Origin of the sequence: Falsochrobactrum tianjinense (genome assembly GCF_019100495.1) — a bacterium.
Classification (GTDB): Bacteria; Pseudomonadota; Alphaproteobacteria; order Rhizobiales; family Rhizobiaceae; genus Brucella; species Brucella tianjinense.
The window spans coordinates 169,263-399,948 of record NZ_JAHRVA010000001.1; the positions used below are offsets into that span (position 1 = coordinate 169,263).

Below are 230,686 nucleotides of genomic sequence, written 5' to 3' on the forward strand. Positions count from 1 at the left end.
TCCAATGCGGAGATGAAAGGAACGGACGCGCATGTCACCCTCAATATCGTCAGCCAGATGATCTCCGCCACGCTGGACAAGGACGGTAAGGTGATCGATGGCGATCTGGAGAATGTGGTCGAGATCAAGGATCTTTGGACCTTCGCGCGCGATACGCGCTCGCGCGATCCCAATTGGAAGCTTGTCGCCACCGAAGCCGAGGATTGATCAAGATGGAAATCGGGCTGCATAGCGCCCGAAATCGAAGCCGGATTCGCGCGTTTGAACAGATTGGCAAAATCATTACGCCCGTTGGGCTTCGCAGATTGCCCTGGCTGGGACCGGGACAATCAGACTTTGGCTTTTTCGGCCTTTCGCCGCTGTGCCGACTATGCGGTGAGCAACAGCTATAAAAGCGGCAGTCTTGGCATTTCTTTCGATGCGCTTCAGCCGGCCTTTGCCGCCGCGCGTGTTCTTGCCGATCCCGATGTGAGGCAGGCGCGCGCCTTCTTCGAGAAGTATTTTGTCCCCTGCCGGATAGGGGATGAAGCCACCAAAGCCTTTGTGACCGGGTTTTACGAGCCGGAAATCGAAGCTTCACTGGTATCAGACGCGCATTTCAATGTGCCTTTTCTCGCAAAGCCCGACGATCTGGTGAAGATCACGCAGGAAAACCGCCCCGCCGGACTCGATCCGTCATTTGCTTTTGCCCGGCAGGGGGCAGGTGGAATTGTCGAATATTACGACCGCCGCGCCATCGAACAGGGCAGTCTTGCCGGGCGCGGTCTGGAACTGGCCTTTGTCGCGGATCGTATCGACGCATTTTTCGCGCATGTGCAGGGCGCGGCGCGGCTCAGGCTCCGTGACGCCAGCCTGATGCGGATCACTTACGCGGCCAAAAGCGGCCATCCTTTCACCGGCATCGGGCGCATACTGGTGGCCGAGGGCGAGATTGCCGCAGATGAAATCAGTATGCAGTCGATCCGGCGCTGGCTGCGGGAAAATCCCGACAGGGCCGACGCTTTGATCTGGCGCAACCGATCCTATGTTTTCTTCCGGGAGGCCCCGGTCAGCGATCCGGCGGCGGGTCCCGTTGCTGCGGCGAAGGTGCCTCTGACCGCCGGTCGTTCTGTTGCCGTGGACAGGCTTTTGCACACATTCGGCACGCCCATTTATGTGGATGCGCCAACGCTGGCCGCTTTTGGCAATGAGCCATTTTCCCGTCTGATGATCGCGCAGGATACGGGAACGGCAATCGTGGGTCCGGCGCGGGGCGATCTTTTCGCAGGCTCCGGCGATGCGGCGGGTGAGATTGCGGGCGGCATTCGCCACCGGGCCGATTTTTATGCACTGGTGCCGCGTGCGCTTGTGGAGGGTGAACTCCATGGTGCATGAGGATGACAAAAAGGACTATTTGCGCCCGGAAGATCGCATTCTGTGGGAAACGGTTGCCAGAACGGCAAAGCCGCTCTCTCCCAAAAAAATCATTACTGAAGTTTCACCGGATTTTTCCACCCTGCTCGCGCAGGAGGAAAAGGCAAGCAAGCCTGCCTTGAAAGCACTCCGGCCCACAGGCGAGACGCGTGAGCCCAAAAAGAGCCTTTCCGCCCTCAGGGAAAGGCCGATCCATACATTTGACCGGCCCACCCATCGTAAGATTTCAAAAGGCCGGGTGGATATCGAAGCGCGCATTGATTTGCATGGCCTCACGCAGAACGATGCCTATGAGCTGCTTTATGGTTTTCTTGTCAGCGCCCATGCGCGTGGCCTCAAGCATGTAATGGTCATCACCGGCAAAGGGCGTTCGCTGGGCAGCGAGGGCGTCTTGCGCCAGGCCGTGCCGCACTGGTTTTCGACGCCGCTGTTTCGCCTGCTCGTCAGCGCCTATGAGGATGCGGCGCGCCATCATGGCGGACAAGGTGCGCTTTATGTGCGCTTGCGGCGCCAGGCCCGGAATGGAAATTTGCTGCTATGACGCCTTTCGGAATAAGGCTGCGCGAATTGCGCGAGGAACGCGGGGTCACGCAAAAGGAAATGGCGCAGGCGCTGCGCGTCTCTCCTGCCTATCTTTCGGCGCTGGAACATGGGCGGCGCGGCCAGCCAACCTGGGACCTGTTGCAGCGCATCATCACCTATTTCAACATCATCTGGGACGAGGCGGAGGAGTTGCAGAATCTCGCCGCTGTCTCGCATCCGCGCGTGATGATCGACACATCGGGCCTGTCGCCGCAGGCGACAGAACTCGCCAATTTGCTGGCACGCAATATCCGCATCATCGACCGCGAGACGATCCGGCACCTGACCGAAGAAATAGAAGCCGCGCGCAAGCGCCGCCGCGGCCTCAGGCCGCTTTCTTCAAAATAATCAAAACAGCGGCCGCAACTCATCGAGCTTGGCGTTGACCAGCCAGCCATAATAATTTTCCTGCGGCAGAAGCAGTTCTTTGCCTGCCGCTTTTCGTTTGGCATTCGTATTGGCCAGAATACGCGCGCGTTCTTCCGCTCCACCCGTATTGTAGAGTGTGGCGGTGATGCCGGGATTTCTGGAAATATCGAAATCGGCGATCCGCCGGTAGGCGGTGATCGACTGCTTGAGGGTCGCTGCGATATAGGGCAGCGTCAGGTCTGGGTCCATGATGGTCCTGTAAACCGCATTGCCGTTTGCGGCGTCGAGTTTCGGCAGGCCGGAGACGCGATTGACTATATCCGACATCATCAGGGCGGTCAGCGGATTGATCTGGCCCAGACCGAATGTCTGCCCCGCATAAAAGGGCTGGAAGAACACGGCGCTGAACCGATTATTGGGGTAGGATTTTCCATTGACCGTCTTGCCGCGGAATTTCGAGTTCCAGATATTCTCGCGGCAGGTCCACAGCGAATAGCTGTCACTGAATTTCTCGCATCGCGCAAATTCCGGGCGGTTCACAAATTCTTCGATCCCTTCGCCATTATAGCGAAAGCTCACGCCCTGGCTGACATAAGACATCGCCTTGACGTAATAGGTCTGGATACGGTCATAGACATCGACATTATAGGTATGCTCGCCGACAATAGCCCCGACAATATGAAGCGGATCGATCCCGTAAGCGCTGGCGGTCGATCTGATTTTCGAGCGTAGCGCAGTGTCCGCTTTCAGCAGATTGTAGATCTTGCGGTATTTGGCTTCGAAAGTTGTATTCAACTGGCCGGTGCGCCGAGCCGAAGCGCCCGGAACGGCGGGCTGTTCGATATTGCGATTGCCGGGCGGAACCGGGGTCGTCGCCTGCGCGCTTTGGCAGGCGAGAATGGAAGCAAGCGCCATTCCAGCCAGAGCAGCAGCCGGTCTTGCGGGTACAACTTTGTGAAAACAAAAGCCCGCAAAGCGGTTCAATCGGCTGGTCATTGTGTGGGAGCGGCCTCGATACGGTTCCTAAACTGCCGGGAAAATAAAAAACCCCCTCGATGAAGTCGAGGGGATTTTTGGCTTTTGCGATAATGGCGGCGCAGCCGTGGCTTTCCGGCCACGTTCCGCCTGTTCAATCTCCGCGCGGCTATAGGATAAAGCGCGACAGATCGGTGTTCTTGGCCAGATCGCCGATCGTCTTGCGTACATAATCGCCGTCCACCGTGAAGGCCGAGCCGGATTTGTCGGGCGCATTGTAGGAAATATCATCCAGAACCCGTTCCATAACCGTCTGCAAGCGGCGCGCACCGATATTTTCGACCGACGAATTCAGATCGACGGCGATATCGGCCAGCGCATCAATGGCGTCGTCGGTGATTTCCAGCTTCACCTCTTCGGTCGCCATCAATGCGATATATTGTTTGATGAGGCTCACTTCGGTTTCCGTCAGAATGCGGCGGAAGTCCTCGCGGGTCAGCGCGTTTAGCTCCACGCGGATCGGCAGGCGGCCCTGCAATTCCGGCAGAAGGTCGGACGGCTTGGAAACATGGAACGCGCCCGAAGCGATGAACAATATGTGGTCGGTTTTCACCGGGCCATATTTGGTGGCGACCGTGGTCCCTTCAACCAGCGGCAGCAGGTCGCGCTGCACGCCCTCGCGCGATACGCCCGCGCCCATTCCGCCTTCGCGTGACGCGATCTTGTCGATCTCGTCGAGGAAGACGATGCCGTCATTTTCGGTCGAACGCAGGGCCTCCTGAATGACCTGCTCCTGGTCGAGCAGCTTGTCGGATTCGTCATTGATCAGGATGGCATAGGAATCCTTGACCGTGGTCTTGCGCTGCTTGGTGCGCCCGCCCATGGCCTTGCCAAAAATATCGCCCAGATTGATCATGCCGACATTCGCGCCCGGCATTCCGGGGATCTCAAAATTCTGGCCGACGCCCGTATCGGCGACTTCGATCTCGATCTCCCTTTCGTCCAGTTCGCCGTCGCGCAGCTTCTTGCGGAAGCTTTCGCGGGTGGCAGGGCTTGCTGTCTTGCCGACCAGCCCGTCGAGCACGCGTTCCTCGGCATTGATATGCGCCTTGGCCTTCACCTCTTCGCGCTTTTTCTCGCGCACCAGTCCGATGGCCGCTTCCACCAGATCACGGATGATCTGCTCGACGTCACGCCCGACATAGCCGACTTCGGTAAATTTGGTCGCCTCGACCTTGATGAAGGGCGCACCGGCAAGCTTGGCGAGACGGCGCGAAATCTCGGTCTTGCCGACGCCGGTCGGCCCGATCATCAGAATGTTCTTCGGCATTACTTCTTCGCGCATCTGTCCATCGAGCTGCTGGCGTCGCCAGCGATTGCGCAGGGCGATCGCCACGGCGCGCTTGGCGTCGTTCTGGCCGATAATGAAGCGATCCAGTTCCGAGACGATTTCCCGGGGAGAAAAATTACTCATGATTACAACCTGTTCTGCTGCCTGATAAATTGTCGCCGAAGAAAATTGATGGCGGGCGCATCATTCGGTATCGATGCTTTCCACGATGACATTGTGATTGGTATAGATGCAGATATCGGCGGCGATCTCCATCGCCTTGCGCGCGATTTCCTCGGCATCCCTGTCCGTGTCGATCAGCGCGCGTGCGGCGGCCAGCGCATAATTGCCGCCCGATCCGATGGCCATGACACCATGTTCGGGCTCAAGCACATCGCCGGTGCCGGTCAGCGCCAGCGTGACCTTGTTGTCGGCAACCAGCATCATCGCCTCAAGGCGGCGCAGGTAGCGGTCGGTACGCCAGTCCTTGGCAAGCTCGACACTGGCGCGCATGAGCTGGTCGGGATATTGCTCCAGCTTGGCCTCAAGCCGTTCAAGCAATGTGAAGGCGTCGGCGGTGGCACCGGCGAAACCGGCAATGACATTGCCTTTGCCGATACGGCGCACCTTGCGCGCATTGCCCTTCATCACCGTATTGCCGAGCGAGACCTGTCCGTCACCGGCGATCACCACCTTGCCGCCCTTACGGACGGTAACGATGGTGGTGCCGTAAATTGTCGTGGGATTATGTTCGATCATGGATCACTCCTTTGGCGGCCCAAGCATTCCCGGAAACCTTCCGGCTTCTCCCAAGGCGAATGCATAAGCCCCTTCATGTGGGCGCAATCTTGATGGATCAGCCGCGAAGCTTACTGAATCAGGTTGCAATCTGATTATTTAAGAACGGACTGCTGAAATGCAAACATGTAAAAGGGCAAACGCTGGTTTTAGCGTTCACCCTCTGAGAAACCTGGCCTTGGAGACCTGCTTATGCGTCTGGAATCTGAGCTATCGAATCGAGTCCCCTACCAACGGACGCGGAGCCCGATATTCCCGCGCAGCGAATAGCTGTCTCCAATTTTATCCAGTCCGCTTGCGGCAGCAGCTTCGCCGAACAGGGCATATTTTTCATTACGGAAAACATAGCTGCCCCCCATGCCGATCTCTCCCCAGTTCCGGTCCGTATTGCCGGTTTTGATTTTATCGCCCGAAACAACAATCCATGGCGATTTGCCCAACAGCTCGCTATACAAATTGGCAATGCCATAAACTTTGCTGCGAACCGTATAACCCCCAGCATCCTGCCACGCATTGGCATATTCGACCGCAAGACCCGCACGCGCGGTTAAATTATTGTAAGTGTCAAACGAAACAGCAGCATTATATGGCCCGGCAATGTCGTCGAATGCCGACTGCGACCATGTGAGCTGGGCTTGCGGCGTCAATGACCATATATTGTTCAGGGTTATGCGCTGCCCTGCCTCCAGGCTCAGGGCGAAGCCATCACCTTTCGCATTTTCTACCAGAGTTTCGTTTAGTGTACTTGAGGCAAGATCGCTCCTGTTCCATGAAACGCGCGCCTGGCCGTCGAGGTAGAAGCCGCTATCGTCGAGCCAGGTAAGCGCTGTACCCAGACTATAGGAGTTCACATCGATATTGCCTGCGCCGAATGTTGATGAGATATCCGCTTTGACATGTTCATATTGCAGCCAGACACTGCCGATAAGGACGCTATCGGAAAACTCCCATAGTGGCCTGTCGATACCTGCGCGCAAGCTCCATCTGTCCGCATCATATTGATTGTCAAACGTGGAATCGTGCAATTGTACACGATTATGTGCGGCCTCAATGCGACCCCATACCAAGCCTGCATCCGTGAGAAATTCACCACGCATCGGATCGGGAGCCTCTTCCAGCCCGCCCCCTGGACCATCCCCTTGCGCTATGCTTTTGCCGCTTGCATTGTTCCAGTACCGGTTTCCAATGCGTTGCTGCATGGATGAAAGCGTATTCAGGCCCGTAACAAGTTGACTGTAACCGGCATAAAGCGGAACGCCCGGCTGGTAAATATCCTGAGAGGGTTCACAAGGCGGAACCGGTTGTCCAGGTTCCGGTAGCGGGCAGACCGTCTTGCTCACGTTATTACGCAGATACCAGTTCCCATCAGATGGATTGGACGCCTCACCCTTCTCAAGAACGTAGGAATGTGCGCCGGCTATCACGGCCGGGGTGCCTGAAGGTAGTTCATAGTCGCCGATCAGCGTAAAGTCCGCGTTGGATTGCCCGGCGATAGCGATAACCTCAATCCCCTTTTGGGTGTCGCCGCCATTCCCTTCCATATTCTGAATGACCACATGGCTTGCCCCGCTGGCATCGCCCATAATTACAAGGCGGTCAGTGGGAGAATTGTCGCCGCCCAGTGCACTTTTGATGTTGATGGTGCTGCCGCTGGCACCATGATAGTTTCCCGCCAGCGTAAGAGTTCCATATTCGGCCGTGCCTCCAGGGATGATCGCCCCCATATTGAGGACATCATTCGCAAAACCGGAACCGCTCAGAACACCATTCTCGCCGACGTTAATAGTGCCGTCCAATCTTCCCTGGAGCATGAGCGTGCCGCGATGGATTGTCGTCGTTCCATCAAACTCGTCATTCGTAGCAGTGAAAATCGCGGTTCCCGTACCGGTCAGCCGAATATTGCCGTTTCCGCCGAGCAGATTATCAACGGTGAAAATATCCGAGCGATTAAAGGTCAGCACGGCCTCATCCTCGATTAAGATTGGGCCCTGTACTTTACCGCTGCTACCGCCAATACCGACCTGAAGCGTGCCTTCATCAATCACCGTGAGGCCCTCATAAGAGTTGTCTGCGGCGAGAACCAGGAGGCCGGGGCCGTCTTTTATTAATCCTCCTTCCCCTTCAATCGACGAATAGATGATGTTGATATTGTCGTCGCTGGTGTCGATGACATTGGCGGTTTCAGCATGATCTACAAGCTTTATCGTGCGGTGCATCTCCAGAACATCGTCGGGATCGAACGCCATAAGCTGGAGTGTTCCGCCATCCAGCGTCAGAGTTCCGTCGGCGCTGCCGAGGCTCTTGTCATCCATTATTGCGAGAATGCTGTCATGGACGGTCCATGGTGTAAGGCTGTTTGTGCTGCCATGAAGTTCGAGTATGCCCTCGCCTTCTTTTATGAAGTGGGTAAAGCCTTGATATTGTCGCTGTTCGCCGATCAGGGAAGCATTGAATGTCATATCATATGCGTTATCGAAGGCGAGGCGGTTATTATTTCCCTGGGCAATAACAGTCCCGATGATCTGTGAATTATCGAATAAGCGCAGTTCGTTATTGTTTCCTTGAAGTAAAATTGCGGTTGCGGAAGCAATCCCGCCTCCGGCTGCAATCATACCTGCATTGAAGACTCGATTGTTATCGCCATTCGCGTGGATTGCGGGGGCGCCAGTCCCATTGCTCATGTCTCCGTGGAGGCCGCCTTGGATTTGCGACAGGTTCTGCACAAAGCCATCGCTTTGCAGATAGACCCCCGCTCCTCCAGATGAGGGAGCGGCAGGCCAGCCATTGTCAGCAGCGCCTCCTGCTCCACCATTTCCCCCTGTTATGGTGCCATTATTCGAGAGCGAGGAGCCCGTGGTTAAAATCACGCCCCAGCCGCCAGCCCCTCCCTGCCCCGGCAGCCCATCCTCGCCCAGACTGGCGCCTCCTGTGCCGCCATCTCCGCCTTTGATGACGCCATTATTGAGCAAGTAGCCATTATGAACATATGCGCCCGCACCGCCGCTACCGCCATTGCCTCCACCGCCGCTGGTTTGAGTAGCGATATCGTAAAAGCCTGCGCCTCCAGTCCCGCCGTTTCCGCCGCTTATGGCACCGTCAGGCTTTATGGCCACGAGAATTCTAGGGGTGAATGAACCATTCACGATCAGGCCGGTTCCTCCGCCTCCTCCCCCGCCTCCGATGGTTGTGAGCCCCACAAGCGGTCCCGCGTCACTGCCTGGACCGCCATCCTGCCCCTCGCTTATCCCTCCTAGGGTCGTCGAAGTCTGAATAAGTTCGTCATATGTACCTCCGGTCCCGCCATCGGAACCTTCTGTTCCTGTGCCGCCTTTTCCTCCTCGACCGCCGACACCCTTATTGCCCTCTTCTCCGGGTTGGCCGGCAATGCCGTCAACTGTTTTGCCTCCGTCTCCTCCTTTGCCGGCGCCCCATGGCAGGGGTGTCTGGGCATAAGCTTGGAATACCGATGGTATTATGGCCGGTGATATGAGAAGACCGGCAAAAGCAACGCCGCACAACAGAACCATTTTTGATGTCTGCATATTTTTAAATAAAAGGATTTTCATGAAATAGCCCTTGGTAAATTAAGTAAATTTAATAATAAACAGATACGCCAAGCAACTATTACAAATTAAGTGATTCTCTATCGTCACATGTAAAGTAAGTTTTGGCGAGATAAATTTTACTGTATATTACGATGTCTTGTTAATTTTAATTATATTCCTGATATTTCCGTATTATTGTTAATTTATTTGATTTGTGGAGGCTGCTTCTAGTCTAGTTGATCAACAGAAAGGGGTCGGCGCGCACATTCTTAAAATTGGTTCCAATTCGCAGAACGATGCTGTAGAACGCCTCAATGTTTGGAGCGGGCGCAAGCTCGCATGGTGGCTCCTTTAGAGAGAAAGACATGATGGCTGAAAACGCCCGCAAGGCGAGCATCGAACGTTCAACCAAGGAAACGAGCATCGCTGTTTCTGTCGACCTGAACGGCAATGGCAAATTCGACATCACCACAGGCGTCGGCTTCTTCGATCATATGCTCGAACAGCTTTCCCGCCATTCGCTCATCGATATGCGCGTGATGGCCAAGGGCGATCTTCATATCGACGATCACCACACGGTCGAGGATACCGGCATTGCGCTCGGCCAGGCCGTTGCGAAGGCGCTGGGCGAGCGTCGCGGCATCGTGCGCTATGCATCGCTTGATCTGGCCATGGACGACACGCTGACAGGCGCTGCTGTCGATGTTTCGGGCCGGCCTTTCCTGATCTGGAACGTGAATTTCTCCGCGCCCAAGATCGGAAATTTCGACACGGAACTGGTGCGCGAATTCTTTCAGGCTTTCGCCATGAATGCGGGCATCACGCTGCATATCAACAATCGCTATGGTGCGAATAACCACCATATTGCCGAAACGATCTTCAAGGCGGTGGCGCGGGTTCTGCGCGCCGCAATTGAAACCGACCCCCGCCAGAAAGATGCGATTCCCTCGACCAAGGGTTCTCTCAAGGGGTAAGCCTCAGCGAAAGGACACGTCATGGCGCAGTTCGTCGTTCTGGAACCGGCCAGCGCTGCCAGCAGGGACAGCACTGAAAATACTGTGTTCGTGCGTGACGGATTCTATGTATTGGCGCTGGTCCTTCCGGTTCTCTGGTTGCTGTTGCAACGTCTGTGGTTTGAAGCGTTTGCCGTTTTCGGCCTGACGATCCTGCTTGGACTTGCCGGCTCCATGCTTGGCATTTCCAATGCGGTTCCCCTCCTCACCCTGCTATTTTCGTTCTTCGTGGCGGTTGAAGGCGTCAACTGGAAGATTGCGAAACTCAGGCGTCAGGGGTTTACGCAAAAGGCAGTGATTGATGCGGCCAGTCTGGAAGAAGCGGAAATCCGTTATTTTCACGGGCTTGAAAACCCGGCACCGGCGGCAACGGAACCAGCGCAAACGCCTGCGCCCGGATGGGCGCAACAAGCCCCGCGTCCCACTTATTCCTCATTTGGCTCGACGATCGGATTTGTCGGCCATCGCGGAGAGAACTGAAAATGCGTGTTGCTATTATCGATTATGGCTCCGGCAATCTTCGTTCCGCCACCAAGGCGTTCGAACGCGCTGCGCATGTGCATGGCATTACCGCGCAGATCGAACTGACGGCTGACGCAGAGCGCGTGGTCAACGCCGATCGCGTGGTGCTTCCGGGCGTCGGCGCCTATGCCGATTGTCGGCGCGGCCTTGATGCGGTGCCGGGTATGGTCGATGCGCTCAATGAAGTGGTGCTGAAAAAGGCCCATCCTTTTCTGGGCATCTGCGTGGGCATGCAGCTCATGTCCGAACGCGGGCTGGAAAAGGAGATCACGCAGGGCCTTGGCTGGATTGCCGGTGACGTGCGCGAAATGAAGCCATCCGATCCCTCGCTCAAGATTCCGCAAATCGGCTGGAACCGGATTCACGTGAAACATTCGCATCCGATTTTCGACGGTATCGACACCGGCGAGAACGGCTTGCATGCCTATTTCGTGCATTCCTATATGCTCGATGCAAAACACGGCGCCGATGTACTGGCCGTTACCGATTATGGCGGCACTGTCACCGCCGCCGTCAGTCGCGACAATATGGTGGGCACGCAGTTCCATCCCGAAAAGAGCCAGGTGCTCGGCCTTTCGCTTCTTGCCAATTTTCTGAAATGGAAGCCCTGAGAATATGATACTTTTTCCCGCCATCGATTTGAAAGACGGTCAATGCGTACGCCTCAGGCTTGGCGACATGGATCAGGCTACCGTCTATAATGAAGACCCTGCAGCACAGGCAAAAGCCTTTGAGGATCAGGGCTTTGACTGGCTGCATGTGGTCGATCTCAATGGTGCTTTCGCCGGCGAGAGCGTTAATGGACAGGCTGTTGAAGCCATTTTGAAGGCCACAAAAAATCCGGTGCAGCTTGGCGGGGGAATCCGCACCCTCGACCATATAGAAAGCTGGCTTAGCAAAGGATTGCGGCGCGTCATTCTGGGTACGGTTGCCGTGCGCGATCCGGCTCTGGTGATCGAAGCCTGCAAGGCATTTCCGGATCAGATCGCTGTCGGCATTGACGCGAAGGGCGGCAAGGTCGCGGTGGAAGGCTGGGCGGAAGCATCCGAGCTTGGCGTGATCGAGCTTGCGCAGAAATTCGAGGGCGCAGGCGTTGCCGCCATCATCTATACCGATATCGACCGCGACGGCATTCTGGCGGGTATCAACTGGGAATCGACGCTGGCGCTTGCCAATGCGGTTTCGATTCCGGTGATCGCATCGGGCGGTCTGGCCTCGATGGATGATATAAGACGCCTCGCCGCTCCCGATGCACACAAGCTGGAAGGCGCGATTTCCGGTCGCGCACTTTATGATGGCCGCATCGACCCGGCGCAAGCGCTGGCTATTTTAGGAACCGCAGCATGAGCCTGAAAGCAAGAATTATTCCGTGCCTCGACGTCAAGGATGGGCGTAACCGCCTGCCCGCCGCGAACAGTCCGGCGCAGGCCGGACCGCGAGGACAGGCAAAACTGAAAACCGACACGGAACGGGGGCAGCTATGTTGAAAGCGAGAATTATTCCGTGCCTCGACGTTAAGGATGGTCGAGTCGTCAAGGGCGTTAATTTCGTTGACCTGATCGATGCCGGCGATCCGGTAGAAGCCGCGCGCGCCTATGATGCGGCAGGTGCCGATGAGCTTTGCTTCCTCGACATCACCGCCTCATCCGACAATCGCGAGACAATTTTTGACGTGGTGGCACGCACGGCGGAACAATGTTTCATGCCGCTCACCGTGGGCGGCGGCGTCCGTGCAGTGGCCGATATTCGCAAGCTGCTTCTGGCCGGTGCCGACAAGGTTTCGATCAACACGGCTGCGGTGACCAATCCTGAATTCGTCGCGGAAGCCGCTGACAAGTTCGGCAATCAATGTATTGTCGTCGCAATCGACGCCAAGAAGGTTTCAGGCGAAGGCGAGGCCGACCGCTGGGAGATTTTTACCCATGGCGGCCGTCAGACCACCGGCCTCGATGCGGTTGAATTCGCTCAGAAAGTGGTTGATCTGGGAGCCGGTGAAATTCTGCTGACCTCGATGGATCGCGACGGCACCAAGGCGGGTTACGATGTGGCGCTCACGCGGGCGGTGGCCGACAGCGTGCGCGTTCCGGTGATCGCTTCAGGCGGCGTGGGCACGCTTGATCATCTGGTGGCGGGCATTCGTGACGGCCATGCATCGGCAGTGCTGGCCGCGTCGATTTTCCATTTTGGCACCTATACGATTGATGAGGCCAAGCGCTATATGGCCGAAGCCGGTATCCCCATGCGACTCGATCCGGTCCGTTGATGCATGCAGATTACGCAAGGAACCCCGATGAGTCAGTTCACGCTTGCCGACCTTGAGCGCATTGTGGCCGACCGCGCCAGCGCAACAGATGGCTCGTCCTATACGGCGAGCCTTGTCGCGAAAGGCCAGACCAAGGCGGCCCAGAAGCTGGGCGAGGAAGCCGTGGAAACGGTGATCGCCGCTGTTTCCGGCGACCGCGCCGGGGTGGTTTCCGAAAGCGCCGATCTGCTCTATCATCTGCTTGTGGTCTGGAAGATCGCTGGCGTGCCTCTTGATGATGTTCTGGAAGAACTGCGCCGCCGCACGACGCAGACCGGCCTTGAGGAAAAGGCCGGACGCCCGAAGGGCTAGGCGGTTACGTATGTGGGAAAAAGTCGATCAGCTCACCCCATCGCGTTATTCGCCTTATCGCTTCTTTTCCGCACAGGAATGGTCGGGTTTTCGCGCGGATACGCCGCTCACGCTCAGTTCCGATGAGGTCAAGCGGCTGCGCTCGCTTGGTGACCCCATCGATCTGGACGAAGTGCGGCGCATTTATCTGTCGCTGTCGCGGCTTTTGTCGGCGCATGTCGAAGCAAGCCAGTTGCTGTTTCACCAGCGCAAGCAGTTCCTCAATATGGAGGACAGTTTCAAGACGCCCTTCATCATCGGCATAGCCGGTTCGGTGGCGGTGGGGAAATCCACCACGGCGCGCGTCCTCAAGGAACTGCTGGCGCGCTGGCCTTCAAGCCCGAAGGTCGATCTGGTGACGACGGACGGCTTTCTATATCCCAACGCGTTCTTGCGCGAGCAGAACCTGATGGAGCGCAAGGGCTTTCCTGAAAGCTATGATGTCGGCTCGGTTTTGCGCTTTCTATCGGCGATCAAGGCCGGCATGAGCCAGGTGCGCGCGCCGCTCTATTCGCATTTAAGCTATGATGTGCTGCCCGGCGAATATCAGATCGTCGACAAGCCCGACATCCTGATTTTCGAGGGCATCAATGTGCTTCAGGTGCGCGATCTGCCCGAAGACGGCAAGATGGTGCCCTTCGTCTCGGATTTCTTCGATTTCTCGATCTATATCGATGCGGAACCGGATCAGATCCATAAATGGTATATTGACCGCTTCATGCGGCTGCGCGAGACCGCCTTCCGCAATCCTGAATCCTTCTTTCACCGCTATTCGCAGCTCTCCGAGGGTGCCGCACGCTCGATTGGCGAAGGTCTGTGGCAGAATATCAATCTGAGGAACCTGCGCGAGAATATCCTGCCGACGCGTCCGCGCGCCGATCTGATCCTGCGCAAGGGCAGTGATCATCTGATCGAAGAAGTGGCCCTAAGAAAAATATAGAAAGAAAAGGCCGCCTGCTTGCGCATAGCGGCCCTTCTTCTTTGGCAAATCAGCTTTCCAGCGGCGGGATACGCAGGACCTGACCCGGATAGATTTTATCGGGATGGGTGAGCATCGGCTTGTTGGCCTCGAAGATGATATTATTTTTCGCGCCCTTGCCCTTGCCATATTGGGCTTCGGCAATTTTCCACAGATTGTCGCCCTTCTTGACCGTATAGAAGACCGGTTCGCTGCCGGTTGCGGCGCCTTCCACTTTCAGTTCGGAAGCTTCCACCTTGGAAACGCCGAGCGAATTGCCGACGGCGATGATGGCTTTTTCAAAGGCCGACTGATCCTTCACATTGCCTTTCAGGACAGCCTTGTCGCCCTCGACACTGACTTCGACGCCATCGGTGCCCAGATGATGTGAATCGAGTTCTTTCTTGAGGTCGTCGGCTTTGGGCTCGTCTTCACCGAAACCGAGTTTGGTGCCGACCGACTTTACGAAATCGAAAATTCCCATTGGGCGTATCTCCCTGTTGTTGCAAACCTACTATTGCATTGAATGAAACATTAGGCGCTTTGCGCCAGAAACAAGTGGTAAATACAGTAATCACAACGCGGTGACGATATTTCGGTTTCTTGTTTCAGTCAAACGAGACCTTGCCGCGCCCCTTTTTGATTTCTGAACGACCCGATTTGGCTTTCAGGCGTCGCTCGACCGATCCCTTGGTGGGTCTGGTTTTCTTGCGCGGCGGCGGTGGCGGCTCCGCGGCCTTGGCGATCAGCGCGATAAGCTTTTCGCGCGCATCCTCGCGATTGCGCTCCTGCGTGCGAAAGCGATTGGCCTCCAGCAGAATATCACCCTCTTTGGTGGCTTTCTGACCGGCCAGCTTGAAAAGCCGTGAGAGCACCTCTTCCGGCAGACCGGAGCGCCCGGCCCGAAAACGCAATTGAACCGCGGTCGACACCTTGTTGACATTCTGCCCGCCGGGACCGGATGAGCGGATGAAGCTCTCCTCCAGATCATCCTCGCGGATGGTCAGGCGCCGGGTGATGCGGATGATGTTGCGGCTTTCTTCCATGCGACAATACATATAGATTTTCAGCCGATTGGACAAAAGAAAACCCGGCCTTTCGACCGGGCTTCCCCTCCTCCTCAGGATGAGCTTTTTATTCGGCGGCGATATGGATCATCGGTGCCGCGTCCTTCACATCATGATCGACATGGCTTTCAAACTTCTCGAAATTGCTCACGAACATATCAACCAGCTTTCCAGCCTGCGCGTCATAGGCTTTCTTGTCGGCCCAGGTCGAACGCGGATCGAGAATGGCGCTGTCGACGCCCGGAACCGCGACCGGAACGGCGAAGCCGAAATTCGGATCTGTGCGGAACTGGGCATCCTTGAGCGAGCCGTCGAGTGCCGCCGCCAGAAGCGCGCGCGTGGCCTTGATGGGCATACGCGAGCCGGTGCCGTAAGCGCCGCCGGTCCATCCGGTATTGACCAGCCAGCAATCAACCTTGTGTTCGGCGATAAGCTTACGCAGCAGATTGCCATATTCGGATGGGTGGCGCGGCATGAATGGAGCGCCAAAGCAGGTCGAGAAGGTGGCTTCCGGCTCGGTCACGCCCTTTTCGGTACCCGCGACCTTGGCTGTGTAGCCCGACAGGAAGTGATACATGGCTTGCGCTGGCGTCAGTCTGGCGATGGGCGGCATCACGCCGAAAGCATCGGCGGTGAGCATGATGATGTTCTTTGGCTGGCCGCCCTTTCCCGTTTTCGAAGCATTGGGGATGAAATTGAGCGGATAGGCGCAGCGGGTGTTTTCGGTCAGCGATCCGTCATTGAAATCGGGCTGGCGGTTTTCATCGAGCACGACATTTTCCAGCACCGTGCCGAAACGCTGCGTGGTCGCATGGATTTCAGGTTCCGCTTCCGCCGAAAGACGGATGGTCTTGGCATAGCAGCCGCCTTCGAAGTTGAACACGCCATGTTCACCCCATCCGTGCTCGTCATCGCCGATCAGCGTGCGCCTGGGATCGGCGGAAAGCGTGGTTTTGCCGGTGCCTGAAAGGCCGAAGAACACGGCGGTATCGCCATTCGGGCCTTCATTGGCTGAGCAATGCATCGGCATCACGCCCTTGGCAGGCAGCAGGTAGTTGAGGGCGGTGAAGACGGATTTCTTCATTTCCCCGGCATAGGACGTGCCACCGATGAGCACGATCTTGCGGGTGAGATCGACCGCGATCACCGTTTCGCTGCGCACGCCATAACGCTCCGGATCGGCCCTGAATGACGGCAGATCGATGACAGTCATCTCCGGCACATAAGCTGCAAGTGCCGCTTCTTCCGGGCGAATCAGAAGATTGCGGATGAACAGGGAATGCCAGGCATATTCGGTAATCACGCGGGCATTGAGCTTGTTGTCCTCATCCGCGCCGCCAACCAGATCCTGAACGAAAAGCTCTTTGCCCTTCGCATGCTCGATGAAGTCGGCGTGAAGCAGATCGAAAGCCTGCCCGGACATGGGCTTGTTATTGTCCCACCAGACATGATCCTCGGTATTCGCATCGCGCACGACGAATTTGTCTTTCGGCGAACGGCCCGTGTGCAGGCCGGTGCGCGCCACGAGCGCGCCCTGTGCAGAAATCTCGGCTTCGCCACGGCGGATGGTTTCCTCGTAAAGCTTCGCCGGACCGAAGTTATAAAAGACTGCGGAGAGATCCTTCAGCCCTGAAGTCGCGATGGAAGCGGCAGTATTGTGAATGCCGATCTCTTTCATGGTGTCTCCGCCATTAGATTGAATAACACATACCCCGAATTCTTTTGAATGCGAGGATGGCAGTCAGAAACAGATTAAATAAATCAAATCAAATATTTAATCGATTTAAAAAAGTTGAAATATTTTTAAATCGTTTAATTTCGCGTTTACTGCGGGTAGGTTGACGCCTTTGCACCCTGAAGTTGCATTAACCAATCTTTGCGATTCGTGGAGGCGGTTTCAGCGAACTTATCGCGCCGCCACATTTTGTACCTAATTTGTACTGCAAAAGCGGGTTCCTTATAATAGTATGGGCGCGAACAGGCGTTCGATGATCTTGCAGCTGCAAATTCGCGGCGGCTAATACAGGAGAAGGTCCGCATGAAGGAAGCTTCGGCAACGCAGACGATTGCGCTGGTCGACGATGACCGCAACATTCTGACCTCCGTTTCCATCGCTCTGGAGTCGGAAGGCTATCGCGTGGAAACTTATACGGACGGGGCGTCTGCGCTGGACGGCCTGACGGCGCGTCCGCCCAATCTTGCGATCTTCGATATCAAGATGCCACGGATGGATGGCATGGAGCTTCTGCGCCGCCTGCGCCAGAAATCCGACCTGCCCGTCATCTTCCTCACTTCCAAGGATGACGAGATTGATGAGCTTTTCGGCCTCAAGATGGGTGCCGACGATTTCATCACCAAGCCGTTTTCGCAGCGCCTTTTGGTGGAGCGCGTCAAGGCGGTCCTGCGCCGCGTCGCGGCGCGTGACGCTACGGTGAAGCCTTCGGGCCAGCCGGCCAAATCGCTTGAACGCGGCCAGCTTGTCATGGATCAGGAGCGCCACACCTGCACCTGGAAGGGTGAGCCGGTGACGCTTACAGTGACTGAGTTCCTCATTCTGCATTCGTTGGCGCAGCGCCCCGGTGTGGTAAAAAGCCGTGACGCGTTGATGGATGCGGCCTATGATGAGCAGGTCTATGTGGATGATCGTACCATTGACAGCCACATCAAGCGCCTGCGCAAGAAGTTCAAGTCGGTTGATGACAGCTTCGAGATGATCGAAACGCTTTATGGCGTCGGCTATCGCTTCCGCGAAGCTTGAGGCACGGGCACATGACACACTGAATGGCGACGGCCCCTCATGGGGGTAAAACAAGGGCAAGACCGAAGCGACATGGTCGCAGAGACCCGAAAAGACGGCCTGGCAGGCATGAGGGAACGCAGGGCGCGGCGGCAACGTTCGCTCTTTCTGCGCCGCCTTCTTGCACCTTTCAGCCGCTTTTTCGGGCAATACCTGTTTTCCAGCCTGACGCGGCGCATTCTGTTTCTCAATCTCGCGGCGCTGGCGGTGCTGGTTTCCGGCATTCTCTATATGAACCAGTTCCGCGCCGGGCTGATCGACGCCAAGATCGAAAGTCTGCTGACGCAGGGCAAGATCATCGCGGCGGCGATTTCCTCATCGGCCACCGTCGACACCAATTCGCTGCTGATCGACCCTGAAAAGCTTCTGGAGCTTCAGGCGGGGCAAAGCATTACCCCCTCGCCCGATTCGCCGGACAATTGGGAATTTCCGATCAACCCCGAAAAAGTCTCGCCGCTGCTACGCCAGTTGATCTCGCCCACGAGCACGCGCGCGCGCATCTACGATCATTACGCTAACCTGTTGCTTGATTCGCGCTCGCTCTATGCGCCTGCTTTCGCTTCCGGCGGGCCGGTCTTTCGCTATGACCTGCCTGCGATCGAAGAGGATACGCCGGGCTTGTGGGAACGCTTCACCAACTGGTTCTCGCGCCTGTTTTATGGCGGTGGCCTGCCGCTTTATCAGGAGCAGCCCGGCGGCAACGGCCTTGCCTATCAGGAAATCGTCCGGGCCTTGAGCGGCTCGCCGCAGACTGCGCAGCGGCGCAATCAGCAGGGCGAACTCGTCGTTTCGGTGGCTGTACCCATCCAGCGCTCGCGTGCCATTCTCGGTGTATTGCTGCTTTCCACCGAAGGCGATGATATCGACAATATCGTGCGGGGCGAGCGCATGGCCATCTTCCGGGTGTTCGGAGTAGTGGCGGCAGTGATGGTGATCCTCTCGCTGTTTCTGGCTTCCACCATCGCCAATCCGCTGCGCAAGCTTGCCGCTGCCGCCGACCGCGTCCGGTTGGGCGGCGTCAAGAGCCGCGTGGAAATTCCGGATTTCTCCGAGCGTCAAGACGAGGTCGGGCATCTTTCCACCTCGATTCGCGACATGACCAATGCACTTTATACCCGTATCGAAGCCATTGAGAGTTTCGCTGCCGATGTCAGCCATGAGTTGAAAAATCCGCTCACCTCGCTGCGCAGCGCGGTGGAAACCCTGCCGCTCGCAAAGTCCGACGATTCGCGCAAGCGCCTGCTCGATGTCATCCAGCATGACGTGCGCCGCCTCGACCGGCTGATTACCGATATTTCCGACGCTTCGCGTCTTGATGCAGAACTGGCGCGCGAACATCTCGACCGCGTCGATATGAAAAAACTGCTCACCAGCCTGGTCAATGCCGCCCGCGAGGTGCGCCGCAACAAGGTGGGTACAGAGATCGTCTTCAATACCGGCAAGACACCGGCGGGCAAGAAGGGTTTCTTCGTGGCCGGTCACGATCTGCGTCTTGGTCAGGTCGTCAGCAATCTCATTGAAAACGCTCGTTCTTTCGTACCCGACGATACCGGGCGCATCGTTGTTACGTTAAGCGGCGAAGGCAGTCGGCTACATATTCTGGTCGAGGATAACGGGCCTGGCATTCCGATCGAGAATATTGAGCGTATTTTCGAGCGTTTCTATACCGACCGCCCGGCAGCGGAGGCTTTCGGCCAGAATTCCGGCCTCGGACTTTCCATCAGCCGCCAGATCATCGAGGCGCATGGCGGAACGCTGAGCGCTGAAAACATTATCGATCCGGCCGCCCCCGACACGGTAAAGGGCGCGCGCTTTATCGTTGATCTTCCGGCCAGCGCATGATGGCTTGTCCTGTCTTGCCCCCGGTATTGATATGACGCCGGAAGAAGAAAAAAGCGGCCTTCACGCCACCACGCTGCAATTGTGCGGGCGCGGTGTCATGGTGATGGGCAAGTCGGGTGCAGGAAAAACCGAGCTGGCCCTGACATTGATCGAGCGCGCCAAAGCTCGGGGCGAGCAAGCGCTCCTTGTCGCCGATGACCGCACATTGCTGCATGTGGAGGCTGGCCGTCTGGTCGCCAGTGTTCCCGCGACGCTTGCCGGCGGGGTGGAAATTCGCGGCGCGGGACTTTTCATGATCGATTATGTGGAAGAGACGCTTCTTGATCTCGTCGTCATGCTTGTCGATTATGATCATGCTGAACGCTATCCAGGCGGCGAAAAATGGCGTTTCGAGGGCATTGAAATTCCCCGCCTCCTACTACCAGCCTTGTCGGAGAGCGGCGATTCCAATGCGCTTTCGCGTGCGATTGAGGCGATATTGTTCCACAGACCATGGCCGGAGAAAGCCGATTGAACCCGTAGAAAGGCATGATATTGCCAATCCTTTCTGAAAACTGTGCTGAACCATGCGGCATTTTGCTTTTTTGAAGGCAGCGCCGGAATTTTTCACTTGCTATCAAGATTTGCCCTGCCAAGATGCACAACTCGCCGGCTTGGTTCCGGCAGGTTTTCAGTGCCATCTGCTTTCAGGCGGGATGATGCGGCGGGCGCGCGACAGGAGCTTTTAAAGTATGATCGGACTCGTGCTTGTTACGCACGGAAGGCTGGCCGAAGAGTTTCTTCATGCTGTCGAGCATGTGGTTGGCCCGCAGGATAAATTCGAGACCGTTTGTATCGGGGCAGAAGACGATATGGAGCAGCGTCGGCGCGATATCGTCGATGCAGTCGCACGGGCCGAAGGTGGCAAAGGCGTGATTATCCTGACCGATATGTTCGGCGGAACGCCGTCCAATCTGGCTATTTCTGTGATGAAGGAAGGCGAGATTGAAGTCATTGCAGGTGTTAATCTGCCGATGCTCATCAAGCTTTCCAGCGTCCGGATCGGCAGCGATATAAAGGCGGCGCTGCGCGAGGCGCAGGACGCGGGGCGCAAATATATCAATGTTGCAAGCCAGGTTCTGACGGGAAAATAGCCTATGCATTCCAGCGTTCCCGTCACTGGCGAATACGAGCCTGCAACCGCCCTCTCGCGTTCTTTCGAAATCATCAACAAGCGCGGCCTGCATGCCCGCGCTTCGGCGAAATTCGTGCAACTCGTGGACAGTTACAACGCCCATGTCCGCGTCAGCAAAGACGGCATGACGGTCGGCGGCACCTCCATCATGGGATTGATGATGCTCGCTGCCTCGCCCGGCTGTTGCATTGATGTCAGCGCATCGGGGGAAGATGCGGATGCCGTGCTCGATGCGCTTGAGGCGTTGATCGCCGACAGGTTCGGCGAGGAAGCCTGAAGAATTCGGCAATCAATTGATATGAACGTATAAACATTTCTTTATGTTGCGTTGTGCTGGCCACTGCGATCTGCTAATCAAAACGCCAGCCGAAGCCCTCCCCTCCCTTCATTCCATTTCGGGCTTCAAAATCAATTTGATTGGAGCACATGATGACCGCAAGCCAGGATTTTGTCGTCAAGGATCTCGGTCTGGCCGACTGGGGCCGCAAGGAACTCGATATTGCAGAAACCGAAATGCCGGGCCTGATGGCCGCGCGCGAGGAATTCGGCAAATCGCAGCCGCTCAAGGGCGCGCGCATTTCCGGCTCGCTGCACATGACCATCCAGACTGGCGTGCTGATCGAGACGCTAAAAGTTCTGGGCGCGGATGTTCGCTGGGCGTCCTGCAACATCTTCTCGACTCAGGACCATGCCGCAGCCGCCATTGCCGCAACCGGTACGCCGGTTTTCGCCATCAAGGGCGAAACGCTTGAGGAATACTGGACCTATACCGACCAGATATTCCAGTGGCCGGATGGCGAACCGTCCAACATGATCCTCGACGATGGCGGCGACGCCACCATGTATATCCTGATTGGCGCGCGCGCTGAAGCGGGCGAGGACGTACTGTCCAACCCTGGTTCCGAGGAAGAAGAAGTCCTGTTCGCGCAGATCAGGAAGCGCATGGCGGCGACGCCCGGCTTTTTCACCCGGCAGCGCGAGGCCATCAAGGGCGTGACCGAAGAAACCACGACTGGCGTCAACCGCCTGTATCAGTTGCAGAAAAAGGGCCTGCTGCCCTTCCCGGCCATCAATGTCAATGACAGCGTCACCAAGTCGAAATTCGACAATAAATATGGCTGCAAGGAATCACTGGTCGATGGCATCCGCCGCGGCACCGATGTGATGATGGCAGGCAAGGTCGCCGTGGTCTGCGGCTATGGCGATGTCGGCAAGGGTTCGGCGCAGTCGCTGGCCGGTGCCGGCGCGCGCGTGAAGGTGACGGAAGTCGATCCGATCTGCGCGCTTCAGGCGGCGATGGACGGTTTTGAGGTCGTCACGCTCGATGATGCCGCTGCCAACGCCGATATCGTGATTACGACCACCGGCAACAAGGACGTCATCACCATCGATCATATGCGCAAGATGAAGGATATGTGCATCGTCGGCAATATCGGCCATTTCGACAATGAAATTCAGGTCGCGACGCTGCGCAATCTCAAATGGACCAATGTGAAGCCGCAGGTCGATCTCATCGAGTTTCCGGACGGCAAGCGGCTGATACTGCTTTCGGAAGGCCGCCTGCTCAATCTTGGCAATGCGACCGGCCACCCAAGCTTCGTCATGTCGGCATCTTTCACCAATCAGGTACTGGCGCAGATCGAGCTGTACACGCGCAGGGATGCCTACCAGAACGAGGTCTATGTGCTGCCCAAGCATCTCGATGAAAAGGTGGCGCGTCTGCACCTCGACAAGCTTGGCGCGAAGCTGACCGTGCTTTCCGACGAGCAGGCCGCCTATATTGGCGTCACTCCACAGGGGCCGTTCAAGCCGGAACACTACAGGTATTAACCATAGGTTAAGCATTCCACTACATGTTGAGGCCGGATGGTTGACAAACCATCCGGCCTTTATTTTTGCGCAAGAGACGCTTCACGCGGATTCACGGGAAGGGTATTGTGAAGACGAATCAAGAGCATTCCCGGTGAAAGCGTATGGCGGTTTTGCCTTCGGGGATGCGGGGAAACAATGTGTTCTGTCGGGTGCTTGCGTTGGGCGTCTTTTGCCGGTCTGGTGAAGGGCGATTGGCGCATTCATCCCTGAAACAAACATGTTGTGGCTCATTGCGTATCGTGGCGGTGCGTGAGAGCCGAAATATCGAAGTCTTTGGAAATGCGGCTGCATGTCCTGCGGGAATGCAGCCGGGGCGGTGGAGAAAAGGGAAACATGCCAGAGGTCGGCTCATTGGAGCATGATCCCGAAAAGTGGGAACCCGTTTTCGGAGCGAAATCATGCGTGCTCGAAAAGCCGCAACGCAAGAACTCTTGCGTTGCGAGAAGCTTGCTTCCCAATGTTCTCAAAACAGCCGTTTCTTTGAGCGCATTGGTCGCTGCGGCTCCTGCTTTTGCGCAAACCGCTGACGATTCGGCGCGCATCGCCCTTCCCTTTGGCGGTAGCGTCGGAGCTTTCGAAGTCATCCAGTTTTCCATTTTTGTCGGCGCACTGGGCGCAGCTCTCCTTTCGGCGGGATGGCTTATTCGTGACCGTTCGAAAATATCTAATGAAAACAATAAGTTGCATGGTAAACTCCTCGATCTGAATCTGACGGCACAACGCAACGAAGCGCTGCTCAATCTCAAGGACCAGCGCATTGTCGTCTGGGATGCGCATGGCGCGCGCGCCGATCTGGTCGGACAATTGCCGTTTGACAGTGGTGCGCCGCAGGACCGTTCGCATTTTCTGGCTTTCGGCCGCTGGCTGCGCCCGCAATCCGTCATTGAGCTTGAGCGCGCGATTACCGCGCTGCGCGAGCAGGCGCGCGCATTCGACATGACGGTGGAAACGGTCAATGGTGCACTTCTCGATGTGCATGGACGCACATCGGGCAGCTTCGCTATCGCCCGTTTTCTAAGCCTTGAGGGCGTGCGCGCCGAGCGTGCGGCGCTTCAGGCGCAGAACCGCGAACTCTCTGAAAAGCTTGCCTTGCTGCGCCATCTGCTTGACCGGCTCGATCAGCCTGCATGGGTGCGCGACGGCAATGGGCGGATCGATTGGGTCAATGGCGCCTATGCCCGCGCGGTCGATGCCGTGGACGGCACGCAGGCCGTAGCTGAAGGCCGCGAGCTTTTCGGTGCGCAGGCACGCCAGCGCCTGGAGCGCAACCGCTTTGCCGAACCTGACCTGCATGAGCAATTGCCGACAGTCGTGCGCGGCGACCGCCGCGTTTTCGACGTAACCGATGTAAGTGCAGAAGCAGGTTCCGCCGGGCTTGGTTTCGATCTTAGCGAAGTGGAGCAGATGCGCGAGGAACTCAGCCGCACGCTCAAAAGCCATGCGGAAACGCTGGATCAGCTTTCCACGGCGGTTGCGATCTTCGATCCTGAAATGAAACTGCAGTTCTTCAATCAGGCTTTCGTCTCGCTCTGGTCGCTGGATACAGCCTGGCTGGAAACGCAGCCCAGCAATACGCTGTTTTTTGACCGCTTGCGCTCTGAGGGCAAGCTGCCGGAGCAGCCGGAATGGCGCAAGTGGAAGGATTCCATGCTTTCCGCCTATCGCGCCGTCGAACCGCAGGAACATATGTGGCACCTGCCCGATACCCGCATCATGCGGGCGGTCGCCAATCCGCATCCGCAGGGTGGCGTGACGTGGTTCTTCGAGAACATGACTGAGAAATTCGAGCTTGAGGGCCGCTACAATACGCTCATCAAGGTTCAGGGAGAAACGCTCGATCACCTGGTCGAGGCTGTGGCCGTGTTTGGCTCCGATGGCCGTCTGCGCCTTTCCAATCCGTCCTTTGCTGCCCTATGGTCGCTGCCCGCCCTTGTCGCTGTGGAAGGCACGCATATTTCCATTATCGCCAAGCTTTGCCGCGAACGCGGCGGCGATGGCCTCTGGGATGATTTTGTTTCCTCCGTCACTGGCTTTCTCGATGAGCGTAAAGGCCATATGGGGCAGGCGGAGCTGGATGACGGCATCATCCTCTCCTATGCCGTGGTGCCGCTGCCCAAGGGGCAGACCATGCTCACCTTCATTGATGTGACCGATACGGTCCGCGTCGAACGGGCGCTCAAGGAAAAGAATGAAGCGCTTTCGCTTGCCGACCAGATCAAGAACGATTTTGTGCAGCATGTCTCCTACGAGCTGCGCTCGCCGCTGACCAATATCATCGGCTTTACGGAACTGCTGCAAACCCCTGCCTTTGGCTCGCTCAATGAACGCCAGCTTGAATATCTCGACCATATCGGCACGTCGTCATCGGTGCTTCTGGCCATCGTCAACGATATTCTCGATCTGGCGACGGTGGATGCGGGCATTATGCAGCTCGATATCGATGAGGTATCTATTGCTGACGAAGTCGATGCCGCCGCTAAGCGCGTCAGTGAGCGCTTTCACGAGCACGATATTTCTCTCCATATCGATATTGCCGACGATATCGAGGTCTTCAAGGCCGATGCCAACCGGGTGCGGCAGGTTCTGTTCAACCTGCTTTCCAATGCCGCCAATTATGCGCCGGAAGGCTCGACGGTCGCGTTGCAAGTCGTGCGCGACGGTTCGGATATCGTCTTTGCGGTCCGTGACGAAGGGCCGGGCATGCCGACCGATGTGCTCGATACGGTGTTCAAGCGCTTTCAGGCCTATCCCAATGGTGGCCGCAAGCGCGGTGTCGGGCTTGGTCTCTCCATCGTAAAAAGCTTTGTAGAACTGCATGGCGGCAAGGTCGTGATCGAAACCGGCCCCGAAGCCGGGCTAAAAACCGGCACGATGGTGATTTGTCGCTTTCCATCCGAAGCGCGCAGCTTCCGCGCCGCCGCCGAATAGGATAAATGGTGCCTATGAGCGCCCCGATTACAGTTTTGAAATTGTTCCTGCCCGATGAAGCTGCTACGCAGCGCTTCGGGGAGGATTTCTCCCTCGCCTTGCAAAAAGGTGATTTCGTCAGTCTGTCGGGGGACCTGGGAGCGGGAAAATCCTCGCTCGCTCGCGCCATCATCCGCACTATCGCCGACGATGACGGGCTGGAAGTGCCAAGCCCGACCTTCACGCTGGTGCAAAGCTACGAGGCATTGCGGCTTCCCATTGCCCATGCTGATCTCTATCGCATTTCGCATGGCGAGGAACTGGACGAGCTTGGGCTTGCGGATTTCCTCGAAGAGGGTGCAGTGCTTGCCGAATGGCCGGAACGCGCCGAAGGCTTCCTGCCCGAAGCGGCATTTGCCGTAACACTGACCCATGAAGGGGCAGGGCGGCGTATCGTCGTCGAAGGCGGGCAGGCGGCGATTGCGCGTCTGCAACGCTCGCTCGCCATCCGCGCCTTTCTCGATGCAAATGGCCGCGCCAATGCCGCGCGCCGCTATCTGCAAGGCGATGCATCGCCACGCAAATATGAGACGATTACCAGCGCTTGCGGCATAGAAATTCTGATGAATGCGCCTGCCCTTCCCGATGATCCGCCGCTGCGCAACGGCAAATCCTATCGGCAGATCGCCCATATTGCGGAAAATATCCGCGCTTTCGTGGCCATTGGCAGGCTGCTGGAGAGTCATGGCTTTCGCGTGCCGCAAATGCGCGCCATGGATTTCGATGGCGGTCTTCTGGTGCTGGAAGATTTTGGCACGCAGGGCGTGCGCGCGCCCTCCGGCGAACCGCTGGTCGAGCGCTATGAGGCGGCTGCGCGTTTCCTCGCTCACCTGCATGGCGTCAACTGGCCTGACCGCGTGCCGCTTGAAGGCTACCCCGATCATGTCATTGCCCCTTTCGATCGCGAGGCCATGATGATGGAGGTCGATCTTGTCGGGCAATGGTATGCGCCGCGCATGATGGGCCGCCAGTTGACCAAGGCTGAAAGCAAGTCTTACGCTGCGGCATGGGATCAGGTTTTTAACGCGATTGCCGATGCGGAGCAAAGCCTGCTGCTGCGCGATTATCATTCGCCCAACCTGTTCTGGTTTGCGCAGGCGCAGGGCAAGGACAAGATCGGCACCATCGATTTTCAGGATGCGATGATCGGCCCCGCCGCCTATGACGTGGCGTCGCTGGCGCTCGACGCGCGGGTGCGAATATCGCCGCAGATCGAACAGGCCACGGTGAGCGCCTATTGCAATGAGCGTCGCAGGCTCGGCCACGTCTTCGATGAGGCCGAATTCCGCAAGGAATATGCCGTCATGGGTGCGCAGCGCAATGCCAAGCTGCTGGGGCTTTTCGTGCGCCTCGACGAGCGCGACGGCAAGCCGCATTATCTCAATCACCTGCCGCATATCCATGAATATCTGGAGCGCGTGCTGCAACATCCGGTGATGGAGCCGGTAACTTCGTGGTTCCGCAATCTTGGTCTGTTACAGAAAAGGGCAGGACGATGAAAATGCCTGATACGGCTATTATGCTTGCCGCCGGTCTTGGCAAACGCATGCGTCCGATCACCGAAACGATACCCAAGCCGCTGGTCGAGGTTGCAGGCAAGCCGCTGATCGACTGGGGACTGGATGCGCTTGCAGAGGCAGGCGTACAAAAGACGATCGTCAATGTGCATTATTTAGCCGACAAACTAGTAGGGCATCTTGCTGGCCGCACCGCGCCGCAGATCGTCATTTCAGATGAGCGTGAGTGCCTGCTCGATTCGGCAGGCGGCATCGTCAAGGCGCTGCCGCAGCTTGGGCACGGCCCCTTCTTCGTCTTGAATGCCGACACGTTCTGGGTGGGCGACACCGTAAAGCCCAATCTGGCCGCGCTAGCCGAATTCTGGGACGGTGCCCGCATGGATATTCTGCTGATGACGGCAAAATTCTCGCAGGCCACCGGCTTTGACGGCAAGGGCGATTTCGTGACCGACACTGAAGCGCGCCTGCGCCGTGCGCGCGATGCTTCGGGTGAGCCATTGATCTATGCGGGTGTGGGCATTGTCCATCCGCGTATTTTCGCCGGTGCCGAGCCGGGCGTTTCATCGCTCAATCAATATTTTGACGCAGCCATTGCGGCAGGGCGTCTTTATACTATGCCCATGACCGGACATTGGCTGACGGTGGGCACGCCTGACGCGATCGGCGAGGCGGAGGCTGCCTTATCGGTTTTATCATGAGGGGAAGGGCGACAGCATGAGACGGCAACGATTGTTCTCCATTCCGTCCGGCACGCCCTTTCTGCCTGCTTTCGCCAAAGGACTGCTGGAAGGCAGGCTGATTGAAGGTTTTCCCGGCGATCCGTCCGATCCGCTGGCGCTGGCCAGCGCGACCATCTATGTGCCGACGCGGCGCGCGGCGCGTGCATTGCGCTCGCTTCTTGTCGAAATGAATCCGGCCAAGAGCGCCATCCTGCCCACTATTCGACCCTTGGGCGATGTGGACGAGGATGCAGCCTTCTTCAATGCGGGTGCGGCTGGTGTTTTCGATCTCAACCCACCCATCGGCAATGCCGAACGGCTTCTCCTCCTCGCGCGGCTGATCCGTCCCTGGCGTGAATCCCTGCCTGCGCATGTGCGCGCGCTTTTCGGCGTGGACGATGTGTCGGTTCCGGCCACCACCGCCGATGCCATCTGGCTGGCGCGAGACCTTGCAGGTCTTATGGATCAGGTCGAGACCGACAATGCCAGATGGAGCGAACTGGGGAGCATTGCCCCCGAAGACCTTGCCGACTGGTGGCAGGTGACGCTGGGCTTTCTCGATATTGTGACGAAGCTCTGGCCGGATATTCTGGAAGAGCGCAAGCTTTCCAACCCCGCCGCGCATCGCAACGAACTCATATTGGGCGAGGTGGCGCGGCTGCGCGATAATCCTCCGCAAGGTCCGGTAATTGCTGCCGGCTCCACCGGCTCGATACCGGCGACCGCCGAGCTGATTTCTGTTATCGCAAAACTGCCCAATGGGGCGGTGGTTTTGCCGGGACTGGATCGCGATCTCGACGAAGCGGCATGGCGGCTGCTGGGTGAGGCAGAGGACAGTCCTTCCACCTTTGGCCATCCGCAATATGGCCTGCATAAACTGCTTCAGGCGACCGGAACCTTGCGCGGTGATGTTGAGCACATCGAAAACATGCCGCATGAAAAGCGTGTGCTCGAGCGTATTGTGAGCGAAGCCTTGCGCCCGGCGGAAACCACCGACGCATGGAGCCTGCTCAGCCATGATCCTGATATGCAGCCACAGGCTTTGCGAGTTGCTGCGCAAAAAATCGATCTGATCGAGACGGCAAACGAGCGCGAGGAAGCGCTGGCCGTGGCGCTCGCACTTCGCGACGCGATCAGTGCGGCGGGCAAGACGGCAGCGCTGGTCACGGCGGATCGCAATCTGGCGCGCCGTGTGGTGGGTGAGCTTGCGCGTTTCGGCATCGACGCCGACGATTCCGGCGGACGGCATTTGCGCGATATTGAAACCGCGACGCTGATGCGTCTGGTTGTCGAAAACATATTCAATCCCGGCGACCCGGTCGCTCTGCTGGCGCTGGTCAAACATCCGATGCTGCGGCTTGGCGGCAAGCGTATCGAGCGGCGGCTGGCGGCAGAGGTGCTGGAACTGGTTGCTTTCCGGGGTGGTACGGGCCGCGCTTCGATCATTGACCTTCCTGCTTTCTTTGATCGTCGTCTGGAAGAAAGCGCCAGCCAGTCGTGGCGGCCAGCATGGCATTCGACCATCACGCAGGAGATGATCGAGGCCGCGCGTGATCTTTGTGTCAGCCTGTCGGGGGCAGTCGCGCCGCTTGCACCCTTCGCAATTGTTGGCCGGCGAACGGAAATCGGCGAGATCGCACGCGCGACCGTTGAAGCACTCGAAAATCTCGCGCGCGACGAAAATGGCAGCGTGACCGGCTTCTATTCCGGCGAGCATGGCGAAAAGATGGCTTCCTTCCTGCGCCAGCTTGTATCGAGCGAGGCGGGACTTGATTTCGAAGCAGCCGAATGGCCCGCCATTATCGAAGCCTTGATGTCGGGCGAGACGGTCAAGCCGCATCCGGGCGGTCATCCGCGCGTCTTCATCTGGGGTGCGCTGGAAGCGCGTTTACAGACCATGGATACGGTGGTGATCGGCGGCCTCAATGAAGGTAGCTGGCCTGCCAAGACGCGCAATGACCCCTTCATGTCACGCCCGATGAAGGCGATGATCGCGCTCGATCCGCCAGAGCGCCGCACGGGCCTTGCCGCGCATGATTTCCAGATGGCGCTTGGCATGGATCATGTTGTGCTCACCCGCTCGCAGCGCAGCGACAATGCGCCAACCGTTACCTCGCGCTGGTTGCAGCGGCTTGAGACCGTGCTGGGCGCGGATGTCACAGGCGACATGCGCGCGCGTGGAAACCGCTTCATTCACTGGGCGCGGGAGATCGACCGCGCGCCAGACGTTCCCTTCGTCAAGCGCCCGCAGCCTGCGCCTCCGATCATAGCGCGGCCAAAGCATTTCTCGGTCACGGAAATCGAAACCCTGCGCCGCGATCCCTATGCGATTTTTGCGAAAAAGATACTCAAGCTGCGCCCGCTGGAGCCGCTGATCCGCGATCCGGCAGCAGCCGAACGCGGCACGCTGTTTCACGATATTCTGGGCCATTTCACGCAAGCGGGCATTGATCCCCTGTCGCCGGAAGCCGCGCGGCAGCTTGCCGAGATTGGTGGCCAGTTCTTTGCGGAAATGGACCTGCCAACGGAAATTGAAGCGGTCTGGTGGCCGCGTTTCACCGGCCTTATCCCGCAATTTCTCGAATGGGAGCGCGAGCGCGCCCATAATGTGCAGGCACGATTTGCCGAAATCGCCTCGGAAAAGCGCGAGGTCGAAAGCCTTGGCATCACTCTGTCGGGCCGCGCCGACCGTATCGACCTGATGGCCGATGGCACGGCGCAGGTGATCGACTACAAGACCGGCTCCACCCCGTCGCCGCGCCAGGCACATGTGCTTTTGTCGCCGCAACTGGCGCTGGAAGCAGCGTTGCTCATACGCGGCGCTTTCAGGGAACTGGGTCCGGTCCGGGCGTCCGATCTGATTTATGTGCGCCTGCGCGCGGGCGGCGAAGTCAAGCCTGAATCGATTCTCAGGGTCGGCAGGCCGCCATCGGAGAAGACCGCGCCCGGCCTGGGCGAGGAGGCCTGGCTGCGCCTTGCACAATTGCTGACCGAATATCAGAAGCCGGATAAGGGTTATCTTTCACGCGCGCTGCCATTTCGCGAAACCGACCTGACCGGTGATTACGATCATCTGGCGCGCGTGCTGGAGTGGTCCGCCGGCGGCGATGCTGGCGGGGAGGGCGGCGAATGAAAAAGCAGCGCGTCATACCGCCCGAAACCATCGCTGCGCAGGCAAGCGCCGCCAATCCGCTCGCTTCCGTCTGGGTGTCGGCCAATGCCGGTTCCGGCAAGACCCATGTGCTGACCGAGCGCGTCATCCGGCTGCTGCTCGAAGGCACGGATCCGTCAAAAATTCTCTGCCTGACCTATACCAAGGCTGCGGCGGCGGTGATGCAGAACCGTGTCTTTGCGCGTTTGTCCGAATGGGCGGTTCTGCCCGATGCCGATCTGGCGGAGCGGCTTTTCAAGCTGGAAACCCGTCGTCCCGGTGCGGCGCGGCTTGCGGCTGCGCGGCGCCTTTTCGCGCGCGCGCTGGAAACGCCGGGCGGGCTGAAAATCCAGACCATCCATGCTTTCTGCGAAGCGATCCTGCATCAGTTCCCGCTTGAGGCGAATATTGCCGGTCATTTCGACATGATGGATGATCTGATGCAGGCAGCACTCGTGGGCGAGGCGCGGCGCACCCTTCTGGAAACGGCGCATGGCGGTGGCGACGCGCAACTCGCAGGCGCCTTTGCCGATGTCATGCAGGCGGCTGGCGAAATGGGCCTGCAATCACTGCTTGATGAGGCGGTCAACCGCCGCCACGGCTTGCAGCAATATATCGCGACACTTGGTGCCGCCGAACAGCGCAGCGAGGCGCTGCACCGCAATTTCGGCTTCAGGCCGGATGCGCGCGAGGCGGATATTCTCAATGATCTCTGGCCGGTGCCGGAGTTTTCCGAGGATGCGCTCGATCTGATCATGTCGATTCAGAAAGGAGCCGCGCGCGCGCAGGATTTTGCCTTACAGCTCAAGCAGTTCAACAGGATGAAAAGTGTGGCCGACAGGGAAGCGGTGCTGCGCGCTGCTTTTCTGAAGACGACAGGCGACGCAAAATCGGGTTCTTATATCGGCTCGGCAGCGGTCAAAAAGCTGCTGCCGGATTTCGAGGAAGATTTCAACGCTGCTGCCGCGCGCATCGAATTGGGCCTCGACCGGATCAGGGAACTGCGTCTTGTCCGGCTAAATCTGGCGGCGCTCACGCTGATCGACAATCTGCTGCAACGCTATCACGATTTGAAACGCAAGCGCGGCCTGCTCGACTTTGAGGATCTGATTACCCGCACGGTGGCGCTGCTCGCGCGTGACGGGGCGGGGCAATGGGTGCAGTATAAGCTCGACCGCGGCATCGACCATATTCTGGTCGATGAGGCACAGGATACCAGCCCTGACCAGTGGCAGGTCATCCGTATGCTCTCTGAGGAGTTTTTCTCCGGCCTGGGCCAGCGCGATGTGCAGCGCACGCTCTTTGCCGTGGGCGATGAAAAGCAGTCGATCTATTCATTTCAGGGTGCTGTGCCGGAAGATTTCGCGGCACAAGGCACCGCGGTCAGCCTGCGCGCCGAAGATGCCGATCTCAAATTCGAGCGCGTCAGCCTCAATTTCTCCTTCCGCTCGGCTCCCGATGTGTTGCAGGCGGTGGATGAGGTTTTTGCCCGTCCCGAGGCTCATCGCGGCGTGGGCGGGGCGACAGTGCATTCTCCTATTCGCGAAAACGAGCCGGGCGAGGTGGAAATCTGGGACATGCTGACGCCGGAGGCGGTTGAGGAGCCGGATGACTGGCGCGTGCCGGTCGATCATCTTCAGGCACCGGCGATCAAGCTCGCCGAACAGATCGCAGCCACGATCCGTTACTGGCTCGATCAGGGCGAAACCATTCCGGGGCAGAACCGCAAGCTGGCTCCGCGCGATATCATGGTGCTGGTGCGCAAGCGCGACCAGTTCATGCCAGCCCTTTCGCGCGCGCTCAAGGAGCTTCAGGTACCGGTAGCCGGTGCCGACCGGCTGAAGCTGACGAGCCATATCGCTATTCAGGATCTGATGGCGCTGGGACGTTTCGTATTGCAGCCATCGGATGATCTTTCGCTGGCTTCGCTTCTCAAAAGCCCGCTTTTCGGCTGGGACGATGACCGGTTGTTCGAGCTTGCCCATCCAAGAGCTGCAGGTGAGACGCTGTTCGAGCGGCTTTATCGTGCTTCGCTAAAGGATGCGACGCTGATTGGGGTGCACAAGACCCTGAGCCGTTGGCGCAACATGGCCGACACCATGCCGGTATTCGAGTTCTATGCCCGCATATTGAGTGCGGATGGCGCGCGCCGAAAGCTTCTGGCGCGATTGGGGCCGGAAGCGGGCGATATTATTGACGAGTTCCAGAATTATGCATTGTCAGCCGAACGCGCCGGGTTGCCGGGCTTGCAGGCTTTTCTGGAAACGCTGGATGCGGCTTCGCCTGAAATCAAGCGCGAACTGGATCAGGGGCGCGATGAAGTGCGCATCATGACGGTTCACGCCGCCAAGGGGCTTGAGGGTGCAGTCGTGTTTCTGGTCGATCCGGGCAGCGCCGTCTGGACCGGAAGCCGCGCGCCAAAGCTGGTTCCTTTTGATTTTGCAAACGACGGCCCGCCGGTGAAAGGTTTTCTCTGGCAACTCAATTCGGGTTACCAGACAGGCTTTCTGGCGGCGCAGATCGAAGGGCTTAAAACCCGCGCTGAAGAAGAATATCGCCGCCTGCTCTATGTCGGCATGACGCGCGCCGAAGACCGGCTCATCATCTGCGGCTATCGCGGCTCGCGAGAAAGCGGCGAAACCTGGCACCGGCTGGTCGAGGATGCACTGACGACGAAAGCGGAAACCTTTATCCATCCGGTTTCAGGTGCGGCTGCAAAACGTTATCGCAACACGCCGCGCGGCTTGACGAGGCCTCCTGAAAGCAAGCCGGAGGAAACCGCCGCACCGCCGCCTTTGCCCCCCGAATATCTGCACCCCATGCAGCCCGAACCCGGATTGCCGCGTCCGCTGGCTCCCTCAGGTGCTTCGGCGCTGATCGAGGCGGATGAAGAACCGCCGCTCGATATGGTTTCGCCGGTGCTGGGGGCGGGCGATGAAGCTCCCGGCTTCGCCCTGCGGCGCGGCACGGCGATCCATATGCTGCTGCAACATCTGCCCGAAATGGCGCAGGCGCAGCGCGAGACACTGGCGCAGGATTATCTGGCGCGCATTGCCCCCGACTGGCAGCAAGCCGAGCGGCAGAAGGCGTGGACGAGTGTGCGCGCCGTGCTGGAGGATCCGGAATTCGCGCCGGTCTTTGCGCAGGGCTCGCGCGGGGAGGTGGCGATCATGGGCATGATCAATCTGGGTGGCCGCGATCATGCGGTGTCGGGCCAGATCGACCGCATCAGCGTCGATGAGCGCCGCGTGTTGATCGTCGATTACAAGACCAACCGGCCTCCGCCGAAGACGATTGAGGCAGTGCCCTTTGCATATCGCGCGCAATTGGCGCTTTATCGCGAATTGCTCGCTCCGCTTTATCCGGGCCGCGCGGTGGAAGCAGCGCTACTGTTTACCGAAGGACCGTTTCTGATGCCGCTTTCAGACAAAGTACTAGATGAGGCCTTGGATGCATTGAAGGCCTCTCAAGGAAAGGTGAGCAACTAGAACTTGACGGATGGCGGCGCACGCGCCACATGATATGGACAAGAAAAGCAGATTCTATATGAATCTGCAAAAGCATTTGTGAGTCCGCAAAGATATTTGCCGCTTTGGCGCGAAAAAGAGGATAGCCCCATGACAACCGTAAAGGTCGATAACAGCAATTTTCAGTCGGACGTTCTTCAGTCGAGCGAGCCGGTTGTGGTGGATTTTTGGGCTGAATGGTGCGGTCCGTGCAAGATGATCGCCCCGGCGCTTGATGAGATTGCGGCTGAAATGGCCGGAAAGGTCAAGATTGCCAAGGTCAATATCGACGAGAATCCGGAACTCGCCGCCCAGTTCGGCGTGCGCTCGATCCCCACGCTTCTACTGTTCAAGGACGGTGAACTCGCCGCCAATATGGTGGGTGCCGCTCCAAAGAGCCGCCTTGCCGACTGGATCAAGGCTTCCGCTGCTTGATAAGAGCGACTTATAGAAATGAAAAGCCCGGCCTTTGCGCCGGGTTTTATTTTAAACCGGCGGCGTACCGTTTTCCGCCAGAACTTCGCCTGCCAGATAAAGCGAGCCGCCGATCAGAATGCGCGGCGGCGCTTCGTCATGCGCCCATGTATCGCGCAGGATTTTCAGCGCATTGGCCACTGAATGCACCGGCTCCGCCGATAATCCTGCTTTCTGCGCGCTCAACGCCAGTTCGGCATTGGGAATGCCGGCTTCACTGGCAGAGACCGGCACGGTAAAGACGTGCCGTGCCATGCCGGTAAAGGCTTCGAAATAGCCAACCGGGTCCTTGGTGTTGATCATGCCGGTAATGAGGAAAAGCGGTCGCGTGGAGCGTTCTTCAAGATCGCCGAGGGCTTCGGCGATCACGACGCCCGCACCTGGATTATGTCCGCCATCGAGCCAGACTTCCGAGGCGGGGGGCGCGAGATCGACAAGGGCGCCATGGGTGAGCCGCTGCATACGTGCGGGCCAGTCCACGACCATCAATGCTTTTTCCGCCGCCTTTTCGGTAATCGTGAAACCGGCCATCTGCACGGTTTCGATTGCCGCTGCGGCATTGGCTAGCTGATGGCGTCCGGGCAGGCGCGGCAAGGGCAGATCGATCAATCCGTCTTCATTCTGGAATACCATCCGACCATGTTCCTCGAATGCGAGGAAATCCTGCCCATAGATCGAGATCGGGCAATTGAGACGGTCGGCGGTGGAAGCCAGCACTTCGCGCGCCGCATCAAAGAACTGGAAGCCCACCACGACCGGGCAGCCTTCTTTAATGATCCCGGCTTTTTCGATGGCGATCAGTTCCACCTTGTCGCCGAGATAAGCCTGATGATCGACCGAAATCGGCATGATGAGCGACGCGGCGGGCTCATCGATGACATTGGTGGCGTCGAAACGCCCACCAAGCCCGACCTCCAGTATAACGACATCTGCAGGATGTTCGGAAAACAGCACGAAAGCGACGGCGGTAAGGATTTCAAAAACCGTTATATGCTGCCCGCCATTGGCTGCCTCGACGCGCTCGATGGCGTCTGCCAGAACGTCGTCGGAAACAAACTTGCCGCCAGTCTTTGAAGCGAGACGATAGCGTTCATGCCAGTTGACCAAATGTGGCGAAGTATGGACGTGCACGGTCAAGCCGCTGGCTTCCAGAATCGCGCGGCAGAAGGCGCTGGCCGATCCCTTGCCGTTGGTTCCGGCAATATGGATGACGGGTGGCAGTTTGAGATGCGGATTGCCGAGCTTTTCCAAAAGATCGCGAATGCGGTCCAGTGAAAGGTCAAAGCCTTTTGGATGCAATCGCATCAGCCGTTCGATGACGGCATCCGCTTTTCCTGCCACGATTATGCCGCCTTGCTGTCAGCTTCGGACTGTTCAGGCGCAGGTTCAGGCATATCGGTATTGGCGGGCTGCCGTGTCATGATCTTGAGCAGGCGCGCAATGGTTTCCTTCAGCTCAAGCCGTGAGATGACCATATCCACCATGCCGTGCTCCATCAGATATTCGGCGCTCTGGAAGCCTTCGGGCAGCTTCTCGCGAATGGTCTGCTCGATCACGCGCGGTCCGGCAAAGCCGATCAGCGCGCCCGGTTCGGCAATATGGATATCGCCCAGCATGGCATAGGATGCGGTAACGCCGCCCGTGGTCGGATTGGTGAGAACGACGATATAGGGCAGCCCCGCTTCTTTCAGCATTTCCACGGCAACGGTGGTGCGCGGAAGCTGCATGAGCGACAGAATGCCTTCCTGCATGCGCGCGCCGCCCGATGCTGAAAACAGTACCAGCGGACGCTTGAGTTCGATGGCTTTTTCAAAGCCCTGAATGATGGCTTCGCCTGCGCCCATGCCGAGCGAACCGCCCATGAAGCTGAAATCCTGCACGGTGGCGACGATGGGCAGGCCCTCGATGGTGCCAAGTCCGTTGATGATGGCGTCATCCATGCCGGTGCGGGCACGATAATCCTTGAGACGGTCGATATATTTCTTCTCGTCGCGGAATTTCAGCGGATCAACCGGAACTTTCGGCGTTTCCAGCGTCGTATACTCGCCATTGTCGAAGAAGAAGCGCAAACGGTCCTTGCCCTTGATGCGCATGTGATGGCCCGAAGAGGGGATCACGAACTGATTGCTCTCAAGGTCTTTGTGGAACACCATTTCGCCGGTCGAGGGATCCTTGATCCAGAGATTTTCTGGCATCTCGCGCCGTCCGAGCATCGAATTGATCTTCGGGCGGACGTAATTGGTGATCCAGTTCATGACGTTTGGTCCCGTTTCTTGTTCTACAGTGTTCGCTGCTTAAATGGCCGATTTATTGGGCAGCTTCAAGGCGCGTCGCGCGAATGCTCTGCGCGAGCGCGCTCACAAGCTTGCTTGCTTCGGCGACAGGATCGCCCTTCGCCTTGCCATCCAGACCCAGTTCTCCGGCAACCGCATTGACGATTGCCGTGCCCACCACAACGCCGTCAGCCGCTGCACCAATGGCTGCGGCCTGTTCGGGCGTTTTGACCCCAAAGCCGACGCAGATCGGCAATTGCGTGCTTTTCTTGATGCGGCGCACCGCATCGGCGACGGTGGACGTATCGGCAATGGCCGAGCCGGTAATGCCGTTCATCGATACGTAATAGACGAAGCCGGAGGAATTGTGCAGCACCTTGGGCAGACGCTTGTCATCGGTGGTTGGCGTGGTCAGGCGGATGAAGCTGATGCCTGCTTCCATGGCCGGAATGCAAAGTTCCTTGTCCATTTCCGATGGCAGGTCGACGACGATAAACCCGTCAATACCCGATGCCTTCGCATCGGCGAGAAAGCGCTCAACGCCGTAAATATAGATCGGATTGTAATAGCCCATCAGGACGATGGGCGTGGTGTCGTCCTGTTCGCGAAAATCGGCAGCCATTCTAAGCGTCTTGACCAGCGTCTGTCCGGCCTTCAGCGAGCGCAGGCCAGCGGCCTGAATGGCCGGGCCGTCGGCCATCGGATCGGAGAAGGGCATGCCAAGCTCGATCACGTCCGCGCCTGCCTTGGGCAGCGCCTTCATCACTTCAAGTGAGGTCTGGTAATCGGGGTCGCCGCCCATGAAATAGGTGACAAGCGCCGGGCGTCCTTCGGATTTCAACTGAGCGAATTTGGTGTCGATACGGGTGGTCATACTCATGTCCCTCAGATATCCATGCCGAGCAATTGCCCGACCGTGTGCACGTCCTTGTCGCCACGGCCCGACAGATTGACGATCATAACCTGATCCTTGCCCATCGTCGGCGCCATCTTCACCGCCTGCGCGATAGCGTGCGCGGATTCGAGCGCCGGAATGATGCCTTCGACGCGGGTGCAAAGCTGGAATGCATCGAGCGCCTCATTGTCGAGGATCGGCACATAATCAACACGGCCTGTGTCGCGCAGCCATGAATGTTCGGGGCCAACTCCGGGATAATCGAGACCGGCGGAAACCGAATGACCTTCGAGAATCTGGCCGTCCTCGTTTTGCAGCAGATAGGTGCGGTTTCCATGCAGCACGCCGGGGCGACCCGCATTCATCGATGCGCAATGCTCGCTGCCATCAAGGCCGCGCCCGCCTGCTTCGACGCCGATGATCTTCACCGATGCATCGTCAAGGAAGGGATGGAACAGGCCGATGGCATTGGAGCCGCCGCCGACCGCCGCCACGATCACATCGGGGAGACGGCCTTCCTGTTCGAGAATCTGCGCGCGGGCTTCGGTGCCGATCACAGACTGAAAATCGCGCACCAGTTCCGGATAGGGATGCGGGCCTGCCGCCGTGCCGATCAGATAATAGGTGTCCTCGACATTGGTCACCCAGTCGCGCAGCGCTTCGTTCATGGCGTCTTTCAGCGTGCCGTGGCCCGCCGAAACCGGCTTCACTTCCGCGCCCAGCAGCTTCATGCGGAACACGTTGGGCTTCTGACGTTCGACGTCGGTCGCGCCCATATAGACCACACAGGGCAGGCCGAAACGGGCGGCGACGGTGGCCGACGCCACGCCATGCTGGCCAGCCCCGGTTTCCGCAATGATGCGGGTCTTGCCCATGCGCTTGGCGAGCAGAATCTGGCCAAGGCAATTGTTGATCTTGTGGCTGCCGGTATGATTGAGGTCTTCGCGCTTGAAATAGATTTTCGCGCCGCCCCCGAGGCCTTTGGCCGAGGAAATGTCACGAATGTGTTTCGTCAGCCCTTCGGCGAAATAGAGTTTCGACGGGCGACCGGCATAATAGGTCGACAGATTGGCAAGCTCGGCCTGAAATTCGGGATCGTTTTTGGCCGTCTCATAGGCATCCTGCAATTCGAGGATCAGCGGCATCAGCGTTTCAGCGACGAAGCGCCCGCCAAAAATGCCGAACATGCCTTCTTCATCCGGGCCTGTCTTGTAGGAATTGGGTTCAACCGGCTTGTTCAACGTTTCCGCTCCGTCATGTTCAGGCATGGTCGGGAGGATGATTTTTCATCCGCTCTGGCAATGGCCTGGAAAAATTCTTCGATAAGACGCACATCCTTTTCGCCGGGCGCGCGCTCCACACCGGACGACACATCTATACCCGGCGCTTTGGTTTTCAGCAGCGCCTCGGCAATGTTGCCCGCGTTCAATCCACCGGAAAGCATGTAATCGACATCCGCGTCAAGCGCATCAAGCAATGCCCAGTCGAACGCAATGCCGTTACCGCCGGGAAGTTCCGCGCCTTTGGGCGGTCTGGCGTCGAAAAGAAAACGGTCGGCTATACCCCTGTAAGGCGTGATGGCGGCCAGATCGAGGGCCTCACGAACCGCAAACGCTTTCATGACCGGCAGGCCGTAGCGCGCCTTGACATCTCTTACGCGTTCCGGCGTCTCATGGCCATGCAATTGCAGCATGTCGGGGTTAAGTTGCGCGACAATTTCATCGAGCGCGACATCATCGGTATCCACCGTCACAGCGACCACCTTCGCCCGGCCACGGGCGGCTTCGCGCAACCGTGCGGCCTGCGCTGGTGCGAGATGGCGCGGGCTTTTGGGAAAGAAGATAAAACCAATATGCGTCGCCCCGCCATCCAGAGCGGCGGTAACCGCTTCGGGCGTTTTAAGGCCGCATATTTTTACATCAAGAACCATGGCATTCCCGTCGCATAAATCGGGGCGCGACTCAAGCTGCTCACTCAAGCTGTTTTGGGGCTTCTGGCTTAATCACCGTCATAGCCCTGCACGATCAGGTAATCATACGCTTCCATGACCTCAAGGGGAACGGCTTGCGCGATCTGAAAACCTTTTGCCGGATATTCGAGAATGCGTTTTAGATCGCCGACCATTTCATGGGCCAGCATTTCAAATGTGTGGCTCTCGGTCGGCTGGTCCTCGAAAGGGGTAAGCGGCGCGTTGATGAAAGCCTTGGCTTCGGGCCATTGTCGCGCTGCTGCGGCCTGAACCCGGTGCTGGGTATGCGGTTTGGTCACAAAAATCACGCTGATCGCGCCTGGCCCAAGCTTTTCACGCGTGAACGAGATTTTCTCGCCAATATTGGTGGCGTTCGGTTCGATGATAACAGAACTTTCCGGCACGCCGCGTTCGATTGCGATTGCGGCGAAGGCTTCCGCTGCCGTGGTCTTGAAAAGCCCTTCCGTTCCGCTGCCGCCCTTGCCGGTGAAGAGAAGCGAAGGCGCCAGCCCTTCAAGATAAAGTTGCACGACGCGCTCCGCGACCCGCAGGTCATAGCTGCCAAATCCGACGATCACATCGGCCTTTTGAAGCGTATCGTAGATGCAATGGTAATCCCAAAGCACCTTTGCGGCGGTCTGAACGGAATGATTCATGAAAAGTCGATAGCCTGTAATGCGCTGCCATTGCGCTTGAGCCACGCCTTGCACCGCTCGATATCGGGGCAAAGCTCCTGGCAGAGTTTCCAGAATTTCGGCCCGTGGTTCATCTCGATGAGATGCGCCACTTCATGGGCCACGAGATAGTTTATCACGGGCGGCGGCGCCATGCCGATGCGCCATGAAAAGGACAGAACGCCGTCCGAGGTGCAGGAGCCCCAGCGGCTTTTGGTATCCTTGAAGCGGATGGCCTTGGCCTTGCGCCCGACCGTTACCGTGTGCCGCGCGACGAGCGCTTCGATATCGCGTTTGACTTCGCCCTTGAGGTAATCGGCAACGCGGCGCGGCAGATGGGCCGCATCGCCATGAACCAGCAATATATTGCCGTCGAGCAAATCCACCGTTCCGCGCCCGGCCTGATGTGCGATGAGATGCGGCACGCCGCGAATGGGTATTTTCACACCGGTCCGGATGCCGGGCTGGTCGGGTAATTTCGCGATCCGGCTTTCGAGCCAGCCTTCGTGGCGGTTAAGAAAGCTTTGCACTTCCCGCTCCGGCAATCCGGGCGGGATGGTGATGCGCAATCCCTTGCCACCCGCCTCAATACGCAGGGTCAGTCGCTTGGCGCGCGGATTCTCAAACACGCGCAACGGCAATTCACGACCGCCAACTGCGTGAACGCGTTCGCTTCTGACGGTCGCCGAACCAGCGGGGACGGAACGAAAAAAGGAAAAGCCCATTATTAAAGAATAAGTGATTCGCGCAAAAAGCCAGTAAATTTTGCACAAGATCGACAAACGGCGCGGATTAACCGCGCCGTTTCCGGTTTTTCACAACTGTTTCATCGATCAATCATTGGTGAAGCCGTTCTTGTCGCCGTTAGTGCGAGTAGCGGGCGTCTTGTTTGCGTTGGCGCGCCGCTCGGCCATGAAGCGGTCGAACTCTTCCCTGTCGCGGGCGCGGCGAAGCTCGGCGGCATAGGCTTCGAATTCGGCGCGGGCTTCTTCGAGCTTGCGGCGTTCTTCCGCAAGACGCTCCAGCTCCTCGCGGCGCCAGTCGTCGAAAGCGGCATTGCCTGTGCCGCCGGCAAAGCCGAAGCTTTCATTCTTGCAGCAGCCGCGGAAAGAGCCGAAAACGGAATCGGTTTTCTCGTTCACGTTGCGCTTGAAACCTTCGAGGCGGTCGCCCCAGATGATATAGGCCAGCATGGCGAGGCCAAGCGGCCAGAAAAAGATGAAGCCGAGCACCATCAGCGCAATCGTGGCTGGCGTCCATGCCGGGCGGATCAATGCGGAATTGGTCATTGGTCTACTCCGTAAAACGGGGGTCTACTCCGTAAATCAGGCCGACTTGCCGTCTGCGTCATACAGGACAGTCAAACTTGCGGCTTGATTTCGACGTGGTAAAGCGATTGCGGCATTTCAAGAATGCCGCAAGTCGATTCCTGCCCGGCAAGGGCTAAACAATGCGATTTGCTGCAAATTTTTTTCGCATATTTTGGATCATTCCGGAGGAGAAAGGCGCTCGGCCAGCCCTGAAACGGTGCGGACGAGCAGATCTAGGTCCTGTCCCCGCGAAAGCCGGTGGTCGCCATCGCGCACCAATGTCAGCGTCACATCATCGACCGGCAGGTGCTCGACCAGCGTCAAGGCGTGCCTATAGGGTACATCTTCATCTTGCATGCCTTGCAATATATGCACCGGGCAGCCCGTCTCGATAATGCCCTTGAGGACGAGATTGTCGCGTCCGTCCTCGATGAGTGCGCGCGTATAGATATCGGGCTCGGGCGAATAATCCGACGGCTCCTCGCAATAGCCTTTCTCGGAGAGGTCCTGCCTCTGACGCTCGCTCAGGCCCGGTTCTACGAGAAGGGCGGTGAAATCTGGAGCCGGGGCGATCAGCACCATCCCTGCGAGGGCCTCGCCCTGTTTTTTCAGTTCCTGCGCCATGCGCATCGCGATCCAGCCGCCCATGGACGAGCCGACCAGAATCTGCGGCCCCTTTGCATAATGGCGATAGACGGTGAGGCTTTCGGTGAGCCAGCGCGAGATCGTCCCCTCGTTGAAATCGCCGCCCGATTCGCCATGCCCCGAATAGTCGAGGCGCAGCGCGCCATGGCCAGTCTCCCGCGCCCATTCATCGAGTGCAAGCGCCTTGGTGCCCAGCATGTCGGAGCGATAGCCGCCGAGCCAGACAACGCCAGGTGCCTTGCTGCCGGGCCTGTGGCGCACGGCGATTTCAGCTCCGTCCACCTCGATAAATTCCGGCTGCTCTTCACTCATAGTCCATCTCCTGATTTTCGAGGGGGCCCTGTTCGCATTCATTTGTCATCCATGATTGCCATGTATGAGGAACCGGGAAAAGCCGTCGAAATAACCAATACCCTTGAAATGGAAAGAAATGTGGCCGATATGTCGCGTGTTACTCCCAAATGATTGCTTATCGTTCGGGGGTGATTTTCCTAATGAAAGATGCTATTGACTTTAGCGCTTGCTTGACGACATTTCCGCGATCGACTGCGGTTTGATGGGGGATATGCCGTCGCGGCACCAAAATTGAATCGCATTTAATGTTAATAATCAGGAGATAACGACCATTCGCCGACCGTTCAGAGCGATGCCGGTCCAGAAAGATGGACCGCGTTCCAACCGCGATATCCGGGTTCCCCGGGTTCAGCTCATTGATGCCGAGGGCCAGAACCACGGCACCGTCTCGACTCAGGAAGCAATTGCGCTGGCGGAAGAAGCCGGCCTTGATCTCGTCGAGATCGTGCCGAATGCCGAGCCGCCCGTCTGCAAGATCGTAGATCTTGGCAAGCTGAAATATCAGAACCAGAAAAAAGCTTCCGAAGCACGCAAAAAGCAGAAAACGGTCGAAATCAAGGAAATCAAGATGCGACCGAACATCGACACCCATGATTATGAGGTGAAGATGAGGGCTGCACTGCGTTTCTTCGATGAAGGCGACAAGGTCAAGTTCACACTGCGTTTCCGTGGGCGTGAAATGGCGCACCAGGAGCTTGGCATGAAGCTGCTTCAGCGCGTCAAGGAGGAGACGACCGAGATCGCGAAGGTGGAAGCCGAACCGAGGCTTGAAGGCCGCCAGATGATGATGGTACTGGCTCCGCGCTGATCGCAGCAGCATGCAGAAAAGCGCTACGAAAGCCGCCTTCGGGCGGTTTTCTTTTAATGGCCCGGAAATACGGATTCGGTTATTGCTTTTTCTGGCCTTTGAGCCTATAAGGCCGCGTTCGAACCGCCCGGCAGGGCATGCCGTGGCGGTTTCGTATGCTTTCCGGACTTGGTCGGTCCGGGAGTGAAAACAAGGTTCTTTGTCTGTCCAAGCACAGGCCCCTTTCAAACAAGAGGCGTGGAGTGCCGAAGGCACGACAGGGACCACAAAATTAGGAGTAGCAAAATGCCCAAGATGAAGACCAAATCAGCCGCCAAGAAGCGGTTCAAGATCACTGCTACAGGCAAAGTCATGGCTGCCGCTGCTGGCAAGCGCCATGGTATGATCAAGCGCTCGAACAAGTTCATTCGCGATGCTCGCGGCACCACGGTGCTCGCCGATGCCGATGCGAAGATTGTGAAACAGTTCCTGCCCAACGGCCTCTAAGCCGTCTGTCCTTTAAGGAGATTATATTATGGCACGCGTAAAACGCGGCGTGACGTCCCACGCCAAGCACAAAAAAGTTCTCGAACAGGCTGCCGGTTTCCGTGGTCGCCGCAAGAACACCATCCGCACCGCCAAGGCGGCAGTCGATCGCTCGAAGCAGTATGCTTACCGCGACCGCAAGAATCGCAAGCGTTCATTCCGCGCCCTGTGGATTCAGCGCATCAATGCGGCTGTCCGCGAACAGGGCTTGACCTATGGCCGTTTCATTGACGGTCTTTCCAAGGCTGGCATCGAGATTGACCGCAAGGTTCTGTCCGACATTGCAATCCACGAGCCGGAAGCATTCGGTGCGCTGGTTGCGTCGGCAAAGAAGGCGCTCGAATATCTCAAGAATACTGAGATGCCGAATGCTTTTGAAGGCGCTGTCCGTTAAGCCAGCCCTTCCCGAAGTGACATTTTGAATTTTGGGAACCCGCGCTGGCTCGGCTGGCGCGGGTTTTTCTTTCGTATCTGGCGGCCTCCGCAAATATCACCCATCAAGAGGCTCGAGTGGGAAGCTAAACAAGAGGCGTGGAGTGCCGAAGGCACGACAGGGACTTAAATCAAGAGGCGTGGAGCGCCTTGGGCGCGACAGGGATTTAAATAATGAGCGATCTTGAACAACTCGAACAAACCATTCTGGGCGAAATCGCCTCGGCCAGTGATGAGCAGGCGATTGAAGCAGTGCGCGTGGCGGCCCTTGGCAAGAAGGGTACGGTTTCGGAAAAGCTGAAGACACTGGGTTCCATGACCCCGGAAGAGCGGCAGGCGCAGGGGCCGGCAATCAACGGCTTGAAGAACCGTGTCACCGAGGCGCTGGCCGAGCGCAAGACGGAACTGCGTAAAGCGGCGGTCGCCGCCCGTCTTGAGCGCGAAAAGCTCGATGTGACGCTGCCGGTGCGCGAAAGCGCGGCTTCGCGTGGCCGTATCCATCCGATCTCCCAGGTGATCGATGAAATCACGGCCATCTTCGCCGATATGGGCTTCTCGATTGCCGAAGGCCCGGATGTAGAAACCGATTATTTCAATTTCACGGCGCTCAACTTCCCCGAAGGCCACCCGGCGCGCGAAATGCACGACACTTTCTTCTTCAATCCGGACGAGAAGGGCGAGCGCAAGCTTCTGCGCACGCACACCTCACCGGTGCAGGTGCACACGATGGAGAAGTTTGCCGCCATTCGTGACAAGGAAGGCCGTGACGAACCGATCCGCATCGTCATTCCGGGCAAGACCTACCGCATGGATTCCGACGCCACCCACTCGCCGATGTTCCATCAGGTCGAAGGGCTGGTCGTGGATAAGTCGGCCAATGTCGCCAACATGAAATGGGTGCTGGAAGAGTTCTGCAAGGCTTTCTTCGAAGTGCCTTCGGTGACAATGCGTATGCGTCCGAGCTTCTTCCCGTTCACCGAACCATCGGTTGAAGTCGATATTCAGTGCGACCGCTCCGGCCCGCATGTGAAGTTCGGTGAAGGCAATGACTGGCTCGAAATTCTGGGCTGCGGCATGGTGCATCCCAATGTACTGCGCGCTTCCGGTTACGATCCGGACGTCTATCAGGGCTTCGCGTGGGGCATGGGCATCGACCGCATCGCCATGCTGAAATACGGCATGCCGGACCTGCGCGCCTTCTTCGACGCCGATGTGCGCTGGATCAGCCATTATGGTTTCCGTCCGCTTGATATTCCCACGCTTTTCGGCGGTTTGAGCGCTTAAGGATCGGATAAGGAATAAAGAAATGAAATTCACGCTTTCCTGGCTCAAGGATCACCTTGAAACCGATGCGACGCTCGACCAGATCGTCGAGAAACTGACCGATATCGGTCTGGAAGTGGAATCGGTCGATGACCGCGCTGCTTTCAAGGCCTTCAAGATCGCCAAGGTTGTGAGCGCTGTTCAGCATCCGGATGCAGACAAGTTGCGCGTTCTCTCCGTTGATACGGGCGAAGGTCAGCCGGTTCAGGTCGTTTGCGGCGCGCCAAACGCGCGCGCCGGTCTTGTCGGTGTTCTTGGCCGTCCGGGCGATTATGTACCGGGCCTTGATGTGACACTGTCGGTCGGCAAGATTCGTGGCGTTGAGAGCTTCGGCATGATGTGCTCCGAGCGCGAGCTTGAGCTTTCTGAAGAGCACGATGGCATTATCGACCTGCCCGACGATGTGCCGGTCGGCACGAGCTTTGCCGCCTATATGGGCCTCGACGATCCGATTATCGAAATCGGCCTCACGCCGAACCGCGCCGACTGCACCGGCATTCGCGGCATTGCCCGAGATCTTGCAGCGGCTGGTCTTGGCACACTTAAGAACCTCGATGCTGAACCAGCAAAGGGCGAGGGCGAAACCCCGGTGAAGGTCATTCTCGATCAGGATGCCGAGCATCCGTTCTGCACCGGCTTTGCGCTACGCATGGTCAAGGGCGTGAAGAACGGCCCCAGCCCGAAATGGATGCAGCAGCGTCTCAAGGCCATCGGCCTGCGCCCGATCAATGCATTGGTGGACATCACCAACTATGTGACGTTCGATCAGGGCCGCCCGCTGCACGTCTTCGACGCGGCCAAGGTCAAGGGTAATCTGACAGTGCGCACGGCTAAGGATGGAGAAGCCATTCTCGGCCTCGACCAGCGTGAATATAAGTTCACGCCGGACATGTATGTGATCGCTGATGAAAACGGCCCCGAATCGATTGCCGGTATCATGGGCGGTGAACACTCAGGTTGCGACGAGAACACGGTCGATGTGCTGATCGAATCAGCTCTCTGGGATGCACGCAGCATCGCACGCACGGGCCGCGAACTGGGTATCGTTACTGACGCGCGCTATCGCTTTGAGCGTGGCGTGGACCCGGAAATGATGATCCCCGGTGCGGAAATTGCAACCAGGCTCGTTCTGGAACTTTGCGGCGGCGCGCCGACCGTTCTCGACGTGGTTGGTTACAAGCCTTATCAGGCACGCGTCATCGATTTCCCGGTTACGGAAGTCAAACGCCTGACCGGTATCGAAGTGCTGTATGATGCCTCTTTCGATATCCTGAAGCGTCTTGGTTTTGGCGTTGAAGGCGATGGCAAGGTCATCAAGGCGAGCGTGCCGAGCTGGCGCGGCGACGTGGAAGGCAAGGCTGACCTCGTGGAAGAAGTCATGCGTATTCATGGCATCAACCAGATCGCGCCACAGCCATTGCCAAGCCACGGTGCGGTCAATGGCCGTATTCTGACGACGCTTCAGATACGCACCCGCCATGCCCGCCGTATGCTGGCTTCGCGCGGCATGATGGAAGCTGTGACCTATTCCTTCATCTCGGAAGCGCAGGCCAAGGCCTTCGGCGGCGGCAAGCCGGAACTGAAGCTTGCCAACCCGATTGCAGCCGACATGTCGGACATGCGTCCATCGCTTCTGCCGGGCCTTTTGGCTGCCGCTCAACGCAATGCGGATCGCGGTTTTGGCGATATTGCCCTGTTCGAGGTTTCGGGCATTTATGAAGGAGACAGGCCAGAGCAGCAGCGGCGCGTGGCCGGTGGTATCCGCCGCGGCACGGCAGGCGTTGACGGTTCGGGTCGATTCTGGGCGGGCAATGCCGCACCGGTTGGGGTGTTCGACGCCAAGGCCGATGCGCTTGCAGCACTCGAAGCCGCCGGTGCGCCGGTTGATCGCATCCAGATCGAAGCCGGTGGGCCTGAATGGTTCCATCCGGGCCGTTCGGGTACGCTGAAGCTCGGCCCGAAGGTCGTTCTCGGCACTTTCGGCGAGTTCCATCCGGACACGCTGGAGGCGCTCGACGTGTCGGGTGCGCTTTGCGGCTTCGAAGTCTTCATCGACGCGATCCCCGAGCCGAAGGCTAAGGCAACCCGCACCAAGCCAGCCCTGAATCTCTCGCAGTTCCAGAGCCTCAAGCGTGACTTTGCGTTTGTGGTGGATGCTGGCGTTGAGGCCGGCAATGTGGTGAAGGCCGTTTCTTCCGCCGACAAGAAGCTGATCGCCGGCGTTCAGGTCTTCGACGTCTTCACGGGCGCTTCGCTTGGCGAAGGCAAGAAATCGATTGCCGTGGAAGTGCTCTTGCAGCCGCAGGACCGCACCCTGACCGATGAGGATCTCGACGCCTTGTCCCGCCAGGTCGTAGCGAATGTCGCCAAGCAGACCGGCGGCGTTCTGCGCGGATAAGCCAACTGGAAAGCCCGCCCGCCGGCGGGCTTTCGTTTGAGTGAACCGTTCTAAACCTTGTTTTATCGCATTATCTCACGCAAAACCGTTTCACACTTTTGCTGGAAATACTTTGAAGGGGAATCTGCATGTTTCGTTGGGGTATTCTTTCGACCGCAAAGATCGGCGTTACACAGGTGATCCCGGCGCTTTGCGCGTCCGATAATGGCGTTGTCCATGCCATTGCCAGTCGCGATTCGGCGCGCGCTCGCGCGGTGGCGGATCGTTTCGGCGCGCCGCTGGCTTTCGGCTCCTATGAGGAACTGCTTGCCTGCGATGAAGTAGACGGCGTCTATATCCCGCTGCCGACCGCGCAGCATATCGAATGGAGCATGAAGGCAGCACAGGCGGGCAAGCATGTGCTGTGCGAAAAGCCCATCGCGCTGAAAGCCGAAGACATCGATCAGGTTATCGCCGCCCGTGACAGGCACAGGGTGATGATCGCGGAAGCCTTGATGGTCTATTACCATCCGCAATGGATCAAACTGCGTTATTTGCTGGAGCAGGGCGCAATTGGCACACTGCGCCATGTGCAGGGCGCGTTCAGCTATTTCAATGTCGATCCCGGGAATATGCGCAATCAGCCGGAACTGGGCGGTGGCGCGCTGCCGGATATTGGCGTCTATCCGACGGTTGTCACGCGCATGGTGACGGGCAAGGAACCGCTGTCGGTGCAGGCTTCCGTGGAATTCGATCCGAAATTCGGAACGGATCGCTATGCCAGTGTTTCAGCGCGATTCGACGGGTTCGATCTCAGCTTCTACGTCGCCACGCAGCTTGCCGGACGCCAGACGATGGTTTTCCACGGGGACAAGGGCTTTATCGAGGTCCATGCGCCCTTCAACACCGGCAAATATGGTCATGGCCGCATCACGCTTCACGATGCAGGCCATACGCAAGCGAGCGAATGGACGTTCGGCGATGCGAACCATTATCAATTGCAGGCGGAGAACTTTGTGCGCGCCGCACGGGGTGAAGACGTGATGCTGTTCTCGCTGGAAAACTCGCGTGCTAATCAGAAATTCATCGACGCGATCTATCGCGCGGGCAAAAATGAGGGATTCGTAGATGTATGACAGGGCCTGTAAGCCTTGCCGGGCAGGAATCTTGCATTGTCCGACAGCTTGTAGCGTCTTGTGACTTGCAGTGAAAAACAGCCTTTCTTATATACGCCTCGCACGAGGCTTTGATGACAGGCCCGGCGGATGAGAAAACATCCCCCGGCTCCGCAACCTTGAAGCAAGCATTGTGAAACCGATAGGAGCCGCCTATGGAACGCTCGGTAGAGGTTCAGGCGGTTTGCTGAATGGAGAGAAATATGGCTAAAGTTATTGGTATCGATCTGGGAACGACCAACTCCTGCGTCGCCGTCATGGATGGCAAGAACGCGAAGGTCATCGAGAATGCCGAAGGTGCACGTACGACGCCTTCGATCATCGCTTTCAGCGAAAGTGACGAGCGCCTCGCTGGTCAGCCTGCGAAGCGTCAGGCCGTCACCAACCCTGAAGGCACCCTGTTTGCCGTCAAGCGCCTGATTGGCCGCCGCTTTGACGACCCGATGGTCACCAAGGACAAGGATCTGGTTCCTTACAAGATCGTCAAGGGCGACAACGGCGACGCCTGGGTTGAAACTCACGGCAAGAAATATTCCCCGTCGCAGATTTCGGCCATGATTCTTCAGAAGATGAAGGAAACCGCTGAATCCTATCTTGGCGAGAAGGTCGAGCAGGCCGTTATTACGGTTCCGGCCTACTTCAACGACGCCCAGCGTCAGGCCACCAAGGATGCCGGCAAGATCGCCGGTCTGGAAGTTCTGCGCATCATCAACGAACCGACCGCTGCAGCGCTCGCTTATGGCCTCGACAAGAACGAAGGCAAGACGATCGCCGTCTATGACCTTGGCGGCGGTACCTTCGACGTGTCGATCCTCGAAATCGGCGATGGCGTGTTCGAAGTGAAGTCCACCAACGGCGACACGTTCCTCGGCGGTGAAGACTTCGACATGCGTCTGGTCGAATATCTGGTTGCCGAGTTCAAGAAGGAAAGCGGCATCGACCTCAAGAACGACAAGCTGGCTTTGCAGCGCCTCAAGGAAGCTGCTGAAAAGGCCAAGATTGAACTGTCGTCGGCCCAGCAGACCGAAATCAACCTGCCGTTTATCACGGCGGATCAGACCGGTCCGAAGCACCTTGCCATCAAGCTTTCGCGTGCCAAGTTCGAAAGCCTCGTGGACGATTTCGTTCAGCGCACCATCGAGCCGTGCAAGGCCGCGCTCAAGGATGCGGGCCTCAAGGCCGGTGAAATTGACGAAGTGGTTCTGGTCGGCGGCATGACCCGCATGCCGAAGATCCAGGAAGTTGTGAAGGCTTTCTTCGGCAAGGAACCGCATAAGGGCGTCAACCCGGACGAAGTTGTCGCCATGGGTGCAGCCATTCAGGGCGGCGTGTTGCAGGGCGACGTCAAGGACGTCTTGCTGCTCGACGTGACCCCGCTTTCGCTCGGCATCGAAACGCTCGGCGGCGTGTTCACTCGCCTGATCGAACGCAATACCACGATCCCGACCAAGAAGTCGCAGACCTTCTCGACCGCTGAAGACAATCAGTCGGCTGTGACGATCCGCGTCTTCCAGGGCGAGCGCGAAATGGCTGCCGACAACAAGATGCTCGGCCAGTTCGACCTCGTTGGCATTCCGCCCGCACCGCGCGGCGTGCCGCAGATCGAAGTGACCTTCGACATCGACGCCAACGGCATCGTCAATGTTTCGGCCAAGGACAAGGGCACCGGCAAGGAGCACCAGATCCGCATTCAGGCTTCGGGCGGTCTGTCCGATGCCGACATCGAAAAGATGGTCAAGGATGCTGAAGCCAACGCCGAGGCCGACAAGCAGCGCCGCGATGCGGTTGAAGCCAGGAACCAGGCCGAAAGCCTGATTCATTCGACGGACAAGTCGCTGAAGGATTACGGCGACAAGGTTTCCGCTGAAGACAAGCAGGCAATCGAAGACGCTCTTGCAGCTCTGCGGACTGCGGTTGAAGGCGACAACGCCGAAGACATCAAGGCGAAGACGCAGACCCTCGCCGAAGCTTCCATGAAGCTTGGCCAGGCCATGTACGAAGCGGCTCAGGCTTCCGAAGAAGCAGGCGCGCAGGGTGACGAACAGGCTTCGTCCAACGATGATGTTGTCGATGCCGATTACGAAGAAATCGACGACGACAAGAAAAAGTCGTAAGCCTTGTCTGTAAAGCTCAAGCCCGGGGTCATTCCCGGGCTTCTGCGGCCTTTCGGGACGGTTGCACCGGACGGACGAGATAAAGCAGTCCAGCATCAGGCCGCCTTTTTTCGAGCGGCGTGGCTACGCCAAACAGGACCGTGGATACGCTACCGTGAAGATGAATGCGATCCAGCCGTCGGGATAACGAACTGATGAAGATCGACTATTACGAAGCTCTAGGTGTTGAGAGAACAGCAGACGAGAAAACGCTGAAATCGGCGTTCCGCAAGCTCGCCATGCAATACCATCCGGACCGCAACCCGGATAACCCGGATGCTGAACGCAAGTTCAAGGAAATCGGCGAAGCCTATGAGACGCTGAAAGACCCGCAGAAACGCGCTGCTTACGACCGCTTCGGCCATGCAGCTTTCGAAAATGGCGGCATGGGTGGCGGTTTTGGCCAGGGCGGTTTCGGTGGTGCTGGCGGTTTTGCCGATATTTTTGAAGATATTTTTGGCGAGATGATGGGTGGCGGTCGCCGCCGCTCCAGCGGCGGACGCGAACGCGGCGCCGATCTGCGCTACAATATGGAAGTCACGCTGGAGGAAGCCTATGCCGGCAAGGCTGCGCAGATTCGCGTGCCGACTTCCATCACCTGCGATGAATGCTCCGGCTCGGGCGCGAAGGTTGGAACGCAGCCGACCACTTGCACAATGTGCGGCGGCGCTGGCCGCGTGCGCGCCGCGCAGGGCTTTTTCTCGGTCGAGCGCACCTGCCCGACCTGTAACGGTCGCGGCCAGATCATCAAGGACCCCTGCGGCAAATGCCACGGTCAGGGCCGGGTGACGCAGGAACGTTCGCTCTCCGTCAATATCCCCGCCGGTATTGAGGACGGAACCCGTATCCGTTTGGCAGGCGAGGGCGAAGCGGGCGCCCGTGGCGGACCGTCGGGCGATCTTTACATCTTCCTGTCGATCAAGCCGCATGAATTCTTCCAGCGCGACGGTGCCGATCTTTATTGCAAGGTTCCGATCTCGATGACCACTGCCGCTCTTGGCGGCCAGTTCGAGGTTTCGACGCTGGATGGCACGCAGACCCGCGTGAAGGTACCCGAAGGCACGCAGAACGCCAAGCAGTTCCGTCTCAAGGGCAAGGGCATGCCGGTGCTGCGCCAGCCCGTGGTCGGCGATCTCTATATCCAGATTGATATCGAAACACCGCAGAATCTCTCCAAGCGCCAGCGCGAGCTGCTTGAGGAGTTCGAATCTCTTTCATCAAAGGAGAACAGCCCGAAATCGGCTGGCTTCTTTTCCCGGATGAAAGAGTTTTTCGAGGGAATTGCTGAATGAAGAAAAGGAAGCCGCTGGGCTTCCTTTTTTATTATTCTCCTTATTCCTGCCTTGCTTAGCAAATTGAAAACGGCATAAACTTGTTCGATAACGACAGTGGGAGCATAGAGAATGGCAGGACAGCTCGGCAGGAAACTGGCCGCGAAGTTCGATGAGGAGATTCGTTTTTTCAAAGGCTGGATAGACGGTCCTAAGGCGGTCGGCGCTATTCTGCCAACGAGTTCCATCACCGCGCGGCGCATGGCGAGCGTCATCGATACCACTTCGGGCCTGCCGGTTCTTGAGCTTGGGCCGGGCACCGGAGTCATAACCAAAGCTATTCTCAATCACGGCGTGAAGCCGCCCGATCTCTACTCGATTGAATATTCACAGGATTTTACCGAGCATCTGCGTAAGGCCTTCCCCGATGTGAACATTCTTCAGGGTGATGCTTTCGATATCGATGCAGCATTGGGCGAGAAAAAAGACCTGCAATTCGACAGCATTATCTCCGCCGTGCCGATGCTCAACTTTCCGATGGGGCGTCGGGTGTGGCTGGTTGAAAACCTGCTTGCGCGCATTCCGCGTGGGCGCCCCCTGATCCAGATCACCTATGGCCCCATGCCGCCCGTTCCAGCGGGAAAAGGCAATTACGCTGTACAGCATTATGATTTCGTAATGCGCAATGTCCCGCCCGCGCAGCTTTGGGTCTATCGCAGCCCGCTCGTCTGATTTCCCGGAGTTTCCATGACTGCACATATTCTGGTCTTTGCAGGCTCGATTCGCAAAGGGGCCTATTCCGGCCATATGGCCGACGCGGCCTCGAAGGAACTGGTTTCCCAGGGCGCGGAAGTTACACGCATAACGCTTGCCGATTTTCCGTTACCGATCATGGATGAGGATCTGGAAAAGGAGCATGGCATTCCGGAAAATGCGCTCCGGCTCGGGCGGCTCTTTGCCGCCCATGACGGACTGATGATCTGCTCGCCGGAATATAATGCATCGATCCCGCCGCTGCTCAAGAACACCATTGACTGGGTCAGCCGTATTTCGCGCGATGGCGATAAGCCGTTCAAGCCCTATGCGGGGCTGACAGTGGGGCTATGCTCGACGTCCAACGGCAACTTCGCCGGTCTTCGCGGTCTGTATCATTTGCGTGCAGTGCTCATGAATGTCGGCACGCAGATCGTCACCGAACAATGTTCGGTGGCACGCGCTTCGGAAGCGTTCAACGACGATGCGACGCTGAAAGACGAGCGTAGCGCCAGAATGCTTTCGACGGTTTGTCGCAGCCTCATCGAGCGTGTGGAAGCATCCAGGGGCTGATTTATCGCTTCGCTTGCAGATTTCAGGGCGCGGTATCTTTCGTACCGCGCCCTGTTGTGCAAAGAGGATAAAAATCATCATGGAGAGATTTATGACGACGACGGATTTGCGTGAGCGCCTGATCGTGGGTCTTGATGTGCCGACTATCGCCGAAGCGGAAAAACTGGTCGAAGAACTTGGCGATGCGGTTTCCTTCTACAAGATCGGTTATCAGCTGGTTTTTGCGGGCGGTCTGGATTTCGCGAAGAGCCTGATTGCGGCGAAGAAAAAAGTCTTTCTCGATATGAAGTTGCTCGACATCGACAACACCATCGCCAAAGGCGTGGAGAATGTCGCGAAGATGGGTGTTTCCATGCTCACCCTGCACGCTTATCCCAAGGCCATGCGCGCCGCCGTGGAAGCGGCTGGCGGCTCGGACCTTTGCCTGCTCGGCGTGACGGTTCTCACCTCCATGGACGATGCCGATCTCAAGGAAGCAGGCTATTCGGATACGGCGGAAACGCTGGTGCTCAGGCGCGCGCGTCAGGCGCGCGACGCTGGCATGGGCGGCATTGTTGCATCGGCTGCGGAAGCTGCGGCCATCCGGCAGGCAATCGGGCCGGAAATGGCTATTGTAACACCCGGTATTCGTCCCGCCGGGGCGGAAAAGGGCGATCAGAAGCGCATCATGACGCCAGCGGATGCATTGAAGGCGGGAGCCAGCCATCTTGTGGTGGCCCGCCCGATTGTGGCAGCATCCGACCGCCAGGCGGCAGCAACGGCTATTCTGGAAGAAATGCAGTCGGCTTTATAGTTGCAATCGAGGAGGAAGACATGACCAAGGCCTATTGGATCGCCCGCGTGGATGCCCGTGACCCGGAGCGTTACAAGGATTATGTTTCGACGGCCAAGCCCGCTTTCGAGCGTTATGGCGCGAAGTTTATCGCACGCGGCGGCAAGGCGGAGGCGGTCGAGGGAGCAGGCCGCGCGCGCAATGTCATCATAGAGTTCGAATCCATGCAGCACGCGCTCGATTGCTACAATTCGCCCGAATATCAGGCGGCGAAAGCCATCCGCCAGACCGTGGCGGACGGCGAGATCGTGATCGTCGAAGGCGTCTGACAGAAGCCTCTGGCAAAAGCAAGAACTGCCTGCCTGCGGCCTTTCAGGCCACAGAAAGAGCTATCTCGTCCGTTGATTCCGTTTTAAGTTCCCGGCAACTGCGAATCGCGAGGAAATCATGGCTCTTAAAGTTGCGGTCCAGATGGACCATATCAGTACGGTCAATATTGCGGGCGACACCAGTTTTGCCCTGTCGCTTGAGGCGCAAAAGCGTGGTCATGAACTTTATCATTACACGCCCGACCGCCTTTCCATGCGCGATGGTATTGTCACGGCGCTTATCGAAAAGATGGAATTGCGCGACATTAAGGGCGACCATTACACGCTGGGCGAGCCGGTGCGCCGTGACCTGTCGGAAATGGATGTTGTCCTGCTGCGCCAGGATCCGCCCTTCGATATGAACTACATCACCACCACCCATTTGCTGGAGCGCATCCATCCCAAGACGCTGGTGGTGAACGATCCCGCCTGGGTGCGCAACAGCCCGGAAAAGATTTTCGTTACCGAATTTCCCGATTTGATGCCGGAAACCCTCATCACCAAGGACCCGCAGGAAGTCCTCGATTTCCGCCATGAATTCGGCGACATCATCCTCAAGCCGCTTTACGGCAATGGCGGGGCCGGGGTTTTTCATCTGGCTGATGGCGACCGCAACCTCACATCGCTTCTGGAAATGTTCGAGCAGCTTTTCCGCGAGCCGTTCATCGCGCAGCGTTATCTCAAGGATGTGCGTGCAGGCGACAAGCGCATCATTCTGATCGATGGCGAGCCGGTCGGCGCGATCAATCGCGTGCCGTCAGAAACAGATGTGCGTTCCAACATGCATGTGGGCGGCCGTGCCGAACAAAGCCAGCTTACGCCGCGCGAGCGCGAAATCTGTGAGCGCATCGGCCCGTCGCTGAAGGAGCGCGGTTTCATCCTCGTCGGTATCGACGTGATCGGCGACTATATGACCGAGATCAACGTCACCTCGCCAACCGGCATTCGCGAAATAGAGCGTTTTGACGGCACCAACATAGCGGCGCTGTTCTGGGATGCCGTTGAAGCCAAACGCTAAATTCGTTCTACAATCGTTCTTGATTGATTCGGTGAGAAATGCTTAAATCCCCTGGTTGTATTTAAGCACACTCTCACTTTTGAGATGTGCTGCGTGGCAAGCGGGGGCTCATGGTCGCGCGGGTGGGAACGGTTGCCTTTCAGGGCATAGAAGCAGTGCCGGTCGACGTGCAGGTCATGGTTGCGCCGGGCAAAATGGGTATGTCGATTGTCGGCCTGCCCGACAAGGCCGTGGCCGAAAGCCGCGAACGCGTGCAGGCGGCGCTGCATGCTTCCGGGCTTTCCATGCCGACAAAGCGGGTGACGGTCAATCTCGCGCCTGCCGATCTGCCCAAGGAAGGTTCGCATTACGATCTTCCAATCGCCGTCGGGCTGATGGCCGCAATAGGCGCGATTCCCGCCGACGCCATTCAATCCTATCTGGTGCTGGGTGAATTATCGCTCGACGGCTCGATTGCTGCCGTGGCAGGCGTTTTGCCTGCCGCAATAGGAGCCAATCGTGCAGGCAAGGGGCTGATCTGTCCCCATGCATGCGGGCCGGAGGCGGCATGGGCAGGCGCGGATATTGATATTCTTGCGCCGCGCAGCCTGATCGCGCTGGCCAATCATTTCAAGGGGGCACAGGTGCTGACGCCGCCTGAGCCTTCCATGCGCGTATCGAGCGAGGCGCAGGCCGATCTGGCCGACATCAAGGGGCAGGAAACGGCGAAACGCGCACTGGAAATTGCCGCAGCCGGAAACCATAATCTTTTGCTCGTCGGACCGCCCGGATCGGGCAAATCCATGCTGGCGCAGCGTCTGTCTTCGATCCTGCCGCCGCTCTCGCCGCGTGAACTACTCGACGTTTCGATGATCGCCTCCATAGCTGGTGAGTTGTCGGGCGGAAAGCTCTCCGACCGTAGGCCCTTTCGCGCGCCGCACCATTCGGCCTCCATGGCGGCGATGGTCGGTGGGGGGTATCGGGCGAAGCCGGGTGAAGTGTCGCTTGCTCATAATGGCGTTCTGTTTCTGGATGAGTTTCCCGAATTTTCGCCGCAGGTGCTGGATTCGTTGCGGCAGCCGCTTGAAACAGGCGAATGCATGATCGCCCGCGTCAACCATCGTACAAGCTATCCGGCCCGCTTTCAGCTGATCGCCGCAATGAATCCGTGCCGCTGCGGCATGGCGGGCGAACCGGGGCATACATGCGCACGCGGCCCGCGTTGCCAGAGCGATTATCAGGCGCGCATTTCCGGGCCGCTGCTGGACCGTATTGACCTGCGCGTGGACATGCCTGCGGTTTCCGCGCTCGATCTCATCAAGCCATCGCAATCGGAGAAAAGTGTAACGGTTGCGAAGCGGGTGGCGCGTGCACGAACCACACAGGCTGCGCGCTATTCGGCGCTCGGCCTCGACCCGTCGATGACCAATGCCTATTGCTCGGCAAATCTGATCGAGGAAGTCGCACAGCCTGATGCTGCCGGAGTGAAACTTTTGCGGGATGCGAGCGAGCAAATGCGCTTTTCCGCCCGCGCCTATCACCGCATCCTGAAAGTCGCCCGCACATTGGCGGATCTCGACGGCAGTGATTGCATCAGCCGTATTCATCTGGCCGGAGCCATATCCTATCGTATGGGCGCCGAACGCCTGATGTCGGCGACATGAGGGCGCGCTGGGCGGCGCTACAGTCGTTCGGTGATTGGTTTCCAGCGGTGCACGATTGCGCTGGCTTCCCGCGAATAGCTCCAGTAATGCCCCTGAAACGGCTGGTCGTACTCGCGGTCGATCGGTAAACCGGCCAGACGGCACAGGAGAAGCGTGCCGACACCCCCATGCCCGACAATAGCGATGTCACCCGTTGGGTGATGATGCATCACGGTTTCAAAGGCGCGAACTATCCGCTCTTGTGCATCGACGGCTCGTTCCCAGCCGCGAATGCTTGTTTCGGGGAGGGTGAAGAATTGATCGGCTACCTCTTCATGCACGCTCGAAGGCAGGAAACCGGTGGCGCTGCGGTCGATTTCATTGAAGCGTCGGTCCACGGATAGGCCGATCCCCAGCGCTCCAGCCAGTATTCCTGCGGCCTCGATGGCTTTGGTTTCCCCGCTCGACCATATCGCCTGGATTGTGTTCAGTTCCGGGCCTTCGGAAAAAGCCCGCATACGGTCTATACCGTGCGGCGATAATCGCCAGTTTGGCACAGGCTTATGGGGATCGATCAGCACTTCTGGATGCGAGATGAATAGAATTTTCGACATGACTGCCCCCGTCATCAAAATCGCACACTGTCTCCCCGTTGCTGGGGAGCGCAAAAAGAGCTTCCCGGAGCGAATTTTACAACCCGAATGTCACCAGCCCGTTTTCATCGATCGTCCAGGCCGGGTTCCATGCGATCTCCCAAGCATGATCGTCCGGATCGGTGACGTAACCGCGAAACCCGCCATGCAGCGGCGCATCGGCAGGGCGCAGTATTTTCCCGCCCGCCTGTACGAGCTTTTCCATAAGCGGTTCAACATCTTCCTTGTCCCCCACATTATGCGCCAGCGAAAATGCGCCCGGCCGCATATGGCCGAAGCGGTTCATATCGCTTTCGAGTGAGGATTTCAGGAAAGTACCGAGAACGAAACCATTCATCTGGTAGAAGATGATTTCCTCGTTCTGGAATATGGACGTCCACCCGAACCCCCCGACGTAGAAATGGCGGGAGCGAGCAATATCGGCAACGCCCAGTGTAATCACGGAGATTTGCTGTTTCATGGCCAGGACCTCTTTTTTCTCTCAAACACGATTGCTTCAGAGCTGAAGGTCAAGGGACTCGGCGTAGTCCCTATCTACTGACGTACCGAGCCAACCAGCAAATTGTCCGGTGCTTCGATGGTGACCCAGCGACCTGTATTGCTCGCTGACTGGCGCTTGAGGAAGGTGTAGTCGGATTCGTCCCAGCGCATGACTTCGTCGGTCAGATTGTCGAGAATGAAATCGCCGCGATCCGTGCGCACGGTCAGAACCGCATGCCCTTCGCCATCCGGCTTGCGAACGACGGTAATCAGCAGGTCGGTCATAGGAATGCCGGCTTCGGCCAGTTCGCGCTGCTTGAGCAGGACATAATCCTCGCAGTCGCCGACCGTGGTCGGATAGGCCCAATATTCCTCGACGCCATAGATTTCCATGTCGGTCATCGGCTGAATACGCTCATTGACCGAAAGATTGACTTTGATAATGCCCTGCCAGTTGTCATGGCCGAGTTGGAGCGGACGTGTATTGCGGCTGGTAATGCTGCATTCCTTGGTTTCGCGCTTGCAGAACTCATAATGACCGATGGGCTGCGAGGTAAGCTTGCCCGTCTGCATATAGGCGCTTGCGGCGGCCTGCGCGCCAAAGCCCGACAGGAGAAGGGCTGCACCAACACTTGCAGCAGCGATAACTTTCTTGACCGGGCGAACTACGCAAAACATTACTCAACGCCTTTTTCACAGCCCCCACAGGGCATTTATTAACGAAAAGTTAAAATATGAAACATGGCTCGAGTCAATTCGGATTGCCCGCCTTCGCCCAACTTCTTAATTAATGGTTAATGCGGGCATGACACAGAAAATACACGCTAGAATTGCTGAGAAGGGCAAAAAAACGCCGCTGGCGAGGCAGCGGCTGTTTTGATCTATCCGGTAAAACAGACAGTTTTCAGACAGGCGTGAAGCAGACCTTTGTATGGCCGGCGCTGATAAAGCCCAGGCGTTTTGCTGCTCCTTTGGAAAGGTCCAGCACGCGACCTTTGATGAAAGGACCGCGATCATTGATGCGCACAATGAGGGACTTGCCGTTTCGTTGATTGGTGACTTTGATTTTGCTTCCGAGCGGCAGGGTGCGATGGGCTGCAGTCATTCCAGCGGGGTTCATGCGTTCGCCTGAAGCGGTGCGCGAGGTGAGGGCGTACCAGGATGCGCTTCCGCAGCGCGCGGCTTGCGCCTCCATTGCAGTGACTGAAAAAAAACCTGTCGTCGCGACGGCGAGCATAGCCATACGAATATTGAACTTCATACCAATTCCAAGAGTCGTTTCAGGATGCCTTCCCAGTCATGAATGAGAAAGGCCTGCGCGATCTGGAATAAAAGTATGGCGATGGCGTGATCTCAATGAGTACAGAATAAGGCCGATGAATAAATCTTCTGGGCGGAAAATTATCCTATACTAAACGTTGTTTGTTTTATTAATCAATATTGTCTAAGAAATATTTTAAAGGTGTTCGTGTTGTTTATGGAGTTTTATTTGCTATTTACCAAGAAGCCTCAAAATATCCATAGAGCGATATGTGTTCGAACGCTTAAAGGAAGTGAATATCCTGTATCTGCATCTGCTGGACCAGATTGTCGATGCAATTTCTATTTGCAGGGCAGGTTTTGATACTATCCGCGCCAGTTGTAAGAATTGGGTTATTTTGCAGCAGATACAATCCATGATTGTTTTTATCTTGCGAATTTGCGCAGGAGTGACAGTTCGAAGCAGGTCAAGCCACGCCTACTGACGCAACTTTGATTGCGCATCCGTGCATGAAATCGGCAAAATCCTGCTATAAGCGCTCAGGTTCGGAACGGAAAATCATGCAGCATAAACCGCACAAGGACGATGCAAACCCGTCGCGCTCCGCGGTTTCGGCGGGCAAGCGTGTGTTTTATCTGTGTCTTGGTTTTTTCATGGTGGCGCTGGGGATCATCGGCGCGGTTCTTCCGGTAATGCCGACGACGATCTTCATCATCCTTGCGGCGGCATGCTTCGCGCGCTCGTCGCCGAAATTCGAGGCGCGCCTGCTCACCAATCCGCATTTCGGGCCGATGGTCATCAAATGGCGCGAGCGCGGCGCGATTCCGCCGCGCGCAAAACTCTATGCCTGCCTTGGCATGATCTTCGGCTATGGCATGTTCTGGTGGTCAGTGCGTCCCGGTCCAATGCTTGCGCTTCTGGTCGCGCTCTTCATGCTCGGCTCGGCCATTTATGTATTGTCGCGCCCCGGCGAATAGGTTTCGCACGAAAGATGGGTCGAACTCCCATATAAAGGCTCGCAAGCCTTATTGATACAAAGCTGTAACAATCCTGTCATATGAATGTAATATAGAGCGCGTAGACGGCTACTGACGCTTTCCCGTCATATGTCTTTTACAACAGGAGCTAATGCTCATGAACAAGATGATTTCCTCGACCGCGGCGCTCGCCATTGCGGCGGTTCTGTCGGTTTCCGCTGCTCAGGCACGCGACCAGATCCAGGTGGCCGGTTCCTCGACCGTCCTGCCTTATGCCAAGATCGTCGCCGAAACTTTCGGCGAAACCTACCCGGATTTCAAGACCCCCGTCATTGAATCGGGCGGTTCGGGCGCAGGCATCAAGGAATTCTGCAAGGGCGTTGGTGAAAACACTATCGATATCGCCAATGCATCGCGCGCCATGAAGGACTCGGAACTCAAGTCTTGCATCGACGCTGGCGTCAAGGACGTTCAGGAAGTCCGCTTCGGCTATGACGGCATCGTATTCGCCACCGACGCGCAGGGTCCGGACTGGAAATTGAAGCCTGTGGATCTCTACACGGCTCTGGCCGCCCAGATCGTTGTCGACGGCAAGCTGGTCGACAATCCGAACACCAAGTGGAACCAGGTCAATCCTGATCTGCCGGATTGGGACATCGCCGCCTATATTCCGGGCGAAAAGCACGGCACCCGCGAAGTATTCGAAGAAAAAGTTCTGGCTGACGGCTGCAAAACCTCTGGCGCTCTTGACGCAATCAAGGCGACCGGCCTTGACGACAAGGCTGCTGGCAATGCCTGCATCGCAGTCCGCAAGGACGGCAAGGCTGTTGATATCGACGGCGATTACAGCGAAACGCTGGCCCGCATCGAATCCAACAAGACCGGCGTTGGCGTTTTCGGCCTCTACTTCTACGAAAACAATGCCGACAAGCTCAAGATTGCGACCGTCAACGATGTAGTGCCTTCGGCTGAAAGTGTCGCTTCGGGTGAATATCCGGTTTCGCGTCCGCTGTTCTTCTACGTCAAGAAGGCTCATCTGGGCGTCATCCCCGGCCTGAAGGAATATGTTGATTTCTTCCTGTCCGAACAGATGGTCGGCCCCGACGGTCCGCTTGCCGAGTACGGCCTGGTCCCGGCTCCGGAAGCAGAGCGTGAAGCACAGCGCGCAAGCTTCGCCGAAGGCAAGGTCCTTGCTGCGAAGTAATCTGTGAATTAGGAGGATGCGGGGAGAACCCCTTCCCGCATCTCTGCTTTGCATTCTTGGGCAACCGGGGAAATTGAATGTCCTTCTTTCTGGTCCTTGTCAGTGTCGTTGCTATCGGGCTGATCGGTTTTTTTATCGGGCGCCAGCGCGCTGTCGCACTCGATAAGTCGCAGCCTGTAGCCAGCACGGGTCCCGAATGGGAGAAAATGCATTCCCGCCCGCATTATCACGGCTGGTGGGTTTTTCTCGTTTCGGCATTGCCCGCAATACTTTTTCTCCTGATCTGGTCGATCGGCTCATCCGTCTATCTTGATCGCAGCGCGACCTCGCGACTGCCGCAAGGAACCGAGGCAGGCTCCTATACCAGTCGCAGTCTTCAGCTTGGCATGATCAGCAGCCTTGCAGAGGGTCTGGAACGACTGACGCCCGCCGAATTCGAAAACTTCCCGCAGACCTATCAGGAAGCGCGCGACGTGCTTGGCTCAAAAGGCGTGGCGCTGGCCACCGAAGGGCAGGACTATATGGTCCCCATCGCCCTCTTCCTCAAGAAAGCAAGCGATCTTTCCCGCACCATCGGCTCGGCGATTGCTCTGGTCATTGCGGTTGCCGGCGCATTGTTCGGCCTGTCGTCGATCAGCCGCCGCAGGCGCGCCCGCAACAATGTCGAGCGCATCGTGCTATGGGGGCTGATCGCGGCCTCCGGCATCGCCATTCTCACAACTGTCGGCATCATTTTCTCGATGCTGTTCCAGACGATCAGCTTTTTCCAGTCGATTGCGCCGATGGATTTCTTTTTTGGCACGGTCTGGGATCCGCGCTTCGCAGCCGCCGGTTCCGGCGGAGAAACGGGACAGTTCGGCCTCATTCCGCTTCTGGCGGGCACGCTTTATATCGCTCTTGTCGCCATGCTTTTCGCGGTACCGGTCGGCCTGTTCTCGGCGATCTATATGGCAGAATATGCCTCGCCCAGATTACGCACTGTGGTCAAGCCGTTGCTGGAGCTTCTGGCCGGTATTCCGACCATCGTTTATGGCTTTTTCGCGCTGGTCGCGGTCGGTCCGTTCCTGCGCGATCTTTCCGCAGCGATTGCGGGCGGCCAGGGTTTCATCATGGCGCAGAGCGTGCTGACGGCAGGTCTCGTCATGGGGGTGATGCTGATCCCCTTTGTTTCTTCGCTGTCCGATGACATCATTACCGCCGTTCCACGCTCGCTGCGCGACGGCTCGCTCGGCCTTGGCGCGACTCGCTCGGAAACGGTCAAGCGTGTGGTGCTGCCCGCAGCCCTTCCGGGAATTGTCGGCGCGCTGCTGATGACCGCATCGCGCGCTATCGGCGAAACCATGATTGTGGTGCTGGCCGCAGGCGTCGCCGCCCGCCTCACCGTCAATCCCTTTGAGGCGATGACCACCATTACCGTGAAGATCGTCAACCAGCTCACCGGCGACCTAGAATTCAATTCGCCGCAGACGCTGGTCGCCTTCGCTCTTGGCATCACGCTGTTTGTCCTGACGCTGATCATGAACATCTTCGCGCTCTATATCGTCCGCAAGTACCGGGAGCAGTACGAATAATGACCGATGCAACCTTCCAGGCTGACGGTTCTTCAGCACAGCCAAAGCGCCGCGATATCGGGCTGAAACGCCGCTATGCTGCCGAACGCCGCTTCCGCATTTATGGCATTGTCGCCATCGCCATCGGCGTATTTTTCCTCTGCGCGCTGCTGTTTTCGGTCTTCTCCAAGGGCTATACGGCTTTCTGGCAGACGACACTGTATCTGCCGGTGGAACTGAGCGAGAAGGTGATCGATCCGGGCAACAAGCGTGCGACCGATCCCAATGTGCTTATCACTGCCAACTATCCGCTGCTGGTTCGTAACGCGCTGGCTGAAAAGCTCGGCGTGGCCAAGACGGATCGCCCCGCCATGCGCGATCTTGGCCGCATGTATTCCGACGGCGTGCGCGTGCAGCTTCGCCAGATGGTGATGAATGATCCCTCCCTCATCGGCACAACGCAGACCGTTCCGGTTCTGGCGGGTGCCGACATTGATTCGGCCTATAAAGGCCAGATCGATCTCTCCGTTGCCGAAAGCAACCGCAAGGTCTCCGACCGCCAGGTGGGGTGGATGAACACTCTGGCTGAAGAAGGCGTCATGAGCCAGGCTTTCAACAAGGGCCTGTTCACGTTCGGCGCTTCCAGCCGCCCTGAAACATCGGGGCTGGGCGTCGCCCTGCTTGGCTCGCTCTATATGATGTTGATCGTGCTTGGGCTGGCGCTGCCCATCGGTGTCGCCTCTTCGATCTATCTGGAAGAGTTTGCCAAGAAGAACCGCTTTACCGATCTCATTGAGGTGAACATCAACAATCTGGCCGCCGTGCCATCCATTGTTTTCGGTCTTCTGGGCCTTGCGGTCTTCATTAATTTCTTCAATTTGCCGCGCTCGGCCTCCATTGTCGGCGGTCTGGTGCTCACGCTCATGACGCTGCCCACGATCATCATCGCGACCCGTTCCGCGCTGCGCGCCGTGCCGCCATCGATCCGCGCCGCGGCTCTGGGGCTGGGTGCATCCAAGACGCAGATGGTCTTCCATCACGTCCTGCCGCTGGCCGCACCCGGTATTCTGACCGGCACGATCATCGGACTTGCGCAGGCGCTGGGTGAAACCGCCCCGCTGCTTTTGATCGGCATGGTAGCTTTCGTCGCCAATATGCCTGCGACGCCGATGGATCCGGCCACTGCCCTGCCTGTGCAGATTTTCATGTGGGCCAATGAAGCGGAACGTGCTTTTGTAGAACGCACATCAGGCGCTATCATTGTCCTGCTTCTGTTTCTGGCCGCGATGAATATTGCCGCAATAATCCTGCGCCGCCGTTTCGAGCGCCGCTGGTAAACGGGAGACAAGGTGATGAATCTTATGACAGAACGATCTCTCGAGAAAGCCGTAGGAGACAAGATGAGCGCCAATGCCAGTTCCATCAAGATGCGGGGCGAGAAGGTCAGCGTATTTTATGGCGAGAAGCAGGCCCTGTTTGAGGTCGATCTCGAAGTTCCCGAAAAGATGGTGACAGCGCTTATCGGCCCTTCGGGTTGTGGCAAATCCACTTTCCTGCGTTCGCTCAACCGTATGAACGATACGATCGAAGGTTGCCGGGTGGCAGGCAATATCACCCTCGACAATGAAGATATTTACGATCCAAAGATCGACGTGGTGGAACTGCGCGCCCGTGTCGGCATGGTGTTCCAGAAGCCGAACCCGTTCCCCAAGACGATTTACGAGAATGTGGCTTACGGCCCGCGCATCCACGGCCTTGCACGTTCGCGCGCCGACCTTGAGGAAATCGTCGTCACGAGTCTTCAGAAAGCCAGCCTGTTCGAGGAAGTGAAGGATCGCTTGCATGATGCCGGCACCGGCCTTTCCGGCGGCCAGCAGCAGCGCCTGTGCATCGCGCGTGCCATCGCCGTCAGTCCCGAGGTAATCCTGATGGACGAACCCTGCTCGGCGCTCGATCCGATTGCGACTGCGAAAGTCGAGGAACTGATAGACGAATTGCGCCAGAACTACACGATTGTCATCGTCACCCACTCCATGCAACAGGCGGCCCGCGTTTCGCAGCGCACGGCGATGTTCCATCTGGGCAATCTGGTGGAAGTGGGCGACACGGAAACCATGTTCACCGCTCCGACTGAAAAGCGCACCCAGGATTATATCACTGGACGCTTCGGCTGAAGCCGGTGGCGCTCAGGCGCGGTCCGGGCAAATGAATAGTGCGGCATTCCCGCAATCTTGATTACGAGGTCCATCATGTCGTCCCAGCACACTGTTCGCTCCTATGATGAGGAACTGAAGTTTCTCACCCACAAGATTGCCGAAATGGGCGGTCACGCAGAACGTATGGTCGAGCAGTCGGTGACTGCGATCGTCAATGCCGATAATGCGCTCGCCCAGCGCGTTATTTCCGACGACCTGATCCTCGATGCCGGCGAGCGCGAGATTGATGACAAGGCGGTCATGATTATCGCCAAGCGCCAGCCCATGGCGGTCGACCTGCGTGAGATCATCGGGGCCATTCGTATTTCCGCCGATCTGGAGCGCGTCGGCGATCTGGGCAAGAACATGGCCAAGCGCGTCGCCGCCGTTTCGGAATCGCGTCAGCCGGTCAAGCTTTATCGCGGGCTGGAAACGCTGGCCGATCTGGCGCTGACCCAGCTCAAGGATGTACTCGACGCCTATGCGTCGCGTTCAGTGCAGCAGATCAATATCGTTCGCGACCGCGACGATGAGATCGACGCCATGTATACCTCGCTGTTCCGCGAACTGCTCACCTATATGATGGAAGATCCGCGCAATATTTCCGCCTGCACGCATCTTCTGTTCTGCGCCAAGAATATCGAACGTATTGGCGATCACGCCACCAATATTGCCGAGACGGTCTATTACATCGTGACCGGCCTGCAAATGCCGGCAGAGCGGCCGAAAGAAGACCTGAGCCACGGCATTGTCGTGGATGAGGCACGCAAACCTTGAACAACACGCCGCCGCTTCGGCGGCGGGAATATGTGAAAAACGCGGCGGCACGCGGTCGATGGGGGGCTTGCATTCTCCGCTCGCTGGATTTTTGAATAGGAAGCACCGGAATGTCACAAGCACCCAAGATTGCTGTGGTTGAAGATGAAGAAGCACTTAGCGTGTTGCTGCGCTATAATCTGGAAGCGGAAGGCTATCAGGTAGATACGATCCTGCGCGGCGACGAAGCCGAGATTGCGCTGCGGGAAAATGCCCCCGACCTGCTGATTCTGGACTGGATGCTTCCCGGTGTTTCGGGGATCGAGCTTTGCCGCCGCCTGCGTCAATGGCCGGAAACCGAGCGCCTGCCGATCATCATGCTCACAGCGCGCGGCGAGGAAAGCGAGCGCGTGCGCGGCCTGAGCGTTGGCGCCGACGATTATGTGGTGAAGCCTTTCTCGACGCCGGAACTGCTCGCGCGGGTCAAGGCCATGCTGCGCCGCGCCAATCCCAGCGTGCTCTCCCATGTGCTTAAAGTGGGCGATCTGGTGCTCGACCGCCAGCAGCATCGCGTCTATCGCAAGGAACGCGAAGTGCGGCTTGGACCGACCGAATTCCGACTGCTCGAATATTTCATGATGTCGCCGGGCCGCGTCTTCTCGCGCAGCCAGCTTCTCGATGGGGTCTGGGGCCCGGATATCTATGTGGATGACCGCACCGTCGATGTCCATGTCGGGCGTCTGCGCAAGGCCATCAATGTCGGCCGCGCACCCGATCCGATCCGCACTGTACGCGGTGCGGGATATTCCTTCGGTTAAGCATTCAGCACTTCTTTATAGTGGCGGAGGTCCGGTATCGATTCGGGTCTCGTACCGGTAAAGAGTGCTAAGATGGCTCATTCTCACGCGATGTTACAGTCTGTCGGGTAAATTTGAAGGAACCGCCCGGCAGAATGAAAAATGAGAATGCGCCAAGCTCATTTGCCTCATAAACGCGCGGCTGCCCGAATTTCAAAGCATAATTGAATTAAGGCGAGGAAATGGCCTGTATGGCCAAGCTTTTGAATCTCATTGAATCAACAACTTATCGATATTATCAAGTACGTTAAAGATTTATTAATATATTCAAGGGGTTTTTAGGCGAGATTCATCTCTCGCTTCGGGTTCGTTTTGCCATTGTTACCAGCGCGACGGCATATCCGGAATTTGACCCTTCGCCTTTTTTTGGCCTAGAAATTCCAAAATCTTGAATGTGACGAGTGACACGGAACGCCTGATTTCAATCGCCGTTCTCTTTGGCTTGCACCACCGCAGCCCGCTTTCCAGATGCCCCGAAGGGCGGAACGGGTGAAACAGTTAAGGGTCCTAACAATGAGACAGAACCGTTGACGCGCCCGGTTAAGTGGAAATTGCCCGTCATATTCGGGCTTCTCGTGGCGCCCCTGGTGATGACCGGCTGCACGACGACCGGCGGCTCGAGCAAGGAAAAAACCGCAGCCGTCAGCCACGTCAAGACGGTGCAGGGTACCAAGACTTTCTCCTATACGGCGCGTGATCGCGAATGCCTCCAGCGCGCGATGTTCTTTGAATCCAACCGCTCCAGCCCCGATGGCCTCGTTGCGGTGGGGACGGTGGTGATGAACCGCCTCGCCAATGAAAGATATCCCGATACGATCTGCGGCGTCGTGGGCCAGAAAAAGCAGTTCGCGCCGGGTGTCCTCACGCGCAAGATGAAGCCTCTCCCGGATGTACAGGCGGCTGCGGACGCGGTTCTCAAGGGCAAGCGCCATCCGGCTTTGAAGAATTCCATGTTCTTCCACACAGCCGGTCTCAAATTCCCTTATCGCAATATGCATTATGTGCTGGTTGCTGGCGGCAATTCTTTCTATGAAAAGCGCAGGCGCGACGGCTCGCTGGAAAATGCGGTTCCGCAGACCCCGTATAAGCTGGCCTATGTCTCGCCGGAGCAGTCGCCATCCGTGCCGCAGGCCCAGCCGAGCGTGCAGGTGGCTTTGGCGCAGGCACCGAAAACGCCAGAGGGGCAGCAGAATCAAGACTCCGGCTCGCAGGCGACCCTTCCGGCCAAGCCTGCGGAAAAGCCTGAACTGACGCAGATGGCGGCTTACCAGCCGAATTTTGATGAGAGAGCGCCGCAAAGCCAGGGCAATTCTTCTGATGTGCAACTGGGATATAGTGCGGATCATAAGCAGGTCGATGAAATCGGTGCCTTGCTTCTTTCGCAAGAGCGTCCTCAGGCTCCTTTATAATCACGGATATAGGGCGTGACGCGAATTCAAACTCTTTGATAGAGTGGCGGCGCTGATTCTTCCTTCAAAAAGGCTCGCCGCGCTATGGCTTATGATATGAATAATCCCGTTATCGATCCGGTAAAACTCGAACGCCTGGCCGAAGTGGCCGTGCGTGTCGGCCTGCAATTGCGTGAAGGGCAGGATCTGGTCATCACGGCGCCGGTCGTAGCGGTGCCGCTGGTTCGGCTGATCGCCAGACACGCCTATAAGGCCGGGGCCGGACTGGTCACGCCTTTTTTCGCCGATGACGGCATCACGCTGGCGCGTTATGAAAATGCCTCCGACGGAAGCTTCGACCGCGCCGCCGACTGGCTTTATGAAGGCATGGCCAAAGCCTATGCGAATGGTGCCGCACGTCTGGCTATCGCCGCCGACAATCCCATGCTGCTTTCGATGCAGGACCCGGCGAAGGTTTCGCGCGCCAACCGTGCCAATTCCATCGCCTATCAGCCCGCGCTGGAAAAGATCGCCGGTTTCGATATCAACTGGAACATTATCTCTTATCCCAACCCGGCATGGGCCGCGCTGATGTTTCCGGGCGAACCCGAGGAAATGGCGACGCGCAAGCTGGCCGACGCAATTTTTTCGGCATCGCGCGTGGATGTGGACGATCCGGTCGGCGCATGGGCGGCACATAATGCCAATCTTCGTACCCGCACCCAGTTTTTGAACGGCAAGAATTTCTCCGCCCTGCACTTTACGGGTCCGGGCACCGATCTTACCGTGGGTCTGGCGGATGGGCACGAATGGCATGGCGGCGCGTCGATGGCCAAAAATGGCATCACCTGTAATCCCAACATTCCGACCGAAGAGGTCTTCACCACGCCGCATGCGCTGCGCGTGGAGGGTCATGTTTCGAGCACCAAGCCGCTGTCGCATCAGGGTACGCTGATCGACAATATTTCCGTGCGCTTCGAGGCGGGCCGCATCGTCGAGGCGAAGGCAAGCCGCGGCGAGGAAGTGCTTTTGAAGGTGCTGGATACGGATGAAGGAGCGCGCAGGCTTGGCGAAGTGGCGCTGGTCCCCCATTCCTCGCCGATCTCGCAGAGCGGGCTTTTGTTCTACAACACGCTTTTCGATGAAAATGCCGCAAGCCATATCGCGCTGGGCCAGTGCTATTCCAAATGCTTCATCGACGGAGCGACGCTTACGCCCAAACAGATAGCAGCACAGGGCGGCAATTCGAGCCTCATCCATATTGACTGGATGATCGGTTCCAACCAGATCAATGTGGACGGAATCAATGCAAATGGCAGCCGCGAGCCGGTCATGCGCGGCGGCGAATGGGCCTGACCTGCAAGCGGTATTGACGCAGGCCGTGTAAGGACCGTAGCGTGCCGGAATACCGGCCCAGGCGCACCGGTCCGCAAACGCCAGAAGATACCCTTGAGAATCCGGCGATCCTCAACCCGCCGCTTGCCGCGAACCTTGCTCGGCAACAAGGGGCAATCATAGACCATTCGAATCCGTCAGATCAAAGCGAGCCACCTCTCTGCGCTTCTCGAGCAAATCATTCATTTTTGATTGGCTTTGGTCTCTTTTTGGGTGGCCGTTTGGCGCCTTTATTTTGGCCGTAGAGATGAGCTTATCGTTTCCTGAAAGCAGATATCGGAGGGATCACGCTGTGAGTTGTGGTTATGAAAGAGCTATCAGTGACTCAGCTGCGTCGCCATCTATAATTAGGCCATTCACTATGCCGCTTTTCAGTAGTGCTTTGGCGGCGGCGGCCTTTTCCTGACCGGCAATAAGCAAGACAACCTTTACCTTCTGCAACTCGGCAAATCCCAGGGCTATGGTGCGCTGGTTCAGCTCGTGATTAACTTGGCGACCTTCGCTATCGAAGAAAATGCCGTTGGTGTCACCAATTGCGCCTGCTGCCCGAAGGCTTTCCAATTCGGCTTTGCTAAGCATGTTCTGACGGCGCAGCAATGAATCTTCAGTCAGTTCACCTGCACTAATGAAACAAACCGATACGGACCGGGCTATATCCATTGCCCGTGCAACAGAACGTTGCGAAATCAAAACTTTTCGGTCTTCGGCAGAATCGGCGATGAATGGAACTGGGAGAAAAAAACCCTGTCCGCCGGTGCGCCGTGCCAACATATGTACAACCTCGAACGGATTATAGGCAGAGTTTGCAGTCAGGGATCCCATCACCGAGATGAATCTTGCTTGTGGCGCGCGCACACCCGCGAGTTGCAATGTCATCTGCTCGATGGTTCGGCCCCAACCTGTGCCAATGGTTGCTTCCTGATTATCGGCAAGAAAACTCTTGAGGTAAGTCGCAGCCGCGACACCGACCGCTCTGAACGAAACCTGCTTGCGAATTTCAGAAGCGGTATCATCGTGCGTATCGAAGCCAAATGACGGCGTAGAAATACAAAAAGACAGCCCATAGTGCCGCATGAGTTCATTTTCGACAGGCAGTGTACCAGCATTCTGATGATCGATGGAGATACTGACAAGGCCGCTTTCGCGAGCCTCGCCAAGAATTTTGTTCACGCGCGCGCGTGTTAATCCAAGTCTTAAAGCTGTCGCTTCCTGGTTGAATCCGCCAACATAATAAAGCCAAGCCACGCGCACCATAAGGCTGTCTTCAGATTCACTCATCGGTCCCTCATTCAAATTACAAATGTATTTATAATTGACATTTGTAATTTGTCGACGCTTAATATCAATCATTCCGACGGACAAGAGCGCGAATAGGCGAGCGGGTCAATTGGAGCGCCGAACTCTGTGTAACAGTGGGAAGAGGCTGGAACAGAGGAGACGGTTCAGTAGAGGCTGTTCAGGAGGAATAGCGGGCAACGTGGCGCGTCGAGCTTATGCTGAGGTCGTGACAACTTAACAATTCGAAGCGGGATGGTGGAACCAATCATGTCGCTTCTGGGAGGAATAAATGGAATCTGGAAATTTGAAGAAGTCTGTCATCGTTGCAGCTTTGACCATACTGATGAGCACAGCCGGTGCATCGGCAACGGACGTCGCCTGGGTGCACTCCAACGCCGCTGCGCAGTCTGAACAGCGCGCGAAGGCCGGATTTGACGCCTGGCTCAAGGAAACCGCCAAGGATTGGAACATTAGCGTTCTTGATAGCGGCGGCTCAGGCGAACGCACCGCATCGAACATTCAGGATGCTGCATCACGTGGCGTAGATGCCATTATTGTCAGCATGTCAGACTTGCGCGCATCGCGTGCAGCTATTGATTCTGCTGTTGCGGCAAAGATTCCGGTATTTGCAATTGACAGTGGTCAAGTGGATGGTGTGCTCGTTGATGTAACGACCAACAATTGGGCAATGTCAGCTTCCGTGTCCCCGTATCTGCTCAATGAGATGGGTGGAAAAGGAAATCTCATTTTCTTGCGCATGGCAGAGCATCACGGCACCCGCAAACGCGGTGACGTCATGGCAACCGTGCTGAAGGAATATCCTGAAGTGAAGGTATTAGCGGAACACAATATCGACTACACCGCGTTTTTCGAGGACACGACCAGCACCGTGCAGGATTATGCGTCGCGTTTTGGCGAAGAGATCAATGCCGTTTGGGCCCCGTGGGATGAGCCAGCACAGGCTGCTATCAATGCGCTTAATGCCGCTGGTCTGAAAAATGTGAAAGTCATTGGTATCGATGGCCACCCACAGGCAATTGAGGAAGTCTGCAAGCCGGACAGTCTGATGATCGCAACGGTTTCACAGCCGTTTGAAAAGATGGGTGCGCAGACCGGTGAGTGGATCGAAAGCATCGTCGTGAAGAAGGAAGATGCCGCCACGGTCATTCCTTCCAAAACTGTCTATCTTGATGCACCGCTTGTCACAAAGCAGAACTGCAAGGACTTTCTCCCGAAGAAGTAGGGATTTCCATTGTCTGCAACTGGCCGGAGCGTGGCCGTTCCGCGTTCCGGCCTTTTTTCCAAGACTTAGCAATTCATCCAGGGAGCTCTTCGATGGCTGTAAGCCTTTCGCAGATCGTAATGTCTTATCCCGGAACGCTGGCGCTGGATCAGGTCTGCGCTGAATTCCGGTTCGATGAGGTGCACGGACTGATCGGAGAAAATGGCGCGGGAAAGACTACGCTGGTCAGTATTCTCGGCGGCAGCAAAAGCCCGACTTCTGGCAGTATCATGATTGATGGTACTGAGGTGAAGCTGAGCAGTGCTGGCAATGCGCTCCGCAAGGGCATTGCGCATGTTTCGCAGGAAGGGAGCCTGGTGCCCGCTCTGACGGGTGCGCAGAATATTCTGTTGGGCGACGAGCCGCGCATAGGGTTTGGCGTCATCGATAACAGAAAACTACTGGTCCGCGCCAACGAACTATTAACCCGCTGGTTTCCGCAGGTCTCGATCGATCTCGATCAGCAGGTCGATATGCTGCCTATGGCAGACCAGAAGATTATCGAAATTGTCCGTGCGCTTCGCGGCAATGTAAGGCTTCTCATTCTTGACGAGCCGACAGCAACCTTGCCCGCCCGTGAAAAAGAGAGCCTGTGGGAAATTATCAAGACCTTGCCCAAACAGGGCGTTGGCATTGTATTGATCAGTCATTTTCTTTCCGAGATAAAAGCGCTGAGTGACCGTATCACTGTCCTGCGCGATGGTCATCACATTGCGACACTTCAAGCCGAGGATTCGAGCGAGGCGAAACTGATTGACCTCATGCTCCAGCGGACTGGAGGCACAGATGCAAGCGAACAGGAAACCCAGCCTGCACGTAATTTTGGCCCCGTTGTTATGGAAGTAAACGACTGGAAAACAGGCAGTGTCGAGGTCAAACATTTTGCCATTCGTGCGGGCGAGATTGTTGGTCTTATCGGTCTCACTGGGGCGGGGCATTTCGGTTTTGCGCGCTCGCTTTATGCAGCAAGCGGTGTAACAGGCGGGACGTGCCGGTTTGATGGTGAGGCTCTGGCGAAAGTCAATGCACGGACCATGCAGAAAAAAGGTGTGGCGCTGGTGCCGGACCACCGCATGGAAAACGCGCTCGTCGGCGATTGGGACGTGCGCGAAAACCTTGCAATGGTGCATCCATCTTACGCAACTTTCGGCGGCACAGGTATACTGTCCATGCGGCGTGAAGCCCGCGAGGCTGACCGCACCATGCAGCTTATGAATGTCAAGGCGCATTCGCGCAGCCAGTTTGTGAAGGACCTGAGCGGCGGCAACAAGCAGAAAGTTTCGATTGGTAAGTGGCTTTACGGTGCCGACGATCATTATCGCCTGATGATCTTCATTGAGCCCACGGAAGGTGTCGATATTGGTGCCAAGCGTGAAATTCATGCGCAGATGCGCCGCCTGGCAGAGAAGGGCGTCGCCATTCTTGTCACCTCCTCCGACCTCATGGAAATCGCCGACGTCGCTGACCGTGTCATCCCCTTTGTGAATGGATATCCCGGAGCTGAAATCGGATGCGATCTCTTTTCCGAAGCAAAATTTATTGCCGCAATGGCAGGAGTTACCCAATGACCCCCCGAATTTCAGCGGACACACCGCAGTCTGCTCGCCACGCGCAGAGTTTCGGTAAAAAACTCAAAGGCGAATGGCTGCTCAAATACAGTACGCTTTTCGTGCTTTTCCTCTTGTTTGCTGGCTTTTCGCTCACGGTTGACCGTTTTTTGACAGCGAATAACCTTCTCAACATTATTCAGCAGATATCGATGCTTACCATTGTTGGAGCAGGACTCACATTTGGCTTTGCCGCTCGCGAAATGGATCTTTCTGTTGGCTACATGGTGGGGATGGCTGGCATTCTGGTGCCGTTGCTGCTGGTCGCGGGTACGCCGTTGCCACTGGCTCTGCTTGCAGGTCTTGGTGCTGGTTTGGTGGTGGGGTCTGTTAATGCCGCACTTGTCACGCTCGTTGGCGTGCCGTCGTTGATTGCGACACTTGCGATAGGCTCCATTCTCTATGGCATCAACTTCCTGATGACCGGCGGACGCGCGATTTATGGCGGTCTTCCATCAAGCTATCTCTGGCTCGGCCAAGGACGACTCTTCGGCATTCCGGTACTCGCCTTTGCCATGCTTATTGTGGTCTTTGTCGCTTGGTTTCTGATGGAACGCACCGTGTTCGGTCGCTATATCTATGCAGTTGGTGGCAATTTGAAAGCAGCAGAACTGTCAGGTGTAAATGGCCGCTTCTATCGCGCCGCCGCTCTCGTAGTCTGTTCTATTTTTGCAGCTGTTGCAGGGGCTCTACTTGCCGCGCGCCTTGGCTCCGGCCAGCCGAATGCCGGCGAACGCTATCTTCTTGACGGGCTTGCGACAGTATTCATCGGTATGACGATGTTTCGTCCCGGCACGGCGACGATTGCAGGCACTTTCTTCGGCGCTCTCTTCATCGGTGTCATCAATAACGGCCTCAACCTCATCGGCATGGACACATACATCCAGAGCATCGTGAAGGGTCTTATCATTCTCGTTGCAGTCGCGGTCGTTTCGCGCACCACCAAACTGAAGCTCCTGTGAGAGGGCCCTTGTGCGGGTATTGAACCAAACATCATGAAAAATTTGCAACAGACAGATCTGTCGGAGGCGCACATGCAAAATCCGAGTAACTCAAATCTCCTCGAACTATACCGGACGATGCGACGCATCCGTACCTTTGAAGAACGCGTGGGTGAATTGTTCGTGCGCGGCCAGACGGCAGGTTCGATGCTTCACCTTTCCATCGGTGAAGAAGCCGCAGCTGCTGGTGTTTGTGCGGCCATGCAGCCGCAAGATACCTTCACGACCCACCATCGCGGTCACGGAATATTCCTGGCACGTGGTGCCGATCCTCGTCAGATGATGGCTGAAATTGGTGGTAAGGAAACCGGCTACTGCCGTGGCAAGGGCGGCTCCATGCATATCGCCGATATGGCACTTGGCCACCTTGGCGCGAATGCGATTGTCGGTGGAGGGATTCCCTCGGTCGTCGGTGCAGGTCTTTCCAGTAAGTATCTGAAGAAGAACTCCGTCTCGCTCGCATTCTTCGGCGATGGTGCGATGCAGCAAGGCATTCTGTATGAAAGCATGAATATGGCAGCGCTTTGGAGCTTGCCGGTAGTTTTCGTCTGCATCAACAATCAATATGGCATGGGAACGCGTGTTGATCAGGCAACCGCCAACACAGCATTCGAACAGCGTGCCCACGCTTTTGGTCTTAATGGCGCAGTGGTTGACGGTATCGACGTAGAAGAAGTGAAGGCTACGGCCCAAGGGCTGATCGACGATGCCCGCCTTGGCAAGCCGGGTTTCCTATCTGTTACCTGCTATCGTTTCTTCGGCCATGCGCGCATGGACAAGAGTCCATACCGCGCAGAGGCGGAAGAGACAGAAGGGCGCAAGAAGGACCCGGTGAAGTTCACCCGTGACCGGCTAATCTCCGCAGGTCTTGCGCAAGAAGCAGCGCTCGACACGATGGACAGCACAATCGTTGCGGAAATGGATGCGACAATTGACTTTACCGTCGAATCCAAGGCTCCGCCACTCACCTCCATGTTCAAGGATGTTTATGCCGTGGGCGAACCAGAGCCGGAACCTGTTCGCACCCGTATCGACCGCGTACTTTCCAAGGATGAAGCATAATGGTTGCCATGACTTACCGTGACGCGCTGCGTAAAGCGCTGGATGATGCCATGGCTAAAGACAATACGATTGTCGTCATTGGTGAAGAAGTTGGCCGTTATGGTGGTGCCTACGGTGTTACCAAAGACCTGATCGGCAAATATGGCCCTGAACGGCTCATCGATACGCCGATTTCGGAGCCTGCTATCGTTGGTGCTGCTGTTGGTGCTGCAATGACTGGGCTACGGCCAGTTGCTGAGCTCATGTATATCGACTTTCTTGGTATGACCATGGATCAGCTTGCCAATCAGGCGGCAAAGATCCGCTATATGTTCGGCGGCCAGATCGGCGTGCCGATGGTGCTGCGCACGCAGGGCGGTACGGGTCGTTCCGCTGGCGCCCAGCATTCGCAAAGCCTTGAGGGCTGGATCATGCATACGCCGGGCCTGCGGCTTGCTATGCCTGCAACCGTGCAGGATGCCTATCATATGCTGCGCCAGAGCCTGACTAAGCCGGACCCGGTAGTTTTTATTGAACACAAGGCGCTCTATACTCGCAAGGAAGAAGTCGATCTTGATGCTGAGCCTCTGGCATGGGGCAAGGCGGCCGTGCGTCGTACAGGTAAAGATCTGGTCATCGTGACTTATTCACGTCAGCTCTTTTACGCGCTTGATGCGGCTGAAAAGCTTTCAGCCAAGGGCATCGAAGCGACGGTTATTGATCTTCGCACGCTCAATCCGCTTGATTTTGATACTGTGCGCGAACATGTCGAACGCGTCGGCAAGGTCATGGTCGTTTCCGAAGGTGTCATGACGGCGGGTGTTGCTGCCGAGCTTGCCGCTCGCATTAGCGAAGAATGCTTCGATTATCTGGAACAGCCGGTTGTGCGCGTTGCGGGTGAAGATATCCCGATCTCTGTTTCGCAGGAGCTTGAAGCTGGCAGCGTACCGACCGCAGAACTTATCCGATCAGTTGCGGAAAGAATGCTGTCATGACGGAACGTATTCTCAAAATGCCACGTCTTGGCGAAACGATGGAAGAAGGCAAGATTGTTGGCTTCCTCGTCAAGCCGGGCGACAGTTTCAAGCGTGGGGATTCAATCATCGAGATTGAAACCGACAAGACGGTTGCTGAATTCCCGGCGCTTGGCGACGGCACGCTCAATGAATGGATCGGGACTATAGGGGATCACGTCGTCGTTGGCGCGCCGCTGGCACGCATCGATATTGGCGATGGTCCTGACTGGACGGATGAGGGCAGCGAAAGCGCGCCTTTTCCAGAGGAGCCGGCTGCGTTGCACCCCGCACGCTCAGCCGGCTCCCACAACGAACTTGTCGTAACCGATCTTGATATGCCGCGTCTTGGTGAGACAATGGATGAGGGGCGTATCGTTCGCTGGCTAAAAGCTGCGGGCGATCATTTTGAACGCGGCGAAGCCATTCTTGAAATTGAAACCGACAAGACAGTCGCGGAGTTTCCCGCTCTCGTTAGTGGCAAGCTGGTCGACATCCTGCGCCTTGAAGGCGACATGGTAACTGTTGGCGATGCAATTGCCCGTATTGAGGTGGCGGCGGGTGCGGTCACGCCAAAAAATGATGCAAGCTCGCAGTCTGAAGCTCCGGCAATAAGCGCAAATCAGGCTCCTGTGGTACAGCCTGCAAGGGTAATCGGTAATGATCAGCGCATTCGTGCCACGCCTCTTGCGCGCAGGCTTGCGCGTCAGAAAGGGCTCGATATCGGTACACTTTCAGGCTCTGGCCGCAGAGGTCGAGTCGAGAAAGAGGATGTGCTGGCAGCCGCAAGCGGAGCGCAGACTGACGCTGACGTAAACTTTGTTGCGCTCGCGGCTGGCCAGGTGGCCTATACGGATATTGGTCCTAAGAATGCCCGGACATTTCTGCTGCTTCACGGCTTTTCGGGTGATCGAACGACATGGAGCGGCATAGCTTCCGGTCTGCGCCGTGCGGGTTTTCGCGCCGTTGCCCTCGATCTTCCAGCCCATGGCCTGACGACTATTGAAGCGTCGAACGCGGAAGAACTTGGCGACTTCCTCCGCGATTTCCTCGATGCGCTCTCTATTCGTAAGGTGGATATCGTCGCTCATTCACTCGGAGCGGTAGCTGCGGCCACTTTTGCCTCGGCTCATCCAGCAGACGTTTCCAGTTTGATACTTGTTGCACCTGCAGGCCTTGGCTCGGAGATCGATGCCGGCTTTGTATCGGGTATGGCGGCGGCAACGAGTGCGGGCGAGGTAACGCATCTACTGCGTCGCGTTGCGGCGAAGCCGGTCGAGGTATCGTCTGTTCTGGCGGGAGAATTTGCCGCGACCATGGCGAAGGGGCGCCTCAAGGCATTGGCAGCGGCCATTATTGGGTCGTCCGGTCAGCGTGCCGATATTGTCGGGCCGCTTGACAGACTTTCGCGTTCAATGCCTGTTCGTGTCCTCTTCGGCCTTCAGGACCGTATTATACCGTGGCAACAGGTAACGGCATTGTCGCCATTTGTTGGTGTCCATTTCCTCGCTCAATCCGGACATATGCCGCAATGGGACCAGACGAAGGATGTTCTCGATCTAATTTTAAATGTTGCGGGGGAAGCCAGTGACTGATGTGAAGGCACAGTTCAAGGAAGCACAATTGCGATTGGGCGCTTTCGCCAAAGCCACGCCGGAGCTGATGGCGGGCTTTGCCAAGGTCAGCAAAACGGCAACGGCTGCGGGGGCGTTTTCGTCTTCGCAACGGGAATTGATTGCCGTCAGTATCGCTGTCACAAAGGGCTGCGAGGATTGCATCCTCTATCACATTGACGCAGCCATCCGTCACGGTGCAACCGAGTCGGAACTGGTTGAGGCTCTGGAAGTCGCGGTCGAAATGGGCGGCGGTCCGGCTGTCATGTATGCGGGCAAAGCGCTGGAAGCTTTTCGCGGATTAAGTTGAAATATTGCACGATAAAGCGTTCCGAAAACTGGGGGTGTTTTCGGAACGATATTCGGGAGGATTTGAATGGCTTATTTTCTGACCGCCGATGGAGGAACGGAAAGCATCCGCGCGCGAGTTTATGATCTTTCTGGCATGTGCTTGGCGAGTGCCGCCGTGCCTTATGAAACGAAGTTTTCAAGTGGGGCACGCGCGGAGCAGAATCCCGAAGACTGGTGGTCTTCCTTCGTTCAGGCCGCACGCAAAGCGATTGCAGAATCCTTAATCGACCCGGCAGCAATCGAAGCTGTTACGCTGGCCACAACGAGTTGCACAGTCGTTGCTCTGGACGTTGATGGCAGGCCCTTGTGCCCGTCGATTATCTGGATGGATGTTCGTGCAAGTGCCGAGGCGGAAGCAGTGCTCGCTACGGGCGATGACGCTCTTCTCGCCAATGGTGGCGGGCGAGGTCCTGTTTCGGCGGAATGGATGATCCCCAAGGCACTCTGGATCGCCCGCAATGAGCCAGAGATATTCGAGAAGGCAGAAACGATCTGCGAGTATCAGGATTTCATGACGCTGCGTCTGACGGGTGAGAAAGCCGCAAGTCTCAACAATGTGTCACTGCGCTGGCATTATTCGACAGATCGCGGTGGATTCCCTAAGACGCTTCTGGAGAAGCTTGGCCTCGAAGCGCTGTTGCAGAAATGGCCTTCGCGGGTTGCTGCGCCGGGTGAGGTCATTGGAAACCTCTGTGCATCGGCGGCGTCTGAACTTGGCCTTTCACAGAAGGTGAAAGTCGTTCAGGGGGGGGCGGATGCACTGATTGGCATGATCGGACTTGGTGTTGCCAAGCCTGGACAGCTGGCACTCATCACTGGCTCGTCGCACCTGCAATTCGGTGTTTCTGACAAGCCTTTGCATGCGCCGGGTATCTGGGGCAGCTATCCGGATATGGTCTATCCCAAGCGCTATATTATCGAAGGTGGCCAGACATCGACGGGTTCGATTATTGCATGGCTTGGCCGCATGATGAACGGCACCATGGATATGAAAGAGTTAAACTGTAAAGCCGCTACTTTGGAGCCGGGTGCTGACGGACTTCTTGTACAGGATCATTTTCAGGGCAATCGCACACCTTATACTGATCCGCTATCGCGCGGCGCGATCGTTGGGCTGACGCTCGCTCATGAGCCGCACCATATATTCCGCGCCATCATGGAGGGGATAAGCTTCGGCACCCGCGCCATTCTCGACGCCATGGCTGATGCTGGCTATCGGGGGCAGGAAATTACGGTTGGCGGTGGTGCCAGCGCTTCGCCGCTCTGGCTGCAAATTCATGCGGATACGGCTGGTCTGCCTGTCTGCGTGCCGCAGTCGCGCGATGCTCCTTCAGTCGGTGCTGCCGTCCTAGCGGCGCACGGTGCGGGACATTTTGCAAGCATCGATGATGGCATTGCGGCCATGGTCAAGCCGGGCACACGCATTGAGCCTCGCCCGCGTGAAACGGCAATTTATAACGAGATCTACCAGCAATATCGCGCCCTTTATCCGGCTTTGAAGTCCGTTCGCGCCAGTTGAGAAAACGGTTCAGGAGAAGATGATGCTTAAGGATTTTCAACTGACCGCGATGCGTTGGCGGGAGAAGTGACACTTGCCGAACTCAACGCCAAGCGAGCTTGCGCAGTGCAATTCTATGCTCTGGATGTAACAGACAAAGACGCGACTGAACGGGTGTCTGCCTGAAGATCGAGATACATCGTGTCTTTGAACAGAACTTCCGCGTCTATGGCGTTCGTAAGGTTGGTGAATTTGATCAAGCGTATGGGTTTGGCAGCGCGTGCCATGACAACGCTCTGAAAACCATGCCGGACGATCAAATCGGGGAAGTCGAGTGCCGCATCGAAAGCACGATTTCTCAAGAGGCATCCGGCGGCGAAGGCCCGACTGCTGTGCGAAAGTGGCACGATGCGTGGCAAGTCGCACAAGCTTCTCATCGTTGCAGCCGCATGTAGGCTTATCACTATCGTAAATGCCGCCCTCAAAACGGCAACCTCCTGGCGGACGGACCCTATCACATAAACACAGTTGTTAGAGCGTGTTTTCCTTGGAAAGCATGTATTTTTCGGCGGAAATCATGTGTTCCAGCGCGATTTTACGCGCATCTTCGCCTCTGTTCTCCATCAAAGCGGTTAAAAGCCGATGCTGAAAAAGTAGACCTTCTTCGCGGGACGCTGGCGTCGGATCGGCATAGATCGAGCGGGCGATGGGCATGTTGCGCAAGAGGTTATGTGTCAGGCCACAGATGAAGCCAAGAAGCCGGTTGGGGCAAAGTTGCGCAAGCTGTGTGTGAAAATCCAACTCTGCCATGCGCTGCTGAAACTGCTCATCCAGATTGGCTGGAGAACGATCGTAAAACCGCATTGTGCTCTCGAGCTTTTCCAGATCGTCATTGCTCAATTTGCCCGCAAGGGATGCTGCTATTTCTGGCTCCAGCAGTTTACGGATGGCATAGATTTCCTGCAGCCTGGGCTGATCGAAGAAGAAATAATTGCCGAGCATCTCCATCGCATGTTGCGCGGATGGTTCGGCCACGAAGACGCCGCCACCGGGGCCGGTGCGGGTAAACAGCAAGCCTTGTGTTTCCAGCGCCTTCATTGCTTCACGCACGGTGCCCTTGGCTGCCTTGAACTGGTCGATCAGGTCTTTTTCCTGCGGCAGCCGATCGCCGGGTTTCAGACGATCCGTCTGAATGACTTGCCTGATACGGTCGGCAATGATTTCAGGCCGTCGCTTCGCTTTGGTCAGCGATGCACCTTCAGTTTTGCTGCGGCTGTTGCGGGCCATGCCTTGCTATTCTCTTTTCATACGCGGTGCGCTGTCTATCAGCTGACGTGTATAGGCATGTTGCGGGTTGGCAAAAAGGGCTTCCGCTGTGGCTTCCTCGACGATTTCCCCATAATACATGACGGCGACACGGTCGCTGATCGCTTCCACCACTGCCAGATCGTGGCTGATGAACAGATAAGACAAGCCAAACTCCTGTTTTAGCTCGTTTAGCAGCAACAGCACCTGCGCCTGCACCGAAACATCAAGCGCACTCACCGGCTCATCCAGCACGATGATTTCGGCGTCTGCTGCAAGCGTGCGGGCGATAGCAATGCGCTGGGCCTGTCCGCCTGAAAACTCATGCGGATAACGCAACAAGGTATCCTTTGGCATCTGCACAGCATCAAGCAGTTCTTCCATGCGCTTCTGATGCTGGTTGCGATCAAGTTCCCCGAGTAGTTTCAGCGGCGTTTCCAGTATTTGGCGAATGGTCTTGCGCGGGTTGAGCGAGGCCACAGGGTCCTGAAAAACATATTGGATCATTTTGCCAAAAGCGCGCGGGCCAGAGCGGCGAAGTGCGCTCGCATCCTGACCAGCGATTTCCATCGTGCCATCACTTGGGTCTGTCAGGCCCACAAGCATTCGCGCCAATGTGCTTTTACCCGAGCCACTTTCACCGACGATGGCCAGTGTCTCGCCGCGTGCAAGATTGAGTGATACGGACTTGACCGCCTCAACGCTGTGGCGCTGTTTGCCGAAGAACGTGCGTCCACCGCCGAAAGTCTTGCTCAAGTTACGGACGCTGATTGCAGCTTGGCTCATGTGGCGGCCTCCGTCTGTTTGTGACTGAACAGCTTTGACACGCGTTCATAGAAGTTCTTGCCTTGACCGAGTTCCGGCACGCAGGCAATCAACCGCTTGGTATAGCTGTGTTGTGGATTGGCGAGCACAGCTTTGGCTGTTCCGGTCTCAACGATCACCCCGTCTTTCATGACGGCAACCCGATCACAGATTTCAGAGACGACACCAAAGTCGTGGGTGATGAACAGCAGCGCCATGCCACGCTCGCGCTGCAAATCGCGCAGTAATTCAAGAATGCGCGCCTGCACGGTCACATCAAGCGCCGTGGTTGGCTCATCGGCGATGATTATATCGGGGTCGTTTGCAAGCGCCATGGCAATGCCGACACGCTGGCGCTGGCCACCGGAAAGCTGGTGCGGATAATGACCGGCGCGTTCTTTTGCATCCGGAATGCCAACTTTTTCCAGCAATGCGATGGTTTCCGCCCGGCGTTCGGAAGTGCTGATAGATTTATGCGCAGCGATTGCTTCTTCGATCTGTTTGCCGATAGAGTACATCGGGTGCAGTGTGGTCAGCGGGTCCTGAAAAACATAGGCTACCTTGCTGCCGCGCGTTGCGGTCAGTTCGGTTTCCGTCATGTCGAATATGTCATCGCCCTCAAGATAGACGGCACCGCTGCGGATCAATCCGGGCGGGGATGCGACCAGCCCCATGATGGAAAGTGCCGTCACGCTTTTACCCGAGCCGCTTTCGCCAATCAGACCAAGACATTCGCCGCGATGAAGATGCAGCGAAACATTGCTCACCGCAGGGGTATAGCTGCCATTGTTGACGAAACCTGTTTCGAGCTTCTCGATGGTCAAAGCTGCGTCTGGCATACTTGCCTCGGGTGCGGTTCTGTTCCTGGCGATTGCGGTTGCCGACCCGGGACGGGCCAGAGCACCGGAGCGCAATCGGGGGTCAAGTACATCACGGATGCCGTCGCCCAGCACATTGAGGCTGATGACAATCACAAAGATCATCACGCCCGGCACGATGGAAACATGCGGTGCGGTGAACATCTGTGCGCGGCCTTCGCCCAGCATTGAGCCGAGATCAGCCTGTGGCGGCTGGGCACCAAGGCCCAGAAAGCTCAGACCTGCCGTTTCAAGGATCATCCAGCCAGCAGTCGTTGACATGGTGATGACGATCACCGGCAGGACATTCGGCAACACTTCGCTGAGCAGGATTGAAATATGGCCTTTGCCGGAAAGCCTGGCGGCATCGACAAATTCCCGATTGGCAAGGCCGAGTGTCGTACCGCGCACATTACGTGCAAAGAACGGGATATTGACCACGGCGATTGCATAAAGCGCATTCATCAGTCCCGGCCCAAGCGCTGCGACGATTGCCAAAGCCAGCAGGATATAGGGGAAGGCCATCAGCATATCGATGCCGCGCATCATAAGGTTGTCGGTGCGTCCGCCCGCATAGCCTGCGACGAGGCCAATGGCTGAGCCGATGACGGCGGCAATCAGCGTGGCTGCAAAGCCAACCGCGACCGAGACACGCGCGCCCCAGAGAAGGCGGCTCAGAATGTCGCGCCCGAGTTGGTCGGTGCCCAGCAAATGACCAGCAGAGAAGACCGGTTGCAGCCTGTTTGCAGGCGCTGTCACATCCGGATTTGGCAATGGCAGGACAGGCACGATGAGGATCAGCACGCAGATCAAAGCAAGCAGAAAAAAGCCGAAAGCTGCAAGACGATTGCTCATCAGCAGACGCCATGACGACAGGCGCGCCGGAGCTGTGAGCGTATAGGTTTCCGAAAGGGCGCTCATGTGCGTATCCTCGGATCAAGCATGGTTTGAAGAACATCGGCGAGCAGATTAAAAAGCACATAGCTGGCTGCCACGATCAGCACCCCACCCTGCACAAGCAGGATATCGCGGGTGGAAATAGCCTTCACCAGCATGGCACCGATACCAGGCCACTGAAACACGGTTTCGATATAGACCGCACCACCGAGCACGAAGCCTGCCTGAATGCCGATGACGGGAATGACGCTAACGAGGGCAGCGCGGAAGGCGTGGCCGTAAATTACCCGACGTTCGCTCAGCCCTTTGGCGCGGGCGGTGCGGATATAATCCTGACGCAGTACTTCGAGCATCGCACCGCGTGTCAGGCGGGCAATGACCCCGGCTGCGACCACTGCAAGCGTGGATGCAGGCAGGATCAGATGCCAGATGAGGTCTTTGAGATCACCACCGCCATAGACCGCATACATGCCCGACGCTGGAAGAATACGCCAATGAACAGCGAAGAGATAAATCAGCAGAAGACCAAGCCAGAATGATGGGATCGAAATGCCAGCCAATACGATGAATGTGATCGTGCGATCTGCCCAGCCAAATTGGCGAACGGCTGAGATAATGCCCGCGAAAAGCCCGAAGATCGAGCAAAGTACAAGCGCAACGCCTGCCAGAATGAGTGTGGCCTGAAACCGCTCCAGCACTTCATCGAGAACGGGACGATTCAGCACGAAGGAACGGCCGAAATCGCCGTGCAACAGATTGCCGATCCAGATGAAGTATTGCTGCACCAGTGGCTTGTCGAGGCCGAGATCACGGTTGATGCGCTCTACATTTTCTGGCGTCGCATACGAACCGAGCAGGGCCGTGGCGGTATCACCGGGGATAGACGCCATCACCAGAAAGACAATGATGGATAGTCCGAAAAGCACCGGAATGACTGCGACGAGCCGCTTGAAGATATAGGCTGGCATTGGCCCTCCTCTGCTTCGTTTTGGCAAAATTGCGCCAGCCGCTTTATGGCTGGCGCAATGCTTTATTGTTTGGTCACATCCTTGAGATGCAGCAGGAAGGACGGCTGGAGCTTGAAGCCCTGGACCGCTGCTGTTGTGACTGCATTCTGTTTCCAGTTGGCAACGAAGAGCCATGGCGCGTCGTCATGGACGATTGACTGGATTTCGCCGTAGAGCTTGCCGCGCTCTGCCTGATCCGTCGATGTACGCGCCTTGGTTAGCAACTCATCGACCTTCGGATTGGAGTAATAACCAGAGTTGAAACCGCCCTTGTCTGGAAGCGCCTCAGTGCGCAGCGTGAGATACGGCACCGTGTCGGGATCATTGGTCATCCAGGCCATTTCGGCCATATCCGCCTTGCCATCGAGACCGGAATTCACACGACCAAGGAAGGTGTTCCACTCATAGGTTTCAATTTTCACCTTGAAACCGACCGCCTGAAGATCGGCTTGAATAGCCGCACCCATGTTGATCGGGTCCAGCATCCCCGAACCGCCTTCGGTTACATAGAATGTGAGTTCCGGATTGGTGGCACCGGCTTCTTGCAGAAGCGCTTTGGCTTTTTCCGGATCATATGGGTATGGCTCGGTATTATCTTCTACCCAGTTGAACGCGGGCGGCACCGGGCCTGCTGCGACAGTGGCAGAACCTTGCAGAACATTGTCGACCAAGCCCTGCTTGTTGACTGCATAGTTTGCAGCTTGACGGACTTTCTTGTCTGCGAATGGTCCGCTTTTCGTGTTGAGAATGCTGAACCAGACATGCGGTCCGGCCTGTTCTACAACAGAGAAATTTGCGTCCTGTTTGAAAGTTTCAAGATTATCCGGCGGCACCTCGACCATAATGTCGATACCGCCTGCCATCATTTCAGCAACACGCGTGTTCGCATCAGTGATCGGGCGAAAGACGATAGCGTTCAATGTCGGTGCAGTGTCCCAATAGTCGGCATTGCGTTCCACCACAACACGTTGTCCCGATTGCCATTCGGCAAATTTGAATGGGCCGGTCCCCGATGGATGGCGGCCGAACTCAGCGCCATATTGCTCGACAGCCGCTGGTGAAACGATGAGACCGGTTGGATAGGCAAGGTTTGAAAGGAATGGCGCAAACGGCTCTTTCAGTTTGAACTCGACGGTGTTTGCGTCGACGGCATTGACGCTTTCGATGGATTCAAAATTGAAAGACAGAGGGAACGGTCCGGTATTGTAGAAAGGATGATCCTTGTTCAGCATCCGTTCGAAGTTGAACTTGACCGCTTCGGCGTTGAAATCGGAACCGTCGTGAAACTTCACGCCCTGTCTCAGCTTGAAGGTATAGGTCTTGCCATCATCGGAAATAGTCCAGCTTTCCGCAAGGGCAGGCTCTATTTCAAGGGTGCCATCCTTATAGCGGACCAGTCCATCATAGATGTTCACGAGGATGCGGAAATCGTTCGTAGCCGTGACCTTATGCGGATCCAGCGATTGCGGTTCGGCAATCTGCCCGACAATCAGCACATCAGGCGGTGTCTGCGCGCCAGCTTGAAAAGTCGCTGTGCCCAGAACCAGAATGGCCGTTGTTAAAACGGCGCGAAATAACCTCTTCATCAGTGGTTCCTTTCGTTTTTGGCCAGATCTGTCAGACTTTAATTTATAGGGAGAAAATGGCGTATATCAATAAATTATCATAATTAATTTACGTGCAAAGAAAAGGCGGGGTGAACCTGCCTTTTTTTATTTAATGTGAGAATTTCCAGCAAAAGTGCGTGGCGGGCACTCGCCGTGTGAACGTGAGCGAAACGAACGGGCCACGCCGTTTGCTTATGCCGCTTTTGGGGCGAGCAGTTGAGTTGGATAGTTTGTGTTGCGGGTTCCGGTCCGATACCAAAGCTACCAAACGTTTCATCGCAAATTGCGCGAAATGAATCATGATCTGCCTAGGGAAGGAAACCCTTCCTGACTATGTGAATGGTATTATTGCAGTTATAAATTTAAGAAACCATAATAAAATCAGCCTGTTGACTGTGTAGAACTTACTATGGAATCTGCAAGCTAGCTTGGACCAGAAAATCAAGGGAAATAGGCCACTGATTACGTGCGGCGGAGTTTGCTGGCTACCCCAAAACTAACCGCGTCTTGCTGCTCTTAGCGACAGCCTTCATGAACAGTGGTTCCCACGACCGGATATGGCTCTTGAGCAAGGCGGCAAGTTCTTCCTCGCCGCCACTGATCGCCAGCTCGGCGATACGATAATGTTCCGGTGCCGAAGCACGCTGCCGTTCGAATCCCTCTTCGGAGTCGTCACCATAGAAACGTATACGGTCACGTAGAGAAAACACCGTATCCGTCAAAATAGCGTTTCCGGCTGCGGCCGTCAGAATATAATGAAACTGACGATCTGCCTTGAGATAGTCACGAAAGTTCCTGTTTTCTACAGCCGCTGCAATCTCGTCAGCGATGGGTTTGAGTTGCGAGAGGTCCTTGTCCTTCATTCTTGCAACGGTTGTCGCAGCATGAATCTCCAAAACTTCGCGCATGTCGAAAATGTCGCGTGTTTCGGAAACCGACGGAGCAGTTACACGGAATCCCCGGTTACGGTGAGGCTCGAGCAATCCCAACCTCACAAGTTCCAGGAGTGCCTCACGCACAGGAGTCGTTGAAGTCCCCAAACTCTCTGCGATGCTTGGGACGGAATACATATTGCCCGGCAATGCATGTCCGGCAATTATCTCGCCACGTATCTGTTGAAACACTTGTTCCCTCAAATTGGCATCCTGAACCGTCATTCGGCGCTAATCCTTTCGCAGGCCTGTTTATGGGCATGCCTAATGTCGCGAAATTTGTCACGCATTATCAGCCAATTTCCAGGAGTGATACAAGCCGCGTAATTGCCTTTGCAACAGCACAGGAGCGGTCTTGCTGTCACTCCTGTTTGGTCGCTACTTCTTCACCAGCGGGCAAGCGCTCTGATCGAGCGGCAGGAAGATGTCGTCACCTTTGATCGTAGCGACAATCTCTTCGTAATCCCAGGGATATTTCGACTCCGAAGGAGACTTTACACGCGCGAGATACATGTCGTGCACCATGCGGCCATCTTCTCTGACTTTACCGCCATGTGCAAAAAAGTCGTCAACGGGCAGTTCTCGCATCTTTTGCGCAACCGCCTTCGCCTCATCGGTACCGGCTGCCTGGACAGCTTTCAGATAATGAGTGACGCTGGAATAGACACCGGCTTGGATACTGGTAGGCATCTTGCCGCCATGACGTTCGCCAAAGCGTTTGGCAAACGCGCGCGTCTCGTCATTGCGATCCCAGTAGAAACCGTCGATAAAGGAAATGCCCTGCGCCTGCTCAAGGCCCATAGCGTGAATGTCACTGAGGAACATTACCGGCGCCACGATCATCTGACCGCCCGCAACAATGCCGAATTCATTGGCTTGCTTGACCAGCGTTGACAGGTCGCGACCGGAGCCGGCAACAAGGATTGCCTCTGCACCCGATGCCTGAGCCGGAAGCAGAAATGCACTGAAATCCGGCGCATTCAGCGGATGGCGAACTGAGCCAGCCACTGTTGCTCCGGCGTCCTCGACCGTCCTCCTAGCAATGGCTTCGAGTGAATGACCGAAGGCAAAGTCGGAGACAATGAAATACCAGTTCTTCTTGCCCTGCTCGATCAGCGCCTTTACTGGCCCGACGCCGTTCGAATAGTTGTCATAGACCCAGTGAAAACCGGTCGGCGAGCACTTTGCACCTGTTAGATCCGTTGTGCCGGGCGACGTGAAGATTGCGATGCGGTTCGCCTCACGGGCGATGTCCTGAACGGCGAGCGCGATCGCGCTGTTCGTCAGGTCGACGAGTGTGTCGACCTTTTCGCTATCGATCCAGCGATGAGCGATGCCGGTTCCCACGTCCGCCTTCTGCTGATGATCGGCGCTGATGAGTTCGACCGGTTTACCCAGGACCGAATTGCCGAAGTCCTCAATCGCCATTTCTGCAGCGATTACTGAACCATTGCCATTCATGTCGGAATATACACCCGACATGTCGGTTAACACGCCGATCTTCACCATTCCGTCACTGACCTCCTGCGCATGGACAGGCCACGCAAAGGATACCGCTCCGACAGCGAGCGCGGCAAGAGTAAGGCGAATTCCCCTGTTTTTATTTATTCTCGTCATGCGAGCTACCTCCTGGTTGCAGTGGACGTTTTTAATCGGGTAGTGACGGTTTCATGCGCTCTGCGCGGCTTTGCCGGAGACAAGCGATGGAGCTGTGGTCTTTTTGCGTTCACGCGACGAGAGCCAGGAAATAAGTTCGCCGACGATGCCGCGACGGAAGGCCAAGATGCCAAGCACGAAAACGCCGCCCTGAATGATCGTGACCCAGGCACCGAACGCCGCGAGATAGTTCTGCATGGCAACCACTATGAAGGCGCCGAGCACAGGACCGTAGAGCGTGCCGACGCCGCCGAGGAACGTCATGAGGATGACTTCACCCGACATGGTCCAGTGAACATCTGTCAGGCTGGCGATCTGCGTGACGATTACCTTGGTGGAGCCGGCCAGCCCTGAGAGGGTCGCTGAAATCACGAAAGCAGCCAGCTTGTAACGTTCCGTGGAGAAGCCGAGCGATTGTGCCCGCGGTTCGTGATCGCGGATGGCTTTTAGAACTTGTCCGAATGGTGAGCGGATCAAGCCCGACAGGAACAGGAAGCCGCCGAGAAAAACTGCCAGCACAAAGATGTAGAGCGTGGTGGGATTGCCAAGGTCGAATAGGCCGAATAGTGCACCTCGTGGTACGCTGGTGATGCCATCTTCTCCACCTGTTTGCGGCAATTGCAGCGCAACAAAATAGATCGTCTGAGCAAGGGCAAGACTAATCATCGCGAAGTAGACGCCGCTGGAGCGTGTGCAGAGCCAGCCGGAAACAAGACCCAGCAAGGTCGCGCAGCCAGTTCCGGCAAGTATGGCAAGCTCCGGTGAGAATCCGAGAGTCTTGGCGGTATAGGCAGTGACATATCCTGCGGTGCCGAGGAACATGGCGTGGCCGAAGGAAACCAGCTTACCGTAGCCGGCCATCAGGTTGAAGGCGCAGGCAAAGAGGCCATAGGTCATCGCCTTCATCAGGAACGCGGGGTAGACGAAGACCGGCGCGAGCGCGAGACCGATCGCCATGGCGCCAAACAGGACCCAGCGAGTGAAAGGCGTTTCCCGGGCCAGAGCCGGTAAGGCAACGGACGTCGAGGCACTTTGCGTCTTTGCGCCGAACAGACCTGTCGGCTTGACGAGAAGAACCAGGGCCATGAGTACGAAGACGACGGTTGTCGATGCTTCCGGGTAAAATGCCTTTGTCAGGCCTTCGAGAATCCCGGCGGAGAAGCCAGCGATGATCGCACCCTTGATCGATCCAAGGCCACCGATGACGACGACTGCGAAAATGACGATCAGAATGTCTGCGCCCATTGTCGGGCTGACCTGAAGAATAGGTGCGGCAAGAACGCCTGCGAATGCTGCCAAGGCCGCCCCGCCACCATAAACGAGCATAATCATCAGCGGCACGTTGATGCCAAAGGCCTGAACGAGGTTCGGATTTTCGGTTGCCGCGCGCAGGTGGGCACCGAGGCGGGTCTTCTCGATCACGAACCATGTCGCAAAACAGACTGCGATGGAGGCAATGACTACCCAGGCGCGATAGTATGGTAGGAACATGAAACCGAGGTTCATTCCGCCGTTCAGTTCAGCCGGAATTGCATAAGGCAGGCCTGACGCGCCGAACCAGAAGCGGAACATCCCTTGAATGATCAACGCGAGACCAAATGTCAGCAGCATGCCGTAAAGGTGGTCTATGTGACTCACCCTTCGAAGGATGAACCGCTCGATGATCACGCCAACTATACCCACGATGAGCGGGCAGAGCAGGAGCGCAGGCCAATAGCCGATGCCCAGCGTGTTCAGCAGAAACCATGCGCCAACTGCTCCCATCATATAGAGGGCGCCATGCGCAAAGTTGGCGATGTTCATCATACCGAAGATGACAGCGAGCCCCAGGCTAAGGGTCGCATAAAAGGCACCGTTTATGATGCCTAGAAGCAGTTGCCCGAAGAGCAGCGCTGTCGGAATACCAAATATTGTCGTCATGTCGCTTTCCGTGCGTGCGAGGGACTAAAGGCCAAGGTAGCTTTGAATGGATGGCAGGCGGCGATCGAAATCGGCCGCAGGCACCTCATCGACAATCAAGCCGGTCTCGACGATGTAGTTGCGATCTGCCAGCGCGTGCGCAAAACCGACATTCTGCTCGACAAGAAGAATGGTGAAGCCGAGCGCCTTGAGCCTGATGATCGTATTTTCGATCTGTTTGATGATGATGGGCGCAAGCCCCTCCGTGGGCTCATCAAGCAGCAGGACTTTTGCGCCGGTCCTGAGAATTCGGGCGAGCGCCAGCATCTGCTGTTCGCCGCCAGAGAGCTTCGTGCCAGGACTGTCCATGCGCTCGCGCAGATTCGGAAACAGGTCGAATATGTCCTCGATTTCGAGGCCATTTGCAGCGACCCTGGGGGGAAGCATCAGATTCTCGCGCACATCAAGGCTGGCAAAGATGCCCCGTTCTTCCGGGCAGAAAGCGACGCCTTTTCGCGCAATCTCGAAAGTTCGAGCCGCAATCAACTCCTCGCCCTTATAGAGCACCGACCCCTTACGGGCAGCCAGGAGGCCCATAATCGATCTGAGTGTCGTTGACTTGCCGGCACCGTTGCGGCCAAGCAGTGCGACGACCTCACCTTCTGCAAGATGGAAATTGATGCCGTGCAGTGCCTTTGATTCGCCATACCAGGCTTCAAGCCTGCTGACCGTTAGGGCATTGCTCATCAGTGTCCTCCTCCTGTATATGCGGCGATGACGTCGGGCCGTGTCGATACTTCCGCGTAAGAGCCTTCGGCGAGAACCTGTCCGCGAACCATGACAGTGATTCGATCGGCGAGCCGCGAAACAACTTGCATGTTGTGTTCGACAAGAAGAACCGAGCGTCCTCTCGCTATCTGCTGGATAAGATCGGTAACGCGATCGATGTCTTCCCGCCCAAGCCCTGCCATCGGTTCATCCAGCAGCAGCACCTCGGGATCTGCCGCGACGGTGGTGGCGAGTTCGAGAACGCGCTTGCGTCCATAGGACAATCGGGAGGTCGCCATATCAGCTTCCTTCGCGAAGCCGAATTGTTCGAGAATCTCGTTTGTCCGCTCAACCAGCGCCTTGTTGCGGCGGGCATGACCTAGAAGTCGCCACTGCAACCCGCTGCGGCGCAGAAGCGCCAGCTCGATGTTTTCCCGCACCGTCAGAGCCTGAAAGACCGCCGAGATCTGGAAGGAACGCACGACACCGCGGCGGGCGATAGCCGCTGGCGTCATCACCGTGACATCGGTTCCTTCATGGAAAATTTGCCCCTTGGTCGGCCGCAGAAACTTGGTTAGAAGATTGAAGAGTGTCGTCTTGCCTGCGCCGTTGGGGCCAATAACAGCTTGCACTGCGCCCTCTTGCAGCGTGAAATTGACATTTTTAACAGCATAAAATCCGCCGAACGCAATACTGATGTTTCGTGCCTCAAGTACAGCCATGATAAAGTCCCTCCCTATTGTGGACCGCTCATACAGGCACGCCTGACGAACTCGCTTCATCCGAGGCGACGACAAGAGTGCTCTGCGGATTTGAAGGCAGTCACCCTTATTGACCTACGGAATCCCACGCATGGGTACCGCGCAATCCGTGCAAAAAATCTCTCGTTCCCCTAGATCGATCTTGAGGTCGATCCTATGTGATGCATCACAGTAATGCGCTACTAATATGCTGTCAAGCCATTCTTGATGTGCGATCGGCGCTCAAGGAGTTTCACTTGTAGCTTGACATCACGCAGCTTCCACGTTTCAGTAGTGCATTACAATAATGCGCTACTTGGATGAGCAAAACGTGACGGAAGAAATCGGCGGATATTGCACTCTTTGCAGGTCGCGTTGCGGCACCCTCAACACCGTCCGTAACGGTCAATTTGTGTCCGTCCGACCGGACCCCTCCCACCCCACTGGCAAGGCCATGTGCATGAAGGGGCGTGCCGCGCCGGAACTCGTCCACAGCCCGCACCGCCAGCTTCATCCGATGCGACGAACAACGCCGAAGGGATCAGTGGATCCAGGATGGGTTCGCATAACCTGGGAAGAGGCGTTGGCGGAAACCGCAGAGAAACTTGGCCGGGTGAAAGCAGAAAGCGGAGCCGAAGCGGTCGCGTTCTCTGTGACGACGCCCAGCGGCACGCCGCTATCCGACAGCATTGACTGGATTGAGCGTTTCATTCGTAGGTTCGGCAGCCCCAACACCTGCTATGGCACGGAAATCTGCAATTGGCACAAGGATTTCGCCCACGCTTTCACCTTCGGCAGCGGTCTGCCTCCAGCCGACTATTCAAATGCCGATACAATTTTGCTGTGGGGTCATAACCCTGCGAATACATGGCTTGCTCAGGCAAATGAAATCTCAGTCGGCCGCTCCCGGGGTGCGAAATTGGTCGTCGTTGATCCCCGTCCGACAGCGCTTGCCAAGCAGGCCGATGTCTGGTTGCCGGTGCGCCCGGGAACAGACGGTGCGCTGGCGCTCGGAATGATCCGGCTGATTCTCGACAACAATCTTCACGATGAACACTTTCTGCGAAACTGGACGAATGCGCCTCTCCTTGTCCGGCAGGACAACGGACTTCTTCTCCGCGAACAAGTGGTTTGGCCGGATGCCGTAACTGACCGGTATGTGGCTTGGGACGGGTGCCGTAACGTACCTGCTGCAATTGATAGTGACCGCGCTCTTCCTGCGGACAAGGCACAGGCATTGCAGTTGCGTGGAGATGTCGAACTAATCGATGGGGACGGGCAGCGATTGCTCTGCACTCCGGCTTTGGAACTGCTTGCACGCGCTGCCGCGCCGTACTGTCCTGAATACGTCCAAAGCATCACCGGCGTGTCGCCGGACGCTCTTGCAGCAGCAACCGAACTCATGAGTGCAGGGCGTCGCATCGCATATCATGCCTGGACGGGCATCGGCCAACACACTAACGCCACGCAGACTGAGCGGGCTGTTGCCAGCTTGTATGCGTTGTCAGGCAGCTATGATGTTGTAGGCGGCAATCGTGTGAGGCGCGGCCCCTTTTATCGGCCAGTCAATGAGTTGGATGCTCTCAGTTCCGAGCAGCTTTCCAAGGCGTTGGGATCAAACGAACGTCCTATTGGGCCACCCGCTACGGGTTGGGTCACGGCGCGGGATATGTACCGTGCGATCATTGAAGGAACTCCTTATCGGGTCCGCGCACTCATGGCTTTCGGCGCAAACCTGCCGGTTTCTCAAGCTGACAGCGCACTGGCGGAAGAAGCACTGAAGTCGCTGGAGTTTCACGTTCATTGCGATCTGTTCGAAACGCCGGCAGCGCGTTACGCCGACATATTCATGCCTGTCAACACGCCCTGGGAGCACGAGGGCATCCGTTTCGGCTTTGAAATCAGCGATGATGCAGCTTCCCTTGTGCAATTCCGCCAGCGCCTGGTCGAGCCGCGCGGCCAATCTCGTTCCGACAACGACATAGTGTTCGATCTCGCATGCCGTCTTGGTATGTCGAAGGAGTTCTTCGGGGGTAATCTGGAGGCAGGCTGGAACTATATGCTGGAACCGCTTGGGTTGACGGTAACTGCATTACGTGCGCAACCAGAAGGCATTAAATGCGAAGTCGATTGCCGCGAACGCAAATATCAACTTCCGCACCACGATGGCACCGACCGGATTCGCGGCTTCGATACGCAGACCCGACGAGTTGAGCTTTACTCGGAGCTTCTGCACCGCAATGGTCAGCCTCCTGTTGCGACATTCGTTCCCCCTGCGGAGGATGAGATCACGCGGCGCGACGGAAATGAGCGACGGTTTCCGCTCGTTCTCAGCTCCGCCAAGAATGGTTATTATTGCCATAGCCAGCATCGAAGCCTTGCCTCCCTCAGGAAACGGGCACCGGAACCGATCGCAGAAATCGGCCAAGGTCTGGCTCGTGAACATGGCGTCCACGAAGGCGACTGGATTCGCATCTCCACGCGAAATGGTGCCGCGCGTTTTGTCGCACGACTCGTACCCAATCTTGCTGATGATGTGGTGGTTGCCGAATTCGGGTGGTGGCAGGCGTGCCCCGAACTCGACCGCAGCATTCTCCCGATCCGGGGGGCGGAGAGCAGCAATGCCAATAACCTGATCTCGGCCGATGCTGTTGATCCGGTGAGCGGCTCGATCCCTCATCGCTCGTTTCGCTGCAATATTGAACTTGACCCTCTGACGGAACGGCGCCAAAGAGCCTGGCCCGGTTATAGCCCGTTTCGCGTGGTCAGGTCGACCGCTGAAGCGGACGGGGTTCGCGGTGTGGTATTCGAGGCCATGGATGGGAGGCAACTGCCCGATTTCCGGCCAGGCCAGCATATTCAGGTACGCATCGGCGACGGTACGAGTCGCGCCTATTCGCTGACTGGAGCCGCCCAGATCGACGGCCGTACACACTACAGTATCGCGGTCCGGCATCAAAAGGGCGTCGCTCCCGATGGCGCGGTTTTTGAAGGCAGGATGTCGAGCTACATCAACTGCCATATGAAGGAAGGCGACACCGTGGAGCTGATGGCCCCGTCGGGAAACTTCGTGTTGCCACGAAAATCGCAGCAGCCTCTGATCCTGCTTGCAGGCGGTGTCGGTATCACGCCGTTTATCAGTCTGATGGAATCGCTGCCGGACGGAGACGAGACCGAGATCTGGCTATTCTACGGTAATCTCAACAGTCGAACACATGCGTTTCGATGCAGGATCGCCGAACACAGCCAGCGCTTGCCGGGGCTGCGGGTTGTTAATCACTATGATGCCCCTTTGCCCTGCGAGGAGAAAGGTCGCGATTTCGCTAGCAGCGCCCGCATCAGTGCGGATGTAGTGCCCCAGCATCTCCTCGGACGTCAGCCGCGCATATACATGTGTGGGCCGCCCGGCATGATGAAAGCGTTCGCCGACGGCCTTGTTGCACGCGGCATTCCGCCCTTCGACATCTTCAGTGAGGTTTTCCGATCACCGCCTGGCCCGATCATTGATGATGGTCGGCAATACACAGTTACATTCTCGCAATCGCACAAGATGCCGGAAATATGGACGGCTGCCCATGGACCATTGCTTCAGTTCGCCGACAAGCTGGGCCTCAATCTGCCAAGCGGTTGTCGGGTTGGTCAATGCGAGAGCTGTGCCGTGCGTGTTGTATCGGGAACCGTCCGCCATCTGCACGGGACTGAACCCGATGACCCAGCTATCTGCCTCACCTGCCAGGCTATTCCAACCAGCGACGTCGTCCTCGACGTCTGAGGTTGCTGAATAACCATTATCTCTAATTGTAAAAGAGCAGAGAAATTGCAGCTGTCGCTTGGGTTGTGTTGCAAACGTTTCGTCAAGGATAGCGGTTGTAGGACTTCGGCTTTTCACCAACAGAGAATTTTCGATGGTTTCGTTGCAAAACCTTGCTGCAGGTAGAAACGAGCTTACCCTCGCACGCATAACGGGATCACGAGCTTATCAAAATGGCGACCTTTGAACATCGACAATCCCCAGCTCGCGGATGTCGCCGCCGATTACATCTTGTTGAGACACAACGAACTGGATCGATTCCGCGTTCCATAGATCTTTCCAGGATTTAGGAGGCGTCTTAACCTGATCCTTGTTGTAGGCTAGACCAAGCGATGATAGCACCCGCACTCATAGCCATTTTTCTGAAAGAAGCGGAGGGCGGATTATCAAACTCCGCAGCGGACTTGCATCGGATCTACAACGCGCTTTCACTTTGTGAGTAAACTTTCAACAAGGCATCTTTCAACGCTTCACGCGTGGCAGAAACCGTCATCTCAATATGACCTTGTAGAATGTTTATCCCCTGTTCGACATCTCGGGCCATTGCCGCGGCAACAATGTTCGAATGGGCAGATATCAACTTTAGATCATGTGTTGAGTGTTCAATTTGGATTCGCCGAATGAAGCGTATTCTTGCATTGATTGACTCTAATGTATTCACCAGTTCAGGATTGCCGGATAACTCCGCTATAAGCAGATGAAAGCCTTCGTCAGCAGCCAAAATTTCATCCGGGGGCTGATCATTATAGCCTTCCTTTTGAGAATCCCAATAGTCTTTTAACCGCGCAAGCTCGACATCATTCGCCCTCTGGCACATGAGCCGAAATGCTGCGCATTCGATAATGATTCGCAATTCGTAAAGATCAAGCAGGCCTTCAATGTTAAGGCTTCGCACAAAGAATCCGCGGTTTGGCGCCGCCGATACGAAGCCTTCCGAAGCAAGGCGATTCAAGGCTTCGCGGATGGGGGTTCTGGAAACGCCCAGTCGACGGGAAAGCTGCACCTCATTGAGACGTTCTTCAGGCTTCAGTCGAAATTCCACGAGAAGCTGACGTATCGCTTTATAGGCTTTTTCGCTGCTGTCGGCAGATCTGCGCACATCAGTATTAGGTGAGATTTCTGCGGTATCGAGCGTTTTTAAGGTTTCTTTCATAAAATCTCTTGCCTATGCTGATTCATTGTGTGGACACTTCTAAATACACTATTGCTGTTTAGTCCAGCACCGCGCAAAAGTCACGATCTTCATTGCGGGGTAAAAATGTTTCTCGGTATTCTCGGTGTAGGTCATCTCGCAACCACGATTGTCTCCGGCCTGTTGCGGTCTGGTTTCGATGCAAAAAATATAATCCTTTCTCCCCGTGGCAAAGTCAAAGAGCTATCAGACTTGTACGGTATACGTATAGCAACCGATAATGCCAGTCTGGTTGATATGGCGGATGTCGTCCTCCTCGCCGTACGCCCGATGGATGCAGCAAAATCCACTAAAGGACTTCCATGGCGTAAAGAACAAATCGTCATCAGTGCGTGTGCGGGTGTTGCGATTGAAAATATACCGGTAGTGCCAGCGCGCGTTGTGCGCGCGATGCCATTAACTGCCGCAGCAATTAATGCCAGTCCCACGGCGTGCTTCCCGCCGATCCCCGATGCAGTTGCAATTCTGAAGCATTTGGGGCCAGTGATTGCGCTCGCAAGTGAAGCTGATTTTGAAGTGGCGACGGTGAATGCCGCCGTCTATGGCTGGGTACAGGATTTGATCCGCCAGACGACTGAATGGTGTACAGAAAAAGGACTGAGCGAACCGACCGCGCGGCAGTTGATTGCAAATACTTTCATCGCTGCGGGCCGTCTGATCGATGAGAAGCCAGACCCTGTTTCGCAGCTTCTTTCAGAGCTTGTAACCCCCGGCGGCATTACCGAGCTTGGCTTGAATATATTGTCGGATGGCGGACAACCGGCCATTTGGAGGGATGCTTCCGAGGCCGTATTGTCGAAGTTGACTGAAAAACCGGAATAAAACAAACAGCAAAGCTGCAAAACGCAGCTTCTAGGCGCTTTCGGGTTCCAAACTCCCTTGAGTCGACGGATAAACAGAGCCACCCGCTGCCTGATCCGTTGGAGTAACAAGCATCTTCGCAACATCGACATGTTGTGGAAGACGCAATGCATGTACAAGCACCGATGCAATATCTTCAGGACGAAGCGGTCTTTGATGCGTGTACATCCGATTGCGCAACTCTTCCTGATCGCCACCAAATGCCTGAACATAAAATTCCGTCTCAACGCGACCAGGAGCAATTTCGGTGAGCCTTACACCCGTGCCAGCAAGGTCATAGCGCAGAATTTCACCTGCTTGCGAAAGCCCGGCTTTCGACGCGCCGTAGGTTGTGGTGCCCGGAAACACCGCCGTAGCGGCTGTGCTGGTCAAGTTGAAGATGTGCCCCGACTTTTGCCTGATCATGTGGGGCAATACAAACCGGATTAACTGCAACGGCGCAGTTAGGTTGAGCTCGATAGTTTCGACAGTTTCCTCAGCGCTCTGTTCGTGCAGGGGGCGGACCGTGGCCAGCCCACCTGCATTGTTTACCAGAACGTCAATAGGAGTATCCCCGAGTTGCTGCGCGATTGCCAGATGATCGCGCACATCAGCGACAACGGGCCTGTACTTTGCGCCAAATTTACTGGCCTGCTTTTCCAGAGCCGAAAGATTGCGCGCCAGTCCGAAAACTGTCAGTCCTTCCTCAATCAGCTTTGCCGTAATTGCAGCGCCGATTCCTTTTGACGCACCGGTCACAAGAGCTGTTTTATAGTTCATGACAATCCTCCCAATATTCCGATTATAATGCGCCGCGTTCTGCGACAGCCTTCAGGATATCGATCAGCCCGGCATCGCGTTCTGCTTTCAGTGTTTCCGGTGTCCGCTCTTTCACTGCATCATTGGTTGACGAAGCGACAATTCTGATCGTTTCAGTATCCAATCTGGCATCGAGCAACGTATCCCAGATTGCCTGATAGGTAGGACCATACTTGACCAGAAAATCCTCAATGTTCTGTGCGTTCAGGCTGTTTGCGATAAAAGACCCCTGCAAGGTCCATTTGGGGCCGGGGCCGTAAATGAAAGCACGATCCACATCTTCCACTGTCGCAACCCCTTCACGTACCAGTGCGATAGCTTCACGCCACATAGCCCCCATCAGACGTAATGCCAGATGACCGGTCACTTCCTGATTGAGAATAACGACCTTTTTTCCAATTTCTTCATAGATCGCCTTGGCCTTCCTCAAGTTCTCCGAATCTGTCGCCTGTCCACCGACGACTTCCACCAATGGCATCAAATGAACCGGATTAAACGGGTGTCCAAGGATGACACGTTCGGGATTGCGGCATTCACTCTGCATTTCCGTAACCAGCAAAGCAGACGAAGAAGAGGCAATAATGATATCGTCTTCAATATGCTCTTCGATCTCGGCCAGCAGCTTTCGTTTCAAATCCAGCTTCTCCGGGCCATTCTCCTGCACAAACTGAACGCCTGAAAGCGCGGCGGCCACGGACGAAAAAAAATCGATGGAACCGGGTTCGCGTTGCACACCTTTGAGAGCATCCAGATCCGCTAACAGTGCAGGCAAGATGTCCTTATGATAGTCCGCGCTGTTATTAATGGGGTCATATACCCGCACTGGATGTCCGGCATGTGCAAAGGAGGCCGCCCAGCGTTGGCCGATTACGCCAAAACCGATTATGCCAATCGTTAACTTTGTCATGATTTTGCTACCTCCGCTGGGACGGCTGCGCGGAAAGCTTCATTCACGTTATTCCATGGGATGAGCAGATCGAGCCACGCGCCGATGCGCCCCGCGATCAGAATCGACTCATCGATCAACTCAGCGAAGGGAACGGCTTCCTTCATGGCTGCTTCCAGTCGAAACAATGTGGCGGATGTCTCACTCAGATGGCAGAAATCCCGCAATCGCGTCGCGGCCTTGTTCAGAACCAAAGCTGCGGTGTGACGCAGTATATTCTGGTCAGTCTGATTGGCTTCAGCCCTTATCCACCAGAGCAGTTCGTGCAAAACTCGTGCTTCGGATTCCGCTGCAAAGACAGGACCCGCCGGATGCATGATGGCGCGCGATTGCGTGAGGTGCTGGATTTCTTCCGGGCAAGACATCCACAATGCTTTACGAGCACCGATAATATCTTCAGGCAATGAGGACTGCGGCCATTCCGGCGTATTGGCCTTATCAGCGTAACTTAGCGAACCGTCAAAAATTTTCTGGCCTTGCTCGGCCTTGAGGGCTTGTGCCAATTCGGCAATACCCTCGACAGGGGCATCAAGATGTCCGAGAACCGTAATCTGTGCAGTTTCAGCCTGCAGCGGCGCAAAGGTGATCTCCAAAAACTGCCGAACCGGCCAGTAAATGAACGCACCGGGTTTTGCGGCGAGTACATGGGTTGCACCTTCTACATCTTCGACAAAAGGCGCGTGCCAGTAGATATGGCTACCAGCGATCTTTGGCGTATGCAGTTGCAGAGTCATGGGAAGCGCGTTCAGAACAGCCTTCTGAGTGCGCTCGGCCTGACCACTCATTCGCACCGGCCAACTTTGACCCTGCACGGAAAATATCAAATTCATGTTTATTTCTCGGTATGAAAGAAGGAAACCGGCTTGAGAATCTGATTGCGCATATCCGAGAGATAATCTGTCTCAATCACCTTACGACGATAGTCCTGCCATTCTGGATCGGCTTCCATCCGGTCGCGGCGGGTTTCACGGTCAGCGAGACTGTCATACTTCCAAAGATGGACGGTTCTTGAAAGGTCGCCGATATGAGTCTGGAAGAAGCCAAAGGGCTCACCGAGATAATGGCGCTGCATCGGCAGGCCGATCTCTTCATATAGGTTCAGAAACTTAGGCAGCATATTGGGACGGGCAGTATAAGTACGATGATCGAAGATCATGGCGTCTTCCTCCAGAGCTAAGTCGGATAAGTTCGTGCTAATTCGCACTCTTTATGGTTTGCGTAATAAGACGTGCCGTCAGTTCCGATGCTTCAAGCTGTGGTACATGACCGATGCCATCCAGCAGGTGTGTTGCGACATGACCCGGAACGCGATTGCTATGCGAAACGGGAATGACATGATCGGCACGCCCCCAGATAGTTCGGGCTGGCACTTGCAGATTTTGTAAGGCTTTCAGAATATCGAATCCCTGCGTCCCGTCGGGGAACAGCCGCAGAGCCAATGAGGAAAGCCCTTCCTGAACGCCTGCATTCTGCATTTGCCGCAGTGCAGCGCGTGCATATCCTTGCGGCAAGCTGGCTGGATCGCTCACCATGACCGTAAGCCAGCGTTCAAGCGCTTGCTCTGTGGTGGAGCGCGCCAACCCATTGATGAAATCGATGTTGATTTCCGGCCCCAATCCGCCCGGCGCCAGCAAAGTTGCTGAACGAACTGAAACTTTACCAAAGGACGTCAGGCCCAACGCAACCGCACCGCCAAGCGAATGGCCGACAATATGGGCGCGATCGATTCCCATTGCTTCCAGACGGTCCGAGACATCGAAGACGATATCTTCAAAACTCGTCACGGATCGCTCTGCCTCAAGGCCGTGACCCGGCAGATCGAGGGCCACAATGTCATATTCGGAAGGCAACAACGATGTTACCTGCCGCCACGACGAGCGGTCCGCGCCAAAACCATGCAGCAATACGACCGGATCGACGGGGCGCTGTTGAGTGCCGGCTGACGAAATTGAATGAACCGGCTGCGGAGGGGCCACGGCTTTGGGCGAAGCATTCAAAACGGCAACAACGTCACGTTGTTTTATCCGGCCTTTCGGACCGGTTCCTGCGATTCCCGTCAGATCGAGGCCCGCATCTCTGGCGACACGCCGGGCAAGTGGGCTCGCTATAACACGTCCGCCCTTTTGTTGAGACTTCACGGGTACTGGCTGATCCGGTATTTTAACCGGTTGAGCACGGCCTTCTGCAAGTGATGCGCTTTTTTCCGGCTCCTCGACCTGAGAAGGCTCCGTGTCCGAGATTGTGCCTAGAACTGCACCCAGGGGCGCTTCCTGGCCTTCATCGAAGAAAATTTCAGCGAGCCAGCCATCGCGGTCTGCTTCGATTTCCGTGGCAGCTTTGGCCGTCTCGACTGTAACGATCAACTGTCCGGCTTTGACCGCTGCGCCGGGCTGGACCGACCAACCCAATACGACAACGGATTCCATATATTCGCCACCGGCACTCTCAATGCTTATTGGGTGGTTTGCCATAATAGCTCCCGTTTATTTTAGCGTTGCGAGTGCGGCTGCATGAATTTTCTCTGCATTTGGCAGCATGGCGATTTCCAGCGGTTCCGAATATGGGATCGGCATGTCCGGCAGAGTAACCCGTGCAACCGGCGCATCCAGATCATCAAATGCATAGTCCATGATCGTAGCCGATAGCTCAGCCGCATAGCCGCAGAAACGCCACCCTTCATTGACCACCACAGCGTGGTGCGTTTTGCCGATGGAGGCCTTTATCGTTTCCAGATCGAGCGGCCGCAGCGAACGAAGATCGACGATTTCAGCTGATACGCCGTCCTTGGCGAGAAGTTCCGCCGCTTTATTGGCCTCAATAACCATCTTTGAAGTGGCGAATATCGAAATATCGCTGCCTTCGCGTATGATGGCTGCCTTCCCTAGCGGAACGATGGCATCATCGTCGGATACTTCGCCGCGCACATTGTATAGGAGCTTGTGCTCCAGGAAGATCACCGGTTGATCGTCACGGATCGCTGCCTTCAACATACCTTTTGCATCGGCTGGTGTGGAAGGAGCGACAACCTTGATGCCCGGAATATGCGCAAGCATGGAATCAAGCGCCTTGGAGTGCTGCGCGCCTGCGCCTGCGCCGCCGCCGCCTTGAGTACGCAGCACGAACGGCATTTTTACCTGTTCATTCCAGATATAATTATAAATTGATGCCTGATTGACCAGCGCATCAAGCGTAAGCGGAATAAAATCCGCATACATAATCTCAAGAACAGGCCGGGTTCCTGTCATAGCGGCAGTCACCGCCATGGCAGTCAGCGCCTGTTCGGAAATTGGCGTATCGCGGACTCTATTTTCGCCAAATTCCTCCATCAGCCCCTTGGTGACTTTAAAAACACCGCCATACCGGCCAATATCTTCACCAAACAGAAAGACTGAAGGATCTGCGAGCATTTCTTCCCGAAGAGCAGCATTGAGTGCTTCGGCATAACGCATAAGGGCCATATTCAGTGCGCCTCGCTATAAGGATTGCATTTTTCATCGACGCTGAACTGCGGCAAAGGATCGGCTAATGCGGTCGCAAAAGCTGTTTGAATTTCAGCATATGCGCTCTGTTCGACCTCAATGAGCTTCGCTTCTCCAACCTCGTCCAGCAGAACCTTTCTGGAGAGGATTAGCGGATCGCGTTCTTTCCAATGGGCGATATCCTCAGGTTTCTGATAGCCGCCCATATCCGATGTCGAGAAGCCCTCAACGCGGTAGGTCTTGCACTCGACCATGCCGGGGCCTTCGCCGCGACGTGCGCGTTCAACCATCGCGGAAACCGCGCGGTACACGGCAATGGCGTCATTACCATCAACGATTTGTGCTGGCATATCGTAACCGGCAGCACGCATGGAAATGTCCACAACTGGTGATTGGACTTCAGTCGGAACGGTCAGCCCGAACTGATTATTCTCGAGCACGAAGACGACTGGGAGCTTCCAGAGACCAGCCATATTCATGGCTTCATGGCAGATGCCGGTCTGCGCGGCACCATCGCCAAAAATGCACATGGCAACGCTTTTCTGGCCCAATACCTGCATCGACAGCGCCATACCAGTCGCTGCCGGAATCCCGGCACCGACAATTGCATTGCCGCCAATCACGCCCTTTTCCGCATCCGCGATAAGCATATGGCCGGCACGTCCAGCGCAGGCGCCAGTCTCCCGCCCAAGAATCTCGGCAATGACCGGATAAGGATCCATGCCTTTTCCAAGATAAACAGCATGCCCACGGTGAGTTGTGGCAACTTTATCGGTTGTTTCAAGAACAGCAGTGGATGCTACACCAACGGCCTCCTGTCCGTCGCAACGATGAATAGGACCGCGTGTGCGCCCTTCTTTGTGCAACGTGCCCAACCCTTCTTCTAGATACCGCACGAGCAGCATCTTTCGATAAATCTCGAGGTGTTCCTCGGTTGACGGAGTGTTTTTCACGAATGCCTCCATAGTATTGCTGTATTAAATACAAAAGTGTCGACACTTTACAAGCGTTTGTGCAAGATTACCTCAACAATTTTACAAAGGAGAGCGCTTGCATCTGGAAAATAAGGTTGCGATCATCACGCCATTGCCGGGACCGGCACAAACCGTTCGGTCACGTCAATATTCACTGTCGATGGCGGAATGACTGCGTGGTAAAATCCACCTTTCCTGAAGCAGATGGAAATATCTGTCTTAGCGTAGTCAACATGGAATCAAGGTCTGTACACGGGAAGTAACCGAGATCGGCGATTTCTTGCGAAACCTCCACGGGAAGCCCTGAGTTGGAATCCTTCGGGATCTCATTCAGTCGCCCGCCGATCAATACCGGAAGATCGAGGTTCCATTTCTCCATCACAGCCTTCACGGCTTTTGCGTAAGTAAGGGCAACACCGTTATATGTGCTGAACGCGATAACATTTGCACCATTCTCCATAGCGGATGTGACAAGTATTTCGGGATCGATGGCAACACCCGCATCAACGATGCTGATTTCAATTCCAGCCAATGCCTGCTCGACCAGATATTTGCCGTGCTCATGGACGTCTGTGGTTCCAATGCAAAGGGTGATGGACTTTGCTTCGGCAAACGGGGACTGGGAAGCAACCCAATGCTCAGCTTTCTCGTTGAGTTCGCGTGCCCATTCCGCATGAATGAGCGGCTGGCGTCCGCGTGCACCCATAATACCGGGACCAAAGAGCGCTTCCATACGCTTGGGTCCCATGCGTCGAATCGCCAGCAAAAGAGCTGCCGGATCTTTAATGTCGACCCCGCGTTCTTCGAGGCCCTTGAAAACGGATTCGGCAAATTGCTTACCGCCTTCGACAAGCGTATCGGCCATCCCCTCAGGTTTAGACCAATCATAGACCGGGTTATAATAAGGCGCATGCAAAGTCAGACGATGGGCGAATGTCTGAGCATCAATAATCTCGTCAACGTCTGGAATACGCTGGTTTTCGGTCACAGGCACCGGATTGATTGCATGACCGCTTGGCCAGCGACCAAGCGCCAGAATGTCAGCCAGAAGATAACTCGCGAGGCTGGCATAGTTACCAGCAGACGTAGACTGATAAGCAACGGTGTTGCCAAAAATCATAGTACCGGGCGTGTCATTCACCCGCTGGAGAGCGGCATGAAATGCCGTTCGCGATAGGGGGTCACTGAAATGATGCCCATAGCAGTGAGACATCTTCGCACCGATCAAGTCTTCAATGATGTATTTTTCGATCAGCACCATACCAAGCGCACAAGCCATATCGATAAACAGCCCGGCAAAGCCGTCATCCAGATTGGAGTGGACCAGGACTTCTGCGTCCTGCGCCGCGATTAGGCCAAGTGCGATAACAGTCGCTTCTGTCGTTGCAACATCGTCGTCCCAGTAAGGGAGACGGAACGTGAAATATTGGCCAAGATTGCCCACAGCGGTAGCACCGGCCGCAAGGGCCGCGCGAGTATTTTCAACAGCGCCGGGCAGACCGAGCATGAAGTCGCCAAAGTGAGCAGCCGCCGGGGCCGCATTGGTGATACGAGCAAAATCCTCCGGTCCCGAAAGAACGATCCCGGTGCCGCGCGATGCTTTGGCGCGCATGGCTTCCGGATAGCCCATTGACCAGTCGAGCGTGATGCCGAAGCGGTCTACGGTTACGCCGCTCTTCATGCAGGTGCCATGGACTTCGGCAATTGCCTCGATTGTACGATTAACGTCGCGAAATCCGATATGCGCATGCTGCATTACCCGCTTCTCTGCAGTTGCCTTGCGCTTCCATGCCATTTCAGATGGCACATTCATTTCCGTAAGGAACCGGCACGACCCTACGCGCCAGTCGCGAGCCATTGCACGGCCTTTCGCGAGAAGATCGATGCCGGGCGTCAACCGCGGATCGGTCAGATTAAGGGGTGTTTTAGGAGTGCTCATAGTATCCAGCCACCTGCCTGATGAACTGTTGAATCACAGATGCAAATTGATCTGGATTTGCCAATGGGTGAAAATGCGCGCCCGGCACGGTCACAAAAGTCGCGTTCGGTATGGCGGTAGCGACCGCCTCTGTAAGCGCAGGGGGCGTCAGTATATCGTCGGTGGCGGCAACAACCTGAACCGGGCATTGAATCTTTGGCAGCTCCGCCAGCCGATCATGATCCAGCAACATCCGAATACGCGCGGCGGTAACTGAAAACGGTGCCAGATTTTCATGGGCAGCGGCAATTCCCTCAATACACGTGTCGCGGTTTTGTTCCAGCCATTCTGCCGTATGCCCAAATATAAGGGTCATACGCTGATATGTTTCTGCCAGCCCCGCATCCATCATTTCCGCGCGTGCGTTAAACAACATGCGAAAACGCTCATCGGATCGGGCCCATGAACTGCTGATCGTGTAGCTTGAACCAATATCAGGATGGTCAAGTGCAATGACCTGTGCGATTGCGCCGCCGGTCGAGTGAGCGACAACATGCACGGGGCAGCCAAGCTCACGCACGATACCAACGATATCACTGGTGATAAGGGGTATGGAATACGGCCCGTCAGGTCGATCACTTTGCCCTGCACCCCGGTGATCGGGAACGATAAGCCGGAAATTTTCTTTCAACCTTTCGACGACACCGTTCCAGAAACGGCCATCGCCGCCAAGCCCCGGAATGAGGATGACGGAAGGACCCTGTTCACCAAAGATTTTATAGTGGATGCGGCATCCGTCTTGCGCAAGGTAATATGCCATCAGTTCATCCCCTTCGGGTGCAGAAATTTCCGCAAAGCTGATGCAAGGCTAAGCGCCGTTATCGTCGAGGTCTTGGGGTTGACTGGCGATGGAACGTTTTCGAACCGCATAAATGCGGTCCCTGCTGCACTTTCGGCCTCAATTTCATGCGTATTGCCTTTGGCTTGAGGGTCAACCACAACGCGGACCGTCAATGTGGCTGGGCGCGCTGTAAGGGCAAGAGTTAAGGCAGCATTAAGATTCTTGGGATAAAGGCGTGCTGCTTCCGCTGGCGAACCTTCGAAGAGGGTAACGGGTTTGGTTGCGCAAACCAGATTTCTTTTCTCAAGCTCCGCTTTCCAAGCCGCAGGCGGCTTTCGCGACGTATATCGTATGCGGATATCTTCAAGCGATGAAATAGCAGAAAGATAATCAAGCCCCCCGATGGCGCCGGAGGGAATTATCAATGAAGCATCTGTTTTTTGGCATGCGCGGGTGAGTGCCATCAAAAGATCTTCATCCGCAAAGGCTCCCACGGACGCGACAATGACAGGGATGCCTGCTCCAAGTAAAGCAGGCCCGTACTCTGCCAGAGCCGTTTGGCCCGCAGCTTCAATCACGACGCAGGGTCGGGTTTCGATCAGCGCTGAAATTTCATGTACAAACCGGATATTTTGCTGCGCACGATCCGCGTGAGCAGCAGAGCGCGTTAAAACGGTCCATTCAATTCCGGCATGTTGGGAATTGAGCAGCACCTCACGCGCAATCGCCCCAAATCCTATGAGCCCAACTTTGAAAGGTCGCAGAAAATCTTGCTGAAGCTGCGGTGCCATGGAGTGCTACTTGCCCTGTTTTACGGGATCGAACTTGTCGGAAAGATTCGCGCCAAATACGGTTTGGCGTTCGATCTCCAGTACATTTTCGGGACGAGGGAAGTTGGAAGGAACCTTGTCTCCCGGAGTGCGCGGCTTTCCGATCAAACGGAAGAAATGCTCCAAACCATTTGGAATAATAAGCCAGACCCACCGTAGCGGTGTTTCACCATCGTTGATAAACATGTGCCGTGTTGACTTGGGAATAAACACAGCGCTATCGGGACCGAGTTCGTATTCCTCGCCAGCAATGACCGTGCGCCCTTTGCCTTCAATGACAAAGACCGCCTCTTCATGTTCTTCATGCGTGTGCTCGCGAACATATCCGCCGGGCGCAAGAGACTGCGTTCCCATGCCAAAAGGATTTTCCATTCCAACAATATGCGGTGCCAGTGCAACGCTGACATAGCCATTCGCCGGCACTGGCTGCCAATAGCTTTCCCGGTGCGCGGGACTGGAGACATGGACTCCAGCAGGTGCGGTTTCCGTGCGGATTTGTTCTTCCATCATTCAGTTCCCGTTTATTTATTATCAACGATGCGCGTTATGGAATGGTAATCGTCAAAAAGTGTCGACACAAGAGTAGACAGATAAAAAATTCTTGGTCTATACTCGGCTCATAAATGCAGGGGATTATAATGAATAGCTACGATGTAGTCGTGATCGGCACCGGATCAGCAGCTTGCTCGGCTGCTTTGAGGGCCGCGAAAGGTGGGCTGAAGGTTCTGGCAATCGAGAAGACTGCCAAACTCGGTGGCACGTCGGCTATGTCAGGCGCAGGCGTATGGATACCTGCAAACCATATCGCCGCCGCAGCGGGCGTTGCAGACAGCCAGGAAGAAGCGCTTGCTTATTTGCGCGCTATCCAGCCTGCTGATTGGGGTGACAAGGAAGATATTCGTCATACGGCATTTGTCAAAAATGCGCCCGTAATGTTGAAGTTCATAACGGAGAATACCCCAATCGACTTCAGGCTCATCAATGAGCCTGACCCATATGTCGAAGCCTCCGGAGGCAAAAAATACGGGCGAATGATGTCGCCGATGCCATTAAGCCGCAGACTTCTTGGAAAATATACAAGCAAAATTCGACGCTCGACATTGCCGCACGGCTTTACCTATCAGGAAAACGTTAATCTCGATCTTTATCACACGCCATTCCGTGCAGGATTGAAGATGTGGCCCAAGCTTCTTTGGCGGTGGTTGCAAAATGCCGGTGCACAAGGCACGGCATTGATGACAGGGTTAATCAAGGGATGCCTGGATTCAGGTGTCGAGTTCAGGCTTGAAACCAGAGCTGTGGGACTTGTTCAGGATGAAACCGGGCGAATTACCGGCGTAGAAATCGATCATGGCGGCAAGCGGGATACTGTTTCTGCCCGTCGAGGGGTGGTCATTGCGTCAGGTGGTTTCGAATGGGACAAAACCATGCGGGAAAAATATTTTCCCGGCCCGTTCGATCGCATCGGAACGCCAACGGGCAATGAAGGCGACGGCCAGAAGATGGCGGAGTCGGTCGGTGCTCATATGGATCATATGGAGCAGGCGAATGTCTATGCTTGTTTGCCAACACGTTACGAAGGCAAGCGTTATGGCCTACCGATAAACTTCCTCTATGAGCCGCATTCCATTGTCGTGAACCGCTACGGCAAGCGGTTCGTGAGCGAAGCGCATTTCAACAGCGGTGAAGCTATCGATTTGCGAAATCCGGATGGCTCACCTGTTCATCTTCCATGCTTCGTGGTTGGCGACCACCGCTATTTAAAGGCGTCGTTTCCATTCCGCTGGTATGCCGCCTATGAGCCGGAATGGGTCCAGAAGGCCGACACGATTGAAGAACTTGCATCGAAGCTTGGTCTGCCCGCAGATGAGTTGCGAAAGACGATCCAACGCTGGAACAGCTTCTGTTCCAAAGGGCGCGACGAAGATTTTCATCGAGGCGAGACCTATTGGGAGGGGAAAAAAGATGGTTCAGGCAAGAACGGAGTACTTCGCCTTAAGCCAATCGATAAGCCGCCTTACATCGGCATGTCGCTGAATCGTTCCATCATCGGCACAAAAGGCGGTCCCCGAACGAATGAAATGGGCCAGGTCCTCCGTGAAGACGGCTCCATCATCCCCGGCCTCTATGCGGCGGGGCTGGCGATGGCCAATCCGATCGGCACGCGCGCGGTTGGCGCTGGCACCACGTTGGGTCCGAATTTGACGTGGGGGTTTATCTCGGCCGAAACAATTCTGAAGCAGAACAGCTAGGGTCGCAGGAACTGATCCCATATGACTACGGTCTATTGGCGCGCCTCAGAATGCACCCTTCGAAAACGGTCCCGCTTGAAAGCGCAGACACAGTGAGGCACTCGCCTAAAAAAATGAACGCAATAGTGTAGACACTTTCTTGACGTGAAAGAAAATGTCTGCTTCCTTAGCGTTACCGAAAGTTTCAACCAAAACCATCAAGGGGAATAAAAATGAAACGGTTTGTTGCAATTTGCTTGGGAGCATCGTTGTTTGGAGGACAAGCTCTTGCGGAGGACGTTACAATTGGATTGTCTGCTCCGCTATCTGGCGCGCAAGCATATTTCGGTTCGACATGGCATAATGGTTTCAAGCTATATGTTGAAAAACTCAATGCCGATGGCGGCGTCAACGGAACCAAGATTCTGATCGACCAGCAGGACGATAAAGCCGATCCGCGCGAAGGAACGCTCGTCGCTCAGAAATTCTGCGACAATGACAGCATCACGATTGCGCTCGTCAACTTTAATTCCGGTGTGGCTCAATCGACACTGCCGATTTACGAAGACTGCGAACTGCCGAACATGACCTTTGCGTCGAACCCGGCGCTGACGCAGCTCGGTTATGAATTCATGGTGCGTCCAGTCGGCAATGACCTGACGAATGCGCGGCTTCCGGCTGAGTATGCTTTGGACAAGCTGAGCGCAAAGACCGCGTTGATCGTAAGTGACAAGCAGGTCTTTGGTCAGGGAGTATCTGAGATTTTTTCAGAGAACTTCAAAAAGGGTGGCGGCGAAATCATCGATACGCTCTCCGTAGCTCCTTCTGACGTGGATTTCACTGCTGTTTTGGCAAAAATTAAATCGAGCGAGCCTGACGTTATTTTCGTCGGCGCAGTCATGCCGCAGCTTTCTCTCTTCGCAAAACAGATGCATGAGCAAGGCGTGACAGCGCAGCTCATCGTCCCGGATGGTGGTTATACGCCAGACTTCATAACCCAAGCTGGTGAAGCGAATGCTCAAGGCGTCCTGATGTCCATTCAGGTTCCACCGATGGACGCATCACCTGAAATTGCAGAATTTGCAAGACTCTACAAAGAGAAGTACGGCGAAGAAGCTGGTCCTTATTCTATCTATGGTTATGTTCAGGGTCAGATTCTGGAAGCAGTCATCAAGACGACAAAAGGCTTCAGCCGTGAAGAGATGAACGATGCGCTCCATGCGGTAAAAGTCAAAACAGTTGTCGGCGAACTTGAATTTGACGAGACCGGCGAACTCAAGGCTGCCCCTTCATACGTCTATCAGGTTGAAGGCGACGGTTTTGTTCTCAAGGGCACGAACTAAGACAGCCATACCACACCTACCAGCATAGTCCTGGTAGGTGTGGACCATCATGCGGCTTGAATATTTCATTGATGAGCACCGCATCTCCTCTCCTCGTTCAGCGCCATCTGTCGCGTGCGCTGAATCTCTTGAGCAGGAACCTCCATGCTTGGAACACTTATCCAACAGACAGTTAATGCTTTAACGATCGGTTCGCTCTACGCGTTGATCGCACTGGGTTACACCATGGTGTACGGCGTTCTGCGAATGATCAATTTTTCCCATGCCGAAATGTTCATGCTGGGAGCTTACGCAGCCTTTTTTGGGCTGACGCTCATCGTTGGACAGATCGGCGGGGCTGGCGCTTTTACGTTGACAGTCGTCTTCTTTCTGGCCGTCGTCGCGGTCGGCCTTATCGGTGTGGGCATCGAAAAAGTAGCTTACAAGCCGCTGCGTAATTCAACCCGGCTGGCGCCCATGCTTTCCTCTCTTGGAGTTTCGCTCTCATTGGTGACGGCAGTTCAAATTCTTGCCGGACCGCAGCCTGTCGGATTTCCAAGTTTCTTCCCGGCAATTCGCTTTGAAATATTCGGCGCTACGATCACTGCAATGCAGATTGGCATTCTTGTTGCCTCCTTCATTCTCATGTACGGCCTTCATTTGATCGTGAACCGCAGCCGGATCGGCGTCATCGTCCGTGCCGTTGCAGAGAACCGCAGCACATCGCAATTGCTGGGTATCAATGTAAACCTGGCCATTTCAATGGTGTTCTTCTTCGGGCCTTTATTGGGTGCCGCAGGTGGAATTCTCTATGCCAGCTACTACGGTATCATGTCTCCAACCATGGGTGCGGTTATCGGCCTGAAGGCGTTCACTGCGGCTATTCTTGGCGGCATTGGGTCAATCCCAGGTGCAATGCTTGGTGCCTATCTTCTTGCCTTCATCGAAGTCGGCGGCGTAGCGCTTTTGCCGATCCTTACGGGTGGAATACTCGGCACAGAATATCGAGACGTTCTTTCTTTCGCGATCCTCATCCTCGTCCTGCTTGTCAAGCCGGCCGGCATCCTGGGTGAACCGGTTTCTGAAGAAAGCATGGTCTATAAGAGGGAATTCTGATGTCGGTCATCGTAAATTCAGTAACAAACGAGAAACGCAAAGGGCGTTTAACGGCATTCCTCGTGCTTGCGATTGCTGTTGCCCTCATTATTGCAACCCCATTCCTGCCAAATTACTATATCCGCGTTGTTAATGGCCTGTTGATCTATATTCTTCTGGGTATCGGCCTGAATATCGTCATTGGCTATGCAGGTTTGCTTGATCTTGGATTTGTCGCATTCTACGCCGTGGGCGCTTACACATATGCTCTCCTTGCAAGTCCGCAATTCGACTTACACCTTCCGTTTTTCGTGATCCTGGCAATTGCTATATTCATGGGGGCTATGACGGGAGTTTTGCTGGGTATTCCGGTTCTGAGGCTAAGAGGTGACTATCTGGCCATTGTAACACTTGGTTTTGGTGAGATCATTCGCATCATTATTAACAATGTCGATTGGCTGACAGGCGGGCCACAAGGTATTGCACGTATCGACAAACCGTCAATGTTCGGAATGGATTTCGGTAAACCGGTGGAAATATATTGGCTTCTATTGGGCGTTGTTGCAGTCATAATGATACTTGTATGGCGGCTGGAGCAGTCAATTCTTGGAAAGGCCTGGTCTGCTATACGTGAAGATCAGGATGCCGCGCGCGGTATAGGTATTAACACCACAAATGCCAAACTTGTGGCTTTCGCCACCTCGGCTTCAATTGGCTCTGTCGCCGGTGTTATTTTCGCAGCTTCGCAGCGTTTCGTCAGTCCGGAAAGTTTCACTCTACAGGAGTCGATACTGATCGTGTTGATGATAGTTATTGGCGGCATTGGAAATATTCTCGGCATTATCGTCGGCGCTACAATTTTGATCTTGCTGCCCGAGGTTCTGCGTGAGCTTGCTGAGTGGAGAATTCTGTTCCTCGGTCTGCTCATGGTCACGCTTATTATCATCCGTCCGGCAGGAATAATTCCACGTTCCTTCGGGCCAGAGAAACTTTTCAGGAGGCTACTTGGAAAATGACGCTTGCCTTCAAAAATCTGTGGAAGCAATACGGTAATGTGATTGCTACAAATGATGTTACCACCGAGTTCTTGCCCGGGTTGATATATGGTATCATCGGGCCCAACGGTGCTGGCAAATCTACCTTGATTAACATGACTGCTGGCTCTTACCAGGTTTCATCCGGAGCCATTACTTTAGATGGAAAACATCTTGAGCGCCTTCAGAAACATCAGATCGCAAATGCTGGCGTAGCACGCACCTACCAGAATATCCGCCTTTTTGATCAGATGACCGCTTTGGAAAATCTGGAAGTGTGTTTTTATCCAACCGATGTGTGGAAATCCTGGAAAGAGGTTGCGTGGCCTCCTTTTAACCGTGCACAGCAGAAGCACCGCCGCGACATCTGCATGGGTATTCTCAAATCCTTTAATTTGCAGGCTTACGCAAATTTCGAAGCCGGGAGCCTGCCTTATGGCCGACAGCGGATGCTGGAAATTGCACGGGCACTGGTCATGAATCCACGCGTGCTGCTGCTTGATGAACCCGCCGCAGGCTTAAACCATCATGAGACCGCCGAGCTAACCGAGCGGCTAGCTGCATTGCGCTCACCTGATCGGATCATGATCGTTGTTGAGCATGACATGGACCTCGTCATGACTGTTTGCGACAACATCGTCGTGATGCATCACGGCAAACTGCTTTTTCAGGGAACGCCTGCGGAAGTGCAGGCAAATTCTGAAGTTCAACTAGCCTATCTGGGGACAGACAATGACATCGACGAAATCCGCGCCGCTGCTGAAAATCGCCGGGCTAAGCTCGGGATACGGACGCGTCAGCGTACTTGATAATGTTGATCTTGAAATCGATCCCCAGGAGATCGTTGTTATTCTCGGGCCGAATGGTGCAGGAAAAACAACGCTGCTGAACTCTATTTCTGGGGTTGCGCAGGTTACAGCCGGTTCGATTGTCTTTGAAGGTAAGGATATAACCAGAGCCAGACCGGAACAGGTCGTGCGAATGGGGCTGACCCATTGCCCCGAAGGTCGCCAGATATTCCAGCGTTTGACGGTGGAAGAAAATCTCATCGCCGCGCATATCGGACGGGTTGGGAAAAGCTTTGAAGTTCTTCGAGATGAAGTCTTTGAGCTGTTTCCAATTCTAAAAGAGCGCCGTAATAGTATGGCGAGCCGCATGTCTGGCGGTCAGCAGCAAATGCTGGCGATCGGACGCGCATTAATGGCGGAACCAAAACTTCTGATGCTCGATGAGCCGTCGCTCGGCCTCGCGCCGAAGATTATCCATCAGATATTCCGGATCATCCTCGATCTGTCCCAGACCGGGATTTCAATCCTGCTGGTTGAACAGAATGTGCAATTGGCTCTCGAATGCGGCGATTATGCTTACTTGTTCAATACGGGTCGCATCAAACTGCATGGCCCGTCAAAGGAAATGGCTGAACATTCCGCTTTGAGCGAACACTTTCTCGGTGGCACTACCGAGGAAACACTTCATGTTTGAGGTCGACTGGAAAACACCTCACCTTTGGGCAAAGACGACGCCAAAACGCAGCCCGGCCCCTGAACTACGCGGGGATCATGAGGCCGACCTGCTCGTTGTCGGCGGCGGATATACCGGCATGGCCGCCGCTCTGGGCGCACGCGACAGCGGAGCCAATGTCATTCTTCTTGAAGGCAATGAAATTGGCTCTTCAGCATCAGGGCGTAATCATGGCCTGGTCATTTCGCATCACTCCAAAGCCGCCCCCTCCGAATTCGAGGCTGTCTATGGAAAAGCACGCGGCGAGAAATACAACCGTCTGATCGCCAATTCTGGTGACGTCTCATTCGGCTTGATGCAAAGATTTGGTATCAATGCCCATCAGGTGCAGAATGGCTGGATTCAGCCTGCGCACACGCAAGCCACTTTACGCAGGGTTCGGCAATTCTATCACGAATGGAAAGCCTTTGGTGCTAAGGTTACATGGCTTGACCGTGACATGATCAGCGCCAAAATTGGAAGCCCTTATCTGGGCGGATGGCTGGTACCAAATTCTGGTCATATCAATCCGTTCGCCATGGCCGTTGGATTGGCGGGCGCTCTGGAGCGTGAAGGCGTTGCGATCTTTGAAAACTCAAAAGCCATTTCGCTGAAGAAAAGTGGTAAGGGCTGGCTGGTCAAAACCAGCAAGGGCAGTGTTATCGCCTCAAGGGTCGTACTGGCGACGAATGCGCTGACTGATAATTTGTGGCCAGATCTTAAACGTACACTTATACCGCTCAAGGTATTCCAGTCTGCAACCGAACCCTTGCCAGAGGAATTGCGCGCACAGATTTTGCTGGGCAATCCTGCTGTTTCGGATATGCGTAACGATCTTCGCTATTTTCACTTCGATTGCGATAATCGGCTGGTGAGCGGCGGCACCCATACTTTTTGGCACAATGAAGCAGAACGCGGGCGCGAAAAAGTCGCAACCATGCTGAAAAAAGCATTTCACGCATTTAAAACGACCCCCAAAATGGTGGAATACTGGCACGGTACATTCGCGGTTGTGCCGGATCGTCGTCCTCGACTTTATCGCCTTGCACCGGGGCTTGTGTTTGGCGGGATTTATTCCGGTCGAGGTGTTGCGCTTTCCATGTCATTAGGACAGGAAATTGGCCGTTGGGCACTGGACCAGCTTTCCGATGACGCAATGCCGTTACCGGTGACGAATATGCAGCCGGTGCCGTTTCATCCCGTTGCTACGCAAGTCGCCAACCGCATTCATCCGTGGCATCGTTTAAAAGACCGTTTTGAATAAACGGTAAAATGAACCAGAGCGGATTTATTACGATGTCGTTAGCGACGTGTCTGATGCGAGGATGGAATGCGCGTTGAAATTCTCGGCGCAGAACGATGCCGCCGATGAGGCGGTCAAGAGAAGCTGGACATTGTTTCGAAAGGCACAAGAAACTAAGTTCACCATGCAGTTTGCAAAAAACTGTTGATACGTTTCTATTTGAACCGATAATCGTCACCATTTTTGTCAATTCACGACAACAGCATTGAGTAGCTCGCCCAAAATGAACGTAACAGCCCGCAGCATTCTTTCCGGTACGGCCAGGGGACCAATTCTTGCGACCAGCGAACCACTCAGTTTTTGGGGTGGTGTCGATCCCGCTTCCGGCAAGATAATTGACGTGCACCACCCGCTCTATGGTCAAAGCATTGCAGGTGCTGTTCTCATGATCCCCTCTACCAGAGGGTCATGCACCGGATCGGGCATATTGCTTGATCTGGTGCTCAACAGCATGGCTCCGGCTGCATTGGTCTTTTCCCAAGCGGAGGACGTAGTAACGCTAGGAGCACTTATCGCAGATAAGATGTTCGGTAGGCCTTTGCCTGTCCTTCGCCTCCAGCCCGAAGAGTGGGCGCGGTTGAGTCAGGAAGCTGAAGCTGAGATAACCCCGACAACCGTCACCGCGCCCAGTTTCAGCCTGCCCGTCGCACCGCCCGAGATTGCGGAGCTGACTTTGACTCAAGACGACGGTGCTATGCTGTCAGGAGCCAAGGGCGAAGTTATAAAACTTGCTATGGAAATCATCTGCACGATGGCCGCAAACCAGGGCGCCGAACACTTGATCGATGTGGCGCAGGCTCATATTGATGGATGCATTTATGCAAGCCACGCAAACTTGATCTTTGCCGAGAAAATGGCGGATATGGGAGCGCGCGTCCGTGTTCCGACAACGATGAATGCCATCTCCGTCGATCGTGAGAGATGGCAGGCTCAGGGCGTGCCCGTAATCTTCGGACAGCCCGCTGCGCGGCTCGCCGACGCTTACGTGCGGATGGGGTGCCAGAATACGTTCACCTGTTCGCCTTACCTACTAGAGACGGCTCCTGTTCAAGGCGAGATGATCGCCTGGGCCGAGAGCAATGCGGTCATCTATGCGAATACCGTCCTTGGCGCACGTACAACAAAACACCCCGATTTCCTTGATCTCTGCATTGCAATCACGGGCCGTGCGCCGCTTTCAGGCGTTTATCTAGATCAGCACCGACTGGCGCAGAGAATTATAAATATCAATGTTCCCAATGCGTTTGATGATGCCTTCTGGCCATTGATCGGTTATCTTGCGGGTAAAATCTCTCCTGACCGAATCCCGTTGTTGCGTGGGCTCGAAGTGGCCAACCCGAGCCCAGAAGACCTGAAAGCACTTTGCGCAGCATTCGGCACGACCTCTGCTGCGCCTATGTTGCATGTGGATGGTATTACGCCGGAAGCGCATCTGATTTCACCGTCTGCAGATACGGTTTGTATCTCAAATGATGATATGGCAGCGGGTTGGCGTCTTTTGAACGGCGGTCCTGACGACGTGGATCTTATAGCAATCGGTAGCCCGCATGCGTCACTTGAAGAATGTCGCACTTTTGCAGATGCACTGCGTGGTGGCAAAGTCATAATAAAAACAATTATAACGGCCGGACGTCAAGTTATTGCCACGGCCCGAAGCGATGGAACGCTGGGAAGGCTGGAAGCCGCAGGTGTGCAGGTCATACCCGACCTCTGCTGGTGTTCGATCTCCGAACCGGTTTTCCCAAGCGCATCAAAAACATTAATGACCAATTCAGGCAAATATGCCCATTATGGGCCAGCTCTATCTGGTCGTGCAGTTCGCTTTGGCAGCCTCATGAGTTGTGCTCAGGCGGCTCTGACTGGTCATGTGGCGCCTGGCCTACCAGGCTGGCTTAGGGGGTAGCAGGTGCCGAAGATCTGCTTGTTGAACGCGGGACGTTGTCAGCCGAGAGGCGGTCTGGCTTTGGCGTGCTGTCGATCAGCATGGCACCCAGCCTTGATCGCCGGGAGCTTTGCAACGGTTTGTATCGATGCACTCCGCCACCCGTAATCGCTTTTCAGTTCCATGACACCGCCGTGCCGCGCAAACAATTCGCTACCATCGTCTCGAAGCGCTCGACGTATGGAAAATTGCAGCCTGCCTCGTCTGAAATCTCCGGAAACCTGCTCTTTCTAAGTATGACAAGCTTAACGTGACAATGCCGAATTTTATACTGACAGAAGAAGATGGTAAGCGACTGGTTCTGAGAAACGCAGAAATTTACATGCGGCAAGGCTTGTGAAAACTCGCTGATCACTGTCTGAATATAGGGTGACGTAGGCGGGGCGGGCGAATTTATAGGTGTAAAATTGGTATGTGATCGTGAAACCAAAGACTATGTGGGTGAAGAAGCTGATGTGCTGGCAAATGAGTCACTTGCGCGCTCCCCTTTCTTTGGCAAAGCTTAGGCGGATATTTTTCTTGATCGTTTTGAAGGCGGTTTCTTTAACGGTCCTTGCATGAAACACTAATCCGGAGAATGATCTCATGTCTCGCGATCTCTCACTTAGACCGCTACCCAAGGAAAATTGGGATCCAATGCTTTCCAACATAATTGAGGATATGAGAGAGCGTCCACTGAACGTGCACGCATTGATGGCCCATAATCCAGAGTTGCTGAAAGCGTGGTGGAGTTTTCGGAACTATTCGGTTGGCGGCGGCTCACTCGGACGACGCGCGGGTGAACTGGTCATATTGCGCGTAGCCTCCCATCTTAAAGCCTGGTATGAATGGGCCTCCCATGTGGAACGTGGCCTAAGCTGCGGTCTTTCGGCGGATGAAATTGAACGGGTAAATACTTCATATGCGCAATGGCCGGCAGGTGATGCCATCCTGCTCACGGCAGTGGATGAGTTGATAATAGACCATCGTTTGTCGGTGAAAACCCTGAGCGAACTGCGCTGCCACTACAACAATCAACAGATTCTGGACATTATTGCTATTCACGGCATGTATGTAATCCTTGGCTGCATGATCAATACGTGGGGGCTTGAGCTCGATCCACATATAGAGCGGCAGCTTCCCACTAAATTCACACGGGAGACCTTTGAAGAAACGGGATCCTCATCATGATCAGATCGCACAAAATTGCCGTTATTGGTGGCGGTTTGATCGGAATGAGTTGGGCTAGCCTGTTTGTTGCCCAAGGACACGAAGTCACGATTGTCGATCCTCGCAGCGAAGCTGGTGACGAGTTTCAGGCATTTCTTCGGGATGCCTGGCCGATGCTTCGTTCTCTGGGACTCGCTGAGGAATGCTGCCCGCCCCGCGTTACGGTTTCGCAAGATATTGCTGCGATCAAGGAGGCTGATTTTGTACAGGAATGTGGCCCAGATCGTATCAATGTGAAACGAGATCTAATCGCCCAGATCGAAGAACAAATTGCACATGACACCATAATCGCATCCAGCACATCATCGCTTACTGCTACCGATATTCAGCGTGATGCGCTCCGGCCTGCGCGAATACTAGTTGGCCATCCAATGAACCCGCCCCACCTGGTTCCTATGGTTGAGCTTGTTGCCGGTAAGTTAACGACGCCTGATACGGTGAACAGGGCCGAAGCTTTTTACAATGCTTTGAAACGAGTGACAATACGCGTGCAAAAGGAAGTGCCTGGCCATTTGGCCAACCGTCTTACGTCAGCGCTCTACCGCGAAGCAGTACATATCGTTGCGGAAGGAATTGCTACCGTTGAGGATGTGGACAAAGCAATTTCATATGGGCCAGGTATGCGTTGGGCACTAATGGGACCTCATCTGATTTATCATCTTGGTGGCGGTAAAGGTGGATATCGGCACTATCTTGACCATCTTGGTCCGACCCAGGAGGCGCGCTGGCGAGAACATGGAACGTCCCAGCTGACTGAAGCCGTCAAGAATGCTCTCATCGGTGGCATTGAGAAGGAACTTGCTAATATGGACGAAGCAAGCCTGACGCAGCGTCGCGATGCGGCATTGGTCGAATTATTTCAACTCAAACAGAAGTTTGGGTTCTGACCTCTCAGATATAGAGCGTAGTCTATATTTCGCATATTGTTCCCTTCATGGCGTTAGGAATGATAGGCCTACCAGAACCGCATCTAACATTGAGTGCCGCGTATTCGGTGATGCGGGTCGTCATGCGCGCTCTGCCATAGGGTTCGGATCGCTCCCCGACGACATAACCGTCGAAATCGAGGCGATCGTCTCGTTTATCGAGCAAACTGAAGTTACCATTGTGGCGAGTATTGCCAAGTTGTTTCGGCATTACGGCTGGCTTATTTGGATTGAATGCAAACCCTGCTGGAAAACTCATGTCTGCAAAGGCCGAGCTGCAACTGCTGGTCCGCATTCAATGAAAAGGCCGGGAAACCCCGGCCTTTTGCTTTTAGTTCTTTTCCTGCACATGCGCCTCAAGGAACCAGAGGGCCTTGTCGAGGCTGCGGGAGGCTGCGGTGAAAATATCGGCGGTGGTGTCGTCACCGGCTTCATCCGCATCCTTGATCGCTTTTCTAATCAGGTTTGCGACATCGCCATAGCATTCGATCAGCGCTTCGAGATGATCGCTAATGGCATAAATATCGATGGGATAGGGCTTGAGGCTGGTATCCTCTGCGACACGCTGGCTCGTGCCATAGGCCGTGCCGCCAAGCTGGATGGCGCGCTCGGCAATCGTATCGACATGTTCGTCGAGATCAGCGCGCAACGTGTCCAGCATCTCATGCACGGCGATGAATTGCGGCCCCTTGAGGTTCCAGTGCGCCTGTTTGGTGATGAGCGAAAGATCGATTGTCGCTGCTAAATTTGCATTGAGCAGCGCAATCATGGTCGTCTTGGTGTTGGAGGGAAGATCGTTACGGGTGGCATGCATCGCCTTCTTGGACATTTTTACCTCATGATTCTAAAACACGGGCGCGCAAAAATCGCCCCGCACTCTATAAGGTAAATGTGTGAGCATGGCATTTGTTCCCTCATCAATGTGAAATTTGGATGCAAAAATTTGTCCTGCTTGATGCCTTTGGCTTGTCGCGGCGCGATTTCTGATCTACGCGAAGTTCATGAAGATACTTGCCCTTGATACCGCTGCTTCCTGGTGTGCCGCTGCAATCTATGATTCGGAGCGTGATCTTGTTCTTGCGCAAGTGAGCGAGAATATCGGCAAAGGCCATGCGGAAGTGCTGATGGATTATGTCGGGCGGGCGATGACGGAGGCCGCGACTGCCATGTCGCAGATCGACCGGGTGGCGGTCAATATCGGCCCCGGCTCCTTTACCGGCGTGCGCATAGGCGTGTCGGCTGCGCGCGGTTTCGCGCTGGCGCTGGGGCGTCCGGCCATCGGCATCAGCGCTTTCGAGGCGCTGGCCTGCGAGACGGCCGAAACCTATCCGGCAAAGCCGGTTCTGGTGCTGCTCGATGCGCATCGCGGAGAGATTTATGCGCAAGTCTTTAGCGCTAACGGGACGGCGCAGGCCGCGCCTATGGTATTGTCACGCGAGGAGGCAACAGGCTTTGCAGGAGGGCAATCCGCCGAAACCGTGCTGGCCGGTTCTGCTGCAAATGCGATCAATGAAGCGCTTGCGGGCGCATTTACGGTAATACGGGGCGAGCCGACAGGGCGTATCGGCACCTATGCGAAGCTTGCGTCCTTACGCGAGACGGGGGAAGCTCCGAAGCCGCTTTACATGCGCGGGCCTGATGCCAAGCCGCAAACCGGCTTTGCCTTGCCGCGCCGTCCCGCTGGGGAATAGGGCGATGATGGGCTTTTTATTCGGGCGCTTTGGCCGCAGGCCGGTTCTGGTCGAGCCGCTTGGCGCGCGCGATAGCGCCGAGATCCAACGCATCCACGCACAAGCCTTTCATCAGGGCTGGAGTTCAGACGATTTCCGCTCGCTGATCGCGCAGGACGCGGTTTTCGGCTTTGTCGCCCGCCCGCAGGGAAAGCCCGGCAAGGCATGTGGTTTTGTGCTGGCCCGTCTGGTGGCAGGCGAAGCGGAAATCCTCACCATCGCGGTTGCAGGCAATATGCAGCGGCAGGGCGTGGGACGCGCGCTGATGGATGCCACGTTGCGTCATCTCTATCAGGAGCGCGCCGAAACGCTGTTTCTGGAAGTCGATGAGACCAATGTGGCGGCACAGGCGCTTTACCGCCAGCTGGGTTTCAGCAAGGTCGGTTCTCGTCCGGCCTATTATGAAACCGAAAATGGCCGCTCCTCCGCCTTCATTTTCCGGCGCGATTTCAAGAGGTCGCAATGATCGGTTCAATCCGCGTCATTCTGGTGCTGGCGGCGTTTGCAGCGCTGAGCCTCTCGCTCATTCCGGTGCAATATATCTTCCTTAAACTCAAATATGGCTGGAAAAGCCGCCTGCCGAACTTCTTTCATCGAACCGTCGCACGCCTGTTTGGGTTTCGCATTCGCACTTTTGGCGAAATGCACCGGGACAGGCCGCTGCTGCTCGTTTCCAATCACATTTCATGGAGCGACATCATCATCCTGTCCGCAGTTGGACAGGTCTCCTTCATCGCCAAGTCAGAGGTGAGAAGCTGGCCTGTCTTCGGCATGTTCGCGGTTCTGCAACGCACTGTGTTCGTGGAACGCGAGCGGCGCGGCAAGACCGCCCAGCAGACCTCCGAGATCGCAACCCGGCTTGCGGCAGGCGACGCGATGGTGCTGTTTCCCGAAGGCACCACATCGGACGGCAATCGCGTCCTGCCCTTCAAGACGGCACTTTTTGGCGCGGCCCATGCCGCAATCCGGGAGACGGGTGTGGACAAAGTGATCGTCCAGCCGGTCGCCATCGCCTATACGCGACTGCACGGTATGACCATGGGGCGCTATCATCGCCCGATCGTCTCATGGCCCGGCGATGTCGAATTGCTGCCGCATCTCAAGGGCATTCTGCGCGAAGGGGCGATTGATGTTGAAGTACGCTTTGGCGAGCCGGTGATTGTCACCACCGATACGGATCGCAAAATGCTGGCGCGGGTCACGGAAGGGCGGGTGCGAGCATTGCTGCAAAGCGCGCTGCTTGGTCGCGAGATTTCACAAGAATGACACCCGATCAGTTTGTCGCCTTCCAAAAGAGCGATAAAAACTGTAGATAGCCGCGATGAGCGAAAATATGACCAAGATCCAGAACACGCCGGACAGTGGCAATACACGCAAGGTTTTCGTGAAGACCTATGGTTGCCAGATGAATGTCTATGACAGCCAGCGCATGGCCGACAGCCTTGCTGCGGAAGGCTATGTTGCGACCGATACGCCCGACGATGCCGATCTGGTCCTGCTCAATACCTGTCATATTCGCGAAAAAGCATCGGAAAAGCTTTATTCCGCGCTGGGTCGCCTGCGCAAGATGAAGGATAAGCGTGAAGCGAACGGCAAGGAACTGACGATTGGCGTGGCGGGTTGCGTCGCGCAGGCCGAAGGCGAGGAAATCCTGCGCCGCGCGCCCAATGTCGATCTGGTTATTGGTCCGCAGACCTATCATCGCCTGCCCAAGGCGCTTGCAAGGGTGCGCGGCGGCGAGAAGGTGGTCGAAACCGATTACGCGATCGAAGACAAGTTCGAGCATCTGCCTGCACCAAGGCGCGAAGACGTGCGCAAGCGCGGCGTTTCGGCTTTTCTCACCGTGCAGGAAGGCTGCGACAAGTTCTGCACCTTCTGCGTGGTGCCCTATACGCGCGGCTCGGAAGTCTCGCGCAGCGTGGCGCAGATTGTCGCGGAAGCCGAGCGCCTTGCCGATAGCGGCGTGCGCGAACTCACCCTTCTGGGCCAGAACGTCAATGCATGGCATGGCGCGGGCGACGATGGCCGCGAATGGGGCCTTGGCGAATTGCTGTTCCGGCTCGCGCGTATTCCGGGCGTGGCGCGGCTGCGCTACACCACCAGCCATCCGCGCGATATGGATGATGCGCTGATTGCAGCCCACCGCGATCTGCGGCAGCTGATGCCCTATCTGCACCTTCCGGTACAATCGGGTTCCGACCGCATTTTGAAGGCGATGAACCGCCGCCACAAGGCCGATGAATATCTGCGCCTGATCGAACGTATCCGCGCCGTTCGCCCCGATCTGGCGCTGTCGGGCGATTTCATCGTCGGTTTTCCCGGCGAGACGGATCAGGATTTCGAGGATACGATGGCGCTGGTGCGCGAGGTGAATTACGCGCAGGCCTATTCGTTCAAATATTCGCCGCGCCCCGGAACGCCGGGCGCCGAACTTGCCGATCATGTCGATGAGGCGGTCAAGGACGAGCGCCTGCAACGGCTTCAGGCGCTGCTTTCAGAACAGCAATATGCGTTTCAGGATTCGATGATCGGGCGCAGGATGGACGTGCTTCTGGAGAAGCCGGGCCGCTTCCCCGGTCAGATGGTGGGCCGCTCCCCATGGCTGCTTCCGGCCATCGTCGAAGACAATAGCGATGCGGTCGGCGAGATTATTCATGTGCAAATCACTGCCACCGGCACGAATAGTCTTATTGCGCAAAAACTCGCCTAAGGGCATGATGCTTTCGAGGCAGTCCTGTGGCGAGTGAGTCCTTGCCCGAGTCCTGCCGGGAATGCGATCGCAATGCGTGAACCTTTAACAGGTGAATTCGGGGAGATCCGGTTGAGCGCTACGGAAAAGTTGAAACCTGCCAAGCCAACCACTCAAACGCAAGAAAGCCCGTCCAGCAGCCCGGTTGCCGGGGCCTCGGATATGGCCCATATCGTACTTACATTCGACAATAATCGCCTTGCCAGTGCGCTTTATGGCCAGTTCGACGAGAATCTGGCGCTGATCGAGCAGAAACTGGGCGTCGATGTGCGCTCCAAAGGCAATGAGCTTACCATTCGCGGCGAACCTACGGCGACCGAACAGGCCCGTCGTGCGCTCGACCAGCTTTATGAATATCTGCAAAAGGGCCATGAACTGACGCAATCCGATGTGGATGGCGCATTGCGTATGGCGATAGCTGCCGATGACCAGCTGACGCTGCCGACGCTGGAAACCAAAGGCAAGATTTCCGCAGCCCAGATTTCAACGCGCAAGAAGACGATCTTTGCCCGCACCGCGACACAGGACGCCTATATGCGCGCCCTCGATCGCTCGGAACTGGTCTTCGGGGTCGGACCGGCGGGAACCGGCAAAACCTATCTGGCGGTCGCCCATGCGGCCATGCTGCTGGAGCGCGGGCTGGTGGAACGCATCATCCTGTCGAGACCTGCCGTTGAGGCAGGAGAGCGGCTCGGCTTCCTGCCCGGCGACATGAAGGAAAAGGTCGATCCCTATCTTCGCCCCCTATATGATGCGCTTTATGACATGATACCGGCGGAAAAGGTCGAACGCGCTATTGCCGCAGGCGTCATCGAGATTGCGCCGCTCGCCTTCATGCGCGGACGCACGCTCGCCCACTCCGCCGTCATTCTGGATGAGGCGCAGAACACCACATCCATGCAGATGAAGATGTTCCTCACGCGCCTTGGCGAAGGCTCGCGCATGATGGTGAATGGGGATCCGAGCCAGATTGATCTTCCGCCGGGGCAGAAATCTGGTCTGGTCGAAGCGCTCAACGTGCTGGCCGATGTGGATGCGGTCGTCAAGGTGCGCTTCACCGAAAAGGACGTGGTTCGTCATCCGCTCGTGGCGGCGATCGTCAATGCCTATGACCGGCACGGTAAAAGCGTCTGAGTCGGAAAAGCGAAAACCGTTCTTGCAATCGCGCCGGCGAATGACGATCTAAGAATTTCTGTCCGCCGAAGGCGGACAGTTCTTTAACAATTGGAAGGATAAGCGGTTTGCGTCAACGCATTCCGCGCAAGAAGTGCCAGACAACGCGATCCACATCGATATCATGATCGAAGCCGGCAGCTGGCCGGATGAAACCGCTCTTGAGGGGCTGGCGAAACGCGCCGTCGCCGCAGCGTGGGACAATCTCCGGCTGAAGCCCTCTGAAAGCGAACTGAGTCTGGTTTTCACCGACGATGCTTCCATTCAGGCATTGAACGCGCAGTGGCGCGGCAAGGACAGGCCGACCAATGTGCTCTCCTTCCCCGCTTTTCCCGTGAAGGCAGGCGATCAGCCCGGCCCCATGCTCGGCGATATCATCATCGCGCGCGAAACGGTGGAGCGGGAGGCTCTCGGCGAGGGCAAGCCGCTCGAAAATCACCTCACCCATCTCATTGTGCATGGTTTTTTGCATCTTCTGGGTTACGATCATGAGACGGAGGAGGAAGCGGAGGAAATGGAGCGCTTTGAGCGTGAAATTCTTCATGCTCTTGCCATCCCGGACCCTTATGCTGTATCCGGTTTAAACATCGAAACAGATTGATCATGTCAGACCAGAACACAAACTCATCGTCCGCAGGCGAAGGCCGCAGCGAGACGCAGGACCCCGAAGGACAAAGTACGCAGCGGCCGCTGGCCGAAAAGCGCTCCCTTTTGTCGAATATTTTCCCCTTCATGCGCGCACGCCAATCCTCCACCTTGCGCGAGGATCTGGCCGATGCCCTTTCCTCCACGACAAGCGAGCAGGGCGCTGCTTTCTCGCCTGAAGAAAAGGCGATGCTGCATAACATCCTGCGCCTGCGCGAAATCCGCGTCGAGGATGTGATGATCCCGCGCGCCGATGTCGAGGCCATTGAGATCGCCACGCCGCTGTGGGAAGCACTCGAACTGTTCGAAACATCGGGCCGTTCGCGCATGCCGGTCTATGCCGAAACGCTGGACGACCCGCGCGGCATGATCCATATCCGTGACGTGCTCAACTTCATCACGCGGCAGGCGCGCCAGAAGACGACCCGCCGCAGCACGACGCGCAAGCCGCCGGAAGGCCGAAACGCCCCGATATTCGACATGAGCCGCATCGATCTGTCCAAGACGATTGGCGAGCTTAATCTCATGCGCAAGGTCCTGTTCGTGCCGCCATCCATGATGGCCAGCGGGCTGATGGCGCGCATGCAGGCAAGCCATATCCAGATGGCGCTGGTCATCGACGAGTATGGCGGCACGGATGGCCTGGTATCGCTGGAAGACATTGTCGAAATGGTCGTGGGCGATATTGAAGACGAGCATGACGACGAAGAAATCATGATCGCGGAAGAAGCTGATGGCGTGTTCGTTGTCGATGCCCGCGCGGACCTCGACGAATTGTCCGAAAAGATCGGCCCGTCCTTTGAGGTGGGTGAGCACGGCGATGACGTTGACACGGTTGGCGGCCTCATCTTCTCGGTTCTGGGCCGTATTCCGGTGCGCGGCGAAGTCGTGCAAGCGGTGCAAGGCTACGAATTTCATGTGCTGGATGTCGATCCGCGCCGCGTGAAGAAGGTGCGCATTGTGCCGCTTTCCGAAGCTCATCGTCGCAGGCAGCAGCGCGCGGCAGGCTCCGTCAAATCCGATGATTCTCCCGAGGAGCAAGCGCCCGAAAGCCTGCCTGAAAACTCCAAAGAGGCCGGATGATCGAAAGGCTGGCGGGGAGGGGCAGGTCTTTGAGCGGCTGGCATCGTGCGCTGGCCGCTTTTCTATGTGGCGCTTTCGCCATCCTGACGCAGCCGCCCTTCGATATTCTTTTTGCGGGTTTTCTCGCCTTTCCAATCCTCGTCTGGCTCATTGATAGCGCCAGACCTGACCCCGACAAGGGGTTGATCCGCCGCTTCTTGCCCGCAGCGATGATCGGCTGGTGGTTTGGCTTTGGTTATTTCGTGGCGGGCCTGTGGTGGATCGGGGCTGCACTTCTGGTCGATGCGGAGCAGTTCGCCTGGGCCTTGCCGCTCGCGGTTCTGGGTCTGCCCGCTTTCCTGGCCTTGTTTTATGCTTGTGCGGCGATGGTCGCGCGGCTGTTCTGGTCGGACGGTCTGGGGCGTATTCTCGCGCTCGCGCTGGGTTTCGGCTTTGCCGAATGGCTGCGCACATTTCTTTTTACCGGCTTTCCATGGAATGCGCTGGGCTATGCCCTCATGCCCACGCCTCTGCTGATGCAGTCGTCAGCCATTGCCGGGTTGGCCGGCATGAGCGCGCTCGCAGCCTTCCTGTTTGCGGCTCCCGCTCTGCTCGCAGGCGGGCGGCTGGCAAGGAGCGGCATGGTTCTGGCGCTGGGCCTTGCCGCCGGTCATGTCGGCTATGGCGCATGGGTGCTGGCGAAAGCCCCTGCAATCGGGGCAGACGACACAACGCTGTCGGTGCGCATTGTGCAGCCTTCCATCACGCAGAGCCTCAAATGGGATGACGGGGAAAAACGTGCGATCTTCGATAAATTCATCGCCATGTCGGAGCAGCCGCCCGCTGCGGGCAAGCCGGTGCCTGATGTGATCGTCTGGCCGGAAACCGCGGTTCCCTATATATTGTCGTCAACGCCTGAAGCACTTACGCGCATTGCGCACACAGTGACGGATGAGCAGGTTCTGCTGACCGGCGCAGTGCGCGAGGAAACCGTACCCCGGCGCGAGTCGCGCTATTACAATTCCATATTGGCCATCGACACGCGCGGCAGGGTTACGGATTATTCTGACAAGGTCCATCTGGTTCCTTTTGGCGAATACCTGCCCTTCGAGCGTTGGCTGCGCAGTCTGGGCCTTCAGGAAGTGGTCGAGATGCCGGGCGGTTTCACCCCGGCCCGGGCGCGCCATGCGATTAATGTCATGGAAGGGCAGACCTTCCTGCCGCTGATCTGTTACGAGGCGATTTTTCCCGGCGAGCTTGGCTATACGGGCCGCAAGCCGACCGCTATCGTCAATGTCACCAACGATGCCTGGTATGGCGACACGCCGGGACCGCATCAGCATTTCCGGCAGGCGCAGGTCAGGAGTGTTGAACAAGGACTGCCGCTGGTGCGCGCCGCCAATAACGGCGTGTCTGCCATAGTGGATGCTTATGGTCGAATCACCGAGGAACTGCCGCTCGATGCTGTGGGAGTCATCGACGCCTATCTGCCGCAGGCGCATGTCCCATTTTGGGGCAGGTCGCCTGGAGTGAAACAGACGCTTGTGATACTATTAACCCTACTGTCGGCATGCTTGTGGTTGCGACTGCCATTTAGCAGGCGTTTTCATTGACATGCTAATTCTGTTAAGCTGTATATTGTGGATACGATGGTTCTCCGTGCAAAACCGTCGGATTACCTCCCGCTATTGGATATTACCCTGTTCGAATGAATGGGGCATGAATGAAAGCTCGCAGCCGCGAGGAGTAACAGCTGTATGATTGAGAATAAGAAGAAACCCAATCCTATCGACGTGCATGTCGGCAGCCGTATCCGTCTTCGCCGTAATATGCTGGGTCTCAGTCAGGAAAAGCTCGGTGAAAGCCTTGGCATTACCTTTCAGCAGATCCAAAAATACGAAAAAGGCACCAATCGCGTGGGGGCCAGCCGCCTTCAGGCGATCTCGTCGGTTCTGACGGTGCCGGTTTCCTTTTTTTTCGAGGATGCGCCTGGTTCCGGCATTGCGGGGCAGGGCGGTTTTGCTGAAGATAACGAGGCGACCTATGTCGTCGATTTTCTGAATTCCAATGAAGGTGTGCAGCTTACCCGCGCATTTACCCGGATTTCCGATCCCAAAGTCCGCCGCAAGATCATCGATCTGGTGAAGTCGCTTGCCGATGGTGAATGATTGGGGCGAATAATCGCTGGCTTTCCGGAAGATTTTTTCCTGTAAGTCGCCGCCACGACAAGAATATGCATTGACGGTTTATTCCCAACTTCGCTAACACATTGGTGTGCCCGGATCCTATTCCGGGCGCTACTGTGTTTCCATGACGGGCATTGGCTCCGTCGGATTTTCAAGAGGGGTTACCCGTGTCGCGCAGTTCTTATCTCTTCACCAGTGAATCGGTGTCCGAAGGCCATCCGGACAAGGTTTGCGACCGTATTTCCGATGAAATCGTGGACATGATCTATAAGGAAGCGCGCCGCTCCGGCGTCGACCCCTGGTCGGTCCGCGTTGCCTGCGAAACGCTTGCCACCACCAACCGCGTGGTTATCGCCGGTGAAGTGCGGGTGCCGGAAACTTTCCTGAAGAAGAATAAGGACGGCTCAATCCTCAAGGATGCCGCCGGTCACCCGGTCATCAATCCATCGCGCTTCCGTTCGGCGGCGCGCAAGGCGATCCGCGAAATTGGATACGAACAGGACGGCTTCAACTGGCGTACGGTGAAGATCGACGTGCTGCTGCATCCGCAATCAGCGGATATCGCGCAGGGCGTGGATAATGCTGCCGACCGTCAGGGCGAGGAAGGTGCTGGCGATCAGGGCATCATGTTTGGCTATGCCTGCCGCGAGACACCTGACCTCATGCCCGCGCCGATCTACTATTCTCACAAGATTCTGGAAAAGCTGTCAGAAGCCCGTCATAAGGGCGAAGGCGATCCTGGCAAGCTCGGCCCTGACGCCAAGAGCCAGGTGACGGTGCGTTATGAGGACGGAAAAGCTGCGGAAGTTACGCAGATCGTCCTTTCGACGCAGCATCTGGATGCGAGCTGGGATTCGAACAAAGTACGCTCCGTCGTCGAGCCTTACATCCGCGAGGCTTTGGGCGACCTGCCGATAGCCGATGATTGCAACTGGTATATCAATCCGACCGGGAAATTCGTCATTGGCGGTCCCGACGGTGATGCCGGACTTACGGGCCGCAAGATCATCGTGGACACCTATGGCGGCGCGGCCCCTCATGGCGGCGGCGCTTTTTCGGGCAAGGATACGACAAAGGTCGACCGTTCCGCAGCCTATGCTGCGCGTTATCTCGCCAAGAATGTGGTTGCCGCCGATCTTGCTGAGCGCTGCACCATTCAGCTTTCCTATGCCATCGGCGTCGCCCAGCCGCTTTCGGTCTATGTCGACCTGCATGGTACGGGCAAGGTTGCTGAATCCGCTGTCGAGGATGCGCTGCGCCATGTGATGGATCTTTCTCCGAGCGGCATCCGCAAGCATCTTGACCTCAACAAGCCGATCTACGCCAAGACCTCGTCCTATGGCCATTTCGGTCGCAAGCCGGGGCGTGACGGGTCTTTCTCGTGGGAGAAGACCGATCTGACCAAGGCTTTGAAGGCGGCCCTACGGCCTGATTGATTTATGATCGATGAACCCCACCCAACACGCGCGGCCGGAAATTTCTTCGGCCGCCGTCACGGCAAACCGCTCCGCCAGCATCAGAGCGAGCTGTTTGAAAACCTGCTGCCGCGTCTGAAACTCGATCCCGGCCAGCCCGCGCCGCAGGATCTTCGCACATTGTTCGATGCGCCGGTCGAAAAAGTGCGTATGGAAATCGGTTTTGGCGGCGGTGAGCATCTGCACCACGAGACGGGCCGCTGCTCGCAAACGGGTTTCATCGGTATCGAACCTTTCATCAATGGCATGGCGAAAATGCTGACGGCGCTGGACACGGAGCCGCGCCCCAATCTGCGCCTCTATGATGAGGACGCGACAGCGGTTCTCGACTGGCTGCCGGATGCCTCGCTGTCGGGTATCGATCTGTTCTACCCCGACCCATGGCCCAAGCGTCGCCATTGGAAACGCCGTTTCGTCAGCGATGCCAATCTCGACCGTTTTGCGCGTGTGCTCAAGCCGGGTTCGAAATTCCGCTTTGCTTCCGACATCGAACATTATGTCAACTGGACGCTCCAGCATTGCCGCTGGCACGATGCCTTCGACTGGCAGGCGAAAGGCCCCGCCGACTGGAACGGCGCCTATGAAGGCTGGCCCGGAACCCGTTACGAGGCTAAGGCGTTTCGCGAAGGCCGCCGCGCTGCCTATCTGACTTTCATCAGAAAGTGAAACAATACGGGCGCGGCTCTTGAAAAAAGCAGCGCTTGCTGGTATATAACTCTCAAATTCTTGGTCGTTAGAACAAGAGTGGGTCCACCCGGTCCCGCTCTTTTTTGTTACCTGCGGCCCTGTAAATGAGCTTTATCGGCCCCTTCGAGAGGTTTTGAGTTGACGGAACAGGATCAGACAGACCAGGTGCAGACGCCCGATTCCGGCGCACCCGATTCCGGTGTAAATGAGCGCATTCTGCGCGAAACAGGTGTCGATGCGAAAGTGGCGGACGTTGTTGAGCCGGTCCTCAACACGCTGGGTTTCCGTCTGGTGCGCGTTCGCCTGTCCGGCCTGAACGGTCAGACCCTGCAGATCATGGCCGAGCGTCCGGATGGCACGATGACGGTCGAGGATTGCGAGCTGGTCAGCCGTACGGTTTCGCCGGTGCTTGATGTGGAAGATCCGGTTAGCGGAAAATATCACCTGGAGATTTCCTCGCCTGGCATCGACCGTCCGCTGGTACGCAAGTCGGACTTTGCCGATTGGGCAGGGCATATCGCCAAAGTGGAAACCTCGGCCATGCATGAGGGTCGCCGCAAGTTCCGTGGCCGTATCGTGATTGGTGATACGGATTCAGTTACGATCGAGAGCGATCAGATATCCTATGGCAATGAGCCTGTGGTGCGTATTCCGTTCGACCTGATTTCGGATGCGCGTCTGATCTTGACCGACGATCTGATCCGCGATGCGCTGCGCAGGGACAAGGCCCTGCGTGAAGGCCGCATTCCCGGTGATGATCTGGGCAGTGATCCAAGCAACGACACGCAAGAAGCCGCGCCCGGAGAAGCAGACGCGGAAAAGAAATAAGTTTCAGGCATCCGGTATCTGGAAAATACCGGATGCGTCACCAAGGAGAGACCTATGGCAGTCAGTGCAAACAGGCTGGAACTTCTACAGATCGCCGATGCTGTTGCGCGCGAGAAGTCGATTGACCGTGAAATCGTCCTTGCGGCCATGGCCGATGCGATCCAGAAGGCGGCGCGTTCGCGCTATGGCCAGGAAAGCAATATCCGCGCCGACATCAATGCAAAGTCCGGTGAGATCAAGCTCCAGCGCTTGCTCGAAGTGGTTGAGACTGTCGAGGATTACGCTACGCAGATTTCGCTCTTCACTGCCCGCGACCGCAATCCCGACGCGCAGATTGGCGATTTTATCGCGGATCAGCTGCCGCCGATGGATTTTGGCCGCATCGCTGCCCAGTCGGCCAAGCAGGTTATCGTGCAGAAAGTGCGTGAAGCCGAGCGCGACCGCCAATATGACGAATTCAAGGATCGGGTCGGCGAGATCGTCAACGGCACCGTCAAGCGCGTCGAATATGGCAATGTGATTGTCGATCTGGGTCGTGGCGAAGCCATCGTGCGCCGTGACGAACTGATCCCGCGTGAAGCTTTCCGCTATGGCGACCGTATCCGCGCCTATGTTTACGACGTGCGTCGTGAGCAGCGTGGTCCGCAGATTTTCCTCTCACGCACCCATCCGCAATTCATGGCGAAGCTCTTCGCCATGGAGGTGCCGGAAATCTATGACGGCATCATTGAGATCAGGTCGGTAGCCCGCGATCCAGGTTCGCGCGCCAAGATCGCCGTGGTGTCGCGTGATGCCTCCATTGATCCGGTTGGTGCCTGCGTGGGTATGCGCGGCAGCCGCGTTCAGGCGGTCGTGGCTGAACTTCAGGGCGAAAAGATCGATATCATTCCATGGTCGCCCGATGCGGCTTCCTTCATCGTCAATGCGCTCCAGCCGGCGGAAGTCGCCAAGGTCGTGCTTGATGAAGATGCCGAACGTATTGAAGTTGTCGTCCCCAATGACCAACTATCACTTGCAATCGGTCGTCGCGGTCAGAACGTGCGCCTTGCTTCGCAGCTCACCGGCTGGGATATCGACATTCTCACCGAAGACGAGGAATCCGAACGTCGCCAGAAAGAATTCGTCGAGCGTTCGAACCTCTTCATGGAAGCGCTCAATGTCGACGAGATGGTCGGCCAGGTTCTTGCTTCCGAAGGTTTTGCCTCTGTGGAAGAGCTTGCTTATGTGGAATTGAGCGAGATCGCTTCCATCGATGGTTTCGACGAGGACACGGCTGGCGAAATCCAGCAGCGCGCCCGCGAATATCTCGAGCGTATCGAAGCCGAGCAGGATGGCCGTCGCCAGGAATTGGGTGTCGAGGACGACCTGCGCGAATTGCCGGGCATGACCACGGCGATGATGGTCGCGGTTGGCGAAGACGGCGTGAAGACCATTGAGGACTTCGCCGGTTATGCCGCCGACGATCTGGTGGGCTGGCGCGAGCGCAAGGAGGGTGACACCATTGCCCATGGCGGTGTGCTGTCGCCGTTCGATGTTTCGCGCGTCGATGCGGAACAGATGGTGCTGGCCGCGCGTTTGAAGGCAGGCTGGATTACCGAAGAGGAACTGGCCGCGGCGCAGGAAGCCGAGGAAACAGAAGAAGAGGCCGAAACGGGCGGTGAGGAAGCCGCTTCGTAACCGCGCTCAAATGCGTTATTCTTACGCCTGATGGATTTTAGGCGTAAGCTGGAGCGTTTCCAGCAAGTCTGGAACCGCTCCATCCCGCGGTTGAAGTGCGGTTCCGGCTCTGCTAGAGCATTTCCAGCAAAAGTGCGTAGCGGCTTTGCGTTTGGATAATGCGGCAAAACAAGGTCCGAAGTGGTTCTTGTGATTTCGTAGCCAGCGTTACGGCGGGCTTTGAGATTTGAGTAGAATGTACGGCAGGGTAAGGCTTAATTTCGCGTGAGGCAGCAGGATATGAATGACAGAACCTGTATCGTCACGCGCCAAGCTGGTTCTGCCGATGATATGATCCGCTTCGTGGCCGGTCCAGACGGCTCGGTCGTGCCCGATCTCAAGCGCAACCTGCCGGGCAGGGGGTGCTGGGTGAAGGCCGAACGGCATCTGGTGGATGAGGCAGTCAGGCGCAAGCTTTTTGCGCGAGGGCTGAAGGACAGCGTGACGGCACAGGACGATCTCGGCGCACTGGTGGATCAGTTGCTGACGAAATCGGCGCTGGGCAGTCTGGCTCTGGCGCGCAAGGCCGGTGCCGTGGTTTCCGGCTCGACCAAGGTCGATCAGGCGATCCGCACGGGCGCTGCTGCCATGGTGCTGCATGCGCAGGAAGCCGCGACTGACGGAGTGCGCAAGCTCGATCAGGCGCGCCGGGTAGTGGTGCATATGGATGGTCCCCAAATCCCGTCCTTTTCTCTTTTCACGGGAGAAGAAATGGATTTGGCATTTGGGAGCGGAAATGTGATACATGCTGCCGTGCTTGATGGGCAAGCGGCAGCGGGTGTTGTGCAACGGGTGCAATTATTGCACCGCTATCGTGGAGACGAGATGATTTCTCCACCAAAAAATGCATAGAAGGCAGGCAGGTCGGGCAGTTCGGCTGCTGCGATATGAATTAATGGAGCGGTTCTCTAAATTCCGGTAAGACGGGATCCGCTCTGGAGCATAATCGACAATTCGGCATATGTGCCGGAGTGATTATGCGCTGAAGTGGATGACTGGAGCGCTGTCCGAACTGATTTCATCGTTCTGGATGATGCTCGAGTAAAGCGGCAGAAGCTGCGAAGGAAACGGAAACGTAATGAACGATAAAACGAACGACGACAAGACGCTGAGCGTCAATCCCAAGAAGACGCTGACCCTGAAACGGTCAGGCGTCGAGCAGAGCACCGTGCGCCAGAATTTCAGCCACGGCCGCACGAAGGCTGTCGTCGTTGAAACCAAGAAGCGCAAATTCTCGCGGCCTGATGAAAAGCCCGAAGCGGAAGTGACGGCTGCAGCTCCCAAGCCTGCGCCCGCGCCTGCTGCGGAAACGCCTGCACCTGCGCCCACGCCCGCCGCTGCGGCTCCCCAGCCTAAGGCGCAGCCCACACCCGCTCCGGTGACGCCCAAGCCGCATGTGGCTTCGCAAAATCAGCGTGCGGCACAGCGCTCCAACACGCAGCAGGCCCAGCGCCCGCGCTCAGGCGATCGCTCCGGCATGGTTCTGAACACGTTGTCGCGTTCAGAAATGGATGCTCGCCGCCGCGCGCTTGAAGGAGCGCGGGTTCGCGATGCCGAGGACCGCATCCGTGCCGCCGAGGAAGCAAAGCGCCGTGCGGAAGAAGATGAACGCCGTGCCAAGGAGCGTGAGGAATCCGCCCGCCGTCAGGCTGAGGAGGAGGCCCGTCTCAAGGCTGAAGCCGAAGCGCGTGCCCGCTCCGAAGCTGAAGCCAGCAAGCGTGTACCCCAATCGGATTCGCGCGGTGAAGCACGACCGGCATCGCAGACGGCTCGTCCGCAGGGCGGACGCCCGGCTCCGGCTTCCGCTTCTCCGATAGCTGATGTCATTCCAGGGGCCAACAAGCCGCTTCCGCAAAGCCAGCAGCGCAAGAATGTGGCGACGGATGATGACGAGCGCCGCGGTTCGGCTGTGCGTCGCGGCGTTCCGGCAAAGCCCGAAGTACGCGCGCCCAAGGTCGTGAAGGGTGCGGAAGACCGCCGTCGCGGCAAGCTCACACTCACCAGCAATCTCGACGATGAAGGTGGCCGCAGCCGTTCGCTGGCTGCGATGCGCCGCCGGCAGGAAAAGTTCAAGCGTTCCCAGATGCAGGAAACGCGCGAAAAGATCGCACGCGAAGTCACCGTTCCCGAAACGATCACGCTTCAGGAACTGGCGCAGCGCATGGCCGAACGTTCCGTCGATGTCATCAAATACCTGATGAAACAGGGTCAGATGATGAAGCCGGGCGATGTGATCGACGCCGATACGGCGCAGCTTATCGCCGAGGAATTCGGCCACACCGTAAAGCGCGTGGCCGAGTCCGATGTTGAAGAAGGCATCTTCAATGTCGAGGACGATCAGGCTGCGATGATTTCGCGTCCGCCAGTTGTCACCATCATGGGCCACGTTGACCACGGCAAGACCTCGCTGCTTGACGCCATCCGCCATGCGAACGTTGTTTCGGGTGAAGCAGGCGGCATCACGCAGCATATTGGTGCCTATCAGGTGGAACAGAACGGCCAGAAAATCACCTTCATCGATACGCCGGGTCACGCCGCCTTTACCGCGATGCGTGCTCGCGGCGCGCAGGCGACCGATATAGCCATTCTGGTGGTGGCTGCGGACGACAGCGTCATGCCGCAGACGATCGAATCGATCAACCACGCCAAGGCGGCCGGGGTGCCGATCATCGTGGCGATCAACAAGATCGACAAGCCCACAGCCGACGCGCAGAAGGTGCGCACCACGCTGCTTCAACATGAAGTCTTCGTGGAAACTCTGGGCGGTGAAGTTCTTGACGTCGAGGTTTCCGCCAAGAACAGGATCAACATCGACAAGCTGCTTGAAGCGGTTCTGTTGCAGGCTGAAATCCTCGACCTTAAGGCCGACCCGACGCGTACTGCGGAAGGTGTCGTCATCGAAGCCCAGCTCGATCGTGGCCGCGGTTCGGTTGCGACGGTTCTGGTCCAGAAGGGCACGCTGCATCCGGGCGACATCATTGCTGCCGGTAATGAATGGGGCCGTGTGCGTGCGCTGGTCAACGACCGTGGCGAGCATGTGAAGGAAGCCGGTCCTGCGATGCCGGTGGAAATCCTCGGACTTCAGGGCACGCCGCAGGCGGGAGACCGTTTTGCAGTGGTTACCAACGAAGCCAAGGCGCGTGAAATCGCCGAATATCGCCAGCGTCTTGCCCGTGATAAGGCCGTGGCGCGCCAAACCGGCTCGCGCGGCTCGCTTGAGCACATGATGAGCCAGCTTCAGGTGTCCGGCACGAAGGAATTCCCGCTTGTCATCAAGGGTGACGTGCAGGGCTCCATCGAAGCGATTTCTTCGGCGCTTGAAAAGCTCGGCACCGATGAAGTCCGCGCTCGCCTCGTTCATACGGGTGCAGGCGGCATCACGGAAAGCGATGTATCGCTGGCCGAAGCTTCCAATGCCGCAATCATCGGCTTCAACGTCCGCGCCAATAAGCAGGCACGAGACGCCGCTGAGCAGCAGGGCATCGAAATCCGCTACTACAATATCATTTATGATCTGATCGATGATGTTAAGGCTGCGATGTCCGGCCTTCTGTCGCCCGAACGCCGCGAAACCTTCCTTGGCAATGCGGAGATTCTCGAAGTCTTCAACATCACCAAGGTCGGCAAGGTCGCCGGTTGCCGTGTCACCGAGGGCAAGGTCGAACGTGGTGCGGGCGTACGCCTCATCCGCGACAACGTGGTCATCCACGAAGGTAAGCTCAAGACGCTCAAGCGCTTCAAGGATGAAGTGTCCGAAGTGCCGTCCGGTCAGGAATGCGGCATGGCGTTTGAGAATTACGACGATATGCGCGCAGGCGATATCATCGAAGCCTTCCGCGTCGAACACGTCTCGCGTTCGCTGTAATATGAATATCGTCGGGCCGCCGCCAGGCCGGCCCGACTTTTACCAAACTTTACATTGCCCGGTCCGAAGGGTCTGACTCCTGTTCGGATCGCGGCAGATTATAGATTTCAGTTCGCGGCTTATGTCCGGATGCCCATGCGGGGCATTCCGGCTTTTCACGCCGCTTGTCGAGGATTAAGGCTATGGCACGTTCCCATGACCCGAAAGGCTCAGGCGGTCTTTCCCAGCGCCAGCTTCGCGTGGGCGAGCAGGTGCGTCACGCATTGGCGCAAGTGCTCCAGCGCGGTGAAATCCGCGACGAAGTGCTTGAGCAGACGGTTGTGTCTGTTTCGGAAGTGCGTATGTCTCCCGATCTCAAGATCGCGACTTGCTTCATCACTCCGCTTGGGGCTGTTGATCCGCAACTGATCGTTAAAGCGTTGGCTTCTCACGCGAAATTCATTCGTGGACGCGTGGCGCCCAACCTGCGCCAGATGAAATATATGCCGGAATTCCGCTTCCGGCCCGATACGAGTTTCGACAATTTCTCAAAGATCGACGCCCTGCTCCGCTCGCCGGAAGTGGCGCGCGATCTTTCGCATGATGATGAAAATGATGATGCGGGTAGCGTTTCCCGCAACGGAGAAGAATAAAGCATGGCAAGACGGGGCAAGAAAAAAGGCCGTCCGGTTTCCGGATGGGTCATTTTCGACAAGCCGAAGGGCATGGGATCGACTGAAGCGGTCTCCAAGATCAAGTGGCTGTTCAATGCAGAAAAAGCCGGTCATGCCGGTACGCTCGATCCGCTTGCTTCCGGCATGTTGCCCATCGCGCTGGGTGAAGCCACCAAGACCGTTCCTTATGTGATGGACGGGACCAAGATCTACCGCTTTACCGTAAGCTGGGGGCAGGAGCGTTCGACCGACGATCTGGAAGGCGAGGCGACCAAGACCTCCGACAAGCGCCCCTCGCGCGCGGAAGTCGAAGCCCTTTTGCCCGATTATACTGGCGTGATTTCACAGGTGCCGCCGCAGTTTTCAGCCATCAAGATCGATGGCGAGCGCGCCTATGATCTTGCCCGCGAAGGCGAAACGGTGGAAATTCCGGCCCGTGAAGTCGAAATCGACCGTCTTGAGATCGTTGGCTTTCCCGATGCCGACCGGACCGAATTCGAAGTGGAATGTTCCAAGGGCACCTATGTTCGCTCGCTCGCACGTGACATGGGCCGCGATCTTGGCTGTTACGGCCATATTTCGGACCTGCGCCGCATCGAGGTCGCGCCCTTCACGGAAGAGGATTTTGTGACACTCGCGGAACTTGAGGAAGCATGGCCGCCGCTGCCGCCGAAGAATGAAGATGGTGAAGCCGTTGAACCGGCGCCGCGCCGCGATTTCTCGCCGCTTGATGCGTTGGTGATAGAAACGGGCGCCGCACTTGATTGTCTGCCGCAGGTGCCGCTCACAGAGGATCAGGCGCAGCGTGTTCGCCTTGGCAATCCGGTGATCCTGCGTGGCCGCGATGCGCCATTGGATGCGGACGAAGCCTGCGTGACTACACGCGGCAAACTGCTCGCCATCGGCTATATCGAGCGGGGCCAGTTCAAGCCCAAGCGCGTATTCACGGCGGGCTGAGAAGACTGCCTGAATATAGCGAGATATTTGAGACTGGCATTTCCGCCATTTTTGCACTATATGCCCATCATCGATCGTACGAAATGTACGTCAGATCGTGTTAATGACCCGCGCTGGACGACATCCCGGCCCGGGCGACTGGTTTCCTCTCATCAAGAAAGGGTGTTACGATGTCGATTACCGCTGAGCGTAAGCAAGCACTTATCAAGGAATATGCCACCAAAGAAGGCGATACCGGTTCTCCTGAAGTTCAGGTAGCCGTTCTTTCCGAGCGTATTTCCAATCTTACCGAGCATTTCAAGGGCCACAAGAATGACAACCATTCGCGTCGCGGCCTTCTGAAACTGGTTTCGCAGCGCCGTCGTCTCCTTGACTATGTCAAGGGCGTGGACGCAGCGCGCTACCAGGCGCTTATCGCCCGTTTGGGCCTGCGCCGCTAACGGCAAAATCGGGCGACGCCTCAAAACGTCGCCCCTTTGATTTTTATTATGGGCATATGCCCATCTGGCATGAGGGCGCACAGGGCGCTTTCGATCATGCCGCCAAAGAGCCGCAATGGCTCACGACCTGGACCAGTCATGGGGCAGGATTGCAGGCAGTTCGTACCCGATTACAGTGCGCGAGCTTCCCGTTGTCTTGCCCGTGGCCCGTCCGCCAACCCGGAAAACCCGAAAGCGCCGTTGAACGCGCCTGAAGCGGGTTTTTCACAAGAGGACAAGATATGTTCAATACCCATAAAGTCGAAATCGAATGGGGCGGACGTCCGCTCGTTCTGGAGACCGGCAAGATCGCCCGTCAGGCTGACGGCGCCGTACTCGCCACTTATGGCGAAACCGTTGTTCTTGCGACCGTCGTTTCCGCCAAGGAACCCAAGCCCGGTCAGGATTTCTTCCCGCTCACAGTCAACTATCAGGAAAAGACCTACGCTGCGGGCAAGATCCCTGGCGGCTTTTTCAAGCGTGAAGGCCGTCCGAGCGAAAACGAAACTCTCGTTTCGCGCCTGATCGACCGTCCGATCCGTCCGCTTTTTGTTGATGGCTACAAGAATGACACGCAGGTTGTTCTCACCGTTGTACAGCACGATCTGGAAAACGACCCGGACGTTCTGGCCATGGTCGCCGCTTCCGCAGCCCTCACCATTTCGGGCGTGCCTTTCATGGGACCTATCGGCGGTGCGCGCGTCGGCTATATCGACGGCGAATATGTGCTGAACCCGAATATCGACGAAATGCCGGAATCGAAGCTTGATCTGATCGTCGCTGGTACGTCGGAAGCTGTGCTGATGGTTGAATCGGAAGCGCAGGAACTTTCCGAAGAAATCATGCTCGGTGCGGTCATGTTCGGCCACAAGGGCTTCCAGCCTGTGATCGAGGCGATCATCAAGCTGGCCGAAGCCGCGGCCAAGGAGCCGCGCGATTTCCAGCCGGAAGACCTCTCGGCTCTCGAAGCCAAAATGCTGGCAGTTGTCGAAAACGACCTGCGTGACGCATACAAGATTACCGAAAAGCAAGCCCGTTATGTAGCGGTCGACGCTGCCAAGGCCAAGGCCAAGGAGCATTTCTTCCCTGAAGGCGTGGAAGAGCCTGAATTCTCGGCTGAAGAGTTCGCAACCGTATTCAAGCATCTTCAGGCCAAGATCGTTCGCTGGAACATTCTTGACACCGGAAGCCGTATTGATGGTCGCGATCTTGCGACCGTTCGTCCGATCGTATCGGAAGTCGGCCTTCTGCCGCGCACGCACGGCTCTGCGCTCTTCACCCGCGGCGAAACGCAGGCCATCGTCGTCGCGACGCTCGGCACCGGCGAAGACGAGCAGATGATCGACGCGCTGACGGGCACGTACAAGCAGCCTTTCATGCTGCATTACAACTTCCCGCCCTATTCTGTCGGTGAAACTGGCCGCATGGGTTCGCCGGGCCGTCGTGAAATCGGCCATGGCAAGCTGGCATGGCGTGCGATCCATCCGATGCTGCCTTCGGCTGACCAGTTCCCTTATACCATCCGTGCGGTTTCCGAGATCACCGAATCCAACGGTTCGTCCTCGATGGCATCGGTTTGCGGCGCTTCGCTGGCGCTGATGGATGCTGGCGTTCCGATCACCCGCCCGGTGGCCGGTATCGCCATGGGCCTCATCAAGGAAGGCGATCGTTACGCCGTTCTTTCCGACATTCTCGGTGATGAAGACCATCTCGGCGACATGGATTTCAAGGTGGCTGGTAGCGAAAACGGCATCACCGCGTTGCAGATGGACATCAAGATTGACGGTATCACCGAAGAAATCATGAAGGTTGCTCTGGAACAGGCCAAGGGTGGTCGCGTTCACATTCTCGGTGAAATGGGCAAGGCCATCTCCTCGTCGCGTGAGGAACTGGGCGAATTTGCCCCACGCATCGAAGTGATGAACATTCCGACCGACAAGATCCGTGACGTGATCGGTTCTGGCGGCAAGGTTATCCGCGAAATCGTGGAAAAAACCGGCGCCAAGATCAACATCGAAGACGATGGCACGGTCAAGATTGCGTCGTCCAACGGCAAGGAAATCGAAGCTGCCAAGAAGTGGATTCACTCCATCGTGGCTGAGCCGGAAGTCGGTGAAATCTATGAAGGTACGGTCGTAAAGACCGCTGACTTCGGCGCTTTCGTGAACTTCTTCGGCCCGCGCGACGGCCTTGTTCATATTTCACAGCTCGCTGCTGAACGCGTCGCCAAGACCACCGACGTGGTCAAGGAAGGCCAGAAGGTCTGGGTCAAGCTCATGGGCTTTGACGAACGCGGCAAGGTTCGCCTGTCGATGAAGGTCGTTGACCAGGATACCGGCAAGGAAGTCGTTGCCGAAAAGAAGGTGGAAGCCGACGCTGAATAAGCTCTGCTTGCTCTATTCAGGAAAGCGCGCCCTTGTGGCGCGCTTTTTTTGTTGCGTGAAACCGTTTTAATAGCCATGAGAAAGCATGGTCACAGGTTCACAAAAAACACTCTTCCTTCCCTTCGAGCAGGGCATATTGGATATGCCGCAAGCGGGGAAATCCTTCTTCGCCTGCGGGCTTTCGGCGGATCGCCTTTTGGAACCGGAATGGAAGGCGGCGCTTACCTGCTTGCAGCCATGGCGCCCCAACTGGCTGGCACTCAACAAGGAAGGCTTCCGCGTTGAGCCAAGGCTTGCCACTGGCACGCGTTTTTCCGGCGGGTTGCTGTTGCTCGGAAAACATCGCGGACGCAACGAGGCGTGGTTTGCGGAGCTTCTGGCAAGGGTTGAGCCGGGTGGCTGGATCGTCGTGTCGGGCGACAAGAAACTGGGCATTGATAGTTTCCGCAAATGGGTCGGCAATATTGCTGAAATTAGCGACCGTATGTCCAAAAATCATGCGGTGGCCTTCTGGCTGCAGCGGCCTGCCGATCTGGATGATGGTTTCATCACGGCGCTGCGCCCTCTGGCCAGCGATATTGATGAGGTGTTCCGTACCGAGCCGGGCATGTTCTCGCATGGCGCCATCGATAAGGGCTCTGCACTCCTGGTGCCGCACATGGAGAAGATCGTCTTTGGCAATGTCGCCGATCTGGGCGCGGGCTGGGGCTATCTTGCGGCCCAGTGCCTTAAATATGCCGACCGCATCAAATCCATCGATCTCTTCGAGGCTGATTACGAAGCGCTTGAGGCCGCGCGCGGCAATATGGAGCGACTCGGCGCTTCCGTGCCGATGGCGTTCAACTGGCATGATGTAACCAGCGAGAAGATTACAGGTATTTACGATACCGTCATCATGAATCCGCCCTTTCATGAAGGACGGACGGCGGATGTTTCACTCGGCCAGAGTTTCATTGCCGCCGCCGCCTCGCGCCTCAAGCCAGGCGGAAGGCTGCTGATGGTGGCAAACCGTCAATTGCCTTACGAGGTTACGCTCAAAGCCTTGTTCAAGTCGGTCGTGACCCTTGAGGAAGCGCAGGGCTTCAAGATTTTCGAAGCCAAGAAGTAAAACAAAAAAGCCGCCTCAAAAAGCGGCTTTTTTTACTTGTATAAGGCTTATTCGCCGCGCTCGACATCCGAGCTTTTCAGCTCTTCCAGCGTCGGCATCGAGACGATATTATAGCCCGAATCCACATAATGGATACCGCCCGTCACTCCGCTTGAAAGATCGGACAGGAGATAGACCGCCGATTTGCCGACATCGTCGATATCGACGGTGCGGCGCAGCGGCGAATTGCGGCGCTGATAGCTGAAGATCGCGCGCGCATCGCCGATACCCGCGCCTGCAAGCGTGCGCACGGGTCCGGCGGAAATCGCGTTGACGCGAATGCCTTGCGGTCCGAAATCGGCTGCGAGATAGCGCACCATGGCTTCAAGAGCCGCCTTGGCAACACCCATGACATTGTAGTTGGGGATCGTGCGTGTGGAGCCGCCATAGGTCAGCGTCAGAATGGAGCCGCCGTCCTTCATCAGCTTTTCGGCGCGCTGCGCCATTTCGGTGAAGGAGTAGGCGGAAATCACCATTGTGCGGCTGAAATTATCGCGCGTGGTGACGTCTGCGTAACGGCCCTTCAATTCGGTTTTGTCGGAGAAGCCAATAGCATGAACGATGAAGTCGAGCTTGCCCCATTTCTTCTCGATTTCGGCAAAAACGGCATCGACTGTGGCAATGTCCTCGACGTCGCAAGGCAGTACGAGTTCCGAGCCGACCTGTTCTGCCAGGGGCTTCACGCGCTTGCCGAGTGCATCGCCCTGGTAGGTGAAGGCAAGCTCGGCGCCCTGAGCCGCGAGCTGCTTTGCAATTCCCCAGGCAAGAGAGTGATTATTCGCGACCCCCATAATGAGGCCGCGTTTTCCCTTCATCAAACCGTCCATATTTCCCTCTCCCTCAGCCCTGGTAGCGCTGGAACACCAGCGTCGCATTGGTGCCGCCAAACCCGAAGGAGTTGGAGAGCACGGTATTGAGCTGAGCATTATCGATACGCTTGCGAACGATAGGCATGTCCGCGAAAGCAGGGTCCAGTTCTTCGATATGCGCGCTTTCGCAGATGAAATTATTGTGCATCATCAAAAGCGAGTAGATGGCTTCCTGCACGCCCGTCGCACCGAGCGAATGGCCGGTCAGAGATTTGGTCGCAGCGATCGGCGGACAGGCGTCACCTGTACCGAATATCTGGCGAATCGCCTCGATTTCGGGCGCATCACCTGCGGGCGTCGAGGTTGCATGCGGGTTGATGTAGTCGATCTTGGAATTGACGGTCGAAAGCGCCATTTTCATGCAGCGCAGCGCACCTTCGCCCGACGGAGCCACCATGTCGTAGCCATCGGAGGTTGCGCCATAGCCGATGATCTCGCCATAAATCTTCGCGCCGCGCGCACGAGCTGTTTCGAGGTCTTCGAGAATGAGAACGCCTGCGCCGCCTGCAATCACGAAACCGTCGCGGTTTTTGTCATAGGCGCGGGAGGCAGTGGAGGGCGTGTCGTTATATTTCGACGACATCGCGCCCATGGCGTCGAACAACACTGAAAGCGTCCAGTCGAGGTCTTCGCAGCCGCCCGCGAACATGCGGTCCTGCTTGCCATACTGGATCATCTCGAAGGCATTGCCGATGCAATGGTTCGACGTCGCACAGGCCGAAGAGATCGAGTAATTGATGCCCTTGATCTTGAAGAAGGTCGCAAGCGTTGCCGAAGCCGTGGAACTCATGGCTTTGGGAACGGCAAAGGGGCCGACGCGCTTGGGGCCTTTTTCGCGCGTTATATCGGCGGAATCGACGATAGTGCGCGTCGAGGGGCCGCCCGAACCCATGATGATGCCGGTCCGCTCGTTCGAGACTTCCTCTTCTGACAGTCCCGCATCGGCAATTGCCTGATCCATGGCGACATGGTTCCAGGCCGTGCCGCGACCGTGGAAGCGCATGGCGCGACGGTCCACCAGAGCTTCGACATCGATCTTGGGAGCGCCGTGAACCTGGCAGCGGAAACCCAGCTCGGCATATTCCTCGGCCCGGGAGATGCCAGACTTGGCTTCGCGTAGCGACGCCGTGACCTCTTCGGTATTATTTCCAATCGAGGATACGATCCCCATACCCGTTACGACCACACGCCGCATCGCGTTCTCCTTTGCACTTGTTACCTCAGGCTGGCTCTGTTGAGCTGGCCCTTCTTCCGGTTACATAGTGCGATCTTCGCATGTTTTGAGCGCGGTCGCATGAAAACTCTTCATTTTATGCAGGTCGCGCCCGTGGATATCAAGTGGTTCAGCGCCTATTGCGCGCTGCCTTCCTTGGACAGGCCGACGCGCAAATCTGTCGCCTGATAGATGGTTTCGCCATCGGCCTTCAGCCAGCCGTCGGCAGTGCCGAGCACGAGGCGGCCGCGCATGACGCGTTTGAAGTCGATGCCATATTCAAGAAGCTTTGTATTGGGACGAACCATGCCCTTGAACTTCACCTCACCGGTCGAAAGAGCCATGCCGCGGCCCGGCTCGCCGAGCCAGCCGAGGAAGAAGCCGGTAAGCTGCCACATGCCGTCCAGGCCGAGGCAGCCCGGCATGATCGGGTTGCCCAGAAAGTGGCAGGGGAAGTACCAGTCATCGGGGCGTACGTCATATTCGGCGCGGATATAGCCCTTGTCGAAGGCACCGCCCGTTTCGGAAATATCTGTGATGCGATGGACCATCAGCATCGGAGGCAGAGGAAGCTGCGCATTGCCGGGACCGAACATTTCGCCGCGTGCGCAGCTAAGGAGTTCTTCATACCCGTAGCTCGATTTCTGTTCTGCCATTATGCCTCCCTTGAGGATCATTCTGATGTGACCGTTCCTGTCGTCAGGGGCGGCCCGGTTGTCGTCGTTTCCGGAACATCCCTAGCATAGACTGTTTCCGGCAGTAAAATCATGCATTGGGTTTTCCCGAAAAAGCCGGGAATTACCATGCCTATTGATACTTGTTTCGCAACGGCATATATCAATGTCAGTAGGCAATGGGCAACAGCCTGTTCGATGTTTGGCAAAATTGCTACGAGCTTGTGACGGGTCCAAGGGTAAAAATGCAAAATTATCATGCCCATCACGCGATGGTTTCAATGGAAGAACGGCTTCGCGGCGCAGGCTTGAGGCCGACGCGTCAGCGTGTCGCGCTCGCCAGCCTGATCTATGCGCAGGGCGACCGCCACCTTTCTGCGGAAGAGCTTCATGAGGAGGCCGTGCTGGCCGATGTGCCGGTTTCGCTTGCCACCGTTTATAACACGCTGCACCAGTTCACCGAAGCCGGCATGCTGCGTATCATCGCGGTCGAAGGGTCGAAAACCTATTTCGATACCAATATTTCAGATCACCAGCATTTTTTCCTTGAGGGTGAGAATGTGGTGTTCGATATTCCGCATGGCGAGCGCGGCCAGCCCACGGTTGCGAATATGCCTGACGCACCAGACGGCATGGAAATCGTCAATGTGGACATTATCGTGCGCCTGCGCCGTAAAGGACGCTGACCCACTCGATACGAATCATGAAAAGCGGCTTGAAGCCGCTTTTTTTAACGAGCGCATACAGGCGTTGGCTCAATCGAAGACTTCGCCCGGATACACGCCCCATAGTTCGGATTGCCTGAACCAGCCTTTCGTCCCTTTCACTTCAAGCTCGCACCACTCGCCATTGCACTCGCGAACTGTACCGATGACGCCGGGTTCGACCTCCGCCGCAATGCCGGAGGTTTCGTTTGCGTCGCGCCACATGGTAATCATGGCACCTTGATTGTCCTTGAGCCATGGCGCGGCGGCAGCGGTGCGTTTGCCAGACAGAAGTGACTGATAGACCCAGCCTTCCGTGCCATCCGCATCGCGGATGCGCCGCCAGTTGTCGTATTCCTGGATGATCTCGACAGGCAGGCCGGCTTTCAAAAATAGCCAGGATACTGCATATTGGCGTCCCGGACCGACCCGCAGATTGGCGCGCGCGGGTTTGAGACTGACGAAACGCGGGACAGGCAGACCGCTTGGGCCCAACCTCGTGCCTGCCGGTGCCGCCGCACTGGCAGCATTATGATGTGGCGCGCCAAGCGGCACGATGAACAGCAGTAATACGATGGCGCTTAATGCTGTTATCAAAAAGCGTTGCACCATCAAGAAACGTTGCGAAAGCATGCGGGACAATTCTGACCTCTCGCCGTCCTGTCATTTCAAGGCTGCATCCGGGAAGGGGGCTGCCATCCATCCGGAACTACCAAAACAAATTGGAGTGCGGTTTTCCGCTTGTGATTTTCTTTGTCTTTGCCATGCTGCCTTGCTAGAGATGGGCAACCGAAGCAGTTTCCATATTGCACCTTCTTGGTTAAGGAGGTCTCAACGCAAGCGCATCGGTCTGAGGGCATTGCACAAAACGAGGCTCAAAACGGGGTGGAGATGTCGAACAAGAAGAAGCCGCTGGTCGTTCTTACCCGGAAATTGCCGGATGCAATAGAAACCCGAATGCGGGAATTGTTCGATGCACGTCTGAATATAGACGATCATCGCATGACGCAGCCGGAAATCATTGCCGCCATGAAGGAAGCGGATGTTCTTGTTCCCTGCATCACGGATGTAATTGACGCGGCGGCCATCGAACAGGCTGGCCCCAATTTAAAGCTTATCGCCAATTTCGGCAATGGCGTCGATAATATCGATGTATCCGCTGCGGCCAAGCGCGGCATCACCATCACCAACACGCCCAATGTCCTGACCGAAGATACTGCCGATATGACGCTGGCGCTTTTGCTGATGGTACCGCGCCGTCTGGTGGAGGGCGCAAACGTCCTCAATAAACATGCAGGAGAATGGCCGGGCTGGTCGCCGACATGGATGCTCGGACGCCGCATCTGGGGCAAGCGCCTTGGCATTGTCGGCATGGGGCGCATCGGCACAGCCGTCGCCCGCCGCGCCAAGGCTTTCGGCCTGTCGATTCATTATCATAATCGCAATCGTGTCAATCCGCAGGTCGAGGACGAGTTGGAGGCGACCTACTGGGACAGCCTCGACCAGATGCTCGCCCGTATGGACATCATATCGGTCAATTGTCCTTCGACGCCCGCGACTTTCCACTTGCTTTCCGCGCGCCGCCTTGCGCTGATGCAGCCCACTGCCTATGTCGTCAACACTGCCCGCGGCCAGATCATCGATGAGGTGGCGCTGACGGAGATGATCGAAGAGGGTAAGTTGGCTGGTGCGGGGCTCGATGTTTTCGAGAACGAGCGCGCCGTCAATCCGCGCCTGCTGTCATTGGTGGAAAATGGCAAGGTCGTGCTGCTGCCGCACATGGGTTCGGCCACCATCGAAGGTCGCGTCGATATGGGTGATAAGGTGATTATTAATATCAGGGCTTTTGTCGATGGGCATCGCCCGCCCGATCGCGTCTTGCCCAATCGGGTATAAATCTGTTTTACGGCCTGCGGATCAGCGTCGGCAGGTCGTAGAGATAGGCGATGCGCTTGATCGCTTCCCTGAGCGGTTCCAGCGTCACGGTCATGGTGTGGCCGCTGGCATGGATGAGCATATCGGGCGAAGCGCAGATTGCGACATGGCCTTTCCAGAAAACCAGATCGCCGCGCGCAAGGTTTGAATAATCGCCATCCGGCTCGATGATTTCGCCCAGCATCTCCTGCTGCATGTCCGAATCGCGCAGCACTTTTCGCCCCGCCACCCACATGGAAAGCTGCACCAGACCAGAACAGTCGATGCCGAAGCCGGAGGTCCCGCCCCACAGATAGGGCGTGTGCAGAAGCGTTTCGGCAATGGCCACATAGTCGGAAGCATGTTCGCCCACAGGCGTGAGATGACACGCAATCAGCGCCTCGCCGCTTGCAAGCAGCGCATAGTCGGTGCCGCGCTTTTCTGCTTTGCCGACGATGCGCACCCGGGAACCGAGCGACAGGGCCTTGGAATGGGGAAAGCGCAGATCAGCGCCGGGGTAGGCGAATGTGCGCGGCACAGTGACCATATGTGTCGCCTCGCCATCGGGACTTTCCAGCGCGGCGGAAGAGACATAGCCGGTATAGCTGTCGCGTTCAGCCTGAACCCAGCTCCAGCCGTCCTGCTCCTCGAAGACCTGCATCATATCGCCGAAAACCACCTGCGTCTGCGGCCCGCTATCGGGGCGCGGTTCGGCACGTAGATCGGCTACAGATGCGGAAACTCGCATGAGCGTGCCAGCGGTAAAACGGCTCGCTTCGACCTTGCCGCTTAACCGTTCGTCGGCGAGATCGGGGCGATAGGCATTAAGGCGGCGGTCGAGCAGGCTCACAATGGTAACTCCCTGGCTTTGGCGATCACCAGATCACCCAGCCTTTCGACATAGAGTGCCCCAGCGACGGTTCTTTTTACTAGCACATTGCGCTTGTCTTTTTCATCACGATGCCGGGAAACGAGATCGAGTAGTCCCATTGTATCGAGTGCGCGCGTAATCACCGGCTTGGTGACGTCGAGCTTTGCCGCCAGCCCCCGCACGGTATGCGGCGGCGGCTCCAGATAAATGGTCAGAAGAATTGCCGCCTGCCGCGTGGTAAGATCGGGCATTTCGTCCCGGATCTGCGCCAGCGACAGGGTTTTCAGCAAGGTCAGCGCCTGCAATGGCTTTAGCTCAACGGGCATGATACCAGACCAGCCAGAATTGTTTCGGGTCCGTATCATTCAACGCCGTTTCACTATTGCAGGCAAGCGAAATTATCGGGCCGGAAAGCGCTCCTTGAGCAATTGGTTGAGTGCCCGGATGGCCTGCGCTTCGCCGCCGACGGGCGAGGCGGGCTTTTCTACCGGGGTCCAGCCGAAAATGTCGAAATGCACGTGAGCCCCGGCTTTTTCGACAAAGCGGCTCAGAAACAATGCCGCCGTGACCGATCCGGCAAAGCCGTCAGTGGTGACATTGTTGATATCGGCCACGCGAGAGGAAAGCTTTTGCGCATAGGGCTGCCAGAGCGGCATGCGCCACAATGGATCGGCAGTTTCGTCAGCTTTCTGCGCAATTGCCTGCGCCAGATCGTCATCATGGGTATAGAAGGGCGGCAGATCGGGGCCGAGCGCCACCCGCGCTGCGCCTGTCAATGTCGCCATATCGACCAGCAGTTCCGGCTCTTCTTCATCGGCTAGCGCAAGCGCATCGGCCAGCACCAGACGGCCTTCGGCATCGGTATTGCCGATTTCCACCGTCGGACCCTTGCGGCTTTGCAATATGTCGCCGGGGCGAAACGCATTGCCGGAAATCGAATTTTCAACCGCCGGGATCAGCACGCGCAGCCGCACCGGCAATTGTGCAGCCATGATCATCAAGGCTAGGCCCAGCACATTGGCAGCCCCGCCCATATCTTTTTTCATTATCAGCATGCCACTGGCCGGTTTGATGTCGAGGCCACCCGTATCGAAACAGACACCCTTGCCGACGAGGGTGATTTTGGGGTCGTTATCATTGCCCCAGCGCATGTCGATAAGGCGCGGCGCGATGCTGCCCGCACGGCCCACCGCATGAATCATGGGCAAATTCTGCGCCAGAAGCGCATCGCCTTCGATTGTCGAAATTTCCGCTTTGTACTTTCCGGCAAGATCGCGCGCGGCCTGTTCCAGCGCGTCCGGTCCCATATCGCTGGCGGGCGTGTTGATGAGGTCGCGAGCAAGCGTCACCGCATCGGCGACTGCTTGCGTCTCTTTGGCATCCACACCTTCGGGCAGGGCCAGTCGGATGGTTTTGCCATCGGCTTTGCGATAGCGCGTGAAACTGTAGCCGCCCATCAGAAAGGCCAGCGTTGTAAGGGCTGCATCTTCCGGCTTGCCTTCGATGTGCCAGTCGCCTTCTGGCAGCGCGCGGGCGAGTTTGCCGGCCAGCAACTGCGACTGGCCGCTTTTTTCCTCGCCGCCCGTTCCAAACAGCGCACCGGCAATCGCGCCTTCCTTTGCCGGGAGGATGAGAACGCGCCCGGCCTCGCCGTTGAAGTCATTGGCCTTGGCCCAGAGGGTCGCATCCTGCGGCAGTCCGGCCTGATCAAGAGCATTCTTTCCAATGAACCATATGGGGCGGCTGTTTGCTGATTTTACGGTAACGATCTCGACGGCCATGACATTCCTTGACGGTGGTTTTGCCTGAAAATGGGGCAGCGATTCAGCGCTGGTCGAAAGACTTGGCCTGCACGGACTGATAATTCAGTGCGGAAGCAGGTTTTCCGGCAAAAAGCGCCAGCCCGCTGATGACGGCGATAATGGCGAGCGCACCGATGAGCGTGCATTCGATCATCGCTGCACCCGATCTATTTCTCAAAAAGCGCGTCATCAAAGCCGGCATGTTCGTTACCCTGAGCAAAATGTCTCGATGGGGTTTTTTTAGTGCCTGCCAATTGTGATGAGTTTAAGAAACACGGAAAATAAAAGGTTAATACAGGCTCGTTGGCGCTTCGTTCCGGTTTGGGTTAATGGATGGCAAATGCTGTCGTCAGGGCCTATATGAACTTCTGTTGCCAATGCTGCTGGAAGAAACATATGCCGGAATTGCCAGAGGTCGAAACGGTTCGCCGTGGATTGGAGCCCTTCATGCAGGGCGCAAAGGTCGAACGGGTTGAGCAGAACCGGCCCGATTTGCGCTTTCCTTTCCCGCAGCGTTTTGCCGAACGGTTGTCGGGTCGCATGATCGACGCGCTGGGGCGGCGCGCAAAATATCTCACCATGCATCTCGATGACGGATTGTCGGTCATCAGCCATATGGGCATGTCCGGCTCTTTCCGCATCGAGGCGGAGGATGGACAAGGATTACCCGGCAGCTTTCATCACGAGCGCTCCAAGAACAACCGACACGATCACGTCGTCTTTCATCTCGTCCGTCCGGACGGTGTGCATGTGCGTATTATCTATAACGATCCACGCCGTTTCGGCTTCATGCTGTTTGCGGAAGAAGGCGCGCTCGATAATCATCCGCTGTTGAAGGGGCTTGGCGTGGAGCCGACCGGAAACCGGCTTTCGGGTGAATTGCTGGCGAGTCTTTTTGTAGGCCGCAGGACATCGCTCAAGGCAGCTCTTCTCGATCAGCGGCTGATTGCGGGACTTGGTAATATCTATGTGTGCGAAGCGCTCTGGCGTTCCGGCCTCTCTCCCATGCGCGCGGCAGGCTCGATTGCCGGGGATACGCAAACGCTCGACCGCCTGGCTTCCGATATTCGCAGCGTAATAGCCGAAGCCATCGCGGCGGGCGGCTCAAGCCTGAAAGATTATATTCAGGCCGATGGCGCGCTGGGTTATTTCCAGCATTCCTTTTCGGTTTATGGACGCGAAGCCATGTCATGCAAAACGCCCGGCTGCACCGGAATGGTCGAACGCGCCGTGCAATCGGGACGTTCGACCTTTTTCTGCGCATCCTGCCAATGTTGAAAAGCGGGAGGCTGAACCCTTGCCAAAGCGCGTCCGGCAGTTCACCTTGCCGCCATCAGTTGGACTGACGAAGGAGGAGAGACATTCCCATGGCCTATGAAACGATCGTTGTGGAAACGCGCGGTGGCGTCGGTCTTGTTCGTCTTAACCGGCCGCAGGCGCTCAATGCCCTCAACGGCACGGTTCTCGACGAATTGACGGAGGCGCTGGCCGCCTTTGACACCGATGGCAAGATCGGCGCAATCGTGCTGACCGGCTCTGAAAAGGCTTTTGCCGCCGGTGCGGACATCAAGGAAATGCAGCCGATCAATTTCGTGGATGCCTATCTTCAGGACATGTTCGCCGGCTGGCAGAAGGTGGACCGCGTCCGCAAGCCCATCATTGCGGCAGTTGCCGGTTACGCGCTGGGCGGCGGCTGTGAGCTGGCCATGATGTGCGATTTCATCATCGCTGCCGACAACGCCAAATTCGGCCAACCGGAAATCACGCTGGGCGTCATGCCGGGTATGGGCGGGTCGCAGCGCTTGACCCGCTATGTCGGAAAGTCCAAGGCCATGGATATGTGCCTGACGGGCCGCATGATGGACGCGCAGGAAGCAGAGCGCTCCGGTTTGGTGTCGCGCGTGGTTGCGCCCGAAGAACTCCTAGAGGAAGCCTTGAAGGCTGCCGATCGTATTGCCGCGTTCTCGCGGCCTTCCGTGATGATGGTCAAGGAATCGGTCAATCGCGCCTATGAAACGACTCTCGACGAGGGCCTGCGTTTCGAGCGGCGCCTGTTCCATTCGCTTTTTGCGACAGAAGACCAGAAGGAAGGCATGTCGGCCTTTGTCGACAAGCGCACGCCGTCTTTCAATAATCGTTGAGCGGGCAATAATCGTTGGGTAGGCAAGAATCGCTGAATGCGCTCGCGCAGCAGAAACCACATTGACGCGCGCCCAAAGCTGATCTATAAGCCCGCCACGGATTGGTGGCCCCCAGACATTGTGGCTACCCAGAGGTTTTGTGCCCGACGGTTTAGCCCGTGGGCTAGCTGACAGAAAAAAAGAGAGGCATTTATGGCCAATACTCCTTCGGCCAAGAAGGCAGTGCGCAAGATCGCTGCCCGCACCGAAATCAACAAGTCCCGCCGCTCGCGCGTGCGCACTTTCATTCGCAAGCTTGAAGACGCGCTTCTGAGCGGCGACAAGCAGGCAGCAGAAGTCGCGTTCAAGGCCGCCGAGCCTGAACTGATGCGCGCTGCTTCCAAGGGTGTTCTGCATAAGAACACCGCATCGCGCAAGGTGTCCCGCCTTGCCGCACGCGTAAAGGCGCTCAACGCCTGATATTTTCCATATCTGGAATTTTATTGAAAACCCGGCTCATTATTAGCCGGGTTTTCTTTTTGGAGTTTTTCTCAGGTGAAGGGCAAGGGAAGGCTGTAACGATTCTCGCGGCAAGGGGAGCCATTTTTCTGTGCATTTGCATCAGTGCGAGGGTTCAGGCCATTTCGGTAGCTCACCGTAATCGGGAACCGGTCTATGGGTCGGAATTTTAACGCTTATTTCAGGCAGGCTTCGGAAGCCGCAGTTCAGCCCAAAACGAGATGCGGTTATTTTCTTTTTAACTTCAATTGGTTGCCAATGTTTATCCACTGTTATCCACAGGCTCTCTGCGGATTCAGAAGCACGCATGAGTCAAGCATTTTTTTAAAATTTATTTTCTAGAACCTCATTACGCGACCGCCTAAAAAACCGCTGATGGAAACGTATTGAATCCTAAGGCGTTATTTCGCTGGCGTCTGATTCTCGCTCTCCGCCCGATCCCGATGCAAGCCTTAAGCGAAGAAAAATCTATTCTGCCAAGGGTTGCTCTTTGCCGCGAGGCTTCGCTAAAGTCAGCTTATTGAGAGGGATGGCCGTTGGCCCGGAGTTAGCATCAAATGAAGTCTGATTGGCGTTGGCATGTATGGCCGCGGATGCTGATTTTTGGTCCTAAAGGCCCTTTTCTGTAGAGTTGATTGCTTACCATTCATTAACCGGAATGCTCTTTTAGACGCATCTTTGTTGTTTGGGTGGTTGTCGCGAATTCCGTTCCGGGCAATCAGCCTAAAGCATCGGTTCGAGGGTTGGAGGCGATTCTCGAAAAAATGCGATGCGTCGTGATGCGTAAGTAGAAAGGAGTACTCGGGGTATCAGTCCATGACGGACTGTTTGAGTTTGTGTTCGGCCCTTCTTCATGAAGGACCTGTGTAATGTGAGTGCCGCCTGGGTGCCTGATTCCCGAGATCTGGAAAGCCCGGTGCAGGAAATAACGACAAGCGCCGTAAAAATGGTGCGTAGGAATTTGAGGCAGGCGAGACGATGGCAATGATGACTGGCAAGTCGACGGCAACGATGGGTGATGATGCGCATGCGAACCGTATCCATGGATCTTCTGCTACCGGAAAAGACGAAAGTCTCGTGAGCGCTGACAAGGCGCTCGGTGAAGAGGCATTCGAGCGGCTTACGGCAAAGCTGAAAGCGCGCGTTGGCAGCGAAATTTATTCAAGCTGGTTTGGGCGGCTGAAGCTTGATGACCTCTCCAAGAGCGTGGCGCGCCTATCGGTTCCGACAGCGTTTCTCCGCTCCTGGATCAACAATCATTATTCGGCGCTTCTGACCGAACTGTGGCAGGACGAAAATCCACAAATATTGAAGGTTGAAGTGGTCGTGCGCGGCATGAGCCGCGTGATGCGCCCCGTTCCGCCCGCTGGCACCAACGAGACCGTGGAGACCAGAGCGCCGGCAAATCTGCGCGAAAAAGTAATGTTCCCGGTCGGCCAGCCCAGCGCTGAAAAGCGCGGCTCTGCGGTTGTCGCGGAAACGGCTGCCGCCTCTGGTTCGGTTCTCGGCTCGCCGCTCGACCCGCGCTATACGTTCGATACTTTCATCGATGGCGCATCCAACCGCGTAGCACTGGCCGCAGCGCGCACCATTGCCGAAGCGGGCTCCAGCGCCGTGCGCTTCAACCCGCTTTTCATCCATGCATCCGTCGGCCTTGGCAAAACCCATCTGTTGCAGGCGATCGCCGCTGCTGCCTTGCAGCGCCAGGAAAAGGCCCGCGTCGTTTATCTGACTGCGGAATATTTCATGTGGCGCTTCGCCACTGCCATCCGCGACAACAATGCGCTCTCCTTCAAGGAGCAGCTGCGTGACATTGATCTGCTCGTCATCGACGACATGCAGTTCCTGCAAGGCAAATCGATCCAGCACGAATTCTGCCATCTGCTCAATACGCTGCTCGACAGCGCCAAGCAGGTCGTAGTTGCGGCTGACCGCGCTCCGTCCGAACTCGAATCGCTCGATGTGCGTGTTCGTTCCCGCCTTCAGGGCGGCGTTGCGCTGGAAGTCGGTGCGCCTGATTATGAAATGCGCTTTGAAATGCTGCGCCGCCGGCTCACCGCCGCGCAGGTCGAGGACCCCGGGCTCAATATGGGCGAAGACATCCTTGCCCATGTCGCGCGCACTGTCACTGGGTCGGGCCGTGAACTCGAAGGTGCTTTCAACCAGCTTCTGTTCCGCCAGTCTTTCGAGCCAAACATTTCCATTGACCGGGTCGATGAACTGCTTGGCCATTTGATCCGCGCCGGAGAACCCAAGCGCATCCGCATCGAGGAAATCCAGCGCATCGTTGCGCGCCATTACAATGTCTCGAAGCAGGACCTGCTTTCGAACCGCCGCACGCGTACCATCGTCAAGCCGCGCCAGGTGGCGATGTATCTCGCCAAGATGCTCACCCCGCGTTCGCTACCGGAAATCGGTCGCCGCTTTGGTGGGCGCGACCATACCACCGTTCTGCATGCGGTCCGCAAGATTGAGGATCTGGTCGGAGCAGACACCAAGCTGGCGCAGGAGCTGGAGCTTCTCAAGCGCCTCATCAACGATCAGGCCGCCTGAGAAGGATGGCCTGAGCGCCGCTAAGGCCAGTTATCAACAAAAAGCCCGCGTTCCAGTATTGTGTCACGCTGCGCGGGCTTGCTTTTCGCCTAAAAAATCTGCCACTTTAGCAAACCTTCTGGCGCCAGTGCGCCTTATTGACGGGGGCGTCTGCCCGTTGCGCGGTTGCCCTGTCCTAGCGAGCGAGTGCGTTTTAATATGCGTGTTACCCTGGAGCGATCGAACCTTCTCAAATCACTTAACCACGTCCACCGCGTCGTGGAGCGCCGCAACACAATACCGATTCTGTCCAACGTTCTTTTGCAGGCCGATGGCGCCAGCCTTGCCCTCAAGGCGACCGACCTTGATCTTGAGGTCAATGAAGCAACTGCGGCGATGGTCGAGCAGGCAGGGGCGACCACGGTTCCGGCGCATCTTCTCTATGATATCGTGCGCAAATTGCCCGATGGCGCGGAAGTCATGCTGGCCACCAATCCCGATGGCGGTTCCATGTCGGTGGTTTCCGGCAAATCGTCTTTCCGCTTGCAATGCCTGCCGCAATCCGATTTTCCGGAACTGACGGCGGGAGCCTTCACCCATTCTTTCCGCATCGATGCGCAGGCATTGAAGCGCCTGATTGATCGCACACAATTTGCGATCTCCACGGAAGAAACCCGCTATTATCTCAACGGCATTTATCTGCATGCCATTGAAAGCGATGGTGCGCTGAAATTGCGTGCGGTAGCGACCGACGGCCATCGCCTGGCTCGCGCTGAACTTGAAGCGCCATCGGGTGCCGAAGGCATGCCGGGCATCATCATTCCGCGCAAGACGGTCGCCGAATTGCAGAAACTGGTCGATGTGCCGGATGTGGTCGTTTCTGTCGAATTGTCGGACGCGAAAATCCGCTTCACAGTCGGCTCGGTTGTCCTGACTTCCAAGCTGATTGATGGAACCTTCCCCGATTACCAGCGTGTCATTCCTTCCGGCAATGACAAGAAACTCACCATCAGCCGTCAGGATTTCGCGGCTTCCGTGGATCGCGTTTCGACCATATCGAGCGAGCGGGGCCGTGCGGTCAAGCTTTCCATTGGCGATGGCCTGCTCACATTGACGGTCAACAACCCCGATTCCGGCAGTGCGACCGATGAGCTTGCGGCGGATTACGATGCCGATCCGCTCGATATCGGTTTCAATTCCAAATATCTGCTCGACATCACCAGCCAGCTTTCCGGTTCCGATGCCATCTTCATGCTGGCGGATGCCGGTTCTCCGACGCTGGTGCGCGATACAGGTGATGAAGACGTCCTTTACGTGCTCATGCCGATGCGTGTTTAAAGAACGGGATCGTGACCACCGCCGAGCCTGAACAAAGCCGTCCGGATCGAGTTTCGGTCCGGCGGCTTAAACTTGTCAGTTTCCGCAATTATGCGGAACTAGCCCTGCCGCTTGGCCCCGGCCATGTGGTGCTGACCGGGGAAAACGGCTCTGGAAAAACCAATCTGATCGAGGCTGTTTCGTTTCTGTCGCCGGGCAGGGGCCTGCGCCGAGCCGCTTACGATGATGTGGCGCGCAGCGGCAGCGGCGATGGCTTTGCCATTCACGCCACGCTCGATTGCATGAGCTATGGCGAGGCCAATATTGGCACTGGCACGGCGGGCAATAGCGAAGGGGGGCGCAAGGTTCGCATTAATGGTGCCGCGGCTTCCGGTGACGAATTGCTCGATTATGCGCGCATCCTCTGGATCGTCCCCGCCATGGATGGACTGTTCACCGGCGGTGCATCGGAACGGCGGCGTTTTCTCGACCGCATGGTACTGGCTATCGACACAGTTCATGGCAAGCGCGTTCTCGATTATGAAAAAGCCATGCGCAGCCGCAACCGGTTGCTAAACGATGGCATGAATGACGAGCGCTGGCTCGACGCCATCGAAAATCAGATGGCGGAACTGGGCATCGCCATTGCCGCTGCGCGTGCCGAGGCCATGCGGCTGATTGCTGCCATGATCGAAAAGCTTCCCGCCGAGGGTCCGTTTCCGAAAGCCGACTGCTTTCTGGAAGGGGCGCTGGAGCAGCGGATCGGCGTCGAGGCGGCACTCGATCTGGAAGAGGATTATCGCCGCACCTTGCGGGATGGAAGACTGCGCGATCGTGCTGCGGGCCGTACGCTGGAGGGGCCGCACCGCACCGATCTCATCGTGCAGCACCGGCCCAAATCGATGCCCGCCGGTCTTTGCTCGACCGGCGAGCAGAAAGCGCTTTTGATCGGCCTCATTCTGGCTCATGCGAGGCTGACGAGTGAGCTTTCCGGCATGGCCCCCATTCTCCTGCTTGATGAAATAGCCGCCCATCTCGACATGGGACGCCGTGCTGCCCTGTTCGGCATTCTCGACGATCTGGGCGGGCAGAGCTTCATGACCGGCACGGACCGGGCGCTTTTTGAAGCGCTTGAGGGTGATGCGCAATTCTTCAATGTGTCCGCTGGCCAGCTGACCACTATTTGAGACAAAATATCCGCTGACAGCACCAGGCGGTCAGCCTATGGTTGGTACTATGAATGAACCTTCAAAATCTTTTTCGTCCGAAGAACTCGAACGCTATGCGCGCCATATCGTGTTGCCCGAAATCGGCGGTCCCGGCCAGCAGAAGCTGAAAGCCGCGCGCGTACTGGTACTTGGCGCGGGGGGGCTGGGCGCGCCGGTGCTGCAATATCTGGCGGCGGCGGGTATCGGAACACTCGGAATTATCGATGACGACACGGTTTCGCTGTCCAATCTCCAGCGGCAGGTCATCCACGAGACGGCAAGCGTCGGGCAGGCGAAGGTCGCAAGCGCGGCTGCGGCAATCGCGCGCATCAATCCGCATGTGAAGGTGGAAAGCCATGAATTTCGGCTTGATGCGCAAAACGCGCAGGCGCTGATTGCGGCTTATGATGTGGTGGTGGACGGCTCGGATAATTTCGCGACGCGCTATGTGCTGGCCGATGCGGCAGCGGCAGCACAGCGCCCGCTGGTGACAGCGGCCATTGGCCGTTTCGATGGCACGATTACGGTTCTCAAACCTTATGAAAAAGGCGCGGATGGCTTGCCCAATCCCTCCTATCGCGATCTTTTCCCGCAAGCACCGCCACCCGGAACGGTTCCGAGCTGTGCCGAGGCTGGCGTATTGGGCGTTCTGCCGGGCGTCATGGGCAGTCTTGAAGCGATGGAAGTCATCAAGCTTGTTGCGGGCATAGGAGAGCCGCTGGTCGGGCGGCTGCTCCTCTATAATGCCTTGACGGCGCGTTTTGAAACCATCCGTTACAAGGCGGCGAAACGCCCCTGACGGCTTTCAGTACTGCGTTGCGCGGTCCACGACATGTTCGAGCGTCCCGTCGCGTTCGAAGGCATCGATCTGGCGGATGATCTGCGGAACAATCGCCGCCGCCGAAGAGCTTGCCGCGGCATGGGGCGTGATCGTCACCCGCGGATGGGTCCAGAGCGGGCTGTCGGCAGGCAACGGTTCCTGGTTGAACACATCGAGCGTTACGGCTGAAAGCAGGCCGCGATCAAGTGCGGCCAGAATATCGGCCTCGTTCTGCAAGCCGCCGCGGCCGGCATTGATAAGCACCGGCGCGCCCAGCGGCCCGTCGCTTTTGAGCTGGGCGAACATCGACATGGACAATATACCCTTCGTGTCGGGCGTCAGCGGCAGAAGGCACACGAAAATATCGGCGGATGCGAGGAAGGGCGCAAAGCCGTCCTTGCCGTGAAATGTCGTCACGCCCTTGATCTCATTCGGGCGGCGGCTCCAGCCGGTAATGTTGAAGCCCAGTGTTTTCAGCTTGTCGGCGGCATCGCGTCCCAGCACGCCCAGCCCCAGAATGCCCACCGTCACTTCATGGGCGGCGGGCTGGCGCGGATCTTCGTGCCAGACGCGGTTTTGCTGCTGTTTGCGATAGATCGACCCGAAGCGATGATGATCAAGCACCTGCCAGACGACATATTCGGTCATGCGCATGGTCAGATCGTCGGAAATAACGCGCACCAGCGGCACATCGGGAATATGCGGATCGTGAAATACATGGTCGACGCCTGCGCCCAGCGAAAAAATGACCTTGAGATTGGGCAGATTGGCCAGCGAGCCGGGCTTCTGTTTCCACACCAGCGCATATTCGATTGAAGGATCGTTTTCCGCGCGTTCGGTCACGACCTTGCGACCGGGCGCATGTTCCCGGAACATTTCGAGCCAGCTTTGCGCATTCCAGTTGGTCAGCGCCAGAAGGATATTCCCCTGATTGTTGTCGCTCATTATTTAATTCCTCCTTCAGTGGCCTCCATATGGAAGGCCGCAGCCATCAGTGTTCTGGTGTAGTCTGTCTTGGGGCTGGCGAAGATTTCCTTTGCCGTTCCATATTCCACCGCCTTGCCATTGCGCATCACCAGCACGTCATTGGCGAGCGCCCGCACCACTTTCAGGTCGTGGCTGATGAAAAGATAGGCGAGATCGTGTTTCTTCTGCAATGCGCGCAAAAGATCGACGACCTGTGCCTGCACGCTCATATCGAGCGCCGATGTCGGCTCGTCCAGCATGACGAATTTGGGGTTGAGCACCATGGCGCGCGCAATGGCGACGCGCTGGCGTTGCCCACCGGAGAATTCATGCGGATAGCGAAAGCGGCTTTCGGGATCGAGGTTCACTTCGTTGAGCGCCGCTATCACGCGCTGGTCGCGCTCATCGGCGGACAGCTTCGGCTCGTGCACCAGAAGCCCTTCGGCAATGATATCGGCGATGGTCATGCGCGGGCTGAGTGAGCCGAACGGGTCCTGAAACACGATCTGCATCTCGCGTCGCAGCGGGCGCATGTCACTGAAGCTGAATTTTGCGATATCGCGCCCGTCAAAGCGGGTTTCTCCTCTGGAAGAAATCATGCGCGACAGCGCCAGTCCGAGCGTGGTCTTGCCTGAACCCGATTCACCCACGACTCCGAGCGTCTGGCCGGCGCGCAATTCCACATCGATACCGTCAACAGCCTTCACATGGTCGACGGTCCTGCGCAAAAACCCTTTTTTGATCGGAAACCAGACACGTATATCTTTGCCTTCCATCACTTTTCTGGCGGAAAGATCGGCCCGTGGCGGCTCGCCCTTTGGCTCCGCGGCAAGCAAATGTCTGGTATAGGGATGCTGCGGATTGTCGAAAATTTCCTGCGTCGGACCGCTTTCTACGATCTTGCCGTTGCTCATCACGCAAACGCGGTCGGCGATCTTACGCACGATGCCCAGATCATGCGTGATGAACAGCATCGACATGCCCTGCGCGTTCTTGAGATCGGCCAGAAGCTGCAATATCTGCGCCTGTACGGTCACGTCGAGTGCGGTGGTTGGCTCGTCTGCAATCAGCAGTTTGGGCTTGTTGGCAAGCGCCATGGCGATCATGACGCGCTGGCGCTGCCCGCCCGAAAGCTGGTGCGGGAAGGCGGCAAGCCGCTTTTCCGGTTCGCGTATGCCAACTTCGTTCAGGAGTTCCAGCGTCCTTTTTCGCGCGGCCTGCTCCCCCATGCCCTGATGCATTTTCAGGATTTCGCCGACCTGCCGCTCGACCGAATGCAGCGGATTGAGCGAGGTCATCGGCTCCTGAAAAATCATTGTGATGTCATTGCCGCGTACGCGCCGCAGTTCCGGCTCCTGTGCTTTCATCAGATCCTGCCCGTCGAAAAGGATTTCGCCGGAAGGATGGCTGGCGGCCGGATAGGGCAGGAGCTTGAGCACGGAAAGCGCGGAGACGGATTTGCCCGAGCCCGATTCGCCCACAAGCGCCACGGTTTCGCCCTGGCCTATGTCGAAGGATATGTGATCGACGGCAATGCGCTCCTCGCCATTCTGGCGAAAGGCGACGGAAAGATCGCGGATCGAAAGCAGGTTTGTGTTGTTCATCGCTCCGCTCATTGAAATGCCTTTCGCGGATCGAAGGCGTCGCGGGTTGCTTCACCGATGAAAATCAGCAGCGAAAGCATCAGCGAGATCACCACGAAGCCGGTCATGCCCAGCCAGGGGGCTTGCAGATTGTTCTTGCCCTGCGCGAGCAACTCACCGAGCGAAGCCGAACCAGGCGGCAGGCCGAAGCCGAGAAAGTCGAGCGAGGTCAGCGTGGTGATCGAGCCGTTGAGGATAAAGGGCAGGAAGGTCAGCGTCGCAACCATGGCATTGGGCAGCAGATGCCGCCACATGATGGTGCCGTTTTTCACGCCGAGTGCGCGCGCGGCATTTACATATTCGAAATTGCGCGCGCGCAGGAATTCGGCGCGCACCACGCCCACGAAGGCTACCCATGAAAACAAAAGCATGATGCCCAGAAGCACCCAGAATCCGGGTGGTAATATAGCCGCGATGATCAGCAGCAGATAAAGCACGGGGATGGATGACCAGATTTCGATGAAGCGTTGGAAAATCAGATCGACCCAGCCGCCGAAATAGCCCTGTACCGCACCTGCGCTCACGCCGATAATGGCGGAAAAGAAGGTGAGGATCAGCCCGAAAAGCACCGAAATGCGAAAGCCATAGAGGGCGCGCGCAAAGACATCGCGCGCCTGATCATCGGTGCCGAGCCAGTTCCAGTTGCCGGTAATACAGTTGGGGTCATCAACGCCGAGCGGATAGCGCTGGCAGCGCTCTTCCTTGGAATAAAGCCAGAATGGCTTTGAGGGGGCCGCTTCGGGAATATCATTATTGACGGTATTGTAGGAGTAACGCACCGGTGGCCAGATCGCCCAGCCGTGGCTCTCGATCTCGTCTTGTATCATAGGATCGCGATAGTCGGTTACGGCATAAAAGCCGCCAAATTTCTCTTCCGGATAATCGACAAAAACCGGAGCCAGCAGCTCGCCTTTGTAGGAGACGAGAATGGGCCGGTCATTGGCGATGAACTCGGAACCAAGTGCCGCGATGAGCAGGAACAGGAAAATCCACAACGACCAGTAACCGCGCTTGTTGGCCTTGAAATTCTGCCAGCGACGGCGATTGAGCGGCGAAAGAAACGGGCGCTTGACGGGCGCGGCAACAGGGGCAAGGGTTGTGTCACTCATCACACATCCCTCCGCTCGAAGTCGATGCGCGGGTCGATCCACGTATAGGTGAGATCGGAGAGAAGCCCGACCAGAAGGCCGATCAGTGAGAAGATGTAAAGATTGGCGAAGACCACAGGATAATCGCGATTGATGATCGACTGATAGCCGAGCAGGCCCAGCCCATCGAGCGAGAAGATGGTTTCGATCAGCAGCGAGCCGGTAAAGAAGGCCGAGATGAAGGCGCCCGGAAAACCGGCGATCACGATCAGCATCGCATTGCGGAAAACATGGCGGTAAAGCACCTGGTTCTCGGTCAGTCCCTTGGCACGCGCAGTGGTCACATATTGCTTGCGGATTTCCTCCAGAAACGAGTTCTTGGTCAGAAGCGTCGTCGTGGCGAAAGCCGAAAGCACCAATGCCGTCACCGGCAGCGCCATATGCCACAGATAATCGCCGATCTTTTCCCAGAACGACATTTGCGCGAAATCAGGCGAGGTGATGCCGCGCAGCGGGAACCAGTCGAAAAACGAGCCGCCGGCAAAAAGCACGATCAGGAGGATGGCGAACAAAAAGCTCGGAATCGCATAGCCGACGATGATGACCGCGCTGGTCCACGTGTCGAAGCGCGAGCCATCCTTGATCGCCTTGCGGATGCCCAGCGGTATCGAGATGACATAGGACAGCAGAGTGAGCCACAGCCCGAGCGAAATCGAAACCGGCATTTTTTCTTTGATGAGATCGATCACGCTGATATCGCGAAAATAGCTGTCTCCGAAATCGAAACGCAGATAGTTCCACAACATCAGACCGAAGCGTTCCAGTGGCGGCTTGTCGAAGCCGAACTGCTTCTCCAGTTCCGCTATGAATTGCGGGTCCAGTCCCTGCGCACCGCGATACCTGGAATTGACCGAGCCGCTATCCATGCTGTTCTGGCCGAAATCGCTGCCCCCGCCCGAAAGGCGGTCGAGCGCATCGCCGCCCTGGCCTGAAAGCTGCGCGATCACGCGCTCCACCGGGCCGCCTGGGGCGAACTGCACGACAGCGAAAGAAATGGCCATGATGCCCAGGATTGTCGGGATCATCAAAAGCAGGCGGCGTAGAATATAAGCGCCCATCAGTCTTTTCTGCCCCACATTTCAGTTCTGTATTTCTTCCTATGGCTTGCCAACAGCTTTTGCCTTTTCTTCATCGAGCCACCAGAGCGTCTCCACCGGAAAGCCGTAATCGGGTTTTGGCTCCTTGAAGCCGAAGCGGTCCCAATAGGCTACGAGGTGATTCGCCGCTGTCCAATTTGGAATCCAGTCGCGCCGGATACGCAAGTACCGATCGAGCACCCGGATCGTTGCAACCAGTTCGTCGCGCGTGGAAACGGTCCCCACATTGTCGATCAGGGCATCAATCAGCGGATCGGCCGTACCGGGCAGATTATAGCTGCCGGGCGTTTTTGCGGCTTGCGAGCCGAACATGCCCGCAAGCGATTCCTTTGTCGGTGTCGCACCGAACTGCATGGCGATGCCCACCATGTCGAATTGGAAATCCTGCATGCGCGCCTGATATTGGCTGGGGTCCACCAGCCGCAAGCTGGCGTCGATGCCGATGGCACGCATTTTTTGTATGAAGGGATTGTAAACGCGGGTGAAACTTTCGGAATTGCTCAGGATCTCCAGCGAGAACTTTGATCCATCGCGATCATGGAACTGGCCCTTCTCGCGCTGGAAACCCGCCGCCTGCATCAATTCGATGGCGCGCGCGAATTGCTTGCGATCACGCCCTGTTCCGTCGGAAACGGGCATGAGAACCGCTTTGCCGAACATCGCATCCGGTAATTTGCCGCGATAGCGCTCTAGCACCTTCATCTCGTCCGGCGTCGGCAGGCCGGTGGCCTGAAAATCCGAACCATTGAAGCAGGATTGCGAGCGTTGATAGGTGCCGTAAAACAGGTTCTCGTTGGTCCATTCGAAATCAAAACACAGGCTGATGGCCTCGCGCACGCGCGGATCGCGAAAGCGCTTGCGCCGCTGGTTGAGTGCCCAGCCCTGCATTAGCGGGCGTTTTTCTCTGGGAAATGTGCGCTTGATAATTTTCTTTTGCCGTATGGTGGGAAAATCATAACCCGTCGCCCAGTTCTTGGAAACATTCTCCTGCCGAAAGTCGATGTTTCCTTTTTTGAAAGCTTCGAATTCCGGCTGGCGGTCGCGGTAGAATTCGATGCGGATGTGGTCAAAATGATTGAAGCCGCGCTGCACCGGCAGTTCTGCGGCCCAATAATCCTTGACACGGTCATATTCGATGAATTCGCCTGCGGCGAATTTACCGACGCGATAGGCGCCGGAGCCGGGTATGGGTTCCATGGAGGTGGCCTCGAAATCGCGCCCTTCAAGCCATTTTTGCGGCAGTATGGGCAGAACAACCGCATTCAGAATGGCGCTGGGGCCGCGCCCGGCGGCAAAATGCATCCGCACGGCGCCTCTTTCCGTCTCCTCTACAGTTTCGAGTGCGGCAAGGCTTTGCCTTATGTGCGGGTGGCCTTTCTCTTGCAGAATCCTGTAGGTGAAAACCACATCCTTCGCCTTGATGGGCGAGCCATCGTGAAAGCGTGCTTCCTCGCGCAGCTTGAATGTGCATGTCTGGCGATCTTCGGAAAGTGTCACGCTTTGCGCGATCAGGCCATAGACCGAATCGGGTTCGTCCAGCGCCGGAGCCATTAGGCTGTCGAAGGTTAGCTCCATGCGCGGCGGCGCGTCGCCCTTGAAAGTGAGACTGTTGAGCGTGTTGAAGGTCTGCGTGTTCTGGTTCCACAGCCATGTCGAGGGCGCGAGCGTGAAGGTGCCGCCCTTGGGTGCATTCGGGCTGGCATAGTCGAAATGGCTGAAATCGGGGCCGTATTTCAGCTCGCCGAAGGCCGAAAGCCCATGCAAAGGCGTGGCGGTCGGCAGAAGCGCGAAAGCCTTTTCAGGCAGCATCGCACTCAGGACGGTGCTGCCGGAAACGCCCAGAAAATAGCGGCGGTTCATGCTGGAACTCTTCATTCCCCTCGCCTTATTCGCTGCCGGACTTGAGTTTTGCTTCCTTTTCAGGATCGATCCACCAGGAAAAAGGATCAATCCCAAGGTAATCGGGCTGCGTTTCCGGCATGCCGAATTTGTTCCAGTAGGCGATATTGATGTGGTCAGAATACCATTGCGGAATCACGTAATAATTCCACAGCAATGCTCGGTCGAGCGCATGGGTTGCAGCGACCAGCTCATCGCGGTCTTTCGCATAGATCACGTGATCGATCAGCGTGTCGATGGCTGGATTTTTAATGCCCGCATAATTGCGGCTGCCTTTGAAATCCGCTGCTTTGGAGCCCCACATATCGCGCTGTTCATTGCCGGGCGAGCCGCTCTGGGCGACGACGGAGGTGATGATGTCATAGTCGAAATCATTGACGCGGGCCTGATATTGCGCGGCGTCGACAATGCGCACGGTAGCATTGATGCCGATCTTGCGCAGGCTTGCCGCGAATGGATTGTAGATGCGCTCGTCGGTCGGATCGCGCCCCAGAAACTCGATGGTGAAGGGCTGACCATTCGCATTGACCAGCTTGTTGCCCTGCAATTTCCAGCCCGCCTCGGAAAACAGTTTGAGAGCGGTGCGCAAGTTCGCGCGTGTCGCCTGCGCCGTATCGTAGACCGGCAGCTTGAATTCCTTGGTCAGCGCGTCGGCGGGAAGCGAATCCTTCACTGTTTCGAGAATCGCCTGCTCTTCAGGCGTCGGCGGGCCGCTCAGTTCCAGTTCGTTGCCTGCAAAGTAGCTTTCGATGCGCTTGTACTGATTGAAGAACAGCAGCCGGTTCATCGATTCGAAGTTGAAGGCATAGGTGAGTGCTTCGCGCACCTTCGGGTCCTTGAACTTGTCGCGGCGTGTGTTCAGGAAATAACCTTGCATGCGCCCGACTGCATGGAAGGGGAATGATTCCTTGATGACATCGCCGCGCTCGACGGCGGGAAAATTATATTGTTCGGCCCAGCGCTGCGCACGATTCTCCTGGCGGTAATCGTAACGTCCGCCCTTCTTGAAGGCTTCCCATGTGGCGTCTTCATTGAAGTAGTACTCATATTTGAGGTGGTCGAAATTGTTGCGGCCGACATTGACCGGCAGATCCTTGCCCCAGTAATCATCGACGCGCGCCCAGATGATCGAGCGTCCCGGCACGACTTTTTCGATTTTGTAGGCGCTGGAACCCAAGGGAATTTCCAGTGTCGAGCGGCTGATATCGCGCGGCTTGCCCTGCGCATCCTTGCCTTCCCACCAATGTTTCGGCAGGACGGCCAGCTGGCCCATGATCTGCGGCAATTCGCGATTGCCTTTTTGCGAAAAGGTGAATTTGACCTCATGGTCGCCGGATTTTTCCGCCGTTTCCACATCGCTATAATATTTATTATACATGGGTGACTGCTTCTTGAGCAGATTGAACGACCAGATCACATCATCGACGGTGATCGGCTCGCCATCATGCCACCGGGCATTCGGATTGAGCTTGAACTTGACCCAGGAAAAATCGTCGGGATATTGCAGGGCTTCGGCGATCAGCGGGTATTGCGTCGATCCTTGATCGAGCGAATCGGTCATCAGCGTATCGTAAAGCAATCCGCCGCCGAATTCGGACAGGCCCGCCGCCGCGACGCCTTGAATCACATAGGGGTTGAGGGTGTCGAAAGTACCCACCGCGACCTGATTGAGCGTGCCGCCCTTAGGTGCTTCGGGGTTCACATAGTCATAATGTTTGAAATCAGCCGGATATTTTGGTTCGCCCATGAGGCTGGAGGAGTAGCGCCATTGAGGGTCTGTCCCGCCGCTGGTTTGCCCGCCATTTGCTGCATCGTCTGCATAGCTGGCCGAAATTGCTCCCACGAGCACGGCTGCTGCGAATGCTCCCGCCCAAAAAGCTCTCATCCATCATCTCCGTTGCTGCCCGAATATGAGAACAAGTCTTAGGGCTTTTTGCGGAGGAAGAAAGGCGCGGGACAAAAAAAATGCAGACAGCAAAAAGCCGGGTCGAAACCCGGCTCTTTAATTGTGGCAAATGCTTTAATTTGCAGGCGCTGGCTGTTCTTGCGTTGGAGCAGGAGTTTGCTCAGACGCAGGAGCACTTTCACCCTGCTGCTGCGTATCACTGGCCGGAGCCTGCTCTGCGGGCTGGACGCCTTCCTGTGCGGGAGCGGCTTCGCCATTGCCTGCTGGCGCGGCCTCACCACTGTCTGCTGGTGCAGCGTCCGCAGGTGCGGCCTCGACGGTAGGAAGCGGAACGGGATCGTCCGAAAGCGTACGCAGATAAGCGATCAAATCGGCACGTTCATTGTCCTTCTTATCGCCGGCAAAGCCCATGGCCGTGCCTTTGATATAACCTCTGGGTGAGGTCAGGAACTTGTTGAGGTGCTCAAAATCCCATTTGTTTCCGGCTGCGCCGAATTCCTTCATCGCCGCCGAATAGCTGAAGTCTTCAACGGACGCAGCAGGACGGTTAACCACATCCCAAAGATGCGGACCGATCTTGTTGGCCCCGCCCTTTTCAGCCGTATGGCAAGCAGCACAGCGCTTGAAGACGTTCTTGCCGCGCTCGGGATCAGCAGATTGCAACAGGGTTGCGATTGATACTTCTTCCTTGGCCGGAGCAGCCTCACCGCCGCCTGAACCCTCTGCCGCTTCGATTATATAACCGGGCTTCTCGGGTGCGGGTGCGTGAAACAGTGAATCGGACAGGATGCCCGTTGTCATGACAACGAAAACCGTTGCCAGAAAAGCCATTATAAACTTGTTAGTCCGGGTTGAATTCATCGCCGGTCAGCGCTCCCTCTACCACAACGCCCTCCAAAGCCGGCATGCAAACCTGTAAAGGGCTGGCAAATCTCTCCCCGGCATCGGGCGGAAACTAGGTCTTTTACCGAAGCGATGCAACACCTATAAGGCTAACCGGCCCCGTGACTTTTTGACACTTTTGCTGCATTCCGCATATGCAACACCAAAGGAGACCATGGTTCAGACAATGAAGACCCTGATACTCATTCCCGCGCGGCTTGGTTCCACGCGCCTTCCCAATAAGCCGCTCGCCGATATTTGCGGCAAGCCGATGATCGTGCATGTGGCGGATAGAGCTGCTGCGGCAAGGCTCGGCCGCACGGTGATCGCAACCGATAGCGAAGAGATATTCGCAGCCGTCGAGGCCCATGGCCACGAGGCGGTGATGACGCGAAGCGACCACGAATCAGGCTCAGACCGTATCTATGAGGCGCTTCTTGCACTGGATCCTTCCAGCGAGGTCGACGCCGTTATCAATGTGCAGGGCGATCTTCCGACCATCGATCCCCGGACCATCCGCCGCGCCTTGCGCCCGCTTGAGGACGGCCCCGCCGATATCGCCACGCTTGGCGTGGAGATCGCGCTGGAGGAAGAAAAGACCAATCCCAATGTGGTGAAGATCGTAGGCTCTCCGTTGGGCGACGGCCAGCGCCTGCGCGCGCTTTATTTCACCCGCGCCACCGCGCCCTATGGCGAAGGTCCACTTTATCACCATATCGGCCTCTATGCCTATCGCCGTGCAGCGCTGGAGCGTTTCGTGAAACTGGGGCCGTCGCCGCTCGAAAAGCGCGAAAAGCTCGAACAGCTTCGCGCGCTTGAAGACGGAATGCGCATCGATGCGGAGATCGTCAGGACGGTTCCTCTCGGTGTCGATACGCAGGCCGATCTTGACCGCGCCCGGTTTGTTATTGAAAAAGGCCAGCTTGTTATTAAAAAAGGCATGTGAGAAAAGGCTGTATGTTGCAGGGCATTTGAGAAAGTACGGCTAAAATGAAAACCAACCGGATTTCCTTTCAGGGTGAAGCAGGCGCCAATTCCGATACGGCCTGCCGCGATATGTTTCCCGATATGGAGCCTTTGCCGTGCCCGACTTTTGAAGACGCCTTCAATGCGGTCGAGAGCGGTGCTGCCGATCTGGCGATGATCCCGATTGAGAACACGCTTGCAGGCCGTGTTGCCGATATTCACTATCTGCTGCCGCTGGCCGACATGCATATTGTCGGCGAATATTTCCTGCCGATCCATTTTCAGCTGATGGTGCTTCCGGGCGTTACGCGCGAAGAGATACGGTCGGTTCACAGCCATATCCATGCGCTCGGTCAGTGCCGCAACGTTATCCGCAATAATGGCTGGAAGCCGGTGATCGCGGGCGATACGGCAGGAGCCGCGCGTCTCGTCGCCGATATGCAGGACCGCTCCATGGCGGCCCTTGCGCCGCGTCTTGCCGCCGATCTCTACGGTCTTGATATCCTCGAAGAAAATGTCGAGGACTCGGAAGACAATGTGACTCGCTTCGTGGTGCTGTCGAAGCACAGGCAATGGATGCCGCGTCCCGAAAATGGTGACCGCATCATCACCACTTTCGTCTTCCGCGTGCGCAACGTTCCGGCCGCGCTATACAAGGCGTTGGGTGGTTTCGCCACCAATGGCGTTAATATGACCAAACTGGAGAGCTATCAGGTCGGCGGGCGTTTTATCGCCACGCAATTCTATGCTGATATCGAAGGCCACCCGGAAGACCATAATGTGCAGCTTGCACTCGAAGAACTTGAATTCTTCTCGAAGGAAGTGCGTATTCTGGGCGTCTACGAGGGCAGTGATGCCCGCGACACCCACTTGCTGGCGGCTGAATAGGCGCTTTTGCCTTTTCAGCTTTCAGCCCATGCCCTGATCAGGTGGGTTGCGATGGCGCCGGATGCCGGCACGCGCAGCCCATTTTCATGTGTGCCTGCAAGCATGGCGCGAACTTCCGCTTTGTCGAACCAGCGTCCGTCTTCTAGTTCCGAGCGGTCGATCGTGAAATCGTCGGAAAGCACTTCCGCATGACAGCCGATCATCAGCGAATAGGGAAACGGCCATGGCTGGCTGGCGTGATAGGCGACCCGACCGATGGCCAGCCCCATTTCCTCAAGGCTTTCGCGGCGTACCGCCGCTTCGATGGTTTCGCCATGTTCGATGAAGCCCGCAAGGGATGAATAGGAACCCTGGATGAAATGCGGACTGCGCGCCAGAATGCATTTGTTGCCGCGCACGGGCAGCATGATGGCGACCGGATCGGTGCGCGGAAAATGCTGCGCCTCGCAATTGGGGCATTGGCGCCTGGCACCACCGGCGCGCATTTCGCTTTTGGTGCCGCAGCGCGCGCAATAGCGATGATTGCCATGCCATGCGGTGAGTGCCGCCGCTTGTGCTAGCGCACCGAGAATGTCGGCGCTCACCAGTCCTTCCATATAGACGCTTCGATACTCCTGTGCGCGATAAGGCATGTCTAGCGCGTCCGGGTCGAGGGGAGCCATCAGCGCCACAATCGGCGCTCCATCCTGCAAGCCCAGCAGGATCGGCTCGCTAAGATCGGGCGCAAAGGCTTGCGCTTCGCCAAATGCAAGCAGCGCGCGCGGCGCTTTCTCATCGCTGTAATCGAGCAGAAGCCGGTTGCCGCCCAGCACCATTATCCGCGTTTGCGGCAGATCCAGCGCGGTGAACGCGGAATCGTCCTGCCGCTTTTCGGATAGGCGATCAATGCGATTACCGGCAAAGCCGACAAATTGGCTTGGTTCGATTTCCGGCAGATCATAGAGACGGAAAGCCATGATTATCTCGGAGGTGTGTTACTTTAGAGGGCAGTGCGAATGGCTTCGATGAGCTTTTCGGCGTCTTTTCCGTCATAGGCTTCGCGGGTGCCATGACCCCAGACCGGACCAGGCCAGCCAGCGTCGCCTTCGTTGCGCGCAATCACATGGAAATGAAGCTGACGCACAATATTGCCCAGAGCGCCCATATTGATCTTGTCGCAATCGGTCGCTTTCTTGAGCGCCTGCGAAACGATCCCCGCCTCGAAGGTCAGCATGGTCTGGTCGAGCGGCGTCATATCGTGAATTTCGATCAACCGCACGCGGCGCGGCACGAGGATCAGCCAGGGCCAGCGGCGGTCATTTATCAGCCGCAATTCGCACAGACCGAGCTTGGCGACAGGAAAACTGTCGGCATCAAGTCGTTTATCGAGTTCAAACTGTTCCATGGAATAATTCTTACCAGTTTTTTTCGCTATGTGCTTGCTTTTTACGCAATGATTGACGATATGCAACGTGGGAGGTTGGTGGTGGACGAGCCACTCGCCAACCGGGTCAGGTCCGGAAGGAAGCAGCCCTAACGAGCCATGGCACGGGTCATCGTGCCAGCCTCCCACCTTTCCTTTGCGCTGACGGCTGTTGATTGATTGCCTCTTTGGTTGACGGCGATCATACGCCCGGTCCAAACTGGCAAGAGAGAAAACGCGAACGAAGAACGGAAGGTCGCAATGGACACAAAATCCGCCGACTTTGCTGCCGATGGGGCCTATCGCGTTCTTGCCCGCAAGTATCGTCCGCAGAATTTCGATGATCTCATCGGCCAGGAGCCGATGGTGCGCACGCTTAAAAACGCTTTCGAGACGGGCCGCATCGCGCAGGCGTGGATGCTGACCGGCGTGCGTGGCGTGGGCAAGACCACGACGGCGCGCATTCTGGCGCGCGCGCTCAACTACAAGACCGAGACAAACGATCAGCCAACTATCGAATTGCCCCTTCTGGGTGAGCATTGCCAAGCGATCATGGAAGGTCGCCATGTCGATGTTATCGAGATGGACGCGGCCTCCCATACCGGCATTGACGACATTCGCGAAATCATTGAGCAGGTGCGCTACCGCCCGGTTTCGGCGCGTTACAAGGTCTACATCATCGACGAAGTGCACATGCTCTCGAATCAGGCCTTCAATGGCCTGCTGAAGACGCTCGAAGAACCGCCGCCGCATGTGAAATTCATCTTTGCCACCACTGAAATCCGCAAAGTGCCGATCACGGTTCTGTCGCGCTGCCAACGCTTTGACTTGCGTCGTATCGAATCGGGGACGCTCGCCGCTCATCTGCGCCGCATCGCGCAAGCCGAAAAGATCGAGGTGGATGATGCATCGCTTGCCATGATCGCACGAGCAGGCGAAGGCTCGGCGCGCGATTCGCTGTCGATCTTCGATCAGGCCATCGCGCATGGCGCAGGGATTGTGAGCGCGGAGGCCGTGCGCTCCATGCTGGGCCTTGCTGACCGCGCCCGCATTGTCGACCTGTTCGAAATGCTCATGCGGGGCGATGTGGCGGGTGCGCTCACTGAATTTCGCGCACAATATGATGTGGGGGCCGACCCGTCGGTCGTGCTGACGGACCTTGCCGATTTCAACCATCTGGTGACACGCCTTCGCTTTACGCCCGATGTGGCGGAAGATGTGACGCTTTCAGAAGACGAGCGCGCGCGGGGGCGCGAATTCGCACAAAAGCTTTCGGTGCGGGTGCTCGCGCGTACCTGGCAGATGCTGCTCAAGGGCATTGCCGAGGTCGACACCGCAGCCCGGCCTGTACAGGCGGCTGAAATGCTGCTGATTCGGCTTGCCCATGCCGCCGATCTGCCCACCCTCGATGAAGCTCTGCGCAATCTTGAAAACGGCTCCGTTTCCGCTCCTCGCCCACAGCCTGCGGAGGGGGCGAGGCCCAATGGTCCTAATGGCGGCAGCCCGGCTCCACAGGCGCGTGCCGCAACGCTCGATGCTGTCGCTTCGTCTTCGATGCCGTCCGCACCCGGTGGTTCTGCCACGGCCATGCGTATTATCGAGACACCGTCGCAGCTTGCCGTTCCAGTCGGCAGTTTGCACGATATTGTGGCGCTGGCCGATAAATATCGTGACATGCAGTTCAAGATTTTGGTCAAAAATTGCGTTCGCCTGGCATCGATTGCACCGGGGCGGCTTGAAATCGGCCTGACCGATGATGCGCCGAAATCCCTACCGGGCGAGATTGCGCAGCATCTCCTCAACTGGACCGGCAGTCGATGGGTGGTGACGGTCGCGCGCGACGTGAGTGGGCAGACGGTTGCCGAAGCCGAAACCGAGCGCCGCGACAATCTTGTCACCGATGCGCGCGCCGATCCCGATGTCGCGGCCATACTTGCGGCGTTTCCGGGTGCCAAAATTACCGATGTGCGCATTGCCGTTGCAGAACGCAGTGACGATGAAGATATCGATCTCGATGCTGTCGAAGCTGCGCCCGACGCGTTGCCGGAAGATGATTGAGATCATAACCGATAACAAGGAGTGAACCCATGCGCGATATGCTGGGCATGATGAAGCAGGCGAAGGAATTGCAGGCCAAGATGCAGGCTATGCAGGACGAGATCGCCAATATGGAAGCTACTGCCTCCTCGGGTGGCGGCCTGGTGACACTGACGCTTTCTGGCAAGGGTACGATGTCGAGCCTGAATATCGATCCTTCGCTGATGAAGGAAGGGGAAGCGGAAATCCTCGAAGATCTCATTATCGCGGCCCATAATGATGCTAAAGCCAAGCTAGAAGCCGCCATGGCCGAGAAAACTCAATCGCTGACCGCCGGCCTGCCGATCCCGCCCGGTTTCAAACTGCCTTTCTGATTTCAGTGCGCAAACAGAACGAAATGATTTAAACCGGCATCATGTCAAAACGAATCGCTGGTCCCGAAATCGAACGCCTGATCCAGCTTCTGGCCCGTGTGCCGGGGCTGGGACCGCGTTCGGCGCGCCGTGCGGCGCTCCACCTGATCAAGAAAAAAGAAGCGCTGCTGATACCGCTTGGCGACGCCATGCAGGATGCTGCCGACAAAGTGCGCATCTGTTCGTGCTGCGGCAATGTCGATACATCCGATCCATGCACGATCTGCACCGATGATCGCCGCGATCCCTCCATGCTGATCGTTGTTGAGGACGTGTCCGATCTCTGGGCACTGGAACGCGCGGGCACCATGAATGTACGCTATCACGTACTGGGCGGACGCCTGTCGCCCCTCGATGGGGTAGGCCCCGACGATCTCAATATCAAGGGACTGGTGGAGCGGGTCGCGTCCGGCGAAGTGCGCGAGGCGATTCTCGCGGTCAATGCAACTGTCGAAGGCCAGACCACCGCCCATTATATCACCGATCAATTGTCGGATTTCGATATTCGCGTCACCCGGCTCGCCCACGGTGTGCCGGTGGGGGGCGAGCTTGATTATCTCGATGAAGGCACGCTTGCCGCAGCCTTACGGGCGAGAACTGCACTATAATTTCAGGGGGTATGCATGACGGCGGGGCAATGGAAACGACACTTGAAAGCTGCCTTCAGCCTTGCCGTGATCCTTGCGGTTCCGTCCGCTGCCGCAGCCTCCTCCAAAGTGCAAGTCGAGCGGCAATATCGCAACTGGATCGAAAGTGATCTCTGGACGGAAGCAAAAGCCGCTGGCGTGTCACGCGCCGTTTTTGATCAGGCTTTCGCTGGCGTATCGATCAACTGGAAGCTTCCCGATCTTGTTATTCCGGGCGAAAAGCCCACGATACCGAAAGAGCAGAAACAGGCGGAATTCGGTGCGCCGGGCCGCTATTTCAATGCGAAGACCGTGGTCGCCGTCACCAGTGGCGGCAAGGCGCGGCTTGGGCAATATGCGGGCCTGCTTAAAAATATCGAACGGCGATTTGGTGTGCCCGGGCGGATCGTCCTTGCCATATGGGGCCGTGAATCCGGCTTCGGCACGGTGAAAATTCCCTATAATGCCTTTGAAGTGCTTGGCACCAAGGCGTTCATGGCGACCCGCAAGGAGATGTTTCGCGAGGAACTGATTGCGGCGCTCGAAATCGCCTCGAAAGGCTATATTGATGCAAGCGTCATGAAAAGCTCATGGGCGGGCGCGCTCGGCCAGCCGCAATTCATGCCAAGTTCCTATCTGAAACACGCCGTCGATTTCGACGGCGACGGCAAGCGCGACATCTGGAATTCAGTGCCGGACACGCTCGCATCCATCGCCAATTATCTGCGCATCCATGGCTGGCAGAGCGGGCGCGACTGGGGCTTTGAGGTCAATGTACCGCAAAATATTTCCTGCTCTCTGGAAGGCCCCGATCAGGGCAAGACGCTCGCCGAATGGGCGAAGCTTGGCATTACCCGCATCAGCGGCAAGCCATTTCCGGCCAATGAACTGCGTGGGGAAGGGTTTCTCCTGATGCCCGCTGGCCGATATGGCCCGGCCTTTATCGTCACGCCGAATTTCTATGTCCTCAAAGACTATAATATGAGCGATCTCTATGCGCTCTTCATCGGCCATGTCGGTGATCGCATTGCCTATGGCGCGGGTGATTTCCAGACCCGATGGGGCAATGTCGGTAGCATGTACCGCTCCGATATTCTTGCCATGCAGAAGCGCTTGCAGGCCCATGGCCATGATGTCGGCAAGGCCGATGGCCTGCCTGGCTTCAAGACACGCCGCTCTATCGGCCTGTGGCAGACGCAGAACGGCACGGCGCCGACCTGCTTTCCGCAGCCGGAGCTTTTGAAGATTATTCGCTGAGTTTGCGCCGGAAGCGGGCTGCTCCCGGCGCAAAATCATTCATGCGGCTTTCGATATGATGCCGTGCGGATCAAGCACGAATTTTTTGGCAGCACCCTGATCGAAGCTCTCATAGCCCTGCGCGGCTTCTTCCAGAGAAATCACCTGCGCATTCACGATTTCAGCAATATTGAGCCGTCCATGCAGAATAGCCTGCATGAGTTGCCGGTTATATTTGAGCACCGGCGTCTGGCCGGTATGGAAGGATTGCGCCTTCGCCCAGCCAAGACCGAATCGCAGCGAGAGGCTCCCCTGCTTCGCGGCCTGATCCGTAGCGCCGGGATCTTCGGTCACATAAAGCCCAGGAATGCCGATAGAGCCTGCGGGCCGCGTGATTTCCATCATCTGGTTGAGAACGATGGCTGGCTGTTCGCCGCCGCTATGGCCGCGCGCTTCAAAGCCGACGGCGTCGATCGCGCTGTCCACTTCATTGCTGCCGGTCACTTCGGCAACCATGTCGCCCAACCGGTCGCTGGCGGAAAGATCGATGGGTTCAAACCCGACCTTTCTGGCGTGTTCCAGCCGTTCCTTGTTGAAATCGCCGATCATCACGACCGCCGCTCCCAAAATGCGCGCCGAGGCCGCGGCGGCAAGGCCAACCGGACCCGCACCTGCGACATAGACCACAGAGCCTACGCCCACCCCCGCCTTGACCGCGCCGTGAAAGCCGGTCGGCAGAATATCGGACAGCATGGTCAGGTCGCGGATTTTCTCCATGGCCTGCTCGCGGTCGGGGAATTTGAGCAGATTGAAATCCGCATAGGGCACCATGACATAGCGCGCCTGTCCGCCGATCCAGCCGCCCATGTCGACATAGCCATAAGCCCCGCCTGCGCGTGATGGATTGACGGTGAGGCAGACGCCGGTGTCCTGCGATTTGCAGCAGCGGCAACGCCCGCAGGCCACATTGAACGGGACGGAAACAATATCGCCCACATCGAGCATTTCGACATCGCTGCCCTTTTCGATGATTTCGCCGGTGATCTCGTGTCCAAGCACCAGACCTGGCATGGCGGTGGTGCGACCGCGCACCATATGCTGGTCGGAGCCGCAAATATTGGTTGAAATCACTTTCAGAATGACGGCGTGCTCAAGCTTGCGCCCGTCGGGTGCACTCAGCGCCGGATCATCAATATCGCGAACTTCGACTTTACCGGGGCGCAAGTAGACGACGCCTCTGTTCCTGCTCATGTCTGCCTCCTCCATATCGACGGCACAGGCCGCTTCGGGCCGGTGCGGTGGGTCGAAAATCCGGGTAAGCTCCTCCCCGGTGCGGCCAGCCTACAGCGCTTGCTCGCCCGGCAGCAGTTCTGTGCGCGACATCTACGCTTCGTTGAGAAGCATATTGGCGAAAGATTGCAGCGCCCTGGTCCGGTAGCGCTTATTATGCATGAGCATGAGAAACTGGCGCTGGGGCAGGGGAAAATCGGCGTGCATCAATGTTCCCGCCGCCAGATACGGCGCCGCCACCAGTTCGGATATGGCGGTCGCATAATTGCCCGAGCGCACGGCGGAACAGATGGCCTCGTTGGAGGGCAATTGCAGCGCAATGTTGAGCCGCGAGGGATTGTAGCCCGCAGCGCGCATTGCGTCCTCGAATACGCTGCGCGTACCCGAACCATGCTCACGCAGGATCCATTGCCCGGCGAACAGATCGTCCCATTTCAGCTGGCTTTTCCCGCTCCATTGATGATCGGGCCGCGTGACCACGATCAATCGATCTGCACCTATCTTGCTCAGCCACAGGGAAGGAGCTTGCACCGCGCCCTCGACAAGGCCGATATCCGCAAGCCCTTTCTGGGTAGCTTCGGTCACACTTTCCGTATTGCCAAGCGTCAGGTGCACATCGATCAGCGGGTGAGTGGCGTGGAACTGCGCCAGATAGGGCGGCAGCCAGTAGCTGGCGATGGTCTGGCTGGCATGAATGGCGAGAATGCCGCGCTTGCCGCCGCCAAGTTCGGACAGCATCCGCTCGGTGGCCTGCGCATGGGCAAGCGTTGCGCGCGCTTCATCGAGAAACAGCCGCCCTTCGCCGGTCAGTTCAATACGCCGTCCAATGCGGTTGAACAGCATCGCCCCGTAGCGCTCTTCAAGATTGCGAATCGCTGAGCTGACCGCAGAAGGAGTCAAATGCAGGGCTTCCGAAGCGCGCGTCAAATGCTCGCGTTGGGCCACTTCGATGAAAATACGCAATTGTTCCAGTGTCATGACGGTAATCGTTCGATTTTATCTAATGGATTGTGCCATATTATGCGATGGAATGAACAGAAGAAGTAGGGCATCAGATTGGAAAATATTTCTGAAGATGGAATACATTCCTGATGCGAATTCTAAATAATCCAAAAATCCAGACGATTCTTCCTGGTCTGGCGCTTAGCGTCGCCGTGTCGGCTGTTGCTGTTGGCCTTGAGAAGATCGAGGAACATTATGCCGGGCGAGCCTGGCTTGAGGCGCTGGTGCTGGCCATTCTTCTGGGAACCGCCGTGCGAACCTTCCTGCGGCCGGGAAAGCACTTCAGTAAGGGTATTAGTTTCTCCGCCAAGCCCTTGCTGGAGGTCGCCGTGGTGCTTCTGGGTGCTTCGATCAGCGCAAGTGCCGTGATTTCCGCCGGGCCGGGGCTGATTCTTGGCATTGCAGGCGTGGTGACGGTGGCGATCCTGTCGAGCTACGGCATTGGTCGCCTGCTGAAGCTGCCGCACCGTATGGCGGTGCTGGTCGCCTGCGGCAATTCCATTTGCGGAAATTCAGCTATCGCGGCCACGGCACCTGTTATTGGCGCGGGCAGCGAGGACGTTGCGGCATCCATTGCATTCACGGCAATTCTGGGCGTGGTCGTGGTGCTGCTCTTGCCCTTGCTGGTGCCGCTCCTGGGGCTTTCGCATACGCAATATGGCGTTCTGGCCGGGCTGACCGTCTATGCCGTGCCGCAGGTTTTGGCCGCAACTGCACCGGTGGCGACCATCAGCGTCCAGCTTGGCACACTGGTCAAGCTGGTTCGCGTGTTGATGCTCGGCCCTGTGATACTGGCGCTTGCGCTTGTTGCCGGAAACAAGACAGCCAGTGCCAAGCCGGGCTTTTTTCAGCTCGTTCCCTGGTTCATCATCGGTTTTCTCGGCATGATGGCCCTGCATTCTCTGCATCTGATACCGGAAGCTGTTCTGCCCGGCATTCAGTATACCTCGACTTTGCTCACCATCATTTCCATGGCAGCACTTGGCCTCGGCGTCGATATCCGTTCCGTGGCGCAGGCAGGCGGACGGGTTACACTGACCGCCGTGCTCTCGCTGGTGGTGCTCGGTATCATCAGTCTCGGCCTGATCTTTATGCTTGGCGTAGTGTGATGTGACGGGACACATGCGAAGACGGCGGTGAGTTTCAGCCTTCCGCGGATACGAAAAAGCCCGGCGTGAGCCGGGCTTTTCCATGTTCGATTGAAGAGGAAAAGATTAGTTCTTTTCCTGCTTCTTCAGGGCAGCGCCGAGAATGTCGCCGAGCGAAGCGCCGGAGTCGGTCGAACCGTACTGCGCGACTGCTTCCTTTTCTTCGGCGATTTCGAGCGCCTTGATCGAGACCTGCAGCTTGCGGGTCTTCTTGTCGAAGGCGATGACGCGGGCGTCGACCTTCTGACCGACCGTGAAGCGCTCCGGACGCTGCTCGTCGCGGTCACGCGACAGATCCGAACGGCGGATGAAGCTGTCGAGGTCGTGATCGATCAGGCGCACTTCAAGGCCACCATCGGTAACGGCGGACACTTCGCAGGTGACGACGGCGTTTTTGCGCAGTTCGCCGGAAGCGGCTGCTTCGCCGACCTTGTCGCCGGAAAGCTGCTTAATGCCGAGCGAGATGCGTTCCTTCTCGATATCGACATCGAGAACGACAGCCTTGACCACTTCGCCCTTGTTATACTCTTCGATGACCTGTTCGCCCGGACGGTTCCAGTCGAGATCGGAGAGATGGACCATGCCGTCAACGTCGCCGTCGAGGCCGATGAACAGGCCGAATTCGGTCTTGTTCTTGACTTCGCCTTCAACAACGGTGCCGGTTGGGTACTTGTCGGCAAAGGTCGTCCACGGATTGTCGAGGGTCTGCTTGAGACCGAGCGAGATACGGCGCTTGACCGGATCAACTTCGAGCACAACGACTTCGACTTCCTGCGTGGTGGAAAGAATCTTGCCCGGATGGACGTTCTTCTTGGTCCACGACATTTCGGAAACGTGGATGAGGCCTTCGATGCCCGGCTCGATTTCGACGAACGCACCGTAGTCGGTGATGTTCGTAACGGTGCCGGTGATCTTTTTGCCGATCGGGTACTTGGCGCCGATGCCATCCCACGGATCGCTCTCAAGCTGCTTCATGCCGAGCGAGATACGATGGGTTTCCTGATTGATGCGGATGATCTGCACCTTGACCGTCTGGCCGATGGTGAGGATTTCCGAAGGATGGTTGACACGACGCCATGCCATATCGGTGACGTGCAGCAGACCGTCAATGCCGCCGAGATCGACGAACGCACCATAATCGGTGATGTTCTTGACGACGCCTTCAACGACCTGGCCTTCTTCGAGGTTCTGGACGATTTCCGAACGCTGTTCCGCACGGCTTTCTTCAAGAACGGTACGGCGCGAGACGACGATATTGCCGCGGCGCTTGTCCATCTTGAGGATTTCGAACGGCTGCGGGACGTGCATGAGCGGGGTGACGTCGCGGATCGGACGAATATCGACCTGGCTGCGCGGCAGGAAGGCGACAGCGCCGTCGAGATCGACGGTGAACCCACCCTTGACCTGGTTGAAGATGACGCCGTCGACGCGCTCGCCATTGGCGAACTTCTGCTCGAGCTTGCCCCAGCTTTCTTCGCGGCGAGCCTTTTCGCGCGACAGAACAGCTTCGCCAAGTGCGTTTTCGATGCGCTCGACGTAAACTTCAACTTCGTCGCCCGGCTTCATCGAGCCGTCTTTGCCCTTCGCGCCAAATTCCTTCAGCGGTACGCGACCTTCGACCTTGAGACCAGCATCAATGATTGCCATGTCTTTTTCGATGGCAACGATGCGACCCTTTACAACATAACCTTCTGCAAGGTCATTATTGGCAAAGGATTCGGCCAGCAGGGACTCGAAATCTGCGAGGGAGGGATTGAATTCTGACATGAATACTCCTGATGCATCCGGGTTGAAACCATATCGGATGCGGCGCCGGGGGTTAGTGTTACATTGTATCTTTCTTCGGTTCCGTCCCGTGGGACTATCCGGCGCGTGGAACGCGAAGTCAGATTATTGAATATAAGTGCTGCCTATATAGGGCCGCACTCGAAATTATCCAGTATTCTCGCACATAATCCGGCCCGAAAAGCCTTCTGGCCTTCGGGATTATGCCCTGTGCTGCGCCAAAGCGTGATCAATCAGCTTTTTCGCGGCCAGAAATGCCGTTTCTATACTCATTCCGCTCGTATCTAGCAAGTGCGCATCTTCAGCGGGCCTGAGCGGTGAATCGATACGGTTCATGTCACGTTCGTCGCGCTTATGCAGATCGGCCAGAATTGCATCGAAATCGGCAGCATTGCCTCTTGAAACGATCTCGTCGTAACGCCGCTGCGCGCGCACCTGCGGCGATGCTGTGACGAAGAGCTTTATCTGGGCATCGGGGCAGACGACCGTGCCGATATCGCGCCCGTCGAGCACGCTTGAAGGCAGTGCATTGGCAAAGCAGCGCTGCGCCTCGACAAGTGCGCGCCGCACTGCAGGCATGACCGCGACCTTGGAGGCTGCCTCGCCAATATGGTGCGCCGAAAGCAGATCCCGGTCCATTTCAGTCAGATCAAGATGCAGCGCTGCCGTGGCCGCGATCGCTTCGTCGTCGAGCGGAAGCCGCTGGTCGAGCAGTGCTTTGGCAACTGCGCGATAGGTCAGGCCCGTATCCAGATGCGGCATGCCGTAATGGGTAGCGATGCGGCGGGCAAGGGTTCCCTTGCCCGATGCCGCCGGTCCGTCGATGGCAACGACGAAACTCTTCATTGCGCGTCGCTCACCTCGATCTTCGCACCCAGCCCTGCCATCATATCCATAAATTCAGGGAAGGAGGTGGCGATGATCTGGTAATCGTCCACGGTGACGGGTTTTTCCGATGCAAGGCCCATTACGAGGAAGCTCATTGCAATGCGGTGGTCGAGATGGGTTGCGACCGTGCCGCCTCCAATGTTCTTGCCGTCCGGACGCCCGCGAACGGTGAGCGACATTTCGCCTTCCGTGCAATCAACGCCATTGGCTTCAAGCCCGCGTGCAACCGCAGCCAGACGATCCGATTCCTTGACGCGCAGCTCGTCGAGCCCGTCCATGACGGTTTCGCCTTCTGCGAATGTCGCGGCAATGGCCAGAACCGGATACTCGTCGATCATTGACGGCGCGCGTTCCGGCGGTACCACAATGCCCTTCAGCTTCGATGATTTCACGCGCAGATCGGCAACGTCTTCGCCCCCGGCAAGACGCGGATCGATAATTTCAATATCCGCGCCCATTTCCTGCAAGGTCAGGATGAGGCCGGTCCGCGTCGGGTTCATCAGCACGTTGCGGATGGTGACGTCCGAACCTTCGACAAGAAGTGCGGCCACCAGCGGAAATGCGGTCGAGGACGGATCGCCCGGCACGTCGATGGTCTGCCCTGTCAGCTTGCCCTGTCCGGTGATGCGGATATGGCGCACGCCGTCCCGGTCGGTTTCGACGGAAAGATCGGCGCCGAAGCCCTGCAGCATTTTTTCGGTGTGATCGCGCGTCATTACGGGTTCGATGACGGTGGTGACGCCCGGCGTATTGAGACCGGCGAGTAGCACCGCAGATTTCACCTGCGCGGACGCCATCGGCACACGGTAGGTGATCGGGTTCGCGGTCTTTGGGCCAATCAGCGTCAGCGGCATACGGTCGCCTTCGGCGGCTTTCACCTGAACGCCCATTTCGCGCAACGGATTGAGCACGCGGCCCATCGGACGCTTGGAAAGCGACGCATCGCCGATGAAGGTTGTGGTCATGTCATAAGTGCCGACAAGCCCCATGGTCAGGCGCGCGCCGGTCCCGGCATTGCCGAAGTCGAGCGGTGCCTCGGGCTGCAAAAGGCAGCCATTGCCAACGCCGTTGATGATCCAGACATCGCCTTCCTTGCGAATTTTTGCACCCATGGCTTCCATGGCGCGTCCGGTATTGATGACATCTTCGCCTTCGAGCAGGCCCGTAATGCGCGTTTCGCCCGATGCGAGACCGCCGAACATGAAGGAGCGGTGGGAAATGGACTTGTCGCCCGGTATGCGTATGTCGCCCGAAAGCCCTTTCGAACAGTGGGCAGTTGCAGGTTTCGGGGAAAAGGAATGGGACATCGTTTTTCACTGTCTCATTTTTGGCGTATTCTACGCCGGGATTGAAGAAAGCGGAGCTTCCCTAGCACAGGAATAATGTGGGGTCATCCGCGAATGCACCTTTTGAGAGGTTGCAAGTGAGTAGAAAGAGTCTTTAGCTTTGACAAAAGCTGCAAATTGCGTTTATGCACCGGGCAACACCGTAAGGCGCGTCTTAATTGCATGGCAGGCGCGATTTTTGAATGAATTTATCCCCCGTATGAATAAAGTAGCGTGGACCGCTGCGGGCGCAACGGGGAACCCAGAGTAACGAGGCTAAACGTGGCAAAACCTGAACTTGGTACCAAACGCATCGATCCGGAAACGGGCAAGAAGTTTTACGACCTCAATCGTGATCCGATCATTTCGCCCTATACCGGCATTTCCTATCCGCGGTCCTATTTCGAAGCGACCGTAGCGGAAAGCCGTGCGGCAGAAGAAGACACGGAAGAGGAAGAACTGGATACGGCGCTCGAAAAGCCGGAATTCGTCTCTCTCGAAGATGCGGATGAGGAAGCCAAGGGCGGCGAGGATCTGCCCGAGATCGATGACGATGTCGATCTGGGCGACGATGACGCGGATACTTTCCTCGAAGAAGAGGAAGATGAGGACGACGACGTTTCGGGTATTCTGGGCGGCGGTGTCGGCAGCGACGAAGAAGACGTCTGATCTGATCGTATGTTAGTCGCAGAAATCACAAGGCGGCCCATTGGGCTGCCTTGTTGCGTTTGTAGTTCGGAAGCTGCAATTTTTGTGCTTTGTCGGCGATATGCGGACAATCGGCAAATTATTTTGCGCGCGGACACAAGAGTTGCGATTTAGCTCTTGATCTTCTGCCAAACGCCATTTAATAAGCCGCCACATCGGGCAGCAAGTTCTGCCTGACCCGCCTCGCAAGAGGTCTGATGGGGCCATAGCTCAGCTGGGAGAGCGCCTGCATGGCATGCAGGAGGTCAGCGGTTCGATCCCGCTTGGCTCCACCAAATTCCCCCAAGAATACAATAAAATCCGTCGTTTTATTCCGTTGTCCATGGCGTCAGCCTGCAATGCGGATGCGTGATTGTCGGAATAGGCTCTAGCTTCTGTTTTAACGCGCATCCCGAACACCGCTTCACACTTTTCGGGATGCGCTCCAGGATTCACTCGACTTTCTTGGAGAAGTTGTTAGGAGAAAAAGAAACAATTTTGTGATGTTGATATGCAAAGACTCCCGGATTTCGACGGCTTACGCTTCGTTCTATGCTTGGGAATAGCAGCTTTTCATTATTCGTTCAGAGTGCCGGTCGGGAATGAAACAATAACATCTGTTATTTTACGGTTCTCTTATTTTACGGACATCTTTTTTATTGTGTCGGGGCTGTTTCTGGCGCGGCGTCGGAACCATGTGTGGAACTGGCGCTCCTACATCGCCTTTGTGGCCAAGCGTCTGGCTCGTATCTATCCGTTGCATTTAATGGCGTTCTCGGGTTTCGCGCTGATATCCATCCTGACCGCTTACGGCCTGCTCCATCCTAATGTGTTGCCGGATATGAGTTTGAAAAATGCATTTACGCAGTTGTTTCTGATTCACAGCTGGGGGGTCGGAAAGACCTTTTCCTACAATTATGTGAGCTGGTCGCTGAGTGCTTTGTTTCTGATGTATCTGAGTTTTCCGTTATTTGACGTTCTGAGCAAACGCTTTGGCGGACGCATCCTCGCCGCCGTGATCGTTTCTTTGATAGGAGGGGAGCTTCTGGCTCAATGGATGGGGGCGCCATCCATTACACGTGCGCAGTTTGCGGATATCGGTGTGGTGCGTGTGCTGCCGTCGTTTCTGTTTGGCATGTGGCTCGCCAGACAGAAGCACCGCATTCTGCCCCCGCAGTTGATCCAGTTCGGCCTTGTTGCGTGCACACTGGTTTTCGTATTTTACGAGCCGTCCCATTCCGCTGGGGATGCTCCGACCCTGGAAGGGCCGTCGAGACTGGCGTTTCTCTACCTTTTTACGTTTCTTTTTTATGTTGCCAGCGCGCAGTCGGTCTATACGCCGCTGCAATGGCCTGGCTTCGCACCGCTCTCGCGCTACAGTTTCGGCATATTCATTATGCATCCCCTGGTCGGTCTTTTCTTTTTCAATGCATTACCGTCATCCTGGGGGCATGGCGTCGCCGGTGCATTGTTATTGATCGCGACAGGTGTTGCCGTGAGCGTTCTGGTAGCCGCCATTTCGTGGAAAGTTTTCGAGAGTCCCGTCAATCGCTGGCTTGTCGCCAGAATTGAGGCATGGCTCAAGCGCACGCACAATCCGGAAGTGCAGCCGGTCTCCTCCACCAATTCCGCCTGATGCGGCGCATTGTTCGATGCTGGCCGGGAAAAGCATGGACGTATTGGAAACTCTCTTCTAGAAAACCATGATGGTGCTGGCTGGGACAGGAACTGGCGCCAATTGATTCTGGGAGGAACGATGAATACCGAGGCAGTCTCCACGCAATCGCCGTATGGCCATCCGCTTTGGCAGCCCGATGCAAAGCGGATAGCGGCGAGCAATCTGGAGCAATTTCGTATCCGTGCGGAACAGCGTACCGGGTTGAGCCTGCCCGATTATGCAGCGCTGCACCGCTGGTCGGTGGAAGATCGTGCCGGTTTCTGGACGCTCATCTGGGATTTCTGCGATGTCATTGGCGATCATGGCGGCACGGTGCTCGTCGATGACGGTCACATGCGCGAGGCGAAATTCTTTCCCGAGGCACGGATCAATTTCACGGAAAATCTTCTGCGCTGTAAAGGCGACGAGGCTGCCATTGTCTTTCGCGGTGAGGGCAAGGTCGAACGCTGCCTGACTTGGGATGATCTTCATGCGCTGGTCTCGAAACTCCAGCAGTTCATGCTCTCGGAAGGCGTTCAGCCCGGTGATCGCATTGCGGGCATGATGCCAAACATGCCCGAGGCGGTGGCGTTATTGCTGGCTGCGTCGTCGATTGGCGCGGTCTGGTCCTCCTGCTCGCCGGATTTCGGCGCGCAGGGCGTGCTGGATCGTTTTGGCCAGATCGAGCCGAAGCTGTTTTTCGCCTGTGACGGCTACTGGTACAATGGCAAGCGCATCGAAGTTGCCGACAAGATCGCTGAAGTGACGGCAAACTTGCCGGGGTTGAAGCGCGCGGTCATCGTTACTTATCTTGGTGAGGTGGAAGTCGTTGCCGACAAGGCGGAAAAGGGCGTTGCGCTGGATGCCGCGCTGAAGCCATTTGGTACGAAGCCGGTGGAATTCACGCGCATGCCGTTCGACCATCCGCTTTGCATCCTGTTTTCTTCCGGCACAACGGGTATCCCCAAATGCATCGTACACCGGGCAGGCGGCGTGCTGTTGCAGCATCTGAAAGAGCATCGTCTGCATGCAGATTTGCGCGAGGGCGATCGCTTCTTCTATTTCACCACCTGCGGCTGGATGATGTGGAACTGGCTGGCTTCAGGACTGGCTTCGGGCGCAACGCTGCTGCTCTATGATGGCTCGCCGTTCTATCCCGATGGCAATGTGCTGTTCGATTATGCCGCCGCCGAAGGCATGACCTATTTTGGCACTTCGGCAAAATTCATCGATGCCGTGCTGAAAGCCGGTCTGAAGCCTGGCGAAACGCATGATCTGTCAGCGCTCCGCACGGTTTCTTCCACCGGCTCGCCGCTGTCTCCGGAAGGCTTTGCCTTCGTCTATGAGGCGATCAAGCCGGACGTGCATCTGGCTTCCATATCCGGCGGCACGGATATCGTCTCCTGTTTCGTGCTGGGCGTACCGACAGAGCCGGTCTGGCAAGGGGAGATACAGGGTGCGGGGCTTGGCATGGCCGTCGATGTCTGGGACGATGACGGCAAGCCGATCCGCGAAGAAAAGGGCGAGCTCGTTTGCACCAGGGCTTTCCCCTGCATGCCACTGCAATTCTGGAACGATCCTCAAGACTTGAAGTATCAGGCCGCCTATTTTGAGCGCTTCGACAATATCTGGTGCCATGGCGATTTTGCCGAATGGACCGAACATAATGGCATCGTTATCCATGGCCGTTCGGATGCGACGCTCAATCCGGGCGGGGTGCGTATCGGCACGGCGGAAATCTACAATCAGGTGGAGCAGATGCCCGAAATCGCCGAGGCACTATGCATCGGGCAGGACTGGGACCGCGACGTACGCGTCGTGCTGTTCGTACGGCTTGCCGAAGGGGTTGCGCTCGATGATGGCTTGAAATCGCGCATCAAGACGAAGATCCGCACCGGCGCGACTCCGCGTCATGTTCCGGCGAAGATCGTGGCGGTGGCGGACATTCCGCGCACCAAGTCTGGAAAGATCGTGGAGTTGGCGGTGCGTGACATCGTGCATGGGCGCGAGGTGAAGAACCGCGAGGCGCTGGCCAACCCGGAAGCGCTGGAGCTTTATTGCGACATTGCCGAACTCGCCCAGGATTGAGATCAAAATGCTGCGTAATAAAATTTCGTTATAGGGTAATAAATAGCCACAGAACGCTGCGTAAAGCCATTGCCTATTTGGCCGCTACGGGACACTCTGACCGGAATATAGCTGTCTTCAGGAAAGACAGCAGCCGGGCAGAACTTGTGGAGGACGAGTATGTTTGCTTCGGGCATGAATTTCGGTCTTGGCGAGGAGATCGAAGCCCTTCGCGATACGGTGCGCCGTTTTGCGAAAAGCCGCATTGCGCCGCTGGCCGCTGAAACCGACCGCAATAACGCATTTCCGATGCATCTTTGGCGTGAACTGGGTGAGCTTGGTGTACTCGGCATCACTGCGCCGGAAGACTATGGCGGCGCAGGCATGGGCTACCTTGCCCATTGCGTTGCTATGGAAGAAATCAGTCGCGCTTCCGCTTCTATCGGCTTGAGCTATGGGGCGCATTCCAATCTTTGCGTCAATCAGATCAAGCGAAATGGTTCGCCCGAACAGCGCGCAAAATATCTGCCGAAACTCATTTCTGGCGAGCATGTCGGCGCGCTCGCCATGTCCGAGCCAGGTGCAGGCTCCGATGTGGTTTCGATGAAGCTTCACGCCGAAAAGCGGGGTGACGCTTATGTGCTGAACGGCAACAAGATGTGGATCACCAACGGCCCGGATGCCGACGTACTGGTGGTCTATGCCAAGACCGATCCGGTGGCAGGCCCGCGCGGCATCAGCGCCTTTATTGTAGAGAAGGGTTTCAAGGGTTTTTCCACTGCGCAAAAGCTGGACAAGCTTGGCATGCGCGGCTCCAATACCTGTGAACTGGTGTTCGAAGATTGCGAAGTGCCAGCCGAAAACCTGTTGGGTGAGGCGGGCAAGGGCGTCACCGTGTTGATGTCCGGTTTGGATTATGAGCGCGTCGTGCTGGCGGGCGGCCCGCTTGGCATCATGGCGGCTTGCCTCGATGTCGTGGTGCCTTATGTCCACGAGCGCAAGCAGTTCGACCAGCCCATTGGCGAGTTTCAGCTTATGCAGGGCAAGCTCGCGGATATGTATGTGCTGTTCAACGCCTCGCGGGCCTACGTTTATGCGGTGGCAGCGGCTTGCGACCGGGGCGAGACGACGCGCAAGGATGCGGCGGGCTGCATTCTTTACTCGGCGGAAAACGCCACACAGATGGCCTTGCAGGCGATCCAGGCGCTGGGCGGCAATGGCTATATCAATGATTATCCGACAGGCCGTCTGCTGCGCGATGCCAAGCTTTATGAAATCGGCGCAGGCACGTCGGAAATCCGGCGCATGCTGATCGGACGGGAACTCTTTCAGGAGACCCGCTGATGCCGGTTCTCAAATCTGAAATCTCGACCCGCAGCGCCACTTTTGAAGCCAATCGCAAGGCGATGCTCACGGCGATTGACGTGGTGGCGGAAGCATCGCGCATTGCCATTGACGGCGGCGGCGAGAAGGCACGCGAGCGCCATGTTTCACGCGGAAAGCTTCTGCCGCGCGAGCGTGTTGCGCAATTGCTCGATCCGGGTTCGCCCTTTCTGGAAGTAGGGCTGACGGCAGCCCATGGCATGTATGGCGGGGCGGCGCCTTCGGCTGGCATCATCACCGGCATCGGGCGGGTATCGGGCCGCGACTGTATGATCGTCTGCAACGATGCAACGGTGAAGGGCGGTACCTATTATCCAGTTACGGTGAAAAAGCATCTGCGCGCGCAGGAGATCGCAGGCGAAAATCGTCTGCCCTGCATCTATCTGGTCGATTCCGGCGGCGCGAACCTGCCCAATCAGGACGAGGTTTTCCCGGATCGCGACCATTTCGGGCGCATCTTTTATAATCAGGCGCAGATGTCGGCGGCGTGCATTCCGCAAATTGCCGTGGTTATGGGGTCGTGCACCGCAGGCGGCGCTTATGTGCCTGCCATGAGCGATGAAACGGTGATTGTGCGCAATCAGGGTACGATCTTTCTGGCTGGGCCGCCGCTGGTCAAAGCCGCAACCGGCGAAGTGGTGACGGCGGAAGATCTGGGCGGTGGCGATGTGCATACACGGCTTTCCGGCGTGGCCGATCATCTCGCTAATGACGATGCGCATGCGCTACAGATCGCCCGTGCCATTGCAGCCAATCTCAACAGCGAGAAGCGCAGCTTCATCCCAAGGGGCGACGGCACTGCGCCGCTTTATGACCCGGAGGAAATTCTGGGCGTGGTTTCCGCCGATACACGCATCCCCTATGATGTGCGCGAGGTGATTGCGCGACTGGTCGACGGTTCGGAGTTCGACGAATTCAAGGCGCGTTTCGGCATCACCCTCGTGTGCGGTTTTGCCAGCCTTTACGGTATGCCGGTCGGGATCATTGCCAATAATGGCGTGCTGTTGTCGGACGCGGCGCTCAAGGGTGCGCATTTCATCGAGCTTTGCTGCCAGCGCAATATTCCGCTGGTCTTCTTGCAGAATATCACCGGCTTCATGGTCGGACGCAAGTATGAGGCTGAAGGCATCGCCAAGCATGGTGCAAAGCTGGTGACAGCAGTGGCGACGGCCAATGTGCCGAAGATCACCATGCTGATCGGCGCATCCTATGGCGCTGGCAATTACGGCATGGCCGGGCGGGCCTATTCGCCACGTTTTCTGTGGACCTGGCCGAACAGCCGCATCGCGGTCATGGGCGGCGAACAGGCGGCGGGCGTGCTGGCAACCGTCAAGCGCGACGGGATCGAGCGAACCGGCGGCACATGGTCGGCGGATGAGGAAGCGGAGTTCAAGCGCCCGACGCTGGAAATGTTCGAGCGCCAGAGCCACCCGCTTTATGCGTCTGCGCGGCTTTGGGATGACGGTATCGTTGATCCGCGCAAGAGCCGCGAGGTACTGGGTCTGTCACTTTCAGCCACGCTGAATGCGCCTGTCGAGCCGACGCGCTTTGGTTTGTTCCGGATGTAAGGGGCGATCAGATGTTCAAGAAGATACTGATTGCCAATCGCGGAGAAATTGCCTGCCGGGTCATTCGCACGGCGCGTAAATTGGGCATTGCCACCGTCGCGATCTATTCCGATGCCGACGCCCACGCGCTGCATGTGGAGATGGCCGACGAGGCGGTGCGCGTCGGCCCGGCAGCTTCCGCGCAAAGCTACCTCAATATCGAAGCGATCATCAAAGCCGCGCGCGATACGGGTGCACAAGCGATCCATCCGGGCTACGGCTTCCTGTCGGAAAATCCGGCTTTCGTGGATGCTGTCAAGAAAGCGGGCCTCACCTTCATTGGCCCGTCAGCCAAAGCCATCCGCGCCATGGGGCTGAAGGATGCCGCCAAGGCGCTGATGGAAAAGGCAGGCGTGCCAGTCGTGCCGGGCTATCATGGCGACAAGCAGGATGGCGCTTTTCTTCAAAGCAAGGCGGACGCAATTGGCTATCCCGTGCTGATCAAGGCGCGGGCTGGCGGTGGCGGCAAAGGCATGCGCCGTGTCGATCAAGCCGCTGATTTCGCGGCAGCATTGGACAGTGCGCGGCGCGAGGCGGAAGCCTCTTTCGGCGATGGCGCTGTGCTGATCGAAAAATACATGACCAAGCCGCGCCATATCGAGGTGCAGTTTTTTGGCGACAATCACGGCAATGCCGTGCATCTTTTTGAGCGCGATTGCTCGCTGCAACGCCGCCATCAGAAAGTGATCGAGGAAGCGCCTGCGCCGGGCATGACGCCGGACATGCGCGCAGCCATGGGCGAGGCGGCGGTCAAGGCCGCACAGGCGATTGGCTATTCTGGTGCGGGCACGGTGGAATTCATCGCCGATGTCTCGGAAGGGCTGCGGCCGGACCGCTTTTTCTTCATGGAAATGAACACGCGGTTGCAGGTGGAGCATCCGGTGACGGAAGCGATCACCGGGCTCGACCTTGTCGAATGGCAATTGCGTGTGGCTTCCGGCGAGGCGCTGCCGAAGCATCAAGACGAACTTTCCATAAATGGCTGGGCTTTCGAGGCGCGGCTTTATGCGGAAGACCCGGCGCGAGATTTTCTGCCTGCAACAGGCAAGCTTTCCCTGTTTGCGCCGCCTGAAAATGCGCGTGTCGATTCCGGCGTGCGCACCGGCGACACGATCACGCCGTTCTATGATCCGATGATCGCAAAGATCGTCGCCCATGGAACAACGCGCGATGAGGCGCTGAACCGGCTCGATGCGGCGCTCAATCAGACCCGTATTGCCGGGCTTGTCACCAATCGACAGTTCCTGTCGGCGCTCTGCAATCTCGAAGCTTTCCGCACAGGTGATGTCGATACCGGTTTGATTGCACGCGAGACGGCGGTGCTGTTCACGGATGAGCAGCCTTCAGACATCGCTTTTGCGCTGGCTGCGCTTGGGGCGCTCGATCTTCTTGATGCGCCATTGAAGGATAGTCCCTGGACGAGCCTGCGCGGGTTCCGCCTGTGGGGTGAGGCTTCGCGCTCGGTTCTGCTCGATCATCACGGCGAGCGCCACACGGTAAGCTTCACGGCCAGGGGCGAGGGGCATTTCGGCTTTGCTTTCGGCACCATCGAAATTCGTAGCCATAAGAACGGACTGGTTCGCTTTGCCGTTGAGGGCCGCGTGTCGCAAGCGTCTGTCTTGCGCATCGGGCATGACGTAACGGTGCAACTCGACGGTCGCGACATCATATTTCATCATGTGCAGTCGGTCGGTGCGGAAGAGGACACTTCGAACGAAAGCCGCATCCTGTCACCGATGCCGGGACTGGTGCGGCTGGTTTCCGTGGTGGAGGGCACCAGCGTGGCAAAGGGCGATCCTCTGGTGACGATGGAGGCCATGAAGATGGAGTTGTCTCTGACCGCGCCGCGCGACGGCAAGGTTGCGTCCGTAACCGTTGCGGCGGGCGATCAGATCAATGAAGGCGCGCTGCTTGTTGAACTGGAGTATGATCCCGAAAAGTGGGAACCGGTTTTCGGAGAAGATCATACTCAAACAAAAAACAGAGCGGGATAATGAGCGGCTTGCGACATCCCGCTCGGGAGGAAGAACATGGCTGAACATGTCGAAATCGTCGAAATGGCTGCGCGTGACGGCCTGCAGAACGAAAAACGTTTTGTGCCGACAGCGGACAAGATCGCGCTGATCGACCGCCTGTCCGGTTGCGGTTATTCCCGCATCGAGGCGACGAGCTTCGTCAGCCCCAAATGGGTGCCGCAACTGGCAGACGCAACGGAAGTCATGGCCGGTATCCACCGCGCCAACAGCGTGCGCTATTCGGTGCTCGTGCCCAACATGAAGGGCTATGAAGCTGCCGCTGCCGCCAATGTCGATGAGATTGCGGTTTTCATTTCCGCCTCGGAAGGTTTTTCTAAGGCCAATATCAATTGCTCGATTGCCGAAAGCATCGAGCGGCTGTCACCGGTCATTGGCGCTGCCATCAATGACGGTCTGGCCATTCGCGGCTATGTGAGCTGCGTGGTCGAATGTCCCTATGACGGGCCGGTGGCACCGCAAGCGGTTGCCGATGTGACAGAGCAACTCTTCTCGCTCGGCTGTCACGAAGTAAGCCTTGGCGACACGATCGGGCGCGGCACGCCGGACAAGGTGGCGGCCATGCTGGATGCCGTGCTGGCGATTGCGCCGGCCCACAGCCTTGCCGGGCACTATCACGATACCGGCGGGCGGGCGCTCGACAATATTCGTGTCAGTCTGGAGAAGGGGCTACGAGTGTTCGATGCGTCGGTCGGCGGGCTCGGCGGTTGTCCTTTCGCGCCGGGCGCCAAGGGCAATGTCGATACAGTTTCCGTTGTCGAAAGGCTGCATGGGCTCGGCTTCGAAACGGGGCTTGATATCGACAGGCTCAGATCAGCTGCGCATTTTGCGCAGGCATTACGGCAGGATAAAGCGGCATGAACGCTTTCGAGACACTCCATATCGCCATCGATGCGCGCGGCGTGGCCACACTGACGCTCAATCGGCCAGAGCGGCATAATGCGCTCTCCGGCCTGATGATCGACGAACTGACGACGGCGGCGCTGCATCTGGCGGATAATCCTGGCATACGCATCGTGATTCTCACCGGTGTGGGTGTCAGTTTTTGCGCGGGCGGCGATCTTGGCTGGATGCAGGAACAGGTGAAGGCCACTCGCGCGCAGCGCATTGAGGAGGCGCGCAAGCTCGCCCTCATGCTGAAAGCGCTGCTCGACCTCCCAAAACCGCTGATCGGGCGCATCAACGGACAGGCCTATGGCGGTGGGGTTGGGCTTATCAGCATTTGCGATGCAGCCATTGCGGTTTCCGGCGCGCGCTTCGGGCTGACGGAAACAAAGCTGGGGCTGATACCCGCCACTATCAGCCCCTATGTGGTGGCGCGCATTGGACAGGCACATGCTCTGCGCACATTCACCTCGGCGCGGATTTTCGACGCTCATGAGGCAAGGCGTATCGGACTTCTGACGGCTGTCGTTGAGCCCGAAAATCTCGACGCGGCAATAGAAGCGGAGATAAAGCCTTATTTCTCCACCGCTCCCGCCGCCGTCGCCGCATCCAAACGATTAGTGCACGCACTAGGCGCACCGATAGACGAGACAGTCATCGAAATGACGCTGACCCGTCTTGCCGATATATGGGAAACACCGGAGGCTGCGGAAGGGATCGCGGCATTTTTTGCGAAGCAGTTACCATCATGGAAAAGAGAAGAATAAAATTTATCGGGGGACCGAATTTCGTTGCGATTGCCGGTACTTGGCTACTTGCAATCGCTAGCCGGAAATGCATTCTTATTATATTATGAAAGCCTGATCCCGCTCCGGAACATGATTCCGAAAAAGCAGACGCGATTTCGGATATATTATGGCTGGGGAACCCCGCAAATGGCGCGGGATGCGGTTTTTGGATTGACCCTTTGCGCCAAGAAATTGACAAAGGGGAGGGTCAGGTAATTCGCCAGCGCGCAGGCGTTGAAAATTATCGACATGGGTTGTCTGGGGCTATTCGAAAAATGCCTCGCTAAAGGAGAAAGACATGAACCTGAAACTGCTTTCCAGCGTGGCTTTCGCTGCGACACTCGGCTTTGCCAGTGCAGCTTACGCAGATATCACGATCGGCGTCGTCGCGCCGCTGACCGGCCCTGTCGCCGCCTATGGCGATCAGGTCAGAAAGGGTGCGGAAACCGCCGTTGAAGTCATTAACGCCAGCGGCGGCATCAATGGCGAGAAGGTCGTTCTCAAATTTGCCGACGATGCCGGCGAACCGAAGCAGGGCGTTTCCGCTGCCAACCAGATTGTCGGCGACGGAATCAAATTCGTCGTCGGCCCGGTCACGACCGGCGTTGCCATTCCGGTTTCCGACGTGTTCTCGGAAAATGGCGTTCTGATGGTCACCCCGACCGCCACCGGTCCGGACCTGACTGCGCGCGGCCTGGAAAACGTATTCCGCACCTGCGGTCGTGATGATCAGCAGGCCGATGTCATGGCCGACTATTTTCTGAAGAACTTCAAGGACAAGAAGGTTGCTATCGTCCACGATAAGGGCGCTTATGGCAAGGGACTGGCCGATTCTTTCAAGGCCGCGATCAACAAGGACGGTATCACGGAAGTGCATTATGATTCCGTCACGCCCGGCGACAAGGATTTCAGTGCGCTTGTCACCAAGCTGAAAGCAGCTGGCACCGAAATCGTTTATTTCGGCGGTTATCATGGCGAAGGCGGCCTTCTGGCCCGCCAGTTGCATGATGCTGGTCTCAAGGCTCGGATTCTCGGCGGTGAAGGGCTGTCCAATACCGAATTCTGGGCGATTGGCGGCGACACGGCAGAGGGTACGCTGTTTACCAATGCGGTTGATGCGACGAAGAACCCGGCTTCCAAGGAAGCGGTTGATGCGCTCACGGCCAAGAACATCCCGGTCGAAGCCTTCACCATGAATGCCTATGCGGCAGTGCAGGTTCTCAAGGCTGGTATTGAGCGCGCCGATACGACGGATGATTCGGCAGCAGTCGCCAAGGCGCTGCATGACGGAGAGCCCATTGAAACGGTCATCGGCTCGTTGACCTATGGCGGCACCGGCGATCTGACCTCGCCGAGTTTTGACGTCTTCAAATGGGACGACGGGAAAATCGTCGGCGTTGAATAGGTTTTTGCAAGGCAAATGAAGAAACGCCGGGTTTTGCCCGGCGTTTTTATTTTATGAGTCAGGATAGCCGAATTCTGCTTCGATGCTCTCGAACGTTTTTTCCATCGCATATGTCGAGCTTAGCGGAAAACCGAAATGCCCGTAGGCGAGGGACAATTGATGTTCAGCCTTGCCCTTGCCGCCCTTGGCTATGGCCGCAACGTAGAGTGCGGCGGCAAGCCCGGTGCGATCGGCCCCCGATTTACAATGAATGAGAACCGGCTTCTGTGCATTGCGCATCAGGGTGATAAGCTGCCGCGTCCGTTCCGGACTTAACTGCTTGCTGGCCGACATTTCAAAGTCGACATGCTGGATGCCGAGCGCCGTTGAAGCCGTAACCTCATCGTCATACCATTTCGAGCCGGTCTCCGGCCCGCGTAGGTTGATGATTGTCTTGATCCCAAAGTTTTTTTGCAGGTTGATGATGCGCGCAGGATCGGGCTGGTTAGAGCGATACGCTTCTCCAGCAACGATTACATGGACATTGCCCTTATACTGGATTGTATAAAGATAGCCACCCATGACGCTTGCGCCAGCCAGCACACTGAGGATAGCCAGCTTGGGGGCATTGATAGACCAGTGGGCGTATTTCTTGAAGAACGACATGGGCCTTGTTTATAAGTAAATTATAAAATAAAATTATACCGCAATTATTGCTTGGCTGAGGGTGCGAATATAGTAAGATTCAGGCTTAATCTTGTTCGGGTACGAGTATGTTTTCTGTTGGTTTACATAAGTAGTTGGTAATGTTTTCCGACGTGTAGTGTCGGAAGTGATTTTGGCAAAATAGTCGTTTTCTCCGGTTTGGTTCAGGCGATCCCGCATATTGTTCTGACGTTTAACTGTTGGTTAACCATGCTGATCTATCCTGAAGCCATGGAATCGGGGGCATTTTGGCGGAGCAGGTTTATGCAGCGCTACAGATTTGATGATAAAACTATCTTGATAGAGGCCATAGTTGAGCTTCTCAACCGAGGGGTTGAGGCTGACGAGCTTGACCTTGTCCTCAGCCGAATTGGTCCGGTGGATCTGGATCTGATGCATGAGTGTTTGGTCGAAGTCTGGAATTACAATCATTCCGAACGGGTGCAAGCGCCGATGGCGGCTTGATTGATTGGCTGCTTCGTGTGTCATACTCTTGAAACAGAAAAGGCTTATACCTATTTCTGTATCGGGAATTCACTCAGGCTCGCGACCACGGATGTACTGGCGCGAACCAGGTGAATACAGAAGGTCGGGTTATCCCGGCCTTTTTTGTTTGTATTTTACAGCAGCAGCCCGCCGACACCCATGCGGGCGAGATTGGCCGAGCCGAGTTCGATTCCGGCCATCAGACGATCGATTATCCAGTCAAGGCTATTTTCACGCGCACTCCGTGCCGAACCGGGTGCGACGACGATATATTTACCTTTGCATTTTCCCAGAACGAGCAGGTTTCCCGGGTCGACAGGCACGCCAATACGCAGGATTTCACCGCCTGCCTGGATAATCGAACGCGGCACGATATCCGCCTCGTCCGCCACTGCTGAAGCGCTAAAAATCACCACAAGATCGCTCATCCCTGCCAGTTCGGCTATAGCTTCGGCGAGCGCGGCGCATTCATGCGCCACACGGCGTTCGGCGATGACGGAGCCGCCATTGCGGACAGCGCGTTTGACGATCAGTTCATAGGTCTTGTCGAGAACCGTCTCGCGTATGGAGGGCAGACGGGACTGGATGACGCCGATGCGGGTTGCCTGAAATCCATGAATGGAAAAAACGCTGGACCCGCTGGATAGTTCGCGAATTTCATCAATCAGCGCTTTTGGAATGGCGAAAGGAACAATCTTGACGGTTGCCACCATCTGGCCGCTTTCAACGCGGCTTTGATTGCCTAAACTTGCCACGGAAACCCGCGCATCAAGCATGTTGATGGCATCCACGCTTGCAATATTTGCACAAAACATGCCGCTACTGCGCGCAAACAGATTTATGCGTCCGGTTGTCGCTGCGCTGGTCTCGATATTGCTCGAAATGAGAATGCGCCCGATAGCCGATGCGGCGTCGTCTTCACCAATATCATCCGCTTCGAGCCGGGCTGCAAGGACATGGCTGACGCCTGCCTTGCGTAAATTATCCAGATGATCGCGGCTCAATGCTGTTCCCTTGCGCAGATTGCCGTCGCCTGCTGCAATTGTATAGGCGAGTATGCTTCCTTCGGATTCTTCGAGCGGCCATTCCTTGAAAATCATAATGTTTCTCTTTCAGCGACAATCCAGTGCCCGGCAATACGACCTGGAACAAGCTTAATATTCGTTTCCGTCTCCGCAGTTATCAGTAAGGGTATATAGAATTCTAGCTATACTTGTTATTTTTCTTGTTCGTTAAAGGTGATGTCATCATGTCACTTGAAATTGTGCCCGGATATATCTGCTCCGACTCGAACCGGGTCATTTCTGACTCATAATGCTCATGAAAGCCGCGACATTTCGATCCAATACATTTTTTGCCCAAGACGTGACAAATGCGATTATTCGTTATAACGGTATCTTTGGAATTTTCAGAAATTACCGAAAATTAGGAAATTACATATGCGCCAGAGATTATGCTTTGCGCGCAAGATGGAAAGACAAATGAAACACGGCACCCCCCGGACGATCGCTTCGTTCGCCGTTTTAGCCTTCACTGTGTTTCTCGCTGGTTGCGAGAATCAGGTCCTGCTCTCTCCCAAGGGGCAGGTCGGCATGGCGGAACGCGATCTTATATTCTTCGCGACGGGTTTGATGCTTCTCGTCGTATTGCCGGTCATTTTCATGACCCTGTATTTCGCGTGGAAGTACCGCTCCACCAACGAGAAGGCGGAATACAAGCCTGACTGGCACCATTCGACCAAAATCGAAGCGGCGGTCTGGCTTATTCCGGTTGCGATCATCGTGGCTCTGGGCACTGTCACCTGGATCAGCACGCACAAGCTCGATCCCTATCGCCCGCTGGAATCGAGCGTGCCGCCAATCAACGTCGAAGTGGTTGCGCTCGACTGGAAGTGGCTGTTCATCTACCCCGATCAGGGGGTCGCATCGGTCAATGAAATGGCCATGCCGGTCGGCGTGCCAGTCAATTTCAAGCTGACCTCCAGCAATATCATGAATTCCTTCTTCATTCCGGTGCTTGGCAGTCAGGTCTACACCATGCCCAGCATGCAGACCAAGCTGCACCTGATTGCTGATCATGAGGGCGTATTTGACGGGATTTCAGCCAATTACAGCGGACAGGGCTTTGCCCAAATGCGCTTCAAGGCGCATGCTTTCGATCAGGCTGGATTCGACAAATGGGTCGCCGATGTCAAGGCTTCCGGGCAGGAACTGACCCGCGAGCGCTATGCCTCGCTTGTTCAGCCCAGCGAGAAGCATCCGGTGCAGCACTTCGCCTATAATGACAAGGCGCTGTTTCACAATATCGTGAATCGCTGCTGGGACGGCAAGTCGGTCTGCCTCGATGACGAGATGCACCGCACGCAAATGGCACAGGCGGCGCGCGCGAACCTGCGCAAATCCTCCCCCGTCGATTTCAGCCAATGGGCAAACGACATCATTTGCGCCATCCAGCCGCAGCGCCTATCGCAGCTTGAAAACTGATTTGTCGATGCCGCAGCATTCCCGATGACCACATCCGGGCGCTGCGGCTGATCGCACTCCAATCGAAGCAAGAATAGAAATGTTCGGAAAACTTACGCTCGAAGCGATCCCCTATCACGAGCCTATCATCATGGTCACATTGGCCGCGGTGGCTGGTGGGGCACTCGCTATTCTCGCAGCCATTACCTACTATCGCAAATGGGGCGTTCTCTGGAACGACTGGCTGACTTCCGTCGATCACAAGCGCATCGGCGTCATGTATATCATTCTGGCTTTCGTGATGCTGTTCCGCGGCTTCTCGGATGCCGTCATGATGCGCGCGCAGCAGGCTCTTGCCTCTGGCGCGAATGATGGCTTCCTGCCGCCGCATCACTATGATCAGATATTCACCGCCCATGGCGTGATCATGATCTTCTTCGTGGCGATGCCTTTCATCGTGGGCCTGATGAACTTTGCCGTGCCGCTCCAGATCGGCGCGCGCGACGTTGCGTTCCCGTACCTCAACTCGCTGAGCTTCTGGCTTACGGTCGCAGGCGCCATTCTGGTCAATATCTCGCTCGGCGTTGGCGAATTCGCAAAGACCGGCTGGCTGGCCTATCCGCCGCTTTCGGGCAAGGAGTTCAGTCCCGATGTCGGGGTGGATTACTATGTCTGGGCCTTGCAGATTTCAGGCATGGGCACCTTGCTGTCCGGGGTGAATCTCATCACCACCATCATCAAGATGCGTGCGCCCGGCATGGGCATGATGCAGGTTCCCGTTTTCACCTGGACCGCGCTTTGCTCCAACGTGTTGATCGTAGCCGCTTTCCCGATCCTTACCGTTACGCTGGCTCTGCTTTCGCTCGACCGTTATCTGGATTTCCACTTCTTCACCAATGATTCGGGTGGCAATCCGATGATGTATGTGAACCTCATCTGGCTATGGGGACACCCGGAAGTCTATATTCTGGTTCTGCCCTGCTTTGGCGTGTTCTCGGAAATCATCGCAACTTTCTCCGGCAAGCGCCTCTTCGGCTACACATCGATGGTCTATGCAACGGTTGCCATCACCGTTCTGTCATTCCTGGTCTGGGTGCATCACTTCTTCACCATGGGCGGCGGCGCAAGCGTCAATGCGTTCTTCGGCGTTGCAACCATGATCATTTCGATCCCGACCGGAGCCAAGGTCTTCAACTGGCTCTTCACCATGTATAAGGGGCGCGTGCGGCTGGAAACGCCGGTTATGTGGACTATCGGCTTCATGTGCACCTTCGTGGTTGGCGGCATGACAGGCGTTCTTCTGGCCGTTCCTCCTGCGGATTTCGTGCTGCACAATTCGGTCTTCCTGATCGCGCACTTCCATAATGTCATCATTTCGGGTGTGCTGTTCGGCTGTTTCGCTGGCCTGATCTATTGGTGGCCGAAGGCTTTCGGCTTCAAGCTGAATGAAAGCCTTGGCAAAAAAGCCTTCTGGTGCTGGCTTGTCGGCTTCATCATGGCCTTCATGCCGCTTTATGTGCTCGGCCTGATGGGCATGACCCGTCGCCTGAACCACACGGAAAACCCTGCCTGGCACATCTATCTGATTGTGGCTGCAATCGGTGTAGCGATCATCCTCGCTGGCATCGTGTTTCAGGTTCTGCAGATCATGGTTTCGATCCGTGACCGCGAGAAACTGCGCGAGACCAATGGCGATTCGTGGGGTACGGGCCGTACGCTGGAATGGTCGCTGTCCTCGCCTCCGCCATTCTACAACTTCGCCGAAATCCCGCATGTGCGTGATCATGACGGCTGGTGGGATATGAAGCAGAACGATTACGTGCGCCGCACGAACGGTTTTGCCCGCATCCATATGCCCAAGAACACCGGTACGGGTTTCATCATTGGCATGCTGACGATTCCGCTCGGCTTTGCTCTGGTGTGGCATATCTGGTGGCTGGCGATTGCCGCATCCTTGGGCGTTCTGGCGGTCGCCATCGCCCACTCCTTCAACAATGACAGGGACTTTTATGTCTCGGCCGAAGAAGTGCAGCGCGTCGAAGACGCACGCACCCGGCAACTCACTGCTCAGGAGGCTTGATCCATGAGCGCTGCTATTACGAACGCTTTGCCCTTCAGGGGCGGCAACGAAAATCCGGTTCACGAAGACCACCATGATGCAGGGTCGACCACGCTGGTCGGCTTCTGGATCTACCTGATGAGTGACTGCGTTCTCTTTTCGGGGCTTTTCGCAACTTATGCCGTTCTGGCGCATCAGTTCGCGGGCGGTCCCACCGGTCGCGAGCTGTTCGACCTGCAATTCGTGCTGGTCGAAACCATGATCCTGCTCGTTTCGAGCGTGACCTACGGCATGGCGACGCTCGCCATGTACAAGAACAACAAGGCAGGCGTCCTGCGCTGGCTTGGCGTCACCTTTCTGCTCGGCGCAGCTTTCCTCGTGATGGAAATCTATGAATTCCATCACCTGATCTCCATTGATGCCGGGCCGGGCCGCAGCGCCTTCCTGTCGGCGTTCTTCACGCTGGTCGGAACGCACGGCATTCATATTACCTCGGGCCTGATCTGGATTCTGGTGCTTTCCGGCCAGCTTGTCCGCGATGGCCTGACCGAAAAGAACCGGACGCGCGTGATGTGTCTCAGCCTCTTCTGGCATTTCCTCGACATCATCTGGATCGGCGTCTTTACCCTTGTCTATCTGCTGGGTGTACTGTGATGAGTTCTGCACACGAAACACACGATCAAGCCGCACACGGAAGCCTGAAGACTTATCTGACAGGTTTCGTGCTGGCCCTCGTTCTCACCATTGTTCCTTTTATGCTGGCGATGAACGGTTATTTCACGCCTGGAACCACAGCTGCCATTGTTCTGGGCATTGCTGTCGTTCAAATCCTCGTGCATCTGGTCTATTTCCTGCATCTGGACCCGAAGTCCGAGAATGGCTGGAATATCCTTGCGCTCATTTTTACGGTCATTATTCTGGCCATTGTTCTGGCAGGTTCCATCTGGGTCATGCATCATCTCGATACCAATATGATGCCGATGCATATGACGCCGGAAGCGGCGCGCAATCTGCCATAAAACAAACTGGGCTGGCCTTTGGGCCAGTCCGTCCGAAGATATTTCGGCGGCCCGGACTGCGGCTTTCTCCTCCCTCTCCCCTCCTAAAAGCCGCATAGCGTCCCGGTTTCGGTCGGGACGCTTTTTTTGTCCGCGCTCGAAATGCAGACTTGCAATCTCGGCTACAAGAATCTTTAGAAACAGATTTAAATTAAATATATTACCTATAATGTAGTTGAGTTATATTTATAATATGTAGGGGAATATAAATATTTACCATGATGACGTTAGTTATTTGTAGTGATATTAAAATACATATAAAGTGCATACTTTATAATGAATTTATTTTTACGCAGAAGCTCTAATATTGTTGGAGATTTTTCAATGGTTTTAATTAAGGTAATACTTAAAAGTAGATTATTTATTCCAGCGTTTTTTGCGACATTGATCGCCTTGCCTGTGGTGGCTCTTGCTGCTCCGGCAGTGGTATCGGCCAATGTGAACCTCCGCAGCGGGCCGGGTGCGAAATATGCACGAGTGACGATGCTTCCCGTCGGTACCCGGATTGATGTCGGTGGATGCCGCAGGAACTGGTGCCAGGTCAGCGACCGCACCTATCGCGGCTGGGTTTCGGCGCGCTATGTCCGCATGGGGGGGGCGGCCAGTTGGCCCGGCCTATGCCCCGCCGCCTTCAGCCAGGGTCATTATTGATTCAGACTATCCCGACCGGCGGCGCGGTTATTATCGTCCCTGTCTCGCTCGTGGCTGCGGCCCTTATTGGAATCGTGATTGGGATCCGTACTGGCATCCGCACAGAACGCATTGGCGACCGTACCGGATTCAGCCTCGCCAGCCATGGGTTCCGATCTGGGGGCCGGGACCAGTGATTGCACCAGAGATTGGCCCGGGTGAGGAGCGTGATCGCGATTGGACCCCGCTACAGGAAGGCAGCAAGCGCGAACACTATTCGGGTCAATAACAATCACAAATCCATAACTGACATCAGGTCATTCTCCCCCTCCCGATGACCTGATCCGCGGCCTGCCGGAGTTCCTCCCTTCGGTGGGCCGCAATCATTAAAGCATGCCTTCCAAGAGGGGTAATTGGTTTTGGGGATAAAGGCTGCGTTAAAACAAAGGTTTAAGCGTATCGCGACACGCTTTAGGTGCATTAACGCTCCATTGACTCTATCTGTGCACAATGGGGCGCAATCGGCCATCGCCCTGCAAGTATTGAAGGGTTATGCCGAATGGTTGCCGGGTTGTAGCTTGGCGTTCCGTTTACTCTGTGATAATCCCTGAATCGTCCTGGGATCGGGGGGCGGGGCGCTACCCAGCAGCCAAGAAACAGGAACCGGACAAGTAGCGCGTATGATTTGGAGTAACAGGACGATAACGGGTCGGAATATAGCCGCGCTGTTGCTGACGGCCTGTTTTTCCGCATTCTCCCTGTCGCCCGCTTTGGCATTTGAAATCTTTGGCGTTCGGCTCTGGGGCGAAGATAAGAAAGACGATGCCGACGCGGTTATCGCCGATCCCAAGCATTATTCGGTCAATATCGAAACTCCTGGCAATCGCAAGAATGCCGATGGCAGCGACGCTGATCTGAAATCCGTTATCGAAGGCGCGTCCGGTCTGGTTTCTGATGAAGATAAACCGGCTTCGGGTTCCGCCGGGCTGCTGGCCAGGGCGCGCGGAGATTATCGCGGTATCCTGGCAGCACTTTATGGCGAAGGCCGCTATGGCGGCACCATCTCGATCAAGGTGGACGGGCAGGAAGCAAATGATATTCCGCCCGACGCCGATATTCCCGACAATGCCAAGGTCGATATTTCCGTCGATCCCGGTCCGCAATTCCTGTTCTCGCGCACGGCTATTTCTAATATTGCGCCACCCCCGCTCGACCGCAAGGACAAGGTGGAATTGCCCGAAGAAACGGGCTTTGCACCCGGCGAAGTGGCGCGTTCCGGCACAATTCTGAAAGCCGAGCGCCTTGCCGTCGAGGCATGGCGCCAGCAGGGTTATGCCAAGGCGCGCGTGACGGGCGAAGAGATCGTGGCCGATCATGCCGATAATCGTCTTGCCGCCGACATATCACTCGATCCGGGCCGCAAGGCTCATTATGGGCCAGTCAACGTGGTAGGAACCGCGCGTTTGGACCCGCAATTCATTGCCTGGATGACAGGGCTGGAACCTGGTCAGGAATATGATCCCGATGATATGGAGCGCGCCAAAAAACGTCTTGGGCGCATGGAAGTTTTCCGCGCAATGAGGTTCGAGGAAGGGGAAGCGATCGAGCCGGATGGCAGCCTGCCGATGACGCTGCATGTTCAGGAACGCAAGCCGCGCCGCTTTGGCGTCGGTGTCGAATATTCAACCATCGACGGCTTCGGTGTCACCAGCTACTGGATGCATCGCAATCTGTTCGGCAAGGGTGAGCGCCTGCGTTTCGACGCCAAGATCAGCGGCATAGGCGGTTCGCAGGACAATTCTTTTGATCCGGCCAATTATACCTATCTCCTTGGCACGAGCTTCACCAAGCCGGGCGTCTATACGCCGGACACGGATTTTGTCGCGGCTCTCGACGCCCGGCGCGAAGTGCTCGACGTCTATACTGAAACTTCGGTCAATGCGAAGACCGGCTTTACGCATATTTTCAGCGACGAGCTTTCCGCCAGCCTCTATGCTAAGGCCAGCCATGGCCGCTTCGAGGACAAGTATTTCGGCACGCGCGAATTCACCACCGGCGGCCTTGAAGCGGGCCTCATCTATGATGGCCGCAATTACAAGCCCGACCCCAGTTCTGGCGTCTATCTCGAAGGCAATATCCAGCCCTTTTATGAATTTCAGCGCGGTAATTTTGCCACCCGCTTCACAGCGGAGGGCCGGACTTATTATGGCTTTGGTGAAAAGGATCGCGTCATATTGGCCGGTCGCGTCAAGCTTGGCTCCATTGTCGGCGCGTCGATTGAAGATCTGCCGCCCAATCAGCTTTTCCTTGCCGGCGGCGGCGGCTCCGTTCGCGGCTATGCTTATCGCGGCATCGGTGTGGAAACGTCAACTGGCGATGTGATCGGCGGGCGCTCACTGGTAGAGGCATCGGGCGAAGTGCGCGCGCGCATCACCGATTCTATTGGAGCAGTGGCGTTTCTGGATGCCGGCTATGTCGGAGAGCAGTCGTTCCCGGATTTCTCCGAGCAGATGCGCTTGGGTACGGGTATCGGCCTGCGTTATCTGACGGGCCTTGGCCCCATCCGCCTTGATGTGGCTGTACCGCTTAACCGCCGCTCGGGTGATCCGAGTTATGCATTCTATGTCGGCATAGGACAGGCGTTTTGACCAGATTACTTGCAATCCTCGCCTTCATTCTTTTCGCGGTTCCCGCCATTGCGCAGGAGCAGGCGGAAGAGGAAAAGTCATACTTTCTGTCCTTCGTGGAAAGCCAGCTTTCCGCACCCAATCGTCGTATCTCGATTTCCGGCATAAGCGGCCTGCTGTCGTCGGAAGCCACGGTGGGTTCTATCACGGTTGCCGACCGTGAAGGCGTATGGCTGCGTATCGGGAACGCCAAGCTCAACTGGAGCCGCACCGCGCTTCTGACCGGACGTCTGAGTGTTCAGTCCCTTGTTGCGGAACGCATCGACCTCATCCGCAAGCCTTTGCCCGAAGAGGGCCTGCCATCGCCTGAATCCTCCAGTTTCAGCCTGCCTGAACTGCCGCTTTCCATCAATATCGATCAGCTCGAAGTGGCGAGCCTGCATTTCGGCCAGGATATTTTCGGGCTTCAATCGCAAGTATCGCTCAATGGCAATCTGTCTCTTGCCGATGGTTCGCTTGACTCGACATTCGACATTACGCGCCTTGACGGACCGGGTGGTACGTTTGCACTGCGCGCAGCCTACGCCAATGCCGATCAGAAGCTCGACCTCGACCTCAAGGTTTCCGAACCGGCCAATGGCATTGTTGCCAATGTGCTGAATATTGAAGGCCATCCGCCGGTCGATCTCACCTTGAAAGGTGCTGGTCCGCTGGACGATCTCAAGGTAGATCTGGCGCTCGACACCAATGGCCGCCGCACGCTCACAGGTGCATTCACCCTGCACCGTCAGGGCGAGGGACGCATCTTCGCTGCACGTTTCAATGGTCCCATTGCCGTTCTTGTACCGCCGGTTTTCCGTGATTTCTTCGGTGCTGAAACGGTGCTTGCCGCCGATGGCCTTCTGAAAGATGCAGGCGGTTTTCGTCTTGATGATCTGGCGCTGACCAGCGCTGCACTGCAAGTAAAAGCTTCGGCAGAATCGGGCAATGACGGCTTTCTCAGCAAGCTGCGGCTGGATGCTTCCATCGCGGACGAGAGCAAAGGCCATGTGCTGCTGCCGGTAAAGGGCGGCGAAACCACGATCAATAATGCCCGGCTTGAAATCGCCTATGGCGACCGCCCGACCAACGACTGGACCGGCACTCTTGCAATTTCGGGCTTCCGCACTGCGTCCGTTTCGGCTTCCTCGATAGCGCTGGATATGGGCGGCGTCGCCGAAAATCTCAATGATGCAACAAATCGCCATATCACCTTCGATGTGAATGGCGGTGTGAGCGGCATTTCCTCGCCGGATGCGAAAATCGCCGAGGCTTTGGGCGATAGCATCACCCTCGCCATTGCTGGCGGCTGGCGCGCGGGAGGCGCTGTCGAACTGGCCAGGGCGAATATCGAAGGCAACGGACTTGGCCTCGCGCTTCAGGGGAACATCGCCGATTCAGCTTTCAATGGCGATATCATTGCCAAGGTAGCAAGTCTCGCCCCCTATGCATCGCTCGCCGGGCGCGATCTGGCCGGCAGCATCGATGTGAAGGCTTCCGGCGCGGTCTATCCGGTCAGTGGCGCCTTCCAGCTTGACCTTAATGGCACCGCGCAGAACATGCGTACGGGCACGCAGGCCATCGATAATATCCTTGACGGCGATGTCAGCCTGAGCGGAGCGCTGGGGCGCAGCACACAAGGGTTTTCGGCACGCGATTTCCGCATCGGCAATGAGTTGAGCGAAATCACCGCCAACGGCTCCTTTGCTTCCGACAAGGCCAACTTCGATTTTGGCGTGATGCTGTCCGATATGGAACTGCTTTCGGACAAGGCGTCCGGGCGGATGACCGTCAAAGGCAGCGCGCGCGGCGATGACGGGCTGATAGCGCTTGCCCTGCGCGCCGATGCGCCGCAGGGCGCTCTTGCCGGACGCAAGCTTTCCGAAGGCGCTTTCGATTTGAATGCGATGCTGGACAGCAATGCCGCGACGGGGGCAGCCCTTTCGGGCAAGCTTGCGGGCAGCGCATTCCTCAATGGCGAGCGCGTCGATCTCGCCACGCTGATTGATATTGTCAATGATGAAAAGCGCCTGACTGATTTGGTTTTTAATGCTGGCGGCGCGCATCTTTCGGGCGACGTTACCCAGACGGCAAAAGGGCTTCTGACAGGCAAGCTCAAACTCGACGCGCCGGACATTTCCACTGCCGCCGCGCTCTTTCTCGCCGAAGCGACCGGTGCGGCCCATGCCGACATCACGCTTTCGGCTGAAGGCGAAAAACAGAACGCAACGGTAAGCGCCAATGCGCGCGACGTGAAGGTCAATGACAATCACATCGCCTCTGCCGATATAGCCCTGACGGCGAACGATCTGTTCGGTGTTCCGGTGGTCGATGGCAATGCGGCGGCGCGCGATATCATGGCCGGCACTTTCGGCATCGAAAGTTTCGACGCAAAGGCCAATGCCACCGGATCGAAAACTGATTTCACTGCCAATACAAAGCTCAAGATCGGTACATTGGCCAATGCAAGCGGCTCGCTGGAGCCAAAGGACGGCGGCTTTGAACTTGCGCTGAACTCTGCTGATGTGAAGCAGGGTACGCTTGCCGCCAGCCTTGCCGCGCCCGCGACCATCACCATGAAGGGCAGCGCCATTTCATTTGGTGATGTTGTCATCAATACCGGGGACGGGCAGGTCAGGGTCAATGGTTCGGTCAACGACCATCTCGACCTTTCGGTGGCGATTGCCAATCTCCCGCTCGCCCTTGCCAATACGTTCAGGCCGGAGCTTGGCCTTGGCGGCACGGTCAATGGCAATGCCCGCATCACCGGCACGCGCGAGAAACCCAATGTCGCCTTCGATATGGCCGCAAGAGGGGTGACGGCTGCGGAGCTGAAAAATCAGGGCATCGCCCCGCTCGATGCGGATGCAAAGGGAACCTCGGATAATAATCGCCTCAATGTCGATGCACACGTGACCGGAGGCGGCGGCATTGATCTGCGCGCCAATGGCGGTGTGCCGCTGGGGCAGGGGGATCTGGCCATTGACGTCAATCTCGCCAATTTGCCGCTGGCCGCACTCAACGGTGCGGTCAAGGGGCAGGATCTGGCTGGCAATGTGACGGGGACGGCCCATCTCAGCGGCCCATTGACCAATCCGTCCGCGACCTTCGATTTGCGCGGCTCCGGCCTTGCAGCAAAGCCTCTGCGTGACAACGGGCTTGCACCTTTGACGCTTCAGGCCGCAGGCCGCTACGCAGCAAAGGCGATAGACCTCTCGTCGCTGAGCGTCGATGGTCCGCAGGGGCTCAATGTCAGCGCCAATGGCAAGGTGCCGTTTTCGGGGCAGGGGCTCGGCGTCAATGTCACGGGCAATGTCCCGCTGGCGCTCGCCAACCGCTTCCTTGCTGATCGCGGCGCACAGGCTTCGGGTACGCTGTCGCTGACGGCCAGCGTTTCGGGCGGGCTCAACAAGCCGCAATTGCGCGGCATGTTCTCGACCTCCGGTGCACAGTTCATTGATCCCGAAACCAATGTGCGTGTCAACAATATCAATGTGATGGGCAGCATGGAGGGTGAGACCATCACGCTGCGTCAGGTCAATGGCTCGTTTGGCTCTGGCGGCTCGATCTCGGCCAGCGGCACGATTTCGACCAATGCCGGCGCCAATTTCCCCGCTGACATCAGTATCAAGCTCGACCGCGCCCGCTATGCTGATGGCAAGCTGGTGGCTGCGACTGTCGACGGTACGATTTCAATCAAGGGACCATTGATGCGCGATCCGCTGATCTCGGGCCGCATCGATGTGGACCGCGCCGAGATTTCCGTGCCGGAAAACCTTGGCGGCGGCGCGACCTATGTTCCCGTCCGCCATATCAATACCCCCAAAAATGTACAGGCAACGCTCGACCGCGCCAAGGTGGAGGAGCGCCGCAGTAAAGTGCCGACCCCGACAGCGCGCCCGAGCGTACCGCGCCTGGACGTGCTTGTGAGCGCGCCCAACCAGATTTTTGTGCGTGGACGCGGACTGGATACGGAATTGGGCGGCCGCGTGCGGCTCACCGGACCTGTCACCAATATCCAGCCGGTAGGCGCATTCGATCTGATCCGGGGCCGTATTGGTATTCTCGGCCAGCGCATCACCTTCGATGAGGGCAATGTGACGCTGGTCGGCGACCTCAATCCGCAACTTTATTTCGTCGCCCGTTCGGAAGGCAATGACATCACAGCCATCGTGACGGTGAGCGGTACGGTCGATAATCTGAACATCGTTTTCTCATCCTCGCCGGAACTGCCGCAGGACGAAGTGCTCGCGCATCTGATCTTCAATCGTTCCATCGGCGAGCTTTCGGCTTTTCAGATTGCGCAGCTTGCCGCTGCCGCAGCCGAACTAGCCGGAGGTTCCAATAATTCACTGATGGGCAAGCTGCGCGAAGGTATCGGCCTTGACGATATCGATGTGGTCACGGATAGCAATGGCGAAACCGCTGTGCGCGCGGGGCGCTATATACGCGACAATATCTATCTGGGTGTTGAGGCGGGTTCGGGCGGCTCGACCAAGGGGACGGTCAATCTCGACATCACCCGCAATCTCAAGGCCAAGGGCGCATTGGGATCGGATGGTGATTCGAGCGCCGGTATTTTCTTCGAAAGAGATTATTGACCCCGGTTCGCGCGAACTGTTTAACCTTTCCTCAACCATAACGGCGCAAATTGTCGGGATAAAACGGCATCTTGCCGGTTGTTTCGGGTTGGGCGATTCCATGTCTAGGTTGAGTGATAATTTTAGCCGCCGTCATTTTCTGCTCGGTACCGGCGCAGCCCTGCTCGGTGGCGTGGCGGGCTGCTCGCAGACAATGGACATGTCCGCGTTCCAGATGAATATCGACCCCATGTCCACGGGCGCCATCACGCCGGTACGTCCGCAGATCAGTGTCGACAAGGCGATAACCACGCCTGACGTCATGTATGCGGCGGTGCAGGAAGGGCCTTATGCTTTGCCCGCCATTCCCTATGAGAAAGTTCCCAAGGAGTTTCGCCGCCAGATCGTACCCGACCCAACGGGACAGGCCCCCGGCACGATTGTCGTCAGCACGAAGGACCATTTCCTCTATTACGTCCTGCCGGGCGGCGAGGCGTTGCGTTATGGAGTGGGCATCGGCAAGGCCGGTTTCGAGTGGTCGGGCCGCGCCAATGTACAGTACAAGAAACAGTGGCCGCGCTGGACGCCTCCACCCGAAATGATCCAGCGCAAGCCGGAACTGGAAAAATATCGTAACGGTCAGGAACCCGGTCCGCAAAACCCGCTCGGCGCACGCGCACTCTACATATTCCAGAACGGCCGCGATACCGGCTATCGTATCCATGGCTCGCCGGAATGGTGGTCCATCGGCAAGTCGATGTCTTCAGGCTGTATCCGCCTGATGAATCAGGATATTATCGATCTTTACAATCGTGTTCAGGGTCAGGCGCCGATCATTGTCGGATGATCGGCTGGTGCGGGGCGTAACCTATTTGTAACGCACAGGCACGAACAGGTCTCCCCGAAGCGCCGCCAGATGATGAAGCTTGGCTTCCGCATCCATTGTCGTGGCATGCTGGATGGAAGCCTGGGGAACGGTCGTATCCCGCACTATATGCGTTGGTAGGGTTGGCACAGCGAAAGCCGCCGTCGTCAGGGCAATAGCAGCGACAAATCCGAGGCGTCGTTCGGTTCTGGCTTGCATGGGTCTCTCCTCGCACCGCAAATTGGCGGCCAAAATCAAATCGTTTTCTGCACAGCGCTTTCAGATCAATGAAAAGTCGCGCGATGGGGTGTGTTTAATGCACTGTCGATGGCGTGGATTGGTATTGGCAATAAAGTCTGTCCGAAATCGGCCAATGTATCGGCAAAATTGCGTGCAGCCTCTGCCACATCGTCGCAACGCCGCTTGCAGGCGATCGCATCAATGCATGTTTCGAGCAGCAGGCCATCCTGATTTTGCAGGCCAGAAATCAGGCCCAGCGTCAGGCACTCCTCGCGGCAGACATGGTGCGAATCAAATGGAAAGGCGCGTAGCGGGCAGCTTGCGCAATGCCACAACACCCGGATGAACTGCGAAAGCTCCGCAATGGCGCGCTTGGCTTCTGAACGTCCCAGAGCCTCCGTATAGAGGCCCCAGGCCATTTCCCACGGAATGATCGACCCGGTTTCAAAACCGGCGGTCCAGCGACGATACCCCTCAAGCACCAGCTTTTCCGGCAGGCGATCATAATAGCCTGCGCTATTGGCGCCATTGAGCTGCGATATGCGCATATTCATGCCCGTCTCCTTTTCTGGATATGGGCGAGCGCGCCGTTTTCTTGCGCATATTTCGCGAAGCGTTCCGTTTCCGCTCGCGCACTGCAATATCCGGTCGGCAAAAGACGGAGTTGCCATGGCAATCCGTCAACGGTTGCAGACCGGCTTTCACTAAGACCGACCATCGGGTCCTCCAATCGAAAGGGTTCAAGGCCCTGACATTAAAGGCTGTTCTAATTGTTCGTTGACATAAAAGCCGTAATTTGAACTGGAGTCAACAACTCATCTTTTAAAAAGCGATATAAATCAATAGATTAGAATGATTCCAGATTGTCTGGTTTAGCGCCATGTCTCCGGCGGACACATGGCGCCATATTCAGTCGCGGCTTATGTAGTTAGTGATGCGAATGATCGCTGGATTTACCTCTTTGCGCGGTCACCGGAAAGTCGATTTCGACTTTGCCCGCTTTTTCAAACTCCAGCGTGACGGGAATAGTCTCACCTTCCTTGTAAGGATGTTCGGGCTGGATGAACATCAGGTGATACCCGCCCGACTTCAGTTCGACGGTTTCCCCGGCTGGAAGCTCAAGCCCGTCGTCGAGCCTGCGCATTTTCATGACCTCGTTTTCCATGCTCATTTCATGGATTTCAACGCGCTTGACGCCGGTCGTGCTGACGCCCACCAGCCGGTCTGCGGCCTTGCCGTCATTGACGATGGTGAGATAGCCGCCGGCAACCTTCGCGCCGGGAACCATGGCACGCACCGAAGGATTGCTTATGGCCAGATCGTCGATCTTCACTGGCGCGGAAGCGTGATCGCCGTGCGTTCCATGGTCGCCATGGCCAGCATGTTCATCGCCGCCAGTGGCGACGAGCACATGAAGCTGCGGGGCGGGGTGCGCAAGTGCGTGCGGATCCTGACCGTCTTTTGCAATTTCGATCCAGGCGACGGAAGCATCCGTTCCGCAAGTCTGCGTTACCGGGAAGGAAAGGGTGGTGTCCTTGTCAAATTTCGCCAATTGTCCGACGATGACGAATTCATCGTAATAGTCGCTTGGCAAACTGCCCTCGTTCCACGTTACCTGCTTGACGCCGGAGGTTATGTCCTTGCCATGGACCTTGTAAGCCTGCGCATAATCGCCCTTGGTCGTCTCCACGCTCCAGCCTGCCTTGGGCTGCGGTTGCGCTGAGATGAAGCCTTCAGGCAATTCGACCTTTACCGCTGTTGTTGCTATGCCATTGCAGCCATGCGGGATGCGGACAACGGCTTTGTAAAAGCCGCCTGCCTTCGCTTCTCTCTGTTCCAGAGAGGAGTGAGCATTGGCTGTGCCGGCTGAAGCACACAGAGCGAAAAGCGAAATTGCGGATGCAAAGAGTTGATAGTTTTTCATTTTGGTAAACCTGAATAGTCATATGTCAGAGCGCCGCTCTGCAAGCAGCGCGTTCAAGAAAGACCTGTTCAGGCAAGAGGAGGGGCGTGCGGCGGGGCCGAAGGCGGATAGATATTGCGGCGCAGAACCGGCAGCGGCGGAACAATACTCTCCGCCATGGCGATATCGGGTGCGGCTCCGGTCGAGGAAGCGGGCAGCGGACAAAGGAATGTCGATGAAATCCGGCATGCCTCGCATCTATTATCATGCAGATGCTGCTTCTGTCCGTGATCGTGGCTGCCGGTGCTCTGATCAGTGACGCATAATACTGGATAGCTGCCATCGGGAAGCATATACTGGGCAAGCTGGAAATCGTCAGCGGGAGTGAGTTCAATCGGTTTGTGCGCAAAAGCGACGAGCACCAGCGCGAATACGCTCAATATGCGTATTGCCAGTATTGCCCGCCGGGTGAATGCGCTTTTCGTCAACTCACAGCTTCTCCTTGATGCCGCAATTTATTTAGTCCATTGCGGCTGTCTTTGCCAAGCGTCAAATCGAAGCTGGTTTTTGGAGAGGAGTCCTGCTTCTTTACCGGTAACGTCCGCCGCGCTGAATGACCTCGATTTTATAGCCGTCCGGGTCTTCGGCAAAAAAGAAACGGGCAATGGCGGTGTCGCCATTCTTGAAATCGACCAGATTGCCGACCTTGATGCCTAGCTCTTTGAAACGGGCATATTCAGCGTCGAGATCACCCACCACCACGGCGAGATGTCCGTAGCCGTCGCCAAGATTGTAAGGTTCGGTGCGGCCCTTGTTGACGGTAAGCTCCACTTCGAAGTCGGTTTCCTCATTGTGCAGGTAGATCAGCGTGAAGCTCTCGAAATCAATGCGCTCGGCGATCTTGAGACCGAAAGCCTGATTATAGAAGTTGACCGACTTCTCCTCGTCGAGAACACGTATCATCGTGTGAACGGCTTTTGCCATGATCGTCACCTTTCGCTGGAATCTTTGGCCGGATTGATTGGCCTTTTGGCTGAAACTGGATTATCCCAAGAAGGATGAACAGGGCAAGTGACACGACTTGCCGCATATGAGGTTGGATGAAATGGCAAGCGTAACGCGCGAACAGGTTCTTGAGCGGCTCAAAGCCGTCACGGGGCCGGATTTCGAGGGCGATGTCGTGTCGCTCGGTCTGGTGTCGGATATTTTCATCGCGGATGGCAAGGTTTTCTTCTCCATCACCGTTCCAGCGGCGCGCGCCGACGCACTGGAGCCAATGCGCCTTGCCGCTGAAAAAGCGGTAAAGGAAATACCGGGTGTCACAGGCGCGCTGGTTACGCTCACCGCCGAAAAGAAGGGCGGGCCCACCAGCGACGATGCCCCGCGACCGCCCCGCCCGCAATCAGTTCCGCAGCCACGACCGGCTGCGACCGCACAACACTCCCCGCAGCGCCCGGCGGCAAAGCCCGGCATTCCGGGTGTAGGCGCGATCATCGCGGTTGCATCGGGCAAGGGTGGCGTGGGCAAATCCACCACTGCGGTCAATCTGGCGCTGGGCCTGCATGCCAATGGCCTGAAGGTCGGCATTCTCGACGCTGATATTTACGGCCCGTCAATGCCGCGCCTGCTCGGCCTTTCGGGCCGTCCGGAAACGGTCGAGGGCCGTATTCTCAAGCCCATGGAAAATTATGGCGTTAAGGTCATGTCCATGGGCTTTATGGTGGATGAGGAAACGCCGATGATCTGGCGTGGCCCGATGGTCATGTCGGCACTCACGCAGATGCTGCGTGAAGTGGCATGGGGGGAGCTTGACGTGCTGGTGGTGGACATGCCTCCCGGCACGGGCGACGCGCAACTGACTATGGCGCAGCAGGTGCCACTGGCTGGCGCCGTGGTGGTTTCCACGCCGCAGGATCTGGCGCTGATCGATGCGCGCAAGGGTTTGCACATGTTCCGCAAGGTGGATGTACCGCTTTTGGGCATTGTCGAGAATATGAGCTATTTCATCGCCCCGGATACCGGATCGCGCTACGACATTTTCGGCCATGGCGGTGCACGCAGGGAAGCCGAACGCCTGAATGTACCGTTCCTTGGCGAAGTGCCGCTGCATATGGATGTGCGCGCCTATTCGGATAACGGAACACCGATCACGGTCAAGGAACCTGACAGCCCGCACGCCAAAATCTACCGCGAGATCGCGCGGAAAGTCTGGGAAAATATGAAGGGCGGCAAAGGGGCTGGAAAATCAGCCCCCACGATTGTGTTTGAGTAAGGAAGCAAGCATAAGGGAGCCAGCTAAAAAGCTCCCTTATTCCCCTGCACTTATGTAATCACCGATGGTTCCGAACGTCCGCTGCGCTTCTTGACTTCAGCGACTTCTTCCGCCGCATCGATCAGCGCTGCGAGTGTTTCTTGCGTGTCGAGATCGTGCCTGGCCTGATCCTCCTCATAGCGCTCGATATAGACGCGGATGGTCGCGCCCGATGTACCAGTGCCTGAAAGGCGCAACACCGCGCGTCCCCCGCCCTCGAAATAGATGCGGATACCCTGGTGCTCGCTCACCGAATGATCGATCGGGTCATGATAGGCGAAGTCGTCGGCCTTCTCGATTCTAAGGCCATTGACGGTCGTGCCGGGCAGGGTGGCGAGCTTGCCGCGCAGATCGGCCACCAGCGTCTTTGCAATGTCCGAATCGACCGCTTCGTAATCGTGGCGGGTATAGTAATTGCGCCCGTAGCGCGCCCAATGTTCCTCCACGATGGTCTTCACGCTTTGCTTGCGCACAGCCAGAATATTGAGCCAGAGAAGAACGGCCCACAAGCCGTCTTTCTCGCGCACATGATCTGAGCTGGTGCCGGAGCTTTCCTCGCCGCAGATTGTCACCTTGCCTGCATCGAGCAGGTTGCCGAAGAATTTCCAGCCCGTCGGCGTCTCGTAGATGTCGATGCCGAGTTTTTCCGCCACGCGGTCGGCGGCAGCACTTGTCGGCATGGAGCGCGCAATGCCTTTGATGCCGTCTTTATAGCCGGGCGCCAGGTGCGCATTGGCGGCAAGCATGGCGAGCGAATCGGAAGGGGTGACGAAAATACCGCGTCCGATGATGAGATTTCGGTCGCCATCACCATCAGATGCCGCGCCGAAATCCGGCGCTTTGTCCGACATCATCAGATCGTAAAGACCCTTGGCATAAACGAGATTGGGATCGGGATGATGGCCGCCGAAATCCGGCAAGGGTACGAAATTGATGACGCTGCCGTCTGGCGCACCGAGACGGCGCTCGAAAATTTCCTTGGCATAGGGGCCGGTGACGGCGTGCATGGCGTCGAATTTGAGGCCGAAGCCGCCTTTTATCATGGCGTGAATAGCGCCGAAATCGAACAGGCTTTCCATCAGTTCGGCATAATCCGCGACCGGATCGAATATGACGACCTCGGTTTCGCCGATTTTAGCAGTGCCGACCGTGTCGATATCGACATCGGCAGCATCCACTATTTTATACTGGTCGATCACCTTGGAGCGGGCAAAGATCGCCTCGGTGATCTTTTCGGGCGCAGGCCCGCCATTGCCGATATTGTATTTGATGCCGAAATCTTCCTTCGGCCCGCCGGGATTGTGGCTGGCTGAAAGCACCACGCTGCCAAAAGCCTTGTACTTGCGGATCATATTGGAAGCGGCGGGTGTGGAAAGAATGCCGCCCTGGCCCACCATGATGCGCCCGAAGCCATTGGCTGACGCCATCTTGATGAGCTTCTGGATGACTTCGCGATTATAGTAGCGCCCGTCGCCGCCGACCACGAGGGTCTTGCCCTCAAAACCTTCCAGAACATCGAAAACCGACTGGATGAAGTTTTCGGCATAATGAGGCTGCTGGAAGACCGGGACTTTCTTGCGCAGGCCGGACGTACCCGGCCGCTGATCTTGAAAGGGTGTGGTGGCAATTGTCTTGACGGTCATGTTTTTCCCGTTCGGTTCAATATTCTGATAGGGAGCTTTTGTCAGTCTTTGCGTAGTTTACAAGGCAAGATAGATCAAACTTGCTGTTTGGAAATGACAAATTGTGTAATGTCCCACCATGCATAAGCACCATCCCATGAAAACATGCCATCCGAAAAGACTGTCTTCGGAAAGCCTGTTTACGGAAATCCTTTTGCGGCTTGCAAAAACTGAAGGCCGACTGATCGTCGCGATTGCTGGTCCTCCCGGCGCGGGGAAATCCACCATTTCCAAGTTTTTGCGCGAGGCGATCAATAAAGGCGGTGACGGACCCTCGGTGGTGATACCAATGGATGGGTTTCATCTCGATAATGCGATTCTCGACCAAAAGGGCCTGCGCAGCCGCAAAGGCTCGCCGCTGACTTTCGATTGTGCCGGTTTTTCGATATTGCTGGAGCGGCTGAGAAATGCCTCCGAAGGTGAGGATATTGTGATTCCGGTTTTCGACCGCACGCTTGATTTGGCCCGCGCCGGTGCAGCTATCGTGCGCTCCGATCATCGGATTCTGCTAGTCGAGGGCAATTACCTGCTGCTCGATCGGGAGCCATGGAGCCGATTTGCGCCGTTTTTCGATATGACGGTATTCTTGGACGTCCCTTTTCCAGAGCTTGAGCGCCGCCTTGTCGCGCGCTGGCTCGATCATGGCCATGATGGGAATGCCGCTCGTGAGCGCGCTCTTTCCAACGATATTCCCAATGCGCAACTGGTCGCTTCCGCCTCGCGCGAGGCTGATTTCATCATTGTGCCCAATTAATGGATCATCGATAATTGCATCACCGGGGTTTACCGCAGCGCCACCCCGATAATGGAGGCAAGATGAGCACATATCTTCCCGATGACATACATAACGCTCTGGAGCGCTTTATCGATGAAAAATATCCCGGCCTGAACCAGACCGAAGCCATCATTTTTCTTTTGCGTAATTCTCTCGTGCAACAGGGCTATCTTGCAGCAGCGTCAGAACATGGTACACCGCCCGAAGATCTGAACGCCACAAACGATGATTGACCATGACTAAAACCTCTCCAGGGGACGAGGGTTCCAGGCATTTGCTTGGCCGCCGCCTTTTACTTTTGACAATACTGGCTATTTTGCTGACTGGCGCATTGGTCTGGATGAGCATTTATCTGTTCGATCCCAATGGCGGCCTGGATCTGGGCGATCTCGGAATTTTAGCCTCTGAGTTCACTATTATGGATACGATGCTGCCGCGTATTCTCTGACCAGCTGGATACTTCTGCTACGGGCAGAATATTCATTTTGGCGCCTCCCAGCTATTGGGGGCTTCCGCTGAGCGACTTTTGCATGGTACATGAAGGTTGATAATTGAGTTTATTGTCTGGAGCAGGCCGCAACGGCCTTGCCAAGCCAAGAGGGTCGCATGGCATTCGAGGACATCAAAGCGGAAATCGGGTTGCTGTTCGAGCAGATGGTGAACCAGCCGCAGGACGTTCATGAAATCCGCGAAACTATTCGCGAAAAGCTCAATCTTCTCAGGGCCAGCGGCATGCCGCTGCCGCAGGATTTGGTCGAGCTTGAAAAACGCATCGAACAAGATTTCGATTCCTGAGGGCGACTCCATCATGCCTTTTTCGTTCCTCACTGCCAGTTTTGCCCGCAAGGGTCTGCTGCTGTTAGGCTGCGCCGTAGCGCTCAGCGCCTGCAACACGACCAATGACGGCAAGGCGGTGAAAACGGCATTGATGGCACAGGCCGATACAGCTTCACAAACCCAAAGCGAGGCATCGCTTGCAGATCCGGTTCTTCCATCTGTAGTGCCTGTTCCAGGCGTGCGCGGTCAGGCGGAACCAATGCTCGCCTTTGCGGATGCGCAGGCGGAAGTTTCCCCGGTCTCGGTTGCGGCCAATGTCGCTTTCAAGACGCCCGATCACGCGCCGGATGGGCTCGACGACCTCATCAGAAAATATTCTGTTGTCTATGAAGTGCCTGAACGTCTGGTTCGCCGCGTAGTGCATCGTGAAAGCCGCTTCAATCCGGGCGCGCGTAACGGGCCTTATTGGGGCCTGATGCAGATCAGCCATCCGACGGCGCGCGGCATGGGCTATCGGGGTTCGGCGCAGGGCCTGCTTAATGCCGAGACCAATCTGAAATATGCGGTTCGCTATCTGTCTGGCGCCTACAAGGTGGCTGGCGGCGATGAAAGCCAGGCCGTTCGCTATTATGCGCGCGGTTATTATTACGACGCCAAGCGCAAGGGTATGCTGCGCGAAACCGGTCTGGACGGCAGTTTCAGAAAGAAAGCGGACACGCTGCCCGAAGGTTCCGCGGTGCCTGTTCCTGCCGCAACGCCCATCCAGGCTTCGTTTGCACCGGCTGCACAATAAGCCTTCTCCCTGAGCGATTCGTCATCTTCATGCTGCAATGCCATGGCAGAGTGCACGTATCTTTTCGGGGATGGGTGTGATGAATATGAAAATACCATACCCGGTCAAATGGAAATATGACCGGGCTGAGCTTTGGGCCGACGGGGTCATCCATGTGCTGGGCGTGACTCTGGCCGTTGCAGGCGTGGTCGCCATGCTCGTTTATGCCGTGCCGAACATGGCTCCCGCAGCCTCAATTTCATCTGGGGTCTACCTCGCCAGTCTTCTGACCGCGCTCGCTATTTCAGCCATCTATAATATCTGGCCGGTTTCGCCAACGAAATGGTTTTTGCGGCGGTTCGACCATTCGGCAATATATTTGTTGATTGCCGGAACCTATACGCCATTCGCCATCCATATGGGCGCAAGTGCGTGGCCTTTGCTGCTCTTTGTTTGGAGCGTAGCGATTGTCGGCATCATGCTGAAACTTTTCATGCCGGGGCGCTTCGACCGGCTGTCGATCCTGCTTTATCTGGCGCTCGGCTGGAGCGGCGTTATGGTCTATGACGCAATGGTACAATCACTGCCGCCGATTGTGTTCTGGCTCATTGCCGCTGGCGGAATCGTCTATTCTCTGGGTGTGATTTTCCATGTCTGGGAGCGTCTGCGATTTCAGAACGCCATCTGGCATGGTTTCGTGGTTGTCGGCGCGGCATTGCATTATTGCGCGGTGTTTTTCGTCAGTGCCGTGAACTGACATGCGCTTCTGCTGAAGAGTTTCCAAGAACAAAAACGCCCTCTGGAAAACCAGGGGGCGTTCTTCATAGTTATAGTTTTTTAAACGCGGGATTAACTGCGGTTGCGCGCCGCAAGCGTGCGCAGGCGCAGCGCGTTGAGCTTGATGAAGCCTGCCGCGTCCTTCTGGTCATACGCACCCTGATCGTCCTCAAAAGTGACGAGCTTGTCGGAGTAGAGCGACTTGGGCGATTCGCGACCGGTGACCATTACATTGCCCTTGTAGAGCTTGAGCGTGACTTCACCCTCAACATGGCGCTGGCTCAGATCAATGGCGGCTTGCAGCATTTCGCGCTCCGGCGAGAACCAGAAACCGTAATAGATCAGTTCCGCATAGCGCGGCATCAACTCATCCTTGAGGTGCGCGGCACCGCGATCCAGCGTGATCGATTCGATGGCGCGGTGCGCCGCCAGCAGGATCGTTCCGCCCGGCGTTTCATACACGCCGCGCGACTTCATGCCCACAAAACGGTTCTCAACCAGATCGAGACGGCCAATGCCATTATCGCGGCCATAATCATTGAGCCTGGCAAGCAGGGTCGCAGGCGACAGACGTTCGCCATTGATCGACACGGCGTCGCCTTTTTCAAAGCCGATCTTGATGATGGTGGCCTTGTCAGGTGCGGCTTCCGGCGAAATGGTGCGCATATGCACATATTCGGGCGCTTCAACCGCCGGATCTTCCAGCACCTTGCCTTCGGAGGACGAGTGCAGCAGATTGGCGTCAACCGAGAACGGCGCTTCACCCTTCTTGTCCTTGGCGACAGGAATCTGATGCTGTTCGGCAAATTCGAGCAGATGGGTGCGGCTCTTGAACGACCAGTCGCGCCATGGCGCGATGATCTTGATATCCGGGTTGAGCGCATAGGCCGAAAGCTCGAAACGGACCTGATCATTGCCCTTGCCGGTCGCGCCGTGCGCAATGGCGTCGGCACCGGTCTTTTCGGCGATTTCGATCAGATGCTTGGAAATCAGCGGACGGGCAATCGAGGTGCCGAGCAGATAGACGCCTTCATAAACGGCATTGGCGCGGAACATCGGAAAGACGAAATCGCGCACGAATTCCTCGCGGACATCCTCGACGAAGATTTCCTTGATACCGAGCATTTCCGCTTTTTTTCGGGCTGGCTCAAGTTCTTCGCCCTGACCGAGATCGGCGGTAAAGGTCACGACTTCCGCGCCCAGTTCCGTTTGCAGCCATTTCAGGATGATCGAGGTATCGAGGCCGCCCGAATAGGCGAGCACGACTTTTTTGACGTCTTTCAGCTTGCTCATAATCAACTTCCGTCTGATGCGATGTGGCCCGCAAGGGCCGAAGAATGGAATGTTGCAGTTCTTTTATCAGTTGGTGAAGAAGGCGCAAGCCGCATGGCAAAAGCCCGGCATTATACCGCCAATTTTATCGATAAGAATTTGATGGTGTGCCTGCGCAATTCGCGTTAGCTTGCCGCGAATTTATGGAGTCTTCGGATGTCTTTTCTGGCAAACCTCACCTTCATTCCCGAATGGACGATTTTTGTCCAGTTCGTTATCGCTACCGCCATTCTGACCATCACGCCGGGGCCAGACATGACCTTGTTTGTCGGGCGGGCGCTCTCCGAAGGCAAGGCGGCAGGTTTCGCCTGCCTTGCGGGGGCGCTTGCGGGAATCGTCATCCATACAAGCATGGTGGCGCTCGGGCTTTCTGCGCTCATCATCGCCTCGCCTGCCGCTTTCACGGTGCTCAAGACGGTGGGTGCGGTTTATCTTGTCTGGCTTGCCGTGCAGGCGATCCGCAAGGGATCGGCCTTCTCGCCGGAAAAGAACGGCGGCAGAAAACATTCGCTGTTCCAGAACTGGCTGACGGGGCTTGGCATCAATCTGTTGAACCCGAAGATCATCCTGTTCAACATGACCTTCCTGCCGCAATTTGTATCGGCTCATGATCCGCATGCGGTGGGAAAACTGTTCTTCCTCGGCCTGTCCTTCATTCCGCTGTCGCTGCCTTTCACCATTCCGATGATTCTGGCGGCTGACAGATTTGCAGGGCTTTTGAAGAAGAATCCGACTGTGACACGGATTGTCGACTGGCTGTTTGCGGGAATTTTCTCGGCTTTCGCGCTAAAGATCATCACTGCGCAAGCAAAATAATTCACTCCGCCGGGCGGTTTAGAAATCGTCCGGCATTGCGACCGGCAATCAGCCAGTAGACGAAAAGTCCGACAACACAAGAGCATATCACTACGAGGCAGCGGAAAAGATCAGAAGCGAACGGCAATTCCTTTGATGCGCCATAGCCTATCAGTAGAATCCCCATTCCGACGCCAGCAAGCATATAGAAGGTTGCATCCTTCTTTTGGGTGATTTCGCTCCAACCGACAATAAGCAGCATTGGAAAAATCGCAGTTTGACCCACCACGATAGCCGTAATCGGCGTGGCGAAGAGAACTGTGAAAAACGTGATGATACCGGGATATCCCGGATTTTGTGAGGGCAGTGAATTCAGGTCAGATGCGAAGTTAACAGCAATAAAGAATGCTGTTCCTATCCATAGCGCGACCAATGCACCGATGAGGATGCGAAATGTGCCGAACACATAGTCCCATACATCCATTACTCGGCCCCGTGTCCGGCAATCATCATGGCTTCGAGAGCAAGACGTTCACTCTTGCGCATGCGTTCCGATTCCGATTTCAGCTGGCCGCAGGCGGCAAGAATGTCGCGTCCGCGCGGCGTGCGGATCGGCGAGGCATAACCGGCGGCGTTGACGTAATCGGCGAAGCGCTCGATCTGTTCCCATTCCGAGCACTGATAGTTGCTGCCGGGCCATGGGTTGAAAGGAATGAGATTGATCTTGGCTGGAATGCCGCGTAGCAGTTTCACCAGTTGCTTGGCGTCTTCCATGCTGTCATTGATATCCTTGAGCATCACATATTCGAAGGTGATGCGTTTGGCGTTCGAAAGGCCCGGATATTCGCGGCAGGCCTTGATAAGCTGTTCTAGCGGATATTTCTTGTTGATCGGCACCAGAAGATCGCGCAATTCGTCACGCACAGCGTGAAGCGAGATGGCGAGCATCACGCCGATTTCCTCGCCGGTGCGATAAATTTCCGGCACGACGCCGGAGGTCGAAAGCGTGATGCGTCTTTTCGACAGGGAAAGTCCGTCGCCATCGGAAGCGATCAGCAGAGCTTTCTTCACTTCCTCGAAATTGTAGAGCGGCTCACCCATGCCCATCATCACAATGTTGGTGATCTTGCGGCCTTCGGCAGGCACCATGGCACCGTCGGGTGTATCCTTGTCCGGGAAATCGCCGAGCCGATCACGGGCAGTCATCAACTGCGCCAGAATTTCTTCTGAGGTGAGATTACGCACCAGCTTTTGTGTGCCGGTATGGCAGAAGGAGCAGGTGAGGGTACAGCCAACCTGTGAAGAAATGCAAAGCGTACCGCGGCCTTCTTCAGGAATATAAACGCATTCGATTTCGACCGGGCGACCCGCGCCGCGCGGCGGAAAGCGGAACAGCCATTTGCGGGTGCCATCCTGCGAGATTTGTTCTTCAACCACTTCCGGACGCGCAATGGTGAAATGCTCCGCCAGAAGGCTGCGCAGATCCTTGGAGATATTGCGCATATCGGCGAAGTCGGAAACGCCGCGTACATAAAGCCAGTGCCAGAGCTGGCTGATGCGCATCTTGACCTGCTTTTGCGTCACGCCGACCTTGATCAGCGCTTCGGCCATTTCCTCGCGCGACATGCCGATGAGCGACGGCTTCTGCTCCATATTTGCGCGCGCATGGCGGGCAAGCTGGTCGCGCGTATCATCAATGGTAAGGTCGAACGAAATGGACATCTGTTTTCAACTGTTAAGGGGCGACCACCACAAGGCGCCGGTAAAACTTCCAGATTATCTGGGCCAATTGCATGGATATGCGGGTCCGTTCATCTGCTTCGATGGACCCTGTTGCGCGCGCTCATAGCATAGAATATGGCATCCGTCATCCCGCACTATATGGCGGCAGCTATGCAGGACGGCAAGTCTCGTTGGCATAAAACAAAAAGCCGGGCTTTGGGCCCGGCTTTGATAATCATTCAGCCACCTTGGCTTATTTGCACTTCTGAATCGCAGCCAATGCGGCTGAAATGCCCTTGAGCGAATAGGTATAACTGGTCTTGGTGCCGCGCTTGGACTGTGCCTGCACCTTCATATCCGCACCGCCGCGCATGGCTGCAACAAGCTGCGGCTCTTCCGCCGCATTTTCCATCCAGCCCGACTTGCCATTGACGAACATGGTGAAGCTGTGATTGCCGACGGTGACGGTGACTTTGCTGCTCGTATTGAGATCGTAACCGGCCATGAATTGCGGCTCGAAGCTGATATTCTGCCCCGGCTTCTGGCTCACGAGGAAAAAGTTATCGCCATGATCGACATTGGTGGGGGCCTTCTCGGTCGGAACGGAGAGGACATAACAGACCTTGCCATTGCCCGATTGATAGCTATAGGCACCCCATGCGTCGAACTGTTTTATCTGGCTCGGTGTCTGGGCGAGAGCCGAGCCCGCCATTGCAATAATGAACACCGAAGCTGTGACGATCGATTTTCCAAGCATTGTTCTTACCGGTTCTCTTTCGTTTGCTTCAAACTCCAGAGCGCCAGCCACACCGGTTCTGCCGAGGTGCCCCGCGCTCTGCTTACTTGTCCTGCACATTTCCGGGCGCAAAACCGGTTTCCACTTTTGCTGGAAATGCTTTCATCGGGATATCGCCGTTCAACACGCCGCCCCGCTTAGTTGCCGATTAAAATGCCTTAATCTGGGTTACTAAACGGTGAAGTTTTGAAAGAAACTTGAATATGCAAGCCCATAACCCGCTATCCCGTATCCCTGTTCAATTAAAAGAAAGCGGCGAGAGTTTGTCATTCCCGCTCAAAGCGACGAGATAACAGGGGAATAAGGGGCATGTCTCTCCGCCGGGTAAGCTATTCCCCGGTGCTTTCTTTCAGCGCCTGGCGGGCGGCAAGACGATGCGCGGGCGTCACATGGGTCCGCAAGGCCGTGAAGGCGGCCATCAGCACCGCAACATCGTCGGTGAAGCCGATACCGACCAGCAGGTCGGGAACGACATCGAAGGGCATCACGAAATAGGCCAGCGCTGCCATCAAGGTCATGCGCACGCGCATCGGCGTTTTCTGGTCCAGCGCGCAGTAATAAGCGGCAACCACCTCATCCATGAACGGAACCTTGCGTCCGGCGCGGCGGATTGTTTGCCACAATCCGTGCTTTACCCGTTCGCTGCGCTTGTGAAAGTCGCGCTCATTGCCGGGTTCGAGGATTTCATCGATTCTGACGCTATCCATATCTGCTCAAACTCCTGTCGCGGTCCTGACCGCTTTGCTCGACAAAAATGGGGATGCGAATCGCGTTTCGCAAGTTTTGCCTTCAGGAGGCCAGCAGGTTCATCTTGCCCGCAAGCTTTATGTCGAGTTCCGTGATCCCGCTTTCGCTATGGGTCGCAAGCGTGACATCGACGCGATTATAGACATTGAACCATTCGGGATGATGGTCGAGCTTTTCCGCATAAAGGGCTGCCCGCGTCATGAAGCCGAAAGCGGCGTTGAAATCCTTGAACCTGAAGCTTTTGATGATTGCTTCGCGGCCTTCGGCTTTCTGCCAGCCTTCAAGCGAAGCGAGCGCTTCTTTCAATTCTTCTTCCGTCAGCCGGTTGCGTGCCATGGTCTTTCGCCTGTGTTGCGTACTGGCCTTAATCCGCCACGGATACAAGGGTTCCGTGAACCGGTTGAAATCCCCGATCCTTTCAGAGAGGTTTCGGGGATTTCAAGCAGTTTTATCGGATGTTTACGGCTTCTTCAAACGCCCTGGCCGACCAGTTCTGGCGCGATGCCGCCACTAAAGGCCAGGCTTCCTCAACGACATAAGGGCCGCCGCCCACCGAATCACGCGACGACATCAGCACGAAGCGGCCCACCT

At 56.6% G+C, this 230,686-nt stretch carries 212 protein-coding genes, 1 tRNA gene, 1 other RNA gene and 4 pseudogenes (2 of these 218 only partly in view); 133 read left to right on the plus strand and 85 right to left on the minus strand.

What is annotated here, in order from left to right:
• The 4 genes in view from KUG47_RS00835 to KUG47_RS00850 are tightly spaced (at most 54 nt apart) and all read left to right on the plus strand, a layout consistent with a single transcriptional unit that may run on beyond the window.
• Positions 1 to 207: the 3' portion of a Tim44/TimA family putative adaptor protein gene (locus tag KUG47_RS00835; protein WP_217676929.1), read on the plus strand. 489 nt of this gene lie to the left of the window's left edge; the window shows 207 of its 696 coding nt (coding positions 490-696); its start codon lies off the left edge, out of view; the stop codon is at positions 205 to 207.
• A 54-nt stretch (positions 208 to 261) separates the two neighbouring features.
• Positions 262 to 1,374 (plus strand): murein transglycosylase A, encoded by a 1,113-nt coding sequence (gene mltA / locus KUG47_RS00840; RefSeq protein WP_217676075.1) that lies wholly within the window; start codon positions 262 to 264, stop codon positions 1,372 to 1,374.
• A complete protein-coding gene (locus KUG47_RS00845; RefSeq protein WP_217676076.1) occupies positions 1,364 to 1,954 on the plus strand; it encodes a Smr/MutS family protein in 591 nt (196 codons plus the stop codon). Before mltA ends, KUG47_RS00845 begins: the two co-directional genes overlap by 11 nt.
• On the plus strand, positions 1,951 to 2,343 hold the full coding sequence (locus KUG47_RS00850) for a helix-turn-helix domain-containing protein (protein ID WP_217676077.1): 393 nt from the start codon (positions 1,951 to 1,953) through the stop codon (positions 2,341 to 2,343). The genes KUG47_RS00845 and KUG47_RS00850 overlap by 4 nt, the downstream gene beginning before the upstream one ends.
• Here KUG47_RS00850 and KUG47_RS00855 read toward each other — a convergent pair whose 3' ends face one another.
• The 4 genes from KUG47_RS00855 to KUG47_RS00870 all read right to left on the minus strand — a co-directional run bounded on the left by KUG47_RS00855 (position 2,344) and on the right by KUG47_RS00870 (position 9,033).
• Entirely contained in the window at positions 2,344 to 3,360 is a 1,017-nt protein-coding gene (locus KUG47_RS00855) for a DUF1402 family protein (protein WP_217676078.1), read from the minus strand.
• Positions 3,361 to 3,508: 148 nt separating this feature from the next.
• Positions 3,509 to 4,813, minus strand: coding sequence for an ATP-dependent protease ATPase subunit HslU (gene hslU, locus KUG47_RS00860; protein WP_217676079.1), 1,305 nt, complete (start codon positions 4,811 to 4,813; stop codon positions 3,509 to 3,511).
• A 60-nt stretch (positions 4,814 to 4,873) separates the two neighbouring features.
• Positions 4,874 to 5,428 (minus strand): ATP-dependent protease subunit HslV, encoded by a 555-nt coding sequence (gene hslV, locus KUG47_RS00865; protein ID WP_217676080.1) that lies wholly within the window; start codon positions 5,426 to 5,428, stop codon positions 4,874 to 4,876.
• A 266-nt stretch (positions 5,429 to 5,694) separates the two neighbouring features.
• Positions 5,695 to 9,033 carry an autotransporter family protein gene (locus tag KUG47_RS00870; RefSeq protein WP_217676081.1) on the minus strand — a complete coding sequence of 1,113 codons (3,339 nt, stop codon included), beginning with the start codon at positions 9,031 to 9,033 and terminating at the stop codon, positions 5,695 to 5,697.
• Positions 9,034 to 9,377: 344 nt separating this feature from the next.
• On the opposite strand from KUG47_RS00870, the gene hisB reads away from it, so the two are divergent.
• Genes hisB through coaA form a run of 8 tightly spaced genes read left to right on the plus strand, consistent with a single transcriptional unit; the run spans position 9,378 to position 14,140 of the window.
• Entirely contained in the window at positions 9,378 to 9,986 is a 609-nt protein-coding gene (hisB, locus tag KUG47_RS00875) for an imidazoleglycerol-phosphate dehydratase HisB (protein ID WP_217676082.1), read from the plus strand.
• Between the two features lie 21 nt (positions 9,987 to 10,007).
• Entirely contained in the window at positions 10,008 to 10,505 is a 498-nt protein-coding gene (locus KUG47_RS00880) for a DUF2628 domain-containing protein (protein WP_217676083.1), read from the plus strand.
• A 2-nt stretch (positions 10,506 to 10,507) separates the two neighbouring features.
• A complete protein-coding gene (gene hisH, locus KUG47_RS00885; protein WP_217676084.1) occupies positions 10,508 to 11,158 on the plus strand; it encodes an imidazole glycerol phosphate synthase subunit HisH in 651 nt (216 codons plus the stop codon).
• Between the two features lie 4 nt (positions 11,159 to 11,162).
• A complete protein-coding gene (gene hisA / locus KUG47_RS00890) occupies positions 11,163 to 11,894 on the plus strand; it encodes a 1-(5-phosphoribosyl)-5-[(5-phosphoribosylamino)methylideneamino]imidazole-4-carboxamide isomerase (RefSeq protein WP_217676085.1) in 732 nt (243 codons plus the stop codon).
• On the plus strand, positions 11,891 to 12,034 hold the full coding sequence (locus KUG47_RS00895; protein WP_217676086.1) for a hypothetical protein: 144 nt from the start codon (positions 11,891 to 11,893) through the stop codon (positions 12,032 to 12,034). Before hisA ends, KUG47_RS00895 begins: the two co-directional genes overlap by 4 nt.
• Positions 12,028 to 12,810 (plus strand): imidazole glycerol phosphate synthase subunit HisF, encoded by a 783-nt coding sequence (gene hisF / locus KUG47_RS00900; RefSeq protein ID WP_217676087.1) that lies wholly within the window; start codon positions 12,028 to 12,030, stop codon positions 12,808 to 12,810. The genes KUG47_RS00895 and hisF overlap by 7 nt, the downstream gene beginning before the upstream one ends.
• 27 nt (positions 12,811 to 12,837) lie before the next feature.
• Positions 12,838 to 13,161, plus strand: a complete 324-nt coding sequence (locus KUG47_RS00905; protein ID WP_217676088.1) for a phosphoribosyl-ATP diphosphatase — start codon at positions 12,838 to 12,840, stop codon at positions 13,159 to 13,161.
• Between the two features lie 10 nt (positions 13,162 to 13,171).
• Complete coding sequence (gene coaA / locus KUG47_RS00910; protein WP_217676089.1) at positions 13,172 to 14,140, plus strand: type I pantothenate kinase; 969 nt, start codon at positions 13,172 to 13,174, stop codon at positions 14,138 to 14,140.
• Between the two features lie 49 nt (positions 14,141 to 14,189).
• Here coaA and lysM read toward each other — a convergent pair whose 3' ends face one another.
• From lysM to KUG47_RS00925, 3 genes are all read right to left on the minus strand, one after another.
• Complete coding sequence (gene lysM, locus KUG47_RS00915; protein WP_217676090.1) at positions 14,190 to 14,642, minus strand: peptidoglycan-binding protein LysM; 453 nt, start codon at positions 14,640 to 14,642, stop codon at positions 14,190 to 14,192.
• A 124-nt stretch (positions 14,643 to 14,766) separates the two neighbouring features.
• The gene (arfB, locus tag KUG47_RS00920; RefSeq protein ID WP_422718055.1) at positions 14,767 to 15,204 is read right to left on the minus strand and encodes an alternative ribosome rescue aminoacyl-tRNA hydrolase ArfB; all 438 of its coding nucleotides are present in this window, start codon (positions 15,202 to 15,204) and stop codon (positions 14,767 to 14,769) included.
• A gap of 88 nt (positions 15,205 to 15,292) precedes the next feature.
• The gene (locus KUG47_RS00925; RefSeq protein WP_217676092.1) at positions 15,293 to 16,903 is read right to left on the minus strand and encodes a phosphoenolpyruvate carboxykinase; all 1,611 of its coding nucleotides are present in this window, start codon (positions 16,901 to 16,903) and stop codon (positions 15,293 to 15,295) included.
• A gap of 360 nt (positions 16,904 to 17,263) precedes the next feature.
• Here KUG47_RS00925 and KUG47_RS00930 point away from each other — a divergent pair, with 360 nt between their 5' ends.
• The 12 genes from KUG47_RS00930 (at position 17,264) to trxA (ending at position 35,205) form a co-directional block, all read left to right on the plus strand.
• Positions 17,264 to 17,983 carry a response regulator transcription factor gene (locus KUG47_RS00930; protein WP_217676093.1) on the plus strand — a complete coding sequence of 240 codons (720 nt, stop codon included), beginning with the start codon at positions 17,264 to 17,266 and terminating at the stop codon, positions 17,981 to 17,983.
• Positions 17,984 to 18,055: 72 nt separating this feature from the next.
• Positions 18,056 to 19,864 carry a stimulus-sensing domain-containing protein gene (locus KUG47_RS00935; RefSeq protein WP_217676094.1) on the plus strand — a complete coding sequence of 603 codons (1,809 nt, stop codon included), beginning with the start codon at positions 18,056 to 18,058 and terminating at the stop codon, positions 19,862 to 19,864.
• Between the two features lie 31 nt (positions 19,865 to 19,895).
• Positions 19,896 to 20,378 (plus strand): HPr kinase/phosphatase C-terminal domain-containing protein, encoded by a 483-nt coding sequence (locus KUG47_RS00940; RefSeq protein ID WP_217676930.1) that lies wholly within the window; start codon positions 19,896 to 19,898, stop codon positions 20,376 to 20,378.
• A 217-nt stretch (positions 20,379 to 20,595) separates the two neighbouring features.
• Positions 20,596 to 20,997 (plus strand): PTS sugar transporter subunit IIA, encoded by a 402-nt coding sequence (locus KUG47_RS00945; protein ID WP_217676095.1) that lies wholly within the window; start codon positions 20,596 to 20,598, stop codon positions 20,995 to 20,997.
• A 3-nt stretch (positions 20,998 to 21,000) separates the two neighbouring features.
• The gene (locus KUG47_RS00950; protein WP_217676096.1) at positions 21,001 to 21,315 is read left to right on the plus strand and encodes an HPr family phosphocarrier protein; all 315 of its coding nucleotides are present in this window, start codon (positions 21,001 to 21,003) and stop codon (positions 21,313 to 21,315) included.
• 152 nt (positions 21,316 to 21,467) lie between these two features.
• On the plus strand, positions 21,468 to 22,868 hold the full coding sequence (ahcY, locus tag KUG47_RS00955; protein WP_217676931.1) for an adenosylhomocysteinase: 1,401 nt from the start codon (positions 21,468 to 21,470) through the stop codon (positions 22,866 to 22,868).
• A 375-nt stretch (positions 22,869 to 23,243) separates the two neighbouring features.
• Positions 23,244 to 25,838, plus strand: coding sequence for a sensor histidine kinase (locus KUG47_RS00960; RefSeq protein ID WP_217676097.1), 2,595 nt, complete (start codon positions 23,244 to 23,246; stop codon positions 25,836 to 25,838).
• A gap of 14 nt (positions 25,839 to 25,852) precedes the next feature.
• On the plus strand, positions 25,853 to 27,376 hold the full coding sequence (gene tsaE, locus KUG47_RS00965; protein ID WP_217676098.1) for a tRNA (adenosine(37)-N6)-threonylcarbamoyltransferase complex ATPase subunit type 1 TsaE: 1,524 nt from the start codon (positions 25,853 to 25,855) through the stop codon (positions 27,374 to 27,376).
• The gene (locus KUG47_RS00970) at positions 27,373 to 28,092 is read left to right on the plus strand and encodes a nucleotidyltransferase family protein (RefSeq protein WP_217676099.1); all 720 of its coding nucleotides are present in this window, start codon (positions 27,373 to 27,375) and stop codon (positions 28,090 to 28,092) included. The genes tsaE and KUG47_RS00970 overlap by 4 nt, the downstream gene beginning before the upstream one ends.
• A gap of 16 nt (positions 28,093 to 28,108) precedes the next feature.
• Positions 28,109 to 31,246 (plus strand): double-strand break repair protein AddB, encoded by a 3,138-nt coding sequence (gene addB, locus KUG47_RS00975; protein ID WP_217676100.1) that lies wholly within the window; start codon positions 28,109 to 28,111, stop codon positions 31,244 to 31,246.
• Positions 31,243 to 34,752, plus strand: coding sequence for a double-strand break repair helicase AddA (gene addA, locus KUG47_RS00980; RefSeq protein ID WP_217676101.1), 3,510 nt, complete (start codon positions 31,243 to 31,245; stop codon positions 34,750 to 34,752). The genes addB and addA overlap by 4 nt, the downstream gene beginning before the upstream one ends.
• A gap of 129 nt (positions 34,753 to 34,881) precedes the next feature.
• Positions 34,882 to 35,205 (plus strand): thioredoxin, encoded by a 324-nt coding sequence (gene trxA, locus KUG47_RS00985; protein ID WP_109704914.1) that lies wholly within the window; start codon positions 34,882 to 34,884, stop codon positions 35,203 to 35,205.
• 51 nt (positions 35,206 to 35,256) lie between these two features.
• On the opposite strand, the gene KUG47_RS00990 is transcribed toward trxA, so the two are convergent.
• The 9 genes from KUG47_RS00990 to KUG47_RS01030 all read right to left on the minus strand — a co-directional run bounded on the left by KUG47_RS00990 (position 35,257) and on the right by KUG47_RS01030 (position 43,322).
• A complete protein-coding gene (locus tag KUG47_RS00990; RefSeq protein WP_217676932.1) occupies positions 35,257 to 36,549 on the minus strand; it encodes a bifunctional folylpolyglutamate synthase/dihydrofolate synthase in 1,293 nt (430 codons plus the stop codon).
• A gap of 38 nt (positions 36,550 to 36,587) precedes the next feature.
• On the minus strand, positions 36,588 to 37,499 hold the full coding sequence (gene accD, locus KUG47_RS00995; RefSeq protein ID WP_217676102.1) for an acetyl-CoA carboxylase, carboxyltransferase subunit beta: 912 nt from the start codon (positions 37,497 to 37,499) through the stop codon (positions 36,588 to 36,590).
• Between the two features lie 52 nt (positions 37,500 to 37,551).
• On the minus strand, positions 37,552 to 38,391 hold the full coding sequence (gene trpA / locus KUG47_RS01000) for a tryptophan synthase subunit alpha (RefSeq protein ID WP_217676933.1): 840 nt from the start codon (positions 38,389 to 38,391) through the stop codon (positions 37,552 to 37,554).
• Positions 38,392 to 38,402: 11 nt separating this feature from the next.
• Positions 38,403 to 39,653 carry a tryptophan synthase subunit beta gene (gene trpB, locus KUG47_RS01005; RefSeq protein ID WP_217676103.1) on the minus strand — a complete coding sequence of 417 codons (1,251 nt, stop codon included), beginning with the start codon at positions 39,651 to 39,653 and terminating at the stop codon, positions 38,403 to 38,405.
• Positions 39,650 to 40,342: a phosphoribosylanthranilate isomerase gene (locus KUG47_RS01010; RefSeq protein ID WP_217676104.1), complete on the minus strand. Its 693-nt coding sequence runs from the start codon at positions 40,340 to 40,342 to the stop codon at positions 39,650 to 39,652. The genes trpB and KUG47_RS01010 overlap by 4 nt, the downstream gene beginning before the upstream one ends.
• A 68-nt stretch (positions 40,343 to 40,410) precedes the next feature.
• Positions 40,411 to 41,037 carry a YdcF family protein gene (locus tag KUG47_RS01015; RefSeq protein ID WP_217676105.1) on the minus strand — a complete coding sequence of 209 codons (627 nt, stop codon included), beginning with the start codon at positions 41,035 to 41,037 and terminating at the stop codon, positions 40,411 to 40,413.
• The gene (locus tag KUG47_RS01020; RefSeq protein WP_217676106.1) at positions 41,034 to 41,780 is read right to left on the minus strand and encodes a M48 family metallopeptidase; all 747 of its coding nucleotides are present in this window, start codon (positions 41,778 to 41,780) and stop codon (positions 41,034 to 41,036) included. Before KUG47_RS01020 ends, KUG47_RS01015 begins: the two co-directional genes overlap by 4 nt.
• A gap of 108 nt (positions 41,781 to 41,888) precedes the next feature.
• Positions 41,889 to 42,344: a DUF2852 domain-containing protein gene (locus KUG47_RS01025; RefSeq protein ID WP_217676107.1), complete on the minus strand. Its 456-nt coding sequence runs from the start codon at positions 42,342 to 42,344 to the stop codon at positions 41,889 to 41,891.
• 198 nt (positions 42,345 to 42,542) lie between these two features.
• Positions 42,543 to 43,322, minus strand: a complete 780-nt coding sequence (locus KUG47_RS01030; RefSeq protein WP_217676108.1) for an alpha/beta hydrolase — start codon at positions 43,320 to 43,322, stop codon at positions 42,543 to 42,545.
• Between the two features lie 313 nt (positions 43,323 to 43,635).
• On the opposite strand from KUG47_RS01030, the gene infC reads away from it, so the two are divergent.
• The 14 genes from infC (at position 43,636) to KUG47_RS01100 (ending at position 58,555) form a co-directional block, all read left to right on the plus strand.
• Positions 43,636 to 44,172, plus strand: coding sequence for a translation initiation factor IF-3 (infC, locus tag KUG47_RS01035; RefSeq protein ID WP_217676934.1), 537 nt, complete (start codon positions 43,636 to 43,638; stop codon positions 44,170 to 44,172).
• A 285-nt stretch (positions 44,173 to 44,457) separates the two neighbouring features.
• Positions 44,458 to 44,658, plus strand: a complete 201-nt coding sequence (gene rpmI, locus KUG47_RS01040; protein WP_217676109.1) for a 50S ribosomal protein L35 — start codon at positions 44,458 to 44,460, stop codon at positions 44,656 to 44,658.
• 28 nt (positions 44,659 to 44,686) lie between these two features.
• Positions 44,687 to 45,091 carry a 50S ribosomal protein L20 gene (gene rplT, locus KUG47_RS01045; protein ID WP_217676110.1) on the plus strand — a complete coding sequence of 135 codons (405 nt, stop codon included), beginning with the start codon at positions 44,687 to 44,689 and terminating at the stop codon, positions 45,089 to 45,091.
• Between the two features lie 212 nt (positions 45,092 to 45,303).
• Complete coding sequence (gene pheS, locus KUG47_RS01050) at positions 45,304 to 46,413, plus strand: phenylalanine--tRNA ligase subunit alpha (protein ID WP_185917076.1); 1,110 nt, start codon at positions 45,304 to 45,306, stop codon at positions 46,411 to 46,413.
• Positions 46,414 to 46,435: 22 nt separating this feature from the next.
• Positions 46,436 to 48,850 (plus strand): phenylalanine--tRNA ligase subunit beta, encoded by a 2,415-nt coding sequence (gene pheT / locus KUG47_RS01055; RefSeq protein ID WP_217676111.1) that lies wholly within the window; start codon positions 46,436 to 46,438, stop codon positions 48,848 to 48,850.
• Between the two features lie 128 nt (positions 48,851 to 48,978).
• Positions 48,979 to 49,965 carry a Gfo/Idh/MocA family protein gene (locus tag KUG47_RS01060; protein ID WP_217676112.1) on the plus strand — a complete coding sequence of 329 codons (987 nt, stop codon included), beginning with the start codon at positions 48,979 to 48,981 and terminating at the stop codon, positions 49,963 to 49,965.
• A 242-nt stretch (positions 49,966 to 50,207) separates the two neighbouring features.
• A complete protein-coding gene (gene dnaK / locus KUG47_RS01065) occupies positions 50,208 to 52,118 on the plus strand; it encodes a molecular chaperone DnaK (RefSeq protein ID WP_217676113.1) in 1,911 nt (636 codons plus the stop codon).
• Between the two features lie 194 nt (positions 52,119 to 52,312).
• A complete protein-coding gene (gene dnaJ, locus KUG47_RS01070) occupies positions 52,313 to 53,449 on the plus strand; it encodes a molecular chaperone DnaJ (RefSeq protein ID WP_217676935.1) in 1,137 nt (378 codons plus the stop codon).
• A 111-nt stretch (positions 53,450 to 53,560) separates the two neighbouring features.
• A complete protein-coding gene (gene pmtA, locus KUG47_RS01075) occupies positions 53,561 to 54,160 on the plus strand; it encodes a phospholipid N-methyltransferase PmtA (protein ID WP_217676114.1) in 600 nt (199 codons plus the stop codon).
• 15 nt (positions 54,161 to 54,175) lie between these two features.
• A complete protein-coding gene (locus KUG47_RS01080; RefSeq protein ID WP_217676115.1) occupies positions 54,176 to 54,754 on the plus strand; it encodes an NADPH-dependent FMN reductase in 579 nt (192 codons plus the stop codon).
• Positions 54,755 to 54,845: 91 nt separating this feature from the next.
• A complete protein-coding gene (gene pyrF / locus KUG47_RS01085) occupies positions 54,846 to 55,547 on the plus strand; it encodes an orotidine-5'-phosphate decarboxylase (protein ID WP_217676116.1) in 702 nt (233 codons plus the stop codon).
• Between the two features lie 20 nt (positions 55,548 to 55,567).
• Positions 55,568 to 55,855 (plus strand): DUF1330 domain-containing protein, encoded by a 288-nt coding sequence (locus KUG47_RS01090; protein WP_217676117.1) that lies wholly within the window; start codon positions 55,568 to 55,570, stop codon positions 55,853 to 55,855.
• A gap of 118 nt (positions 55,856 to 55,973) precedes the next feature.
• Positions 55,974 to 56,912: a glutathione synthase gene (gshB, locus tag KUG47_RS01095; protein WP_217676118.1), complete on the plus strand. Its 939-nt coding sequence runs from the start codon at positions 55,974 to 55,976 to the stop codon at positions 56,910 to 56,912.
• Between the two features lie 110 nt (positions 56,913 to 57,022).
• Positions 57,023 to 58,555 (plus strand): YifB family Mg chelatase-like AAA ATPase, encoded by a 1,533-nt coding sequence (locus tag KUG47_RS01100; RefSeq protein ID WP_217676119.1) that lies wholly within the window; start codon positions 57,023 to 57,025, stop codon positions 58,553 to 58,555.
• A gap of 17 nt (positions 58,556 to 58,572) precedes the next feature.
• Here the strand turns inward: KUG47_RS01100 and KUG47_RS01105 are convergent, their stop codons facing one another.
• The 4 genes from KUG47_RS01105 to KUG47_RS01120 form a co-directional block, all read right to left on the minus strand.
• Positions 58,573 to 59,148, minus strand: coding sequence for a histidine phosphatase family protein (locus KUG47_RS01105; protein ID WP_217676120.1), 576 nt, complete (start codon positions 59,146 to 59,148; stop codon positions 58,573 to 58,575).
• A gap of 76 nt (positions 59,149 to 59,224) precedes the next feature.
• A complete protein-coding gene (locus tag KUG47_RS01110) occupies positions 59,225 to 59,647 on the minus strand; it encodes a VOC family protein (RefSeq protein WP_217676121.1) in 423 nt (140 codons plus the stop codon).
• 74 nt (positions 59,648 to 59,721) lie between these two features.
• A complete protein-coding gene (locus KUG47_RS01115) occupies positions 59,722 to 60,345 on the minus strand; it encodes a transglutaminase-like cysteine peptidase (protein WP_217676122.1) in 624 nt (207 codons plus the stop codon).
• A gap of 226 nt (positions 60,346 to 60,571) precedes the next feature.
• Complete coding sequence (locus KUG47_RS01120) at positions 60,572 to 60,928, minus strand: septal ring lytic transglycosylase RlpA family protein (RefSeq protein WP_217676123.1); 357 nt, start codon at positions 60,926 to 60,928, stop codon at positions 60,572 to 60,574.
• A gap of 560 nt (positions 60,929 to 61,488) precedes the next feature.
• Here KUG47_RS01120 and KUG47_RS01125 point away from each other — a divergent pair.
• The 9 genes from KUG47_RS01125 to KUG47_RS01165 all read left to right on the plus strand — a co-directional run bounded on the left by KUG47_RS01125 (position 61,489) and on the right by KUG47_RS01165 (position 71,211).
• Complete coding sequence (locus tag KUG47_RS01125) at positions 61,489 to 61,905, plus strand: YbaN family protein (protein ID WP_217676124.1); 417 nt, start codon at positions 61,489 to 61,491, stop codon at positions 61,903 to 61,905.
• A gap of 157 nt (positions 61,906 to 62,062) precedes the next feature.
• Entirely contained in the window at positions 62,063 to 63,109 is a 1,047-nt protein-coding gene (locus KUG47_RS01130; RefSeq protein WP_217676125.1) for a PstS family phosphate ABC transporter substrate-binding protein, read from the plus strand.
• 77 nt (positions 63,110 to 63,186) lie between these two features.
• Positions 63,187 to 64,680, plus strand: a complete 1,494-nt coding sequence (pstC, locus tag KUG47_RS01135) for a phosphate ABC transporter permease subunit PstC (RefSeq protein WP_217676126.1) — start codon at positions 63,187 to 63,189, stop codon at positions 64,678 to 64,680.
• Positions 64,680 to 65,996, plus strand: coding sequence for a phosphate ABC transporter permease PstA (gene pstA, locus KUG47_RS01140; RefSeq protein WP_217676127.1), 1,317 nt, complete (start codon positions 64,680 to 64,682; stop codon positions 65,994 to 65,996). Before pstC ends, pstA begins: the two co-directional genes overlap by 1 nt.
• A 63-nt stretch (positions 65,997 to 66,059) precedes the next feature.
• Positions 66,060 to 66,833, plus strand: a complete 774-nt coding sequence (gene pstB, locus KUG47_RS01145; protein ID WP_217676936.1) for a phosphate ABC transporter ATP-binding protein PstB — start codon at positions 66,060 to 66,062, stop codon at positions 66,831 to 66,833.
• Between the two features lie 75 nt (positions 66,834 to 66,908).
• A complete protein-coding gene (phoU, locus tag KUG47_RS01150; RefSeq protein ID WP_217676128.1) occupies positions 66,909 to 67,631 on the plus strand; it encodes a phosphate signaling complex protein PhoU in 723 nt (240 codons plus the stop codon).
• A 110-nt stretch (positions 67,632 to 67,741) separates the two neighbouring features.
• Entirely contained in the window at positions 67,742 to 68,428 is a 687-nt protein-coding gene (phoB, locus tag KUG47_RS01155) for a phosphate regulon transcriptional regulator PhoB (protein ID WP_217676129.1), read from the plus strand.
• 566 nt (positions 68,429 to 68,994) lie between these two features.
• Complete coding sequence (locus KUG47_RS01160) at positions 68,995 to 69,876, plus strand: cell wall hydrolase (protein WP_217676130.1); 882 nt, start codon at positions 68,995 to 68,997, stop codon at positions 69,874 to 69,876.
• Between the two features lie 84 nt (positions 69,877 to 69,960).
• Entirely contained in the window at positions 69,961 to 71,211 is a 1,251-nt protein-coding gene (locus KUG47_RS01165) for an aminopeptidase (protein WP_217676131.1), read from the plus strand.
• Between the two features lie 12 nt (positions 71,212 to 71,223).
• Here KUG47_RS01165 and KUG47_RS01170 read toward each other — a convergent pair.
• Both KUG47_RS01170 and KUG47_RS01175 read right to left on the minus strand, forming a co-directional pair.
• Positions 71,224 to 71,406: pseudogene (locus tag KUG47_RS01170) on the minus strand (transposase); the annotation flags it as partial.
• A gap of 147 nt (positions 71,407 to 71,553) precedes the next feature.
• Positions 71,554 to 72,528 (minus strand): sugar-binding transcriptional regulator, encoded by a 975-nt coding sequence (locus tag KUG47_RS01175; RefSeq protein WP_217676132.1) that lies wholly within the window; start codon positions 72,526 to 72,528, stop codon positions 71,554 to 71,556.
• Between the two features lie 289 nt (positions 72,529 to 72,817).
• Between KUG47_RS01175 and KUG47_RS01180 the strand changes: the two genes are divergently transcribed.
• The 8 genes from KUG47_RS01180 (at position 72,818) to KUG47_RS01215 (ending at position 81,955) form a co-directional block, all read left to right on the plus strand.
• Positions 72,818 to 73,771 carry a sugar ABC transporter substrate-binding protein gene (locus KUG47_RS01180; protein WP_217676133.1) on the plus strand — a complete coding sequence of 318 codons (954 nt, stop codon included), beginning with the start codon at positions 72,818 to 72,820 and terminating at the stop codon, positions 73,769 to 73,771.
• Between the two features lie 92 nt (positions 73,772 to 73,863).
• Positions 73,864 to 75,378 carry a sugar ABC transporter ATP-binding protein gene (locus KUG47_RS01185; protein WP_217676134.1) on the plus strand — a complete coding sequence of 505 codons (1,515 nt, stop codon included), beginning with the start codon at positions 73,864 to 73,866 and terminating at the stop codon, positions 75,376 to 75,378.
• Positions 75,375 to 76,379 (plus strand): ABC transporter permease, encoded by a 1,005-nt coding sequence (locus tag KUG47_RS01190; protein WP_217676135.1) that lies wholly within the window; start codon positions 75,375 to 75,377, stop codon positions 76,377 to 76,379. The genes KUG47_RS01185 and KUG47_RS01190 overlap by 4 nt, the downstream gene beginning before the upstream one ends.
• 72 nt (positions 76,380 to 76,451) lie before the next feature.
• Positions 76,452 to 77,480 carry a thiamine pyrophosphate-dependent dehydrogenase E1 component subunit alpha gene (locus KUG47_RS01195; RefSeq protein ID WP_217676136.1) on the plus strand — a complete coding sequence of 343 codons (1,029 nt, stop codon included), beginning with the start codon at positions 76,452 to 76,454 and terminating at the stop codon, positions 77,478 to 77,480.
• Complete coding sequence (locus KUG47_RS01200; protein ID WP_217676137.1) at positions 77,480 to 78,454, plus strand: alpha-ketoacid dehydrogenase subunit beta; 975 nt, start codon at positions 77,480 to 77,482, stop codon at positions 78,452 to 78,454. Before KUG47_RS01195 ends, KUG47_RS01200 begins: the two co-directional genes overlap by 1 nt.
• The gene (locus KUG47_RS01205) at positions 78,451 to 80,067 is read left to right on the plus strand and encodes an acetoin dehydrogenase dihydrolipoyllysine-residue acetyltransferase subunit (RefSeq protein WP_217676138.1); all 1,617 of its coding nucleotides are present in this window, start codon (positions 78,451 to 78,453) and stop codon (positions 80,065 to 80,067) included. The genes KUG47_RS01200 and KUG47_RS01205 overlap by 4 nt, the downstream gene beginning before the upstream one ends.
• The gene (locus KUG47_RS01210) at positions 80,060 to 80,395 is read left to right on the plus strand and encodes a carboxymuconolactone decarboxylase family protein (protein WP_217676139.1); all 336 of its coding nucleotides are present in this window, start codon (positions 80,060 to 80,062) and stop codon (positions 80,393 to 80,395) included. The genes KUG47_RS01205 and KUG47_RS01210 overlap by 8 nt, the downstream gene beginning before the upstream one ends.
• A 66-nt stretch (positions 80,396 to 80,461) precedes the next feature.
• A complete protein-coding gene (locus KUG47_RS01215) occupies positions 80,462 to 81,955 on the plus strand; it encodes an FGGY-family carbohydrate kinase (RefSeq protein ID WP_217676140.1) in 1,494 nt (497 codons plus the stop codon).
• A 113-nt stretch (positions 81,956 to 82,068) separates the two neighbouring features.
• Here the strand turns inward: KUG47_RS01215 and KUG47_RS01220 are convergent, their stop codons facing one another.
• The 12 genes and pseudogenes from KUG47_RS01220 to KUG47_RS01270 all read right to left on the minus strand — a co-directional run bounded on the left by KUG47_RS01220 (position 82,069) and on the right by KUG47_RS01270 (position 94,388).
• Positions 82,069 to 82,296 carry a hypothetical protein gene (locus tag KUG47_RS01220; RefSeq protein WP_217676141.1) on the minus strand — a complete coding sequence of 76 codons (228 nt, stop codon included), beginning with the start codon at positions 82,294 to 82,296 and terminating at the stop codon, positions 82,069 to 82,071.
• Between the two features lie 169 nt (positions 82,297 to 82,465).
• The gene (locus tag KUG47_RS01225) at positions 82,466 to 83,221 is read right to left on the minus strand and encodes a FadR/GntR family transcriptional regulator (RefSeq protein WP_217676142.1); all 756 of its coding nucleotides are present in this window, start codon (positions 83,219 to 83,221) and stop codon (positions 82,466 to 82,468) included.
• A gap of 6 nt (positions 83,222 to 83,227) precedes the next feature.
• A complete protein-coding gene (locus KUG47_RS01230; RefSeq protein WP_217676143.1) occupies positions 83,228 to 84,025 on the minus strand; it encodes an ATP-binding cassette domain-containing protein in 798 nt (265 codons plus the stop codon).
• Positions 84,022 to 85,821, minus strand: a complete 1,800-nt coding sequence (locus tag KUG47_RS01235; RefSeq protein WP_217676144.1) for a dipeptide/oligopeptide/nickel ABC transporter permease/ATP-binding protein — start codon at positions 85,819 to 85,821, stop codon at positions 84,022 to 84,024. The genes KUG47_RS01230 and KUG47_RS01235 overlap by 4 nt, the downstream gene beginning before the upstream one ends.
• Positions 85,818 to 86,765, minus strand: a complete 948-nt coding sequence (locus KUG47_RS01240) for an ABC transporter permease (protein WP_217676145.1) — start codon at positions 86,763 to 86,765, stop codon at positions 85,818 to 85,820. Before KUG47_RS01240 ends, KUG47_RS01235 begins: the two co-directional genes overlap by 4 nt.
• Positions 86,766 to 86,827: 62 nt before the next feature.
• Entirely contained in the window at positions 86,828 to 88,390 is a 1,563-nt protein-coding gene (locus tag KUG47_RS01245) for an ABC transporter substrate-binding protein (protein ID WP_217676146.1), read from the minus strand.
• Between the two features lie 506 nt (positions 88,391 to 88,896).
• Entirely contained in the window at positions 88,897 to 89,568 is a 672-nt protein-coding gene (locus KUG47_RS01250; protein ID WP_217676147.1) for a GntR family transcriptional regulator, read from the minus strand.
• Positions 89,569 to 89,721: 153 nt separating this feature from the next.
• On the minus strand, positions 89,722 to 90,960 hold the full coding sequence (locus tag KUG47_RS01255; RefSeq protein ID WP_217676148.1) for an ABC transporter substrate-binding protein: 1,239 nt from the start codon (positions 90,958 to 90,960) through the stop codon (positions 89,722 to 89,724).
• 51 nt (positions 90,961 to 91,011) lie between these two features.
• The gene (locus tag KUG47_RS16820) at positions 91,012 to 91,956 is read right to left on the minus strand and encodes a branched-chain amino acid ABC transporter permease (protein ID WP_340162781.1); all 945 of its coding nucleotides are present in this window, start codon (positions 91,954 to 91,956) and stop codon (positions 91,012 to 91,014) included.
• A gap of 87 nt (positions 91,957 to 92,043) precedes the next feature.
• Positions 92,044 to 92,919 (minus strand): annotated as a pseudogene (locus tag KUG47_RS16825) (branched-chain amino acid ABC transporter permease); the annotation flags it as partial.
• A gap of 24 nt (positions 92,920 to 92,943) precedes the next feature.
• Positions 92,944 to 93,645, minus strand: a complete 702-nt coding sequence (locus KUG47_RS01265) for an ABC transporter ATP-binding protein (protein ID WP_217676150.1) — start codon at positions 93,643 to 93,645, stop codon at positions 92,944 to 92,946.
• Positions 93,645 to 94,388, minus strand: a complete 744-nt coding sequence (locus KUG47_RS01270) for an ABC transporter ATP-binding protein (RefSeq protein WP_217676151.1) — start codon at positions 94,386 to 94,388, stop codon at positions 93,645 to 93,647. The genes KUG47_RS01265 and KUG47_RS01270 overlap by 1 nt, the downstream gene beginning before the upstream one ends.
• 325 nt (positions 94,389 to 94,713) lie before the next feature.
• Here KUG47_RS01270 and KUG47_RS01275 point away from each other — a divergent pair, with 325 nt between their 5' ends.
• Positions 94,714 to 98,178 carry a molybdopterin-dependent oxidoreductase gene (locus KUG47_RS01275; RefSeq protein ID WP_422718040.1) on the plus strand — a complete coding sequence of 1,155 codons (3,465 nt, stop codon included), beginning with the start codon at positions 94,714 to 94,716 and terminating at the stop codon, positions 98,176 to 98,178.
• Between the two features lie 454 nt (positions 98,179 to 98,632).
• On the opposite strand, the gene KUG47_RS01280 is transcribed toward KUG47_RS01275, so the two are convergent.
• Positions 98,633 to 99,370, minus strand: coding sequence for a GntR family transcriptional regulator (locus KUG47_RS01280; protein ID WP_217676153.1), 738 nt, complete (start codon positions 99,368 to 99,370; stop codon positions 98,633 to 98,635).
• A 105-nt stretch (positions 99,371 to 99,475) separates the two neighbouring features.
• Here KUG47_RS01280 and KUG47_RS01285 point away from each other — a divergent pair, with 105 nt between their 5' ends.
• On the plus strand, positions 99,476 to 100,231 hold the full coding sequence (locus tag KUG47_RS01285; RefSeq protein WP_217676154.1) for an NAD(P)-binding domain-containing protein: 756 nt from the start codon (positions 99,476 to 99,478) through the stop codon (positions 100,229 to 100,231).
• Between the two features lie 30 nt (positions 100,232 to 100,261).
• Here KUG47_RS01285 and KUG47_RS01290 read toward each other — a convergent pair whose 3' ends face one another.
• From KUG47_RS01290 to KUG47_RS01340, 11 genes are all read right to left on the minus strand, one after another.
• Positions 100,262 to 101,029, minus strand: a complete 768-nt coding sequence (locus KUG47_RS01290; protein ID WP_217676155.1) for an SDR family oxidoreductase — start codon at positions 101,027 to 101,029, stop codon at positions 100,262 to 100,264.
• 22 nt (positions 101,030 to 101,051) lie between these two features.
• Positions 101,052 to 101,975, minus strand: a complete 924-nt coding sequence (locus KUG47_RS01295) for a 3-hydroxyacyl-CoA dehydrogenase NAD-binding domain-containing protein (RefSeq protein WP_217676156.1) — start codon at positions 101,973 to 101,975, stop codon at positions 101,052 to 101,054.
• The gene (locus tag KUG47_RS01300; RefSeq protein WP_217676157.1) at positions 101,972 to 102,748 is read right to left on the minus strand and encodes a hypothetical protein; all 777 of its coding nucleotides are present in this window, start codon (positions 102,746 to 102,748) and stop codon (positions 101,972 to 101,974) included. The genes KUG47_RS01295 and KUG47_RS01300 overlap by 4 nt, the downstream gene beginning before the upstream one ends.
• Before the next feature lie 98 nt (positions 102,749 to 102,846).
• Positions 102,847 to 103,170 (minus strand): NIPSNAP family protein, encoded by a 324-nt coding sequence (locus tag KUG47_RS01305; protein WP_217676158.1) that lies wholly within the window; start codon positions 103,168 to 103,170, stop codon positions 102,847 to 102,849.
• A 37-nt stretch (positions 103,171 to 103,207) separates the two neighbouring features.
• Positions 103,208 to 104,485 carry an acetoin dehydrogenase dihydrolipoyllysine-residue acetyltransferase subunit gene (locus tag KUG47_RS01310; protein WP_217676159.1) on the minus strand — a complete coding sequence of 426 codons (1,278 nt, stop codon included), beginning with the start codon at positions 104,483 to 104,485 and terminating at the stop codon, positions 103,208 to 103,210.
• A gap of 12 nt (positions 104,486 to 104,497) precedes the next feature.
• Positions 104,498 to 105,472 (minus strand): alpha-ketoacid dehydrogenase subunit beta, encoded by a 975-nt coding sequence (locus tag KUG47_RS01315; RefSeq protein WP_254799237.1) that lies wholly within the window; start codon positions 105,470 to 105,472, stop codon positions 104,498 to 104,500.
• Between the two features lie 2 nt (positions 105,473 to 105,474).
• The gene (locus KUG47_RS01320; protein ID WP_217676160.1) at positions 105,475 to 106,458 is read right to left on the minus strand and encodes a thiamine pyrophosphate-dependent dehydrogenase E1 component subunit alpha; all 984 of its coding nucleotides are present in this window, start codon (positions 106,456 to 106,458) and stop codon (positions 105,475 to 105,477) included.
• 160 nt (positions 106,459 to 106,618) lie between these two features.
• Positions 106,619 to 108,406, minus strand: a complete 1,788-nt coding sequence (locus KUG47_RS01325) for a hypothetical protein (protein WP_217676161.1) — start codon at positions 108,404 to 108,406, stop codon at positions 106,619 to 106,621.
• Positions 108,393 to 109,205: an alpha/beta fold hydrolase gene (locus tag KUG47_RS01330; protein ID WP_217676162.1), complete on the minus strand. Its 813-nt coding sequence runs from the start codon at positions 109,203 to 109,205 to the stop codon at positions 108,393 to 108,395. Before KUG47_RS01330 ends, KUG47_RS01325 begins: the two co-directional genes overlap by 14 nt.
• The gene (locus tag KUG47_RS01335) at positions 109,205 to 110,017 is read right to left on the minus strand and encodes an aspartate dehydrogenase (protein WP_217676163.1); all 813 of its coding nucleotides are present in this window, start codon (positions 110,015 to 110,017) and stop codon (positions 109,205 to 109,207) included. Before KUG47_RS01335 ends, KUG47_RS01330 begins: the two co-directional genes overlap by 1 nt.
• 6 nt (positions 110,018 to 110,023) lie before the next feature.
• Complete coding sequence (locus KUG47_RS01340; RefSeq protein WP_254799238.1) at positions 110,024 to 110,563, minus strand: cupin domain-containing protein; 540 nt, start codon at positions 110,561 to 110,563, stop codon at positions 110,024 to 110,026.
• Positions 110,564 to 110,694: 131 nt separating this feature from the next.
• On the opposite strand from KUG47_RS01340, the gene KUG47_RS01345 reads away from it, so the two are divergent.
• From KUG47_RS01345 to KUG47_RS16700, 12 genes and pseudogenes are all read left to right on the plus strand, one after another.
• A complete protein-coding gene (locus KUG47_RS01345) occupies positions 110,695 to 112,308 on the plus strand; it encodes an FAD-binding protein (protein ID WP_217676165.1) in 1,614 nt (537 codons plus the stop codon).
• 212 nt (positions 112,309 to 112,520) lie between these two features.
• Positions 112,521 to 113,630, plus strand: coding sequence for a branched-chain amino acid ABC transporter substrate-binding protein (locus tag KUG47_RS01350; protein ID WP_217676166.1), 1,110 nt, complete (start codon positions 112,521 to 112,523; stop codon positions 113,628 to 113,630).
• A 144-nt stretch (positions 113,631 to 113,774) separates the two neighbouring features.
• Positions 113,775 to 114,725, plus strand: coding sequence for a branched-chain amino acid ABC transporter permease (locus KUG47_RS01355; protein ID WP_217676167.1), 951 nt, complete (start codon positions 113,775 to 113,777; stop codon positions 114,723 to 114,725).
• On the plus strand, positions 114,725 to 115,720 hold the full coding sequence (locus KUG47_RS01360; protein WP_217676168.1) for an ABC transporter permease subunit: 996 nt from the start codon (positions 114,725 to 114,727) through the stop codon (positions 115,718 to 115,720). Before KUG47_RS01355 ends, KUG47_RS01360 begins: the two co-directional genes overlap by 1 nt.
• Positions 115,717 to 116,547 (plus strand): ABC transporter ATP-binding protein, encoded by an 831-nt coding sequence (locus KUG47_RS01365; RefSeq protein WP_217676169.1) that lies wholly within the window; start codon positions 115,717 to 115,719, stop codon positions 116,545 to 116,547. Before KUG47_RS01360 ends, KUG47_RS01365 begins: the two co-directional genes overlap by 4 nt.
• Positions 116,471 to 117,220, plus strand: coding sequence for an ABC transporter ATP-binding protein (locus KUG47_RS01370; protein ID WP_254799239.1), 750 nt, complete (start codon positions 116,471 to 116,473; stop codon positions 117,218 to 117,220). The genes KUG47_RS01365 and KUG47_RS01370 overlap by 77 nt, the downstream gene beginning before the upstream one ends.
• The gene (locus KUG47_RS01375; protein WP_217676170.1) at positions 117,213 to 118,502 is read left to right on the plus strand and encodes an NAD(P)/FAD-dependent oxidoreductase; all 1,290 of its coding nucleotides are present in this window, start codon (positions 117,213 to 117,215) and stop codon (positions 118,500 to 118,502) included. The genes KUG47_RS01370 and KUG47_RS01375 overlap by 8 nt, the downstream gene beginning before the upstream one ends.
• 262 nt (positions 118,503 to 118,764) lie before the next feature.
• Positions 118,765 to 120,444, plus strand: coding sequence for a cis-3-hydroxy-L-proline dehydratase (lhpI, locus tag KUG47_RS01380; protein WP_217676171.1), 1,680 nt, complete (start codon positions 118,765 to 118,767; stop codon positions 120,442 to 120,444).
• Between the two features lie 97 nt (positions 120,445 to 120,541).
• A pseudogene (locus KUG47_RS16845) lies at positions 120,542 to 120,691 on the plus strand (IS6 family transposase); the annotation flags it as partial.
• 377 nt (positions 120,692 to 121,068) lie between these two features.
• Complete coding sequence (locus tag KUG47_RS01385; RefSeq protein ID WP_217676172.1) at positions 121,069 to 121,653, plus strand: carboxymuconolactone decarboxylase family protein; 585 nt, start codon at positions 121,069 to 121,071, stop codon at positions 121,651 to 121,653.
• Positions 121,650 to 122,579 (plus strand): 3-hydroxyacyl-CoA dehydrogenase NAD-binding domain-containing protein, encoded by a 930-nt coding sequence (locus KUG47_RS01390; RefSeq protein WP_217676173.1) that lies wholly within the window; start codon positions 121,650 to 121,652, stop codon positions 122,577 to 122,579. Before KUG47_RS01385 ends, KUG47_RS01390 begins: the two co-directional genes overlap by 4 nt.
• 97 nt (positions 122,580 to 122,676) lie before the next feature.
• Positions 122,677 to 122,772: pseudogene (locus tag KUG47_RS16700) on the plus strand (RidA family protein); the annotation flags it as partial.
• A gap of 177 nt (positions 122,773 to 122,949) precedes the next feature.
• Here the strand turns inward: KUG47_RS16700 and dps are convergent.
• Complete coding sequence (dps, locus tag KUG47_RS01395) at positions 122,950 to 123,447, minus strand: DNA starvation/stationary phase protection protein Dps (protein WP_217676174.1); 498 nt, start codon at positions 123,445 to 123,447, stop codon at positions 122,950 to 122,952.
• Between the two features lie 172 nt (positions 123,448 to 123,619).
• On the opposite strand from dps, the gene tsaB reads away from it, so the two are divergent.
• The 20 genes from tsaB (at position 123,620) to KUG47_RS01495 (ending at position 146,315) form a co-directional block, all read left to right on the plus strand.
• Positions 123,620 to 124,309: a tRNA (adenosine(37)-N6)-threonylcarbamoyltransferase complex dimerization subunit type 1 TsaB gene (gene tsaB / locus KUG47_RS01400; RefSeq protein WP_217676175.1), complete on the plus strand. Its 690-nt coding sequence runs from the start codon at positions 123,620 to 123,622 to the stop codon at positions 124,307 to 124,309.
• A gap of 4 nt (positions 124,310 to 124,313) precedes the next feature.
• Positions 124,314 to 124,814 carry a ribosomal protein S18-alanine N-acetyltransferase gene (rimI, locus tag KUG47_RS01405; protein ID WP_217676176.1) on the plus strand — a complete coding sequence of 167 codons (501 nt, stop codon included), beginning with the start codon at positions 124,314 to 124,316 and terminating at the stop codon, positions 124,812 to 124,814.
• Entirely contained in the window at positions 124,811 to 125,614 is an 804-nt protein-coding gene (gene olsA / locus KUG47_RS01410; RefSeq protein ID WP_217676177.1) for a lyso-ornithine lipid O-acyltransferase, read from the plus strand. Before rimI ends, olsA begins: the two co-directional genes overlap by 4 nt.
• A 55-nt stretch (positions 125,615 to 125,669) precedes the next feature.
• On the plus strand, positions 125,670 to 127,058 hold the full coding sequence (gene miaB / locus KUG47_RS01415) for a tRNA (N6-isopentenyl adenosine(37)-C2)-methylthiotransferase MiaB (RefSeq protein WP_217676178.1): 1,389 nt from the start codon (positions 125,670 to 125,672) through the stop codon (positions 127,056 to 127,058).
• A 111-nt stretch (positions 127,059 to 127,169) separates the two neighbouring features.
• Positions 127,170 to 128,231 carry a PhoH family protein gene (locus KUG47_RS01420; RefSeq protein ID WP_217676939.1) on the plus strand — a complete coding sequence of 354 codons (1,062 nt, stop codon included), beginning with the start codon at positions 127,170 to 127,172 and terminating at the stop codon, positions 128,229 to 128,231.
• Between the two features lie 133 nt (positions 128,232 to 128,364).
• Positions 128,365 to 128,871, plus strand: coding sequence for an rRNA maturation RNase YbeY (gene ybeY, locus KUG47_RS01425; protein ID WP_217676179.1), 507 nt, complete (start codon positions 128,365 to 128,367; stop codon positions 128,869 to 128,871).
• Positions 128,872 to 128,873: 2 nt separating this feature from the next.
• The gene (locus KUG47_RS01430; protein WP_217676180.1) at positions 128,874 to 129,998 is read left to right on the plus strand and encodes a hemolysin family protein; all 1,125 of its coding nucleotides are present in this window, start codon (positions 128,874 to 128,876) and stop codon (positions 129,996 to 129,998) included.
• Positions 129,995 to 131,590: an apolipoprotein N-acyltransferase gene (lnt, locus tag KUG47_RS01435; protein WP_217676181.1), complete on the plus strand. Its 1,596-nt coding sequence runs from the start codon at positions 129,995 to 129,997 to the stop codon at positions 131,588 to 131,590. Before KUG47_RS01430 ends, lnt begins: the two co-directional genes overlap by 4 nt.
• A gap of 144 nt (positions 131,591 to 131,734) precedes the next feature.
• Positions 131,735 to 132,145: a helix-turn-helix domain-containing protein gene (locus KUG47_RS01440; RefSeq protein WP_217676182.1), complete on the plus strand. Its 411-nt coding sequence runs from the start codon at positions 131,735 to 131,737 to the stop codon at positions 132,143 to 132,145.
• Positions 132,146 to 132,330: 185 nt separating this feature from the next.
• A complete protein-coding gene (metK, locus tag KUG47_RS01445) occupies positions 132,331 to 133,599 on the plus strand; it encodes a methionine adenosyltransferase (protein WP_217676183.1) in 1,269 nt (422 codons plus the stop codon).
• A 3-nt stretch (positions 133,600 to 133,602) separates the two neighbouring features.
• Positions 133,603 to 134,304: a tRNA (guanine(46)-N(7))-methyltransferase TrmB gene (locus tag KUG47_RS01450; protein ID WP_217676184.1), complete on the plus strand. Its 702-nt coding sequence runs from the start codon at positions 133,603 to 133,605 to the stop codon at positions 134,302 to 134,304.
• 159 nt (positions 134,305 to 134,463) lie between these two features.
• Positions 134,464 to 135,153, plus strand: coding sequence for a ribosome maturation factor RimP (gene rimP, locus KUG47_RS01455; protein WP_422718041.1), 690 nt, complete (start codon positions 134,464 to 134,466; stop codon positions 135,151 to 135,153).
• Between the two features lie 54 nt (positions 135,154 to 135,207).
• Positions 135,208 to 136,830 (plus strand): transcription termination factor NusA, encoded by a 1,623-nt coding sequence (gene nusA / locus KUG47_RS01460; RefSeq protein ID WP_217676185.1) that lies wholly within the window; start codon positions 135,208 to 135,210, stop codon positions 136,828 to 136,830.
• A 264-nt stretch (positions 136,831 to 137,094) separates the two neighbouring features.
• On the plus strand, positions 137,095 to 137,721 hold the full coding sequence (locus KUG47_RS01465; protein WP_217676186.1) for an RNA-binding protein: 627 nt from the start codon (positions 137,095 to 137,097) through the stop codon (positions 137,719 to 137,721).
• A 226-nt stretch (positions 137,722 to 137,947) separates the two neighbouring features.
• Complete coding sequence (gene infB / locus KUG47_RS01470) at positions 137,948 to 140,734, plus strand: translation initiation factor IF-2 (RefSeq protein ID WP_217676187.1); 2,787 nt, start codon at positions 137,948 to 137,950, stop codon at positions 140,732 to 140,734.
• A 182-nt stretch (positions 140,735 to 140,916) separates the two neighbouring features.
• A complete protein-coding gene (gene rbfA / locus KUG47_RS01475) occupies positions 140,917 to 141,366 on the plus strand; it encodes a 30S ribosome-binding factor RbfA (RefSeq protein ID WP_217676188.1) in 450 nt (149 codons plus the stop codon).
• Between the two features lie 3 nt (positions 141,367 to 141,369).
• Positions 141,370 to 142,344, plus strand: coding sequence for a tRNA pseudouridine(55) synthase TruB (gene truB / locus KUG47_RS01480; RefSeq protein WP_217676189.1), 975 nt, complete (start codon positions 141,370 to 141,372; stop codon positions 142,342 to 142,344).
• Between the two features lie 170 nt (positions 142,345 to 142,514).
• The gene (gene rpsO, locus KUG47_RS01485) at positions 142,515 to 142,784 is read left to right on the plus strand and encodes a 30S ribosomal protein S15 (RefSeq protein WP_217676190.1); all 270 of its coding nucleotides are present in this window, start codon (positions 142,515 to 142,517) and stop codon (positions 142,782 to 142,784) included.
• Positions 142,785 to 143,065: 281 nt separating this feature from the next.
• A complete protein-coding gene (gene pnp, locus KUG47_RS01490) occupies positions 143,066 to 145,207 on the plus strand; it encodes a polyribonucleotide nucleotidyltransferase (protein WP_217676191.1) in 2,142 nt (713 codons plus the stop codon).
• An 85-nt stretch (positions 145,208 to 145,292) separates the two neighbouring features.
• Positions 145,293 to 146,315: a class I SAM-dependent methyltransferase gene (locus KUG47_RS01495; protein ID WP_217676192.1), complete on the plus strand. Its 1,023-nt coding sequence runs from the start codon at positions 145,293 to 145,295 to the stop codon at positions 146,313 to 146,315.
• 47 nt (positions 146,316 to 146,362) lie between these two features.
• Here KUG47_RS01495 and fabI read toward each other — a convergent pair whose 3' ends face one another.
• The 3 genes from fabI to fabA form a co-directional block, all read right to left on the minus strand.
• Positions 146,363 to 147,181 carry an enoyl-ACP reductase FabI gene (gene fabI / locus KUG47_RS01500; RefSeq protein WP_217676193.1) on the minus strand — a complete coding sequence of 273 codons (819 nt, stop codon included), beginning with the start codon at positions 147,179 to 147,181 and terminating at the stop codon, positions 146,363 to 146,365.
• 13 nt (positions 147,182 to 147,194) lie between these two features.
• Positions 147,195 to 148,418, minus strand: a complete 1,224-nt coding sequence (fabB, locus tag KUG47_RS01505) for a beta-ketoacyl-ACP synthase I (RefSeq protein WP_217676194.1) — start codon at positions 148,416 to 148,418, stop codon at positions 147,195 to 147,197.
• A gap of 155 nt (positions 148,419 to 148,573) precedes the next feature.
• Positions 148,574 to 149,092 carry a 3-hydroxyacyl-[acyl-carrier-protein] dehydratase FabA gene (gene fabA / locus KUG47_RS01510; RefSeq protein WP_217676195.1) on the minus strand — a complete coding sequence of 173 codons (519 nt, stop codon included), beginning with the start codon at positions 149,090 to 149,092 and terminating at the stop codon, positions 148,574 to 148,576.
• A gap of 263 nt (positions 149,093 to 149,355) precedes the next feature.
• On the opposite strand from fabA, the gene irrA reads away from it, so the two are divergent.
• Entirely contained in the window at positions 149,356 to 149,796 is a 441-nt protein-coding gene (irrA, locus tag KUG47_RS01515) for an iron response transcriptional regulator IrrA (RefSeq protein WP_217676196.1), read from the plus strand.
• Positions 149,797 to 149,865: 69 nt separating this feature from the next.
• Here irrA and KUG47_RS01520 read toward each other — a convergent pair whose 3' ends face one another.
• Positions 149,866 to 150,426, minus strand: a complete 561-nt coding sequence (locus KUG47_RS01520) for an SH3 domain-containing protein (RefSeq protein WP_217676941.1) — start codon at positions 150,424 to 150,426, stop codon at positions 149,866 to 149,868.
• Positions 150,427 to 150,705: 279 nt separating this feature from the next.
• On the opposite strand from KUG47_RS01520, the gene KUG47_RS01525 reads away from it, so the two are divergent.
• Positions 150,706 to 151,710: a 2-hydroxyacid dehydrogenase gene (locus KUG47_RS01525; protein ID WP_217676197.1), complete on the plus strand. Its 1,005-nt coding sequence runs from the start codon at positions 150,706 to 150,708 to the stop codon at positions 151,708 to 151,710.
• A gap of 7 nt (positions 151,711 to 151,717) precedes the next feature.
• Here the strand turns inward: KUG47_RS01525 and KUG47_RS01530 are convergent, their stop codons facing one another.
• From KUG47_RS01530 to KUG47_RS01545, 4 genes are all read right to left on the minus strand, one after another.
• Complete coding sequence (locus KUG47_RS01530) at positions 151,718 to 152,578, minus strand: C40 family peptidase (RefSeq protein WP_217676198.1); 861 nt, start codon at positions 152,576 to 152,578, stop codon at positions 151,718 to 151,720.
• Positions 152,575 to 152,925: a MarR family transcriptional regulator gene (locus tag KUG47_RS01535; RefSeq protein ID WP_217676942.1), complete on the minus strand. Its 351-nt coding sequence runs from the start codon at positions 152,923 to 152,925 to the stop codon at positions 152,575 to 152,577. The genes KUG47_RS01530 and KUG47_RS01535 overlap by 4 nt, the downstream gene beginning before the upstream one ends.
• A 72-nt stretch (positions 152,926 to 152,997) precedes the next feature.
• Positions 152,998 to 154,380: a leucyl aminopeptidase family protein gene (locus tag KUG47_RS01540; RefSeq protein WP_217676199.1), complete on the minus strand. Its 1,383-nt coding sequence runs from the start codon at positions 154,378 to 154,380 to the stop codon at positions 152,998 to 153,000.
• Between the two features lie 43 nt (positions 154,381 to 154,423).
• Complete coding sequence (locus tag KUG47_RS01545) at positions 154,424 to 154,603, minus strand: Flp family type IVb pilin (protein WP_217676200.1); 180 nt, start codon at positions 154,601 to 154,603, stop codon at positions 154,424 to 154,426.
• 194 nt (positions 154,604 to 154,797) lie between these two features.
• On the opposite strand from KUG47_RS01545, the gene mutM reads away from it, so the two are divergent.
• The 7 genes from mutM (at position 154,798) to KUG47_RS01580 (ending at position 162,896) form a co-directional block, all read left to right on the plus strand.
• On the plus strand, positions 154,798 to 155,679 hold the full coding sequence (gene mutM / locus KUG47_RS01550) for a bifunctional DNA-formamidopyrimidine glycosylase/DNA-(apurinic or apyrimidinic site) lyase (RefSeq protein WP_217676201.1): 882 nt from the start codon (positions 154,798 to 154,800) through the stop codon (positions 155,677 to 155,679).
• Positions 155,680 to 155,768: 89 nt separating this feature from the next.
• Positions 155,769 to 156,542 (plus strand): enoyl-CoA hydratase, encoded by a 774-nt coding sequence (locus tag KUG47_RS01555; protein ID WP_217676202.1) that lies wholly within the window; start codon positions 155,769 to 155,771, stop codon positions 156,540 to 156,542.
• A 192-nt stretch (positions 156,543 to 156,734) separates the two neighbouring features.
• The gene (gene rpsT / locus KUG47_RS01560) at positions 156,735 to 157,001 is read left to right on the plus strand and encodes a 30S ribosomal protein S20 (RefSeq protein WP_217676203.1); all 267 of its coding nucleotides are present in this window, start codon (positions 156,735 to 156,737) and stop codon (positions 156,999 to 157,001) included.
• A gap of 1,023 nt (positions 157,002 to 158,024) precedes the next feature.
• Positions 158,025 to 159,593, plus strand: a complete 1,569-nt coding sequence (gene dnaA, locus KUG47_RS01565; protein ID WP_217676943.1) for a chromosomal replication initiator protein DnaA — start codon at positions 158,025 to 158,027, stop codon at positions 159,591 to 159,593.
• A 198-nt stretch (positions 159,594 to 159,791) separates the two neighbouring features.
• Positions 159,792 to 160,910 (plus strand): DNA polymerase III subunit beta, encoded by a 1,119-nt coding sequence (dnaN, locus tag KUG47_RS01570; RefSeq protein ID WP_217676204.1) that lies wholly within the window; start codon positions 159,792 to 159,794, stop codon positions 160,908 to 160,910.
• Positions 160,911 to 160,921: 11 nt separating this feature from the next.
• Positions 160,922 to 162,076 (plus strand): DNA replication/repair protein RecF, encoded by a 1,155-nt coding sequence (gene recF / locus KUG47_RS01575; RefSeq protein WP_217676205.1) that lies wholly within the window; start codon positions 160,922 to 160,924, stop codon positions 162,074 to 162,076.
• A 49-nt stretch (positions 162,077 to 162,125) separates the two neighbouring features.
• Positions 162,126 to 162,896: a molybdopterin-synthase adenylyltransferase MoeB gene (locus KUG47_RS01580; protein WP_217676206.1), complete on the plus strand. Its 771-nt coding sequence runs from the start codon at positions 162,126 to 162,128 to the stop codon at positions 162,894 to 162,896.
• A 6-nt stretch (positions 162,897 to 162,902) separates the two neighbouring features.
• Here the strand turns inward: KUG47_RS01580 and KUG47_RS01585 are convergent, their stop codons facing one another.
• From KUG47_RS01585 to KUG47_RS01615, 7 genes are all read right to left on the minus strand, one after another.
• Entirely contained in the window at positions 162,903 to 163,862 is a 960-nt protein-coding gene (locus KUG47_RS01585; RefSeq protein ID WP_217676207.1) for a 2-hydroxyacid dehydrogenase, read from the minus strand.
• Entirely contained in the window at positions 163,862 to 165,487 is a 1,626-nt protein-coding gene (locus tag KUG47_RS01590; RefSeq protein ID WP_217676208.1) for an ABC transporter ATP-binding protein, read from the minus strand. The genes KUG47_RS01585 and KUG47_RS01590 overlap by 1 nt, the downstream gene beginning before the upstream one ends.
• 8 nt (positions 165,488 to 165,495) lie before the next feature.
• A complete protein-coding gene (locus tag KUG47_RS01595) occupies positions 165,496 to 166,635 on the minus strand; it encodes an ABC transporter permease (protein WP_217676209.1) in 1,140 nt (379 codons plus the stop codon).
• Positions 166,635 to 167,732 carry a microcin C ABC transporter permease YejB gene (locus tag KUG47_RS01600; RefSeq protein WP_217676210.1) on the minus strand — a complete coding sequence of 366 codons (1,098 nt, stop codon included), beginning with the start codon at positions 167,730 to 167,732 and terminating at the stop codon, positions 166,635 to 166,637. Before KUG47_RS01600 ends, KUG47_RS01595 begins: the two co-directional genes overlap by 1 nt.
• 39 nt (positions 167,733 to 167,771) lie before the next feature.
• On the minus strand, positions 167,772 to 169,646 hold the full coding sequence (locus tag KUG47_RS01605) for an extracellular solute-binding protein (RefSeq protein ID WP_422718042.1): 1,875 nt from the start codon (positions 169,644 to 169,646) through the stop codon (positions 167,772 to 167,774).
• A gap of 10 nt (positions 169,647 to 169,656) precedes the next feature.
• Positions 169,657 to 171,555 carry an extracellular solute-binding protein gene (locus KUG47_RS01610; protein WP_217676211.1) on the minus strand — a complete coding sequence of 633 codons (1,899 nt, stop codon included), beginning with the start codon at positions 171,553 to 171,555 and terminating at the stop codon, positions 169,657 to 169,659.
• Positions 171,556 to 171,690: 135 nt separating this feature from the next.
• A complete protein-coding gene (locus tag KUG47_RS01615; protein ID WP_217676212.1) occupies positions 171,691 to 172,437 on the minus strand; it encodes a c-type cytochrome in 747 nt (248 codons plus the stop codon).
• Positions 172,438 to 172,633: 196 nt separating this feature from the next.
• Here KUG47_RS01615 and KUG47_RS01620 point away from each other — a divergent pair, with 196 nt between their 5' ends.
• Positions 172,634 to 173,404, plus strand: coding sequence for a 3-deoxy-manno-octulosonate cytidylyltransferase (locus tag KUG47_RS01620; protein ID WP_217676213.1), 771 nt, complete (start codon positions 172,634 to 172,636; stop codon positions 173,402 to 173,404).
• A gap of 44 nt (positions 173,405 to 173,448) precedes the next feature.
• Positions 173,449 to 174,312, plus strand: coding sequence for a prephenate dehydratase (locus KUG47_RS01625; protein WP_217676214.1), 864 nt, complete (start codon positions 173,449 to 173,451; stop codon positions 174,310 to 174,312).
• A gap of 14 nt (positions 174,313 to 174,326) precedes the next feature.
• Here KUG47_RS01625 and nudC read toward each other — a convergent pair whose 3' ends face one another.
• Complete coding sequence (gene nudC / locus KUG47_RS01630) at positions 174,327 to 175,268, minus strand: NAD(+) diphosphatase (protein WP_217676215.1); 942 nt, start codon at positions 175,266 to 175,268, stop codon at positions 174,327 to 174,329.
• 23 nt (positions 175,269 to 175,291) lie between these two features.
• Positions 175,292 to 175,696 carry an HIT family protein gene (locus KUG47_RS01635; RefSeq protein ID WP_217676216.1) on the minus strand — a complete coding sequence of 135 codons (405 nt, stop codon included), beginning with the start codon at positions 175,694 to 175,696 and terminating at the stop codon, positions 175,292 to 175,294.
• A gap of 70 nt (positions 175,697 to 175,766) precedes the next feature.
• On the opposite strand from KUG47_RS01635, the gene ffs reads away from it, so the two are divergent.
• The 5 genes from ffs (at position 175,767) to KUG47_RS01660 (ending at position 180,047) form a co-directional block, all read left to right on the plus strand.
• An RNA gene (ffs, locus tag KUG47_RS01640) (signal recognition particle sRNA small type) lies at positions 175,767 to 175,864 on the plus strand.
• 54 nt (positions 175,865 to 175,918) lie between these two features.
• Complete coding sequence (locus KUG47_RS01645) at positions 175,919 to 177,772, plus strand: DNA polymerase III subunit gamma/tau (protein ID WP_479691055.1); 1,854 nt, start codon at positions 175,919 to 175,921, stop codon at positions 177,770 to 177,772.
• Between the two features lie 29 nt (positions 177,773 to 177,801).
• Positions 177,802 to 178,125, plus strand: a complete 324-nt coding sequence (locus KUG47_RS01650; protein ID WP_217676217.1) for a YbaB/EbfC family nucleoid-associated protein — start codon at positions 177,802 to 177,804, stop codon at positions 178,123 to 178,125.
• Positions 178,126 to 178,166: 41 nt separating this feature from the next.
• Entirely contained in the window at positions 178,167 to 178,772 is a 606-nt protein-coding gene (gene recR, locus KUG47_RS01655; RefSeq protein WP_217676218.1) for a recombination mediator RecR, read from the plus strand.
• Positions 178,773 to 178,787: 15 nt separating this feature from the next.
• Positions 178,788 to 180,047 (plus strand): lytic murein transglycosylase, encoded by a 1,260-nt coding sequence (locus KUG47_RS01660; RefSeq protein ID WP_217676219.1) that lies wholly within the window; start codon positions 178,788 to 178,790, stop codon positions 180,045 to 180,047.
• Positions 180,048 to 180,086: 39 nt separating this feature from the next.
• On the opposite strand, the gene fdhA is transcribed toward KUG47_RS01660, so the two are convergent.
• Both fdhA and KUG47_RS01670 read right to left on the minus strand, forming a co-directional pair.
• Positions 180,087 to 181,277, minus strand: a complete 1,191-nt coding sequence (fdhA, locus tag KUG47_RS01665; RefSeq protein WP_217676220.1) for a formaldehyde dehydrogenase, glutathione-independent — start codon at positions 181,275 to 181,277, stop codon at positions 180,087 to 180,089.
• A gap of 132 nt (positions 181,278 to 181,409) precedes the next feature.
• Positions 181,410 to 182,294, minus strand: coding sequence for a LysR family transcriptional regulator (locus KUG47_RS01670; RefSeq protein ID WP_217676221.1), 885 nt, complete (start codon positions 182,292 to 182,294; stop codon positions 181,410 to 181,412).
• A 113-nt stretch (positions 182,295 to 182,407) separates the two neighbouring features.
• On the opposite strand from KUG47_RS01670, the gene KUG47_RS01675 reads away from it, so the two are divergent.
• Positions 182,408 to 183,427 (plus strand): YeiH family protein, encoded by a 1,020-nt coding sequence (locus KUG47_RS01675; RefSeq protein ID WP_217676222.1) that lies wholly within the window; start codon positions 182,408 to 182,410, stop codon positions 183,425 to 183,427.
• A 105-nt stretch (positions 183,428 to 183,532) separates the two neighbouring features.
• Here KUG47_RS01675 and rpsA read toward each other — a convergent pair whose 3' ends face one another.
• From rpsA to aroA, 3 genes are all read right to left on the minus strand, one after another.
• Entirely contained in the window at positions 183,533 to 185,233 is a 1,701-nt protein-coding gene (rpsA, locus tag KUG47_RS01680; protein WP_217676223.1) for a 30S ribosomal protein S1, read from the minus strand.
• Positions 185,234 to 185,452: 219 nt separating this feature from the next.
• Complete coding sequence (cmk, locus tag KUG47_RS01685; RefSeq protein WP_217676224.1) at positions 185,453 to 186,097, minus strand: (d)CMP kinase; 645 nt, start codon at positions 186,095 to 186,097, stop codon at positions 185,453 to 185,455.
• Positions 186,094 to 187,446 carry a 3-phosphoshikimate 1-carboxyvinyltransferase gene (aroA, locus tag KUG47_RS01690; RefSeq protein WP_217676225.1) on the minus strand — a complete coding sequence of 451 codons (1,353 nt, stop codon included), beginning with the start codon at positions 187,444 to 187,446 and terminating at the stop codon, positions 186,094 to 186,096. The genes cmk and aroA overlap by 4 nt, the downstream gene beginning before the upstream one ends.
• A 300-nt stretch (positions 187,447 to 187,746) precedes the next feature.
• On the opposite strand from aroA, the gene KUG47_RS01695 reads away from it, so the two are divergent.
• The 10 genes from KUG47_RS01695 to KUG47_RS01740 all read left to right on the plus strand — a co-directional run bounded on the left by KUG47_RS01695 (position 187,747) and on the right by KUG47_RS01740 (position 199,976).
• The gene (locus tag KUG47_RS01695; protein ID WP_217676226.1) at positions 187,747 to 188,133 is read left to right on the plus strand and encodes a TIGR02300 family protein; all 387 of its coding nucleotides are present in this window, start codon (positions 187,747 to 187,749) and stop codon (positions 188,131 to 188,133) included.
• Between the two features lie 238 nt (positions 188,134 to 188,371).
• Positions 188,372 to 188,447: transfer RNA gene (locus KUG47_RS01700), tRNA-Ala, on the plus strand.
• A 215-nt stretch (positions 188,448 to 188,662) separates the two neighbouring features.
• Entirely contained in the window at positions 188,663 to 189,787 is a 1,125-nt protein-coding gene (locus KUG47_RS01705; protein ID WP_217676227.1) for an acyltransferase family protein, read from the plus strand.
• A 120-nt stretch (positions 189,788 to 189,907) separates the two neighbouring features.
• The gene (locus tag KUG47_RS01710; RefSeq protein WP_217676228.1) at positions 189,908 to 191,896 is read left to right on the plus strand and encodes an acetoacetate--CoA ligase; all 1,989 of its coding nucleotides are present in this window, start codon (positions 189,908 to 189,910) and stop codon (positions 191,894 to 191,896) included.
• 174 nt (positions 191,897 to 192,070) lie between these two features.
• Positions 192,071 to 193,219 carry an isovaleryl-CoA dehydrogenase gene (locus KUG47_RS01715; RefSeq protein WP_217676946.1) on the plus strand — a complete coding sequence of 383 codons (1,149 nt, stop codon included), beginning with the start codon at positions 192,071 to 192,073 and terminating at the stop codon, positions 193,217 to 193,219.
• Entirely contained in the window at positions 193,219 to 194,826 is a 1,608-nt protein-coding gene (locus KUG47_RS01720; RefSeq protein ID WP_217676229.1) for a carboxyl transferase domain-containing protein, read from the plus strand. The genes KUG47_RS01715 and KUG47_RS01720 overlap by 1 nt, the downstream gene beginning before the upstream one ends.
• 11 nt (positions 194,827 to 194,837) lie before the next feature.
• Positions 194,838 to 196,859 (plus strand): acetyl/propionyl/methylcrotonyl-CoA carboxylase subunit alpha, encoded by a 2,022-nt coding sequence (locus tag KUG47_RS01725; RefSeq protein ID WP_254799244.1) that lies wholly within the window; start codon positions 194,838 to 194,840, stop codon positions 196,857 to 196,859.
• 36 nt (positions 196,860 to 196,895) lie between these two features.
• The gene (locus tag KUG47_RS01730; protein WP_217676230.1) at positions 196,896 to 197,759 is read left to right on the plus strand and encodes a hydroxymethylglutaryl-CoA lyase; all 864 of its coding nucleotides are present in this window, start codon (positions 196,896 to 196,898) and stop codon (positions 197,757 to 197,759) included.
• Entirely contained in the window at positions 197,756 to 198,550 is a 795-nt protein-coding gene (locus KUG47_RS01735; protein ID WP_217676231.1) for a crotonase/enoyl-CoA hydratase family protein, read from the plus strand. Before KUG47_RS01730 ends, KUG47_RS01735 begins: the two co-directional genes overlap by 4 nt.
• A 319-nt stretch (positions 198,551 to 198,869) precedes the next feature.
• A complete protein-coding gene (locus tag KUG47_RS01740; RefSeq protein ID WP_217676232.1) occupies positions 198,870 to 199,976 on the plus strand; it encodes an ABC transporter substrate-binding protein in 1,107 nt (368 codons plus the stop codon).
• 51 nt (positions 199,977 to 200,027) lie between these two features.
• Here KUG47_RS01740 and KUG47_RS01745 read toward each other — a convergent pair whose 3' ends face one another.
• Positions 200,028 to 200,621 carry a tyrosine-protein phosphatase gene (locus KUG47_RS01745; RefSeq protein WP_217676233.1) on the minus strand — a complete coding sequence of 198 codons (594 nt, stop codon included), beginning with the start codon at positions 200,619 to 200,621 and terminating at the stop codon, positions 200,028 to 200,030.
• 303 nt (positions 200,622 to 200,924) lie between these two features.
• Here KUG47_RS01745 and KUG47_RS01750 point away from each other — a divergent pair, with 303 nt between their 5' ends.
• Positions 200,925 to 201,125 (plus strand): hypothetical protein, encoded by a 201-nt coding sequence (locus KUG47_RS01750; RefSeq protein ID WP_217676234.1) that lies wholly within the window; start codon positions 200,925 to 200,927, stop codon positions 201,123 to 201,125.
• Between the two features lie 155 nt (positions 201,126 to 201,280).
• Here KUG47_RS01750 and KUG47_RS01755 read toward each other — a convergent pair whose 3' ends face one another.
• Positions 201,281 to 202,246, minus strand: a complete 966-nt coding sequence (locus KUG47_RS01755) for a molybdopterin-binding protein (protein WP_217676235.1) — start codon at positions 202,244 to 202,246, stop codon at positions 201,281 to 201,283.
• A gap of 381 nt (positions 202,247 to 202,627) precedes the next feature.
• Between KUG47_RS01755 and cyoA the strand changes: the two genes are divergently transcribed.
• From cyoA to cyoD, 4 genes are all read left to right on the plus strand, one after another.
• A complete protein-coding gene (cyoA, locus tag KUG47_RS01760; protein WP_217676236.1) occupies positions 202,628 to 203,629 on the plus strand; it encodes a ubiquinol oxidase subunit II in 1,002 nt (333 codons plus the stop codon).
• Between the two features lie 79 nt (positions 203,630 to 203,708).
• The gene (cyoB, locus tag KUG47_RS01765; protein ID WP_217676237.1) at positions 203,709 to 205,688 is read left to right on the plus strand and encodes a cytochrome o ubiquinol oxidase subunit I; all 1,980 of its coding nucleotides are present in this window, start codon (positions 203,709 to 203,711) and stop codon (positions 205,686 to 205,688) included.
• Positions 205,689 to 205,691: 3 nt separating this feature from the next.
• Complete coding sequence (gene cyoC, locus KUG47_RS01770) at positions 205,692 to 206,321, plus strand: cytochrome o ubiquinol oxidase subunit III (protein ID WP_217676238.1); 630 nt, start codon at positions 205,692 to 205,694, stop codon at positions 206,319 to 206,321.
• A complete protein-coding gene (cyoD, locus tag KUG47_RS01775; RefSeq protein ID WP_217676239.1) occupies positions 206,321 to 206,686 on the plus strand; it encodes a cytochrome o ubiquinol oxidase subunit IV in 366 nt (121 codons plus the stop codon). The genes cyoC and cyoD overlap by 1 nt, the downstream gene beginning before the upstream one ends.
• A gap of 266 nt (positions 206,687 to 206,952) precedes the next feature.
• Here cyoD and KUG47_RS01780 read toward each other — a convergent pair whose 3' ends face one another.
• On the minus strand, positions 206,953 to 207,162 hold the full coding sequence (locus tag KUG47_RS01780) for a hypothetical protein (RefSeq protein WP_217676240.1): 210 nt from the start codon (positions 207,160 to 207,162) through the stop codon (positions 206,953 to 206,955).
• Between the two features lies 1 nt (position 207,163).
• Here KUG47_RS01780 and KUG47_RS01785 point away from each other — a divergent pair, with 1 nt between their 5' ends.
• The 4 genes from KUG47_RS01785 (at position 207,164) to KUG47_RS01800 (ending at position 215,448) form a co-directional block, all read left to right on the plus strand.
• Complete coding sequence (locus KUG47_RS01785) at positions 207,164 to 207,376, plus strand: SH3 domain-containing protein (protein ID WP_217676241.1); 213 nt, start codon at positions 207,164 to 207,166, stop codon at positions 207,374 to 207,376.
• A gap of 659 nt (positions 207,377 to 208,035) precedes the next feature.
• On the plus strand, positions 208,036 to 210,003 hold the full coding sequence (locus KUG47_RS01790; RefSeq protein WP_217676242.1) for an autotransporter assembly complex protein TamA: 1,968 nt from the start codon (positions 208,036 to 208,038) through the stop codon (positions 210,001 to 210,003).
• Entirely contained in the window at positions 210,000 to 214,622 is a 4,623-nt protein-coding gene (locus KUG47_RS01795) for a translocation/assembly module TamB domain-containing protein (RefSeq protein ID WP_217676243.1), read from the plus strand. Before KUG47_RS01790 ends, KUG47_RS01795 begins: the two co-directional genes overlap by 4 nt.
• A 100-nt stretch (positions 214,623 to 214,722) precedes the next feature.
• A complete protein-coding gene (locus KUG47_RS01800) occupies positions 214,723 to 215,448 on the plus strand; it encodes a L,D-transpeptidase (RefSeq protein ID WP_217676244.1) in 726 nt (241 codons plus the stop codon).
• Positions 215,449 to 215,469: 21 nt separating this feature from the next.
• Here KUG47_RS01800 and KUG47_RS01805 read toward each other — a convergent pair whose 3' ends face one another.
• The 5 genes from KUG47_RS01805 to KUG47_RS01825 form a co-directional block, all read right to left on the minus strand.
• Positions 215,470 to 215,685 (minus strand): hypothetical protein, encoded by a 216-nt coding sequence (locus tag KUG47_RS01805; protein ID WP_217676997.1) that lies wholly within the window; start codon positions 215,683 to 215,685, stop codon positions 215,470 to 215,472.
• A 65-nt stretch (positions 215,686 to 215,750) separates the two neighbouring features.
• A complete protein-coding gene (locus KUG47_RS01810) occupies positions 215,751 to 216,260 on the minus strand; it encodes a hypothetical protein (RefSeq protein ID WP_217676245.1) in 510 nt (169 codons plus the stop codon).
• 374 nt (positions 216,261 to 216,634) lie between these two features.
• The gene (locus tag KUG47_RS01815; protein ID WP_217676246.1) at positions 216,635 to 217,630 is read right to left on the minus strand and encodes a DUF1775 domain-containing protein; all 996 of its coding nucleotides are present in this window, start codon (positions 217,628 to 217,630) and stop codon (positions 216,635 to 216,637) included.
• A 68-nt stretch (positions 217,631 to 217,698) separates the two neighbouring features.
• Positions 217,699 to 218,097: a hypothetical protein gene (locus tag KUG47_RS01820; RefSeq protein ID WP_217676247.1), complete on the minus strand. Its 399-nt coding sequence runs from the start codon at positions 218,095 to 218,097 to the stop codon at positions 217,699 to 217,701.
• A 100-nt stretch (positions 218,098 to 218,197) separates the two neighbouring features.
• Positions 218,198 to 218,593 carry a VOC family protein gene (locus KUG47_RS01825; RefSeq protein WP_217676248.1) on the minus strand — a complete coding sequence of 132 codons (396 nt, stop codon included), beginning with the start codon at positions 218,591 to 218,593 and terminating at the stop codon, positions 218,198 to 218,200.
• A gap of 121 nt (positions 218,594 to 218,714) precedes the next feature.
• On the opposite strand from KUG47_RS01825, the gene KUG47_RS01830 reads away from it, so the two are divergent.
• A complete protein-coding gene (locus tag KUG47_RS01830) occupies positions 218,715 to 219,881 on the plus strand; it encodes an Mrp/NBP35 family ATP-binding protein (RefSeq protein ID WP_217676249.1) in 1,167 nt (388 codons plus the stop codon).
• 50 nt (positions 219,882 to 219,931) lie between these two features.
• Here the strand turns inward: KUG47_RS01830 and KUG47_RS01835 are convergent, their stop codons facing one another.
• Entirely contained in the window at positions 219,932 to 221,563 is a 1,632-nt protein-coding gene (locus KUG47_RS01835) for an alpha-D-glucose phosphate-specific phosphoglucomutase (RefSeq protein WP_217676250.1), read from the minus strand.
• Between the two features lie 136 nt (positions 221,564 to 221,699).
• Here KUG47_RS01835 and KUG47_RS01840 point away from each other — a divergent pair, with 136 nt between their 5' ends.
• The 6 genes from KUG47_RS01840 (at position 221,700) to trhA (ending at position 224,683) form a co-directional block, all read left to right on the plus strand.
• Positions 221,700 to 222,356, plus strand: a complete 657-nt coding sequence (locus KUG47_RS01840) for a nucleoside/nucleotide kinase family protein (protein ID WP_217676251.1) — start codon at positions 221,700 to 221,702, stop codon at positions 222,354 to 222,356.
• A 62-nt stretch (positions 222,357 to 222,418) separates the two neighbouring features.
• Positions 222,419 to 222,610 carry a hypothetical protein gene (locus KUG47_RS01845; RefSeq protein ID WP_217676252.1) on the plus strand — a complete coding sequence of 64 codons (192 nt, stop codon included), beginning with the start codon at positions 222,419 to 222,421 and terminating at the stop codon, positions 222,608 to 222,610.
• A 2-nt stretch (positions 222,611 to 222,612) separates the two neighbouring features.
• The gene (locus KUG47_RS01850; RefSeq protein ID WP_217676253.1) at positions 222,613 to 222,825 is read left to right on the plus strand and encodes a hypothetical protein; all 213 of its coding nucleotides are present in this window, start codon (positions 222,613 to 222,615) and stop codon (positions 222,823 to 222,825) included.
• Between the two features lie 158 nt (positions 222,826 to 222,983).
• Positions 222,984 to 223,172, plus strand: coding sequence for a hypothetical protein (locus tag KUG47_RS01855; protein ID WP_217676254.1), 189 nt, complete (start codon positions 222,984 to 222,986; stop codon positions 223,170 to 223,172).
• A 13-nt stretch (positions 223,173 to 223,185) separates the two neighbouring features.
• Entirely contained in the window at positions 223,186 to 223,947 is a 762-nt protein-coding gene (locus tag KUG47_RS01860; RefSeq protein WP_217676255.1) for a lytic transglycosylase domain-containing protein, read from the plus strand.
• A 79-nt stretch (positions 223,948 to 224,026) separates the two neighbouring features.
• Positions 224,027 to 224,683: a PAQR family membrane homeostasis protein TrhA gene (gene trhA, locus KUG47_RS01865; RefSeq protein ID WP_217676256.1), complete on the plus strand. Its 657-nt coding sequence runs from the start codon at positions 224,027 to 224,029 to the stop codon at positions 224,681 to 224,683.
• Positions 224,684 to 224,775: 92 nt separating this feature from the next.
• On the opposite strand, the gene KUG47_RS01870 is transcribed toward trhA, so the two are convergent.
• Positions 224,776 to 225,996: an argininosuccinate synthase gene (locus KUG47_RS01870; protein ID WP_217676257.1), complete on the minus strand. Its 1,221-nt coding sequence runs from the start codon at positions 225,994 to 225,996 to the stop codon at positions 224,776 to 224,778.
• A gap of 195 nt (positions 225,997 to 226,191) precedes the next feature.
• On the opposite strand from KUG47_RS01870, the gene KUG47_RS01875 reads away from it, so the two are divergent.
• Complete coding sequence (locus KUG47_RS01875) at positions 226,192 to 226,851, plus strand: LysE family translocator (RefSeq protein ID WP_217676258.1); 660 nt, start codon at positions 226,192 to 226,194, stop codon at positions 226,849 to 226,851.
• 1 nt (position 226,852) lies between these two features.
• Here the strand turns inward: KUG47_RS01875 and KUG47_RS01880 are convergent, their stop codons facing one another.
• The 6 genes from KUG47_RS01880 to thpR all read right to left on the minus strand — a co-directional run.
• The gene (locus tag KUG47_RS01880; RefSeq protein WP_217676259.1) at positions 226,853 to 227,314 is read right to left on the minus strand and encodes a hypothetical protein; all 462 of its coding nucleotides are present in this window, start codon (positions 227,312 to 227,314) and stop codon (positions 226,853 to 226,855) included.
• Positions 227,314 to 228,552, minus strand: a complete 1,239-nt coding sequence (rlmN, locus tag KUG47_RS01885; RefSeq protein ID WP_217676260.1) for a dual-specificity RNA methyltransferase RlmN — start codon at positions 228,550 to 228,552, stop codon at positions 227,314 to 227,316. The genes KUG47_RS01880 and rlmN overlap by 1 nt, the downstream gene beginning before the upstream one ends.
• Before the next feature lie 253 nt (positions 228,553 to 228,805).
• Positions 228,806 to 229,309: an invasion associated locus B family protein gene (locus KUG47_RS01890; RefSeq protein ID WP_217676261.1), complete on the minus strand. Its 504-nt coding sequence runs from the start codon at positions 229,307 to 229,309 to the stop codon at positions 228,806 to 228,808.
• Positions 229,310 to 229,677: 368 nt separating this feature from the next.
• Positions 229,678 to 230,055, minus strand: a complete 378-nt coding sequence (locus tag KUG47_RS01895) for a YkvA family protein (protein ID WP_217676262.1) — start codon at positions 230,053 to 230,055, stop codon at positions 229,678 to 229,680.
• An 82-nt stretch (positions 230,056 to 230,137) separates the two neighbouring features.
• Positions 230,138 to 230,464, minus strand: a complete 327-nt coding sequence (locus tag KUG47_RS01900) for a 4a-hydroxytetrahydrobiopterin dehydratase (RefSeq protein WP_340162782.1) — start codon at positions 230,462 to 230,464, stop codon at positions 230,138 to 230,140.
• A 79-nt stretch (positions 230,465 to 230,543) separates the two neighbouring features.
• Positions 230,544 to 230,686, minus strand: the final stretch of a protein-coding gene (gene thpR / locus KUG47_RS01905) for an RNA 2',3'-cyclic phosphodiesterase (protein WP_217676264.1). It continues 448 nt past the right edge of the window; only the last 143 of its 591 coding nucleotides appear in the window; its start codon lies off the right edge, out of view; its stop codon occupies positions 230,544 to 230,546.

Coding starts and splice junctions, on each gene's coding strand:
- KUG47_RS01670 (WP_217676221.1), bottom strand. CDS start 182,294: ATGACACTGGAACAATTGCGTATTTTCATCGAAGTGGCCCAACGCGAG.
- fabA (WP_217676195.1), bottom strand. CDS start 149,092: ATGGCAGAACAGAAATCGAGCTACGGGTATGAAGAACTCCTTAGCTGC.
- KUG47_RS01115 (WP_217676122.1), bottom strand. CDS start 60,345: ATGTTTTGCGTAGTTCGCCCGGTCAAGAAAGTTATCGCTGCTGCAAGT.
- KUG47_RS01165 (WP_217676131.1), top strand. CDS start 69,961: ATGGCTTATGATATGAATAATCCCGTTATCGATCCGGTAAAACTCGAA.
- KUG47_RS01495 (WP_217676192.1), top strand. CDS start 145,293: ATGGTCACAGGTTCACAAAAAACACTCTTCCTTCCCTTCGAGCAGGGC.
- KUG47_RS01875 (WP_217676258.1), top strand. CDS start 226,192: ATGTCTTTTCTGGCAAACCTCACCTTCATTCCCGAATGGACGATTTTT.
- KUG47_RS01100 (WP_217676119.1), top strand. CDS start 57,023: ATGGTCGCGCGGGTGGGAACGGTTGCCTTTCAGGGCATAGAAGCAGTG.
- rpsA (WP_217676223.1), bottom strand. CDS start 185,233: ATGTCAGAATTCAATCCCTCCCTCGCAGATTTCGAGTCCCTGCTGGCC.
- KUG47_RS01185 (WP_217676134.1), top strand. CDS start 73,864: ATGGCTGTAAGCCTTTCGCAGATCGTAATGTCTTATCCCGGAACGCTG.
- KUG47_RS01295 (WP_217676156.1), bottom strand. CDS start 101,975: ATGACAAAGTTAACGATTGGCATAATCGGTTTTGGCGTAATCGGCCAA.
- KUG47_RS00990 (WP_217676932.1), bottom strand. CDS start 36,549: ATGCGATTGCATCCAAAAGGCTTTGACCTTTCACTGGACCGCATTCGC.
- addA (WP_217676101.1), top strand. CDS start 31,243: ATGAAAAAGCAGCGCGTCATACCGCCCGAAACCATCGCTGCGCAGGCA.
- cyoB (WP_217676237.1), top strand. CDS start 203,709: ATGTTCGGAAAACTTACGCTCGAAGCGATCCCCTATCACGAGCCTATC.
- KUG47_RS01810 (WP_217676245.1), bottom strand. CDS start 216,260: ATGAATATGCGCATATCGCAGCTCAATGGCGCCAATAGCGCAGGCTAT.
- nusA (WP_217676185.1), top strand. CDS start 135,208: ATGGCAGTCAGTGCAAACAGGCTGGAACTTCTACAGATCGCCGATGCT.
- KUG47_RS01265 (WP_217676150.1), bottom strand. CDS start 93,645: ATGAGCAATGCCCTAACGGTCAGCAGGCTTGAAGCCTGGTATGGCGAA.
- KUG47_RS01325 (WP_217676161.1), bottom strand. CDS start 108,406: ATGAGCACTCCTAAAACACCCCTTAATCTGACCGATCCGCGGTTGACG.
- rpsT (WP_217676203.1), top strand. CDS start 156,735: ATGGCCAATACTCCTTCGGCCAAGAAGGCAGTGCGCAAGATCGCTGCC.
- irrA (WP_217676196.1), top strand. CDS start 149,356: ATGCAAAATTATCATGCCCATCACGCGATGGTTTCAATGGAAGAACGG.
- KUG47_RS01540 (WP_217676199.1), bottom strand. CDS start 154,380: ATGGCCGTCGAGATCGTTACCGTAAAATCAGCAAACAGCCGCCCCATA.
- KUG47_RS01320 (WP_217676160.1), bottom strand. CDS start 106,458: ATGGAGGCATTCGTGAAAAACACTCCGTCAACCGAGGAACACCTCGAG.
- mutM (WP_217676201.1), top strand. CDS start 154,798: ATGCCGGAATTGCCAGAGGTCGAAACGGTTCGCCGTGGATTGGAGCCC.
- pheT (WP_217676111.1), top strand. CDS start 46,436: ATGAAATTCACGCTTTCCTGGCTCAAGGATCACCTTGAAACCGATGCG.
- KUG47_RS01545 (WP_217676200.1), bottom strand. CDS start 154,603: ATGCCGGCTTTGATGACGCGCTTTTTGAGAAATAGATCGGGTGCAGCG.
- rbfA (WP_217676188.1), top strand. CDS start 140,917: ATGGCACGTTCCCATGACCCGAAAGGCTCAGGCGGTCTTTCCCAGCGC.
- KUG47_RS01225 (WP_217676142.1), bottom strand. CDS start 83,221: ATGGCCCGCAACAGCCGCAGCAAAACTGAAGGTGCATCGCTGACCAAA.
- KUG47_RS01625 (WP_217676214.1), top strand. CDS start 173,449: ATGAAAACCAACCGGATTTCCTTTCAGGGTGAAGCAGGCGCCAATTCC.
- KUG47_RS01015 (WP_217676105.1), bottom strand. CDS start 41,037: ATGAATCATTCCGTTCAGACCGCCGCAAAGGTGCTTTGGGATTACCAT.
- tsaE (WP_217676098.1), top strand. CDS start 25,853: ATGAGCGCCCCGATTACAGTTTTGAAATTGTTCCTGCCCGATGAAGCT.
- KUG47_RS01370 (WP_254799239.1), top strand. CDS start 116,471: ATGACATCGACGAAATCCGCGCCGCTGCTGAAAATCGCCGGGCTAAGC.
- addB (WP_217676100.1), top strand. CDS start 28,109: ATGAGACGGCAACGATTGTTCTCCATTCCGTCCGGCACGCCCTTTCTG.
- KUG47_RS01200 (WP_217676137.1), top strand. CDS start 77,480: ATGGTTGCCATGACTTACCGTGACGCGCTGCGTAAAGCGCTGGATGAT.
- rplT (WP_217676110.1), top strand. CDS start 44,687: ATGGCACGCGTAAAACGCGGCGTGACGTCCCACGCCAAGCACAAAAAA.
- KUG47_RS01285 (WP_217676154.1), top strand. CDS start 99,476: ATGTTTCTCGGTATTCTCGGTGTAGGTCATCTCGCAACCACGATTGTC.
- KUG47_RS01895 (WP_217676262.1), bottom strand. CDS start 230,055: ATGGATAGCGTCAGAATCGATGAAATCCTCGAACCCGGCAATGAGCGC.
- KUG47_RS01290 (WP_217676155.1), bottom strand. CDS start 101,029: ATGAACTATAAAACAGCTCTTGTGACCGGTGCGTCAAAAGGAATCGGC.
- KUG47_RS01205 (WP_217676138.1), top strand. CDS start 78,451: ATGACGGAACGTATTCTCAAAATGCCACGTCTTGGCGAAACGATGGAA.
- KUG47_RS01310 (WP_217676159.1), bottom strand. CDS start 104,485: ATGGCAAACCACCCAATAAGCATTGAGAGTGCCGGTGGCGAATATATG.
- KUG47_RS01720 (WP_217676229.1), top strand. CDS start 193,219: ATGCCGGTTCTCAAATCTGAAATCTCGACCCGCAGCGCCACTTTTGAA.
- KUG47_RS01855 (WP_217676254.1), top strand. CDS start 222,984: ATGGCATTCGAGGACATCAAAGCGGAAATCGGGTTGCTGTTCGAGCAG.
- KUG47_RS01280 (WP_217676153.1), bottom strand. CDS start 99,370: ATGAAAGAAACCTTAAAAACGCTCGATACCGCAGAAATCTCACCTAAT.
- KUG47_RS01250 (WP_217676147.1), bottom strand. CDS start 89,568: ATGACGGTTCAGGATGCCAATTTGAGGGAACAAGTGTTTCAACAGATA.
- KUG47_RS01440 (WP_217676182.1), top strand. CDS start 131,735: ATGATTGAGAATAAGAAGAAACCCAATCCTATCGACGTGCATGTCGGC.
- rlmN (WP_217676260.1), bottom strand. CDS start 228,552: ATGTCCATTTCGTTCGACCTTACCATTGATGATACGCGCGACCAGCTT.
- KUG47_RS01790 (WP_217676242.1), top strand. CDS start 208,036: ATGATTTGGAGTAACAGGACGATAACGGGTCGGAATATAGCCGCGCTG.
- hslU (WP_217676079.1), bottom strand. CDS start 4,813: ATGAGTAATTTTTCTCCCCGGGAAATCGTCTCGGAACTGGATCGCTTC.
- KUG47_RS01650 (WP_217676217.1), top strand. CDS start 177,802: ATGCGCGATATGCTGGGCATGATGAAGCAGGCGAAGGAATTGCAGGCC.
- KUG47_RS01450 (WP_217676184.1), top strand. CDS start 133,603: ATGATCGATGAACCCCACCCAACACGCGCGGCCGGAAATTTCTTCGGC.
- trhA (WP_217676256.1), top strand. CDS start 224,027: ATGAATATGAAAATACCATACCCGGTCAAATGGAAATATGACCGGGCT.
- KUG47_RS01195 (WP_217676136.1), top strand. CDS start 76,452: ATGCAAAATCCGAGTAACTCAAATCTCCTCGAACTATACCGGACGATG.
- KUG47_RS01335 (WP_217676163.1), bottom strand. CDS start 110,017: ATGGCACCGCAGCTTCAGCAAGATTTTCTGCGACCTTTCAAAGTTGGG.
- KUG47_RS01275 (WP_422718040.1), top strand. CDS start 94,714: ATGCGCTACTTGGATGAGCAAAACGTGACGGAAGAAATCGGCGGATAT.
- lhpI (WP_217676171.1), top strand. CDS start 118,765: ATGAACGTAACAGCCCGCAGCATTCTTTCCGGTACGGCCAGGGGACCA.
- KUG47_RS01180 (WP_217676133.1), top strand. CDS start 72,818: ATGGAATCTGGAAATTTGAAGAAGTCTGTCATCGTTGCAGCTTTGACC.
- KUG47_RS01355 (WP_217676167.1), top strand. CDS start 113,775: ATGCTTGGAACACTTATCCAACAGACAGTTAATGCTTTAACGATCGGT.
- KUG47_RS01130 (WP_217676125.1), top strand. CDS start 62,063: ATGAACAAGATGATTTCCTCGACCGCGGCGCTCGCCATTGCGGCGGTT.
- trpA (WP_217676933.1), bottom strand. CDS start 38,391: ATGACCACCCGTATCGACACCAAATTCGCTCAGTTGAAATCCGAAGGA.
- KUG47_RS01190 (WP_217676135.1), top strand. CDS start 75,375: ATGACCCCCCGAATTTCAGCGGACACACCGCAGTCTGCTCGCCACGCG.
- KUG47_RS01535 (WP_217676942.1), bottom strand. CDS start 152,925: ATGCCCGTTGAGCTAAAGCCATTGCAGGCGCTGACCTTGCTGAAAACC.
- KUG47_RS01730 (WP_217676230.1), top strand. CDS start 196,896: ATGGCTGAACATGTCGAAATCGTCGAAATGGCTGCGCGTGACGGCCTG.
- KUG47_RS01595 (WP_217676209.1), bottom strand. CDS start 166,635: ATGAGTGACACAACCCTTGCCCCTGTTGCCGCGCCCGTCAAGCGCCCG.
- KUG47_RS01060 (WP_217676112.1), top strand. CDS start 48,979: ATGTTTCGTTGGGGTATTCTTTCGACCGCAAAGATCGGCGTTACACAG.
- KUG47_RS01525 (WP_217676197.1), top strand. CDS start 150,706: ATGTCGAACAAGAAGAAGCCGCTGGTCGTTCTTACCCGGAAATTGCCG.
- tsaB (WP_217676175.1), top strand. CDS start 123,620: ATGAAGATACTTGCCCTTGATACCGCTGCTTCCTGGTGTGCCGCTGCA.
- hslV (WP_217676080.1), bottom strand. CDS start 5,428: ATGATCGAACATAATCCCACGACAATTTACGGCACCACCATCGTTACC.
- KUG47_RS01740 (WP_217676232.1), top strand. CDS start 198,870: ATGAACCTGAAACTGCTTTCCAGCGTGGCTTTCGCTGCGACACTCGGC.
- KUG47_RS01725 (WP_254799244.1), top strand. CDS start 194,838: ATGTTCAAGAAGATACTGATTGCCAATCGCGGAGAAATTGCCTGCCGG.
- KUG47_RS01870 (WP_217676257.1), bottom strand. CDS start 225,996: ATGAGCAAGCTGAAAGACGTCAAAAAAGTCGTGCTCGCCTATTCGGGC.
- KUG47_RS01270 (WP_217676151.1), bottom strand. CDS start 94,388: ATGGCTGTACTTGAGGCACGAAACATCAGTATTGCGTTCGGCGGATTT.
- KUG47_RS01675 (WP_217676222.1), top strand. CDS start 182,408: ATGCGAATTCTAAATAATCCAAAAATCCAGACGATTCTTCCTGGTCTG.
- truB (WP_217676189.1), top strand. CDS start 141,370: ATGGCAAGACGGGGCAAGAAAAAAGGCCGTCCGGTTTCCGGATGGGTC.
- dnaJ (WP_217676935.1), top strand. CDS start 52,313: ATGAAGATCGACTATTACGAAGCTCTAGGTGTTGAGAGAACAGCAGAC.
- KUG47_RS01860 (WP_217676255.1), top strand. CDS start 223,186: ATGCCTTTTTCGTTCCTCACTGCCAGTTTTGCCCGCAAGGGTCTGCTG.
- KUG47_RS01850 (WP_217676253.1), top strand. CDS start 222,613: ATGACTAAAACCTCTCCAGGGGACGAGGGTTCCAGGCATTTGCTTGGC.
- cyoA (WP_217676236.1), top strand. CDS start 202,628: ATGAAACACGGCACCCCCCGGACGATCGCTTCGTTCGCCGTTTTAGCC.
- KUG47_RS01120 (WP_217676123.1), bottom strand. CDS start 60,928: ATGAAGTTCAATATTCGTATGGCTATGCTCGCCGTCGCGACGACAGGT.
- KUG47_RS01710 (WP_217676228.1), top strand. CDS start 189,908: ATGAATACCGAGGCAGTCTCCACGCAATCGCCGTATGGCCATCCGCTT.
- KUG47_RS01305 (WP_217676158.1), bottom strand. CDS start 103,170: ATGATCTTCGATCATCGTACTTATACTGCCCGTCCCAATATGCTGCCT.
- KUG47_RS01830 (WP_217676249.1), top strand. CDS start 218,715: ATGGCAAGCGTAACGCGCGAACAGGTTCTTGAGCGGCTCAAAGCCGTC.
- KUG47_RS01585 (WP_217676207.1), bottom strand. CDS start 163,862: ATGAGCGACAACAATCAGGGGAATATCCTTCTGGCGCTGACCAACTGG.
- KUG47_RS01580 (WP_217676206.1), top strand. CDS start 162,126: ATGAATGAACCTTCAAAATCTTTTTCGTCCGAAGAACTCGAACGCTAT.
- KUG47_RS01635 (WP_217676216.1), bottom strand. CDS start 175,696: ATGGAACAGTTTGAACTCGATAAACGACTTGATGCCGACAGTTTTCCT.
- recR (WP_217676218.1), top strand. CDS start 178,167: ATGTCAAAACGAATCGCTGGTCCCGAAATCGAACGCCTGATCCAGCTT.
- KUG47_RS01245 (WP_217676146.1), bottom strand. CDS start 88,390: ATGAAGAGGTTATTTCGCGCCGTTTTAACAACGGCCATTCTGGTTCTG.
- olsA (WP_217676177.1), top strand. CDS start 124,811: ATGATCGGTTCAATCCGCGTCATTCTGGTGCTGGCGGCGTTTGCAGCG.
- KUG47_RS01230 (WP_217676143.1), bottom strand. CDS start 84,025: ATGAGCCAAGCTGCAATCAGCGTCCGTAACTTGAGCAAGACTTTCGGC.
- fabB (WP_217676194.1), bottom strand. CDS start 148,418: ATGCGGCGTGTGGTCGTAACGGGTATGGGGATCGTATCCTCGATTGGA.
- KUG47_RS00925 (WP_217676092.1), bottom strand. CDS start 16,903: ATGAAAGAGATCGGCATTCACAATACTGCCGCTTCCATCGCGACTTCA.
- hisH (WP_217676084.1), top strand. CDS start 10,508: ATGCGTGTTGCTATTATCGATTATGGCTCCGGCAATCTTCGTTCCGCC.
- coaA (WP_217676089.1), top strand. CDS start 13,172: ATGTGGGAAAAAGTCGATCAGCTCACCCCATCGCGTTATTCGCCTTAT.
- KUG47_RS01815 (WP_217676246.1), bottom strand. CDS start 217,630: ATGAAAAACTATCAACTCTTTGCATCCGCAATTTCGCTTTTCGCTCTG.
- rimI (WP_217676176.1), top strand. CDS start 124,314: ATGATGGGCTTTTTATTCGGGCGCTTTGGCCGCAGGCCGGTTCTGGTC.
- KUG47_RS01805 (WP_217676997.1), bottom strand. CDS start 215,685: ATGCAAGCCAGAACCGAACGACGCCTCGGATTTGTCGCTGCTATTGCC.
- KUG47_RS01600 (WP_217676210.1), bottom strand. CDS start 167,732: ATGGGCGCTTATATTCTACGCCGCCTGCTTTTGATGATCCCGACAATC.
- KUG47_RS00855 (WP_217676078.1), bottom strand. CDS start 3,360: ATGACCAGCCGATTGAACCGCTTTGCGGGCTTTTGTTTTCACAAAGTT.
- KUG47_RS01105 (WP_217676120.1), bottom strand. CDS start 59,148: ATGTCGAAAATTCTATTCATCTCGCATCCAGAAGTGCTGATCGATCCC.
- KUG47_RS01800 (WP_217676244.1), top strand. CDS start 214,723: ATGTCTAGGTTGAGTGATAATTTTAGCCGCCGTCATTTTCTGCTCGGT.
- KUG47_RS01175 (WP_217676132.1), bottom strand. CDS start 72,528: ATGAGTGAATCTGAAGACAGCCTTATGGTGCGCGTGGCTTGGCTTTAT.
- KUG47_RS01110 (WP_217676121.1), bottom strand. CDS start 59,647: ATGAAACAGCAAATCTCCGTGATTACACTGGGCGTTGCCGATATTGCT.
- pyrF (WP_217676116.1), top strand. CDS start 54,846: ATGACGACGACGGATTTGCGTGAGCGCCTGATCGTGGGTCTTGATGTG.
- accD (WP_217676102.1), bottom strand. CDS start 37,499: ATGAACTGGATCACCAATTACGTCCGCCCGAAGATCAATTCGATGCTC.
- KUG47_RS01020 (WP_217676106.1), bottom strand. CDS start 41,780: ATGGGCTTTTCCTTTTTTCGTTCCGTCCCCGCTGGTTCGGCGACCGTC.
- KUG47_RS00870 (WP_217676081.1), bottom strand. CDS start 9,033: ATGAAAATCCTTTTATTTAAAAATATGCAGACATCAAAAATGGTTCTG.
- KUG47_RS01255 (WP_217676148.1), bottom strand. CDS start 90,960: ATGACGAGAATAAATAAAAACAGGGGAATTCGCCTTACTCTTGCCGCG.
- KUG47_RS01840 (WP_217676251.1), top strand. CDS start 221,700: ATGAAAACATGCCATCCGAAAAGACTGTCTTCGGAAAGCCTGTTTACG.
- hisA (WP_217676085.1), top strand. CDS start 11,163: ATGATACTTTTTCCCGCCATCGATTTGAAAGACGGTCAATGCGTACGC.
- KUG47_RS00950 (WP_217676096.1), top strand. CDS start 21,001: ATGCATTCCAGCGTTCCCGTCACTGGCGAATACGAGCCTGCAACCGCC.
- KUG47_RS01340 (WP_254799238.1), bottom strand. CDS start 110,563: ATGGAAGAACAAATCCGCACGGAAACCGCACCTGCTGGAGTCCATGTC.
- KUG47_RS00960 (WP_217676097.1), top strand. CDS start 23,244: ATGCCAGAGGTCGGCTCATTGGAGCATGATCCCGAAAAGTGGGAACCC.
- lysM (WP_217676090.1), bottom strand. CDS start 14,642: ATGGGAATTTTCGATTTCGTAAAGTCGGTCGGCACCAAACTCGGTTTC.
- lnt (WP_217676181.1), top strand. CDS start 129,995: ATGATCGAAAGGCTGGCGGGGAGGGGCAGGTCTTTGAGCGGCTGGCAT.
- fabI (WP_217676193.1), bottom strand. CDS start 147,181: ATGGACGGTTTGATGAAGGGAAAACGCGGCCTCATTATGGGGGTCGCG.
- pheS (WP_185917076.1), top strand. CDS start 45,304: ATGAGCGATCTTGAACAACTCGAACAAACCATTCTGGGCGAAATCGCC.
- phoU (WP_217676128.1), top strand. CDS start 66,909: ATGTCGTCCCAGCACACTGTTCGCTCCTATGATGAGGAACTGAAGTTT.
- miaB (WP_217676178.1), top strand. CDS start 125,670: ATGAGCGAAAATATGACCAAGATCCAGAACACGCCGGACAGTGGCAAT.
- KUG47_RS01350 (WP_217676166.1), top strand. CDS start 112,521: ATGAAACGGTTTGTTGCAATTTGCTTGGGAGCATCGTTGTTTGGAGGA.
- pstB (WP_217676936.1), top strand. CDS start 66,060: ATGAGCGCCAATGCCAGTTCCATCAAGATGCGGGGCGAGAAGGTCAGC.
- KUG47_RS01080 (WP_217676115.1), top strand. CDS start 54,176: ATGACTGCACATATTCTGGTCTTTGCAGGCTCGATTCGCAAAGGGGCC.
- KUG47_RS01430 (WP_217676180.1), top strand. CDS start 128,874: ATGTCAGACCAGAACACAAACTCATCGTCCGCAGGCGAAGGCCGCAGC.
- KUG47_RS01090 (WP_217676117.1), top strand. CDS start 55,568: ATGACCAAGGCCTATTGGATCGCCCGCGTGGATGCCCGTGACCCGGAG.
- KUG47_RS01010 (WP_217676104.1), bottom strand. CDS start 40,342: ATGGTTCTTGATGTAAAAATATGCGGCCTTAAAACGCCCGAAGCGGTT.
- KUG47_RS01025 (WP_217676107.1), bottom strand. CDS start 42,344: ATGACCAATTCCGCATTGATCCGCCCGGCATGGACGCCAGCCACGATT.
- KUG47_RS01360 (WP_217676168.1), top strand. CDS start 114,725: ATGTCGGTCATCGTAAATTCAGTAACAAACGAGAAACGCAAAGGGCGT.
- rpsO (WP_217676190.1), top strand. CDS start 142,515: ATGTCGATTACCGCTGAGCGTAAGCAAGCACTTATCAAGGAATATGCC.
- aroA (WP_217676225.1), bottom strand. CDS start 187,446: ATGTCCCATTCCTTTTCCCCGAAACCTGCAACTGCCCACTGTTCGAAA.
- KUG47_RS01735 (WP_217676231.1), top strand. CDS start 197,756: ATGAACGCTTTCGAGACACTCCATATCGCCATCGATGCGCGCGGCGTG.
- KUG47_RS00845 (WP_217676076.1), top strand. CDS start 1,364: ATGGTGCATGAGGATGACAAAAAGGACTATTTGCGCCCGGAAGATCGC.
- KUG47_RS00895 (WP_217676086.1), top strand. CDS start 11,891: ATGAGCCTGAAAGCAAGAATTATTCCGTGCCTCGACGTCAAGGATGGG.
- nudC (WP_217676215.1), bottom strand. CDS start 175,268: ATGGCTTTCCGTCTCTATGATCTGCCGGAAATCGAACCAAGCCAATTT.
- KUG47_RS01300 (WP_217676157.1), bottom strand. CDS start 102,748: ATGACTCTGCAACTGCATACGCCAAAGATCGCTGGTAGCCATATCTAC.
- gshB (WP_217676118.1), top strand. CDS start 55,974: ATGGCTCTTAAAGTTGCGGTCCAGATGGACCATATCAGTACGGTCAAT.
- ahcY (WP_217676931.1), top strand. CDS start 21,468: ATGACCGCAAGCCAGGATTTTGTCGTCAAGGATCTCGGTCTGGCCGAC.
- KUG47_RS00940 (WP_217676930.1), top strand. CDS start 19,896: ATGACGCCGGAAGAAGAAAAAAGCGGCCTTCACGCCACCACGCTGCAA.
- pnp (WP_217676191.1), top strand. CDS start 143,066: ATGTTCAATACCCATAAAGTCGAAATCGAATGGGGCGGACGTCCGCTC.
- KUG47_RS01845 (WP_217676252.1), top strand. CDS start 222,419: ATGAGCACATATCTTCCCGATGACATACATAACGCTCTGGAGCGCTTT.
- infB (WP_217676187.1), top strand. CDS start 137,948: ATGAACGATAAAACGAACGACGACAAGACGCTGAGCGTCAATCCCAAG.
- KUG47_RS01715 (WP_217676946.1), top strand. CDS start 192,071: ATGAATTTCGGTCTTGGCGAGGAGATCGAAGCCCTTCGCGATACGGTG.
- rpmI (WP_217676109.1), top strand. CDS start 44,458: ATGCCCAAGATGAAGACCAAATCAGCCGCCAAGAAGCGGTTCAAGATC.
- phoB (WP_217676129.1), top strand. CDS start 67,742: ATGTCACAAGCACCCAAGATTGCTGTGGTTGAAGATGAAGAAGCACTT.
- KUG47_RS01660 (WP_217676219.1), top strand. CDS start 178,788: ATGACGGCGGGGCAATGGAAACGACACTTGAAAGCTGCCTTCAGCCTT.
- hisB (WP_217676082.1), top strand. CDS start 9,378: ATGATGGCTGAAAACGCCCGCAAGGCGAGCATCGAACGTTCAACCAAG.
- KUG47_RS01385 (WP_217676172.1), top strand. CDS start 121,069: ATGTCTCGCGATCTCTCACTTAGACCGCTACCCAAGGAAAATTGGGAT.
- KUG47_RS01890 (WP_217676261.1), bottom strand. CDS start 229,309: ATGCTTGGAAAATCGATCGTCACAGCTTCGGTGTTCATTATTGCAATG.
- KUG47_RS00970 (WP_217676099.1), top strand. CDS start 27,373: ATGAAAATGCCTGATACGGCTATTATGCTTGCCGCCGGTCTTGGCAAA.
- dnaK (WP_217676113.1), top strand. CDS start 50,208: ATGGCTAAAGTTATTGGTATCGATCTGGGAACGACCAACTCCTGCGTC.
- hisF (WP_217676087.1), top strand. CDS start 12,028: ATGTTGAAAGCGAGAATTATTCCGTGCCTCGACGTTAAGGATGGTCGA.
- KUG47_RS01315 (WP_254799237.1), bottom strand. CDS start 105,472: ATGGCCCTTATGCGTTATGCCGAAGCACTCAATGCTGCTCTTCGGGAA.
- KUG47_RS01520 (WP_217676941.1), bottom strand. CDS start 150,426: ATGGTGCAACGCTTTTTGATAACAGCATTAAGCGCCATCGTATTACTG.
- KUG47_RS00930 (WP_217676093.1), top strand. CDS start 17,264: ATGAAGGAAGCTTCGGCAACGCAGACGATTGCGCTGGTCGACGATGAC.
- KUG47_RS00935 (WP_217676094.1), top strand. CDS start 18,056: ATGGTCGCAGAGACCCGAAAAGACGGCCTGGCAGGCATGAGGGAACGC.
- KUG47_RS01345 (WP_217676165.1), top strand. CDS start 110,695: ATGAATAGCTACGATGTAGTCGTGATCGGCACCGGATCAGCAGCTTGC.
- fdhA (WP_217676220.1), bottom strand. CDS start 181,277: ATGAGCAGGAACAGAGGCGTCGTCTACTTGCGCCCCGGTAAAGTCGAA.
- cmk (WP_217676224.1), bottom strand. CDS start 186,097: ATGAAGAGTTTCGTCGTTGCCATCGACGGACCGGCGGCATCGGGCAAG.
- KUG47_RS01755 (WP_217676235.1), bottom strand. CDS start 202,246: ATGATTTTCAAGGAATGGCCGCTCGAAGAATCCGAAGGAAGCATACTC.
- pstC (WP_217676126.1), top strand. CDS start 63,187: ATGTCCTTCTTTCTGGTCCTTGTCAGTGTCGTTGCTATCGGGCTGATC.
- pstA (WP_217676127.1), top strand. CDS start 64,680: ATGACCGATGCAACCTTCCAGGCTGACGGTTCTTCAGCACAGCCAAAG.
- KUG47_RS01750 (WP_217676234.1), top strand. CDS start 200,925: ATGCAGCGCTACAGATTTGATGATAAAACTATCTTGATAGAGGCCATA.
- dnaN (WP_217676204.1), top strand. CDS start 159,792: ATGCGTGTTACCCTGGAGCGATCGAACCTTCTCAAATCACTTAACCAC.
- KUG47_RS01610 (WP_217676211.1), bottom strand. CDS start 171,555: ATGAGAGCTTTTTGGGCGGGAGCATTCGCAGCAGCCGTGCTCGTGGGA.
- KUG47_RS01030 (WP_217676108.1), bottom strand. CDS start 43,322: ATGAGTGAAGAGCAGCCGGAATTTATCGAGGTGGACGGAGCTGAAATC.
- KUG47_RS01240 (WP_217676145.1), bottom strand. CDS start 86,765: ATGCCAGCCTATATCTTCAAGCGGCTCGTCGCAGTCATTCCGGTGCTT.
- pmtA (WP_217676114.1), top strand. CDS start 53,561: ATGGCAGGACAGCTCGGCAGGAAACTGGCCGCGAAGTTCGATGAGGAG.
- KUG47_RS00850 (WP_217676077.1), top strand. CDS start 1,951: ATGACGCCTTTCGGAATAAGGCTGCGCGAATTGCGCGAGGAACGCGGG.
- KUG47_RS00880 (WP_217676083.1), top strand. CDS start 10,008: ATGGCGCAGTTCGTCGTTCTGGAACCGGCCAGCGCTGCCAGCAGGGAC.
- trxA (WP_109704914.1), top strand. CDS start 34,882: ATGACAACCGTAAAGGTCGATAACAGCAATTTTCAGTCGGACGTTCTT.
- KUG47_RS01705 (WP_217676227.1), top strand. CDS start 188,663: ATGCAAAGACTCCCGGATTTCGACGGCTTACGCTTCGTTCTATGCTTG.
- KUG47_RS01555 (WP_217676202.1), top strand. CDS start 155,769: ATGGCCTATGAAACGATCGTTGTGGAAACGCGCGGTGGCGTCGGTCTT.
- KUG47_RS01615 (WP_217676212.1), bottom strand. CDS start 172,437: ATGAATTCAACCCGGACTAACAAGTTTATAATGGCTTTTCTGGCAACG.
- KUG47_RS01235 (WP_217676144.1), bottom strand. CDS start 85,821: ATGAGCGCCCTTTCGGAAACCTATACGCTCACAGCTCCGGCGCGCCTG.
- dps (WP_217676174.1), bottom strand. CDS start 123,447: ATGTCCAAGAAGGCGATGCATGCCACCCGTAACGATCTTCCCTCCAAC.
- KUG47_RS16820 (WP_340162781.1), bottom strand. CDS start 91,956: ATGGCGATCGGTCTCGCGCTCGCGCCGGTCTTCGTCTACCCCGCGTTC.
- KUG47_RS01605 (WP_422718042.1), bottom strand. CDS start 169,646: ATGAAGAGTTCCAGCATGAACCGCCGCTATTTTCTGGGCGTTTCCGGC.
- KUG47_RS01825 (WP_217676248.1), bottom strand. CDS start 218,593: ATGGCAAAAGCCGTTCACACGATGATACGTGTTCTCGACGAGGAGAAG.
- arfB (WP_422718055.1), bottom strand. CDS start 15,204: ATGGAAGAAAGCCGCAACATCATCCGCATCACCCGGCGCCTGACCATC.
- KUG47_RS01590 (WP_217676208.1), bottom strand. CDS start 165,487: ATGAACAACACAAACCTGCTTTCGATCCGCGATCTTTCCGTCGCCTTT.
- KUG47_RS00905 (WP_217676088.1), top strand. CDS start 12,838: ATGAGTCAGTTCACGCTTGCCGACCTTGAGCGCATTGTGGCCGACCGC.
- KUG47_RS01745 (WP_217676233.1), bottom strand. CDS start 200,621: ATGTCGTTCTTCAAGAAATACGCCCACTGGTCTATCAATGCCCCCAAG.
- KUG47_RS01365 (WP_217676169.1), top strand. CDS start 115,717: ATGACGCTTGCCTTCAAAAATCTGTGGAAGCAATACGGTAATGTGATT.
- KUG47_RS01125 (WP_217676124.1), top strand. CDS start 61,489: ATGCAGCATAAACCGCACAAGGACGATGCAAACCCGTCGCGCTCCGCG.
- KUG47_RS01330 (WP_217676162.1), bottom strand. CDS start 109,205: ATGGCATATTACCTTGCGCAAGACGGATGCCGCATCCACTATAAAATC.
- KUG47_RS01620 (WP_217676213.1), top strand. CDS start 172,634: ATGGTTCAGACAATGAAGACCCTGATACTCATTCCCGCGCGGCTTGGT.
- dnaA (WP_217676943.1), top strand. CDS start 158,025: ATGATGACTGGCAAGTCGACGGCAACGATGGGTGATGATGCGCATGCG.
- KUG47_RS01390 (WP_217676173.1), top strand. CDS start 121,650: ATGATCAGATCGCACAAAATTGCCGTTATTGGTGGCGGTTTGATCGGA.
- cyoC (WP_217676238.1), top strand. CDS start 205,692: ATGAGCGCTGCTATTACGAACGCTTTGCCCTTCAGGGGCGGCAACGAA.
- KUG47_RS01215 (WP_217676140.1), top strand. CDS start 80,462: ATGGCTTATTTTCTGACCGCCGATGGAGGAACGGAAAGCATCCGCGCG.
- KUG47_RS00945 (WP_217676095.1), top strand. CDS start 20,596: ATGATCGGACTCGTGCTTGTTACGCACGGAAGGCTGGCCGAAGAGTTT.
- KUG47_RS01375 (WP_217676170.1), top strand. CDS start 117,213: ATGTTTGAGGTCGACTGGAAAACACCTCACCTTTGGGCAAAGACGACG.
- cyoD (WP_217676239.1), top strand. CDS start 206,321: ATGAGTTCTGCACACGAAACACACGATCAAGCCGCACACGGAAGCCTG.
- KUG47_RS01880 (WP_217676259.1), bottom strand. CDS start 227,314: ATGGATGTATGGGACTATGTGTTCGGCACATTTCGCATCCTCATCGGT.
- KUG47_RS01835 (WP_217676250.1), bottom strand. CDS start 221,563: ATGACCGTCAAGACAATTGCCACCACACCCTTTCAAGATCAGCGGCCG.